220 protein-coding genes, 4 tRNA genes and 1 riboswitch (2 of these 225 cut by a window edge) are annotated in these 227703 nt (G+C 57.4%); of the genes, 113 read left to right on the forward strand and 111 right to left on the reverse strand.

The genetic code is table 11. The annotated features are described in order from the left end of the window. The 3 genes from ACR0M2_RS01700 to ACR0M2_RS01710 form a co-directional block, all read left to right on the forward strand. Positions 1-22, forward strand: partial view of an MFS transporter gene (locus tag ACR0M2_RS01700; protein ID WP_170358083.1) — the 3' portion only. 1193 nt of this gene lie to the left of the window's left edge; 22 of the gene's 1215 nt are visible here — the last part of the coding sequence; its start codon lies off the left edge, out of view; the stop codon is at positions 20-22. Continuing rightward, positions 19-615 (forward strand): YceI family protein, encoded by a 597-nt coding sequence (locus tag ACR0M2_RS01705; protein WP_480703887.1) that lies wholly within the window; start codon positions 19-21, stop codon positions 613-615. The genes ACR0M2_RS01700 and ACR0M2_RS01705 overlap by 4 nt, the downstream gene beginning before the upstream one ends. 70 nt (positions 616-685) lie before the next feature. Next, on the forward strand, positions 686-1906 hold the full coding sequence (locus ACR0M2_RS01710; protein ID WP_170348444.1) for an MFS transporter: 1221 nt from the start codon (positions 686-688) through the stop codon (positions 1904-1906). Positions 1907-1936: 30 nt separating this feature from the next. Here ACR0M2_RS01710 and ACR0M2_RS01715 read toward each other — a convergent pair whose 3' ends face one another. Together ACR0M2_RS01715 and ACR0M2_RS01720 are read right to left on the reverse strand one after the other, a co-directional pair. After that, positions 1937-3610: a flotillin family protein gene (locus ACR0M2_RS01715; RefSeq protein ID WP_480703888.1), complete on the reverse strand. Its 1674-nt coding sequence runs from the start codon at positions 3608-3610 to the stop codon at positions 1937-1939. A 32-nt stretch (positions 3611-3642) separates the two neighbouring features. Then, complete coding sequence (locus ACR0M2_RS01720) at positions 3643-4359, reverse strand: OB-fold-containig protein (RefSeq protein WP_170348442.1); 717 nt, start codon at positions 4357-4359, stop codon at positions 3643-3645. A 254-nt stretch (positions 4360-4613) separates the two neighbouring features. On the opposite strand from ACR0M2_RS01720, the gene metG reads away from it, so the two are divergent. The 3 genes from metG to ACR0M2_RS01735 all read left to right on the forward strand — a co-directional run bounded on the left by metG (position 4614) and on the right by ACR0M2_RS01735 (position 10906). Continuing rightward, positions 4614-6332: a methionine--tRNA ligase gene (metG, locus tag ACR0M2_RS01725; protein WP_170409518.1), complete on the forward strand. Its 1719-nt coding sequence runs from the start codon at positions 4614-4616 to the stop codon at positions 6330-6332. Positions 6333-6598: 266 nt separating this feature from the next. Then, positions 6599-7765: an efflux RND transporter periplasmic adaptor subunit gene (locus ACR0M2_RS01730; protein ID WP_170348440.1), complete on the forward strand. Its 1167-nt coding sequence runs from the start codon at positions 6599-6601 to the stop codon at positions 7763-7765. A gap of 3 nt (positions 7766-7768) precedes the next feature. Further along, positions 7769-10906, forward strand: coding sequence for an efflux RND transporter permease subunit (locus ACR0M2_RS01735; RefSeq protein ID WP_170548438.1), 3138 nt, complete (start codon positions 7769-7771; stop codon positions 10904-10906). A 35-nt stretch (positions 10907-10941) separates the two neighbouring features. Here ACR0M2_RS01735 and glpD read toward each other — a convergent pair whose 3' ends face one another. Next, a complete protein-coding gene (glpD, locus tag ACR0M2_RS01740) occupies positions 10942-12528 on the reverse strand; it encodes a glycerol-3-phosphate dehydrogenase (RefSeq protein WP_170358069.1) in 1587 nt (528 codons plus the stop codon). A 188-nt stretch (positions 12529-12716) separates the two neighbouring features. On the opposite strand from glpD, the gene ACR0M2_RS01745 reads away from it, so the two are divergent. The 6 genes from ACR0M2_RS01745 (at position 12717) to ACR0M2_RS01770 (ending at position 17463) form a co-directional block, all read left to right on the forward strand. Beyond that, positions 12717-13478, forward strand: a complete 762-nt coding sequence (locus ACR0M2_RS01745) for a DeoR/GlpR family DNA-binding transcription regulator (protein ID WP_170393721.1) — start codon at positions 12717-12719, stop codon at positions 13476-13478. Between the two features lie 114 nt (positions 13479-13592). Beyond that, positions 13593-13748, forward strand: coding sequence for a DUF5993 family protein (locus ACR0M2_RS01750; RefSeq protein ID WP_170331252.1), 156 nt, complete (start codon positions 13593-13595; stop codon positions 13746-13748). A 10-nt stretch (positions 13749-13758) separates the two neighbouring features. Beyond that, on the forward strand, positions 13759-14325 hold the full coding sequence (locus ACR0M2_RS01755; RefSeq protein WP_480703889.1) for a disulfide bond formation protein B: 567 nt from the start codon (positions 13759-13761) through the stop codon (positions 14323-14325). A gap of 34 nt (positions 14326-14359) precedes the next feature. After that, on the forward strand, positions 14360-14722 hold the full coding sequence (locus ACR0M2_RS01760; protein WP_170348435.1) for a DUF3302 domain-containing protein: 363 nt from the start codon (positions 14360-14362) through the stop codon (positions 14720-14722). 21 nt (positions 14723-14743) lie between these two features. Next, positions 14744-15889 (forward strand): HlyD family secretion protein, encoded by a 1146-nt coding sequence (locus ACR0M2_RS01765; RefSeq protein WP_480646413.1) that lies wholly within the window; start codon positions 14744-14746, stop codon positions 15887-15889. A gap of 11 nt (positions 15890-15900) precedes the next feature. Further along, complete coding sequence (locus ACR0M2_RS01770) at positions 15901-17463, forward strand: efflux transporter outer membrane subunit (protein WP_480703890.1); 1563 nt, start codon at positions 15901-15903, stop codon at positions 17461-17463. A 3-nt stretch (positions 17464-17466) separates the two neighbouring features. Here the strand turns inward: ACR0M2_RS01770 and mprF are convergent, their stop codons facing one another. Beyond that, positions 17467-20076 carry a bifunctional lysylphosphatidylglycerol flippase/synthetase MprF gene (gene mprF, locus ACR0M2_RS01775; RefSeq protein ID WP_480703891.1) on the reverse strand — a complete coding sequence of 870 codons (2610 nt, stop codon included), beginning with the start codon at positions 20074-20076 and terminating at the stop codon, positions 17467-17469. Positions 20077-20178: 102 nt separating this feature from the next. Further along, on the reverse strand, positions 20179-20607 hold the full coding sequence (locus ACR0M2_RS01780; protein WP_058280995.1) for an Lrp/AsnC family transcriptional regulator: 429 nt from the start codon (positions 20605-20607) through the stop codon (positions 20179-20181). 86 nt (positions 20608-20693) lie between these two features. On the opposite strand from ACR0M2_RS01780, the gene rocF reads away from it, so the two are divergent. From rocF to ACR0M2_RS01795, 3 genes are read left to right on the forward strand one after another with little or no spacing between them, the layout of a single operon-like run. Further along, positions 20694-21614 carry an arginase gene (gene rocF, locus ACR0M2_RS01785; protein ID WP_170374938.1) on the forward strand — a complete coding sequence of 307 codons (921 nt, stop codon included), beginning with the start codon at positions 20694-20696 and terminating at the stop codon, positions 21612-21614. Then, a complete protein-coding gene (gene ctlX, locus ACR0M2_RS01790) occupies positions 21614-22534 on the forward strand; it encodes a citrulline utilization hydrolase CtlX (protein ID WP_480703892.1) in 921 nt (306 codons plus the stop codon). Before rocF ends, ctlX begins: the two co-directional genes overlap by 1 nt. 9 nt (positions 22535-22543) lie before the next feature. Next, positions 22544-23584: an ornithine cyclodeaminase gene (locus tag ACR0M2_RS01795; protein WP_480703893.1), complete on the forward strand. Its 1041-nt coding sequence runs from the start codon at positions 22544-22546 to the stop codon at positions 23582-23584. 52 nt (positions 23585-23636) lie between these two features. Here ACR0M2_RS01795 and ACR0M2_RS01800 read toward each other — a convergent pair whose 3' ends face one another. The 3 genes from ACR0M2_RS01800 to ACR0M2_RS01810 form a co-directional block, all read right to left on the reverse strand. After that, positions 23637-25040, reverse strand: coding sequence for a TRAP transporter large permease (locus tag ACR0M2_RS01800; protein ID WP_480703894.1), 1404 nt, complete (start codon positions 25038-25040; stop codon positions 23637-23639). 3 nt (positions 25041-25043) lie between these two features. Then, entirely contained in the window at positions 25044-25673 is a 630-nt protein-coding gene (locus tag ACR0M2_RS01805; RefSeq protein ID WP_170358049.1) for a TRAP transporter small permease, read from the reverse strand. A gap of 63 nt (positions 25674-25736) precedes the next feature. Continuing rightward, the gene (locus tag ACR0M2_RS01810) at positions 25737-26753 is read right to left on the reverse strand and encodes a C4-dicarboxylate TRAP transporter substrate-binding protein (RefSeq protein ID WP_170349382.1); all 1017 of its coding nucleotides are present in this window, start codon (positions 26751-26753) and stop codon (positions 25737-25739) included. 418 nt (positions 26754-27171) lie between these two features. On the opposite strand from ACR0M2_RS01810, the gene acs reads away from it, so the two are divergent. From acs to ACR0M2_RS01850, 8 genes are all read left to right on the forward strand, one after another. Next, positions 27172-29136, forward strand: coding sequence for an acetate--CoA ligase (gene acs / locus ACR0M2_RS01815; RefSeq protein ID WP_170348426.1), 1965 nt, complete (start codon positions 27172-27174; stop codon positions 29134-29136). A 7-nt stretch (positions 29137-29143) separates the two neighbouring features. Then, positions 29144-29827, forward strand: coding sequence for an adenylate kinase (locus tag ACR0M2_RS01820; RefSeq protein WP_480703895.1), 684 nt, complete (start codon positions 29144-29146; stop codon positions 29825-29827). Between the two features lie 184 nt (positions 29828-30011). Continuing rightward, positions 30012-30296 (forward strand): DUF4212 domain-containing protein, encoded by a 285-nt coding sequence (locus ACR0M2_RS01825; protein ID WP_170348424.1) that lies wholly within the window; start codon positions 30012-30014, stop codon positions 30294-30296. Positions 30297-30301: 5 nt separating this feature from the next. Further along, a complete protein-coding gene (locus ACR0M2_RS01830) occupies positions 30302-32086 on the forward strand; it encodes a sodium:solute symporter family protein (protein WP_170348423.1) in 1785 nt (594 codons plus the stop codon). A 109-nt stretch (positions 32087-32195) separates the two neighbouring features. Further along, positions 32196-34019 (forward strand): DUF294 nucleotidyltransferase-like domain-containing protein, encoded by a 1824-nt coding sequence (locus ACR0M2_RS01835; protein ID WP_480703896.1) that lies wholly within the window; start codon positions 32196-32198, stop codon positions 34017-34019. A gap of 43 nt (positions 34020-34062) precedes the next feature. Then, a complete protein-coding gene (locus ACR0M2_RS01840) occupies positions 34063-34581 on the forward strand; it encodes a hypothetical protein (protein ID WP_170348421.1) in 519 nt (172 codons plus the stop codon). A gap of 1 nt (position 34582) precedes the next feature. Beyond that, positions 34583-35995, forward strand: coding sequence for a 3'-5' exonuclease (locus ACR0M2_RS01845; RefSeq protein ID WP_480703897.1), 1413 nt, complete (start codon positions 34583-34585; stop codon positions 35993-35995). A gap of 89 nt (positions 35996-36084) precedes the next feature. Beyond that, positions 36085-36585: a flavin reductase family protein gene (locus tag ACR0M2_RS01850; protein ID WP_170548406.1), complete on the forward strand. Its 501-nt coding sequence runs from the start codon at positions 36085-36087 to the stop codon at positions 36583-36585. A gap of 3 nt (positions 36586-36588) precedes the next feature. Here the strand turns inward: ACR0M2_RS01850 and ACR0M2_RS01855 are convergent, their stop codons facing one another. From ACR0M2_RS01855 to ACR0M2_RS01865, 3 genes are read right to left on the reverse strand one after another with little or no spacing between them, the layout of a single operon-like run. Next, a complete protein-coding gene (locus tag ACR0M2_RS01855; protein ID WP_170359302.1) occupies positions 36589-37068 on the reverse strand; it encodes a DUF6505 family protein in 480 nt (159 codons plus the stop codon). Beyond that, positions 37068-37763: a biotin/lipoate--protein ligase family protein gene (locus ACR0M2_RS01860; protein WP_170358039.1), complete on the reverse strand. Its 696-nt coding sequence runs from the start codon at positions 37761-37763 to the stop codon at positions 37068-37070. The genes ACR0M2_RS01855 and ACR0M2_RS01860 overlap by 1 nt, the downstream gene beginning before the upstream one ends. Beyond that, positions 37760-38821, reverse strand: a complete 1062-nt coding sequence (locus ACR0M2_RS01865; protein WP_480703898.1) for an Mrp/NBP35 family ATP-binding protein — start codon at positions 38819-38821, stop codon at positions 37760-37762. Before ACR0M2_RS01865 ends, ACR0M2_RS01860 begins: the two co-directional genes overlap by 4 nt. A gap of 108 nt (positions 38822-38929) precedes the next feature. Here ACR0M2_RS01865 and ACR0M2_RS01870 point away from each other — a divergent pair, with 108 nt between their 5' ends. After that, complete coding sequence (locus tag ACR0M2_RS01870) at positions 38930-39658, forward strand: c-type cytochrome (RefSeq protein WP_480703899.1); 729 nt, start codon at positions 38930-38932, stop codon at positions 39656-39658. On the opposite strand, the gene ACR0M2_RS01875 is transcribed toward ACR0M2_RS01870, so the two are convergent. After that, on the reverse strand, positions 39652-41604 hold the full coding sequence (locus tag ACR0M2_RS01875; RefSeq protein WP_480703900.1) for a 4Fe-4S binding protein: 1953 nt from the start codon (positions 41602-41604) through the stop codon (positions 39652-39654). The two genes, ACR0M2_RS01870 and ACR0M2_RS01875, sit on opposite strands and share 7 nt — an antisense overlap. 221 nt (positions 41605-41825) lie before the next feature. Between ACR0M2_RS01875 and ACR0M2_RS01880 the strand changes: the two genes are divergently transcribed. The 11 genes from ACR0M2_RS01880 to ACR0M2_RS01930 all read left to right on the forward strand — a co-directional run bounded on the left by ACR0M2_RS01880 (position 41826) and on the right by ACR0M2_RS01930 (position 51424). After that, entirely contained in the window at positions 41826-42380 is a 555-nt protein-coding gene (locus tag ACR0M2_RS01880) for a DUF3305 domain-containing protein (protein ID WP_170393687.1), read from the forward strand. Beyond that, the gene (locus tag ACR0M2_RS01885) at positions 42377-42964 is read left to right on the forward strand and encodes a DUF3306 domain-containing protein (RefSeq protein WP_170348413.1); all 588 of its coding nucleotides are present in this window, start codon (positions 42377-42379) and stop codon (positions 42962-42964) included. Before ACR0M2_RS01880 ends, ACR0M2_RS01885 begins: the two co-directional genes overlap by 4 nt. 4 nt (positions 42965-42968) lie before the next feature. Beyond that, a complete protein-coding gene (locus ACR0M2_RS01890) occupies positions 42969-43580 on the forward strand; it encodes a TorD/DmsD family molecular chaperone (RefSeq protein WP_170393682.1) in 612 nt (203 codons plus the stop codon). Positions 43581-43641: 61 nt separating this feature from the next. Next, positions 43642-43830 carry a twin-arginine translocation signal domain-containing protein gene (locus ACR0M2_RS01895; protein WP_170348411.1) on the forward strand — a complete coding sequence of 63 codons (189 nt, stop codon included), beginning with the start codon at positions 43642-43644 and terminating at the stop codon, positions 43828-43830. Positions 43831-43962: 132 nt separating this feature from the next. Beyond that, complete coding sequence (locus ACR0M2_RS01900; RefSeq protein ID WP_170348410.1) at positions 43963-46857, forward strand: formate dehydrogenase subunit alpha; 2895 nt, start codon at positions 43963-43965, stop codon at positions 46855-46857. Between the two features lie 12 nt (positions 46858-46869). Beyond that, positions 46870-47463, forward strand: coding sequence for a formate dehydrogenase FDH3 subunit beta (fdh3B, locus tag ACR0M2_RS01905; protein ID WP_037307340.1), 594 nt, complete (start codon positions 46870-46872; stop codon positions 47461-47463). 110 nt (positions 47464-47573) lie between these two features. After that, a complete protein-coding gene (locus tag ACR0M2_RS01910; protein WP_170348409.1) occupies positions 47574-47924 on the forward strand; it encodes a putative quinol monooxygenase in 351 nt (116 codons plus the stop codon). Between the two features lie 27 nt (positions 47925-47951). Beyond that, positions 47952-49151: a formate dehydrogenase subunit gamma gene (locus ACR0M2_RS01915; protein WP_480636345.1), complete on the forward strand. Its 1200-nt coding sequence runs from the start codon at positions 47952-47954 to the stop codon at positions 49149-49151. After that, a complete protein-coding gene (locus ACR0M2_RS01920; protein WP_480703901.1) occupies positions 49152-50429 on the forward strand; it encodes a c-type cytochrome in 1278 nt (425 codons plus the stop codon). After that, a complete protein-coding gene (locus ACR0M2_RS01925) occupies positions 50426-50551 on the forward strand; it encodes a hypothetical protein (protein ID WP_264187089.1) in 126 nt (41 codons plus the stop codon). Before ACR0M2_RS01920 ends, ACR0M2_RS01925 begins: the two co-directional genes overlap by 4 nt. Continuing rightward, the gene (locus ACR0M2_RS01930; RefSeq protein WP_480703902.1) at positions 50552-51424 is read left to right on the forward strand and encodes a substrate-binding domain-containing protein; all 873 of its coding nucleotides are present in this window, start codon (positions 50552-50554) and stop codon (positions 51422-51424) included. A 6-nt stretch (positions 51425-51430) separates the two neighbouring features. Here the strand turns inward: ACR0M2_RS01930 and ACR0M2_RS01935 are convergent, their stop codons facing one another. The 9 genes from ACR0M2_RS01935 to ACR0M2_RS01975 all read right to left on the reverse strand — a co-directional run bounded on the left by ACR0M2_RS01935 (position 51431) and on the right by ACR0M2_RS01975 (position 60320). After that, positions 51431-52246, reverse strand: coding sequence for an ABC transporter substrate-binding protein (locus ACR0M2_RS01935; protein WP_170358015.1), 816 nt, complete (start codon positions 52244-52246; stop codon positions 51431-51433). Between the two features lie 18 nt (positions 52247-52264). Beyond that, entirely contained in the window at positions 52265-52999 is a 735-nt protein-coding gene (locus tag ACR0M2_RS01940; RefSeq protein ID WP_480703903.1) for an ATP-binding cassette domain-containing protein, read from the reverse strand. Beyond that, the gene (locus ACR0M2_RS01945; protein WP_480703904.1) at positions 52992-53705 is read right to left on the reverse strand and encodes an ABC transporter permease; all 714 of its coding nucleotides are present in this window, start codon (positions 53703-53705) and stop codon (positions 52992-52994) included. The genes ACR0M2_RS01940 and ACR0M2_RS01945 overlap by 8 nt, the downstream gene beginning before the upstream one ends. A 154-nt stretch (positions 53706-53859) precedes the next feature. Next, entirely contained in the window at positions 53860-54849 is a 990-nt protein-coding gene (locus ACR0M2_RS01950; protein ID WP_170374904.1) for an ABC transporter substrate-binding protein, read from the reverse strand. 56 nt (positions 54850-54905) lie between these two features. Beyond that, positions 54906-55751, reverse strand: coding sequence for an ABC transporter permease (locus tag ACR0M2_RS01955; RefSeq protein WP_170409473.1), 846 nt, complete (start codon positions 55749-55751; stop codon positions 54906-54908). Next, positions 55748-56665, reverse strand: a complete 918-nt coding sequence (locus ACR0M2_RS01960; protein ID WP_170376093.1) for an ABC transporter permease — start codon at positions 56663-56665, stop codon at positions 55748-55750. Before ACR0M2_RS01960 ends, ACR0M2_RS01955 begins: the two co-directional genes overlap by 4 nt. 7 nt (positions 56666-56672) lie before the next feature. Further along, positions 56673-57467, reverse strand: coding sequence for an ABC transporter ATP-binding protein (locus ACR0M2_RS01965; protein ID WP_480703905.1), 795 nt, complete (start codon positions 57465-57467; stop codon positions 56673-56675). Positions 57468-57523: 56 nt separating this feature from the next. After that, complete coding sequence (hydA, locus tag ACR0M2_RS01970) at positions 57524-58978, reverse strand: dihydropyrimidinase (RefSeq protein WP_170357995.1); 1455 nt, start codon at positions 58976-58978, stop codon at positions 57524-57526. A 91-nt stretch (positions 58979-59069) separates the two neighbouring features. Next, positions 59070-60320, reverse strand: coding sequence for a Zn-dependent hydrolase (locus ACR0M2_RS01975; RefSeq protein ID WP_480703906.1), 1251 nt, complete (start codon positions 60318-60320; stop codon positions 59070-59072). 171 nt (positions 60321-60491) lie between these two features. Between ACR0M2_RS01975 and ACR0M2_RS01980 the strand changes: the two genes are divergently transcribed. Together ACR0M2_RS01980 and ACR0M2_RS01985 are read left to right on the forward strand one after the other, a co-directional pair. Beyond that, the gene (locus ACR0M2_RS01980) at positions 60492-61100 is read left to right on the forward strand and encodes a TetR family transcriptional regulator C-terminal domain-containing protein (protein WP_480703907.1); all 609 of its coding nucleotides are present in this window, start codon (positions 60492-60494) and stop codon (positions 61098-61100) included. Between the two features lie 108 nt (positions 61101-61208). Next, positions 61209-61505, forward strand: coding sequence for an antibiotic biosynthesis monooxygenase family protein (locus tag ACR0M2_RS01985; protein ID WP_170359300.1), 297 nt, complete (start codon positions 61209-61211; stop codon positions 61503-61505). A 212-nt stretch (positions 61506-61717) separates the two neighbouring features. Here the strand turns inward: ACR0M2_RS01985 and preA are convergent, their stop codons facing one another. From preA to ACR0M2_RS02000, 3 genes are read right to left on the reverse strand one after another with little or no spacing between them, the layout of a single operon-like run. Beyond that, positions 61718-63022, reverse strand: coding sequence for an NAD-dependent dihydropyrimidine dehydrogenase subunit PreA (gene preA / locus ACR0M2_RS01990; RefSeq protein WP_480703908.1), 1305 nt, complete (start codon positions 63020-63022; stop codon positions 61718-61720). A gap of 18 nt (positions 63023-63040) precedes the next feature. Next, positions 63041-63877 carry a methyltransferase domain-containing protein gene (locus ACR0M2_RS01995; RefSeq protein ID WP_170357977.1) on the reverse strand — a complete coding sequence of 279 codons (837 nt, stop codon included), beginning with the start codon at positions 63875-63877 and terminating at the stop codon, positions 63041-63043. Positions 63878-63923: 46 nt separating this feature from the next. Further along, positions 63924-65258: an NAD(P)-dependent oxidoreductase gene (locus tag ACR0M2_RS02000; protein WP_170357975.1), complete on the reverse strand. Its 1335-nt coding sequence runs from the start codon at positions 65256-65258 to the stop codon at positions 63924-63926. Positions 65259-65570: 312 nt separating this feature from the next. On the opposite strand from ACR0M2_RS02000, the gene ACR0M2_RS02005 reads away from it, so the two are divergent. From ACR0M2_RS02005 to ACR0M2_RS02015, 3 genes are all read left to right on the forward strand, one after another. Continuing rightward, a complete protein-coding gene (locus tag ACR0M2_RS02005) occupies positions 65571-66566 on the forward strand; it encodes a hypothetical protein (protein WP_480703909.1) in 996 nt (331 codons plus the stop codon). A gap of 72 nt (positions 66567-66638) precedes the next feature. After that, positions 66639-67931 (forward strand): O-acetylhomoserine aminocarboxypropyltransferase/cysteine synthase family protein, encoded by a 1293-nt coding sequence (locus ACR0M2_RS02010; protein ID WP_170357970.1) that lies wholly within the window; start codon positions 66639-66641, stop codon positions 67929-67931. Between the two features lie 3 nt (positions 67932-67934). Beyond that, positions 67935-68693 carry a GNAT family N-acetyltransferase gene (locus tag ACR0M2_RS02015; protein WP_480703910.1) on the forward strand — a complete coding sequence of 253 codons (759 nt, stop codon included), beginning with the start codon at positions 67935-67937 and terminating at the stop codon, positions 68691-68693. Here ACR0M2_RS02015 and ACR0M2_RS02020 read toward each other — a convergent pair. Then, complete coding sequence (locus tag ACR0M2_RS02020) at positions 68649-69344, reverse strand: SIMPL domain-containing protein (protein WP_480703911.1); 696 nt, start codon at positions 69342-69344, stop codon at positions 68649-68651. The two genes, ACR0M2_RS02015 and ACR0M2_RS02020, sit on opposite strands and share 45 nt — an antisense overlap. A 164-nt stretch (positions 69345-69508) precedes the next feature. Between ACR0M2_RS02020 and ACR0M2_RS02025 the strand changes: the two genes are divergently transcribed. Further along, a complete protein-coding gene (locus tag ACR0M2_RS02025) occupies positions 69509-71404 on the forward strand; it encodes a hypothetical protein (RefSeq protein WP_480703912.1) in 1896 nt (631 codons plus the stop codon). Between the two features lie 40 nt (positions 71405-71444). Here ACR0M2_RS02025 and hppD read toward each other — a convergent pair whose 3' ends face one another. Next, a complete protein-coding gene (gene hppD / locus ACR0M2_RS02030) occupies positions 71445-72542 on the reverse strand; it encodes a 4-hydroxyphenylpyruvate dioxygenase (protein WP_480703913.1) in 1098 nt (365 codons plus the stop codon). A 145-nt stretch (positions 72543-72687) separates the two neighbouring features. On the opposite strand from hppD, the gene ACR0M2_RS02035 reads away from it, so the two are divergent. Both ACR0M2_RS02035 and ACR0M2_RS02040 read left to right on the forward strand, forming a co-directional pair. Further along, positions 72688-73143, forward strand: coding sequence for an Lrp/AsnC family transcriptional regulator (locus ACR0M2_RS02035; RefSeq protein WP_058281113.1), 456 nt, complete (start codon positions 72688-72690; stop codon positions 73141-73143). A gap of 19 nt (positions 73144-73162) precedes the next feature. After that, positions 73163-75043, forward strand: a complete 1881-nt coding sequence (locus tag ACR0M2_RS02040; RefSeq protein WP_170348386.1) for a monovalent cation:proton antiporter-2 (CPA2) family protein — start codon at positions 73163-73165, stop codon at positions 75041-75043. A gap of 28 nt (positions 75044-75071) precedes the next feature. Here the strand turns inward: ACR0M2_RS02040 and cobT are convergent, their stop codons facing one another. Continuing rightward, on the reverse strand, positions 75072-76085 hold the full coding sequence (gene cobT / locus ACR0M2_RS02045) for a nicotinate-nucleotide--dimethylbenzimidazole phosphoribosyltransferase (RefSeq protein ID WP_170374879.1): 1014 nt from the start codon (positions 76083-76085) through the stop codon (positions 75072-75074). 79 nt (positions 76086-76164) lie between these two features. On the opposite strand from cobT, the gene cobS reads away from it, so the two are divergent. Continuing rightward, entirely contained in the window at positions 76165-76929 is a 765-nt protein-coding gene (gene cobS, locus ACR0M2_RS02050) for an adenosylcobinamide-GDP ribazoletransferase (protein WP_480703914.1), read from the forward strand. Here the strand turns inward: cobS and ACR0M2_RS02055 are convergent. The 6 genes from ACR0M2_RS02055 to ACR0M2_RS02080 form a co-directional block, all read right to left on the reverse strand. Beyond that, complete coding sequence (locus tag ACR0M2_RS02055; protein ID WP_170348383.1) at positions 76926-77696, reverse strand: potassium channel family protein; 771 nt, start codon at positions 77694-77696, stop codon at positions 76926-76928. The genes cobS and ACR0M2_RS02055 overlap by 4 nt on opposite strands. Positions 77697-77812: 116 nt before the next feature. Beyond that, positions 77813-78328, reverse strand: coding sequence for a CarD family transcriptional regulator (locus tag ACR0M2_RS02060; RefSeq protein WP_170348382.1), 516 nt, complete (start codon positions 78326-78328; stop codon positions 77813-77815). A gap of 282 nt (positions 78329-78610) precedes the next feature. Continuing rightward, positions 78611-78949, reverse strand: coding sequence for a ferredoxin FdxA (fdxA, locus tag ACR0M2_RS02065; protein ID WP_170348381.1), 339 nt, complete (start codon positions 78947-78949; stop codon positions 78611-78613). A 66-nt stretch (positions 78950-79015) separates the two neighbouring features. Next, on the reverse strand, positions 79016-79381 hold the full coding sequence (locus ACR0M2_RS02070; protein ID WP_170348380.1) for an RNA-binding S4 domain-containing protein: 366 nt from the start codon (positions 79379-79381) through the stop codon (positions 79016-79018). A gap of 6 nt (positions 79382-79387) precedes the next feature. Continuing rightward, positions 79388-82195, reverse strand: a complete 2808-nt coding sequence (locus tag ACR0M2_RS02075) for a helicase-related protein (RefSeq protein ID WP_480703915.1) — start codon at positions 82193-82195, stop codon at positions 79388-79390. A gap of 22 nt (positions 82196-82217) precedes the next feature. Continuing rightward, positions 82218-82826, reverse strand: coding sequence for a tetratricopeptide repeat protein (locus ACR0M2_RS02080; protein WP_480703916.1), 609 nt, complete (start codon positions 82824-82826; stop codon positions 82218-82220). A gap of 30 nt (positions 82827-82856) precedes the next feature. Here ACR0M2_RS02080 and ACR0M2_RS02085 point away from each other — a divergent pair, with 30 nt between their 5' ends. From ACR0M2_RS02085 to ACR0M2_RS02095, 3 genes are all read left to right on the forward strand, one after another. Continuing rightward, positions 82857-83147, forward strand: a complete 291-nt coding sequence (locus tag ACR0M2_RS02085) for an SCP2 sterol-binding domain-containing protein (RefSeq protein WP_058280950.1) — start codon at positions 82857-82859, stop codon at positions 83145-83147. After that, on the forward strand, positions 83147-84124 hold the full coding sequence (locus ACR0M2_RS02090; protein WP_480703917.1) for an alpha/beta fold hydrolase: 978 nt from the start codon (positions 83147-83149) through the stop codon (positions 84122-84124). The genes ACR0M2_RS02085 and ACR0M2_RS02090 overlap by 1 nt, the downstream gene beginning before the upstream one ends. 82 nt (positions 84125-84206) lie before the next feature. After that, positions 84207-86027 carry a M3 family oligoendopeptidase gene (locus ACR0M2_RS02095; RefSeq protein WP_480703918.1) on the forward strand — a complete coding sequence of 607 codons (1821 nt, stop codon included), beginning with the start codon at positions 84207-84209 and terminating at the stop codon, positions 86025-86027. Here the strand turns inward: ACR0M2_RS02095 and ACR0M2_RS02100 are convergent, their stop codons facing one another. The 3 genes from ACR0M2_RS02100 to ACR0M2_RS02110 are packed head-to-tail and all read right to left on the reverse strand — an operon-like array spanning position 86028 to position 88218. Then, positions 86028-86903, reverse strand: a complete 876-nt coding sequence (locus tag ACR0M2_RS02100) for a DMT family transporter (RefSeq protein ID WP_480703919.1) — start codon at positions 86901-86903, stop codon at positions 86028-86030. Positions 86904-86916: 13 nt separating this feature from the next. Next, complete coding sequence (locus ACR0M2_RS02105; RefSeq protein ID WP_170348374.1) at positions 86917-87186, reverse strand: DksA/TraR family C4-type zinc finger protein; 270 nt, start codon at positions 87184-87186, stop codon at positions 86917-86919. Positions 87187-87243: 57 nt separating this feature from the next. Next, on the reverse strand, positions 87244-88218 hold the full coding sequence (locus ACR0M2_RS02110) for a Gfo/Idh/MocA family protein (protein ID WP_480703920.1): 975 nt from the start codon (positions 88216-88218) through the stop codon (positions 87244-87246). Positions 88219-88370: 152 nt separating this feature from the next. Between ACR0M2_RS02110 and ACR0M2_RS02115 the strand changes: the two genes are divergently transcribed. Continuing rightward, a complete protein-coding gene (locus ACR0M2_RS02115; RefSeq protein ID WP_480703921.1) occupies positions 88371-89549 on the forward strand; it encodes a dipeptidase in 1179 nt (392 codons plus the stop codon). 207 nt (positions 89550-89756) lie between these two features. After that, on the forward strand, positions 89757-90836 hold the full coding sequence (locus ACR0M2_RS02120; RefSeq protein ID WP_480703922.1) for a fasciclin domain-containing protein: 1080 nt from the start codon (positions 89757-89759) through the stop codon (positions 90834-90836). Positions 90837-90885: 49 nt separating this feature from the next. Here ACR0M2_RS02120 and rpoH read toward each other — a convergent pair whose 3' ends face one another. Both rpoH and ACR0M2_RS02130 read right to left on the reverse strand, forming a co-directional pair. Continuing rightward, a complete protein-coding gene (gene rpoH, locus ACR0M2_RS02125) occupies positions 90886-91782 on the reverse strand; it encodes an RNA polymerase sigma factor RpoH (protein ID WP_170348370.1) in 897 nt (298 codons plus the stop codon). A gap of 146 nt (positions 91783-91928) precedes the next feature. Then, complete coding sequence (locus ACR0M2_RS02130) at positions 91929-92963, reverse strand: RluA family pseudouridine synthase (RefSeq protein WP_480703923.1); 1035 nt, start codon at positions 92961-92963, stop codon at positions 91929-91931. Here ACR0M2_RS02130 and ACR0M2_RS02135 point away from each other — a divergent pair. After that, entirely contained in the window at positions 92962-93267 is a 306-nt protein-coding gene (locus tag ACR0M2_RS02135; protein ID WP_170348368.1) for a DUF6476 family protein, read from the forward strand. The two genes, ACR0M2_RS02130 and ACR0M2_RS02135, sit on opposite strands and share 2 nt — an antisense overlap. A gap of 3 nt (positions 93268-93270) precedes the next feature. On the opposite strand, the gene ACR0M2_RS02140 is transcribed toward ACR0M2_RS02135, so the two are convergent. The 6 genes from ACR0M2_RS02140 to ACR0M2_RS02165 form a co-directional block, all read right to left on the reverse strand. Continuing rightward, a complete protein-coding gene (locus ACR0M2_RS02140; protein ID WP_480703924.1) occupies positions 93271-94254 on the reverse strand; it encodes a hypothetical protein in 984 nt (327 codons plus the stop codon). Between the two features lie 31 nt (positions 94255-94285). Continuing rightward, positions 94286-95284 (reverse strand): glycosyltransferase family 2 protein, encoded by a 999-nt coding sequence (locus tag ACR0M2_RS02145; RefSeq protein ID WP_480703925.1) that lies wholly within the window; start codon positions 95282-95284, stop codon positions 94286-94288. Positions 95285-95418: 134 nt separating this feature from the next. Continuing rightward, on the reverse strand, positions 95419-97410 hold the full coding sequence (locus tag ACR0M2_RS02150) for a hypothetical protein (RefSeq protein ID WP_480703926.1): 1992 nt from the start codon (positions 97408-97410) through the stop codon (positions 95419-95421). Then, a complete protein-coding gene (locus ACR0M2_RS02155) occupies positions 97407-98348 on the reverse strand; it encodes a hypothetical protein (protein ID WP_480703927.1) in 942 nt (313 codons plus the stop codon). Before ACR0M2_RS02155 ends, ACR0M2_RS02150 begins: the two co-directional genes overlap by 4 nt. A gap of 5 nt (positions 98349-98353) precedes the next feature. Next, positions 98354-99337: a glycosyltransferase family 2 protein gene (locus ACR0M2_RS02160; protein WP_480703928.1), complete on the reverse strand. Its 984-nt coding sequence runs from the start codon at positions 99335-99337 to the stop codon at positions 98354-98356. Positions 99338-100225: 888 nt separating this feature from the next. Then, positions 100226-101167, reverse strand: coding sequence for a response regulator (locus ACR0M2_RS02165; RefSeq protein WP_480703929.1), 942 nt, complete (start codon positions 101165-101167; stop codon positions 100226-100228). 558 nt (positions 101168-101725) lie between these two features. Here ACR0M2_RS02165 and ACR0M2_RS02170 point away from each other — a divergent pair. Both ACR0M2_RS02170 and ACR0M2_RS02175 read left to right on the forward strand, forming a co-directional pair. Continuing rightward, positions 101726-102466, forward strand: a complete 741-nt coding sequence (locus ACR0M2_RS02170) for an acyl-homoserine-lactone synthase (RefSeq protein WP_480703930.1) — start codon at positions 101726-101728, stop codon at positions 102464-102466. A 403-nt stretch (positions 102467-102869) separates the two neighbouring features. Further along, complete coding sequence (locus tag ACR0M2_RS02175; protein ID WP_480703931.1) at positions 102870-104006, forward strand: response regulator; 1137 nt, start codon at positions 102870-102872, stop codon at positions 104004-104006. A gap of 63 nt (positions 104007-104069) precedes the next feature. On the opposite strand, the gene ACR0M2_RS02180 is transcribed toward ACR0M2_RS02175, so the two are convergent. Beyond that, positions 104070-105434 carry a cytochrome P450 gene (locus tag ACR0M2_RS02180; protein ID WP_480703932.1) on the reverse strand — a complete coding sequence of 455 codons (1365 nt, stop codon included), beginning with the start codon at positions 105432-105434 and terminating at the stop codon, positions 104070-104072. Between the two features lie 271 nt (positions 105435-105705). On the opposite strand from ACR0M2_RS02180, the gene ACR0M2_RS02185 reads away from it, so the two are divergent. Next, complete coding sequence (locus tag ACR0M2_RS02185) at positions 105706-107139, forward strand: sensor histidine kinase (protein ID WP_480636293.1); 1434 nt, start codon at positions 105706-105708, stop codon at positions 107137-107139. A gap of 824 nt (positions 107140-107963) precedes the next feature. Here the strand turns inward: ACR0M2_RS02185 and ACR0M2_RS02190 are convergent. Beyond that, positions 107964-108050, reverse strand: a tRNA-Leu gene (locus tag ACR0M2_RS02190). A 142-nt stretch (positions 108051-108192) separates the two neighbouring features. On the opposite strand from ACR0M2_RS02190, the gene ACR0M2_RS02195 reads away from it, so the two are divergent. Then, complete coding sequence (locus ACR0M2_RS02195) at positions 108193-108852, forward strand: DsbA family oxidoreductase (protein WP_480703933.1); 660 nt, start codon at positions 108193-108195, stop codon at positions 108850-108852. Between the two features lie 39 nt (positions 108853-108891). Continuing rightward, on the forward strand, positions 108892-109548 hold the full coding sequence (lipB, locus tag ACR0M2_RS02200; protein WP_480703934.1) for a lipoyl(octanoyl) transferase LipB: 657 nt from the start codon (positions 108892-108894) through the stop codon (positions 109546-109548). 289 nt (positions 109549-109837) lie between these two features. On the opposite strand, the gene ACR0M2_RS02205 is transcribed toward lipB, so the two are convergent. Then, positions 109838-110782 carry a cation diffusion facilitator family transporter gene (locus tag ACR0M2_RS02205; RefSeq protein ID WP_480703935.1) on the reverse strand — a complete coding sequence of 315 codons (945 nt, stop codon included), beginning with the start codon at positions 110780-110782 and terminating at the stop codon, positions 109838-109840. An 81-nt stretch (positions 110783-110863) separates the two neighbouring features. Between ACR0M2_RS02205 and ACR0M2_RS02210 the strand changes: the two genes are divergently transcribed. Beyond that, positions 110864-111289, forward strand: coding sequence for a MerR family transcriptional regulator (locus tag ACR0M2_RS02210; protein ID WP_480703936.1), 426 nt, complete (start codon positions 110864-110866; stop codon positions 111287-111289). Here ACR0M2_RS02210 and ACR0M2_RS02215 read toward each other — a convergent pair whose 3' ends face one another. Continuing rightward, entirely contained in the window at positions 111290-111709 is a 420-nt protein-coding gene (locus ACR0M2_RS02215; RefSeq protein WP_480703937.1) for an HIT family protein, read from the reverse strand. It abuts the gene before it with no gap. A gap of 305 nt (positions 111710-112014) precedes the next feature. Between ACR0M2_RS02215 and ctaD the strand changes: the two genes are divergently transcribed. The 4 genes from ctaD to ACR0M2_RS02235 all read left to right on the forward strand — a co-directional run bounded on the left by ctaD (position 112015) and on the right by ACR0M2_RS02235 (position 116103). Further along, on the forward strand, positions 112015-113673 hold the full coding sequence (gene ctaD, locus ACR0M2_RS02220; RefSeq protein ID WP_170348353.1) for a cytochrome c oxidase subunit I: 1659 nt from the start codon (positions 112015-112017) through the stop codon (positions 113671-113673). 160 nt (positions 113674-113833) lie between these two features. Continuing rightward, on the forward strand, positions 113834-114862 hold the full coding sequence (locus tag ACR0M2_RS02225) for a bestrophin family protein (protein WP_480703938.1): 1029 nt from the start codon (positions 113834-113836) through the stop codon (positions 114860-114862). A gap of 105 nt (positions 114863-114967) precedes the next feature. Beyond that, positions 114968-115567, forward strand: coding sequence for a 2-hydroxychromene-2-carboxylate isomerase (locus ACR0M2_RS02230; protein WP_170348351.1), 600 nt, complete (start codon positions 114968-114970; stop codon positions 115565-115567). Between the two features lie 44 nt (positions 115568-115611). Then, complete coding sequence (locus ACR0M2_RS02235; RefSeq protein ID WP_170374822.1) at positions 115612-116103, forward strand: DUF2244 domain-containing protein; 492 nt, start codon at positions 115612-115614, stop codon at positions 116101-116103. A gap of 25 nt (positions 116104-116128) precedes the next feature. Here ACR0M2_RS02235 and ACR0M2_RS02240 read toward each other — a convergent pair whose 3' ends face one another. Beyond that, complete coding sequence (locus ACR0M2_RS02240; RefSeq protein ID WP_170348349.1) at positions 116129-116614, reverse strand: GatB/YqeY domain-containing protein; 486 nt, start codon at positions 116612-116614, stop codon at positions 116129-116131. A gap of 183 nt (positions 116615-116797) precedes the next feature. Between ACR0M2_RS02240 and carA the strand changes: the two genes are divergently transcribed. Then, a complete protein-coding gene (carA, locus tag ACR0M2_RS02245) occupies positions 116798-117964 on the forward strand; it encodes a glutamine-hydrolyzing carbamoyl-phosphate synthase small subunit (RefSeq protein WP_480703939.1) in 1167 nt (388 codons plus the stop codon). Between the two features lie 84 nt (positions 117965-118048). Continuing rightward, a complete protein-coding gene (locus tag ACR0M2_RS02250; RefSeq protein WP_480703940.1) occupies positions 118049-119926 on the forward strand; it encodes a glycosyltransferase in 1878 nt (625 codons plus the stop codon). Here the strand turns inward: ACR0M2_RS02250 and ACR0M2_RS02255 are convergent, their stop codons facing one another. Next, on the reverse strand, positions 119927-120574 hold the full coding sequence (locus ACR0M2_RS02255; RefSeq protein WP_170348346.1) for a GntR family transcriptional regulator: 648 nt from the start codon (positions 120572-120574) through the stop codon (positions 119927-119929). Positions 120575-120674: 100 nt separating this feature from the next. Here ACR0M2_RS02255 and ACR0M2_RS02260 point away from each other — a divergent pair, with 100 nt between their 5' ends. The 3 genes from ACR0M2_RS02260 (at position 120675) to ACR0M2_RS02270 (ending at position 122927) form a co-directional block, all read left to right on the forward strand. Further along, the gene (locus ACR0M2_RS02260; protein ID WP_480703941.1) at positions 120675-121319 is read left to right on the forward strand and encodes a pyrimidine 5'-nucleotidase; all 645 of its coding nucleotides are present in this window, start codon (positions 120675-120677) and stop codon (positions 121317-121319) included. A gap of 86 nt (positions 121320-121405) precedes the next feature. Then, positions 121406-121654, forward strand: a complete 249-nt coding sequence (locus tag ACR0M2_RS02265; RefSeq protein ID WP_480703942.1) for a hypothetical protein — start codon at positions 121406-121408, stop codon at positions 121652-121654. Between the two features lie 76 nt (positions 121655-121730). Next, positions 121731-122927 carry a UbiH/UbiF family hydroxylase gene (locus ACR0M2_RS02270; RefSeq protein ID WP_425080832.1) on the forward strand — a complete coding sequence of 399 codons (1197 nt, stop codon included), beginning with the start codon at positions 121731-121733 and terminating at the stop codon, positions 122925-122927. A gap of 10 nt (positions 122928-122937) precedes the next feature. Here ACR0M2_RS02270 and ACR0M2_RS02275 read toward each other — a convergent pair whose 3' ends face one another. Continuing rightward, positions 122938-124065 (reverse strand): aminotransferase class V-fold PLP-dependent enzyme, encoded by a 1128-nt coding sequence (locus ACR0M2_RS02275; protein ID WP_425080833.1) that lies wholly within the window; start codon positions 124063-124065, stop codon positions 122938-122940. Between the two features lie 233 nt (positions 124066-124298). On the opposite strand from ACR0M2_RS02275, the gene ACR0M2_RS02280 reads away from it, so the two are divergent. Continuing rightward, entirely contained in the window at positions 124299-125000 is a 702-nt protein-coding gene (locus tag ACR0M2_RS02280; protein ID WP_480703943.1) for a GntR family transcriptional regulator, read from the forward strand. 6 nt (positions 125001-125006) lie between these two features. Here the strand turns inward: ACR0M2_RS02280 and ACR0M2_RS02285 are convergent, their stop codons facing one another. Together ACR0M2_RS02285 and ACR0M2_RS02290 are read right to left on the reverse strand one after the other, a co-directional pair. Continuing rightward, complete coding sequence (locus ACR0M2_RS02285; RefSeq protein WP_170393593.1) at positions 125007-125465, reverse strand: Lrp/AsnC family transcriptional regulator; 459 nt, start codon at positions 125463-125465, stop codon at positions 125007-125009. Further along, positions 125462-125917, reverse strand: a complete 456-nt coding sequence (locus ACR0M2_RS02290; protein ID WP_170348339.1) for an Lrp/AsnC family transcriptional regulator — start codon at positions 125915-125917, stop codon at positions 125462-125464. Before ACR0M2_RS02290 ends, ACR0M2_RS02285 begins: the two co-directional genes overlap by 4 nt. A 131-nt stretch (positions 125918-126048) precedes the next feature. On the opposite strand from ACR0M2_RS02290, the gene ilvC reads away from it, so the two are divergent. Both ilvC and ACR0M2_RS02300 read left to right on the forward strand, forming a co-directional pair. Then, the gene (gene ilvC / locus ACR0M2_RS02295) at positions 126049-127071 is read left to right on the forward strand and encodes a ketol-acid reductoisomerase (RefSeq protein WP_170357880.1); all 1023 of its coding nucleotides are present in this window, start codon (positions 126049-126051) and stop codon (positions 127069-127071) included. A 78-nt stretch (positions 127072-127149) separates the two neighbouring features. Then, positions 127150-128052 (forward strand): DMT family transporter, encoded by a 903-nt coding sequence (locus ACR0M2_RS02300; RefSeq protein ID WP_480703944.1) that lies wholly within the window; start codon positions 127150-127152, stop codon positions 128050-128052. Here ACR0M2_RS02300 and glmM read toward each other — a convergent pair. From glmM to ACR0M2_RS02345, 9 genes are all read right to left on the reverse strand, one after another. After that, entirely contained in the window at positions 128049-129392 is a 1344-nt protein-coding gene (gene glmM, locus ACR0M2_RS02305) for a phosphoglucosamine mutase (RefSeq protein ID WP_170348337.1), read from the reverse strand. The two genes, ACR0M2_RS02300 and glmM, sit on opposite strands and share 4 nt — an antisense overlap. A 34-nt stretch (positions 129393-129426) precedes the next feature. Continuing rightward, complete coding sequence (gene folP, locus ACR0M2_RS02310; protein WP_480703945.1) at positions 129427-130425, reverse strand: dihydropteroate synthase; 999 nt, start codon at positions 130423-130425, stop codon at positions 129427-129429. Next, a complete protein-coding gene (locus ACR0M2_RS02315; protein WP_170357874.1) occupies positions 130422-131342 on the reverse strand; it encodes a dihydroneopterin aldolase in 921 nt (306 codons plus the stop codon). Before ACR0M2_RS02315 ends, folP begins: the two co-directional genes overlap by 4 nt. Positions 131343-131444: 102 nt before the next feature. Then, positions 131445-132818 (reverse strand): multicopper oxidase family protein, encoded by a 1374-nt coding sequence (locus ACR0M2_RS02320; protein WP_170348334.1) that lies wholly within the window; start codon positions 132816-132818, stop codon positions 131445-131447. Positions 132819-132891: 73 nt separating this feature from the next. Next, the gene (locus ACR0M2_RS02325; RefSeq protein ID WP_480703946.1) at positions 132892-133533 is read right to left on the reverse strand and encodes a cell wall hydrolase; all 642 of its coding nucleotides are present in this window, start codon (positions 133531-133533) and stop codon (positions 132892-132894) included. Positions 133534-133719: 186 nt separating this feature from the next. Then, positions 133720-136281, reverse strand: coding sequence for a putative PEP-binding protein (locus tag ACR0M2_RS02330; protein WP_480703947.1), 2562 nt, complete (start codon positions 136279-136281; stop codon positions 133720-133722). Between the two features lie 43 nt (positions 136282-136324). Next, on the reverse strand, positions 136325-138586 hold the full coding sequence (gene glyS, locus ACR0M2_RS02335; RefSeq protein ID WP_480703948.1) for a glycine--tRNA ligase subunit beta: 2262 nt from the start codon (positions 138584-138586) through the stop codon (positions 136325-136327). A gap of 9 nt (positions 138587-138595) precedes the next feature. Beyond that, a complete protein-coding gene (gltS, locus tag ACR0M2_RS02340; protein WP_170348330.1) occupies positions 138596-139816 on the reverse strand; it encodes a sodium/glutamate symporter in 1221 nt (406 codons plus the stop codon). Between the two features lies 1 nt (position 139817). Next, complete coding sequence (locus tag ACR0M2_RS02345; protein WP_480646320.1) at positions 139818-140339, reverse strand: DUF6446 family protein; 522 nt, start codon at positions 140337-140339, stop codon at positions 139818-139820. Positions 140340-140430: 91 nt separating this feature from the next. On the opposite strand from ACR0M2_RS02345, the gene ACR0M2_RS02350 reads away from it, so the two are divergent. Next, the gene (locus tag ACR0M2_RS02350; RefSeq protein WP_170348328.1) at positions 140431-141063 is read left to right on the forward strand and encodes a MarC family protein; all 633 of its coding nucleotides are present in this window, start codon (positions 140431-140433) and stop codon (positions 141061-141063) included. 8 nt (positions 141064-141071) lie between these two features. Here ACR0M2_RS02350 and ACR0M2_RS02355 read toward each other — a convergent pair whose 3' ends face one another. Then, positions 141072-142001 (reverse strand): glycine--tRNA ligase subunit alpha, encoded by a 930-nt coding sequence (locus ACR0M2_RS02355; RefSeq protein WP_425080840.1) that lies wholly within the window; start codon positions 141999-142001, stop codon positions 141072-141074. A 205-nt stretch (positions 142002-142206) separates the two neighbouring features. Here ACR0M2_RS02355 and ACR0M2_RS02360 point away from each other — a divergent pair, with 205 nt between their 5' ends. Then, complete coding sequence (locus ACR0M2_RS02360) at positions 142207-143946, forward strand: serine protease (protein WP_480703949.1); 1740 nt, start codon at positions 142207-142209, stop codon at positions 143944-143946. A gap of 49 nt (positions 143947-143995) precedes the next feature. Here ACR0M2_RS02360 and ACR0M2_RS02365 read toward each other — a convergent pair whose 3' ends face one another. The 5 genes from ACR0M2_RS02365 to metZ form a co-directional block, all read right to left on the reverse strand. Then, on the reverse strand, positions 143996-145570 hold the full coding sequence (locus tag ACR0M2_RS02365; RefSeq protein WP_480703950.1) for a thiamine pyrophosphate-binding protein: 1575 nt from the start codon (positions 145568-145570) through the stop codon (positions 143996-143998). Then, the gene (locus ACR0M2_RS02370) at positions 145570-147018 is read right to left on the reverse strand and encodes a TrkH family potassium uptake protein (RefSeq protein WP_170513299.1); all 1449 of its coding nucleotides are present in this window, start codon (positions 147016-147018) and stop codon (positions 145570-145572) included. The genes ACR0M2_RS02365 and ACR0M2_RS02370 overlap by 1 nt, the downstream gene beginning before the upstream one ends. Positions 147019-147068: 50 nt before the next feature. Then, complete coding sequence (locus ACR0M2_RS02375) at positions 147069-147746, reverse strand: hypothetical protein (RefSeq protein ID WP_170357856.1); 678 nt, start codon at positions 147744-147746, stop codon at positions 147069-147071. 277 nt (positions 147747-148023) lie between these two features. Beyond that, entirely contained in the window at positions 148024-149127 is a 1104-nt protein-coding gene (gene folE2, locus ACR0M2_RS02380) for a GTP cyclohydrolase FolE2 (protein WP_170357854.1), read from the reverse strand. 168 nt (positions 149128-149295) lie between these two features. Then, positions 149296-150486 (reverse strand): O-succinylhomoserine sulfhydrylase, encoded by a 1191-nt coding sequence (metZ, locus tag ACR0M2_RS02385; RefSeq protein WP_170374799.1) that lies wholly within the window; start codon positions 150484-150486, stop codon positions 149296-149298. Positions 150487-150551: 65 nt separating this feature from the next. Continuing rightward, positions 150552-150629: riboswitch (SAM riboswitch) on the reverse strand. 122 nt (positions 150630-150751) lie between these two features. Here metZ and ACR0M2_RS02390 point away from each other — a divergent pair. Beyond that, positions 150752-151450: a glutathione S-transferase N-terminal domain-containing protein gene (locus ACR0M2_RS02390; RefSeq protein ID WP_480703951.1), complete on the forward strand. Its 699-nt coding sequence runs from the start codon at positions 150752-150754 to the stop codon at positions 151448-151450. A 60-nt stretch (positions 151451-151510) separates the two neighbouring features. On the opposite strand, the gene ACR0M2_RS02395 is transcribed toward ACR0M2_RS02390, so the two are convergent. After that, entirely contained in the window at positions 151511-153445 is a 1935-nt protein-coding gene (locus ACR0M2_RS02395) for a DUF3604 domain-containing protein (RefSeq protein ID WP_480703952.1), read from the reverse strand. Between the two features lie 386 nt (positions 153446-153831). Here ACR0M2_RS02395 and ACR0M2_RS02400 point away from each other — a divergent pair, with 386 nt between their 5' ends. Then, positions 153832-154566, forward strand: a complete 735-nt coding sequence (locus ACR0M2_RS02400) for an extensin-like domain-containing protein (protein ID WP_480703953.1) — start codon at positions 153832-153834, stop codon at positions 154564-154566. 4 nt (positions 154567-154570) lie between these two features. Here the strand turns inward: ACR0M2_RS02400 and ACR0M2_RS02405 are convergent, their stop codons facing one another. Continuing rightward, positions 154571-154942, reverse strand: a complete 372-nt coding sequence (locus ACR0M2_RS02405) for an OB-fold nucleic acid binding domain-containing protein (RefSeq protein WP_170348308.1) — start codon at positions 154940-154942, stop codon at positions 154571-154573. A gap of 127 nt (positions 154943-155069) precedes the next feature. Here ACR0M2_RS02405 and ACR0M2_RS02410 point away from each other — a divergent pair, with 127 nt between their 5' ends. After that, a complete protein-coding gene (locus ACR0M2_RS02410; protein ID WP_170348307.1) occupies positions 155070-155393 on the forward strand; it encodes a 2Fe-2S iron-sulfur cluster-binding protein in 324 nt (107 codons plus the stop codon). After that, positions 155393-156181 (forward strand): FG-GAP repeat domain-containing protein, encoded by a 789-nt coding sequence (locus ACR0M2_RS02415; protein WP_480703954.1) that lies wholly within the window; start codon positions 155393-155395, stop codon positions 156179-156181. Before ACR0M2_RS02410 ends, ACR0M2_RS02415 begins: the two co-directional genes overlap by 1 nt. A 92-nt stretch (positions 156182-156273) precedes the next feature. Here ACR0M2_RS02415 and purD read toward each other — a convergent pair whose 3' ends face one another. Continuing rightward, a complete protein-coding gene (gene purD / locus ACR0M2_RS02420; RefSeq protein ID WP_170548250.1) occupies positions 156274-157536 on the reverse strand; it encodes a phosphoribosylamine--glycine ligase in 1263 nt (420 codons plus the stop codon). Between the two features lie 75 nt (positions 157537-157611). On the opposite strand from purD, the gene xseA reads away from it, so the two are divergent. Beyond that, complete coding sequence (gene xseA / locus ACR0M2_RS02425) at positions 157612-159105, forward strand: exodeoxyribonuclease VII large subunit (RefSeq protein WP_480703955.1); 1494 nt, start codon at positions 157612-157614, stop codon at positions 159103-159105. Positions 159106-159112: 7 nt separating this feature from the next. Here xseA and ACR0M2_RS02430 read toward each other — a convergent pair whose 3' ends face one another. Next, positions 159113-159508: a hypothetical protein gene (locus tag ACR0M2_RS02430; protein WP_226688606.1), complete on the reverse strand. Its 396-nt coding sequence runs from the start codon at positions 159506-159508 to the stop codon at positions 159113-159115. A 124-nt stretch (positions 159509-159632) separates the two neighbouring features. Between ACR0M2_RS02430 and ACR0M2_RS02435 the strand changes: the two genes are divergently transcribed. From ACR0M2_RS02435 to ACR0M2_RS02455, 5 genes are all read left to right on the forward strand, one after another. Beyond that, positions 159633-160271 carry a lysoplasmalogenase gene (locus ACR0M2_RS02435; protein WP_480703956.1) on the forward strand — a complete coding sequence of 213 codons (639 nt, stop codon included), beginning with the start codon at positions 159633-159635 and terminating at the stop codon, positions 160269-160271. Between the two features lie 58 nt (positions 160272-160329). After that, positions 160330-161493: a signal recognition particle-docking protein FtsY gene (gene ftsY / locus ACR0M2_RS02440; protein WP_170348301.1), complete on the forward strand. Its 1164-nt coding sequence runs from the start codon at positions 160330-160332 to the stop codon at positions 161491-161493. Between the two features lie 85 nt (positions 161494-161578). Beyond that, the gene (locus ACR0M2_RS02445) at positions 161579-162481 is read left to right on the forward strand and encodes an EamA family transporter (RefSeq protein WP_170348300.1); all 903 of its coding nucleotides are present in this window, start codon (positions 161579-161581) and stop codon (positions 162479-162481) included. Positions 162482-162497: 16 nt separating this feature from the next. Continuing rightward, the gene (locus ACR0M2_RS02450; protein WP_170357834.1) at positions 162498-163103 is read left to right on the forward strand and encodes an inner membrane-spanning protein YciB; all 606 of its coding nucleotides are present in this window, start codon (positions 162498-162500) and stop codon (positions 163101-163103) included. 140 nt (positions 163104-163243) lie between these two features. Then, a complete protein-coding gene (locus ACR0M2_RS02455) occupies positions 163244-163912 on the forward strand; it encodes a Crp/Fnr family transcriptional regulator (protein WP_480703957.1) in 669 nt (222 codons plus the stop codon). A 217-nt stretch (positions 163913-164129) separates the two neighbouring features. Here ACR0M2_RS02455 and ACR0M2_RS02460 read toward each other — a convergent pair whose 3' ends face one another. From ACR0M2_RS02460 to rpiA, 6 genes are all read right to left on the reverse strand, one after another. Further along, positions 164130-165566 carry a DegQ family serine endoprotease gene (locus tag ACR0M2_RS02460; protein ID WP_174820436.1) on the reverse strand — a complete coding sequence of 479 codons (1437 nt, stop codon included), beginning with the start codon at positions 165564-165566 and terminating at the stop codon, positions 164130-164132. A gap of 185 nt (positions 165567-165751) precedes the next feature. Then, positions 165752-165946, reverse strand: a complete 195-nt coding sequence (locus ACR0M2_RS02465; protein ID WP_170348296.1) for a DUF2065 domain-containing protein — start codon at positions 165944-165946, stop codon at positions 165752-165754. Next, entirely contained in the window at positions 165946-166824 is an 879-nt protein-coding gene (gene hflC, locus ACR0M2_RS02470) for a protease modulator HflC (RefSeq protein ID WP_170348295.1), read from the reverse strand. Before hflC ends, ACR0M2_RS02465 begins: the two co-directional genes overlap by 1 nt. Continuing rightward, the gene (gene hflK / locus ACR0M2_RS02475; RefSeq protein ID WP_170348294.1) at positions 166824-167966 is read right to left on the reverse strand and encodes an FtsH protease activity modulator HflK; all 1143 of its coding nucleotides are present in this window, start codon (positions 167964-167966) and stop codon (positions 166824-166826) included. The genes hflC and hflK overlap by 1 nt, the downstream gene beginning before the upstream one ends. Positions 167967-168038: 72 nt before the next feature. Continuing rightward, positions 168039-169397: a glutathione-disulfide reductase gene (gene gor, locus ACR0M2_RS02480; RefSeq protein ID WP_480703958.1), complete on the reverse strand. Its 1359-nt coding sequence runs from the start codon at positions 169395-169397 to the stop codon at positions 168039-168041. Between the two features lie 270 nt (positions 169398-169667). Continuing rightward, the gene (gene rpiA / locus ACR0M2_RS02485; RefSeq protein WP_170348292.1) at positions 169668-170453 is read right to left on the reverse strand and encodes a ribose-5-phosphate isomerase RpiA; all 786 of its coding nucleotides are present in this window, start codon (positions 170451-170453) and stop codon (positions 169668-169670) included. A 167-nt stretch (positions 170454-170620) separates the two neighbouring features. Here rpiA and ACR0M2_RS02490 point away from each other — a divergent pair, with 167 nt between their 5' ends. Genes ACR0M2_RS02490 through ACR0M2_RS02505 form a run of 4 tightly spaced genes read left to right on the forward strand, consistent with a single transcriptional unit; the run spans position 170621 to position 174084 of the window. Then, on the forward strand, positions 170621-171322 hold the full coding sequence (locus tag ACR0M2_RS02490; protein ID WP_170374757.1) for a glutathione S-transferase family protein: 702 nt from the start codon (positions 170621-170623) through the stop codon (positions 171320-171322). Position 171323: 1 nt separating this feature from the next. Further along, the gene (locus ACR0M2_RS02495; protein WP_170374755.1) at positions 171324-172697 is read left to right on the forward strand and encodes an L-serine ammonia-lyase; all 1374 of its coding nucleotides are present in this window, start codon (positions 171324-171326) and stop codon (positions 172695-172697) included. Between the two features lie 21 nt (positions 172698-172718). Then, positions 172719-173129: a GFA family protein gene (locus ACR0M2_RS02500; RefSeq protein ID WP_170374753.1), complete on the forward strand. Its 411-nt coding sequence runs from the start codon at positions 172719-172721 to the stop codon at positions 173127-173129. Between the two features lie 40 nt (positions 173130-173169). Further along, entirely contained in the window at positions 173170-174084 is a 915-nt protein-coding gene (locus ACR0M2_RS02505) for a DMT family transporter (protein WP_226688608.1), read from the forward strand. Here the strand turns inward: ACR0M2_RS02505 and ACR0M2_RS02510 are convergent. Further along, positions 174029-174736 carry a thiamine diphosphokinase gene (locus ACR0M2_RS02510; RefSeq protein ID WP_480662208.1) on the reverse strand — a complete coding sequence of 236 codons (708 nt, stop codon included), beginning with the start codon at positions 174734-174736 and terminating at the stop codon, positions 174029-174031. The genes ACR0M2_RS02505 and ACR0M2_RS02510 overlap by 56 nt on opposite strands. 121 nt (positions 174737-174857) lie before the next feature. On the opposite strand from ACR0M2_RS02510, the gene ACR0M2_RS02515 reads away from it, so the two are divergent. Then, positions 174858-176474 carry a hypothetical protein gene (locus tag ACR0M2_RS02515; protein WP_480703959.1) on the forward strand — a complete coding sequence of 539 codons (1617 nt, stop codon included), beginning with the start codon at positions 174858-174860 and terminating at the stop codon, positions 176472-176474. Positions 176475-176552: 78 nt separating this feature from the next. Here ACR0M2_RS02515 and ACR0M2_RS02520 read toward each other — a convergent pair whose 3' ends face one another. The 5 genes from ACR0M2_RS02520 to nthA form a co-directional block, all read right to left on the reverse strand. Beyond that, positions 176553-176795 (reverse strand): DUF2842 domain-containing protein, encoded by a 243-nt coding sequence (locus tag ACR0M2_RS02520; protein WP_170348285.1) that lies wholly within the window; start codon positions 176793-176795, stop codon positions 176553-176555. Next, on the reverse strand, positions 176795-178090 hold the full coding sequence (locus ACR0M2_RS02525; RefSeq protein WP_480703960.1) for an adenylosuccinate synthase: 1296 nt from the start codon (positions 178088-178090) through the stop codon (positions 176795-176797). The genes ACR0M2_RS02520 and ACR0M2_RS02525 overlap by 1 nt, the downstream gene beginning before the upstream one ends. 214 nt (positions 178091-178304) lie before the next feature. Beyond that, on the reverse strand, positions 178305-178643 hold the full coding sequence (locus tag ACR0M2_RS02530; RefSeq protein ID WP_480687428.1) for a nitrile hydratase accessory protein: 339 nt from the start codon (positions 178641-178643) through the stop codon (positions 178305-178307). Continuing rightward, positions 178640-179317 (reverse strand): nitrile hydratase subunit beta, encoded by a 678-nt coding sequence (gene nthB, locus ACR0M2_RS02535; RefSeq protein WP_480703961.1) that lies wholly within the window; start codon positions 179315-179317, stop codon positions 178640-178642. Before nthB ends, ACR0M2_RS02530 begins: the two co-directional genes overlap by 4 nt. Further along, positions 179314-179928 (reverse strand): nitrile hydratase subunit alpha, encoded by a 615-nt coding sequence (nthA, locus tag ACR0M2_RS02540; protein WP_480703962.1) that lies wholly within the window; start codon positions 179926-179928, stop codon positions 179314-179316. Before nthA ends, nthB begins: the two co-directional genes overlap by 4 nt. 150 nt (positions 179929-180078) lie before the next feature. Between nthA and secG the strand changes: the two genes are divergently transcribed. From secG to ACR0M2_RS02590, 10 genes are all read left to right on the forward strand, one after another. Beyond that, on the forward strand, positions 180079-180444 hold the full coding sequence (secG, locus tag ACR0M2_RS02545) for a preprotein translocase subunit SecG (protein WP_058280875.1): 366 nt from the start codon (positions 180079-180081) through the stop codon (positions 180442-180444). Between the two features lie 159 nt (positions 180445-180603). After that, complete coding sequence (locus tag ACR0M2_RS02550) at positions 180604-182247, forward strand: CTP synthase (protein ID WP_170348279.1); 1644 nt, start codon at positions 180604-180606, stop codon at positions 182245-182247. Between the two features lie 101 nt (positions 182248-182348). Continuing rightward, the gene (locus tag ACR0M2_RS02555) at positions 182349-183122 is read left to right on the forward strand and encodes an isocitrate lyase/PEP mutase family protein (RefSeq protein ID WP_480703963.1); all 774 of its coding nucleotides are present in this window, start codon (positions 182349-182351) and stop codon (positions 183120-183122) included. 121 nt (positions 183123-183243) lie between these two features. Continuing rightward, positions 183244-183693 carry a tellurite resistance TerB family protein gene (locus tag ACR0M2_RS02560; RefSeq protein ID WP_170348277.1) on the forward strand — a complete coding sequence of 150 codons (450 nt, stop codon included), beginning with the start codon at positions 183244-183246 and terminating at the stop codon, positions 183691-183693. Between the two features lie 20 nt (positions 183694-183713). Beyond that, a complete protein-coding gene (locus ACR0M2_RS02565; protein ID WP_480703964.1) occupies positions 183714-184151 on the forward strand; it encodes a tellurite resistance TerB family protein in 438 nt (145 codons plus the stop codon). Then, positions 184148-184888 (forward strand): phosphate/phosphite/phosphonate ABC transporter substrate-binding protein, encoded by a 741-nt coding sequence (locus tag ACR0M2_RS02570; protein WP_480703965.1) that lies wholly within the window; start codon positions 184148-184150, stop codon positions 184886-184888. The genes ACR0M2_RS02565 and ACR0M2_RS02570 overlap by 4 nt, the downstream gene beginning before the upstream one ends. A 137-nt stretch (positions 184889-185025) precedes the next feature. Next, positions 185026-185802: an ABC transporter ATP-binding protein gene (locus ACR0M2_RS02575; protein WP_480703966.1), complete on the forward strand. Its 777-nt coding sequence runs from the start codon at positions 185026-185028 to the stop codon at positions 185800-185802. Between the two features lie 34 nt (positions 185803-185836). Next, the gene (locus ACR0M2_RS02580) at positions 185837-186550 is read left to right on the forward strand and encodes a transporter substrate-binding domain-containing protein (RefSeq protein ID WP_170348273.1); all 714 of its coding nucleotides are present in this window, start codon (positions 185837-185839) and stop codon (positions 186548-186550) included. A gap of 72 nt (positions 186551-186622) precedes the next feature. Next, positions 186623-187510, forward strand: coding sequence for an ABC transporter permease (locus ACR0M2_RS02585; RefSeq protein ID WP_170349373.1), 888 nt, complete (start codon positions 186623-186625; stop codon positions 187508-187510). After that, on the forward strand, positions 187507-188313 hold the full coding sequence (locus ACR0M2_RS02590) for an ABC transporter permease (RefSeq protein WP_170348272.1): 807 nt from the start codon (positions 187507-187509) through the stop codon (positions 188311-188313). Before ACR0M2_RS02585 ends, ACR0M2_RS02590 begins: the two co-directional genes overlap by 4 nt. A gap of 104 nt (positions 188314-188417) precedes the next feature. On the opposite strand, the gene ACR0M2_RS02595 is transcribed toward ACR0M2_RS02590, so the two are convergent. Together ACR0M2_RS02595 and ACR0M2_RS02600 are read right to left on the reverse strand one after the other, a co-directional pair. Beyond that, a tRNA-His gene (locus tag ACR0M2_RS02595) sits at positions 188418-188494 on the reverse strand. A gap of 47 nt (positions 188495-188541) precedes the next feature. Next, on the reverse strand, positions 188542-189024 hold the full coding sequence (locus ACR0M2_RS02600) for a GNAT family N-acetyltransferase (protein WP_170348271.1): 483 nt from the start codon (positions 189022-189024) through the stop codon (positions 188542-188544). Between the two features lie 77 nt (positions 189025-189101). Here ACR0M2_RS02600 and ACR0M2_RS02605 point away from each other — a divergent pair, with 77 nt between their 5' ends. After that, entirely contained in the window at positions 189102-189290 is a 189-nt protein-coding gene (locus tag ACR0M2_RS02605) for a DUF6324 family protein (RefSeq protein ID WP_170348270.1), read from the forward strand. 4 nt (positions 189291-189294) lie between these two features. Here ACR0M2_RS02605 and ACR0M2_RS02610 read toward each other — a convergent pair whose 3' ends face one another. Further along, positions 189295-189726, reverse strand: coding sequence for an MmcB family DNA repair protein (locus ACR0M2_RS02610; RefSeq protein ID WP_170348269.1), 432 nt, complete (start codon positions 189724-189726; stop codon positions 189295-189297). Positions 189727-189841: 115 nt separating this feature from the next. Here ACR0M2_RS02610 and ACR0M2_RS02615 point away from each other — a divergent pair, with 115 nt between their 5' ends. Together ACR0M2_RS02615 and ACR0M2_RS02620 are read left to right on the forward strand one after the other, a co-directional pair. Next, entirely contained in the window at positions 189842-190162 is a 321-nt protein-coding gene (locus tag ACR0M2_RS02615) for an ArsR/SmtB family transcription factor (RefSeq protein ID WP_170348268.1), read from the forward strand. Next, entirely contained in the window at positions 190159-190584 is a 426-nt protein-coding gene (locus tag ACR0M2_RS02620) for an SRPBCC family protein (protein ID WP_170357809.1), read from the forward strand. Before ACR0M2_RS02615 ends, ACR0M2_RS02620 begins: the two co-directional genes overlap by 4 nt. Positions 190585-190800: 216 nt before the next feature. Here the strand turns inward: ACR0M2_RS02620 and ACR0M2_RS02625 are convergent, their stop codons facing one another. From ACR0M2_RS02625 to ACR0M2_RS02645, 5 genes are all read right to left on the reverse strand, one after another. After that, positions 190801-191106 carry a hypothetical protein gene (locus ACR0M2_RS02625; RefSeq protein WP_170348266.1) on the reverse strand — a complete coding sequence of 102 codons (306 nt, stop codon included), beginning with the start codon at positions 191104-191106 and terminating at the stop codon, positions 190801-190803. Between the two features lie 59 nt (positions 191107-191165). Further along, positions 191166-191648, reverse strand: coding sequence for a transcription antitermination factor NusB (gene nusB / locus ACR0M2_RS02630; protein WP_170348265.1), 483 nt, complete (start codon positions 191646-191648; stop codon positions 191166-191168). Further along, complete coding sequence (locus tag ACR0M2_RS02635) at positions 191645-192196, reverse strand: 6,7-dimethyl-8-ribityllumazine synthase (protein ID WP_170357807.1); 552 nt, start codon at positions 192194-192196, stop codon at positions 191645-191647. Before ACR0M2_RS02635 ends, nusB begins: the two co-directional genes overlap by 4 nt. A gap of 2 nt (positions 192197-192198) precedes the next feature. After that, positions 192199-193320: a 3,4-dihydroxy-2-butanone-4-phosphate synthase gene (ribB, locus tag ACR0M2_RS02640; RefSeq protein ID WP_480703967.1), complete on the reverse strand. Its 1122-nt coding sequence runs from the start codon at positions 193318-193320 to the stop codon at positions 192199-192201. Between the two features lie 102 nt (positions 193321-193422). Further along, positions 193423-194010 (reverse strand): riboflavin synthase, encoded by a 588-nt coding sequence (locus ACR0M2_RS02645; protein WP_480703968.1) that lies wholly within the window; start codon positions 194008-194010, stop codon positions 193423-193425. A gap of 138 nt (positions 194011-194148) precedes the next feature. Here ACR0M2_RS02645 and ACR0M2_RS02650 point away from each other — a divergent pair, with 138 nt between their 5' ends. The 3 genes from ACR0M2_RS02650 to ACR0M2_RS02660 all read left to right on the forward strand — a co-directional run bounded on the left by ACR0M2_RS02650 (position 194149) and on the right by ACR0M2_RS02660 (position 198670). Then, complete coding sequence (locus ACR0M2_RS02650; RefSeq protein ID WP_480703969.1) at positions 194149-195447, forward strand: capsule biosynthesis protein; 1299 nt, start codon at positions 194149-194151, stop codon at positions 195445-195447. A 92-nt stretch (positions 195448-195539) separates the two neighbouring features. Further along, positions 195540-196670, forward strand: a complete 1131-nt coding sequence (locus tag ACR0M2_RS02655; RefSeq protein ID WP_480703970.1) for a polysaccharide biosynthesis/export family protein — start codon at positions 195540-195542, stop codon at positions 196668-196670. Then, complete coding sequence (locus ACR0M2_RS02660; RefSeq protein WP_480703971.1) at positions 196670-198670, forward strand: capsular polysaccharide biosynthesis protein; 2001 nt, start codon at positions 196670-196672, stop codon at positions 198668-198670. Before ACR0M2_RS02655 ends, ACR0M2_RS02660 begins: the two co-directional genes overlap by 1 nt. On the opposite strand, the gene ribD is transcribed toward ACR0M2_RS02660, so the two are convergent. From ribD to ACR0M2_RS02690, 6 genes are all read right to left on the reverse strand, one after another. Then, complete coding sequence (gene ribD, locus ACR0M2_RS02665; protein WP_480646263.1) at positions 198667-199767, reverse strand: bifunctional diaminohydroxyphosphoribosylaminopyrimidine deaminase/5-amino-6-(5-phosphoribosylamino)uracil reductase RibD; 1101 nt, start codon at positions 199765-199767, stop codon at positions 198667-198669. The two genes, ACR0M2_RS02660 and ribD, sit on opposite strands and share 4 nt — an antisense overlap. Beyond that, on the reverse strand, positions 199764-200234 hold the full coding sequence (nrdR, locus tag ACR0M2_RS02670) for a transcriptional regulator NrdR (RefSeq protein WP_005983889.1): 471 nt from the start codon (positions 200232-200234) through the stop codon (positions 199764-199766). Before nrdR ends, ribD begins: the two co-directional genes overlap by 4 nt. 121 nt (positions 200235-200355) lie before the next feature. Further along, positions 200356-200769, reverse strand: coding sequence for a secondary thiamine-phosphate synthase enzyme YjbQ (locus ACR0M2_RS02675; protein ID WP_170348257.1), 414 nt, complete (start codon positions 200767-200769; stop codon positions 200356-200358). A gap of 18 nt (positions 200770-200787) precedes the next feature. Continuing rightward, the gene (locus ACR0M2_RS02680) at positions 200788-201189 is read right to left on the reverse strand and encodes a hypothetical protein (protein ID WP_170409302.1); all 402 of its coding nucleotides are present in this window, start codon (positions 201187-201189) and stop codon (positions 200788-200790) included. A gap of 78 nt (positions 201190-201267) precedes the next feature. After that, positions 201268-201816 carry a DUF4166 domain-containing protein gene (locus ACR0M2_RS02685; RefSeq protein WP_480703972.1) on the reverse strand — a complete coding sequence of 183 codons (549 nt, stop codon included), beginning with the start codon at positions 201814-201816 and terminating at the stop codon, positions 201268-201270. Beyond that, positions 201817-202254: a thiol-disulfide oxidoreductase DCC family protein gene (locus tag ACR0M2_RS02690; RefSeq protein WP_480703973.1), complete on the reverse strand. Its 438-nt coding sequence runs from the start codon at positions 202252-202254 to the stop codon at positions 201817-201819. 323 nt (positions 202255-202577) lie between these two features. Between ACR0M2_RS02690 and ACR0M2_RS02695 the strand changes: the two genes are divergently transcribed. After that, a complete protein-coding gene (locus ACR0M2_RS02695) occupies positions 202578-203582 on the forward strand; it encodes a helix-turn-helix domain-containing protein (protein WP_480703974.1) in 1005 nt (334 codons plus the stop codon). Positions 203583-203783: 201 nt separating this feature from the next. On the opposite strand, the gene rpoD is transcribed toward ACR0M2_RS02695, so the two are convergent. The 4 genes from rpoD to ACR0M2_RS02715 form a co-directional block, all read right to left on the reverse strand. Then, complete coding sequence (gene rpoD / locus ACR0M2_RS02700; protein WP_170348252.1) at positions 203784-205772, reverse strand: RNA polymerase sigma factor RpoD; 1989 nt, start codon at positions 205770-205772, stop codon at positions 203784-203786. A 114-nt stretch (positions 205773-205886) separates the two neighbouring features. Next, a complete protein-coding gene (gene dnaG / locus ACR0M2_RS02705; protein ID WP_480703975.1) occupies positions 205887-207836 on the reverse strand; it encodes a DNA primase in 1950 nt (649 codons plus the stop codon). Between the two features lie 80 nt (positions 207837-207916). Beyond that, positions 207917-208213, reverse strand: coding sequence for a hypothetical protein (locus ACR0M2_RS02710; protein WP_170357791.1), 297 nt, complete (start codon positions 208211-208213; stop codon positions 207917-207919). A 149-nt stretch (positions 208214-208362) separates the two neighbouring features. Further along, a complete protein-coding gene (locus ACR0M2_RS02715; RefSeq protein WP_170374714.1) occupies positions 208363-209793 on the reverse strand; it encodes a Glu/Leu/Phe/Val family dehydrogenase in 1431 nt (476 codons plus the stop codon). A 327-nt stretch (positions 209794-210120) separates the two neighbouring features. Between ACR0M2_RS02715 and ACR0M2_RS02720 the strand changes: the two genes are divergently transcribed. The 3 genes from ACR0M2_RS02720 (at position 210121) to ACR0M2_RS02730 (ending at position 212922) form a co-directional block, all read left to right on the forward strand. Further along, positions 210121-211803, forward strand: coding sequence for a TadE/TadG family type IV pilus assembly protein (locus ACR0M2_RS02720; RefSeq protein WP_170357787.1), 1683 nt, complete (start codon positions 210121-210123; stop codon positions 211801-211803). Next, on the forward strand, positions 211800-212330 hold the full coding sequence (locus ACR0M2_RS02725) for a TadE/TadG family type IV pilus assembly protein (protein ID WP_170348247.1): 531 nt from the start codon (positions 211800-211802) through the stop codon (positions 212328-212330). Before ACR0M2_RS02720 ends, ACR0M2_RS02725 begins: the two co-directional genes overlap by 4 nt. 106 nt (positions 212331-212436) lie before the next feature. Further along, positions 212437-212922, forward strand: a complete 486-nt coding sequence (locus ACR0M2_RS02730; RefSeq protein WP_170357785.1) for a pilus assembly protein — start codon at positions 212437-212439, stop codon at positions 212920-212922. Here the strand turns inward: ACR0M2_RS02730 and ACR0M2_RS02735 are convergent. Then, the gene (locus ACR0M2_RS02735) at positions 212885-213376 is read right to left on the reverse strand and encodes a hypothetical protein (RefSeq protein ID WP_170393488.1); all 492 of its coding nucleotides are present in this window, start codon (positions 213374-213376) and stop codon (positions 212885-212887) included. The genes ACR0M2_RS02730 and ACR0M2_RS02735 overlap by 38 nt on opposite strands. Before the next feature lie 147 nt (positions 213377-213523). Between ACR0M2_RS02735 and ACR0M2_RS02740 the strand changes: the two genes are divergently transcribed. Beyond that, on the forward strand, positions 213524-214435 hold the full coding sequence (locus ACR0M2_RS02740; protein ID WP_480703976.1) for a pirin family protein: 912 nt from the start codon (positions 213524-213526) through the stop codon (positions 214433-214435). Here ACR0M2_RS02740 and ACR0M2_RS02745 read toward each other — a convergent pair. Then, positions 214432-215019 (reverse strand): TetR/AcrR family transcriptional regulator, encoded by a 588-nt coding sequence (locus tag ACR0M2_RS02745; RefSeq protein WP_170357779.1) that lies wholly within the window; start codon positions 215017-215019, stop codon positions 214432-214434. The genes ACR0M2_RS02740 and ACR0M2_RS02745 overlap by 4 nt on opposite strands. 99 nt (positions 215020-215118) lie before the next feature. On the opposite strand from ACR0M2_RS02745, the gene ACR0M2_RS02750 reads away from it, so the two are divergent. From ACR0M2_RS02750 to ACR0M2_RS02775, 6 genes are all read left to right on the forward strand, one after another. Beyond that, complete coding sequence (locus tag ACR0M2_RS02750; RefSeq protein WP_170513157.1) at positions 215119-215367, forward strand: hypothetical protein; 249 nt, start codon at positions 215119-215121, stop codon at positions 215365-215367. Between the two features lie 127 nt (positions 215368-215494). Beyond that, positions 215495-216781, forward strand: coding sequence for a homoserine dehydrogenase (locus ACR0M2_RS02755; RefSeq protein ID WP_480703977.1), 1287 nt, complete (start codon positions 215495-215497; stop codon positions 216779-216781). Between the two features lie 70 nt (positions 216782-216851). Then, the gene (gene glpX / locus ACR0M2_RS02760) at positions 216852-217835 is read left to right on the forward strand and encodes a class II fructose-bisphosphatase (RefSeq protein WP_170348240.1); all 984 of its coding nucleotides are present in this window, start codon (positions 216852-216854) and stop codon (positions 217833-217835) included. 93 nt (positions 217836-217928) lie between these two features. Next, on the forward strand, positions 217929-219671 hold the full coding sequence (gene recJ / locus ACR0M2_RS02765; RefSeq protein ID WP_480703978.1) for a single-stranded-DNA-specific exonuclease RecJ: 1743 nt from the start codon (positions 217929-217931) through the stop codon (positions 219669-219671). 98 nt (positions 219672-219769) lie between these two features. Continuing rightward, positions 219770-219844, forward strand: a tRNA-Glu gene (locus tag ACR0M2_RS02770). Between the two features lie 23 nt (positions 219845-219867). Continuing rightward, positions 219868-219942, forward strand: a tRNA-Glu gene (locus tag ACR0M2_RS02775). A gap of 9 nt (positions 219943-219951) precedes the next feature. Here ACR0M2_RS02775 and ACR0M2_RS02780 read toward each other — a convergent pair. From ACR0M2_RS02780 to ACR0M2_RS02810, 7 genes are read right to left on the reverse strand one after another with little or no spacing between them, the layout of a single operon-like run. After that, positions 219952-221793, reverse strand: coding sequence for a V-type ATP synthase subunit A (locus tag ACR0M2_RS02780; protein WP_480703979.1), 1842 nt, complete (start codon positions 221791-221793; stop codon positions 219952-219954). Next, on the reverse strand, positions 221790-222482 hold the full coding sequence (locus ACR0M2_RS02785) for a hypothetical protein (RefSeq protein WP_480662243.1): 693 nt from the start codon (positions 222480-222482) through the stop codon (positions 221790-221792). Before ACR0M2_RS02785 ends, ACR0M2_RS02780 begins: the two co-directional genes overlap by 4 nt. Before the next feature lies 1 nt (position 222483). Next, positions 222484-223161, reverse strand: coding sequence for a hypothetical protein (locus ACR0M2_RS02790; protein ID WP_480703980.1), 678 nt, complete (start codon positions 223159-223161; stop codon positions 222484-222486). Beyond that, the gene (locus tag ACR0M2_RS02795; RefSeq protein WP_170348235.1) at positions 223161-223604 is read right to left on the reverse strand and encodes an ATP synthase subunit C; all 444 of its coding nucleotides are present in this window, start codon (positions 223602-223604) and stop codon (positions 223161-223163) included. The genes ACR0M2_RS02790 and ACR0M2_RS02795 overlap by 1 nt, the downstream gene beginning before the upstream one ends. Next, positions 223601-225397: a V-type ATP synthase subunit I gene (locus ACR0M2_RS02800; RefSeq protein WP_480703981.1), complete on the reverse strand. Its 1797-nt coding sequence runs from the start codon at positions 225395-225397 to the stop codon at positions 223601-223603. The genes ACR0M2_RS02795 and ACR0M2_RS02800 overlap by 4 nt, the downstream gene beginning before the upstream one ends. After that, a complete protein-coding gene (locus ACR0M2_RS02805) occupies positions 225394-225999 on the reverse strand; it encodes a V-type ATP synthase subunit D (RefSeq protein WP_480703982.1) in 606 nt (201 codons plus the stop codon). The genes ACR0M2_RS02800 and ACR0M2_RS02805 overlap by 4 nt, the downstream gene beginning before the upstream one ends. Continuing rightward, entirely contained in the window at positions 225977-227338 is a 1362-nt protein-coding gene (locus ACR0M2_RS02810; RefSeq protein WP_480703983.1) for a V-type ATP synthase subunit B, read from the reverse strand. The genes ACR0M2_RS02805 and ACR0M2_RS02810 overlap by 23 nt, the downstream gene beginning before the upstream one ends. Positions 227339-227581: 243 nt before the next feature. Between ACR0M2_RS02810 and ACR0M2_RS02815 the strand changes: the two genes are divergently transcribed. Next, positions 227582-227703 carry the 5' end (the start) of an ABC transporter substrate-binding protein gene (locus ACR0M2_RS02815; RefSeq protein WP_170348231.1) on the forward strand. The gene runs 1618 nt beyond the window's last position, so only the first 122 of its 1740 coding nucleotides appear in the window; it begins with the start codon at positions 227582-227584; its stop codon lies off the right edge, out of view.

A 227703-nucleotide genomic window follows, 5' to 3' on the forward strand; every position in this document is an offset into this window, starting at 1 on the left:
CGGGCACGGGGCGTTGGCATGAGCCTGCTGTCCCGGCGCATCGTTCTGGCCGGGTTGGCCGCCTTGCCCATGGCGCGTCCAGCCCAAGCTGCGCTTACTCAATACGAGCTGCTGTCACAGGGCACATCCGTCGACTTTACCTTTGATCTGTCGGGCCTTGCACAATCCGGTACCATGCCAATCCAGTCGGCGGATATTCAGATCGACCTGAGCAATCTGATCAACAGCCGCGTCAGCGTGACCCTGAACGCGGCTGAAGCCCGCACCAGATTGCCCTTTGCCCGAACCGCAATGCTGAGCGCCGGGGTGCTGGACGTTGAGAACTCTCCATCCATTCACTTTACGTCAACCAAGGTGCAGCTTGGAGAAGGCGGTCGAATTTCGCGCGGGGCAGAGATTACCGGAGACCTGACCCTGCGCGGCGTCACCCGCCCGATCACCCTGCAAGCCAACCTTCACCGACCGCCCGGCAGCGCCGCAAATATCCTGGATATGCTCTCGATCCAATTGACCGGCTCGCTCAACCGTCACGACTTTGGGGCGTCCGGCTATGCCGATCTGGTACAGGACACCGTCGGGCTAGACATCCGGGCTGAAATCAAAAAAGCCGAATAGGCAAAAAACGACGCGCCCGCGTCGATTAGGCGCGCGCATCACCGTCAAATTCCGCCAAGGTGCCCCCATCATGCGTACGATCATTTCTTTTGCCGCCCTCTTTCTTTCCGTTATTCTGCTGCAGCTTTCCACGGGCGGTGTCGGACCGCTGGATGCCATTTCCGGCATTACACTGGAATTCACGACCGAGCAGATCGGTCTGCTGGGCTCGTCCCATTTCCTAGGCTTTTTCATTGGTTGCTGGTGGGCCCCGCGGCTGATGGGGAATGTCGGCCACTCTCGCGCCTTCGCGGTCTGCACGGCTTTGGGCGCAATGGGGTTGATCGGGCACACCCTGACCGACAACCCCTATCTATGGGCCGCATTGCGGATCGCTTCGGGCACCTGTGTGGCGGGCTGCTATACCGTGATCGAGGCCTGGCTGAACGCCAAGGTCACCAACGAAACCCGTGGCCGGGCAATGGGAACTTATCGGTTCGTGGATATGGGGGCGTCACTGGGGGCACAGTTGATCATCGCCGTGCTGCCGCCCGCCTCATACGTGTCTTATAACCTGTTGGCGATTTTGTGCTGTGCCGCCCTGCTGCCGCTGACCCTGACCCGCGCCAGTCAGCCGATCACACCTAACGCCCCCCGCTTGCGGCCCAAACTGGCCTGGCGCAGTTCGCCCCTTGCTGTGGCAGGTGTGATTGTTGCGGCGCTCAGCTCAGCCTCGTTCCGAATGGTCGGTCCGGTTTATGGGCAAGAGGTCGGACTAGGCGTGGATCAGATCGCGTTCTTCCTGGCCTCATTTGTTCTGGGTGGGGCGCTGGCGCAATATCCGCTGGGATGGTTGGCCGACAAATTCGACCGGCGCTGGGTACTGATCTGGTTGTCCGGTGCTGCCGTGCTTAGCTGTGGCGTAACAATGGCCGCCAGCGGAACCGGCACCTTGGGCGTCATGCTGGCCGCTGCCATTTTTGGCCTGACAACTTTCCCGATCTTTTCGGTGTCATCGGCGCACGCAAATGACTTTGCTACCACCGAGGAACGGGTCGAATTATCAGCCGCTTTGATGTTCTGGTACGCGCTGGGGGCTATTGCTTCGCCCTACATTTCGTCCACCCTGATCCAGCAATTCGGTCCAAGTGCCCTGTTTGCCTTTGTGGCAGCCGGGCATCTGGTTTTGATCGTGTTTGGCCTGGCCCGGATGCGGTCCCGCCCAACACCGGACGAGCGGACCAACTATGTTTACGCCCCACGCACTTCGTTCACCATCGGGCGGTTGTTGAAAAAGTCGCGCGAAGATTAAAGGGCCGGGAAATCCCGGCCCCTTATTCGGTTATTGCTGTGTCGGCGGTGTTTCGTCTTCCACCACCTCGGCCACTTTGGCGGGTTCAACCGTCTGCTCCAGCGCGCCGTTCACAACGCCACCGACGCCTTGCTCCATCGACAAACCAAGTTCTTCACCCAGCTTCTTGAGCGCGGGCATCTGCACCGCCATACCCATGATCGAATCCAGCGCCTGATTGACCACCGGCTTGTCGCCATCTGCAACCCCGCCTCCATTGGCAGCGCCGATGCCGCCGACCTGATGGATCTTGATCGAGTCGATCTTTTCAGCCGGCTTCACCATTTCCGAGATGATCGACGGCATGGTTTCGATTCGGGTCAGATCAACCTTCATGCGGATCTGTTCGGGCGACAGGGCATTGTCTGCCTCAACAATCGCGCGCTTACCTTCCGCTTCTGCCAGCATGTCGTTCTTCTTGGCCTCGGCGCGGATATTCAGCGCGTCCGCTTCGGCCTGCGCTTCTTCGCGGCGGGCTTCGGCGCGGTCGGCGGCGGCCTCTTTCTCGGCCTGTGCGGCCAAACGGATAGCGGTGGCCTGACGTTCGGCTTCACGCGTGGCTTCGATCAGTACGATCTGCTTCTGACGCTCGGCCTCGGCCACCTCGCGAGCAGTTGCCACGGCTTCGGTCGCCTTGGTCGCCTCGGCACGGGCCAAGTCAGCAGAGGCACGCGCGCGGCTTTCCTCTTCGGATTTCTGCGCGATGATGATCTGGCGTTCTTGCTCAGCCACTTCCAGTTCCCGCTCTTTCGCAATTTCGGCATCACGGATATTGCGCTCACGCTCGATCTCGGCGGCACGAATGGCTTCCTCACGGGCAATCCGGGCGCGTTCGGTTTCACGCACCGAATCTTCGGTTCGCGCCGCAATTTCAGCCTCTTGTGCCACGCGCAAGGTTTCCACCTTCTGCGTCTGCTCGATCCGCGCCTGCGCTTCATCCTGCTCGATCAGCAGCTTCTGACGTTCCGCTTCCATCGCGGCACGACGGACCTCAACCTCAGCTTCAGCGTCGATCTGCGCGCGTTCTTTCTTGGACACGGCGATAACCTCGGCCAGTTTGCGCATACCTACCGCGTTAAACGCGTTGTTCTCGTCCAAGGCCTCAAACGGCGTCTGGTCCAGCGCGGTCAGCGAGACGGATTCCAAAGACAGACCGTTTTTCAACAAGTCCTCAGACACCGCATTCTGCACCTCTTGCACAAAGTCGGCGCGGTTTTCGTGCAGCCCGTCCATGGTCATTTGAGCGGCCACAGCACGCAGACCGTCGATCAGCTTACCTTCGATCATCTCGCGCAGTTGCTCGACGTCAAAAGTGCGACCACCAAGTGTTTGAGCCGCGCGCGAAATACCTTCTTCGGTGGCCATGACCGAGACGTAGAATTCCACGCCAACGTCCACACGCATCCGGTCCTTGGTGATCAGAGCAGCTTCGCCGCTGCGCTGCACTTCAAGGCGCAAGGTCTTCATGTTGACCGGGCTGACCTCGTGCAGCAGCGGTACGATGATGACGCCGCCATCCATGATGACTTTCTTGCCACCTGCCCCGGTTTTCACCAGACTGACCTCTCGGGTCGCGCGGCGATACAGACGGCCAAGAACAAGGCCGATGAACAAAACGACTGCTAATAAGGTCACAACTGTGACGGCCAGGAATGGTAGTTCCATGCTAAATCCTCCAGGTTGGGGTTTGAATTTTGTTAGTCTGACAAGCCGACCAGAACGAACCGGTCACGCCGTCGGTCACGCAAAACCAGCACTTCGGTGCCTTGTTTCAGCGCATCCTTGTCCTGCAGCGGTTCCGCGCGAAGGTAGTGAGAGTTTCCAAAACGGTCGGTGACGCGGACCTCAGCCGGACGCCCGCGCGAGGCCGTTCCTTGCGTGATCAAGCCACGACGGCGTGCAAGCATGCGTTCCGACATTGCCTCGGTCTCGGTTTTCGGCAACAAGCGGGCAAAGACACCACCAAAGCCGCGCGCAAACCACAGGGCAAAGGCACCGGCCGGAAGTGCCGCCATCCAGCTTGGCAGGTCAAAGCCCAGCAGATCGCGCAGCGCCAATTGCAGGCCAATTCCCGACAGGCCGAATCCAGCCAGCAAAACCGCCAGCCATATCATGAATGGCACCTTGCCGATCCCAAGCCACGCCAACGGACCCGAAGGGGCTGCGCCCGGTGCGTCCGCCTCAACCTCGGCCAATTCGAATTCGCCCAGATCAACATCTGCGTCGACATCCAGGTCAAAATCACCAATGTCCAGATCGGGACCGTCAACCACATCCAGATCAACCTCGGCCTCGCCTGCCATAAGACTTCCGCCCAGAACCAATGCGATCAGTTCCAGCCCAAGAAGACCGAACAGAAGCGCAAGCGCCAGAGTAAAGGGCACAAACGCACCCTCAAGCAGAAAGTCGAACATCAGTAGACTGCCCTCATTTTGTGTATACTTTTGTATACATTAGATAGGTAGCGATAACACAAATTCAAGTAGCCGTGATTCCATTATTCAACCTAGGGGTATTGTGGACCACCAGCCGGATGCAATCGCATTCCTCTGCCAGATGGATTTTCGGGGTTGTTGTTGTTTTAAATCGCCCCTGCGCGAAACCCGGGGTTTTGCTGGCCGGTTACATAAGGTAGACGGGCGCGCAGATAGATACGTGGAAACGCAAAATGGCTCGGATTCTCATCACCTCGGCGATCCCTTACATCAACGGGATCAAGCACCTCGGCAATCTGATCGGCTCGCAATTGCCTGCCGATCTGTACGCGCGTTATCAGCGTGGCCGGGGAAATGAGGTCATGTTCCTGTGCGCCACGGATGAACACGGCACCCCCGCCGAACTGGCCGCCGCCAAGGCGGGTAAACCAGTGGCCGAATATTGCGCCGAGATGTACGGCGTTCAGGCCGACATCGCCAACCGCTTTGGTCTGAGCTTCGATCACTTTGGCCGTTCGTCCAGCGATCAGAACAAGAAGCTGACCCAGCATTTTGCAGGTAAGCTGGATGACGCCGGACTGATCCGCGAAGTCACGGAAAAGCAGGTTTATTCCAATGCCGATGGCCGCTTTCTGCCCGACCGTTATATCGAGGGCACCTGCCCCAATTGCGGCTATGAGCGCGCGCGCGGCGACCAGTGTGAAAACTGCACCAAGCAGCTGGACCCGACCGACCTGATTGAGCCGCGCAGTGCGATCAGCGGTTCTACCGATTTGGAGGTGCGCGAAACCAAGCACCTGTATCTGCGTCAGTCGGCCATGAAGGATCAACTGGACGCCTGGATTGACAGCAAGACCGACTGGCCGATCCTGACGACCTCCATCGCCAAGAAATGGCTACACGATGGCGACGGTCTGCAAGATCGCGGCATCACCCGTGATCTGGATTGGGGCGTACCGGTCAAGAAAGGTGATCAGGACTGGCCGGGGATGGAGGGTAAAGTCTTCTATGTCTGGTTCGACGCGCCCATCGAATACATCGCCTGCGCCAAGGAATGGGCCGACGCAAACGGCAAAGCCGACGCCGATTGGCAGCGCTGGTGGCGCACCGACAAGGGCGCGGATGACGTGCGCTATGTGCAGTTCATGGGCAAGGACAACGTGCCCTTCCATACGCTGTCCTTCCCGGCCACCATTCTGGGTTCGGGTGAGCCGTGGAAGATGGTCGACCACCTGAAATCGTTCAACTACCTGAACTATGACGGCGGCCAGTTCTCGACCTCTCAGGGCCGCGGCGTCTTCATGGATCAGGCGCTTGAGATTCTGCCCGCTGATTACTGGCGCTGGTGGCTGCTGAGCCATGCGCCCGAAAGCAGCGACAGCGAGTTCACGTGGGAGAACTTCCAGCAATCTGTGAACAAAGACCTTGCGGATGTACTGGGCAACTTTGTCAGCCGGATCACCAAATTCTGCCGGTCTAAATTCTCTGAGGCCGTGCCAGAGGGCGGTAGTTTTGGTGAACGTGAAAAGACCCTGATTGACGATCTCACAAAACGCGTTCGGGCCTATGAAGGACATATGGAGGCGATGGAGGTTCGCAAATCCGCGCAGGAATTGCGGGCGATTTGGGTCGCGGGCAACGAATATCTACAGGCCGCTGCCCCTTGGTCAACCTTCAAAGAAGATCCGGAACAGGCCGCAGCTCAGGTACGTCTGGGGTTGAACCTGATCCGCCTGTATGCTGTTCTCAGCGCCCCCTTCATCCCCGAAACGTCGGCCCGGATGCTGAGCGCGATGAATACTCTGGACACCAGCTGGCCCGACGATATTGCGGCTGCGCTGAACGCACTGCCCGCTGGGCATGCCTTTACGGTACCAGACGTGCTGTTCGCCAAAATCACTGACGAACAGCGCGAAGATTGGGAAAACCGGTTCGCCGGCGCGCGCGAATGATCTGATGCAACATCTGAAATTGGAAACGGGGGCCAAACGGTCCCCGTTTTCCGTTGTCTCAACTGAAGCCAGCCATGCGACCACAGGCAAATCGGCCTAAGTCGGCCTGTTGACGAGAAAATTCCCGCAAGTCTCTGCCCGTTCGTCGTATTCAAGAAGCTTGAGATATAATCCTAAAACGGTCATCCTGACCTGAATTCAGTCGACTCGCCGGGGCGGCCAACCTGCCCGGGCGCAAAATCCTAATAATGAACGAGGCGCCTGCCATGTCCCTTGCATTGAAGAACTTGAATATCCGTCACAGCGGACCGGTCCAGGCCTTTGCTGTCTTGGTTTATCTGGGCATGGCACACACAGCCACAGCACAAGACCAAAGCGACGCCCCGCCGCCCAAAGTTTCGATCGCGGCTGCGTATACTGAGGAAATCACCGAAGAGGCCAGCTTTATCGGCCGCGCCGAGGCCCTGAACAAGGCCGACATCGTGGCGCGCGTCAGCGGGTTTCTGGAAAGTCAGAATGTCGAAGACGGCGCGCTGGTGAAACAGGGCGATTTGCTGTTCACCATTGAACCCGACCTCTATGAGGCGACGGTAGAGGCACGCAACGCCGACCTGGACAAGGCCGAGGCCAATCTGGAACTCGCCAAGGTCGAGCTGGCCCGCAAACAAGAGCTGTACGAACGAGACGCCACCCCTGAATCCGAACGCGATATCGCACGCGCAAATGAACTGGTGGCCGAAGCACAAGTCAAAGCTGCCAAAGCCGCGATCCAGCAGGCCGAACTTGATCTGAGCTACACCAAAATCCACGCCCCGTTTGACGGGCGCATTGGTCGGGTTGCAATCAGCGTCGGTGACGTGGTCGGTCCGAACAACCCGCCGCTGGTCAATATCGTCAGCGAGGCGCCGATCTATGTGAATTTTTCACTGAATGAAAAGCAGTTTACCTCGGTTCTTGAAACCGTGGGTGAGAACCCCGCATCCCTAAGCGAAAGCGACAAAAGCCCGAATGTTCATATAGATCTGCCAAACGGCTCAGAATTGGATGAAACGGGCAAAATCGTATTTGTCGACAACCGGATCGACCCTCTGACCGGTGCCATTACGATGCGTGCCGAATTCTCGAACGCCGACCGGTTGATCGTGGACGGTGCATTTCTGAACGTGCGGATCGAGGCCCTGCAACCTACGCTTGAGGTTCTGGTGCCACAGGCCGCACTGCAACGCGATCAGAGGGGTGAATTCGTTCTGGTCGTCAATGACCAGCAAATGGTCGAACAGCGTTATATCACCACCGGCGACAACGAAGGCACGGCGGTGATCGTCAAGGACGGCCTGCGCGAAGGCGAAAGCGTCATTGTCGAGGGCCTGCAAAGGGTTCGTCCCGGGGTTGCCGTCGATGCCGTCGTGGCATCTGAGCAGCCGGGAGAGTAACAGATGTTCTCAGCCCTGTTCATCAGCCGGCCCAAGCTGGCGCTTGTTATTTCGCTTGTCCTGACCATCATGGGCGCCATCGGCTATCTGGTTCTGCCAGTGGCCCAGTTCCCGGACATCACGCCACCCGTGGTCAGCGTGACCACCACCTATACCGGTGCCAACGCCGAGACCGTTGAAAACACTGTTGCCGCGCCCATTGAGGCGCAGGTGAACGGTGTGGATGACATGATCTACATGACGTCCACCTCGGCCGATAACGGCTCGTATTCATTGAATGTCACCTTCGAGGTCGGCACCGATCCCGATATCGCCTCGGTGAACGTGCAAAACCGCGTGGCACAAGCGATGTCCTCGCTACCGGCCGAAGTGACATCTTCGGGCGTGGTGACGCAGAAGGCATCCACCAACATGCTGCTGCTGGTGACGCTGACCTCGCCCGAGGGAACGTATGACAGCGTGTTTCTGTCGAATTATGCCTCGATCAACCTGAAAGACGCACTGGCGCGCGTTCAGGGCGTTGGTAAGGCGGACGTTCTGACCAATCTGGAATACGCCATGCGGATCTGGATGGATCCGGATCAAATGGCCGCGTTGTCCATTACTCCGGGCGACGTGATCAACGCCATCCGCGAGCAGAACGTCGAAGTATCGGCAGGTTCGATCGGTGCCCCACCAGTGCCCGAGGGGCAGACATTTCAGTACACGATCAAGACCAAGGGCCGTCTGACCTCGGCCGAGGAATTCGGCGAAATTGTCATCCGCACCGGCGATGCAGGATCTATCGTGCGGGTCAAAGATATCGCACGGGTGGAACTGGGTGCAGAATACTATGCGGCGTCCGGCTATTTCGATAGCGTTCCGGCCACCGTCATTGGTATATATCAGGCCCCTGGCGCAAACGCGCTGGCGGTTTCTGAACGTGTCGAGGCCGAGTTGCAGCGGCTGTCTCGCAGCTTCCCCAACGATGTGGAATATGACGTTCCCTTCAACACCACCGACTTTGTCGAGCAATCACTGAACGACGTGGTGACGACCCTGATCTTGACGTTCACGTTGGTAATCTCGGTTGTGTTTGTCTTTCTGGGCAGTTGGCGGGCGACGATCATCCCGGCTGTTGCGATCCCGGTCTCTCTGATCGGTACGTTCGCGTTTTTGCTGCTGTTCGGAATGTCACTGAATACGATCTCCCTGTTTGCGTTGGTTCTGGCCATCGGCATCGTGGTGGATGACGCGATTGTTGTGGTTGAAAACGTCGAACGGATCATCGCGGACGAAGGCTTGCCCCCAGCCGAAGCAACCCGAAAGGCCATGGGACAGATCACCGGCCCTGTGATTGCGACCACGCTGGTTCTGCTGGCCGTGTTCGTACCGGTAACTTTCATGCCCGGTATCTCGGGGCGTCTGTATTCACAGTTCGCGGTAACCATCTCAACCGCCGTTGTGATTTCCTCGATCAACGCGCTGACCCTGTCGCCAGCCTTGTGCGGCCTTGTTCTGAAGGCGCGTTCAGGGCCACCCAAGGGGTTGCTGGCCGTGTTTGAACGCTTCATCGGCACAATCCGCAGCGGCTATGTCGCCATCGTGCGCAAACTTTTGATCCTGCCGGTCGTCGGTCTGGGCGTTATCGTTGCGCTGGCGATGGGCACCGGGACCATCATGTCCAACACATCCAGCGGCTTCCTGCCGCTTGAGGATAACGGTTACCTGTTTGTCGACATTCAGCTGCCAGACGCGGCAACGCTGGAACGGACCGAGGTCGTCTCGGCCCGTGTGGATGACCAAATTCAGCAGATCCCCGGCGTTTCAAGTACCGTTCTGATCAACGGATTTTCGATCCTGAATGGCACCACCACAAATGGCGCGGCGATCTTTGTGAACCTCGAAAACTGGGATGATCGTCAGGACGATGACCTGAGTGCGGATGCTATTCTGCAAAAGGTTCTGGCGATTGCGTATGGGGAATCCGCCGCCTCGATCGTGGCCTTTAACCCGCCGCCTATTCAGGGCCTTGGCAATTCGGCCGGTGTCGAGATGGAGGTGCAACAAACCGGGGGCGGCACGCCTCAGGATCTGGCCTCGGCCGTGGGGTCGTTCGTCTACGCGGCGAACCAGCGGCCCGAAATCGGGCAGTCCTATACGACCTTCCGCGCAAACGTGCCGCAGTTGTTCGTCGATCTGGACCGCGAAAAAGCCAAAACACTGCAAGTGTCCGTGGCCGAAGTGTTCCAGACCATGCAGGCGCAGTTGGGGTCGTACTACGTCAACGACTTCAACCTGTTCGGACGGGTGTATCGCGTGATGATCCAGGCCGATGGCAGCTATCGCGACAATGTCGAAGACATCTCGAACCTCTATGTCCGCTCGGAACAAGGTGAGATGGTGCCACTGGGCACGCTGATCGACGTGGAAAACGTGCTGGGACCAGTGCTGCTTAAACGGCATAACCTGTTCCGGTCGGCGACCGTTACAGCTGTACCAGCGCCGGGTCTATCCACTGGCGATGCGATCAACGTGATGACCGAGGAATCAGCGACCGCCCTGCCCCCGGGTTACGCGTTCGAATGGACTGGTACAGCGCAACAGCAGTTGGCCTCGGGCAGTCTGGTGATTGTGATCCTGGGGCTGGCGATCTTGTTTGGCTATCTGTTCCTTGTGGGGCAATACGAAAGCTGGTCGATGCCGGTGTCGATTCTGCTGTCGGTGATTGTGGCCCTGTTCGGGGCGGTGGCCGCCGTGGCCATCGTTGGCAGTGATATCAACCTCTATACGCAAATCGGGATGATCATGCTTGTGGGGCTTGCATCGAAAAACGGCATTCTGATCGTTGAGTTCGCGATGGAGCAACGGGCCAATGGTCTTTCGATCCGGGATGCCGCCGCCGAGGCAGCCTATCAGCGTTTTCGCGCGGTGATGATGACCGCCCTGTCCTTCCTGCTAGGCGTTGTACCGCTGCTAGCAGCGAGTGGCGCGGGTGCGGCCAGCCAGAAAGCGATCGGTGTTGCCGTCTTTGGCGGGATGCTGGCAGCCACGCTGGTTGGTGTCATTCTGGTGCCGGTTCTCTATGCCCTGATGCAGAGTCTCAGGGAATGGGTCAAGGGCACCAAGAACGACCCCGGTCCCTCGGAAGAAACAGCGTAATAATAAAAGCCCCGCCAAATCGGCGGGGCTTTTTCTTAGGCAGCAGCCTGAGCGCTGCGATGGTCCATCCAATCCTGTATCCGGGCGATCTGCTCAGCGCTCAGACGCAAGCCAAGCTTGTTTCGACGCCAGACGACATCCTCGGCCGTGCGGGCATATTCTTTATCCATCAGCCATTCCAACTCGCGCGCAGTCAGTGTGGCACCGAAGTCCTCTCCCAAGTCTTGGGCGGATTTCGCATCCCCTAGAATGATCCTGGCCTCGGTGCCGTAGGCGCTCACAAGACGCTCGGCCCAGGCGCGCTCCAAAAAGGCAAAGTCAGCTTCCAACCCAGCCACCAGATTTTGCACCCCGTCGACAGGGAAATCTCCGCCAGGCAAAGCCACACCAGCCGTCCAGGGACCGGGTAAGTCCGGGAAATGCTCGGCTGCTTTCTCCAACGCACTCTCGGCCAGACGTCGGTAGGTTGTGATCTTGCCGCCGAAGACATTCAGCACCGGTGCCCCGCCTTGCGCGTCCACTTTCAAAGTATAGTCCCGAGTCGCGGCGGTGGCGCTACTGGCACCGTCATCGTACAGCGGGCGGACACCTGAGTATGTCCAGACGATTTCATCTCGCGTCACTGGCGTCTTGAAATATTTGGTCGCAAACGCGCACAGATATTCCTGTTCCGCCTCGGTACACACCGGAGATTCAGATGGATTCGGATGATCCTGATCTGTCGTGCCGATCAAGGTGAAATCACGCTCGTACGGGATGGCGAAAATGATGCGCCCATCCTCGCCCTGAAAAAAGTAACACTTGTCGTGGTCAAACAGCCTGCGGGTCACGATATGACTGCCCCGCACCAACCGGACGCCCTCGCGCGAATTCACGTGGATTTTCGATTGAATGATATCCCCAACCCAGGGACCACCAGCATTGATCAGCATTCTAGCCTTGATCACGCGTGTCTCGTCACTGTCGCGGTCCCGAACCGTCACCTCCCATAGGTCGTCTACGCGCTTCGCCGCCAGAACCTCGGTGCGAACCATAATATTAGCACCGCGTGCCGCGGCATCACGGGCGTTGAGAACGACAAGGCGCGAATCCTCGACCCAGCAATCGGAATACTCATAGGCGGTCTCAAACTTGTCCTGCAGCGGTCGCCCTTCGGGTGCTGTTTTCAGGTTCAGAGACGCCGTGCCCGGTAGAATTTTACGCCCACCCAGGTGGTCGTACATGAACAACCCCAACCGGATCAGCCAGGCCGGACGACGACCCTTCATCCAAGGCATCACGGTGCTCAACAGGCGCGAGGTCGGCGTTTCGGAATCGAACCGCATGTCTGCGTGGTACGGCAGCACAAATCGCATCGGCCAGCTGATATGCGGCATCGCCTGCAGCAAGGTTTCACGTTCGATCAGGGCCTCGCGGACAAGGCGGAATTCAAAGAACTCCAGGTACCGCAATCCGCCGTGAAACAGTTTGGTCGACGCCGATGAGGTTGCTGAGGCCAGATCGTTCATCTCGGCCAGAGTCACCGACAGCCCGCGCCCCGCTGCATCGCGTGCGATGCCGCATCCATTGATGCCGCCGCCAATGATAAAAAGGTCTGAGATCTGGTCGTGTGACTGTTCCATATCTGGATGATTCCCGTTTGCCGAAAATGCTCGCTCATTAACCGCACATGCCCGCGCTTCGTCAATGTTTGTTTTCGTTTTTGTTCGTTTTGCCACACAATATTCGCTTTTTTCCGCATTCGCCTAGCACATTATTGCAATTCAACGAAAACAGAACAAAAACGAACACATCACAATTGGAGCCAACCGTGTCCCTTTCCTTTCGCCAGTCAGACATTCTGAACATCGCTAAACAAGATGGCCGCGTGATGGTCGAAGACCTGGCGCTGCGGTTTGATGTGACGGTTCAGACCATCCGACGCGATCTTTCGGAACTTGCTGACATGGGCAAACTGGACCGCGTGCATGGAGGTGCTGTCCTTCGTTCCGGGGTGTCGAATATCGGGTATGAGGATCGCCGTGCCCTGAACGCAGACGCCAAGACGCGCATCGCGCAACTTTGCGCGCAGGATATTCCCGATGGCGCATCTGTGTTCCTGAACATCGGCACCTCGACCGAGGCTGTTGCCCGGCAATTACTGAACCACAAAGACTTGATGGTGGTGACCAATAACATGAACGTCGCCAATATTCTGGTCGACAACCCAAACTGTCAGATTGTTGTGGCGGGCGGTGTGCTGCGCCGTTCGGATGGGGGACTGGTCGGCAACCTGACGATTGCTACCATCGAACAGTTCAAGTTCGACTATGCCATCATCGGATGTTCGGCGTTGGATGCCGAAGGTGATCTGATGGATTTTGACTTTCAAGAAGTCCGGGTCAGTCAGACCATCATTGCCCAAGCCCGCCGAACCTGCGTGGTGGCCGATCACTCCAAATTCCAACGTACAGCCCCCGCCCGAATTGCCTCATTGTCCGATGTCGATGTGTTCTATACCGACAAAGCCCTTCCCAATTCGCTGACCAAGAAATGTTCCGAATGGCGAACACAATTAAAGCTGTGCACCTGACCCCAAGTAATTCGCATTAAACGGGAATTTCCTTCGCGACTTCTTGCCAGAACCAAATTCACCTGACACACTCCCCCATATTGCAATCGTCGCACGGGAGGGGAGAACCGAGCCATGATAGCGCTTTTATTTGCGTTACTTACAGCCACGATGGGACTGAATTACTTTAATCGGACAACAGCGGCCAACGTGCTGTTCTTTTTCACGCTGGCGTTGAGTGTATATTGGCTGAAATTCCATGCCACCAGCCAACTGACGATCCAATTGTAAGGGGGCCGCGATGACACCGGAACTTTCACGCAATTTCAACGCTCTTGGTATGCTGGCTGTCAGTCTGGTGTTGGTGCTGGCCTATTTCTACCAGCTTAAACTCGATGAACTGCCCTGCCCTCTGTGCCTGTTGCAAAGGGTTGGGCTGGTGGCCGTGGGCGTTGGTCTAGGCCTGAACCTGCTGTACGGAGCGCGGCCGCAGCACTATGCGATCATGCTGCTTGCGGCGCTGTTCGGCGGCAGCGTCGCCGTACGCCAGATTCTGCTGCATATCGTACCGGGCACAGGTCACTATGGGTCACCGGTTCTGGGGTTGCATTATTATACCTGGTCGGCGATCTGCTTTTTCCTGATCTTGCTGGGTACGGCCTTTATGCTGCTTTTTGACCGGCAATACGCCGAAAACACCCAACAGCCGCGTTTTGGTGGCAGCGTACTGGCCAAAAGCGCGTTCTTAATCATGCTGGGGCTGGCGGCGCTGAATGCGGTCTCGACACTGGTGGAATGCGGGCCTGGAATCTGCGCAGACCCACCCACCAGCTACAAATTGATTGACGAACTGGGCACCGACGGCTGAGGATAGGACAACCTGCCCAAAAGGAGGCACGAGCATGGGACTATTGGGGCAGCCACTTGGCTACTATGACTACCTGACTTTCGTGGCATTGATCCTGCTTCTTGCGGCTGTGATGGCACTGATCCTTTTCATCATGGGGTTACCGGGGCGGATCGCGATCAAACGCAATCACCCCCATGCCGAAGCCGTCAAGATCATGGGGTGGATGGGTTTTCTGGCTGTTGTGCCGTGGGTGCATGCCTTTATGTGGGCCTTCCACGATGGCGTCACAGTCGACATTCGGCGCACACCCGATGACGAAAAAGATGCGATCCGCAAGGAAATCAAGCGGTTGGGCGGAACGGTGAACGAAGAATACAGCGATCCGCTAGACCCTGACGAGACGCAGAAAAGCTAAGGCCAAAGGAAGTCACAGAATATGTTTGTCGCCCTCGGCATTACGCTTTTCTACATCATTTTCGTCTGGTTCATTTTCTTCAAAGCGAAGTTACTGAAGTTCAACATCACCTGGGGTGTCGTTTCATTCTGGGTCGGCGCGCATCTGCTGCTGATTTTCCTTGTCGCACTACGCTTTTTTCAACCGTTTTCGCTCGACAGTCACGTGGTACGTTCGACCATCCAAATCGTGCCGCGACTGACTGAACCGACGATCCTAACCGAGGTGCTGGTCGAGCCGAATACCGAGGTGAAAAAGGGCGATCCCCTCTATCGCTTTGACGACACGGTATTCGCTTTGGAAGTTGAAGAGGCGACCGCTCAGCTGGTGGCAGCCGAGCAGAATGCCAAGATCCTGGAACAGGACGTGATCGCGGCGTCCGAGGCTATCGAGCGCGCAAACGCGCAGCTAGCTTACGCCCTGACCCAACAAGCGCGGTACGAGAATCTCGTGCCTGCTGGTGGCGCAAGGCAGGACGAACTGGATCGCTGGGATGAGCAGGTCACCGAGGATCAGGCACAGGTCAAAGAGGCCGAGGCCAATCTCGAAAAGGCCCAACTGGCGCTGGATTCCCAGATTGACGGGGTCAATACCGGCATCCTTCAGGCGCAGGCACAGCTGGATAAAGCCCAGTATTTCCTTGATAACACGACGATCTATGCACCCGAAGACGGCATGATCGTCTCGCAACAGGCGCGTCCCGGTCTGGTTGTTGGCGATATCCGGCTGGGTGCAATTGCCAGTTTCGTGACCAAGGACAATCCTTACATTCTAGCCACCTATCGTCAGCAGAACCTGAAATTTGTCGAGCCCGGTCAGGAGGTGGAGGTCGCGCTGGACCTTTATCCCGGCGAGATTCTAACCGGCAAGGTCGAAGCAATCTGGTGGGCTACGCGTCAAGGTCAGTACCTGCCCTCAGGCCGCCTGCCCGGCTTTGAGTTTCCAAAACTACCGGGTCGCATCGCGGTGCAGATCTCGGTCGACATCCCAGACAGTCACACATTTCCCGCCGGCGGCCACGCGGCGGTCGCCATCTACACCGGTCAGGGCAAAAGCTTTGAATTCCTGCGCCGCATCAATATCCGCCTGTATTCCTTCGCCAACTTCATCCGACCACTGGATATCTGAGGACACATGACATGACCCGGGCCAGACTTCACCGCAGATTGATCGGCACCGCCCTATGCGCGGCCCTGCTGGTCGGCTGCACGCCAGTTGGCCCGGATTTCGTGCGCCCGAACTCTCCGGTCGTGAAAGAATGGATCGAGGTGAACAGCCCCAGCGCCGGACCCAGCGGCCTAACCTCGCGCAGCGCGCCGGTGGTGAAATGGTGGGAGACGTTTAACGACCCCATCCTGAACAAACTGGTGGCCGAGGCTTATGCCCAAAACCTTGATCTACAGGTGGCAGGTGCCCGTGTCCTGCAGGCTCGCGCGCAGTTGGGGATTGCGTTCGGTGAGCTGTATCCGCAATCGCAAGCCATCGGCGGATCAATCGAGCGGCGCCAAATCAGTGACAATCTTGGGCCGATTTCGGATGTAAATCGGATCATCCCCTTAGATACCGAGTTTTCGACATCTCAGGTCGGGTTCGATGCGCAATGGGAGCTGGACGTCTGGGGGCAGCAAAGGCGCGGCGTTCAGGCGGCGCGGTCCAATCTGGCGCTGCAGGTGGCGAATTACGACGACGCACTGGTGACGCTGACCGGCGATGTCGCCGCCCTGTACGTAAATATCCGCGCTTTGCAGGAATCTCTGGCGGTCGCGCGCGAGAACATTCAGCTGCAACAGGCGTCTGCTGATCTGACGCAATTGCGCTTTGACAACGGTGTGACGACCGAGTTGGACGTACAGGAATCCACTGCCCTGCTGAACAACACCAAGGCGCTGGTCCCAGAGATTGAAAGCGACTTGCAGCAAGCCAAGAATGCGCTGGCTGTGTTGCTGGGGGCAACGCCCTCACGAATGACCAGTCTGCTGGGTAATTCGGGGCGCATCCCTTCAGCCCGGTCGAATGTTGCCGTGGGTGTTCCGGCCGAGCTGCTGCGTCGCCGTCCCGATGTTCGCGCGGCCGAGTTGGCGGCGGCAACGCAATCGGCCGAGGTCGGCATTGCGATGGCTGATCTGTACCCGCAATTCATTCTGTCAGGGTCCATCGGCCTGCAAGCCTCGGGCGGGCGGGATTTGTTTTCCGCAGCCAGCTCAACCAGTCTGGCCAATGCAGGTGTGGTCTGGAACGTGCTGAACTACGGCCGGATCAAGAACAACGTCCGTGCGCAAGACGCGGCTTATCAAGCGCTGATCGCCAACTACCAAAACACTGTTCTAACCGCCTATTCCGAGGTGGAAAGCGCGATGGTCGCCTATGCCCAATCGCGCAAGCAGGTGGTTTTTTACGAAAACAGCGTCACCGCGTCGCGCAAGGCCGCCCAGATCGCGGTGGACCAATATCGCGACGGTATTGCCGATTATTCCCGAATCCTGAACACTCAGACCGCGTTGCTGCGGTCGCAGGCCAATCTGATCGAGGCGCGGCAACAGGTCTCAAGCAATCTGGTTGCCGTGTACAAGGGGCTGGGTGGCGGCTGGCAGATTCGCCAAAATCAGGAATTCCTGCCTGAAACCGTGCTGGCCGAGATGGCATACCGCACCGATTGGGGCGACCTGCTGCAACAAGACCCGACGCGGGCAAGCCTCAACTAATCGCTATTTAGTCAATCCGCGCAGCCCGCCGGAAATCAGGATGTTCACTTCATACAGGATGCGCGGCGCTGCAAAACCGCCCGGGCTGGCCAGATAATTCGGGCTCCATTCCGGGTCGAACTTCTGCTTGAAGGATCGCAATCCTTCAAAGTGATAAAACTGTTCGCCATGCTCATAGACGAACCCGCCGACACGGTTCCAGAACGAGGCCAGTTGCCGGTTCTCGATCCCCGAAAACGGCGCCGCGCCCAGCGAGAACCAGTGGAACCCCTGCTCTGCTCCCCATGACATCATCTCGGCAAACAGCGCGTCCATAATGAAGTTCGAGCCGTCGGGTTCGTATCGCATCAGGTCCAGCGACAGTTCGGATTTATGGCCGCCCTGGAACAGATTGGCAAAGGCCACGATTTTGCCCGTGTCCCCATCTCGCAGCACGGCAAAGTCAAAATAAGATAGGTAGTCATCATCGAATCCACCAAGAGCAAATCCCTTTTCCTCACCCGCTTTGTGCTCGAGCCAGTCATCGGAGATTTTGCGCAGTTCCGGCAACACAGGGGCCAGTTCTTCTTTCGGGATGATCTCGAATACGTACCCTTCACGCTCGGCCCGGCCTTTGGCCTGTCGGAACCGTTTGCGCGATTTCCCATCCAGCGAGAAGTCTTTCAACGGCACACGCGCGACCTCACCGATTTTCAAGATGGACAGACCCAGATCCAGAAAGGTTGGCAGATATTTGGTCGAGACGCTGTAAAACGCACAGAGCTTGCCCTCGCGGTCGGCCATTTCGCGCAGCTGCCAGATCAGTTGCTGACCGGCTTTTTCATCGCCAACCGGCTCTCCCTTGGTGATTAGAGCGTTGCCGGTGTCGGCATAAGCAAGAAACGCGGATTCATCGGGCGCGATCAGAAACTGCTTGTCACCGGTCAGTGAAATCTGCGCTTCGGTATCTTCGCTTTCCAATGCCAACCGTTCGACGGCAGGCGGTATTTCTGTGCGTACCGGTTCAGGGATTTCCCGCCCGAATAGTGAGTTCACAGCCACCACACCAAGTATGACCGCTACCACCAGGCTGGAACGCAGGAACCGTGAGGCGTCGCCGCTCCACGCGAAATCCCACCACAGGGCGTTCTGGTATTCGACATGCGAATAGGCAAACAGCCCGATCCAGAAAATGACCGCCAACAGGGCCACTACGCTGACCAGCCACGGGATGTTCAGCCGAAAAATCGACGCGCCGCTGACCCGGTAAAACGCACCCCGGAATGTGGCCAGCACCGCGATTGAGGCCAGCATGCCGATCGCCTCGTGCGTATCCAACCCCTTGGTCAACGAGGCAACGAAACCGGCCACCATCAGCAACATCGCCACGATCCAGGCACGATAAAGTTTGCGGAACAAACCGCGCGAAATCAGGATCAGAAGAACACCTATTGCACTGCCTGCCAGATGTGAGGCTTCGACAAAGGACAAAGGCAGAAAATCTCGCAAAACACCAAGGCTTTGACTGCTGGACGGTAAGGCCCCGGACACCAACAGGATGATCCCGGCAACCGCAGTCACGCCTGCGGCAACCATCGGCACAATCGGCCGGATCGCGCGATAGACCCATGTGGCCGCGCCACTGATATGGTGGCGATGCGTCAGCGCCGAGGCCACAGCAATCGACACGCTGGCAATGACAAAAGGCAGAAATGTGTAGACCAGACGATACAGCAGCAAGGCCGCGATTACGTCAGACCGGCCAGAGGCACCCAAACCTGCGATCAATGTCGCCTCGAACGCGCCAATGCCGCCCGGCGCGTGACTTACGATCCCAACGGCAATAGCCCCAATAAAGATCGTGAAGAAATAGGGGTAGCCAACCCCAAGGTCATCGGGCATCAGGGTATAAAGCACCATCGAAGCGCCAAACAGGTCCCCGATCGCGGCCAGCGTTAGCAAGCCTGCCAGTTTGCCGCCAGGCAAGTTGAACCCAAATCCGCCATAGGCCAACTTGCGCCCGCCCCGCGCGAGCCAGAGGAACAAGGCCACCAACGCGGCCAACAGGCACAGACCGATTATGGTCTCAGTCGTGTCGCTGATCGGCAGAACATTTGAAATACCATCGGGATGCAGGGTAAGCAGTATGCCCAGCAACAGCACCAGCCCGGACCAGAACGCGATCCAAGAGGTCGCGATGACCCCGGCAACCCGGCTTAGGTCCAACCCAAGCGAGGCGTAGATGCGATAGCGGATCGCCGTTCCGGTAATGTAGGAAAAGCCAAGGCAGTTCGATACGGCATAACCACTGGCTCCGGCCATGCCAGCTACGGTCAGGGGAACCTCTCCGTCCGCCACGCTTTGCACGGCCAGCACGTCGTACATGGACAAGGACAAAAAGCTGAAACAGGTCCAGCACAGCGCGATGAACATCAGTTTCCAGGATGTATTTGCCACATCCACCTGAACATCGGCCCATTTCACGTGCTGGGACAGTTCGTGCAGTACGACCAGCGCAATCAACGTCACCAGGATCGGAACCGCAATTCTGACCGCGGGCTTTTCAAGGAACCCGGTGACCCGCTCGGCCAGACGAACGGCCCAAAGCTCTTTGTCAGTCTCCTGCGTGGTCATGGTTCCCCCCTGCTCCGAGGCACTGCAACGATCCTGTGCGTGGATCGGCGACGCAGGGCAACCTTGGCACAATTTCCTTGAACGTCAAAGCACTACAAGGGATCAGACCCGCCCTTTACGCGTGGACAGCAACAGATTGGTCTCGGACCGCGTTATCCCCTCCATCCGCCGGATCTGAAACAAGACCTCGTCCAGTTCCGCTAAAGTTTCGGTGCCGATCTCGGCAATTAGATCCCAACTGCCGTTGGTCGTATGCACGGCGCGCACTTGGCGTAGGGCTGCGATTCTGGCCATCGTGCGTTCGGTCCCGCGGCCTTCGATCTCAAGCATCATAAGGCCCCGCACCGGGCTTTCCGCCACATCCAAGCGGGTCAGGACGGTAAAGCCTACAATCTCACCTGATTGTTTCAGACGCTGCAGGCGGCTGCGCACCGTGGTGCGGGTGACGCCCAGCGTCTCGGCCAGTTCAGACAGCGAGGCCCGCGCATCCCGGTGCAGCGCATTCAGCAACCTACTGTCCAAATCGTCCATAGTCATTTCTCATTTCGTTTATTGAGGTTTCATTTTGAACATTTTGCTCTCTTTTCGCAACCCACCCTGCGGAACTAAACAAACATATGGACAACAAACACGTTATATTGGTCGGCGCCCCGATGGACGCTGGCAAGCGTCGTCAGGGCTGCCGTATGGGGCCTGACGCCTATCGAGTGGCCGGTCTGGATCAGGCTTTGGCCAATCTGGGTCATCAGGTTTCAGACATTGGCGATGTCCAGCCGGACAGCACGGATGTGGCTGAGGACACACATCTGTTCGCCCTGCCCGAGGTTATCGGCTGGACCAACGCGCTAAGCCGTGCGGCGCAGGAAACTGCCCCTAAGGGTCTGCCGATCTTTATGGGCGGCGACCACGCGCTGTCGATGGGAACCGTTGCAGGGATGGCCGCCCATGCCCAGCAGATCGGACGCCCTCTATTCGTGCTTTGGCTGGATGCCCATAGCGACTTTCACACCCCTGACAGCACTGGCAGCGGCAACCTGCACGGTACTCCTGTCGCCTATTTCACCGGCCAGGCGGGTTTTGATAATTTCCCAACCGTACCCGCACCGGTTCCAACAGATCGCGTGGGCATGATTGGCTTGCGCTCGGTCGATCCTGCCGAGCGCGCACGGCTTGAGGAAGATCACGCCATGCTGGCCGATATGCGCAGCATTGACGAACACGGTATCAAAGCCCCATTGAACGCGTTTCTTGATCGGGTCCGGGCGGAGAATGGCATCCTGCATGTCTCGCTGGATGTCGACTTTCTTGATCCCTCGATCGCCCCTGCCGTCGGCACCACCGTCCCCGGCGGCGCGACCGAACGCGAGGCGCATCTGGTGATGGAGCTGCTGCACGAAAGCGGCCATGTCTGCTCGTTGGACCTGGTCGAGCTGAACCCGTTTCTGGACGAACGCGGCCGTACCGCAAAACTGATGGTCGATCTGGCCGCCTCTTTGTTGGGCCGCCGCATCTTTGACCGCCCAACACGGAGCTTCTAATGCACTCATTGCAAGCCCCCCCTGCCGTCGTGATGATCCGGCCCCACGCGTTTGCTTCTAACCCTGAGACGCGCGACGACAACGCGTTTCAGACTTTGGCCAACCGCTCGGCCGCGGCCACCTCTGCTCAGGCGCGTGATGAACATGATCAGGCGGTCGCATTGCTGCGCGATGCGGGTGTAAAGGTTCATGTCTTCGACGATCACGGGGACCTCGACACACCCGACAGCGTGTTCCCCAACAACTGGTTCTCGACCCACCCCGGCGGGCATGTGGCAATCTATCCAATGTTCGTTCCGTCGCGCAGGCGCGAACGCCGCGCGGACGTCATTGAGATGCTGAAACAGGAATACCGTGTTCAGGACGTGATTGACTATTCCGGGCTTGAGCAGGACAAACTGGCGCTGGAAGGCACCGGAGCAATGGTTCTAGACCACGTTGGCCGCGTCGCTTACACAGTCAAATCCAACCGTGCCGATCCCGTTTTGTTGGAGCGTTTCTGCACCCATTTCAATTATGAGCCTATTATGTTCGAAGCACATGATGCCGAAGGGCGAGATGTCTATCACACCAATGTTCTGATGGGTATCGGCAGCGAATATGCACTGATCTGTCTGGACATGATCACCGATCCGGAACGGCGCGCGACCGTAAAAGCCCGGTTGGAAGAATCCGGTCGCACGGTCATTGACCTGACCCACGAACAGATCGCCGAATTTGCGGGCAACGCCATCGAACTCAGCGGTCGGGATGGCCTGGTTTTGGCGCTGTCGTGCCGGGCGCTTGCCGCCCTGACCCCGGATCAACTCGCAACAATCGAAGCCAGCGCAACGCCGCTGCCGCTGTCGGTTCCCACAATTGAAACTGCCGGTGGATCCGTGCGCTGTATGATTGCAGGCATCCACCTGTCCCGTCGATAGGAGACCCCAATGCAACCATCTGAAAAGGCGCTTGTGCCCTTTGTATCCGTCGACAACATGATGCGTCTGGTGCATCACGTCGGGCTTGAGAAGATGATCACCCAAATCGCGGCCCAAATCGAAGCCGATTTCAAGCGTTGGGAGAGCTTCGACAAAACCCCACGCATCCCGGCCCACTCGCCGCATGGCGTGATCGAATTGATGCCCACATCGGATGGTGAGGCCTACGGATTCAAATACGTGAACGGTCACCCCAAGAACACCTCCGAAGGGCTGCAGACCGTGACCGCGTTTGGCCTGCTGGCTGATGTCTACACCGGCTATCCCACCCTGCTGACCGAGATGACGATGCTGACCGCCCTGCGTACAGCCGCAACCTCGGCACTAGTGGGCAGTTATCTGGCGCCAAAATCTTCGTCGGTTATGGCCATGATCGGCAACGGCGCGCAATCAGAGTTCCAGTGCCTGGCTTTCAAGGCCATGTGCGGGATTGATACGGTTCGTTTGTATGACACCGATCCGAATGCCACCAAGAAATGTGCCGCGAACCTTCAAGGCAAAGGTCTGACTGTAGTGCTCTGCAAAACCGCCGAAGAGGCCATCGAAGGTGCACACATCATCACGACCTGCACCGCCGACAAGAAATACGCCACGATCCTGACTGACAACATGGTCGGCCCCGGCGTTCACATCAACGCCATCGGCGGTGACTGTCCCGGCAAAACCGAATTGCATCGTGATATCCTGTTGCGGTCAGAAATCTTCGTGGAATACCCCGAGCAGACCCGTATCGAAGGCGAGATTCAGGCGCTGGACGACACCCATCCAGTGACCGAAATGTGGCAGGTCATGACCGGCCAGGCCAAAGGGCGCAGCGATGATCGTCAAATCACTTTGTTCGACAGCGTCGGCTTTGCGATCGAGGATTTCTCGGCCCTCCGCTACATCAAGTCCGCTATCGAGGGCACTGATTTATTTGAACCTTTGGACATGCTGGCCGATCCTGACGATCCGCGCGATCTATTTGGAATGCTGATGCGGGCAAGCTAAAGAACCCGCAACTGGCATTACCTCGCCCCCGGTTCATCACCGGGGGCTTTTTCTATCCGGCCAGTGACGGCAGGTAGAGGACGATGGCCGGGAACGCCACAAGCAACGCGATGGTAATCGCGTCGGCGATGAAGAACGGTGTCACGCCTTTGAAGACGTCTTGAACGCTCAGGTCCGGGCGCACGCCAGCGACGACAAAGCAATTCAGGCCAATCGGCGGCGTGATCAGGCAGAATTCGGCCATTTTCACAACCAGTATACCGAACCAGATCGCACACATCGGCCCCGACATGCCAAAGGCACTTTCAGCGGCGCTGACGGTTTCCCCACCGTTCAGAGCCATGACGGCCGGGTACACGACCGGTAGCGTCAGCAGCAGCATTCCGATGGCATCCATGAACATGCCCAACACCGCATAGGCCAGCAGGATGCAAATCAGGATCAGCATCGGCGACATCTCAAGCGAGGTGATCCAGTCCGAAAACGCGCCCGGCAGATCGGCGAAACCAAGGAACCGCACGTAGATCAACACGCCCCAGATGATCGAAAAGATCATCGCGGTCAGTTTGGCGGTTTCAAGCAACGCGGATTTCAACTCGGTCCAGCGCATGCCGTGGAACAGGGCAAAACAGAAGACAATGAAGGCGCCGATGGCACCACCCTCGGTTGGCGTGCCCCAGGCCATTTCTCCGAACGGGTTATAGACAAAGCAGATGATGATCAGGATCACAGCCACAATCGGCAAGGCACCGGGCAAGGACGCAAAGCGCTGTTTCCATGTAAACCCCGTGACCGGAGGCCCAACGGATTTGAAAATCACCGCTATTCCCACAATAAGCAGGCCATAGATAACTGCCGAAAACGCCCCCGGGATGAACCCGGCCAACAGCAGCTTACCCACGTCCTGTTCAACGATGATGGCATAGATCACAAGAATGGCCGAAGGCGGGATCAGAGAGGCCAGCGTACCCCCGGCAGCAACGACTCCGGCAGCGAATTGCTTGTTGTAACCGACTTTCAGCATCTCGGGGATGGCGATGCGGGCGAAAACCGCGGATGTAGCGACCGACGCGCCCGACACGGCGGCAAACCCGGCTGTCGCGAACACGGTCGAAACCGCCAGCCCACCCGGTACCCACGCCACCCAGCGTTTGGCCGCCTCGAACAAGGCCTTGGTCAGGCCCGCGTAATAGGCCAAGTATCCGATCAGGATAAAAGTCGGGATCAGGCTGAGCGTATGCGCCGCGACTTTGGAATGCGGCACCTGCCCGGCTGTTTTGACAGCCACAGTCAATGCTTTGCCAAACCGATCCGGGTCATATCCAAATTTGGCCCAGAAGATCCACACCAGCCCGACCAACCCGGCAAGCCCAGCGGCAAAGGCGACCCGCATCCCTGTGACGACCAATACAAGCAGGCCACCTGTAACCCACAGACCAATGTCTATTGTGTCCATGCGCTAGTCCTGCCCTTCGAATTGCTCGGCCTCGGCAGCGGCCTGTGCTGCCGCATCCTGGATCAACGGGACAGCCACCGGATGTTCGAGCCCCAGCACAAAAGCACGCCCATATCCCCAGACCTGCAACACCAGCCGCGCGCACAGGACCGAAAACGCCACGGGCGCCAGCAGCTTGGCAGGCCAAAGCGGAATGCCGATGTCAATTGAACTGTCACGGCTCCACAGCGGTGCGCCAAAATCGAACGAGCGGTCGAAATGGGACCAGCTGCCCCAGACCAGTGCCAGCATAAGCACAAGGATCAAAACTACCGAGATCAGTTCGAATAGCCACAGCGCCCGCCCGTGCAGACGCGCGATCACGATATCCATACGAATATGACCGCCTTCGCGCTGCACGTATGAGATTCCAAGGAAGGCAATCAGCGGCATGGCCTGTTCGATCCAGTCCACATAACCGGGCAAAGGCGCGTTAATCGCGTTTCGGCCACTGACCGAAACCACCGCAAGCACCATAAGGCCAAAAACGGCAAGCCCGCTGATCAATGCCAAAAACTGCTCTAACCTCAAGAGCTGACGATCCAGCCAACTGAGCCGACTGCCGTCCTCAAGCACCGTGGCTTGTCCTGCCATTCCGGTGATCCCCTGTTTTTTGATGAGCGTCCGGGTGCCCGGTCAGGCACCCGGAAAAGGAACTCAGTTTCCGCCGCGCTGTTGCTTCAGCGTAGCTTGAACCAGATCATAGAGGTCCTGCGCTGGCAGACCCTGTGCTGACATATCCGCAATCCACTGTTCACGGATCGGATCGGCTGCCTTAGCACGGAATTCTTCAAGAACGGCATCGTCGATCTCAACTTTTTCAACGCCCTTCTCAGACAAAACGCTATCCCACTGCTCAAGCAGCCCGCCGTAGTTCGCAAGGTAATGGTCAATCGCCTCGTCGATCGAACTGTTCAGCGCCTCCTTGTGCTCCGCAGGCAGCGCTTCATAGGCTTCGATATTCACCACCACCGGGCAGTTGACCGTGCCGGGGTTCAGGTTAGCGGTCCACCAGTCGGCTTCATTGATGGTGCCGAAAGACAGGTGAGCGTGTTGGGCAAAGGCAACCGTGTCGACAACACCTGATTCCATCGCGTTGAACGCTTCTGTTGCTGGGACAGAGGTCGGCACACCGCCCACAGCCTCGAACGCCTGCCCCAGGCCACCAGTGGCACGTACACGCATCCCGTCAAAATCCGCCAATTCGTCGCGCGGATCACCAGTACCGACCAGATTGTACTGCGGCATTGGTGAGGTCATGATGATGCGCGCGTTCCACTGCGCCATCTCATCCTTAACGGCCGGGTGATCGTAGACCGCGTGGCTGACAGCCACTTCTTCGTCAAGATTGTTCACGCCCAAAAACGGCAGCTCAAGCACTGTGATCGCTCGGTTCTTGTCGCGGTGATACCCGGCGCAGAATTGAGCCATTTCAAAAGCACCGATTTCAATGCCGTCCAGATTTTCCTTGGGCTTTGACAGGCCACCGTAGCTGACGTTGATGGTGAACTCGCCACCCGTCTTTTCGCCAACCAGTTCGGCCAACTTTTCGACATGTTCAGTAAAGGCGCGCCGCTTGCCCCAAACCGAGGCATTCCATTCGGTTGCAGCAGCCTCTGAGACGAATGCAACACCCAAGGCGGCGACGGCCGCGCCGCTCAACATCTTTTTCATCATGAATTCTCCCTTTGTTGCGCTTCTTCTCCAAGCGCTTGCGATCAAAGCTAGCGCCAACATTGATGTGTGCCAACCCCGGACAAATTCACCAAGCACCAGAAGACAGCGCTAACAACCAATAGGTGTATCCAAGATTCAAAAATTACGGTTGATCATCTGCATCCACCAATCAAAAATTTCATGACACTTACTATTTTGGTTTTATTTATTTTTTTGAAATTCATAGTGGTTTTATTTACTATTATTTGCACACTAACAAAATTTCTTTACAAACAAATCTAAAGATATCGGTAATTTATTTAATTGTTTTCAGTTTCGCTTATTATTTGACGTGGGGAGGAAACGGGTCGACATCGCCCGTTCCGCGGGCAAGATTTGGCCCAGTGAAATAAAGTCCAGAGGGAGGAGCCTCAGAATGACAACCGCTGCTCAAGCAGATGCCAAGGTCTATCCGCCATCCGCAGAAACCGTTGCCCGCGCCCATGTCGATGCCGACGCATACACCCAGATGTACAACGCCTCGATCGAAAATCCTGTGGCGTTCTGGGATGAGCAAGGCAAGCGAGTAGATTGGATCAAACCGTATACACAAGTCAAAGATGTCAGCTATGATTTCGGCTCGGTTGGAATAAACTGGTATGCCGACGGCACACTGAATGTGGCAGCCAACTGTCTGGATCGCCATCTGAAAACACGCGGCGACCAGACCGCGATCATCTGGGAGCCGGATGACCCGAACGACGACGCCCAGCACATAACCTATGCCGAGCTGCACCGCCGCACCTGCCGAATGGCCAATATTCTGGAATCTCTGGGCGTTCGCAAAGGTGACCGGGTGGTGATCTATCTGCCGATGATCCCCGAGGCAGCCTATGCGATGCTGGCCTGTGCGCGTATTGGCGCGATCCATTCCATCGTATTCGCGGGCTTTTCGCCCGACGCGCTGGCAGCGCGGATCAACGGCTGCGATGCCAAGGTGGTTATCACGGCGGATGAGGCCCCGCGCGGCGGTCGCAAGACCCCTCTTAAGTCCAATGCGGATGCCGCTCTGCTGCACTGTAAAGACACCGTGAAATGTCTGGTGGTCAAGCGCACCGGCGGCCAGACCACATGGGTTGACGGCCGCGATTTCGATTACAACGAAATGGCGCTTGAAGCGGATGACTATTGCGCGCCCGCCGAGATGAACGCCGAAGACCCTTTGTTCATCCTGTATACTTCCGGATCAACCGGTCAGCCCAAAGGCGTGGTGCATACCACTGGTGGCTATCTGGTCTACGCAGCCATGACGCATCAGATCACCTTCGATTACCACGATGGCGACATCTATTGGTGTACCGCAGACGTAGGCTGGGTCACCGGCCACAGCTATATCGTCTATGGCCCGCTGGCCAATGGTGCGACGACCCTGATGTTCGAAGGCGTGCCGACCTACCCCGACGCTGGCCGTTTTTGGGAAGTCTGCGCCAAGCACAAGGTAAACCAGTTCTATACCGCCCCCACGGCGATCCGCGCATTGATGGGTCAGGGTACCGAATGGGTCGAAAAGCACGATCTGAGCGATCTGAAAGTGCTGGGCACCGTGGGTGAACCGATCAACCCCGAAGCGTGGAACTGGTATAACGAGGTTGTCGGCCAGGGCAATTGCCCCATCGTCGACACATGGTGGCAGACCGAAACCGGCGGTCACCTGATGACCCCCCTGCCCGGCGCACATGCGATGAAGCCCGGCTCGGCGATGAAGCCGTTCTTTGGAATTCAGCCTGTCGTTCTTGACCCGCAATCGGGTGTCGAAATCACAGGAAACGGGGTCGAGGGTGTGCTGTGCATCAAAGACAGCTGGCCCGGACAGATGCGCACCGTCTGGGGAGATCACGAGCGGTTCGAGAAAACCTATTTTGCCGACTACAAAGGCTATTACTTCACGGGCGACGGTTGCCGCCGGGATGAGGATGGCGACTACTGGATCACTGGCCGCGTCGATGACGTGATCAACGTCTCGGGCCACCGTATGGGTACGGCCGAGGTAGAAAGCGCGCTGGTGGCGCACGCCGCCGTGGCCGAAGCTGCTGTTGTCGGTTATCCCCATGATATCAAAGGGCAAGGCATTTATTGCTATGTCACTCTGATGAACGATCGCGAGCCTTCGGATGAGCTTCTGAAAGAGCTGCGCACTTGGGTTCGCACAGAAATTGGCCCGATTGCCAGCCCCGATGTGATCCAATGGGCCCCCGGCCTGCCCAAGACCCGTTCCGGCAAAATCATGCGCCGTATCCTGCGCAAAATCGCCGAAAACGACTTTGGCTCGCTGGGTGATACTTCGACCTTGGCCGATCCGTCGGTGGTCGAAGATCTGATCGAAAACCGCGCAAGTAAGTGAGGATGTGATGGACGCTGCCACGACCACCACCCCCGCCGTTCTGATCCTTCTCGGCCCTCCGGGCGCCGGGAAGGGCACGCAGGCGCGGATGCTCGAAGACACGTTCGGGCTTATACAACTCAGCACCGGCGACCTGTTGCGCGCCGCCGTTGCCGCCGAGACCGAGGCCGGACTTGCTGCAAAGGCCGTTATGGAAGCTGGCGATCTGGTCAGCGACGAGATCGTCATCGCTATCTTGCGCGATCGGCTGGATGAACCGGACTGCGCCAAAGGCGTCATTCTGGACGGCTTCCCGCGTACGACCGTGCAGGCCGAGGCGCTGGACGGTTTGCTGTCGGAGAACGGCCAGAAAATCAGCGCCGCAATCAGCCTTGAGGTCGAGGACGCCGAAATGGTCACCCGCATCTCGGGCCGTTATACCTGCGCAGGCTGTGGTGAAGGGTTTCATGACACGTTCAAGGTCCCCGCGGTCGAGGGCAAATGCGACAAATGCGGCCATACCGAGTTCAAACGCCGCGCCGACGACAACGCCGAAACTGTTGCCTCGCGCCTTGCTGCCTATCACGCCCAAACCGCGCCGCTGATCACTTACTATGAATCCCACGGTGTTCTGCAACGCACTAACGCAATGGGCAAGATCGAAGACATCGCTAACGACCTCAAGAATATCGTGGGTCACGCGATGAGTTAAGGGGAGGAGAAAAGCCCCCCAAGGCTTTGATCTAACAAGAGAATACTTCAATGGACCCGCCTTGGCGGACCAGAGGAGTCTTGCCTGACATCATGCTGGTGCCAGGCACAATCGAGAAGCGGCCCAAGTCACTGGAGGAGTTGGGCACGGGCCGCCCAACGAGGAAGCGAAGGAGGAACCCGCAATGGCGGATCAATCAACAAACTCCGCGCAGGCTGCCGAGGCCGACAAGGGCTATTGGCAGGCCAACCTGCGTCTCATCTACATCAGCCTCGTGATCTGGGCGCTGGTGTCTTTTGGATTCGGCATTCTGCTGCGTCCGCTGCTGTCCGGTATCGCCGTTGGCGGCACCGATCTGGGCTTTTGGTTCGCTCAGCAGGGATCAATCCTGGTCTTTCTGGTGCTGATCTTCAACTACGCCTGGCGCATGAACAAACTGGACGCCGAATACGGCGTGGATGAGGAGTAAACCCCATGGACCAGTTTACTATCAACCTGCTGTTTGTCGGCGCGTCCTTTGCGCTGTACATCGGCATCGCGATCTGGGCCCGGGCGGGTTCCACATCGGAATTTTACGCCGCCGGTCGCGGCGTTCACCCGGTCACCAACGGTATGGCAACAGCGGCCGACTGGATGTCGGCGGCTTCGTTCATCTCGATGGCGGGTCTGATTGCCTTTACCGGCTATGACAACTCGACCTTCCTGATGGGATGGACCGGTGGCTACGTGCTGCTGGCACTGTTGCTTGCGCCTTACTTGCGTAAATTCGGCAAGTACACAGTATCGGAATTCATCGGCGACCGCTTCTACAGCCAGACCGCACGTATCGTTGCGGTGATCTGTCTGATCGTGGCCTCTGTGACTTACGTAATCGGTCAGATGACCGGCGTTGGCGTGGCCTTTGGCCGCTTCCTCGAGGTGTCCAACACATCCGGTCTGCTGATCGGTGCCTGTGTCGTGTTTGCTTACGCGGTGTTCGGCGGGATGAAGGGTGTGACCTATACTCAGGTCGCTCAGTACTGCGTGCTGATCACAGCCTATACCATCCCGGCAATCTTTATCTCGCTGCAGCTGACCGGCACGCCGATTCCGGCGCTGGGTCTTTTCAGTGATACCGCCAGTGGTGAGCCTCTGCTGACCAAGCTGGACGCAATCGTGACCGAGCTGGGCTTTGCCGACTACACAGCACACCATTCGAACACGTTGAACATGGTGTTGTTCACGCTGTCGCTGATGATCGGTACTGCTGGTCTGCCGCACGTGATCATGCGCTTCTTCACCGTGCCTCGCGTGGCTGACGCCCGTTGGTCGGCTGGCTGGACGCTGGTCTTCATCGCGCTGCTGTATCTGACCGCCCCTGCGGTTGGCGCAATGGCCCGCCTGAACATCACCGACATGATGTGGCCCAATGGTGGCATCGAAGGTGGTGCCGTTTCGGTCGAGGAAATCGACACGGATCCGCGTTATGACTGGATGCAGACATGGCAGAAAACCGGGCTGCTGGATTGGGAAGACAAGAACGGCGACGGTAAAATCCAGTACTACAACGATCAGAATGCAGACATGCAGGTGCTTGCCGAAGAAAAAGGCTGGGTTGGTAACGAGTTGACCAAGTTCAACCGCGACATCCTGGTTTTGGCCAACCCTGAGATCGCCAACCTGCCAGGTTGGGTGATCGGTCTGGTCGCTGCCGGTGGTCTTGCCGCCGCTCTGTCGACCGCTGCGGGCCTGTTGCTGGCAATCTCGTCGGCTGTGTCTCATGACCTTGTCAAAGGCGCGATCAACCCACAGATCTCGGAAAAAGGAGAGCTTCTGGCGGCGCGGATCGCAATGGCCGTGGCTATCGTTGTCGCAACCTATCTGGGTCTGAACCCACCGGGCTTTGCGGCGCAAACCGTGGCCTTGGCCTTTGGTCTGGCGGCAGCTTCGATCTTCCCGGCGCTGATGATGGGGATCTTCTCGACCCGCATCAACAACACCGGCGCGGTCGCAGGTATGCTGGCAGGTCTGACCGTGACCCTGGTCTACATCTTCCTGCACAAAGGTTGGCTGTTCATTCCGGGCACCAACTCGTTCACCGATGCTGATCCGCTGCTGGGTCCGATCAAATCGACCTCGTTCGGTGCAATCGGTGCGATGATCAACTTCGGTGTCGCCTACGTGGTCGCTGGTATGACCAAAGAGACCCCGCAGGAGATCGTGGAATTGGTCGAAAGCGTTCGCATTCCCCGTGGCGCTGGCGCAGCTCAGAATAAATGAGCATGATGCGGTAAATGGATAAATTCCATGTGCCGCGTCTTTCGACCAACTGTTCCCGCCCGGCATTTCACCGGGCGGGATTTTTCAAACGGAAACTAAGGAGTGTCTGATGCCCCTGTCCCATGACCAGATCACCCGGTTTCTGAAATCCGTACACCCTTATGACGCCCTGCCGCCCGAGACGCTGGACGATCTCGCCAACCAGATCGAGGTGTGGGAGGTCGACGAAGGGCTACCCGTGTACGAGCTTGGCAACACTCTGCCCGGCATCTTTGTAATCTATGAAGGACAGGTTGAGATCACGGATGAAAACGGCGCTGTCGTTTCGCATTTGGGACTGCGCAATTCCTTTGGCGAGCGCGGACTGCTGAAAGACGGCAAGGCCGCGACCCATGCACACGCGCATACGCCGTCCGTTCTGATGGTTCTGCCCCCCAATGTGGTGCGCGGGCTGATCGACGGCCATGACGTTGTTGCCAATTTCTTCAACCGTACGCGGGGGGAACGGGCCGGCCCACAAAGCCTGGCCACCAGTGCGATTGACGTTCTGATGGCCCACAACCCGGCCACCTGTCCTCCGGACATGCAAGTTCAAAAAGCCGCGCGGGTGATGCGCGATCGCCATATCTCGTCTCTGTGCGTGACCCACGACGACACGCTGCTGGGCATCGCAACGCTGCGGGACGTAGCCGGAAAATACGTGGCGGACAACATGCCCGAAACAACGCCCGTTTCAGCGATCATGACACCTGATCCCGTCACTCTTTCACCCTCCGATATCGGATCGGACGTGTTGCATGTGATGATGGAGCGCGGGATCGGCCATATCCCGATCTGTGAAGGCGGCAAGCTGGTCGGTATCGTCACGCAGACCGATCTGACCCACTATCAGGCCGTAAACTCGGCCGAACTGGTTCGGCGGATCGCTCATGCCAACTCTGCGGGTGAAATGGCACTGGTCACGGCTGAAATTCCTCAACTTCTGGTGCAGCTGGTGGCCAGCGGTAACCGGCATGAGATCGTTACCCGCCTGATCACCGACATCGCCGATACTGTGACCCGCCGTCTGCTGGCGCTGGCAGAAAAGAAATTGGGCCCGCCGCCCGTGCCTTATTTGTGGCTAGCCTGTGGTTCGCAAGGGCGGCAAGAGCAGACCGGCGTATCGGATCAGGACAATTGCCTGATGCTGGACGACAACGTGTCTGACGGCGACATGGCCTATTTCAGCGAACTGGCAAAATTTGTTTCGGACGGGTTGGACACTTGCGGGTATTTCTATTGCCCGGGCGACATGATGGCGACCAACCCCCGCTGGTGTCAGCCGGTGAGGGTATGGCGGGATTATTTCAACGGCTGGATCGCCAAACCGAACCCCGAGGCGCAAATGCTAGCCTCGGTCATGTTCGACCTGCGCCCCATCGGCGGCGCGTTCGAACTGTTCGAGGATCTGCAAGCCGACACGCTGGCTGCAGCCAACGCGAATTCGATCTTCGTGGCGCACATGATTTCCAATTCATTAAAGCACACGCCCCCGCTCGGCCTGTTGCGAGGTTTTGCCACCATCCGCTCGGGCGAACATCGCAATACGCTTGATCTGAAACATAACGGCGTTGTGCCGGTGGTTGATCTGGCCCGCATCTACAGCCTTCAGGGTCAGTTGCCCGAGGCCAACACCCGCGCCCGCTTGAAAGCCGCCGAAGCGGCCCAGGTTCTTAGCCCTTCGGGCGCGCGGGATATTCTGGACGCCTATGACTTGATCGCTGAAACACGGCTGGAACATCAGGTGAGGCTGGTCAAATCCGGCAAAAACCCCGACAACTATCTTCCACCATCGACTTTGTCTGACTTTGAGCGAAGTCATCTGCGAGACGCCTTTGTCGTCGTAAAAACAATGCAGTCGGCGGTGGGCCATGGCAAAGGTATGCTGAACTAGGCAGGCCCAAACGGGCGCAAAAGCGTTAAACCAGGAGAAAAACATGTTTCTGGAACTGATCGGCACCATCTTTGCAGGGATCGCCTTTGCAGGTGTGGTGATGGGAGTGAACAAACTGACGGGTGGCCGTCTGCCCCGCTGGGCGGCTCCGGTCGCGGCCGGGCTGGGTATGATCGGCATGACCATAGCCAGCGAGTATTCCTGGTACGACCGAACCACTGAAACGCTGCCGGAAGAAATGGAAATCGTGCAAGAGGTTGAAAGCCGGGCCTTCTATCGCCCGTGGACCTATGCCGTACCGTTCGTCAATCGCTTTGCCGCGATCGACACCGCCTCGGTCCGCACCAACGAGCAGGTGCCGGATCAACGCCTTGTGGACATGTATTTCTTTGGTCGCTGGTCCCCGATCTCGAAACTGCCGGTGGCCGTCGACTGCGCCACCAACAGCCGTGCCAGCCTGGCCGATGGAGCTGAGTTCGGTGACGACGGCCAATTGCTCAATGCCGACTGGCTGACCGTCAACGCCGAGGACCCCATCGTCGAGGCCACCTGCGGAGTGTAACATGCTGACACGGCTTAGCCTGCGCGTCCGAATTTTTCTGTTCTTCTGCTTGATGGCAGTGGGCGCACTGGCCGTTAGCTCTGTGGCACTTTGGGTAAGCTATCTGCGTGTCGCTGATCCTGCGTTAGCAAGTGCTTTTATCCTGGCTGAAATCCTTATGGGTTTCGGCTTCATCGCCTTGATCATTGCCGTCTGGCTGCTGTTTGACGACAACGTGGCAAAGCCCATCGAACGTCTATCGGCCCAGCTGCGCGCCCGCGCACATGCGGGCGTCAGCACGGATATGGACATGCAGGCCGCGCGTTATCTGGGCGACCTGGCCCCAGCGGCAGCCGGGTTGGCGGATCAGCTGTCAGGCAAGACCATGGATGTGGCTCAGGCCGTGGCTGCTGAGACTGCGCATTTGTCTGCTGAAAAACAAAGACTGACGGCCCTGCTGACCGAGATTCCGGTGGCGATGGTGCTGGCCAGCCCCACCCACAAAATCGTGCTGTACGATGGGCAGGCCGCCGGAGTGCTGGCCCAAATCGCCCATCCCCGCTTGAACGCCTCGCTTTACGAATACCTGCAACCCGTGCCACTGCAACAAGCCTACGAGAAACTGTCAAAAACCGGGCTTGAGGTCGAATGCACCCTGACCAGCATCGACGGCGCGCAAACCTATTCCGCCCGCATGAAGCCGCTGGGCGACGCGCCCGGCTATCTGCTGATATTCGACGAAAGCGCCGCTAATATCGCACCCGAGGCTGCGCGCCCACTGGTATACGACTTTGACTTGCTGAACAGCGCGGTCGCGGGCGAGTTCGAATCTCTCGCCCTTCGCGATCTGTGTTTTGTGGTGTTTGACACCGAAACCACGGGACTACTGCCGCACAAGGACGAAATCGTCCAGATCGGCGCGGTAAGGGTTGTGAATGGACGCATCGTTCAGGGCGAGCGGTTTGATATGTTGGTTGATCCGGGCATGCCGATCCCGCCGGCTTCGACCAAAGTTCATCATATCAGCGACCACATGGTTCAGGGCGCACCGGATATTGCTGCGGCGGGGCGCACGTTCCACCAATTCGCGCGGGATGCGGTGATCGTGGCCCATAACGCGCCTTTCGACATGGCCTTTCTGCGGCGCCATGCAAAACGCATGGATGTCGACTGGGATCACCCCATCCTCGACACTGTTTTGCTATCTGCCGTTCTGTTCGGCGCCAGCGACAAGCACACCCTGGATGCGTTGTGTGACAGGTTAGAGATTGCCATTCCGCACGACCTGCGCCACACCGCCCTTGGCGACGCTGTCGCCACAGCGCAAGCACTGGTCAAGATGCTGCCGATGCTGCAAGCCCGTGGCATGACAACCTTTGGCGCAGTCATCGAGGCAACCCGTCAGCATGGCCGCCTGCTGGAAGATTTGAACTGAACGTCAAAATATTCGCTCAAGATTCAGCTTTTCATGGACAATTCCGGCAGACCGTGGCACCTGATGCGCGGCCACTGCACGAGCGGACAATGACTGAAAAGACCTTCACCCCAACTCCTGACCAAAGTACCGCTTTTCGCGAAGCGCTGGGGTGTTTCGGCACAGGTGTCACCGTCATCACGACGAACACCGAAAACGGACCGCGTGCGATAACCGTCAACTCGTTCTCATCGGTCTCGCTGGACCCACCGTTGGTGCTGTGGTGCCTGGCAAAAGACTCGTTTCGGTTCAATTCCTTTAATGCCTGCCAACACTATTCCATTCACGTGATGGCACAGGAACAGCAGGATCAGGCACTGCAGTTCGCGCGTGATGGGTTGGATTTCTCGCACGTGGAATGGGATACGGATCACAAAGGCAGACCGCAACTGAACCAGTGTCTGGCCCGGTTCGATTGCCAATTACATGCCAAGCACGAGGCCGGGGATCACCTGATCTTGGTTGGTGAGGTCGAACAGGTGATGTATCGCACAGGCAAAGGCCTGATTTTCAAACGCGGTCAGTTCGGCGGCTTCGCGGACCTGCTGTAACCTTCATTCATCAAGCGAGCCGTGAACGGCCAACGCCTCAAGCTGTGTTTCCTGTGGGGTGATAATACGGAACGCTTCGTGCACACCCGTGTCGGACAACTCACGCGCGACCGTCAACAATGTGTTCGGGGCGTGTTCTTCGCAAAGCTCACTCATATGGACGATTTCGGCCTGTGCCACACCCAAGGCCGCTTCGACTGAAGGCGCACCGTAGAATTGCACAAAATGCTCGGCCAGAGTTTGCACGATCTGGTCCAACTCGGCCTGTTCGATCTGGGTCACGGCGACAAATGTCACGCGCCCAAAGGTTTCGACGCCCAACCAACCGTTTGAAAACGCCTGCCGCGCCTTGCCTTCCAGATCGGCCTCACCCCAGTTCGAGAATTCAAACCCGCCTGATATGCACCATTCCCCCGTCCGAGCCGGTGAATGGAACACATTCATGTCGCTTTCATCGAAATGGATCGCACGGGCCAGTTTCATCATTGGTTCTCCAATAGTTCGGTCAGCGGGCGTAAACGTGTTTCATCGCCGTCACGGATCAGCATACCGAACCGCTCATCGGTGCCCAGAAACACGCCCGTCTCTCCGTAGGGCTCTCCGACGCCGCGCAGCAGCCCCATCCATTCGCCGTGCAAAGGGGCGTTGCCGTCCTCTTGCCAGCGATTGAGCCAGGTCAGCATATGCCGCGACCAGCTTTCAACCAGTTGTGCTGCTGAGACATCGGCGCACCCTTCGTCATGCAGTGCGGTGACATCCGGCGTTTTCCCCGGATCATCCCCGGTTTGCAGCAACGCCAGTTCCCAATTGACCACCAGCCAATCGGGTTCTTGCCCGGGATCGCAGCCTGAGGCGGCGGTGCGGAACATTCCACACTTCGCCCCGTTCACGCAAATCAGTCCATCCCAGCCCAAATGCACGGCAACCTCGGGCGGAGCCAGCGCGCCCAGCGCGTTCTGAAACCCCACGGCGCACAAAGGCAGCATCGCCATAGCGTCCTGCAAAGGCACCTCGGGCGCAAAAACGATGGCAACGCGCAAGCGGTCGGCCTGAATGTTGTAAACCACCGTCCCCGCGTCGCAGCCCAGCGCGGCCATGGCTTGGGCGCGGTCGAACGGGTCTTCCCCGCCCTGCACAGGATGGCCCGTCAGCAATGGCGGAAAGACCGGTTGGTTCATGCGTTACCCTTGGCGATCATATCGCGGGCGACTTTGCGGAATGCCTCAGCCTGCGGGCTGTCGGGTTTGCTGATCACGATGGGCGCGCCCCCGTCCGCAGCGACCCGGATATCCAGATGCAGGGGGATTTCACCCAGCAGCGGAACACCCAGCGCTTCGGCCTCAGATTTCACACCGCCGTGGCCGAACACGTGTTCCTCATGCCCACAGTTGGAGCAGATATGGGTCGACATGTTTTCGATCATGCCGACGATAGGAGTCTTGAGCTGGTTGAACATGTCGATCCCTTTGCGGGCATCGATCAAGGCCACGTCCTGCGGGGTAGATACAACAATGGCACCGTCCACCTTGAACTTTTGGCTCAGCGTCAGTTGCACGTCACCGGTGCCTGGCGGCAAGTCCACGATCAGCACGTCCAAAGCGCCCCACTGAACCTGGCTCATCATCTGTTGCAGCGCGCCCATCAGCATTGGGCCGCGCCAGACAACCGCTTGCCCTTCATTGGTCATCAGACCCATCGACATCATGGTGACGCCGTGATTGCGCAGCGGCAGGATCGTCTTGCCATCGGGGCTGGCCGGACGGCCCGAGACACCCAGCATCCGGGGCTGCGACGGGCCATAAACATCAGCGTCCAATAGACCGACACGACGACCCTCGGCCGCCAGCGCACAGGTAAGGTTGGCCGAAACGGTGGATTTACCTACCCCGCCTTTACCCGAGGCAATGGCGATTATTCGATCCACCCCCGGTACGGCCTGCGGGCCGGTTTGCGATGGCTTGGGTTTCGGTTTCAGATCTGGCGGAGCCTTTTCCGAATGCGCGGTCAGCAGAGCAGACACATTGGCCACACCGTCTGCCAACTTTGCGGCCTGCTCGGCGGCGGCACGAACGGGCTCCATTCGCTCGGCCTGTTTCGGATCAATCTCAAGTACGAACCGAACGGTGTCACCTTCGACATTCAGCGCGCGCACCACTCCGGCGCTGACGATATCCTGCCCGGATACAGGGTCTGTGATCTTTTTCAGGTTTGCCAGAACCGCGTCACGAACACTCATGCCATTACCCCTTTAATTCCACCCACGATGAGGTTGCGTTTCATTGCATGTGTCTCCGTCTCATTCAGTTCATTTGACGCAATCGGGACCAGACCGTTAGGTTGGGCCATGCGCTTTGTCCTTTTGTGCCTGAGCCTGACGCTCTCTGCCAGTCCCTCTTGGTCGCAGGAGGCCATTGGCCTTGCCGCCCCGACGGAAGTAACAGACTCTGGTCTGCTGCAACATATCCTTCCTCGCTTCTCTCTCAAGACCGGGATACGCGTTATTGCGGATGACGGGGGCATTTTGGTGCTGGAAACCTCCCCGCCGGGCGACCCGGTCTTTGCACGCGGCGGAGTGGTGTACCATCTACGGATCGAAGACAACGCCCGGCACGAACGGTTCCGCGACTGGCTGCTGTCCGATATCGGCAAGAATACGGTCGAAAGCTTTGTCCCTGACCAAGGGGCACCCTTCTCTGCGAGTTTCGAAGTAACGGCCGCGCAGGAGGAAACTGTGGTCGATGGTGACGCCGTGCGCGGCGCGGAACTGTCGATGATCCATTGCGGCCGGTGCCATGTGATTGGGCCGCAAAACCGGATGAACGGTCTGGGTTCAACCCCCTCGTTCGCGGTATTGCGCGCCATGCCGGACTGGTCTGAGCGGTTCGAGGCGTTCTTTGCCCTAAACCCCCATCCCGCCTTCACACAAATTGACGGGCTGACACCGCCGTTTGCCCCTGAACGCCCCTCGCCCATTCACCCGGTCGAGATGACGCTGGAAGAACTGGAAGCCATTCTGGCGTTTGTTTCTGCCATCCAGGCTGCTGATTTGGGCGCACCGCTACAGCTTCAATGATCCTTTCGCTTTGAGAAATAATCCTCGGTCGTGACAACCTTGGGTCTTGGATTGGACTGGAACGGATTGTCTGATTGCTGAAACTGCGCGTTCACCCGGCAATTGTCGCACATCTGGATCATCCGGGCCTTGTCCGAGGTGGCAAACATCGGATGCGTGCCCGACAGCTTTTCCATGATCCGTTCGACCGTAGATCTCACACCGAACAACGCACCGCATTCAACGCAGGCAAAGGGTTCTTCCTCATTCAGCACCTGCTGAGACAAGGCTGCGTCGCTCAGGTCCAGTTGCGGGACAAGGGTAATCGCGTCCTCGGGGCAAACGCCCTTGCACAAGCCACATTGCAAACAGGCGTCCTGCTGAAAGTTCAGCTGCGGTTTGTCTGGGTTGTCAGCCAAAGCACCTGACGGGCACAGCGACACGCAGCTGAGGCACAATGTACAGGCGTCCGTATTCACCGCCACCGCCCCGTACGGAGCATTTTCGGGTAATGATAAAGGTGTATCCGCCTGCGGATTCAACGCCTGTGCGGACAAGCGCGCGATTTGTCTGCGGTTGCCCAGCGGCAGCACCGGATCGGACAGCGGTGACGGAACATCCTGCCCATATAGCAGGTCTGCCATCGCATCGGGGTCGGCCTGATCAATCAAGGACAATCCATCCGGTCCTGCAATTGCCTGCGCCAGAACCAATTCACGATCCAGCGCGTCGCGTTCGGTGGTTGGGGCCAGAAGGATATCGACACGTGCGAACCCATGCGCCAATGCCGCCAGCATTTCGGCGTGGCCGAACCCCGAAATCACGTTTAACTCAAGCGGGATGACATCTGCGGGCAAGCCGCGCCCGAACCGGGCAGCCAGCCGGATCATCTCAGCCCCGTGGGCATCGTGGACCAACAAACGGGGCGACGTCCCCCCTGCCCGCCGATAGGTCCGCGCCAGAATGTGCATGCGTGACAACAGGGCAGAAACTGGCGGGTCCTCGTATGTGATTGCGGTCGATGGGCACACCGCCGCACATTCTCCGCATCCGGCGCAGACCATTGGGTCAATGGACACATGTTCCCCCGCCGGGACAATCGCACCCGTCGGACAGATATCCAGACAGTTGGTACAGGCGATCTGCTCGGCACGGGAATGGGCACACAGCGTTTCCTCGAGCCGCACGTAAAGCGGCTTTTCAAACGTGCCAACCAGTTGCACCGCCTCATAGGCCAACCGTTCCACGGCAAGCGGGTCCTTGGGATCTGCGCGCAAATAGCCTTCGCGCTTGGCCGGGGCCTGCACGAACGCAGTGCCGCCGGTCAGGTCGATGATGATATCGCAGGCCGAGTGCGCCCCATCACGAGCCTCGGTCCAGGTAAACACCCCACGACCGCCCGGTTTCAGCTGTTGCAAGGCGTCCAGCCGCAACGTGAACCCGCCCAGTACGCCGTTCAGCGACCGAAGCTGGCCGCGCACCACGTCAAAAGACCGCGAAACCGGCGACGCGTCATCGGTCACCAGCACCGTCACCGCCAAAGTGTCCGACAGCCGGGCCGCCAGATCAAAACTCACCTCACCTGCCCCGACAATGAAACAGGTGCCTTCGCTAAAGACGTCAACGCTGGGCGTGATGGGCTGGGGCAGCAGCGCCTCAGCCGCCAAAGCGGCCATCTTGGGGGTCGCATCGCTGCTCTGCTCTGACCAACCGGCGCGGTCACGCAAGTCGACAAACCCCGGCATGTCGATATTCAATTCGTCTGCAAGGTCCCGGAACACATCTTGCTCCTGCCCGCAGGCAATCACCGTATCCCCGTCCTGCATCAGGGATGCAGCGGTCTCCAACTCAGCCGTACACAGGGCCGTATGAACCTTTGAACAGGCGATCCCACAAGCGGATGCGATTTTCCCGGCCTCAAGATCCTGCGTTCCCGCGCAATCGCATAGTATTAGTTTTGTGCCCATGGCATCGCCTCCCCATCTTGGTTTCAGCTTAGGGTGTCATGGGAAAGTGGCAATGCCCCATGGCAAATCTTTCGGCATGGCAGGGTCTTCAATGCCTCTCGGGTTCGTAAACAATCGGTGATCAGATCATTAGCCCAGCAATTCAGACTTGGCACATGGTTGCTTTGTGTACCATAGTAGACCCAGGGGAAGGCAGGGGAGAGCCTTCCGGGGAGGACTAAGTGGCCAAGGCCGCAAGCCAGATTGAAATGCCAATCGGCGTCGTCGTGCGCAAAACACCCGGTGTTACCCGCTGGGCGAAATGGAACTGGCGCGCCGTTGCTGTGCTGCCCGGTGCCGGGCCAGCGGATTGGCTTGAGATGCGCCGCGAGGGTGAAGCCGTGGAGTACCACGCCGCCACCCTTCCCCTGACGCTTTGGGCTGATGAAACTGAGGCCTACATGGTCAACCTGTCCGACGGACAACCTTCGATCTACCTTGTTCTTCGCGATGCGCTGGATGGCGAACGCCCGATGGATGCGGTGCTGGTCACGGCGTCCCCGTTCGAAGGGCAGGATTATGCAGATACCGGCGAAGAGATTGTCGAAAAAATCCCGATGACTGAAGGGCTGATTGCCTGGGTTCGGGATTTCGCGCTGGAACACCACCGTGATGAGGTTTTCATTAAACGCCGCCGCGACAAGAAACGGACGGACCTTGTAGAGGACGGCAAGGGGGATGCGCGTATCCGGCAGACCTCGGACGTCTACCGCGCACCACGGAGGCTGTTGCAATGACCCAAGCTCGCGATTTCTGGTCCCGCCGCAAAGCTGCCGTTCAGGCCGAAGCCGAGGCCGAGGTCATCGCGAGTGAAGAACAGGTCATCGCCACGCAACACGCCGAGTTGGAAGAAAAGAGCGACGCCGAGATTTTGGCACAGTTCAACTTGCCCGACCCCGATCAGTTGCAGGCCGGGGATGATGTCTCGGGGTTTATGGCAAAGGCCGTCCCTGACCGGTTGCGCCGCCGTGCCTTGCGCCGGCTGTGGCGGCTGAACCCGGTATTGGCCAATGTGGACGGGCTTGTCGACTATGGTGAGGACTATACCGACGCGGCCTGTGTGATCGAGAACATCCAGACCGCCTATCAGGTTGGCAAAGGAATGCTGAGCCACATCGAAGCATTGGCTGCAGAGGCCGAAGAGGATGCCCCCGAAATCGAACCCTTGGTGGATGAAGGTGAAACCCTGGCAGCCGAAGAGGAACCGGAAGTGGTTCCAACCCCAGCCCCCGCCCAGGTGGCCGTGGCATTTACCGATGAGGTGGACGAGACAGCGCCGCAGGTTGCCCCGCGCCGCATGAAATTTGAATTCGAAGGATGACGAAATGACCGCAGGCAATGCGCAAAATCTGGAAGTCTCGGCCGAAGATCGCCTGCGCGCGGATTTCTACAATTTTCTGGGTCTGCTTCTGTCAGGCCCACCAGATCAAATGCTGCTAGATCAGGTCGCGGGTCTGACCGGGGATGGCACAGACCTGGGTCAAGCCATTCAAGCCATGGTGCGGGTGGCCAAAGTCACCAAACCCGCCGCCGCGGAACGGGAATTCAATGCGCTGTTCATCGGACTGGGCCGGGGTGAGCTGCTGCCTTATGGCAGCTATTACCTGACTGGGTTTTTGAACGAGAAACCTCTGGCGCAGTTACGCAATGACATGGCCGTCCGCGGGATCACCCGAGCGCAGAACGTATTCGAGCCTGAAGACAACATTGCCTCGCTGATGGAAATGATGGCAGGCATGATCGTTGGCCGTTTTGGCGCACCCGCCACGGTCGAGGATCAAAAGGCGTTCTGGAACAAACATATCGGCCCCTGGGCCACACATTTCTATTCTGATTTGGAAGCAGCCGAAGCGTCGGTTCTCTATGCCTCGGTCGGCACAGCCGGTCGGGTGTTTATGGAAATCGAACGCGAGGCCTTCCGAATGACGGCGGTGTGAACCACCGCAACTCGCCAGCGCCCGAATTGGCGCTAGATCGCAAATGGGAAAGGAGAAGCCCATGAGCAAGACCAAGGAAGAAGGCGCCTCGCGCCGCGACTTCCTCAAACTGGCCGGAACCGCAGCGCCCGCTGCTGTTGCCGCAGCCACACTAAGCGGAAAAGCCGAAGCAGCCGAGCTGCCCACGGACGAAACCCGCATGCAGGACACAGCGCACACCCGCGCTTACCTGGACAGCGCGCGCTTCTAAGCCGCCTCGACTGCGCCCGGTTTACCGACCGGACGATGTCACCAACCGACTGACGGTTGCGATTGGCCCTGACGTCGGCATCAGCAGTACCAAGCCAGCCGTGGCTTACACGGCGCGCAAGGGAGGAAAACAATGCTAAGGAAAAAGACCAACGGGGTTGCGAGACGCCCCCAGCGGACAAGTATCCTGTCCCAGGTCGGCGAGAAAACCGTCGATCGCCGCGCATTCCTGCGTGGATCGGGCCTGACGATCGGCGGCCTTGCCGCGATCAGCGCCACGGGTGGAACCGTGACGCCAGCCAGCGCCCAGACAGCGGCCAATCAGGCCGTTGAAAACATCAAATCCGTATGCACCCATTGTTCGGTCGGCTGTACAGTCGTCGCAGAAGTGCAGGACGGCGTCTGGATCGGGCAGGAACCCGGTTGGGACAGTCCGTTCAACCTGGGTGCGCACTGCGCCAAGGGGGCCTCGGTTCGCGAGCACGCCCATGGCGAGCGCCGCCTGAAATACCCGATGAAAAAGGAAGGTGGCGAGTGGAAACGCATCAGCTGGGAAGAAGCGATCAACGAGATCGGCGACGGCATGATGAGCATCCGCGAAGAGTCGGGGCCAGACAGTGTTTATTGGCTGGGTTCCGCGAAGCACAATAACGAACAGGCCTATCTGTTCCGCAAGTTCGCCGCCTACTGGGGCACGAACAACGTGGACCATCAGGCGCGTATCTGCCACTCGACCACTGTTGCGGGTGTTGCGAATACATGGGGCTACGGCGCCATGACCAATTCGTATAACGACATGCACAACAGTAAGGCGATCTTCATCATCGGCGGCAACCCGGCTGAGGCGCACCCTGTCTCTCTGCTGCATATATTGCGCGCGAAGGAGCAGAACAACGCACCGCTGATTGTCTGCGACCCGCGTTTTACGCGCACCGCGGCCCATGCAGATGAATATGTCCGCTTCCGCCCCGGCACAGACGTTGCGCTAATCTGGGGCATCCTGTGGCACATCTTCGACAACGGCTGGGAGGACAAAGAGTTCATCCGCACCCGTGTCTGGGGTATGGACCAGATCCAGGAAGAGGTTGCCAAGTGGAACCCGGAAGAGGTCGAGCGCGTCACCGGCACGCCCGGTTCGCAGCTGAAGCGCGTTGCCCGCACCATGGCCAACAACCGGCCCGGCACAGTCGTCTGGTGTATGGGTGGGACCCAGCACACCAACGGCAACAACAACACCCGCGCCTACTGCGTGCTGCAGCTTGCGCTTGGCAACATGGGCACCTCGGGTGGTGGCACCAACATCTTCCGCGGTCATGACAATGTGCAGGGCGCGACGGACCTTGGTGTTCTGTCTCACACCCTGCCCGGCTATTACGGCCTGTCCGCAGGTGCATGGGGCCACTGGGCACGTGTCTGGGGTGAAGAACCCGAATGGCTGGCTGGTCAGTTCGCCACGATCAAGGACAAGGAAGGCAAGGATAAACCGCTTCAGAACGAGCGCGGTATCCCTGTCTCTCGCTGGATCGACGGTGTTCTGGAAGACCCAGCAAACATGGATCAGGACAACAACGTTCGCGCCATGGTTCTGTGGGGTCACGCGCCGAACTCGCAAACGCGTGGGCCGGAAATGAAGACGGCGATGGAGAAGCTGGACATGCTGGTCGTGATCGACCCGTACCCCACCGTCTCGGCCGTTTTGCATGACCGCACCGATGGCGTTTACCTGTTGCCTGCCTGTACGCAGTTCGAAACTCGTGGCTCGGTCACGGCCTCGAACCGCTCGCTGCAGTGGCGCGACAAGGTGGTTGATCCGCTGTTCGAAAGCTTGCCGGATGAGGTCATTATGGCCAAGTTTGCCAACAAGTTCGGCTGGGCGGACCGGTTCTTCCGCAATATCGAAATGGAAGACGCCGAAACCCCGAATGTTGAAAGCATCACGCGTGAGTTCAACTCGGGCCTCTGGACCATCGGCTATACCGGTCAGTCGCCGGAACGTCTGAAAAGCCATATGGCCAACCAGCACACGTTCGACAGAACGACGCTGCAGGCTGTTGGCGGACCAAACGACGGCGAATACTATGGTCTGCCATGGCCCTGCTGGGGCACGGCCGAGATGGGTCATACGGGGACTCCAAACCTCTATGACATGTCCAAACCGGTGGCCGAAGGTGGCCTGACCTTCCGCGCCCGTTTCGGGGTGGAACGCGATGGCGACAACCTGCTGGCCGAAGGGGTCTATAGCGTTGGGTCGGAAATTCAGGATGGATATCCCGAATTCACGATGCAGATGCTGATGGATCTTGGTTGGGATGGCGATCTGACGGATGAGGAACGCGCAGCAATCGACGCCGTTGCGGGTCCGAAGACCAACTGGAAAACCGACCTTAGCGGCGGCATCCAACGGGTCGCGATCGAGCATGGTTGTGCGCCCTTTGGGAACGCCAAAGCCCGTGCGGTCGTCTGGACCTTCCCGGACCCGATCCCACTGCATCGCGAACCTCTATATACCAACCGGCGCGATCTGGTGGAGGATTATCCGACCTACGAAGACCGTCAGGCCTATCGCCTGCCTACCCTTTACGCTTCGATCCAGAAGAACGACTTTTCAAAGGATTACCCGCTAATCCTGACGTCTGGTCGTCTGGTCGAATATGAGGGTGGCGGCGAGGAAAGCCGATCGAACCCGTGGCTGGCCGAACTGCAACAGGACATGTTCGTCGAGATCAACCCGCGCGATGCCAACAACCTTGGTATTCGTGATGGGTCTCAGGTCTGGGTCGAAGGTCCCGAGGGCGGCAAAGTCAAGGTGATGGCGATGCTGACCAACAGGGTCGGTGCCGGCGTGGCCTTCATGCCATTCCATTTCGGCGGCCATTTCCAGGGACAGGACTTGCGGGACAAATACCCCGCTGGCGCTGATCCCTACGTGCTGGGTGAAAGCTCCAACACCGCCCAGACTTATGGCTACGATTCAGTGACCCAGATGCAGGAGACGAAATGTACTCTCTGCAAAATCTCGGCAGCGTAAGGAGGACGATTTATGGCTAGAGCAAAGTTTCTCTGCGACGCTGAACGCTGCATCGAGTGCAACGCCTGCGTCACCGCGTGCAAGAACGAGCACGAGGTCCCATGGGGCATCAACCGCCGCAGGGTGGTGACGATCAATGACGGCAACCCGGGCGAACGCTCAATCTCGGTGGCCTGCATGCATTGCTCGGATGCGCCTTGCATGGCGGTGTGCCCGGTCGACTGCTTCTATCAGAACGAAGAAGGCGTCGTCCTGCACTCCAAGGACCTGTGCATCGGTTGCGGCTATTGCTTCTATGCGTGCCCCTTCGGCGCGCCGCAGTATCCGCAGGCCGGAAACTTCGGATCACGCGGCAAGATGGACAAATGTACCTTCTGCGCCGGTGGTCCCGAGGAAACGCACTCGACCGCAGAGTTCGCCAAATACGGTCGCAATCGGATCGCCGAGGGCAAACTGCCCATCTGCGCCGAGATGTGTTCCACCAAGGCCCTGCTCGCCGGTGATGGCGACGTGGTTTCGGCCATCTACCGCGAACGCGTCGTGGCGCGCGGGTTTGGCTCGGGCGCCTGGGGTTGGGGCACGGCCTACGACCAGAAAGACGGTTAGTCCCGTTTTGAAATTGGCGGTCCCGTAGTGTCAGCTACGGGACCGTCCCAGCCCGGCCAAACCACTTGGCCGGGCATAAGTTGGCGTGACCAACCTGAACGGAGTATTTCATGACCGAAGATGTTTATTGGCTGCTGAAACTTGACCTGCAAGCAGATCAGGATGACATATTCGATGCGCTAATGGCTGAAATGGTGGATGCAACACTAAATGAAAGCGGTGCGAAGTCCTATGAATGGCACCGCAGCGGATCGGCAGTTCACATATTTGAACGATACGCCAGTTCTGATGATGCGATGATCCATATGCAAAACTTCGGGGCAAATTTCGCAGATCGTTTTCTGGCAATTCTGACACCAACTCAGCTGGACGTTTACGGCCCCGCTAAAGAAGACCTGCACGCGGCGCTTACGCCGGTTGGAGCGGTCTTTCACAAACAAGTCAGCGGCTTTGACCGATAGACACGAACGACACAGGAGATTCGACAGATGCGCCTGATCTTAATGCTGCTGATCCCCCTATTCCTCACCAGTGTCGCCTTGGCTCAAGAAAGTGCGGATGTCCCGACTGAATCCGAACGCAGCACCACTGGCGGCGCCACGACACTGGAAGACATTCTGGCCCGTCAGCGCGGTGAAAAGGTCGACAATCGTTATCGCTCGGACAACACCGGTCAAGGCAATGCCGAAGGTCTGCTGGGCCAGTTGGGAACACGCGGCGTTGCCTCAGACAGTGATGTCTATCGCGCGATCCGATACGGCTCGGCCGATACAACAGTTTCATCCAAGGGGCCTGCGGCTGGCGTTCTAATCCAGGACGGTGGCATGTGGTGGCTAAACTTCCGCACAGGCCCCTTGCGCGAATACGGAACATATATCCTGGGCGGAATGGCGGCCATCATCGTGTTGTTTTTCCTGATCCGCGGAAAAATCCGCATCGACGGGGAAAAAACCGGCCGCACCGTAACCCGCTTTAACAGCTTTGAGCGGTTCGGGCACTGGCTGTTCGCCGGGTCTTTCCTTGTACTTGGCCTGACCGGCCTGCTGACCCTTTATGGCCGTGATTTCCTGATTCCGCTTTTCGGGAAAGAAGGGTTTGCCACCATCGCGCAAGGCTGCAAGTGGTTACACAACAATCTCGCATGGGCCTTTATGCTGGGTTTGGTCATCGTCACCGTGAACTGGATCGCCCACAACATCCCCAACCGGGTGGACTTGAAGTGGCTGGCCGCCGGTGGGGGCCTTTTCACCAAAGGCAGCCATCCGCCTGCCAGGAAGTTTAACGCAGGACAAAAGGTCATCTTCTGGGCCTGTATCCTGCTGGGCGTTTCGATCAGCCTGTCCGGGCTGTCGCTGCTGTTCCCGTTCGAATTGCCGATGTTCGCCAAGACCTTCTCGGTCGCCAATTCCACCGGTATTCCACAGATGTTTGGCCTGAATTTGCCAACCCAGATGTCCCCGCAGGAGGAGATGCAATACGCGCAGGTTTGGCACGTGATGATCGCCTATGTGTTCATCGCCATCATTATCGCCCATATCTATCTAGGTTCAGTGGGCATGGAAGGTGCCTTTGACGCAATGGGTACCGGCGAAGTCGAAGAGCAATGGGCACGCGAACATCACTCGCTGTGGTTGGAAGAGGTACAAGAAAAAGAGGCCGGTAAGGCAGCGGCCTCACCCGCGGAATAGATGCGCGGGCTGGTCCTGGCCCTGGCGCTGGTCCCCCTGCCCGCCATGGCCGAGTTTTTCACGCTCAAGGGTCACGGCGGACCGATCATGGGGATCGCCACCGCGCCGGACGGGCGGATCGCCACGGCCAGTTTCGACAACTCGGTTGGCTTGTGGTCGAACCGTACGCCCGAATGGCTGGAAGGGCACGAGGCTGCCGTAAACTCGGTCGCGTTCAACGGGCGCGCGATCTATTCAGCAGGCGATGATTTCACCCTGCGCCGCTGGCCGGGCGGAGAGGTTGTTGGCCAGCACAAAGGCAAGATCGTGGGGGTCGCGGCCTCGAAAACGCATGTCGCCACTGCCAGTTGGGACGGCACCATTGGACTCTGGCCCGAAGATGGATCAGCCGCACAAACGCTTACGGCGGGCAGCGGTGTGAACGCCGTCACTTTTTCACCAGATGGTGCAACGCTGTACTCGGCTGGCATAGATGGAACACTGCGAGTTTGGGATGTAGCCAGTGGACAGGAAATCCGGCGACTGGTGGAACACGGGTTCGGGATCAATGAATTGGTTCTGAACGCCGCCGACAACTGGATTGCCTATGGTGCAGTCGACGGTGTGACCCGCATTTTGGACCTGACCACCAGAGAAGAACGTGATTTTACCCTGGATCGCCGCCCCATTCTGGCCTTGGCCCTTAGCCCGGATCGCAGCCTGTTGGCTGTGGGCGATGGCGAGGGCTACATCATGGTAATCGACACGGTCGAATGGAGCATCGCGCAGGATTTCCGCGCCACTCTGCGCGGGCCGGTTTGGGCGCTGGCCTTTTCTACGGACGGTCAGAACATCCATGCGGGCGGCATTGACGAAGCTATGTATAGCTGGCCGGTTTCATTCCTCGGCGATCGCGCACAGATGGCAGCCACCGAGCCCAGTTTCCTGAAGAACCCCGAAGAAATGAGCAACGGGGAACGGCAATTTTCCCGCAAATGTTCGATCTGCCACAGCCTGACACCCGACGGGCAAAGGCGTGCCGGGCCGACTTTGTATGGAGTCTTCGGACGCAAGGCCGGTACGCTGGCGGGATATTTCTATTCGGATACGCTGCAAGACTCTGATATCGTTTGGAATGACGAAACGATAAATGCCCTTTTCGACGAGGGGCCAGACCACTACATACCGGGATCGAAGATGCCGATGCAGCGGATCACTCAGGCCCAGGATCGCGATGACCTGATTGCCTTTTTGCGCCGCGCAACGGCACCGGAGAATAAGACCGGAGGAGACCAATGAAAGCCTTTCTTGCCGCTGTGGCCGTAATGGTCGTAATCACCGTCGCTGCGCCCTATGCACTGCAACAGGTCGGCTTCAGCGCCGCCGATGCGGGAACCGGTTCGGCTGTGCGCCTCGACTGAATGTCCGAATACCTGACCACCAAAGAGCTGGCCGACCTGCTGCGCATTGGCGAGCGTAAGGCCTATGATCTGGCCTCATCCGGCGAAGTCCCGTGCGTGCGCGCCATGGGCAAGCTGCTGTTTCCACGGGCAGAGGTCATCGCCTGGCTGAACGCATCCCGGTCCGGCCCGAAAGTGGCAGAACCCGCCCTGCCCCCGATCATTGCTGGCAGCCATGATCCGCTGCTTGATTGGGCTTTGCGCGAAAGCGGCTCGGGTCTGGCCACGTATTACGACGGTTCCTTCGACGGGCTGATCCGCCTGAAGGACCGCAGTGCGCAGGCTGCGGCGCTGCATATTCATGAGGATCAGGGGTTCAATACGCAATCTCTGCGCGCCAATCTGGGTGAAGCCCCGGTGGTTTTGTATGAAGTCGCGCAGCGGCAACGCGGATTGCTATTGGCACCGGGCGTCACTGGCATCACTGGCTTTGCGGATCTGAAGGGACGGCGGGTGATCCTGCGGCAGGACAGCGCCGCCAGCCAACGGCTGTTCGACGCACAGCTAGAAGCCCACGATCTGACACGCGACGATCTGGACGCCCTACCCGCCTGCGCCCGGACCGAAGAAGAACTGGCCATTGCCCTGCATGACAGCAAGGCCGAAGCCGGGTTTGGGTTGGGTGCCCTGGCCAGCCTATACAATCTGGGCTTCGCGCCCACCCATACTGAACGGTTGGATCTGGCCATCTGGCGCCGCGCTTACTTCGATGACCCGATGCTGAAACTTCTCAGCTTTTTTCAGTCTGAAAGTTTCGCCAACCGTGCTGCCGAATTCGGTGGTTATGACTTGTCCGAGTTGGGCACGATCCACCACAACGGCGCAAGCGGCTGACCCCGATCACTCGGCGTTGGGAAAGAACAACTGCTCACCATCCAGCTTGTAAGACGCAATGGCCGCCTGCCCGTCGGGGCCGATCAGCCAGTCAATGAACCGTTGACCCGCTGCGGCCCGGACCTGCGGATGCTTATCCGGATTCACAAGGATGATACCGTATTGATTGAATAGACGCGGGTCACCCTCGACCAGAACCTCTAGATCCCCCCTGTTGCCAAAGGATTGCCACGTGGCGCGATCCGTCAGCACATAGGCCCCCATCCCGCTGGCCACGTTCAAAGTCGCCCCCATGCCCGAGCCGGTCTCGCGGTACCACGTCCCCGATGCGGCGGTCGGATCGGCACCCGCCCAATCCCAAAGGCGCATCTCGGCCTTGTGCGTTCCGCTGTCATCTCCGCGCGAGGCAAAGGGCGCTTCGGCTTCGGACACCGCAACCAGCGCCTCAACGATATCCATGCCACCCCGCACCTTGGCCGGATCGGATTTTGGCCCGACCAGAACAAAATCGTTGTACATCACGTCAAACCGCTCGACCCCCCAACCGTCGTCAACGAATTGTTCCTCGGCTGGTCTGGAATGCACCAGCAACACGTCCCCATCCCCGTTGATGGCATTGCGGATCGCCTGACCGGTGCCCACGGCAACAACACGTACGTCAATACCCGTCTCGGCCTCGAACCCCGGCAGGATGTAATCCAGCAAACCCGAATTCTGAGTGGACGTCGTCGATTGCACCACGATAAAGGGTTCCTCGGCGTTGGCGGACGCAGCGGTCAAACCAACGGTGAAAAGAGCTGCTCGAAAAAAAGTTCGGATCATTTAGATCTCCGTTATTGTTTAAGTGACTAGCCCGCCAGCCAGATATCGGCGTGCGGCGTCGCTTTTGGGGGCATCCAGTACCTGTTTGGCCACCCCATGTTCAACCACGTGACCGCCCTGCATCATCACGATATCGGCGGCTAACCGCCGGGCCTGCCCGATGTCATGCGTCACCATAACGATGCGGACACCCCGGGTTGAGGCGCGCAGGATCATCCTTTCGATCATCTGCGTGGCATTGGGATCAAGCGCGCTGGTAGGTTCATCCAGAAACAATGTCTCTGGGTCCAGCGCGAGGGCGCGCAGAATGGCCAGCCTCTGCGCTTCTCCCCCTGACAGGGACCGGGCGGATTGGCGGGCTTTGCCATCCAGGCCGCCTTCGGTCAGCAATTCCTCGATCCGGGACTTGCGCGTGCTGCGCGGTATCCCCTGGCGTTTCAGCACAAAATCCAGGTTGGAACCAACGGTCCGGCGCAACAGCACGGGCTGCTGAAACACCATCGCCTGAAGCGCCTTGTGATCAGCATTCAGCTCGACATCATCCTGCCGGACCTGCCCGCGATCCGGCACAATTAGCCCATGCAGACAGCGCAGCAGCAGGCTTTTGCCCGATCCATTCGGCCCAAGGATCAAGGTTGGCCCCGGACCATCAAGGATAAGTTGCGGCACATCCAACAAGGCCTTGCCTTTACGGGTGATCCGCATCCCATCAACCGACAAACAACTGGCCAATTGCAAAGTCAAATCACGCATGGCGCAACCCCTCCTGCTCGGCTCGCAGGCTGAGCGTGCTGACCATGGCGTTCACCGCCACCGCGATACCGATCAGGATCGCCCCCAGTGCCAACGCCAGCGCCAGATTGCCCTTTGAGGTCTCCAAAGCAATGGTTGTCGTCATCACACGCGTCACGTGATTGATGTTGCCGCCAACGATGATCACCGCGCCGACCTCGGCAATGGCCCGACCAAATCCAGCCAGCAGTGCGGTCACCAGCGCCAATCGCGCATCCCACAACAGCACCGGAACCGATGCCAGCCGGGACACCCCCAGTGAGCGGAGCTGTTCCGAATACTCCTCGGCCAGCAATTCGACCACTTGCCGGGTCAACGCTGCGATGATGGGGGTAACGAGAACAACCTGCGCAATGATCATCGCGGTCGGCGTATACAGCAACTCAAGCACACCCAACGGACCCGAGCGTGACAACATCAGATAGACCAACAGCCCGACAACGACCGGTGGGAACCCCATCAAAGCATTCATCAGCACGATCAGAATTCGACGTCCCGGAAACCGAGCGACCGCCAAAGCCGCACCAACGGGCATGCCAATCAACGCAGAAATCAGCACGGCAAAGATGGAAACTTTCAGGGACAGCAACACAATCGCCCACAACTCTGCATCCCCGTTGAAGATCAGGGTCATTGCCGAGTTGAATTCTGATGCAAATCCCTGCATTCCCTACCACATATCAAGCATTTCGTACAAAATGCGCCTAATTTCATAAAGATACTAGACCATTTACTCACCAAGTACAGACACGATTCCGACATCCCCAAACGAAAACGCGGCCCCAATTGGAGCCGCGCGTGTTCAGGCAATTGAACTGGGATCAGTTCAGCGCCGCATCTGTGATCTGATGTGTCCAGGCCCCGTCGGGCTGCTTGGTGATCACTGGGTCAGACCCACCTGCCAGCAAGGTACCCACGGTACGTTCAAAATCGGCCGGATCCAACGCGCCATTCGAACCCGCGGTCAGTTTGGCGATCTCGCCCATCATGCGCTTCTGATGCTCTTCGGTCTGGGCACCGGTCGCATCATTCTCAAGCACGATGTCGGCTGCCTCATCAGGGTGTTCTTCAGCGTATTTCCAGCCTTTCATCGAAGCACGAACAAAACGCTCCATTTTTTCAACAAAGGCCGCGTCACCCAAGTTTTCCTCAAGCACATACAAACCGTCCTCCAGCGTCGCCACGCCCTGGTCTTCGTACTTAAAAGTGACCAGCTCATCCGGGCTGACGCCAGCATCGATGACCTGCCAATATTCATTATAGGTCATGGTGCTGATGCAATCGGCCTGACGCTGCAGCAAAGGATCAACGTTAAAGCCCTGTTTCAGAACCTCGACGCCGTTTTCACTTTTGCCACCGGTGTCGATACCCAACTGGCTCATCCAGCTCATGAACGGGAATTCATTACCAAAAAACCAAACACCCAGCGTGCGGTTCTTTAGATCCTCGGGCGAGGAAATCCCGGCATCTTTCCAGCAGGTCAACATCATGCCTGAGCTTTTGAACGGCTGCGCGATATTCACGAGGGGCAGACCCTTTTCGCGTGCGGCCAGTGCGGCGGGCATCCATTCGACGGTCACATCCGCACCACCGCCGGCAATGACCTGAGTCGGTGCGATATCCGGGCCGCCAGGCAAAATGGTGACGTCCAGTCCCTCTTCCTCGTAGAACCCTTTGTCTTTGGCCACATAATAACCCGCGAACTGCGCCTGAGTGACCCACTTGAGTTGCAAAGTCACCTCATCTGCGGCCAGCGCTGCGCCGGCAGTCAGGCTAAAGGCAGCGATCACCCCGCTGAGTAGCTTGTTCATCTTCATATCTCCTAGTTGTTGTTGGCGCCCCATTTTGGGGGTCTGTTAATTTCCATTTATCCGCGTTGCGACGGGTGCCAGAATGTCACCCCCTTTTCGATCATGGCGACCAGCCCATAAAACGCCGTCCCGGCCAAAGCAGCCACGACAATCTCGGCCCAGACCATATCCAGTGACAGTTGCCCGACACTGGTCGATATCCGAAAGCCCATGCCCAGAGTTGGAGAGCCAAAGAACTCGGCCACGATAGCGCCGATCAGCGCCAGAGTGGTAGAAATCTTTAGCCCATTGAAAACAAACGGCATCGCCGCGGGCAAGCGCAGTTTCAGAAAGCTCTGCCAATAGGTCGCGGCATAGGTCTCCATCAGGTCGCGTTGCATGGTGGTCGCTTCGCGCAGACCTGCTACGGTGTTCACCAGCATCGGAAAGAACACCATCACCACGACCACCGCCGCCTTGGAATGCCAGTCGAACCCGAACCACATCACCAGAATGGGGGCCGTCCCGACAATAGGCAGGGCCGCCACAAAGTTCCCGACCGGCAACAATCCGAGGCGCAGGAAATCCCAGCGATCCACGGCGATCGCCATCAGGAAGGCCGATCCGCAACCGATAATGTAACCGCTCAGCGCGCCTTTGATGATGGTTTGCACGAAATCCGCCCACAGGATTGGAAGGCTGTCAGCAAAGCGCACAGCGATCACTGACGGTGCAGGCAAAATGACCAACGGCACATCAAGCCCGCGCACCAGCAGTTCCCAAATTGCAATCACGGTCAGTCCAAAGATCAGCGGCGCCAAAAACCGCACCGTCTTTGTATCGGCATAGGGGCCACTGGCCAGGCGGCTGTTCAACCACCAGCCAAACAGCCAGACGCCAATTGCACCAAGAACAGATATCATTGCGCCATCCCCATCCGTTTCAGGACCGTCCGCTCGATCAGACCCAACAGCCCGACCAGACAGGCCGCCAGGATGGCCGCCGCAAACAACGCCGACCAGATTTGTACGGTCTGACCGTAATAGCTGCCGGCCAGCAGTCGCGCACCCAAACCAGCCACGGCCCCTGTCGGCAGCTCTCCGACGATAGCCCCGACCAGTGAGGCCGCGATTCCGATTTTCAGCGAAGTAAACAGATACGGCATCGACGCTGGTAAGCGCAGCTTCCAGAACCCCTGAGACCGACTGGCGTTATACGTGCGCAACAGGTCCAATTGCATCGCATCGGGGCTGCGCAGCCCCTTCACCATACCGACCACGACGGGGAAAAAGCTAAGGTAGGCCGAGATGATCGCCTTGGGGATGATCCCCTGAATACCTATCGAATACAGCACCACAATGATCATCGGGGCCAGCGCGATGATTGGAATGGTTTGGCTAACAATGGCCCAGGGCATGACCGACAGGTCCATCACTCGGCTGTGTACAATTCCCACTGCCAGCAGAATGCCCAACCCGGTGCCAATCGCAAAACCCAGAATAGTGGCGCTGAGTGTCACCCAGGAATGATAGATCAATGATCTTTTCGAGGTGATTTTCTTCTCGACCGTGGTGTCCCACAGCTCTTCGGCCACCTGATGCGGTGCGGGCAAACGCGGTCGGTCCTGTTCCCAAGTCTCATCAATGGCATAGGGGTTGTCGATGACCAACTCGAACTCGCTCATGTCGCGGCGGTCAACAGCTTTGGGCGGATCGACCTGTTCCCCGGCTCGTTCGAATTCAGTCAGAACACCTTTGATGTTCATCGGCACGCTGGCGGCATACCAGAACAGGATAATGACGCCTACAACAGTCAAGACGGCCCAGACAGCTTTGATCCCTGCACTAGTCATCCGTATGCCCCGCCCGCAGCCCCTCGCGCACACGATGGGCTACTTCGATGAATTCAGGCGTGTCGCGGATATCCAGCGGCCGTTCCTTTGGCAGAGGGCTGTCGATCACATCAGTGATCCGACCCGGTCGCGGACTCATCACCACGATCTTTGTGCTGAGATACACCGCCTCGGGGATCGAGTGCGTCACGAAACCGATGGTCTTTTCAGTGCGCGCCCAAAGTGCCAGAAGCTGTTCGTTCAGGTGATCGCGCACGATCTCATCCAGCGCGCCAAAGGGCTCATCCATCAAAAGGATATCGGCGTCAAAAGCCAGCGCCCGCGCAATGCTGGCGCGTTGCTGCATGCCGCCAGAAAGCTGCCAGGGGAATTTCCCGCCAAATCCCTCTAGATCAACAAGTTCCAGAACTTTATTAACCCTCTCTTCCTGCTCGCTGGCGGAATAACCCATGATTTCCAAGGGTAGTTTAATGTTCTTGGCAATGGTCCGCCAAGGATATAGCCCCGCCGCCTGAAACACATAGCCATAGGCCCGGCTCCGCCGCGCATCATCCGGGGTCATTCCGTTGACGGTTAACGTTCCCCCTGTCGGTGTTTCCAGCGCCGCGATACAGCGCAGAAAGGTGGTTTTCCCACAGCCCGAGGGGCCGATGAAGCTGACGAAATCGCCTTTGTCGACTGTCAGGTTCACATCCTTGAGCGCATGGATTGGCCCGTCGTTTGTTTGGAAGGTAAGGTCCAACTGCCTTGCCTCGATTACGGGCTGGGTAGTGCTTTCAGTATTCATTCCATTGCCTTGAAAAGGTTTGGCTTTAGGGTGCCTTGGTGACAATCCCTGCGCAATCAGACACCCGTCGCCGGAATGCCCGTCCGCTCAACCGGGCGCGGCGCAGTCAGCTCTTTCCACGTACTCAGCGCCTTGTTCACGTGACCATTGGGCTCGCGCGCTACAAACTCTCCATGCCCTTCCTGCGTGCGGATTTCACCGTCATGCACGGCCACCTGTCCACGGGTAAGCGTAAAGCGCGGCAGACCTTTGACCTCTTTACCCTCGAACACGTTGTAATCGATCGAGGATTGCTGGGTATCAGCGCTGATCGTTTTGGCTTTCTCAGGGTCCCATACAACGATATCGGCATCGGCCCCTACAAGGATCGCACCCTTTTTAGGATAGCAATTCAATATTTTGGCGATGTTTGTTGAAGTCACGGCCACAAACTCATTCATCGTCAAACGCCCCGTATTCACACCATGGGTCCACAGCATCGGCATCCGATCCTCCAGCCCACCGGTCCCATTCGGAATCTTGGTAAAGTCACCGACGCCAAACCGCTTTTGATCGGTGGTAAAGGCGCAATGGTCAGTGGCCACAACGCTCAATGTCCCGGAATGCAACCCGTTCCACAGACTGTCCTGATGCTGTTTGTTCCGGAACGGGGGGCTCATGACGCGCCGCGCCGCGTGGTCCCAATCCTGATGGAAATATTCGCTTTCATCCAACGTCAGATGCTGGATCAGAGGCTCACCCCACACTCGTTTTCCATTCATCTTGGCCCGGCGAATGGCTTCATGCGCCTCTTCACAGGAAGTATGCACCACGTAAAGCGGCACGCCCGCCATATCGGCAATCATAATGGCCCGGTTGGTCGCCTCGCCTTCAACCTGTGGCGGTCGCGAATACGCATGCGCTTCGGGGCCTGTATTTCCTTCGGCCAGCAGCTTGGCGCTTAACTCAGCCACGACATCGCCGTTTTCAGCATGCACCATCGCGATGCCACCCAACTCAGCCAATCGCTTGAACGAGGCAAACAACTCATCGTCATTCACCATCAGCGCGCCCTTGTAGGCCATGAAGTGCTTGAACGTATTGATGCCGCGCGTCTCGATCACCGTTTTGATGTCGTCAAACACCTGTTCGCCCCACCAGGTCACCGCCATATGAAAGGAGTAATCGCAGTTTGCACGGGTCGACTTATTATCCCAGCGCTTCAAGGCATCAAGCAGACCCTCACCGGGGTTTGGCAGCGCGAAATCGACCACCATCGTGGTGCCCCCGGCCAGCGCCGCTCGCGTCCCGCTTTCGAAATCATCGCTGGAATAGGTTCCCATGAACGGCATCTCAAGATGCGTGTGCGGGTCAATCCCACCGGGCATCACGTAACACCCCGTCGCATCAAGCACTTTGTCGCCCTTAAGATCCATTCCGATCTCGGTGATCACACCGCCTTCGACCAGCACATCCGCCTTATAGGAAAGATCGGCGGTCACGACGGTTCCGTTTTTGATAACAGTGCTCATTTTAATCTCCCTGACGCGGTCTGCGCCGCTTGCTTCATCTGGCCAAAATACCTCGGGTGAGTCGCTTTTTGGGCGACAGGGGCAGCGTCCCTTACTCCACAATCTCTGCGGTTTCGACGACCGCATGAAACAGAACATCTGCCCCGGCGGCCGCCCAGTCTTTACTGATCTCTTCGGCCTCGTTGTGGCTCAGCCCATCAACGCACGGACACATGACCATCGCGGTTGGTGCCACTCGGTTGATCCAGCACGCATCATGTCCTGCGCCCGAGATGATGTCGGTGTGCGAATACCCCAACCTCTCTGCCGCATCGCGAACCGCCTTTACGCACCCCTCGTCGAACGTCACAGGGTCAAAGCCGCCAACTTTCTCGAATTCGATCTGCAGGCCCATCTCTTCGACGATATCTTCGGCGGCAACACGCAGGCGGTTAACCATGTCGGTGATCACGTCCAATTCGGGTGAGCGGAAATCGACCGTGAAAACAGCCTTGCCGGGGATCACGTTGCGAGAGTTCGGATACACATCGATATGCCCTGCTGCACCGACCGCATGGGGCGCATGCGACCAGGCGATTTCATCCACTTTCTCAAGGATGCGTGCCATCGCAAGGCCAGCATTCTTGCGCATTGGCATCGGGGTCGACCCAGTATGGGAGTCCTTGCCCGTCACGGTGATTTGCGTCCAGCTTAGGCCCTGCCCATGTGTGACAACGCCAATATCCTTACCTTCGGCCTCAAGGATCGGCCCTTGTTCAATATGCAGCTCAAAGAAAGCGTGCATCTTGCGTGCGCCGACCTCTTCGTCGCCCCGCCAGCCGATGCGATTCAATTCATCGCCAAACTTTTTGCCTTCGGCATCCTCGCGGTCATAGGCCCAATCCTGCGCGTGCATTCCAGCAAAAACGCCCGACGACAACATAGCCGGCGCGTAACGTGTGCCCTCTTCGTTGGTCCAGTTGGTCGCCACGATGGGGTGTTTGGTTTTGATGTCCAGATCATTCAGCGTCCGTATTATCTCTAACCCGCCCAGCACGCCCAGCACGCCGTCATATTTCCCGCCGGTCGGTTGCGTATCCAGATGCGAACCTACATAAACCGGCAGAGCCTCGGGGTCAGTCCCCTCTCGGCGAGCAAACATATTGCCCATTTGATCCAGGCCCATTGTACAGCCCGCGTCCGTGCACCATTTCTGGAACAAGGCGCGCCCTTCAGCATCCTCATCCGTCAGGGTCTGGCGGTTGTTGCCCCCTGCAACACCGGGGCCAATCTTTGCCATCTCCATCAGGCTATCCCAAAGTCTGTCGCCATTGATCCTGAGGTTTTGCGCCGGAGCTGCCATTGGTGTCTTCCCTGTTGCTTGCGAGTTGGCTCGCTTTTGGTGTCTTGATTTGACCATCTGGTCAAACTCACGCTATCACGGGTTCGAGATCAGTCAAGAAATTGCATGGTGCCGCCGGAATTTTCGGCATAATTGGCCCTCGCATGGCAAAAAAAGAGACACGCTGGAAACATGCCCAAGGATCGCGCCCCGACCCGAATACAGAAAAAGAACCGCGCTGCGATTCTCGAGGCCGCACTGAACGTGTTTTCCGCCCACGGATTTCGCGGCGCAACTGTTGATCAGATTGCTGCCGAAGCTGGGCTAAGCAAGCCGAATTTACTGTATTATTTCCCGTCGAAAGAGGCGATCCATACTGCCCTGCTTTCGGGGCTGTTGGACACATGGTTGGCCCCCTTACACGAGTTGGATGCCGACGGAGACCCGATGGAGGAAATCCTGTCCTACATCCGCCGCAAATTGCAGATGAGCCGTGAGTTGCCGCGTGAAAGCCGCCTGTTCGCGAACGAGCTTGTTCAGGGCGCGCCGCGCATTCACGAGGCTTTGTCGAATGATCTTAAGGCGCTGGTGGACGATAAAACCACGATCCTGACGCAATGGATGGATGAGGGCAAAATTGCGCGCCTGCATCCCTATCACCTGATCTTTTCAATCTGGGCTCTGACGCAGCACTACGCCGATTTCGATGTGCAGGTCCGTGCCATTCTGGGCAACGAGGATCCGTTCGCAGGTGCTGAACCGTTTGTTGATACGCTTTATCGCAAACTTCTGACACCCTAGAAAAACAGTCTCACAGAACCCTTGGCAGACCATTCCATCTTGCCATGATATACTGGGTCAATTGAGGTGACTTTCATGCGGCAGCAATACCGAAAGGAAGGTGACTGCATGATCATTCGCATATTTCAGGTCGTTACACGCCCCGGCAAAGAAGAAGAGTTCGGGAAGTTCTTTCACAAGACGGCGATCCCGCTCATGAAGGGAACGAAAGGGATAGTTCAGGTCATACCCGGGGCGCCGCGTGCCGATACACCCAGAGAGTTTAGTTTTGTTATGGTTTGGGAAGACCTTAAGTCTTTGAAGGCTTTTGTAGGTGACGATATTTCCAGCCCTCATATTGATCCTATGGAAGCTGAATTGGTCGAGTCGCGCTCAATCAAACATTATGAGCTTGTCGACAGTTAGCTTACGGCGATTTTCAATCTAGTTCGCGTTTCCCAATTGACAGCTTTGGCTTTAAGAGCGGGGGCGTTTCAGAGGGGCTTCGGTCGTTTTTGAATCCCAATAGCCTATCGAGAGCGAACATTGGCCAGACCTGCAGGATCGCTCAAATTTTCTGAGCCATTTGAAAAGGGCTGGCCTAAACCAGCCCCTTTTCTTTGTTTCAGTTAACCAATCTACTCGGCCGCTTTCGCCATTGGATTATTAGGATGCGTCGTCCAGTTGGCATAGCCAGGCTGCACTTCATCTCCGGTACGCGGATCGACCTCACCGGCTGCCATCGGCTCCATTGAGATACACCCGTCAACCGGGCAGACATCCACGCACAGATTACAGGCGACGCATTCATCATCCATGACCTCAAAAACCCGATCTTCGGACATTGAGATCGCCTGATGGCTGGTGTCTTCACACGCGGCATAGCAGCGACCGCATTTGATGCACTGATCCTGGTCGATCTTGGCCTTGGCAACGTAGTTCAGGTTCAGATACTGCCAGTCGGTCACATTCGGCACAGCAAGACCTACGACTTGCGATACGTCTGTATAGCCCTTTTCATCCATCCACTTGGACAGTCCGGCAGTCAGTTCGTCGATAATCTTGAATCCGTAGGTCATTGCGGCGGTACACACCTGCACGGTCCCACATCCCAACGCCATGAATTCAGCCGCATCGCGCCACGTGGTCACGCCACCGATACCGGATATCGGCAGGCCTTGCGTGGCTTGGGCACGGGCAATTTCGGACACCATCGACAGGGCAATCGGCTTTACCGCCGGGCCACAATACCCGCCGTGGCTGCCCTTGCCATCAATCGACGGCTCGGGGCTGAATGTGTCCAGATTGACGCTGGTGATCGAGTTGATCGTGTTGATCAACGACACCGCGTCGGCGCCGCCATTTCTGGCCGCCTCAGCTGGCTTGCGGATATCGGTGATGTTCGGTGTCAACTTTACGATAACTGGGCGGTCGTAGTACTGCTTACACCAGCGGGTCACCATTTCGATATATTCCGGCACCTGCCCCACGGCCGAGCCCATACCGCGCTCGCTCATCCCATGCGGGCAACCGAAGTTCAACTCGATCCCGTCTGCGCCGGTTTCTGCTACACGCGGCAAGATGGCTTTCCATGCCTCTTCTTCGCACGGCACCATGATCGAAGCGATCAGCGCACGGTCCGGGTAATCTGCCTTGACCCGCGCCATTTCTTCAAGGTTCACCTCAAGCGAGCGATCGGTGATCAGTTCGATGTTGTTCAGGCCCAAAAGCCGACGATCAGCGCCATAAATCGCGCCGTAGCGCGGCCCGTTGACGTTTACGACCGGAGGTCCCTCGGCCCCGAGCGTTTTCCACACAACTCCGCCCCATCCGGCCTCAAAAGCACGGCGGACGTTATATTCCTTATCCGTCGGTGGCGCCGAGGCCAACCAGTATGGGTTGGGGCTGGAAATACCCAGAAAGTTTGTTGTCAGATCGGCCATAGCTTCTCCCTTCCCGGCTCAGCCGGATTTCTTGAATATCATTTCGGTCGGGCGAATGCGCCCAGCCTTGAGGTTCATGACGTAGTTTTGAAACTTTTCGGGCGCCGTCTCGCCCATCATAAGGTGGATGCCCAATGGGGGCGGGCCGCTCTCGGCGATGCGCGCGAAAACTTCTTCGAAAAAAGCAAGCGCGAACTCGGTCCGGTCTGTCTCGGCTACCAGCTCAAGACCCGCCGAGGCCGCCGCGTTCTTGTAAACCTCCGGCATATCTACAAAAGAGGTCTCGGCAACAGTTGACCAGGGCAGAGGAAAGGCCAGCGGTTCGTCTACGTCCCCTCCCATCACATCAAACAGGGCAAAGGAACCATCCCAGGCCAGAGCGCGCGACACTTCTGCAAAAAGGCCAGCCTTGTCTTCGATGTTCATCCCAACGTGCATCATAACGGCAAGATCAAAACCCGCATCGGGCACGGGCATATCCAGTGCGCTACCCACTAGAAAACTTGTTTTGTCGGAATGCCCGACAAGTTCACTCAAAGCAGTGGCCGTTTCGACAAATTCAGGCGTCAGGTCGACCCCGGTCACTGTCGAGTCATAGCGATCCACGATGTAGCGCGACGTCCCGCCGATGCCGCTCCCGACATCCAGCACACGGGTCGCATGGGTCGGCGAAAGCTGGGCAAACAGGTTGTCCGTTGCCAGAACCCCGCCTGTGTGGAACTCATCACCAGCCTTGAGGTCTGCAACCGTGGCCGCGTTTGGGTCAATGCCACTCGCCTTTAGTGCCTCACGCATACGCTCCGTGAGGGCACCGGTTGTGTAGTGTTGCGCAACAGCTTTTTCGATCTGGGACATGAGAATACCTCAGCAGCGAATGGGATGGGGTGAATGCCCCATCCTATCACGAAACAAGCGTTGAGTGGATGTCCATCGCCGCGTCGCGGCCCTCGGCCACGGCGGTTACGGTCAGGTCTTCGCCACCAGCTGCGCAATCGCCCCCGGCCCAGACGCCATCCATCGAGGTACGCCCAGCGCCTGTCACGGCGATCTTGTTGCCGTCCAGCGTCAATCCATCCGGTGCGCCATCCAGCGTCTGGCCAATCGCCTTGAGGACCTGATCGGCGGGCACGCGGATGATTTCTCCGGTCCCCGACAGCTGGCCGTCATGGCTGGATGTGTACTCCAGCTCGATCTCTGCCGCTGCTCCGTTTCCATGAACGGCAACGGGTTGCACATTGGTCATGATCTTGACGCCGTGGGATGAGGCGAGGTCCTGTTCATATCGGCTGGCCCCCATCGCATCGCGGCCACGCCGATAAGCGATGGTGACATGCTCGGCCCCCAGCAGTTTTGATTTCACTGCGGCGTCAACGGCCGTCATTCCGCCACCGATCACCACGACGTTGCGACCAACCGGCAAATGCGCCAGATCAGAAGCCTGGCGCACATCCGAGATGAAATCGACGGCAAAGCGCACGCCATCCAGATCAGCCCCTTGTGCGCGCAGGGCGTTCACGCCGGCCAAACCGATGGACAAAAAGACAGCGTCGTAATTTTCGACCAGACCGTCCAGCGAGATACCCTCACCCAGAACCGAGCCGGTCTCGATCGTGATACCGCCGATCTTTAGCAGCCAGTCCACCTCGGCCTGTGCAAAGTCATTGGTCGACTTATAGGCAGCGATGCCATATTCGTTCAGACCGCCCGGCTTGGGTTTGCCCTCATGGATCACCACGTCATGCCCAAACATCGCCAGGCGGTGCGCGCAGGCCAGACCAGCAGGCCCTGCCCCGATCACAGCAACAGCCTTGCCAGTTGACGCGGCGCGTTCAAACGGGTGATCCCCGGAAACCATCACGCTGTCCGTCGCATACCGCTGAAGGCGACCAATCTCGACCGGGGCACCCTCGGCCGTTTCACGTACGCAGGCCTCTTCGCACAATGTCTCGGTCGGACAGACACGGGCGCACATGCCGCCCAGAATGTTCTGCGCCAGAATGGTTTCACCCGCCGCCTCAGGTTGCCCTGCCTGAATCTGACGCATGAACAACGGAATATCGATATCCGTCGGACAGGCCGTCACACATGGCGCGTCATAACAGAAATAGCACCGATCTGCGGCCACTGCGGCCTCATGCGTGGCCAATGGCGGGTGCAAGTCCGTGAAATTCGATGTCAGCTCATCGCTGGAAAGCCGCCCGGAGACAATGCCGGGGGCAATCTGGCCCTGTGCCATCGCTCTACTCCCTGTAGATTTGTTCGTTATGTTCTCAGCTTGCCACAATCTGATTTTTTATCAATTGGTAAAATTTAGAAAATCATCAAAAAATCAAAAAAACCGGAAAATTCCGCCCGTTTTACTGAGGAAATCGCCTGTTTTATTGGCATTCGATACTCCTGTTGTGCCCAAAGACCGATTTCGCAGGGCAGACTGCAGCCACGAATTCCGGTTTTCCGGCATCTGGTTTTGACGGAGCCAGCTGCGTAATGTAGGTCAAACTCAACCCGAGCAGCGCCGGTCAACGGCCAGATACCTGAAAGTCATTCGATGCAGGCCACCCACCCGAAGTTCAACATCGTCATCATCGGGCAAAACAACCGGCTACAGTATGAGGCTCTGCTGTTTGCCGCCTCTCTGCGCCATAGCTCACCAAATTTCGCAGGTCGGCTGTTTGTGGCGGTCCCACAGTCCGGCCAGCGCTGGCCGCAAGACCCAAGCATCCGGAACGAGGACGTTCTGAAAGCGTTGCGGCAACTGGATGCGGAAATCCTGCCATTCGACAACCATGTCTTCGGCAACAGCTATCCCTACGGCAACAAGATCGAGGCATTGCTGGCGCTGCCAGAAGGCGAGCCTTTTGTGTTCTTTGACAGCGATACGCTGATCACCGGAGATCTGACCTCGGTACCGTTTGATTTTGACCGACCTGGTGCCTCACAAAAGGTCGAAGGGACGTGGCCCAAACCCACCCTGTATGGCCCTAGTTTCGATGGTATCTGGAGCGCCCTCTATCACCGGTTCGAACTGGACTTCGAAAGTTCATTGGATACCAGCCAGCCCCAGAATTACTGGCGGCGGTATTTGTACTTCAACGCGGGCTATTTCTATTATTCCTGCCCGCGCAAGTTCGGCACGCGTTTTCTGGACTTTGCCCGCACGATCCGGGATGGGAATATCCCCGAACTGGCCGGGCAGAACCTTGACCCATGGCTGGATCAGGCCGCGCTGCCGTTGGTTGTCCATTCCTTCGGTGGCGGGCGGGATACCCTGCCCCCGGGCCTGCTGGATGGATCGGTCAGCTGCCACTATCGTCTGTTCCCCCTGCTCTATGCCCGCGAAAGCGACCATGTGATTGAGGTGCTTGAAACCGTCGTGGCCCCCAACCGGGTCAAGAAGGTTCTCAAGGGATATGACCCGATCAAAAAGCTGGTTTTGCAGCGTAAGGGCCACAAGATCCGGGGCCTGTTCGACCGTGATAACCTGCCCCAACGCGAACAGGTCATTCGCAATACAATCAAGAACAAGGGCCTGTGGATGCGCTGACAGGATTGTTGTGCGCGCGCGCTCAATCGCCTAGAGATTCAGCAACAAACATTCCAACAGGAGATTTTAGCGATGTCTGACGGCCCTACCTACGGTTTTGACACACTTCAGATTCACGCGGGCGCACGGCCCGATCCGGCAACGGGCGCGCGTCAGACTCCGATTTATCAAACGACAGCTTATGTGTTTCGCGATGCCGATCACGCGGCGGCGCTGTTCAACTTGCAAGAAGTTGGCTTCATCTATTCCCGCCTGACCAACCCTACTGTGGCCGTATTGCAAGAACGTATCGCCACACTGGAAGGCGGAGTGGGCGCGGTCTGCTGTTCTTCTGGTCATGCAGCACAGATCATGGCGCTGTTTCCGCTTATGGGACCGGGCTGCAACGTGGTGTCCTCGACGCGCCTTTACGGCGGCACGGTCACGCAATTCAGTCAGACGATCAAACGCTTTGGCTGGTCGGCCAAGTTTGTCGACACCGATGATCTGGACGCCGTAAAAAATGCCATCGACGAAAACACCCGGGCGATATTCTGTGAATCAATTGCCAATCCGGGTGGGTATGTGACCGACATTCAGGCCATGGCGGATATCGCTGACGCAGCAGGTATCCCCCTGATCGTCGACAACACCTCGGCCACACCGTACCTATGCCGCCCCATCGAACAGGGCGCAACGCTGGTTGTGCATTCGACGACCAAGTACCTGACCGGCAACGGCACGGTCACCGGCGGCTGTATCGTGGATTCGGGCAAGTTCGACTGGTCGGCGAATGACAAGTTCCCCTCGCTCAGCGAACCGGAACAAGCCTATCACGGCCTGAAGTTCCACGAGACCTTTGGCCCGCTGGCTTTTACCTTTCACGGCATTGCCATCGGTCTGCGCGATCTTGGCATGACCATGAACCCGCAAGCGGCGCATTACACGCTGATGGGGGTTGAAACTCTATCCCTGCGGATGGAGCGCCACGTGGAGAATGCCCAAAAGATCGCTGCCTGGCTCGAAGCTGACGACCGTGTGGATTACGTGACCTATGCGGGCCTGCCCTCCTCGCCCTATCATGACCGGGTGAAAGCACACTATAAGAAGGGTGCCGGCGCATTGTTCACCTTTGCGGTCAAGGGTGGTTATGACGCCTGTGTCAAACTGGTGAACGCGCTTGAGATTTTCAGCCATGTCGCCAATCTTGGCGATGCGCGGTCGCTGATCATTCACTCAGCCTCGACCACCCACCGTCAGTTGACGCCTGAACAGCAAGAGGCCGCAGGTGCAGGCCCCGGCGTAGTTCGCGTTTCCATCGGCATCGAAGACGCAGACGACCTGATCGCCGATCTGGATCAGGCGCTGGCCAAGGCAACGGCCTGAGTCATGAGCGGCCACGATACCAACGAACTGGGTCAACCCATCGGTCTGCCGGTTTCGGGCGAATTCCCGCGTCCCACGCCGCCCTATACACCGATGGAAGGTCAGTATTGTTCCGTCGTGCCGCTGGACGTGAACCGGCATGCGCCCGGACTTTACCGGGCGTTTGCCAACGACGCGGATGGGCGCAACTGGACCTATCTGCCCTACGGTCCCTTCGACAGGGAGCAGGATTTCGAGGATTGGACCCGCGCCACATGCATGGATGCCGATCCGATGTTCCACACGGTGTTGGACGAAGACGAAACGCCGATTGGCATGGCTTCATTTTTGCGGATCGAACCCGCGGCAGGCGTGATTGAGGTCGGTCACATTCACTTCTCACCCCTGCTGCAGCGCAGCCCGAAATCGACCGAGACCATGTATCTGATGATGCGCCGCGTCTTCGACGAGTTGGGCTATCGCCGCTATGAGTGGAAATGCGATGCCCTGAATGCTGCTTCCTGCCGTTCAGCTGAACGATTGGGTTTTACATTCGAAGGCATCTTTCGGCAGGCCACCCATTACAAAGGTCGGAACCGGGATACGGCCTGGTATTCGATCCTCGACAGCGAATGGCCGCGGATTAAAACCGCGTTTGAGGATTGGCTTTCGCCAGACAATTTCGATCGGACGGGCCAGCAGCGGCAATCGCTGCAGGCCCGCAGTCAAGGCAAAGGATCACTCGGCCAACCCGAATTCCATCGACACGTTGACCGAAACTGAAATCTCACCCCCCGCGACAGGCACACCGCCCCCTTCGGCCATAGCCATCGCACGCATCTGCGGTGCGGGGTTGATTCCTCCGACCCGCTCGCTGATCTGCTGAACCTGACCCAGAGTTACATTGGCCGCCTGTGCCAGTTGTTCCGCCTTTGCAGTTGCTTCGGCAACAGCTTTAGCTCGCGCCTGCGCCTGCAGCGGTGCGGGGTCCTGCACACCAAAGCTGAGCCCACCGAAATCATTCGCACCGTCCTGAATGACCCCATCCATGATCGTGCCCAACTGTGTCAGGTCACGGACACGGACCTGCACATTGTTCGATGCCACAAAGCCGGAAATCTCGGGCCGTTCACCACTTTGATTGTTGCGCCCGGACCAAACCGGCGACAACGACAGATCGCGGGTTTGAACGTCGCGGGATTCGACGCCCATATCCTCAAGCCGTTTCAGAATCTGCGCCACCGCGTCAGATGTCGCCTGCATCGCATTTGACGCCTGCGGGTCTTCGTTGGTGACACCCAATGTGATGGTTGCCATATCCGGTGCAGCCTGAACGGTGCCGGTTGCATCTACCAAGATGCGACGTTCTTCCGCATGGGCCATACCTGCGGCTGTCACGGCCAGCATTGCGGCCAGAAAAGCGATTTTCTTCAAGGTCTTCCCTCCAATATATTCTGTACCAAGATGGGGCTGCCAGGGTTTATCAGACAAGGGGAAGCGCTGGCTTTTTCTTTCCCTCGGCGAGATCCTGCTTTAATGTCAGCCTGCGGACGAAAAGTCGTTTGCATCGATGCTGACAATTATGGTTCCTCGGGAATATGAAACCCGCCTTTGCGCTGTCTTTTTCTGCAACCGGAATATCTGTGCACCACCAATCCGATGACGATTGGTTTTGCATTGGTAAGGTTGCATTGGACGCGCCGGACCTGAATGCGCAACTTCACGCCCTGCGGGAAAAAGCATTTGCTTTGGAAAACAACCTACGGTGCAAGGTCATAATCCCGACCGAGCAGGTGCGTTTTTTGTCGGTGGAAACTGACAATCAGCCCTTAGGAGAAGACGCAAAGGAAAAGCTGGCCGAGGCTACGCCATATACGGTCGAGGACTTGGTTTTTGACACCGCGACCGTCGGCCCCACCACCTATGTCGCCGCCGTGACGCAACAAACACTGGATGAGGCACGCGACTTGGCAACCGAACACGGTTTCATACCGGTTCATTTCACTACAGATACCGACGCCAGTTCTTTCCCTTCTGAGCCATTGTTTGGGGCCTCAGAAACTGTCCCCTTTGCGACCGAAGCCAAAGATGAGGTTCAATCGGACGCAGCAGAACCAAATGTACATCCCATCGCCGCAGAAGCAGCCCCGGATGTGTTCCGATCTGCGCCGGCGGCCTCCGCCCCCACCAAAATACCCACTGAGGTATTTACAAAAAAGTACGTTGTGCCAGTCGCGGCCGCACTGGGGATAGCGGCAGTGTTGGGCGCATGGGCGCTGATCGGATCAAACGACGAGTCACAAACAGCCGAACTGGAAACGGCACAGGTAGAAAACGCCCTGTCCGCACCCACCCCTCAGGCCAGTGTCGAAACCGAGAACCCGACCACGCCCGGAGTGCCACCTGCCGAAACGGCTGAGCTTGATACGGACGCCACCCTTTCTGAACGGGACGCACCTGCCCAAAACGAGAATATTCAACCCGATCTTTCGCCCACGGACACAGCCATTCTCGAGGCGTTAAACATCGCCCCGACAATCGTGGAAGAGGTTGCCCGCGACCCTGTGATCCAAGCAACGTCAGCCCAACCCGGCCTTGAGATCATCGCGCCCGATCCCCTGTTACCCCCGGCTTTCCCCCCCCAGGATGAGCCGTATCTGGTTTCGGTCGACAACTCCAACCTGTCGACTGACGCCGTTGCCCTGCCCGCGGCACAAAGCTTTGACACAGATGAACCCTTTGAACAGGTTGCACTGCCCAGCACCGCCGGCGCCCAGTTCGAGCTTGATGATCGCGGCCTGGTCACACCCAGCGTCGAGGGGACGCTGAACCCGGACGGTATTGTCGTCTATCTCGGGCGTCCTTCGAAGACACCACCCGAGCCACCTGTCCGGTTCGAAGAGGAACCCACACTTGAGGAAACTCCTGACAGGTTGGCCGGGCTGCGCCCAAAGCCCCGCCCCAGCGATCTGATCGAACAGTTCGAACGTCAGCAGCTGGGCGGACGAACGCGTGAAGAACTGGCGGGACGGCGCCCCAAACTGCGCCCTGCCTCACTGCAACAACAGCCGCAGATTGACTATACCCCCACAGCGCTGGCGGTGGTGCGCGTGCCGCGACCAAAATCCCGCCCGGCAGGTCTTGCACCACCTACCGGGACGCAAACCGCCAATCTGGGGTCAACGGCGGCCATCGGACAGGTCGAGGCCGGGTCATTCCAACCCAAAGCCGTTGCTCCCAAAATTCCGTCTGCCGCTTCGGTCGCGCGTCAGGCGACAATCGACAACGCGCTGAACCTGCGCAAACTGAACCTGATCGGGGTTTATGGAACACCCGCCAACCGCCGCGCGCTGGTTCGGCTGCCTAGCGGTCGTTATAAGAAGCTGAAGGTCGGTGACAGGGTGGACGGCGGCAAGGTCATCGCAATTGGTGACAGCGAATTGCGCTATCAGAAAAAAGGCAGGAACCTGACGCTGAAGATGCCGCGCAGCTAACGCGGACGCGAACGCCCGCATTTTGCCTTAACACACGAGCTCAAGCCGCTGAAATCTCGCCGCTTTCGATCTGTTCGCGTTCGATAGATTCGAATAGGGCCTGAAAGTTTCCCTCGCCAAACCCATCGTCGCCCTTTCGCTGAATGAACTCGAAAAAGATCGGGCCGATCACGGTTTTCGAGAAGATTTGCAGCAAGATTCTGGTCTCGCCGCCATCCAGAACACCTTCGCCGTCAATCAGAATGCCGTGCTTCATCATACGGTCCAGCGGCTCGTCATGGTCGGCAACCCGTTCCTTGGACATCTCGTAATAGGATTTGTTCGGGCCAGGCATGAATTTCAAACCCTTCTCGGCAATTGCGTCGGTCGAGGCATAGATATCTTCGCTGCCCACTGCGATATGCTGGATACCCTCACCTTTATACTTGTTGAGATAGGACACGATCTGCCCGGTTTCGCCCCGATCTTCGTTGATCGGAATGCGAATGCGTCCACAAGGCGACGTCAGGGCGCGGCTGAATAGGCCGGTAAATTTACCCTGAATGTTGAAAAATCGAATTTCCCGGAAGTTGAACAGAGTTTCGTAGAATTCGAACCACTTATCCATATTCCCGCGATAGACGTTGTGCGTCAGATGATCGAGGTAATAGAAACCGTCGCCACGCGGCTTGGACTGTGTGGTCCAGGTGAACTCTTGGTTATAAGGCGAAGTGTCGTGGTACTGATCGATGAAATAGATCAGCGAGCCACCGATCCCCTTGATCGCCGGAACATTCATGACCTTGTCCGCCGCATCATAGGGTTCTGCACCTTTGGCCACAGCGTGTTCATAAGCTTTTTGCGCGTCCACAACGCGCCAGCCCATCGCAGAAGCACAGGGGCCATGTTCTGCAGCAAAGCGGGCCGCAAAACTTTCAGAGTCAGCGTTGAGGATATAGGTCACGTCACCCTGCTGCCACAGCTCGACCGTGGGCTTATCCTTGTGGTGACCAACTTTTTCATAACCCATTCTGGCAAACAGGTCGCGCAACTCCTGCGGTTCGGGGTGGGCGAACTCTACAAATTCAAACCCGTCCGTACCGACCGGATTTTCTTTGCTGATCACAGATTTCGGGGCGTTGTGGGGGAAAGGACCCATGGCGCGTCTCCTTAAAACAGGAATTTCTTTGCTGATTCCAAAATATGCCTTAACTGGCGCTGTTTCTGCGCATAGTTTTCGTGTAAACTAGGCAAGAGTGCGCAAATTCCGCATGTTTGCGCCAAATTTTGGAGATTTTCCGCATATGTTGGATTCCACCGATATGCGCCTGTTATCCGCTTTGCAGGTGGATGCCCATCTAACTGCACATCAACTGGGTGAGATGCTGAACCTGTCGCCCAGTCAGGCCGGGCGGCGGCGGCAACGGCTAGAGGCCGAAGGATACATCACCGGATACGCGGCGCGACTGGACCCGCTGAAACTTGGGCTGCATGTTCAGGGATTCGTTCAAGTACATCTGGGCACCCACGGCCCCGAACAATCGCAAAGCTTTGCTCGCATGGTGGACACGCGGCCTGAGATCACCAGCGCCTGGACGATGACAGGTGAGGCAGATTACCTGCTGCATGTCTATTGCGACGATCTAGCCGCGCTCAACCGCTTGCTTCACCAGGTGATCCTGCCGCATCCTGCCGTGGCGCGGGTTCAAAGCCAAATCGTGATGGACCAGCTCAAACGCGACGCCCCGTTGCCCACCTGACCCGACCGAAAGGACCGACATGGACGATTTCCTCTATCAGGCTTCGATCTATCTGGCAGCTGCCGTGATCGCAGTGCCGTTATCGGCGCGTCTGGGATTGGGGTCGGTGTTGGGATATCTGGCCGCCGGGATCGTCATCGGACCCATATTTGGGCTGGTTGGTGCGGAAACAGAAAGCCTGCAGCATGTGGCCGAGTTCGGCGTAGTTATGATGCTGTTCCTGATCGGACTGGAACTTGAGCCGCGCGCGCTTTGGGACATGCGCGACAGGCTTTTGGGGCTGGGCGGCCTGCAGGTCGGCCTGTCAACTGCCGCCATTGCTGCTGTTGCTATTTATGCGAACCACCCATGGTCAGTGGCGTTGGCCGTTGGTCTGACACTGTCGCTATCCTCGACGGCGATTGTGCTACAGACCCTGTCCGAAAAAGGGTTGATGCAGACGAACGGAGGCCGCGCCACGTTTTCCGTGCTGCTGACGCAGGATATCGCAGTGATCCCCATTCTGGCCTTGCTGCCGCTGTTGGCGCTGCCAGCCATGCCACATATCGAAAGCGACGGATCGATTGACCGCGGCGCGAAGGACTTGCACGACACGGCGCATCACAGCTTATCTCTGGTCGAGGGCCTGCCCGGTTGGGCCGTCACGCTGGTCACCCTTGGTGCCATCGCGTTTGTGATCCTTGCCGGCGTCTACCTGACGCGCCCCCTGTTCCGTTTCATCCACGCCACCCGCCTGCGCGAGATGTATACTGCGCTGGCCCTGATGATCGTCGTTGGGATATCCTTCTTGATGACCCTTGTTGGTCTGTCCCCCGCCCTGGGCGCTTTCCTGGCAGGCGTTGTTCTGGCCAGCTCGGAATTTCGGCACGAAATGGAAAGCGACCTTGAGCCCTTTAAGGGTTTGTTCCTAGGCCTGTTCTTCATCACTGTTGGTGCCGGAATTGACGTCGCCTATTTCTTCAACGACCCGCTTGAGCTGATCGGACTGGCGCTGCTGGTCATTCTGACAAAGGGGGCCATCCTGTATTTGGTCGGGCGCGCCTTCAAGCTGCGCGGGCGCGATCATTGGCTGTTCACGCTGGGTCTGGCGCAGGCGGGTGAGTTCGGATTTGTCCTGCTGGCCTTTTCCACGCAGCAGAACGTAATCCCACCTGATTTGTCGCAGAAACTGCTGATGATTATCGCCCTGACCATGCTGATCACTCCGCTGTTGTTCATCATCTACGACCTTCTGTCCCGTCGGATCAGGGAGAATACCCCGCAGGTCGAACCTGACGAGATCGACGAAAAAGGCCCGGTGATCATCGCGGGCATTGGACGTTTTGGTCAGATCGTGAACCGGTTGGTGCGGGCCAGTGGGTTCAAGACCATCGTTCTGGATCATGATATCGAGACCATTCAACTTATGCGCCGCTTTGGCGTCAAAGGCTTCTTGGGCGATCCGACACGGCCCGAGTTGTTGCGTGCAGCGGGGCTTGATAAAGCCGCCGTTCTGGTTGCTGCAATGGACGACCGCAAGACTGTGACCCGTCTGGTCAGCTTTGCACGTCGCCAACGCCCGGATCTGCACATCATCGCGCGCGCGCATGACCGCACCCATGTGTATGAACTGTACCAGGCGGGCGCGAATGATATCGTGCGCGAGATGTTTGACAGCTCACTGCGCGCCGGTCGCTATGTGCTCGAGAATATCGGCCTCAGCGAATATGAGGCCGCTCAAGCCGAGCAGACCTTTTATCACCACGACCGAGCCTCGATCCGGGATCTGGCCGAGCTTTGGATTCCCGGCATGCCGACGGCGGAAAACAAGAAATACATCGAGCGCGCCCAGCAATTCGAGAAAGACCTGGAAACCGAACTGCTGGAACTGGCTGAGAAACACGCTCAGAAATCGGCCTGATCCTTTTTGGCGGATCAAACCGTCCGGTTCAGCCGCCGGACACGCCGGCTTCAGCAAAGGTTGCCATACCTGAATGACAGGCAACCGCGCTTTTGAGGATATTGATCGCCAGCGCACCGCCCGACCCTTCGCCCAGGCGCAGCCCAAGGTTCAACAGTGGCTGTTTGCCCAGCTTCTCTAATACCGCACCGTGTGCGCCCTCGGCACTTTGATGGCCAGCTACGGCGTGATCCAAAGCCCCGGCAGACACATCGGCCAGACAGGCCGCCGCAGCCGAGCAGATGAAGCCATCCAAAATGACCGGAATACACAGAACACGGGCTGCTGCGATCGCTCCAGCCATGGCCGCAATCTCACGCCCGCCCAGACGGCGTAGGATCTCAAGCCCGTCACCCGATGCAGCGTGCAAGGCCACGCCCTCGGCCACCACGCGGGTTTTGTTCGCCAACCCGGCGTCATCCACACCGGTGCCACGCCCTGTCCAGTCCGAGGCTTCTCCCCCGAACAGAGCGCACGCGATTGCAGCAGCCGGGGTTGTGTTGCCGATCCCCATCTCTCCGACGACTAGCAGGTCGGACTTGGGGTCAACAGCTGTCCAACCGGCGCGCAAGGCGGACAACAGGTCTTCCTCGGACATCGCCGGGCCTGCGGTGAAATCCGCCGTTGGCCGGTCCAATTCCAATGCATGCACATCCATGGTGGCCCCTGCGGCCTTGGCCAATTGGTTGATTGCCGCACCGCCATGTTCAAAGTTCATGACCATCTGCACGGTCACATCTGGTGGAAAAGCCGACACACCCTGCGCCGTCACCCCGTGATTTCCTGCAAACACGATAACCTGCGGTGCCAAGATTTGCGGGCGGGCATCGCCACGCCAACCGGCATACCAGATCGCCAATTCCTCAAGCCGCCCCAGCGCGCCGGGCGGTTTGGTGAGCTGTCCGTTCCGGTCAGCCGCGCCCTGCAATGCGGCATCATTCGAACCCGGCGCCTGACTCAGGGCGTCGCGGAGTGTTTTCAGGTCATTAAGTTCGGGCAGCATCCAAAGCCTCGTTGCATCAGAGTGGTCCTGTGTGTTTAACCGAAGCGTCCGATCCAACAAGACCCCGAAAGGCGCGGGAGTGCATAAAAACGACACCAAGCTGTTTTCCGTGTGGGATATACCACTGGCGCTGGTCTTGCTGACCCGCCTACCGCTGCCGCGGCTGCCGGAAAACACCTTTGCACGGCAGGCCAGCGCCGCCTGGGCGTTTCCCGTGGTCGGTTTGATTATAGGCCTGCTGGCTTGCGCGGTTGGTTGGGCCACGATGGCTTTGAATTTACCCGCTATGGTCAGCGCTGTTTTCCTGGTTGCGGTTCTGATCATGACCACCGGTGCGATGCACGAAGATGGTTTGGCCGATACCGTAGACGGACTTTGGGGAGGATTCACCCAGGAGCGCCGATTAGAAATCATGAAGGACAGCCATATTGGCGCCTATGGTGTTCTGGCTCTGATCTTCACGCAGTTGATACGCGTCGCTTTGATTGCAACCCTGTTAACGGCAAGCAACTATGTCGCAATCCTTGCGGCCTGCATCTTGTCCCGCGCGGTTATGCCGGTTCTGATGAATGCCCTGCCAAATGCGCGCAATAGTGGTCTGAGCCACTCGGTCGGAGGACCGCGAGGTGCGACGGTTGCGGCAGGTTTTGGATTGGCTTTGCTAGGCGCGGTACTTTTGATGGGCGCTGCGGCCATTCCACCTACTCTCGTCGCTGCGCTGGTTGTTGCGGTGCTCGCCGGGGTCGCAAAGGCCAAAATCGGTGGTCAGACCGGTGATATCCTAGGGGCTTCGCAGCAATTGGCAGAACTGACATTCATGACCGCGGTCGTAGCCGCGCTTTAGGCCGTACCACCGGTTTCGATACGCAGCGTTTCGCCGCAGTGCTTGCAATGTACCGCGTCAGGATCATGCCGATAAAGGCCACAGCTGGGGCACTTGTGGCGCACTTTCTGCGGCATGAAAACAGCCTGCGCCAGACGTACAAACAGCGCCACACCCACAACCATTATGAAGACTGAGAACAACTTGCCTGCCGGTGTCGCCAAGGTGATGTCGCCGAACCCTGTCGTCGTCAGTGTCGCCATGGTGAAATAAAGCGCATCAATATAGGCATGCGGGCTGCTATCAGGAATGAAGAACACCAGAACCGCCGTTGAGGTCGCGAATACGAATACAAGCAGATTGATCGCCGCGATGACGGCATCCTCATGCGTTCGGAAAAACTGACTGTCCCGTCGCAAATCCCGCAGCAAGTGATAGGAATGGATCAGGCGCAGGGCGCGCAGTATTCGCACGAAGGCCAAGTTTCCGGGCAAGAACGGCTCAAGCAGCAGCGAGGCGATCACGACGATATCGGCCAGTGTGTAAATCTTGCACAGAAGTTTCCAGCGGTCTTTCGAAATCCATAACCGGGCCAAAAAATCCAGCAAGATGAGAAACCCGACGCACAGACTGGCAAGCGTGATCCCCGGCCCATGCGGCACATTCGCCGTGGACACGAAAAACACGATCGACGCGGCGTCAAACAGGATCAAGCCATAGCGAAACCAAACCGAAATCGGGTCATGCGCGATGTACAGAAACTTAACGGTTTGCTTTATCCTGGTCATGTATCCGCCTCTGACTACAGGAAAATTAGCGGCAAAAGCGGATTTCACCAAGACAAGACACAAAAAAAGGCCGCCCCCCTTTTCAGGAGCGGCCCCAATTTCAGAATTGCCAGATATCAGGCGGCTGCAGCGCGCGAGGTCAGCACCTCATCAACTTGCTTGGCGGCCGAAACCTCACCGGCGCCAGACACAGCGGCCACTTCGCGGGTCAGACGCTCTAGCGCGGCTTCGTACAGCTGACGCTCGGAATAGCTCTGCTCGCGCTGATCGTCTGTGCGGTGCAAGTCGCGCACCACTTCGGCAATCGAAATCAGATCGCCCGAGTTGATTTTTTGTTCATATTCCTGCGCCCGGCGCGACCACATGGCGCGTTTCACCTTGGCCTTGCCCTTGAGCGTCTTCATCGCCTGGCTGATGACATCGGGCGAGCTGAGTGACCGCAAGCCGGACTCGGTGACTTTGTTGGTCGGCACCCGAAGGGTCATTTTGTCTTTTTCAAAGGAGATAACGAACAGCTCAAGCGAATATCCCGCGACTTCCTGCTCTTCGATCGAGATAATCTGACCCACGCCATGCGCAGGGTAGACAACATAGTCATTCGGGCGGAACTCAAGCTTTTTCGACTTAGACATACAGGTTCATCCTTGGTTATAGAGTAAGATGCGGACAACAAAACAGCCTAGCCGGTGCCATTTCGGCCCCGTCAGGTGGCTTGTTTGTCAAAAAATCAGAACTCCAAAGCACACATACTTACGGAGTACATCCCCATCTCATTCATCATTCAGCTTTCGATTATATCACAAAATTACGACATCTGAAAGGGCACGCCCAAAAATGGCCGTGAAACCTTATAAGTTTCAAAGCGTTGCAACTTGCTTCTACACCTGAACCGACAAGTTCAGAGAGCGAATCGCTTAGCCGCCTTCGCCGGGCGCTTCCGAGAAATACTTCTCCATTTTACCCTCTTCGCCGTCGCGCTCTTCGGCCTCGGGCAGCGGGTCTTTCTTGGTCACGATCACCGGCCATTGTTCCGAGTATTTCCGGTTGAATTCCACCCACTGGTCCATCCCCGGCTCAGTGTCAGGGCGAATGGCGTCAGCGGGGCACTCGGGCTCACACACGCCGCAGTCGATGCATTCATCGGGATGAATGACCAAAGTGTTCTCACCTTCGTAGAAACAATCCACCGGGCATACTTCGACGCAGTCGGTGTATTTGCAGCCAATGCAGTTTTCGGTGACAACATAGGTCATAGTGGGAATCCCGTTTGCGGTTTGGGCGTTTAGCTAATCCAGTATTATACTGTCTTCAAGGGCGGATCAGCCCCTAGTGGTACGAGAAAGATCAAGCGCGCGCCGATCTTTCTTGGTTGGACGACCTTTTCCTTCGAATCCGGGGTTTCCGGGCGGCGCGTCCTTCTTTTCGGTCATATCGAAGTACAGTGTTTGCGCTTCGGGTGCAGGGCCACGGCGTTCGCCCAGCTTTTCCACTCGAACGACGCGGACAATTCGCCCCTGCGGAAAGGTCAGAACATCACCGGGTCCTACAGCTTGCGCCGGTTTCAGAACCCGGTTTCCGTTCAACCGAACATGGCCGCCGCTGACCTGTTTGGCGGCTAGGCTGCGGGTCTTGAAGAACCGCGCCTGCCAAAGCCATTTGTCGATCCGCAGCTTGGCCTCAGCCATCGGCGTTTAGTTACCGTCTTTCAAACCCATTAGCGCAGCTGCAAACGGGTTATCGGGGTCGATCGCCTTTTCTTTCTTGGGCGGTCGGGAGGAGAAGGTCTTGGCCCCTTGCGGCTTGCCACCCTTCTTGCCCTGCGGTTTACCGCGACCATCCTGCGGTTTACCGCGCGGCTTGCCTTTGCCCTGCCCCTGCCGCTGTTCACGACGCGGGCCACGGTTGGCCTGACGCTGACGACCCCAAGTGAACGTATAGAACACCTCGACCTCGGGTTCATCCGTTGCCGGAGCCTCGGCTGCCGCCTCGGTGCTGTCGGTGGCCTCGGCTGGCGCCTCGGCGGGGGTGACGACCTCTTCGGTTGCCGCTTCTGGTGCTGGGGTTTCTTCAACAGCGGGTTGCTCGGTCGCTTCTACCGCCGGTTGTTCGACTGGGGTTGGTTTGACCTTTTCACGCTCGCCGCGTTCAGCCTTATAGCCAAGCCCTTGCATAAGGTCAGCGAACTGTTCCAGCGTCATACCGGTGATCGACAGCATGTCGGGCTTGGCTTCAAACCCGCCACGGCTGTCTTCGGCGCGCAACATGTCGGCCAGACGTTCCAGCATGTCGATCCGGATCGAGCGCTCGCCCGCATCGCGGTAGCCGCACATGGTGTCGTACCCTTCGGGTGCATCCTTCGCGACCGGTACGGTGACAAGACCCGGAGGCGGTGCTTCGGGGAATTCCTGCAGCCCATTGGCCAGAGCCCACAAAACCAGACGCAGACGCGTCGGCGCAGGTTTCAGCAGCAGCGGCATGAAGATGGTGAACTGACCGAACCGGATGCCGTGCTTGCGTAGCGCGCCGCGGGCGTCCTGATCCAGATCCTTGACCTCTTGCGCGACGCCTGCACGCGGCAGCACGCCCAGTGCCTCTACCATGCGGAAGGCGAAGCCTTTGGCCACTCCGGACAGTTCCTCGTCGCGCGACAGGTTCAGCAACGGCTCGAACAACGCGGCCACTTTACGGTCGATGAAATGCTGCAGACGGCGCTGCACTTTCTGCTCAACCTCTGGGCCTGCGGCCTCATCCACAAACACCTCGACCATCGGCTTGAGCGGTTCAGCCCCGGCAACCAGTTTGCCAACGGCATATTCGCCCCACATCAGGCCGCCCTGATCGGTAAAATCAATTTCGGTATCGGGCGCGTTGTAGAAGCGGTCGGCACGCAGATGGAATTGCGGCGCGAGTGCTTGCAGGGAGGCCGTTTTCAAAGCTTTCGCCTCGGTTCCTTGCGCGCTTTTGTCCGGGATAAACCGGAACCCTTCCAGACGACCGACGAATTCGCCTTCGACGGTCACTTCACCCTTGTCATTTACTTCGGCCAAAAGGGCCTCCTTCTGTTTGAGCCGGCGCAGCAACACTGACGTGCGCCGGTCCACAAATCTTTGAGTCAAACGATCATGCAATGCGTCTGACAGCCTGTCTTCTACAGTGCGTGTTTCGTCACGCCAATGTGATTCGTCATGCACCCAACCGTTTCGCTGCGCAACATATGTCCAGGTGCGAATATATGCCAACCTTTTAGACAAAGCATCGATATCTCCGTCGGTTCTGTCGATCCGGCGGATTTGCCGCGCCATGAAATCATCTGGGATCGAACCGCGTTCATGCAAGTGGCCATAGATCACTTCGAGCAGGCTGGCGTGTTCCGCGTGGCTGATGCCGCGAAAATCGGGGATTCGGCACACATCCCACAACAAACGGATCGATTGACCATCACTGGCGCGGGCGGCAACCTCGGTCACTTGCGAGAGCGATTTCAGCACATTCAGATCGTCTGCAGGCCGCGCCTTGACCAGGTGTTCGTCATTCGGGCTGACCTCAAGCGAGTCGATCAGTGCGTCAATCGAGCCAAATCGCAAAGCAGCATTCCGCCAGTTCAGCTTTTTCATCGGCGTAAAGCGGCTGTCCATGATCGCCTGAGCCACGCCGTCGTCCAACGGAGGCGCCTCGCCGGTCACACCAAAGGTGCCGTCCGACATGCCGCGCCCGGCCCGACCTGCGATCTGCGCCAGTTCGTTCGGGGCTAGAGGGCGCATCCTGCGTCCGTCAAATTTGCTCAGTGACGAGAACGCCACATGGTTCACATCCAGGTTCAGGCCCATACCGATGGCGTCGGTGGCGACCAGATAGTCGACCTCGCCATTCTGATACAGATCGACCTGCGCGTTCCGTGTGCGCGGGCTGAGGGCGCCCATGACCACGGCCGCACCACCCTTTTGGCGACGCAAAAGCTCGGCAATCGCATAGACACTATCAACCGAGAACCCGACAATTGCGCTGCGCGATGGCATGCGGCTGATTTTTTTGGATCCTGCATAGACCAGCTGCGACATCCGCTCGCGCCGGACAAACTGTGCCTCAGGGACCAAAGCCGCGATGGAACCGCGCATGGCGTCCGAGCCGAGAAACAGCGTCTCGTTCGTGCCGCGTGCGCGCAGCAGGCGGTCAGTGAAGACATGACCGCGTTCGGGATCCGCACATAGCTGGATTTCATCGATGGCCACGAAATCTGCGCCCATGCCTTCCGGCATCGCCTCGACCGTGCAGACCCAATATTGGGCGCGGGGCGGCACGATCCGTTCTTCGCCCGTGACCAGTGCCACGACAGACGGGCCGCGAATGGCGACGATCTTGTCATAAACCTCTCGCGCCAGCAGACGCAGCGGCAGACCGATTACTCCGGTCCGATAGCCCAGCATCCGCTCGATCGCGTAATGGGTTTTACCTGTGTTGGTCGGGCCAAGTACGGCCACAATTCGGGATGACCCGCTCACCTTTGCCCCCTGCCCCGGTTCTTTAGAGGGCCGAGCCCTCGACTTGAGGCTTTAGTCGATTCACCGCATTGGTTACTTCTTCATGATGAGGATGTATAGCCAGCGCACGCTCATACGCATCCAGTGCCTTGTCGGGCTGTTCGATGATCTCAAAAATCAGGCCAAGCCCGAAAATAGCCTCGTAGTTATTCGGGTTCAGCGTCAGCGCATGTTCCAGATCAGCCGCGGCCATGCCAAAGCGATCCATTCCAAAAAACGCCGAGGCACGCAGGTGCCACCCTTCGGCAAAGCCGGGCGCATGGTCTGTCAGGGCCGTAAGATGTTCAACCGCGGTCAACACATCCCCGTTATCCAGCGCCTCGCGCCCGCGTTCCAGCAACAAATCCGCCGAGGCTGAGCCCGATTGCGACCACAGAGCTTTAAGTTGACGGTCGATACCAATCGCCTGTTCCGGCGTGGAAAGCGCCAATTGCTGTAGCAAGACGTCCTCGTCACGCGAATCCGCCTGTTGTGCCACCGAACTGGTGGAAAACATGACCGTGACAAAAAGTGCCGTGACGGTACGTTTGAGATTGTTGATTGCAATGCCCATAACAATGTTCAGTGTAGCGTTGCGACCGGGGATGTCCATTCACGGCGCAGAAACAATATGAGGAACACCATGAGCGACATTCTTGAAAAAGCCGCAGCCGCGCTGAACGAAAAGCTGTCCGGCGGCGATTTCGACGCATCGGCCAAATTTGCCATCGCCGATCTGGGCGCTATCGTACTGGACGCGGACGGCGCACGTGTCAGCGATGACGACGCAGATGTTACCCTGAGCGCAGATGCGGATACGTTCGAACAAATCCTCAGCGGCGACCTGAACCCCACCGGTGCGTTCATGTCGGGCAAGCTGAGCGTGGATGGAGACATGGGTATTGCCATGAAACTCGCCTCGGTGCTGGCCTGATGAAGTTCTCGCCGGCCCCTTTCTTTGAAGACGTGGCCGGCGGACCTGCCGGTGGTGCGGCCCATTGGGTGACGACTGCGGACGATACGCGTATCCGTGTGGGTCACTGGTTCCCCGAAGGTGCAAAAAACGGCACGGTGATGATGTTCCCCGGCCGGACGGAATACATCGAAAAATACGGTAACACGGCGGTTGAATTTATCGACCGTGGGTTTGCCTTTCTGGCCGTCGACTGGCGCGGTCAGGGGTTGGCAGACCGTTTGCTGGACGATCCCCGGGTCGGCCATGTCGATCAGTTCACCGACTATCAACAAGACGTGCATGCCGCCTTGGAACTTGCCGGCCAACTTGAATTGCCCAAACCCTGGTACGTGATCGGCCATTCGATGGGCGGCGCAATTGGTCTGCGCGCGGTGCTGGAGCGAGACGTTTTTGCAGCCTGCGCCTTTACCGGCCCGATGTGGGGGATATTTTTCACTCCGATCATGAAACCGCTCAGCCGGTTGACGGCCTATTGGGGGCCACGAATTGGGCTGGGTGAGAAAACGCCTCCGACCACGTCGCTGGAAAGTTACGTCGCCTCACAACCCTTCGAAGGCAACATGCTGACGCGCGATGCGGCGATGTATCAAATGATGAAAGACCAGCTTGAGGCGCACCCGGAACTGGCCCTTGGCGCGCCTTCGACCATTTGGCTGCGCGAAGCGCTGGACGAATGCGCCTGGCTGATGGAACAAACCGCGCCCTCCACACCTGCCCTGACCTTCCTTGGCAGTCACGAGCAAATCGTTGACCGCAAAGCGATCCGGGCGCGGATGGCCAACTGGCCCAGCGGCACACTGGTTGAAATTCCCGATGGCGAACATGAGGTACTGATGGAGGCGCCTGACGTGCGCGGGCCCGTCTTTGATCAACTGACGGGACATTTTTTGGCCGCCCACTCGGACGCACCGACCTCGGCTGCTCTTTCCAGCTAAACAAAACCTCACGCAAAGGCGGCTTGTGATCCGGGTCGCCCGCGCCTAGATGTTTGCCAAAGCAGATATTCCGAGGTGATCCATGCGCGACCTTCCCTTTCCCGTCCGTGACGCAAACGCAGCCGGAGGCACCGGCGATCTTGGCAACCTGCCGGAATGGGATCTGACTGACCTCTACAGCTCGGAAGAAGCGCCGGAACTGGACCGCGATCTGGAATGGCTTGAGGGTGAGTGCGCGTCCTTCGCCGCCGACTACGAAGGCAAGCTGGCTGATCTGGATGCCGAAAGCCTGCTGAACTGCGTGCAGCGCAACGAAAAGATCAACGCCATCGCGGGCCGCATCATGTCCTTTGCCGGTCTGCGCTATTACCAACTGACCACAGATGCTGAGCGCGCCAAATTCCTGTCGGATATGCAGGAAAAGATCACAATTTACACCACGCCGCTGGTGTTCTTCACATTGGAAATCAACCGCATCGACGATGACGCGCTGAAAGCGAACTTCGACGCAAATGCCGATCTGGCCCGATATGAGCCCGTCTTCCGCCGCATTCGCGCGATGAAGCCCTATCAGCTGTCTGATGAGTTGGAAAAATTCCTGCACGATCTGGGCGTTGTAGGTGACGCTTGGGAACGCCTGTTCGACGAAACCATCGCCGGGCTGACATTCACCGTTGATGGTGAAGAACTGAACATCGAAGGCACCCTGAACCTGCTGACTGAACAGGACCGCTCCAAGCGTGAGGCGGCGGCACGCGAACTGGCGGCTGTGTTTCAGGACAACGTCAAAACCTTCGCCCGCGTACACAACACGCAGGCCAAGGAAAAGGAAATCGTCGACCGTTGGCGCAATATGCCTACGGCACAAACCGGTCGCCACCTTTCAAACGATGTCGAACCCGAGGTGGTCGAGGCCCTGCGCGAGGCTGTCGTGGCTGCATACCCCAAGCTCAGCCACCGTTACTATGAACTAAAGCGCAAATGGCTGGGTCTGGATGTGATGCAGGTCTGGGACCGCAACGCGCCCCTTCCGATGGAAGACACCCGCATCGTCGGCTGGGACGAAGCCGAAAAGACGGTGATGGACGCCTATAACGCGTTTGATCCACGTATGGGTGAGATTGCAGCGCCATTCTTCAGCAAGGGCTGGATCGATGCCGCCGTGAAACCCGGTAAGGCACCGGGTGCGTTTGCGCACCCAACCGTCACGGAAGTCCACCCCTATGTCATGCTCAACTATCTGGGCAAGCCGCGCGACGTGATGACCCTTGCGCACGAACTGGGCCATGGCGTGCATCAGGTTCTGGCCGCAGATCAGGGTGAGATGCTGTCATCCACCCCGCTGACCCTGGCCGAAACCGCCAGCGTATTCGGCGAGATGCTGACTTTCCGCAAAATGCTGGATCAGGCCGAAACGCCCGAGCAGCGCAAGGTGCTGTTGGCCGGTAAGGTAGAGGATATGATCAACACGGTTGTCCGTCAGATCGCCTTTTATGACTTTGAATGCAAACTGCACGCGGCACGGCGTGAAGGCGAACTGACCCCGGATGACATCAACGCCCTGTGGATGAGTGTTCAGGCCGAAAGCCTTGGCCCCGCATTCGAATTCATGGACGGGTACGAAAACTTCTGGGCCTATATCCCGCATTTCGTCCACTCACCCTTCTATGTCTACGCCTATGCGTTTGGGGATGGGTTGGTGAACGCGCTCTATTCCGTTTACGAAAGCGGATCCGAAGAGTTCGAAGACAAGTACTTCGAAATGCTGCGCGCCGGTGGATCCAAACACCACAAAGAACTGCTTGCCCCGTTCGGGCTGGACGCCAGCGATCCGAAATTCTGGGACAAGGGCTTGTCGATGATTTCGGGCTTCATCGACGAATTGGAAGCGATGGAAAACTGATCACTTCTGGCTTTTGGTCGTCAGGAACACGGCGGCCACGATCAGCACCGCCCCAAGGGCTGCAATCGGCGTGATTGCGGCCCCGAGAAACAGCGCCGAGTTGATGAACGTGAACACGACCGAGGCGGCGAACATCAAGGTCGCTGTCAGCGTCGACACCCGCGCGGCGGCCTCGTACCACAAGTAATAGGCCAGCGCGGTCGGAAGCACCCCCAGCAGGAGCAGGAAGACCACGTCATTGGCCGTCGGAACTTGCAACGAAAACACGGCCAGCGGCAGCAACAAAACGCCAGAACATAGGAATATCCCGAAGAGAAAATTCAGACGCTCTGCGGTTGATTCCGAATTGCGCATCGCGCGGCTGCTTGAGATCAGAAATACCGCCCAGCTGAGGCCCGCACCGATTTCAAGCAGATCGCCGAACAAGGGGTCTCCGCCCCCTTGGAAATCCTGATAAACTGTTAGAAAAACGCCCAGAATTGCCAACGCTGTGGCCAGAACATCGGTGCGTGTGACGGGGGTGTCGGCAAAGAAGTACAAAAACACCAGCACGAAGAATGGCGCCGTATTTTCAAGCACCATCGCATTGGCCGCACCGGTATATTCCAAGCCGATATGGAACAGGATGTAGTTGACGATCGTCGACAGAACCGCCAGCCGAAAGTTCCAGTCGCTCAGACGGATCGACACGGCAACCCGCATCACGCGCAGCATGCAATAGATGGCCATCGCAGCAATGAACAGGCGCGTCACCGCAATTTGCAGCCCTCCCAGATCGCTAGTCAGATAGCGCACGATGACGCTGTGTGTGCCCCAAAGGAAGGCGGCCAGAAACCCAAGCACCAGACCATTTTGAAAAAGCTTGGTGTCGGGCATCCTTCGGATCCGCTTACTTCAACTGACTGTCTTTAGAGCCACGCCGATTGATCCCAGAACGCGCTTTGAAAGCCCCATCCCGTTCCTGCTGGCAATCCAGACACAGCTTGACGCCCGGCAAGGCCAAACGCCGTTTCTCGGGGATCGGTTCCTCGCATTCGGCGCAATGGGTCAGGCTTTCGCCCACTGGCTGTTTTTGCGCCTGCATCCGGGCAAGCTCATCCGAAATGGATGCTTCGATCTGTTCACTCACTGCGCCGTCACGCGCCCAACCGCCTGCCATGGCGTCCTCCTGATCAGGTGCACGCCAGATTAGCCGAGCCGGACGCGACGTGGCAAGTCAGAGGGAAACCGCCCCTTCCAGCACGCGATCGATCATCTCCTGCGTCCCGCGTGAGAATTCAAGCGGACATGGGTATTTGACACCTTCGCGCACGGATCGGCAAAACGCCTCGACCTGCAGCTTGTAATGGTCATCCCCGGGAAAGCGCGTGACCTGAACCTCAAGCCCCGGACGGTGCAATTCCACGCGCGCCTCACCAAAGACGCGTGCGTTGAACGGAGCAGTCAGGCGAATAACCCCACCTTCGCCGTGAAACACCATCTCTTGATGCGGATGCATGCGGATCGAGACATACGCGGAATAGGTAAATTCCGGAAATTGTGCGCGAATTTCCGTGAAGGTGTCGATCCCGTCCCGCCAACGAATGGCCGACTCCACCCGTACCGGCTCCTGCCCTGTCGCAAACCGCGCGCCGCCGATCACATAAACACCGATGTCGCGCAGCCCGCCACCGCCGGTCTCGGCACGATTGCGGATGTTTCCGGTATCCGCGCGATTGTCGAAACTGAAGGCACCGGTCACATGCACCAATTTGCCGATGGCCCCATCGGAAATCAACTTTCGCACCAATTGCCACTGCGGATGATGGACGATCATGTAAGCCTCGGCCGCCAGCAGCCCGGTCTTATCCCGTTTTTGGATCAGAGTGTCGAACTCGGCCCCGGTCATGGCCATCGGCTTTTCGCACAGGACATGCTTGCCCGCATCCAATGCTTTGAGACTCCATTCCACATGCAGGTGGTTGGGCAAAGGAATATAGACAGCCTCAATCTGAGGGTCCGCAAGCAACGCGTCATAACTGTCATAAACAGTCAGATCGGGGCAAAAGGCCCGGAACGGGTCGGCCTTGGCAGTATCCGACGTGGCCAACCCGGCCAAACGCGCGCCGTGGGCCGCATGAATCGCCGGTGCCATGAATTGCCGCGCGAATTTGGCAGCACCCAGAACGCCCCATTGAACTGGTATATGCATAATTTCCTCCGACATGTGTAATCAGGGGCGATCCAAGCGTTATCGCTAACAGCCCCATTTCCTGACCTTCTAGCAACCATCCGACGTTAAGTCAGGCTTTTATCTGCATGGAACCTTCGTAGTCTGCCCCCAATGGTTGAAAGGGAGTGAGAATGAAACGGGTCCTCAAGTGGATTGGCGGTCTGCTGTTGCTTGCAGTTGTGGTCGGTGCCGTCGTGTTTTTCGGATTTCTTCCGTCTTACATTGAAGCTGATCGGAACAACGTGATCGCCCATGCCCCCTATGCGGTGTCCGACGATGCCGCCGCATTGCACGAAGTCCTGATCGTCGGCGACTTACACGCGGACCCCCTTTTATGGAGCCGTGATCTGACCGAACGAGGCACCCGCGGTCAGGTAGATATCCCACGACTGATCGAGGGTAACGTCGCGCTACAGGTCTTCACCGCCGTCACCAAATCCCCTGCCGGTCAGAACTATGAGGCAAACTCGGCTGAGTCTTTTGATAACATTACCCTTTTGGCCATCGGACAGTTGTGGCCATTGCGCACGTGGGACAGCCTGAAGGAACGCGCCGTCTATCAGGCGGAAAAGCTACATCAGTTCGAAGCGGCCTCGGATGGGCATCTGAAAGTCGTAAAGACAAAGGCTGACCTGGACGCCGTGCTGGCTGCTCGTGCGGCAGGCCAACCCGTTGTCGGAGGCATCCTGGGCATTGAAGGCGCGCATGCTCTAGAGGGCGATCTGAACAATCTGGACGCTCTGTTCGACGCCGGCCACCGAGTGTTTGGACTGCACCACTTTTTTGACAACGAACTTGGCGGATCATTACATGGGGTGGGCAACGCTGGCCTGACAGAGTTCGGCCGTCAGCTTGTGGCGGACCTAACGCAACGGCCCGTAGTGATCGATTTGGCCCATTCCAGCCCTCAGGTCGCGCGTGACGTGATCCATATGACTGATGTTCCCCTGATCGTCAGCCACAGCGGCTTGCACGGATTCTGCCCGGTCAAACGCAATTATCCCGACGATCTGATGCAACAGATTGCCGCCACCGGCGGTGTAATCGGCATGGGCTATTGGGCGGACGTTACCTGCGGGGACATCACCCCGACCGGCATCGCCAAGATGATAAAGGCAGCCATCCAGACCGTTGGTGAAGACCATGTCTCGTTGGGGTCAGACTATGATGGCTCAGTAGAAACCGCTTTTGACACATCGGAATTGGCGGCCCTGACCTCGGCATTGTTGGATCAGGGATTGACCGAAGCTCAGGTTCGGAAAGTGATGGGTGAGAATATGGTGAGAGTTTTCCAGCAACAATTGAACTAGTTGCACCTTGTGATTCAAATTGTTGAAATTTAAATGAGATTCGGTGCCGCCAAACCAATTCTTATCCGGGCTCTCAATTGATAAATCCGAATTTCGTGATCCGTTTTCCAACTCTCCCCGTAACAACTTTATCGCCGGGGAGAGAAACCTGACCTGTCAGCATTACTCCCGACCAAAGGCGCGCAACCGGGTGGGAGATAAACCGATATGCCAGCTAATACAGAACTACCTTCGATTACCGGAAAAGTCCTGGAACTAAGCGGGGACCCGGGAACCTTCGACCATAACGCTCATGATTTCGACATCCTTCGCGAGGCTGTTCTTGCAGCAGGTCTGGACGGAGCGTTGGCCGACCCCAACGCCGATCTGACCGTTTTTGCGCCGAAAGATGCGGCATTCATCGGATTGGCTCAGGCTTTGGGCTTTGAAGGCTCGGACGAAGCCGGAGCGCTCAATCACATCGTGAAAGCCCTGACCCTTTTAGGCGGTGGCGATCCGATACCTCTGCTGACCGACATTCTAACCTATCACGTCGTCGATGAGTCATTTACGAAACAAGAGGTCGTCAGTTTGGGTGACGGTGCGGCCATCGAAACGCTGCAGGGTGGTGAAGTGGAACTGAACCTTTCCAGCATGCCACCCAGCTTGGGCGATGCGGACCCGGGAATCGACGATCCAGGTCTTGTCGGATTTGACGTTCCCGCCTCGAACGGGATCATCCACGTTTTGGATGGGGTTCTGCTGCCGGTATCCGTGACCGGCATCCTTGGCCAGAAGAATACAGATTTCATTCTGGGAGATGACTCGGACGAATTCCACTTCACTGGTCGTGGCAAGGATTTTGTGCATGGTGGTGGCGGAAATGACGTCATCGGCGCCGGTCGCGGTAAGGATATTGTTCTAGGTGGTGATGGCAATGACACCATTTTCGGCGGTCGTGGCATGGACATTCTGCGCGGCGATGATGGGAACGACAAAATCTTTGGCGGTCGCGGCAAAGACCTGATCGATGGCGGCGCTGACGATGACTTTTTGGTCGGCGGCCGTGGGCGTGACACCTTTTTCTTCGAAGAAGGCGACGGAGAAGATACCATCCTCGACTTCGAGATCGGCAAGGACAAGATCGACCTCAGCGCCTATGACGGTATCGACAGCTTTGAGGATATCGAAGACCACATCGAAAGCGGGTTCTTCCGCACCACAATCGAGTTGGGAGATGGCGACAGCATCGATCTACTTGGTGTTGGAAACGGTCAACTGTCAGAAAGCGATTTTATCTTCGCGTAAACAAAAAAAGCCCGCCGTCTACGGCGGGCTTTCTTTGCTTGGGTCCGTCTCAGACGTTGCCCAGCATCCCTTTTTCACGCGCCAATTCGCGCATTTTCTTTTGGAGCTTCTCAAACGCACGAACCTCGATCTGACGAATACGCTCGCGGCTGACATTGTACTGCGTACTCAGGTCCTCCAGCGTGACGGGCTGATCCATCAAACGGCGCTGAGTCAGGATGTCCTTTTCCCGATCATTCAGGACTTCCAGAGCAGCCGCCAGAAGCTCGCGCCGGGCGTCCAGCTCGTCGCGGGCTTCGTAATCGCCAGCCTGATCGGCATCCTCATCCTCAAGCCAATCCTGCCACTGCATGGTGCCTTCGCCTTCGGACCCAACAGTCGCGTTCAGCGAAGCGTCGCCACCGGACATACGGCGGTTCATGCTGATGACTTCTTCTTCGGTCACGCCCAGATCATTGGCAATCTGCTTGACGTTCTCGGGTCGCAGGTCGCCCTCTTCCAGCGCACCGATGCGGGCCTTGGCCTTGCGCAGGTTGAAGAACAGCTTTTTCTGCGCGCTTGTCGTGCCCAGTTTCACCATGGACCACGACCGCAGGACGTACTCTTGGATCGAGGCGCGAATCCACCACATGGCATAAGTCGCCAACCGGAAACCTTTTTCCGGGTCGAACTTTTTGACAGCCTGCATCAGGCCCACGTTGGCCTCGGAAATCACCTCGGCCTGCGGCAAACCATAACCGCGATAGCCCATGGCAATCTTGGCCGCCAATCGCAGATGCGATGTGACCATTTTATGAGCCGCTTCAGTATCTTGCTCTTCGACCCAACGCTTCGCTAGCATGTACTCTTCTTCCGGCTCCAGCAGCGGAAATTTGCGAATTTCCTGCATATAGCGGTTCAGGCCGCCTTCTGGCGTCGGCGCGGGGAGATTTGCGTAATTTGCCATGATTCATGTCCCTCCGACAAATGTTTAATTCGTTAACATGAGATATGGGAGGTCGTCCCAATCCGTTCAAGAGGTACCGTTAACAGTTTGGAATTAACGATAGATAAAGGAAACCAAAGAAAGTCTTAATCACGTAACTTTGCGCATTATGTCAGCGGTGCGCGAAGCTGTTCAATCAGTTTCTGCATATCTTCGGGCAATTCGGCCTCAAACCGCAGGTTTTCACCAGTTACTGGGTGTTCAAAACCCAACACAGCGGCGTGGAGCGCCTGCCGCGGAAAGGCTCTCACGGCCTCGGCTGTGGTCGCGCTGAACGCCTTGGCGGCCAGTTTTCGCTTGCCGCCGTAAACCGGATCGCCCACCAAACCGTGCCCGGCATGGGCCATGTGTACGCGGATCTGGTGCGTGCGCCCGGTCTCCAACCAGCATTCGATCAAAGCCAACCCTGCTGGTGATCCAAAAACCTCAACCAGACGTGCCCGCGTCACCGCATGACGCCCGCCATGAAACAGCACCGCCTGCCTTTGCCGGTCGGTCTTGTGCCGTGCCAGTTGCGTGGTCAGGCGCATGATGTTTCCGGGCTCGAAGCTGACGCCTTTGACACCGCGCAAACGAGGGTCATTCGCATCCGGCACGCCATGGCAAATCGCGCGATAGTAGCGCTCGACTGTGTGCGCCTCGAACTGTGCAGCCAGACCGTGATGGGCCGCATCGGATTTCGCCACCACCAGCAGGCCGCTGGTTTCCTTGTCGATGCGATGTACGATTCCGGGACGCTTGACCCCGCCTACCCCGGACAGGTCGTCACCGCAGTGATGCAGCAACGCATTGACCAATGTACCGCTCGGAGACCCCGGCGCAGGATGCACAACCATGCCCGCCGGTTTGTTGATAACGATCAGGTCTGCGTCCTCAAAGACAATCTCCAACGGGATATCTTCGGGACCAATATGGCTGTCCTCTGCCTCATTCACGGTAATCGCCACGGATGCGCCCTCGGTCACTTTGGCTTTTGGGTCGCGCGCCTCGATGCCGTCAATCAGAACAGCGCCCTGATCAATCAGCCGGGCCAACCGCGTGCGCGAGAGGTTTTCATCGGCTGGCACATCCCGCGAAAGCGCCTTATCAAGACGTGGCGGCGGATCGGCCGCAATCTGAAATTCAATCTGGCGGGTGCCCATGACTGTCCCTTCCGAACCCCAAGAACCGCAGGAAACACCGCAGCTTCGCCTGCTGCGGAGAATGGTCATGTTGTTGACCGCGGTGATGATTGGCGGGGTTCTAGTGACATTCGCGCTGATTGTCATCCGACTATCGGACAGAACCCCCACCCTGCCCGATCAGATCGAGCTTCCAGACGGCGCCAAAGCACAGGCAGTGACAATCGGCAGCAACTGGTATGCGGTGGTGACCGATGACAATCGTATTTTGATCTTTGACAAAACAACCGGTCGCCAGCGTCAGGAAATCACCATCGAACGGTAGGGTTCAATCCTCTAGCGCCATGCGAAAGACGATCTCGGACGCGCGACGCAGGGCGTCGTATTCCTCAGGCGTGTCGCGTCGAAATTTCTGGTCTTCTTCGTTTAGCTCAACCGGTTCAAACAACCTTGGCCGGTCGGGAAAGAACTCTTGCTGGAATGTGACGTCTTGCTTGGTCAAATACTCATCCAGCCAGGCCCGCTCGTCCGGCTCCAGCACATCATAGCGCCGGATCATGACCGGATCACTGACCACGCGCCGACGCAGCTGGCGACTTTCCTTGCGCCCCATGGAACGTGAGACAATGCCAAAAGCTTCGCTGGCCACACGCGACTGAGATTGGTTAGCGGGCCGTTTAGCCGCCGTGCCGTCCGGCAAAGGCACGCCTATGCGCGACATGAAATCATCCACGATATGGCCTTGGACCATCTGCGCGCGATCATACATCATCGGGACAATCGTAACGCCTGGAAAAGCCTGCCGGATTTGGTCCAGTTTCGCCGAAAAGGTGAAGATGCCAGGGTCATTCTTGATTTTCGCCAGCCTGTCCCGGACATATTCCGACGCGCTGGTGCCCATACGGCCATTCTTAGCGCGCTGCTTGTAATCGGCTTCAAAGAAATCCGAGTAGCGGCGGCAATAGTAGGTGATCCTTAAGTCGCGAGAGGGGATTTCCGCGAATACCTGTGCCAACTTGTTCAAATCACAGGAATAGAACATCTCTGAAGACACTAGGCAGGTCTGATCGCTGTGCGCCTCATACTCGGTTGCCATCAACGCGCGGAACGGATCCATCGACTCATTGGTCTGATTGATGCGAAAGGCGATGATGTTGTGGCTGATCGCCAGACGTCCGCTCCCTTCCAACCGACGACGGCCCGCCTCAAGATAATGCAAGCCGACATCAGCCAGTGGGGCCTTGTTCTGACGCACATATGCCTGCAACGCAGTCGTGCCGGTCTTGGGCATACCTATATGCAGCCAAAGCATCACAGGCCTCCTGTTTCAAAGAGAATTCCGCTCATTGCCTGTGACTGGCGACAAAGTCGGCCGTCATCTGCTGCATAAGGTCCTGCATCTCGGGCAGTGCGCGGAGGTCGGAAATCTTCTGCCTGTGCAGATCGCAGGACAAATGATGCAGCCGGGCCGTTTCAGGATCTGACAGCAACTCGTAATAATGTTCGCGCTTGCGATCCAGGATGACATCGATCGAGCCATCTTCCTCGGCGTTTTGGTTCATCATGTTCCAATAGTCCATGCCAAGGCTTTCCCCCAGATGGTGGGCCCGCCCGCGCATTTTCTTGACCAGGTAGCTTTCACAGGACTTCAGCGCATAGTGATTGATCTGAACCAGATCATACCCAATAGAATCCCGCGCCGAGCGCCAACTGGCGCTAAAATACCGGTCCGGCATCAATTGTCCCGATCCATTGTACCAGTGACAATCTTCCATGGTCTCAACTGTCGGGCGTTTGGGTCGATGAACCCCCAGCGCACTCCAAAGTTCGCGCTGAAACATCGTTTTGAAACCCCAGGCTTGCGGTGGACGGTATTTCTGCTCTTGCGCCGCTCGTCGAAACTGGTCCGACAGGAATCGATCCTCATATCGAACGACACCAGCGTTTCCGAACAGGCGCCATGTCATCGAAATCATCTTGGCGTCCGGAACGGCATCGGTCAGCGCGCGCAGAGTGTTATCACCAGTTTTGACGTTGATATGTTCATCGGCGTCAATCACGATCACCCAATCCTGTGGGCGCGCAACTTCCATCTTCAAGAATTTTCTGTAGGCGCGTTTTTGCGGGCTGGTCTGGCGGCGAGAATTATTGTCGACGTGGGTCAGGATGCCACGCTCATCCAACCGCTTTAGCAATTCATCCGTGCCATCGGTGCAGTCATTGGTCATCACAATCATCTGGTCAACGCCAAGCGCGCGGTTATGGGCCACCCATTCCAGCACAAAAGGGCCCTCGTTCTTCATCGGGGTAACGCTGATATACCGCGGGTCCTTTTCAGACACTTATTCGCCTCATGTTTAACTGCATATTGAACTTGCGCTCGAAGTTCTGCGGTTTTCGTTCTCGCCACAGCCTAGGCTTAGTGGCTGCGACAGCCAAGAGTATTCCGGCGACGTTCTGAAAGCCTGTGCCATTCTCATCGAGTACGCGCCAACTGATTTGCAAAACGTTTATACGGCGGGAAAAGGTCATGCGCTTTTTGCAAGTAAGGTCTTGCCTTACTTTTCTTCCCGCGCCGCAACAAGATTTGCCCGGCCTCCCCCTGTATGACGGGCGTAGTTTCATCAAGGTCAGCAGCTTGAATAATCTGATTTTGCCCTTGTTCCATGGCATTGTTCCTTATCAGGAATTTCCCCATCGCATAGATCAGAAACGGATTGCCCGGATCGCAGGCCAAAGCCTCTGCTATTGTCATTCGTGCGCGCGTTTGATCCTGATCAGCCTCGTAGAGCGTGGCCAGCCTTAGATGGTACAGCGGGTTTTCCGGCCAATCTGACGCAGTTTTGCGCAACTCATCCACGGTTTGCGAAAGAGAAAAAACATCCTGATGCCAATTCAGCATGGCCTTGGCGGCGGACACGGCTGGATCGTCACCTTCGATATTTGCCAAATTATCCAAGCTCTCGCGCAGGCGCTCTTGACGAAATGGATCGTTCGAAAACCTTCGAGCTTTTTGATCCAAGGTAAGATCAGACCAATCCAGCAGAACAAAGTCAAAATTGCAGGGCTGACGTGCCAGCACTTTATGCTGAACCAAATACAGGTTGTTAAAGGGAGGGAAGCGCCGCCGCCGCACCTCTCGCTGCAACCGCCAGTCTGTTGGCGGAAACAACCGTGCTGACACCTGACCGCGGTACAACATCCGCGACCCAAGCACCGCAACGTCAGGGCGCATGGGTTTGGCCCAAAACGCACGGGCCAAATATCGGCTGGCGGACCACCTTTTCTTTTGTGCGCCCAGAGTAGCCGCCCGAACGGCCAAAAGAACAGCATAATCCTCGGGCCAAAGATCGGAACTCTCTAACCCAATTTTGGCCAATAGCTCGCTTTCTTTCCACTTTGAAAGGTAAAAACAGTTTATTGACTGCAAAAGCGGCATGAACGCATTGTCCGCCTTTTCCTGCAGAATCGGCTTGGCCAGATCATAGGCTTGTTCAATCCGGTCCTGCGCACAAAGATACTGCGCCGCCTTGGCATAGACATGAGCCGCCTCAGAGACATTTAGAAAGGCACCAGGCCCCTTGGCCACCCGATCAATCACGCGGTGGCTTGCCGACGAAATCTCTTCCTCTGTCAAGACATCCTTGAACACTAAACGCTGCCGTCCCGAGATGCGGGCCGCCGCCATCGAAAACGCCGAGATAACGGGCGCAACCACCTGTTCAGCGCGTGACATCGTATACAACTCGAGAAAGTCGCGCTGCGCGCGGGGCATGCCTGTCACATCCGCAATGTCGGACATCTGCAGCAATTGCGGAAACCGTTTTTGAAACCGGGTGATCAGTTCGGGTTGGTCGGAAAACATAATGGACGTTTGTCCAGCAGTTTTCTCCAGATGCGCCTCGTACAGTTCCTCGGGTTCGATCTTGGCGGGCCAGGTTGTGTGTTTCCACGGCGAACCGTTCAGAATGTCGCCCCGTCGGATGTGATAGGCCGTCACCCCCTGCCCCGACAGCTTTTCATCCGCCCGGTCCATGATGGCGCGGATTTCGTCCGTAAAGCCGATCTGATGGATGAAATCCCGATACCGAGGGCGGATCGCTTCGATATCCTCCCAGGGAAAGGCCAGCACTTCGAACCCTTCCTCAACCACAACCGACCGGCCCGAATTGAGATGCGCGATCAGGCGGTCTGGGGTTTTGTCCCCCTGAAAGGTCCAGATTGGCAAAGCCTTGTCGCTGAGTTTTTCAAACGCCTTTGCACTGAGGAATTGCGCATCCATCCAATCCTGGGCAAACAGTTCCTGCGGATGATCCAGCTCGGGTGCATCCGATCCTTTCGGAAACCAATTGACCTTGTAAGTGGTGTCAAAATCCTCGGCCAGACGAATGCAAGTCAGCATCATCAGCAGGCGCGCGCCCATGCGGTCTTTGCGCTGGCCGATGAACACTCCTTTCGCAGGCGTCATTGGGACTTCTCTGCCTCAACCGATGCGGCGCGACGCAGTATGCGAAACTTATGGCGCGCCTGACCCACCAACTTTGGGTGACGTTCGCCTGCCTGCGCCTCAATCGCGCGCATCACCATCGGCAACCGGCGCCGTGCGCGCATCATCTGATAGAAATCAACTGCCTCAAGCGATCCGTCCATAGCCCTCTGCATGACGGGCTTGAGGATACCCAGCTTGCGCAACATAGGGGCTGCAAAATGGTTCGAAAACCATGTCTTAAGCAGCATGACATTTTCACCCTTCAGCCGAGTGACCTGCTGCCGGTCAAGGTCGAAAAACGGGTCATAGAAGACATAGGCCTTACCCGCCTGCTTCACCGTCTGCGCGGCGTCACCATATGGCAGATCCCAATCCTGCACCCGCCCGAAACGATACCGCGTTTCCCACGGGACCAATCGTTCATCCAGTGACGTCTGAGGGTTAAATGCGATCACATTTGCGCCCGGGACCAATTCAGAAAAGGTCAGCGCCCCGAAGCCGCCCATCGAGGCCCCGGCAAAGACGACCTGGTCGAACTGATCGAAAAACCCTTCGGCTGCGCGATTCTGGAAATACGTGATGATCTCTGGATCTCGATACCAGGCCTTGGTGCGCGCGAATATCCCCATATGCGACCAACCCTCATCACGAAAGAACTTCCAACCCCAGGGTTCACGCGCAAAGGACAGGTCGTTCGCATTGGCGATATTGTCAAAACTGACAACCAGTTGCGAGGCAGAGCGTTGATGAAACAGCACCGAATGGCGTTCCAGCTTTTGCAGGAAACCGGCCCCATCTCCACCAGGATAGAGTTCGACAAACCACGGCGGTGCAGGGTCGGTCAGAATACGTTCATACCCCGTCTTGCGGTCGGGGTGATCGGGTTTCAACTGCTCTTTCGAAAGGTCGTCTGCCATGATCTTCAGATAAGATTATCCGCCAGCCAAACCCGAAAATCCACCCAGTCAGGCCGCATTTTTATCTCGGCGACCTTGGCACGGTGCCAGTCACAGGCCTTTGCGTGCAGCGCGCCCAACGTTTCGTCCGCCTTCAGCTCTACCAACAATGGCGCCGCGCGTCGTGCGATGGGCTGAATGGATTGGTCAGCTTCTTTGTTGGCATTCATGTCCTGCCAGTAGGATTGCCCCTGATCCACTTTGATATGGTTGGTTCTCCCCCGGTCTCGCTTAATCAGAAATCCGTCCAGCGATCGAACCGAGTAATGATGCAGGCGCCCAAGTGAATGATCGAACCCACGCCAAGCGCGCCAGCCCACCTTTTCGGCCGGAAACAGCTTGCCCCCGGCGTCAGACCAGGCAATCTCACTTTCCTTGCCTTCTTCCATACCCTTTGGGCGATGCGGGCCAAACCGGGTGAATTTGCCATTGTTGCGAAACAGGGTTTTAAGTCCAAACGCCCGGCCCGAATGGTATGGAAACTCCTGATCTCCCATCGCGAAGGTTTCGGTTACGGGCCTGTCTTCAAAACTGATATTGCCGGAACTGCCAAACAGTTTCCAAGCGAATGAAATCGCATCCACCTGCTGCCCCGCACGGTTTTCGACCTCGGTGATCAACGCGTCAAAGCTGTTGTCGCCGTGGCGGATGTTCCAAAACTCATCCACATCCAGGCATAACAGCCAGTCCGCTTCCTTGACCTTAGGCTGACGCCGCGCCCGACGCAGCATCTGATGCTGTGGATTGCCCCCCTCTTTCACCTCGTTCGAGACATGGGTGGCCAACCCCAACTCCTGCAGTCGGCGGGCAATATCGTCGGTGCCATCGTCGCAATCGTTGGTGAAGATCACAAAGTGATCGACCCCCAATGTTTTATGAAACGCGACCCATTCCAGCATATAGGGGCCTTCGTTCTTCATCGTGGTGAATACGGTAATGGCCTGAGACATTAATACTTCCCGACTTGCGTTGACCTTCGTCATACACAACCCAGAAGGCGCGGGCGAGACAGGAATTGGAGTAATCAGCAATCCGGCACAAACTGGTGCAACTCTACCCCGATCCAAAGGGCTGATCGCCATGAATAAAGAGAGAATGGTGCGGTCGAGATGCATTAAAGACTTGAACACGCATACTTCTGACCGTTTCTGGCTGCTTCAAAAAGTCGCCTAACTTACTGAAAAATAAAAATATGGCTTTATTTCGCCTCAGAGTGGTTCACTGTGTCTCACACTAAAAGGTGGACCATAGGGTGGACCAAATTCCAGCACTCAACAAGCTATCATCATTGCAAGTGAAGAACACTCAAACCGGCTAGTGCTTGGATGGCGAGAACCTCTGGCTGCCAAAAACGACGGTGATGCTGGCAAGTAGTGCTTCGGGTTCATATCCACAGGCTTCGCAGAGGGATGGGGTTGGGTGCTCTGTCAGCCATAGCTCTAAAGATTCACGCCAAGAAGTAGAGAAATGGCGACCCGTAGCCCGTAAAGGCAAAGACCCCATCAAAGAACAAGAACGGATACGCCGGGAAGCTGCTTAGACCGATCACGCTTTGACCGTGGTCTCAAAAGAAACCTTCAGGAAATTAGAGAGAGGCGAATACGCCAGATCTCGCATCAGATCAAATTTCGAGAAGAAGCTTACGGGTTCTTTCTCCGAGTTGTTGCCGCCGGGTAGGCACTGAGAAGGGACAAAGTAGGCCAAAAGCACAAAGGTTGAACGTCTGAAGAACGAGCGCGCGGATCGATTTAAACCAGCAAAATGAAAAACTCAGGGCGTTCCAATGTATTTTTTACACCAACAGCCTAGTCTCAATCACCATCCATATATGCAGTTTTTCAACCGATATTCGCCGCTCGACCTTCCGAAATTTCAGCCATTTCGACGGCCTTGTCTATCAAGAACAACGCCTCCATCTTGGTTTTGGCTTTAAGCATAACTTCTTCGCTAACTTGGAAGCCAATTGGCCGACCTGAAGTGGTGTCACCGGAAACTTCTTTCAATGCCTCCGGAAGCGGAGCTCCCAACTGGTCCACGCTCAAATTAATTTGATTGTCGTAGATCACCAAGAACACGCCATTTCCCCAATAGGTCGCCACTTTACGCCCTTCCTGACTAGCTGACAGAACCGCTGTACCAGCTAAAGTCATGGCACTACGGAATTCACTGACCGTGCTCGTCTCATAGATTTGTTCGGCGCCTATACATTTCACCGCCACAAGCTTTGCAGCCATGGAGTGCATCGTTGAAAGCTGAATTACGTAGTTCTCAAATTCAGCTAACCCAATGAAACCGGGCAAATCTCCGAAACATTGCGGATCACTTAAGCGAACGTCCGGACTATTGCCAAAACACAACTCAAAATCCGCTTCAGCTTCCAGCACTTCGATTGCGGCTCTGCGTTCCGCTGCCATTCTATAGGCGTCAGACAACCTCTGCTTCAGATCAGAGAACTCAAAAGGCTTTGTAACGTAGTCCGTCGCCCCAACTCCGAATGCTTCGTCGATGTACTCTTTTTGCACCATGGCGGTCACCATGATAATAGGCGTGTAAGTGTAATCTGGTAATTTTCGCACTTCTTCGCAAAGAGTTATGCCGTTCATTTGCGGCATCTGCACATCCAGTAGCAAGCAGTCGAACGCTTCGTTAGGTCGTGACAGTATTTCAATGGCCTCTCGCCCACTTCTGGCGGTGACGACGTCTTTATAACCGAACGCGTCTAGAACTCTATCTAGCAACTCCAGGATGCTAGGATCGTCGTCTACAGCAAGAATACGCATAACTTTTCACCAACCTTTTACACCTCACCAAACGTTGGGCATTGCAGACTTCAGGCAACGGTTGGCTCGCGCATGATACACTCAGGGTTTTCTCATCCTCTCTTACGAAGACGGCAAAACGGTGACACAAGGTGGGCTTCCTTATGTCTGTGCATTTTTTTTAACTTGCGCAATTCTTCCCGTGCGAGAGCGCATACTGAAAAGCAAATCCCTCCAATTCTTGATGCCATTTTAACTTTGCTCCTATCAGCCGTCACGACTGCCTCGAAATACTATCGGATAGCGAAACCGCGCCTGATCCGGGCGAGAATTTGAAAGGAATACATAAGAGAAGCTGTATTTTTTCAAAATGTTGCCAGACATGGGGAAAAAAGTGGAACCTGCGGGAGAAAATAGAAGCCAAGAACTTTCTAAAGTTTTTGGTCAATTAGCGAAGGTAACCAAAGGAAGGGAGGAGATTTAGACACACCTATCCATCTATTCGGGCAACTACCGCATAGGGTTGTGGACTTGCTGAGTTGAATCTTGCCATAAGTGTGTCAGAAATATGAGTAAAATATGGACCGACCACTCAGGTATAAGCAGACATACCCGGTCCCGGAGGAGCTTCCGGAACTGACACCTGCTAACGGCACTTCAGGCGCACCAAATACTTTGGCGCGACTAGAAATATTTGCTGCCAATAGCAGTCCGCCAATGCCACGTGGCAACATTGGCCATATTCGCGCGACTACACTTAATTTTCGCAATATTTCCGAGCATGGCACCCTTCTGACAAAATACCTTGAAACCAGAAAATCAATTTTCATTGACCAGTTAAAGTGGCAAGTTGGCGAAGCTGACGGGATGGAATTTGACCAATACGACACGCCAGCCTGTCGATGGGTTGTGTTGCATGAATTCGGTGAGGTCTTAGGAGGTGTGCGACTTCTGCCCACGACTGCAGAGTGCGGGGTATACAGTTATATGCTGCGCGACGCGCAAAGAGGTATCCTTAAAGGAATACCAACTGACGTTCTATTTATTGACGCCCCGGTAAAGCGCTCGGTTTGGGAAGCATCCCGTTTCTTCGTGGCAAAGGATGTTGCATCGTCACGCAGGCTTCCGGTTCAACAGGAGTTGTTTCACCAGATGACTACTGTCGCGATGGGAGGTGGTGCAACCAGCATCCTGGGCATCGTCCCCTCAGTCTGGGCACGGTGGTCACGGCGACTGGGTATCAATGCCTCGCCTGTCGGCGCAAAGTTTTCCATCGATGGCACCTTCAGTCAGTCGGTTTTATTCAACATCCACAAGTAAATGGAACACCTCACCCACTAGATTGTCTTATTTACTCTTGGACGCCCGACGCATATTTCATTGCAACTAAGGTTGATTTTAAGACTATTGGGAAAACTCGGCTGTATTGCATTTTCGTGGGGTTTCCAGAGTCGATGCTTAGACTTCCAACCGTTGTTCATTTCCGTAGTTTTGCGATCGTAGACTGCCCTTTAGCGCCAACAGATTGCCGAAAAAATAACGTTAAGAGAAAGCGACGCTAGTTCACAACAATAACTGGCAATTCGTTATTGAGGCCGTTGGCGCCAAATAAAGGTCAAGAAAAAGCCCCTTTCTACGAAGACTTTCTCCATTTTTGCCGCTGTTTCGGCCCACTCTCCTCATAAGTTTATCCCGTTATGAGGATATCGACGGTTCACCAGTTATGAGACATTCCACATTTGGCAGTGATCGGTTCCAAAGAAAATTAGAGCATCGAGCGCAAAGAAAGACCGCACTTACTGTACTGGCGGTTGATGATGATCCTGACATTTTGAAATTGCTCCAGTCAGCACTTCCTGAACTCGAAAACTGCAATGTGGCTGCAGCCAGTTCAGCTGATGAAGCGCTTGGGATGATAGAAGCAGCAGAATCCCCGTTCGACTGTCTGCTTGTTGACATTCAGATGCCTGGAACCTCAGGGATAGAGTTGCTTTCACAAATCCGAAACCTGCCGGAAAACCTGGAAACACCTGTCATAATGCTGACTGCACTGGATGACAGGCACAACATCGAGAAGGCATTTTTAGAAGGCGCGTTTGATTATGTAACTAAACCCTTCGACTTCTTTGAATTGCGCAGCCGTATGAACGCCGCTCACCTTCTGATGATGGAAAGAAGGAAAACCCAATCCTCATCGGCGTCGATAGAAAATCTTCGCAGTGAATTGGATTTCAACCAGAAATTCAATTTCAAGGATCCTTTGTCTATCGACGAGCAGGAACAATGCTTGGGGTATGTCGAATTCGATAACTATGTCGAGCAGCTTTCACGGAGGCGTCGATCTGACACCTGGGTCACCGCAATCAAATTTCGTGACGCCGAGTATCACTTTGATCTGAAGAATTTTGGTGATTTTCGGCGATCTGTTTCCGACATTGGATTCTGCATTGAAAGAACAACACAGGCTGCTGGAGGAATCTATTCCTATCGCGGGAGTGGCGCATTTCTCGTTGTTACACATGGGCGGGAACGCACCCAGAATATTCCGACCGAAGCTTTCCTAAACCAAGATCTAGGGACTGTTCTCAGCAACCGCTGCGCATCTGTCCATCTTAAAGTGGTGAAAGGTACACCGGTATCGCTTCGTTCTTTTACGAAGGTTGGAGCATTCGCCTCTTTGGACATGGCTCTCAAAAAAGTGAATCATCGTGAGGCCAATCTCAGAAAGGGTCTGGTTACAACCTCTTCCACATTTTCAGAGCCCACACCGCATCGCAAAGAAATGGTCAACGATAGATTGTTTGATGTAGTCTTGCGTGAGCTGTACGGCGATAACACTTACCTCACTCGCCGGCAGTAAGCTAATTCTATCGCCAGGCCTGACGTCGATCAAAGGTCAGGCACTGGAGTTTAGATATCAACTTTATTCGCGAACCCGTTCGGCATTGAGGATGAGTGGGCCACTGGTACGCATGGTGAATGTCAAAACTGGTTCCGGTAATTCAGACTCTGTAATCGAAAAATTTATTCGACGGAGCACCGAAGCCATAAGTACCATGATTTCAGTTTCAGCGTACTGAGCACCAATGCAGATTCTGGGACCATCTCCAAATGGAATGTACTGACCTCGAGGTAGTGTAGATCCCAAGAACCGTTCCGGTCGATAGTGGTCAGGAGCATCCCATAGTTTTTCGTTTCTGTGCAAAGAGTAAACTGGGAAGAACAGCGCGTCACCATTTGCAATCTTTACCCCTTTGATTTCAAGGTCGGCAGTTGCGTCTCTAGCAAAGAACGCGGCTGAAGGGTAAAGCCGCAGCGTCTCTTTTACATGGGCGCGCAGGAGTGGCATTGCCTCCAGGTCAGAAAACTCCATTGGACCTTTGGGGCGAACCGACCGAATTTCTTGTCTAACCTTAGCTTGCATATCTTGGTGCAACGCCAGCAGATAATACCCCCAGGCCAGAGCGTTGGCGGAAGTTTCATGACCAGCGACGACAAAGGTTAAAAGGTTGTCAACGGTTGTCGCTTCATCCTCGAAATCTGTTTTCAACGCCTCAATCATGAAATCGAGGAAATCCTGTGGCTCGCTGCGGCATTCGGAGCGACGCTGATCAATAACCTGTCTGGCAAGGTTCCGCATATTAGTCACCGGGGCCAGGCTGCGTAGCCAATTCTTGCGCGGCACCCACTTTGGCAAACCCATTAAATCGAAAAGAGACAAATCAGAAATGTACTCAAAATACTTGATCAGCCCCACGCGTATTTGCTCTGAACTGACTTTCTTGTTACCCGAAAAAATCACCCTGGAAATATTCGTCAACGTTGATGCAGGCGCAATTTGTGCAACATCTACGGGGCCTTCGTGTTCCGCCAATGAATCTGCAATCTCGACACCAGTCTCTGCAAAATGCCGAGCCAGAACCGGGAGGTTCCTGGCGGCGAATAGTGGAGAATACCTTCGCCGCTGCTGACGCCATTTTTCCCCTTCAGAGAGTATCAACCCGTTGCCTACAGCCGATCCAATAATGTCTTTAGTGAACTTGGCTTTGGGAAACGAACGGCCCTGCCCGACAAGTAACTCGGTTATTATTTCAGGATCGCAGATATAGTGTATGTTTAAAGGCCCACGAACATAAGTTTCACGCAGAGTTTCGACCGGGATGACTTCAAACATGTTTCGACCAGCGGACCTTGCAAACTGAAGCAGTGTCACCGGCTTTTTTGCAAGCCTAGCCGAAACAGGAGCGACAGCGCCCTGCCCCAACTTCGTAAATTCAACTGCAGTCAAACCCCAACCCTTTTAGATTTTCTCCTTCTTTATGGCACATTAAGATAAAAAAAATTGCACTAAGCAACGAGATCGTCAATTCTGGGCGCCCCACACTGCATTTGCGCAACAAAAATTTTTCAACCTCTCACATCAGAATCTTGCGTGAAACGCCAACAATCACGGTGGCCTTCAAAGGATTAGCGCCAAACTGTGAACCCAATTCAGACCAACTAAGTCCTCATTATGCCGCTAATGGTACTGTCCAAGCGCGAAAAACGAAGACATCTAGATGACAGCCATCGACGCCAATCTGCCGGACCGGGATTCTGGTGAAACGGAAAACCGGCTTCTGCAAAACATAATAGATTATACTGCCATGAGCTTTGCGCTTCTGTGGCAGCGGCAGGCTATTTATCTGGCCACGACCATTTTGACTGCGTTCTTCTTCGATCCCGTTAACGCCATGCTGTTCTATGGGACAATCCTCATATGCGAAGCGCAAGATTTATTGCTGGCCAAACGCGTACCGCGCTTAAAGCCAGATCAGCACAAAGCAATTAGTATGATGGTTGCTTGGATTCTGTTGAACACGATCCTCAGCTCAACTGCAATCTGCCTGTATGCTGTTTCAGTTGCTTTCGCACAACCCGCAGGCGGTCACTTTACTCCAATGTTCTTCTTGTTTGCTGCGGCGTTGTTTGCTGCAATGAACAACCATCAGTTTCTGTGGGCAATGATTGTCCGTCTGACCATGTACGGCGTATCGTTCATGTTGATTGTCGTAAAAGATATCTGGACCGAACGCCCCGAGCTTTCATCTGAACTCTGGCTGCACTTCTTCACCGTTATCTTTGTAATGTACTTTCTGATTGACTGTTCGATGGTGTTTCTGAAGCTCTACCGCAGGAATTTGGAACAACTCGAAAAGCTCAAAGCAGAGCACGAAAGAACAAAAGCGGCCTACATTGCGAAAACTCAGTTCATATCGACAGTTAGCCATGAACTGCGTACGCCTCTCACTTCGATCAAAGGATCACTTGACCTAATCAACACAGGCGCATTGGGTGAAGCTCCAGAATCAATGCAAAGCCTCATTCATTTAGCAGGTAAAAACTGCGAACGGCTCGCATCCCTAATCAATGATGTGCTGGACATTCAAAAAATGGAAGCGGGCGAGATGAACTACCGTGAAGGAACTGTTGATGTACATGCGCTGATTCAGGAAGCGATTGCATGTAACATGGGATACACCAGTGCTCACAACGTAGAAATTGTAGAAGACTTAAGGGGAAACAATGATCTGTACGTTAAAGGTGATGCCTCCCGCCTTCTTCAGGTGTTGGCCAACATTATCTCCAACGCAGCTAAATTCTCCCTTGATGGAGGCGAGATAACCGTCGGATGCGAGAAAGTCGGCGGGAATATTCGCCTCTTCGTCAAAGACCATGGCATCGGGATACCTGAGGGGTTCCATGACAAAGTTTTCGATTGCTTTTCCCAGATAGACTCCTCCGATGAACGTCACGCAGGCGGTACCGGACTCGGGATGCACATTTCAAAGGAAATTGTTGAGCATTTTGGCGGTACAATAGACTACAGAAGCAAACTTGGTGAAGGCACAGAGTTCTTTGTTATGTTTCCCGCGATAAGCGGGCACGAGGTAGGTTCTGCCGGAGCCGAGCACACCTCACTAACCTGCGCCGTGCAATCCAAGCAACTTTAGCCGAATCCCACTAAGCAAGTCACAATGCTTTTTCGAAGGAATCCCTTGGTTTCAGAGCGGATTTTTCGCAGTAAAGTTAACGCCAAAATTACATGACCTCATGGCAAGCTCGAATCCGCCTGCGGTAAAATGAGGGAGCCTGCATATTGCCAAAACAACTCCGAAAAGAAAATGCTGTCCCGATCATACGATCGAAACAGCAAACTCGTTACCAGGTACATTTCCGAAGGTGCAGTAGATTCACAACTTTCGGCAAATAGGCCTACTACTTGCAGGCCGCGATATTTTAACGAACATCATAAGGGATGAGCTGTCCATGCACCGAGAATTTCTCGTGTTTTGTTTGTTTCAGTTGTTCTAATTGATGTAAACCGGAAACAAAGAAGCCAATGACCGCCGGACTGTCAACATATTCAGCTTCTTCATCGATTCGGCGTACTCTATTTGAACTAATTCACTCAAGTTTTGACGCCCAACTCAGATTGTATGGTCGTCACAGTTCTTAAGCCCGTATTGCACGTTTATCTCTATATTCGCGGCTAATCAGCCTTCACAGGTGCGGCAGCTAATTTCATTGACGCACTCATACAGCCTTTTAACCAGCAGTGGAGATTCATCCTCGATAAACAGTAATTGGTGGAAGCCATTTATGTACTTGATCGGTTGTCGGGCACTCTACTCGACGATCGGAGGCATCAGCGCACGCGTGCAGAAGCAGCGAAAGCGACTACGTTGCGCAGATGACCAAATCACAAGCCTTTAGGTGGACCAAGATCGTTCACGCCAACATGATAAATTGAAATTACACAACGAGATGAATTGTATGGTGCGGTCGAGAAGACTCGAACTTCCACGGGTGTTACCCCACAGCGACCTCAACGCTGCGCGTCTACCAATTCCGCCACGACCGCACTGCCAGTGACTTGGTAGAGGCGCGTATAGACGCAGATGATCAGGATGTGAAGAGACAAAAACACGCCAGTTTGAATTCCCCGCCTGTATTCATATCTGTATCGTCAACGTATCCTTCATCTTCCGCTCAGGAGTCTGAACATGACTGCCGCAGATCCCCGCCCCATCCTTCAGATCGACATCATTTCAGACGTCGTCTGCCCCTGGTGTATCGTCGGATTTCAACAGCTTGATCTGGCTCTGAAGCAGGAAAATGTTCTGGCGCGCCTTAGATGGCATCCGTTTGAACTGAACCCCACCATGCCGCCCGAAGGTCAGAATCTGCGCGAGCATATCATGGAGAAATACGGCTCAACCGCTGAACAGAGTCAACTGAATCGGGATCGGCTGACGCAGTTGGGGGCCGAGCTGGGGTTTGCGTTCAATTTCAATGAAGACAGCCGAATGGTGAACACCTTTGCGGCCCACCAACTGTTGGACTGGGCCGAAGCTCAGGGCCGCCAGCATCCGCTGAAACTTGCCCTGTTCAAGGCGTATTTCACCGACCAGAAGGATGTGTCGAAGATTGATGTGTTGCTTGAAGCAGTTGCAGAGGCCGGTCTGCCCGTTGATGCGGCGCGATCTGCGCTGGAATCCGGTGCGCATGTCGCCGCAGTACGTAAGAAGCAAGAGTTCTGGACCAGCCGGGGTATTTCCGGTGTCCCGTCAATGGTGTTCGGCGGCAAATATCTGGTGACCGGAGCGCAGGGCACGGACACCTATGCCCAGATTTTGCAAAGGTGCCTGGCCGAGGCCGCCTGACCCCTTCCCCTTGCCGCACCTGCGCGATATGGAACCGCCATGGAATGGAAGATCACCGACGGGTTAACCGATTACACTGAAGCCGTCGCTTTTATGGAGGCGCGCGTCGCGGCCATCGCTGCGGGCGAGGCGGACGAGTGTGTCTGGCTGCTGGAACACCCGCCGCTCTATACGGCAGGCACCTCGGCCCGGTCCGAGGATCTGACGGATCCAGATCGCTTTCCCGTCTACGAAGCCAAGCGTGGTGGAGAGTATACTTATCACGGCCCCGGTCAGCGCGTGGCTTATGTCATGCTGGACCTGAACAAACGCGGCAAGGATGTGCGGGGCTTTGTCAAAAAGCTTGAGACTTGGGTGATCGCAGCCTTGGCCGAGTTCAACGTTAATGGCGAAATTCGCGACGGCCGTGTCGGCGTGTGGGTGCAACGTGATGACAAGCCGCTTACGGTGACCGGCCAGCCAGCCGAAGACAAGATCGCAGCCATTGGATTGCGCCTACGCAAATGGGTCAGCTTTCACGGTATCTCAATCAATGTTGAACCTGATCTTGAGCATTTTTCCGGCATCGTCCCCTGTGGAATCAGCGAGCATGGTGTGACGTCTCTGGTCGATCTAGGCTTGCCTGTAACGATGGCCGACGTGGACGCTGCCTTGCAAAAAACCTTTGCGGAAAGTTTCGAAACGGCGATCGCATAGCCTGAATTCGAATCGCTAAACGCGGCAAGGCGAATTGACAATTCCCCCTAAGAATTCCCTTTGTTTCCGAACCCGTATGCAATCTGCCATTTAGCCCGTTAATTTTGAGTTTATTTGGCGGAAAGCTCACTCAGAACGATACAAATTGCGCGTTAACGGGTAGTCTAACTTTACCGTTCTAGAGTGAGTGGTGTGTTAAACCGGTGATCCCGGAAGACCTGGGTGTCGGAAAAAGTGTTTGTTTACGAGTCTGCCGTTCCGACCCCAAAATCGGAACGGCAATTCCTTTTCAGGACCCTTGCAAATTGTCATGTCCAAACCGGGGCAATGCTGCATGCGTTTTGCCCGCGCGCTCTAACTCCAATGTGACATGCCCGATTGCGAACCGCGACCTCAGGGTTTCTTTCACCAACAGTCTTATGGTTTCCGCGTCTGTCCAGCTTTGGGCGTCGATCTCAAGATGCGCGGTCAGGGCTGGTTCCTGCTCCTGCATGCTCCAAAGGTGGATATGGTGGACACCGGCCACTCCTTCAGTGGCTTCGATCTCGGTGGCCACATCCTCGGGCGACAGATTGGGCGGCGCGCCCAGCATCAGCACCCGGATCGTTTCTCCGATCTCAGATTTCACGTGCCACAGGATGTAGACCGAGATCAGGATCGTCACCGCAGGGTCGACCCAGGTCCAGCCAAACAGTATGACGGCCGCACCTGCGACAATGACGGCAACCGATCCAAGGGCGTCAGCGACATTGTGGATAAAGGCCGCACGGATGTTCATGCTGTCCTTCGACATCGAATAGGTCAGCGCAGCGGTGATAAGGTCGACGACCAAGGCAAGCGCGGCGATCCAGACAACCATCCAGCCGTTGACAGGCTCGGGCTGGAAAAACCGCATGACACCTTCGTACAACAGATACACCGACAACACGATCAGTGTGGTGTAATTGACCAGCGCCGCGACCACCTCAGCCCGGCCATAGCCAAAACTCATGCGCGGATCGGCGGGGCGACGGGCAATCTTACGTGCGAAAAAAGCGATGATCAGGGCGATAGCGTCCGAAAAATTGTGCAATGCGTCTGCAATCAACGCCAGAGACCCAGAAAAGATGCCGCCGATGACTTGCGCCAGGGTCAGCAGCATATTCACCCCTATCGCCCCTGCGACGCGCATATCGCCTGCGTCCGGGTCGATATGGTGATGGTTATGTTCCTCGTGGCCGTGATGATGTGCCATGGTGCCGGTGTTCCTTGTTTTGGCTGCACAGCACATGTAATTCCTCTAGCCACTAGAGGTTCAAGAGAGGAAAGCCGAAAAATGTACTCGATCGGAGAGCTTTCCCGGCGAACCGGCGTCAAAGTGCCCACAATCCGGTTTTACGAAGACAAAGGGTTGCTGCCAAAGCCGGAAAGAACGGCTGGAAATCAGCGCCGGTATGACACTGCCGTATTAAATCGGTTGCAGTTCATTCGCCACGGGCGAGACCTTGGCCTGCCTTTGAGCGATATTGAGGCACTGTTATCCTTGGAAGGCGCGCATGGCGATGATTTGAACCGGGCACATGAAATCGCCGAACGTCAATTGGCGGATGTACGCGAGCGTATCGCCCAATTGGTCAGGCTTGAGGCGGAACTGACCCGTATCGCCTCGGCCTGTGACGGTGGGCACGACCATGTGTGTGCCGTGCTCCACACGTTTGGCGACCACAGCGCGTGTCTGGGGCCACATGACAGTAAGGACTGATCAGGCCAGAGCCGCTTTGATCTTGTCTGCGTGCTGGGCAATCAGGTCGAAATCGCCCATATTGCCCGGCGGCCGCACGGCAACACCGTCCTGACGCGGCAAAATATGGAAATGCAGGTGGAACACTTCTTGCCCGCCTGCGGCCTCATTGAATTGCTGAACGGTGACCCCGTCGGCGTCAAACGCCTTGACCACTGCCTTCGCCAATTTTTGAACCGTCGCTGTCACGGCGGCCAGTTGCGCGGGTGATGCGTCCAGCAGGTTCCGGCAGGGTGTTTTGGGGATCACCAACAGATGCCCGTCGGACCGCGGCATGATATCCATAAAGGCCAGCGTTTCGTCATCCTCGTACACGCGGGTCGCGGGAATTTCCCCGCGCAGGATCTTGGCAAAGATGTTGTCGGGATCGTAAGCGGCCATATCTTGTCTCCGGTTTCGGGAATTGGGGATAGTACTGCGACCCACACAACCGGGGGTCAAGGCGGAACTCTGCCACGCCGCACGAATGGGCAGAAGAGGACCCTTGAAATTTTGACAGCCATCGCCAGATAGGGCCTGACTGAGACCAAGAATTCGCGGGATTTCCTCCTGCCCGCGACAATTATTCTTGATCCAGATCAAACTCGGCCATTGAAGGTGCCCCCTTCGCCCTCTAAAACCAGCAGGAATCCCGCGCGCCAGAGAGGTCTGGCTGCGCGGTGCAGTTGCAACAGGAGGCACCTATAATGGCAGACGCAGCCATTCATGGTCACGAGCATGAAGATAATCGCGGTTTCTTTACCCGCTGGTTCATGTCGACCAACCACAAGGACATCGGGATTCTGTACCTGATCGTCTCGGCACTTGCCGGTCTGATCTCGGTTCTGATGACCGTTTACATGCGGCTCGAGCTGATGCACCCCGGTGTGCAGTTCATGTGCCTGGAAGGCTTCATGGCCGACCCGTGTACCCCGAACGGACACCTGTGGAACGTGATGATCACCTACCATGGTGTTCTGATGATGTTCTTCGTTGTCATCCCGGCTCTTTTCGGCGGATTTGGCAACTATTTCATGCCGTTGCAGATCGGCGCGCCGGATATGGCGTTCCCGCGGATGAACAACCTGTCCTTCTGGCTGTACGTCGCCGGTACCTCGCTGGGCGTGGCTTCGTTGCTGAGCCCCGGTGGGAACGACCAGCTTGGTTCGGGTGTCGGATGGGTTCTATATCCGCCGCTGTCCACGACCGAGGGCGGCATGTCCATGGACCTTGCGATCTTCGCCGTACACGTATCGGGCGCCTCCTCGATCCTCGGCGCGATCAACATGATCACCACCTTCCTGAACATGCGTGCCCCTGGCATGACGCTGTTTAAGGTGCCGCTATTCAGTTGGTCGATCTTCGTCACTTCGTGGCTGATTCTTCTGTCGCTGCCGGTTCTGGCCGGCGCGATCACCATGTTGCTGATGGACCGCAACTTTGGCTTCACCTTCTTTGACCCGGCAGGTGGCGGTGACCCGATCCTGTATCAGCACATCCTGTGGTTCTTTGGCCACCCGGAAGTGTACATCGTGATCCTGCCCGGCTTCGGCATCATCAGCCACGTGATTGCGACCTTCGCACGCAAGCCGATCTTCGGTTACCTGCCAATGGTCTGGGCGATTATCGCAATTGGCGTTCTGGGCTTCGTCGTATGGGCGCACCACATGTACACCGTTGGCATGTCGCTGCGTCAGCAGGCGTACTTCATGTTGGCCACAATGGTCATCGCGGTGCCGACAGGCGTCAAGGTCTTCTCGTGGATTGCCACAATGTGGGGCGGTTCCATCGAGTTCAAGACGCCGATGCTGTTTGCCTTCGGTTTCCTGTTCCTGTTCACCGTTGGTGGTGTGACCGGCGTTGTACTGTCACAGGCAGGTATCGACCGTGCCTATCACGACACCTACTATGTCGTTGCGCACTTCCACTATGTGATGTCGCTCGGTGCTGTTTTTGCAATCTTTGCCGGTGTCTACTTCTACTTCTCAAAGATGACTGGTCGTCAGTACTCAGAGTTCTGGGGCAAGGTTCACTTCTGGCTGTTCTTCATCGGCGCCAACCTGACCTTCTTCCCGCAGCATTTCCTGGGTCGTCAGGGCATGCCCCGCCGCTACATCGACTATCCTGAGGCTTTCGCCCAGTGGAACTTTGTATCGTCGATCGGTGCGTTCATTTCCTTCGCTTCGTTCCTGCTGTTCTTCGGCATCGTGATCTATGCCCTGCTGCGTGGCGCGAAAGAGACCCGTCCGAACCCTTGGAACGAATACGCGGACACGCTGGAATGGACCCTGCCCTCGCCGCCGCCTGAGCATACGTTCGAGCAGCTGCCAAAGCAGGAAGACTGGGACAAAGGCCACGCGCACTGATCCCGCAGTCCGATAAACCCATTAAAGCCCCGCCTTGAGCGGGGCTTTTTTTGTGTCCGGTCTCTGCACCCTGTCCGGCACGTGCATAGACACATCCAGCACCATGGGAATAGTATTCAAAAACAGGAATTCAGGGACCCCGGCGGAAGACACGCAAACCATGATACTTCATGATGGCATTTCGATCAGAAAACTGCTCAAAGGTTCGGTCGGTTTTATCGGTATCGTTCTGGCCTGGATTTTAATGGTTCAGGTGGTCGATGAACTGACGCCGATTGACCTGATTTCGAATCCCAGCCCACCAGTAGCGATGTTGGGTTTGGCAGTGGCGTTTTTTCTGGGCTTCAAGAACACTTCCACCTACGGCCGCTGGACCGAAGCCCGCGGGGTTTGGGGTGATATCGCCAATACAAGCCGGGACTGGGGCAATACGATCAGTACCCTGGTTCAACCAAATGGCTCAGTGATTGAAGAAGACCTGCGCGATGAACTGATCGAGCGGCACATCGCCTGGATAAACATGCTGGCCTATCAGCTGCGCCAACCTGCAACTACCGGTCGCAAACGCAGGCCATGGATGTTCGGCCACAAGCCCGTATCAGGCCGCGAAGACCTGCATCAAAAACCCGAAAGCTGGCGGAACAGTCAACTTGAGGCGGATTTGCCGCTGTTAGAGGACAAGACCAACCGCGCGGCCTGTCTTATCAACCTGCAGGCCCGTCGTTTGTCAGACATGGCGCAACAGGGAAAGATAGACCCCTTCTGGCATGTCGCGCTGATGGATCGCTTATCCCGGTTTACGACGGCGCAAGGTCAGTGCGAGCGGATCAAAAACACTCCATTCCCGCGTCAGGTTGCCGAGGTCGGCCGCCTGTTCAGCTGGATATTCATTTTCATGTTGCCTCTGGCCTTCAACGACGAACGTTCCATCATGGTGGGCACCGATGCCTCGATGATAAGAACAGTGCTGTTCGACTGGATGACCTTTGCCCCTGTCGGCGCGCTGGTTTGCTGGATCTTCTTTGTGACCGAGCGCGTCAGTGCCTCGATGGAGGATCCGTTCGAAGGGGATGTCACCGACGTGCCAATCTCGGCGCTGTGCCGAACAATCGAGATCGATATGCGTCAGATGACCGGCTGCGGTGTTGCGCCCCAACCCGCGCAACCTGTCGAAAAAGCCCTGTTTTGAACAACGTGCCACCACGCTGGTGAACCGCGTGTTTCAGGCAAAATTCGAAAATCCGACCATTTTAGGGTATGATAGGCGAAGGAACTCTGAGATCGGAGTGATTACATGCCCGAAATTGATTTTTGGTATTCCATTGGCAGCACCTACAGCTTCCTGACGATCATGCGGCTGGATGATTGGTGCGACGAACATGACGTTGCCGTAACTTGGCGGCCCTTCAACGTACGCACGGTCATGGCGGATCAGAAGAATATTCCCTTTGCAGGTAAACCGGTGAAGTCCGCATATATGTGGCGCGATATCGAACGTCGGGCCGCAAAATATCACATCCACGCCAAGCTGCCCGTACCCTACCCGATCTCGGACCTGGCGCTTGCCAATCAGGTTGCCTTGCTGGGCATGGGCGACGGCTGGGGCAAGAATTTCACGCTGGCCCTGTATCGCATCTGGTTCGAAGAAAACATCGAAGCCGGCAGCGAAACCGCGATCTCAGAAGCGCTGCACAGATGCCAGCAGGACCCGCGCCTGGTACTGTCCCGCGCTCGCAGCCCTGATACCGTGGCCGCACTTGAAGCGGAAACCGAACGGGCCGCCAAGCTGGGTGTTTTCGGCGCCCCCAGCCTTGTCGTCCGCGGCGAGGTTTTCTGGGGAGATGACCGACTGGACGACGCGCTATCCTGGGTGCGTGTTGGCCACGTTGCGTAATCATTTCCCTTCGAAACGACACAGCATTGCGCTACATATCAGCCATGCCCTACCGATGGACAAAAACGTCTGAAACTGAACAGGAATTGCGCCTCTGGCCGCATAATTCACTGCCTCCACGCGGGGCGATGATCGTGATTCTGTCCGTGTTTCTGTTTGGACTGATCCCCCTGTTGGCAGTGCTTGGGTCGATCATCCTTTGGGGGCTTTTGCCTTTCCTGCTGATAACCGTTCTGGGACTGTGGCTGGCGATCCAGACCAACTATCGCGCGCGCAGCGTGTTCGAGATTCTAACTCTGACCGGCACACGGGCGCACCTCGTCCACCATGACCCGCGCAGCGGCCAGCAGGAATGGACCTGCAACCGTTATTGGGCCCGCCCCGAAATGCATAAACGCGGTGGGCCTGTCCCGAATTACGTGACGCTGACCGGAGATGGGCGCGAAGTTGAAATAGGGTCATTTCTGTCCGAGGAAGAACGCATCGCGCTATACGACGACCTGATACAAAAACTGCGCGAACCGGTCGCGCAGTAAAAGCCGTTTCAGACTGAAAGAAGGATCAGCAACCGCCGCCTGTTGCCGCGCAAAGCTGATCTTTGACCATCGGCCCGACTTTGCCAAAATCCATCTGGCCGGTGTACCGGGTCTTAAGTTCTCCCATCACTTTGCCCATGTCGCGGATCGAACCCGCACCTGTCGCAGTGATTGCCGTTTGAATGGCCTTGGAAACCTCGTCATCGTCCAATTGCTTGGGCAGAAACTCCTCGATGACTTCAACCTCACGCAACTCGCGCTCGGCCAAATCCAGCCGTCCGCCTTCTTCATAGGCGCGCGCGCTTTCCTTGCGCTGTTTGGTCATTTTACCAAGAATTTCAAGGACCTCGGTATCGCCGCAGCCCTTGGCCTCTTCGTTTTCTGCAGCCCGCGAGGCAATATCGCGGTCCTTGATCGCGGCATTGATCAAGCGCAGCGTCGACAGACGCTCGGCATTCTTGTCTTTCATTGCTTGCTTCAGGGCTGAGTTCACCCGTGATCGCATATCCATATGTTCTGTCCATCCCCATGGAAAAGGAACCCTGACCATATCGAAACAAAAAGCGTGATACAACAGGGGGTGAATATCGCTAAGTAATTGATTTTCCACAATAGCCCAAATTTTGAACAGACTTGACCCAGCGCCACAACCCCCTTAGGTATGCGCCGATTTACCCAGCAGGAGAGTCGCCCCATGGCCCAGAACGCCCCGTCCAAGCCCACCGCATGTCTGGCTTTGGCCGACGGAACATTGTTCTACGGGATGGGCTTCGGTGCCATCGGCCAAACCGTGGCCGAGTTGTGCTTTAACACTGCCATGACCGGATATCAGGAGATCATGACCGATCCCTCTTATGCCGGGCAAATCGTGACCTTCACTTTCCCCCATATCGGCAACGTCGGTGTAAACCCCGAGGATGACGAAACCGGCGATCCGGTTGCTGCCGGGATGGTGGTCAAATGGGACCCGACCGATGCGTCCAACTGGCGCGCAACCGAAGAGTTGAAGACCTGGCTGGCCAGCCGTGGCCGCATCGCTATCGGTGGTGTGGACACCCGCCGCCTGACGCGCGCCATCCGGCAGCAAGGCGCGCCGCATGTGGCGCTGGCCCATGACCCCGAGGGCAATTTCGACATCGCTGCGCTGATTGCCGCTGCGCGGGGTTTTGCTGGGCTTGAAGGCATGGATTTGGCCAAAGAGGTCACCTGCGCCCAAAGCTATCGCTGGGATGAGATGCGTTGGGCCTGGCCCGACGGATACACCCGTCAGGAAGCCCCCGTGCACAAGGTTGTCGCCATCGATTACGGTGCCAAGCGCAACATCTTGCGTTGCCTGGCGTCGGCTGGATGCGATGTAACCGTATTGCCCGCCACCGCGACAGCGGCCGAGGTACTGGCCCACAATCCTGACGGAGTGTTCCTCTCTAACGGCCCCGGCGACCCGGCCGCAACGGGCGAATACGCCGTGCCGATGATCAAAGAGGTTCTGGACACCACCGAACTGCCGGTCTTTGGCATCTGCCTTGGCCACCAAATGCTGGCGCTGGCGCTTGGCGGTCAGACCGTCAAGATGAACCACGGCCACCACGGCGCCAACCACCCGGTCAAGGATATGGACACTGGCAAGGTCGAGATCACCTCGATGAACCACGGCTTTGCGGTGGATGCGCAATCCTTGCCCGACGGCGTTGTGGAAACGCACCGCTCGCTGTTTGACGGGTCGAACTGCGGTATCCGCATGACCGACCGTCCGGTTTATTCGGTACAGCACCACCCCGAGGCCTCGCCCGGCCCACAGGACAGTTATTATCTGTTTGAACGCTTTGCTGAGGCAATGGCAGCCCAGAAAGCACAGGCATAATAGCCAGTTCGATCATAGTTAACCTGGTGTTAACCTAAATTGCGCAACCCTGACGTCTGGTAACCGCGTCAGGGTTGTTTCATTATGGTCGAATTAAACCTGCAGCATTTCGCGCGTGCCGCACCGATCCCTGCGCAAGACCGTAAGCCATTGGGGGCGTGTCTGATTGATCGAGGTCTGATCACCCGGTCACAACTGGACGAGGCGTTGTTTCTGCAATCCTGGCAACAGGCACTGCTGGGCGAAATTCTGGTGGCCGAAGATTGGGTCACCCGTAAGGATATTCTCTGCGCGCTGTCCGAACAAACCGGTCTACAGATTGCCGATATCAACAGTTCGCCCCCGCCCCTGGAACTGTGTCAATTTAAACCAGTTGAATTCTGGCTGAAACATAACGTCATTCCCTGGCGCCGCCTGGGTCCAATCCTGCTTGTGGCAACTGCGCGACCCGATCTGTTCCCCGCCGTGCGCAGCGGGTTTGAGGATGCCGGTTACACCGTCATGCCGGTACTCGCCGGTGCCGATCAGATCGACAACACCATCGCGCGCATTTACGCCTCTCCGCTTGCCCAATCGGCCGAGACGCGCGTGGAGCTGGATCAAAGCTGCAGATCATGGACCCCGAAATCTCGTATAGGACCCGCCCTTGCCCTAACAGGGCTTACGGGGCTGTTTGCTGCTTTCCCCACGACAGGGCTGACCGTTCTGGTCGCCGCCGCCGTGATCAGCCTTGTCTTGTTTTTGTGCCTGCGCCTTGCCGGGCTGCTGGCCTTTGTCTGGCATTCGGCAAAACACCGGCCCAGGGCAAACCCAGCAGCCCCGCCACAAGCGTTGCCTTGTGTGTCGATCATGGTGCCGCTTTATAAGGAACGTGAAATCGCCGACGCGCTCATTCATCGGTTGCAACGGCTTACTTACCCCAAGGCGCTACTGGACATTATTCTGGTGCTTGAGGAAACCGACGAGGTAACACGCGCCACTCTTGCTCAGGTTGCTCGGCCCAGTTGGATCAGAACCGTCGAAGTGCCCGAGCTGAACGGTCTGACCACCAAACCCCGCGCCATGAACTATGCGCTGGATTTCTGCCGCGGCGATATTCTGGGTGTCTGGGATGCCGAGGACGCGCCGCAGCCTGATCAGATCGAACGTGTCGTCCGCCATTTCACCCAGGCGGACGAAGATGTTGTCTGCTTGCAGGGCGTATTGGACTACTACAACCCTCGCACCAATTGGCGGTCCCGTTGTTTTACCATTGAATACAACAGCTGGTTTCGGGTCGTCCTTCAGGGCGTCGCGCGGCTTGGTCTTGTTGTGCCCTTGGGCGGAACCACGTTCTTTTTCCGCCGTGACAAGCTGTTGGAGTTGGGCGGCTGGGACGCCCACAACGTCACCGAGGACGCCGATCTTGGTGTGCGCCTTTCGCGCGCCGGCTATCGCACCGAAATGGTGGACACCGCCACCTATGAAGAGGCCAATTTCCGCGCCTGGCCCTGGGTGCGACAAAGATCACGGTGGCTAAAAGGGTTCATGGTGACCTACCTGGTTCACATGCGGGCCCCCACGCGGCTGCTTCAAGATCTGGGGCTATTTCGGTTTTTAGGCGTGCAGGCCTTTTTCCTGGGAACTGTCGGGCAATTCCTGCTGGCACCGGTTCTGTGGCTGTTCTGGCTGACAAGCTTTGGCTTGGCCAGCCCAGTAGACCCCATTCTCTCTGACAACGTTCTGGCGGCACTGATCGGCCTTTTTCTAAGCGCCGAGATCACCAATATTGCAGTTGGCACCATCGCCGTTTCAGCGCGTGAAAGACGGTTTCTATTGCCATGGGTACCGACCATGCCGCTGTATTTCCCATTGGGTGTTCTGGCGGCCTATAAAGCCTTATGGGAATTGGTGCTGAACCCGTTCTTCTGGGACAAAACGCAACACGGGCAGGCCAGCGAAGAAAGCCTGCCGCCCGCGTGATCAGTTCTCGCGCAGAACCGCGTCCTGTTTCAGCCGCGTCATGAACGCCACAGAAATGTGATCCTTGAGCGCGCGTGCCGCGGCCTCTTCGTCGCGCGCAGCGATGGCTTCGACAATTCCCTTATGTTCGCTCTGCGCAATTTCACCGCGCCCCTGCACCGCCAGCGACGTCGTGGCCATCAGTGCCATGGTGCGATGCACAAGATCCAGCTGTTGCACCAGATAGCGGTTGTGCGAGGCCAGATGTATCTGCTCGTGAAACCGGCGGTTCGCCCGAGACAAAGCCTGAGGGTCGTCGACCAGCGCGTCATCCTCGGTCACCATTTCCTGCAGCACTTTGATTTCTTCTTCGGTGGCGTGCTTTGCGGCCAGCTTGGCCGCTAACCCTTCCAACTCGCGTCGTACGACGTACAACTCGGCCATCTGGTTGTGGTTCAGCGAGGCCACGATCAGTGACCGCCCGTCCCGCTCCAAGAGGGATTGCGTTTCAAGTCGCTGCAGAGCTTCGCGAATAGGTGTGCGCGATACACCGAACCGTTCGGCAAGCTCGCTTTCGACCAGACGGTCACCGGGCTTGTAAACGCCTACGTCGATCGCTTCGAGAATTAGGCTATAGGCGTCTTTGGACGGCTGTCTGGACTGGGGCATATGGTGGTTTGTCTCCTCGTTCGGATATGTCTATCCGTCACTTGCCCTTTGGATCAAGAGCAGCATTGAAAACCGTGCCTTTGCGGCCTAAACAAACCCCATGGTCAAACCAGCTTTTGCTCACGTCACCCAATGGGTGTTCGACCTCGACAACACGCTCTACCCGCCGCATATGCGCCTGTTCGATCAGATCGAGGTGTTGATGACGGATTACGTGGTGCAGGCTATCGGCGTTGACCGGGCCGAAGCGGATCGGCTGCGCTCACATTACTGGCGGCAATACGGAACCACGCTGGCTGGGCTGATGGCCGAGCATGATCTGGACCCCGATCCCTATCTGCACGCCGTCCATCAGGTCGACATGAGCCACATGGACCCCGATGCCGAACTGGCCGATCACATCCAATCCCTGCCCGGTCGTCGGATCGTGTATACCAACGGCAGCGCGCCCTATGCGGAACGTGTACTTGAGGCGCGCGGCCTCAACGGTCTGTTCGATGCAATCTACGGGGTCGAACACGCCGGTTATCGCCCCAAGCCCGAACAGGCAGCGTTTGAGGCTATCTTTGCGCAAGACGGAATCGATGCTGCGAAGGCCGCCATGTTCGAGGATGACCCGCGCAATCTGGCCGCCCCGCATTCAATGGGAATGCGCACCGTCCACGTCGCGCCCGAGCCGCACGAGGCGGACCATATCCACCATCACACTGACGATCTGACCGCCTTTCTGGCTCGCCTGCGATAGGCTGTCACACTGCGACGATCCGCACATTCTGCAGGTGCGAAATCGATCCTATATGCGCCTCAGCGACGAACAGAATCGGAGACCCCATGAGCGCGATCGAGATGCCTCGGCGCCTGCCTATTTGGCAGCGCCTGTTGTTTGCAATCCCCGTTTTCGGCTGGCTGGCCCGCGATGCTGCCAACGGAGCGGCCGAGGATTGGTATTACACGGCAGCCGCCATTTTCAGCATGTGGGGATGTTCGGCGCTGCTCTTCGGCCTGCCTGGGCTTTACATCCCAGCCGTCATGATGGTGCCGATGATGTTCATCCTGCTCATCCTGATCTCGCGCGGCTGACACACGGGACAGGATGTCACTTGGCACCGGCCTTGGAACCGAACTAGGTTCTGCCCAAGACTCGGAGACCAAGGCCATGACTGACAGCTGTGATATCCTGATTTCTGGCGGAGGAATCGCCGGACTGACCGCTGCGGCGGTCTTTGGAACTGCCGGGTTCGACGTGGTTTGCGTCGACCCCGCGCCACCGATTACCGAACGAGATGTGGACGGATCCGACCTGCGGACCACCGCCTTTTTGCAACCTGCGCATGGGTTGTTGGCGCAATGCGGGCTGTGGCAACGGCTGGACGAATACGCGGCACCCCTTCAGATCATGCGAATCGTGGATGCAGGAGGCGACGTTCCCGAACCGCGCGTAGTGCGCGATTTCAACGCTGCCGATATTTCGGACCAACCCTTTGGTTGGAACCTGCCCAACTGGTTGCTGCGGCGCGAGATGGTGACCCGCCTGGCCGAACTTCCCAATGTCGATTTCCGCCCCGGCACCGGCACCGTCAGCCTGTTTACGCGCACCGCCGAAGCCCGTGTGGGGCTGAGCGATGGCAGCCGTATACGCTGCAAGCTGGTGATCGCCGCAGACGGGCGCAATTCCCCGATGCGCGAGGCCGCGGGAATCAACGTCCACACCACCCGGTATGGCCAAAAAGCACTGGCCTTTGCGGTCACACATCCGATTCCGCACGACAATGTCTCGACCGAGATTCACCGTTCCGGCGGGCCGTTCACTCTGGTCCCCCTGCCCGACTGGCAAGGGCAGCCCTCATCGGCGATTGTGTGGATGGAGCGCGGCCCACGGGCGGTCGAGTTGCTGAACACCGACCCCGAGGCGTTCGAGACGCTGATGACCGAACGCTCTTGCGGGTTGTTCGGGCCGCTGAAACTGGCCTCGCGCCGGACGATCTGGCCGATCATCAGCCAGTCGGCAGAACGGCTGGCGGGCGAAAGGGTCGCCCTAATGGCCGAGGCAGCCCATGTGGTGCCCCCCATCGGCGCGCAGGGATTGAACATGTCACTGGGTGATCTGCGTACCTTGCTGGATCTGGCACAAGCACGACCCGAAGGTCTGGGCGATGCTCAGATGTTGGACGCTTATCACAAGGCCCGCCACACCGAAATCGAGATGCGTGTCAAAGGTATCGACCTGCTGAACCGCGCCTCGATGATCGAGGCGCGTCCACTGCGGGATGCACGGGCGATGGGGTTGAGCGCGCTCTATTCCCTACCGCCCGTACGAAAGACATTGATGCAGATGGGCCTCGGCGTACGCTGAGGCTCCGCAATCAAAGAACCTGATCCAGTACACGCTTGAGCCGCGCGATTGTGCCATCAACGTCATAAAGCTTGTCCAACCCGAACAGACCCAACCGGAACGTGCTGAACCCTTCGGGCTCATCACATTGCAGCGGAACACCTGCCGCGATCTGCATACCCAAAGCGGCGAATTTCTTGCCATTCTGAACTTCGGGATCCGACGTGTAGGTGACCACAACCCCCGGCGCGCCGAACCCGTCTGCCGCGACCGAGATCAGGCCTTTGTCTTTCAGCATCGCCCGCACCCCGTTGCCCAAGGCCCACTGAGCGTCCCGCAACTTTTCAAAACCGTAATCACGGGTCTCGACCATGGTGTCCCGGAACGCCTGCAGCGCGTCGGTTGGCATGGTCGCGTGATACGCGTGCCCACCATTCTCATACGCCTGCATAATCTGCCGCCATTTCTTCAAATCCACAGCGAAACTGTCAGACGTTGTCTCCTCCAGCCGCGCTTCGGCTCGTTCGGACAGCATGACCAGACCGGCGCAAGGCGAGGCGCTCCACCCTTTCTGAGGGGCCGATATCAGAACATCCACGCCGGTGGCCTTCATATCAATCCAGGCACAGCCCGAAGCGATGCAATCCAGCACCATCAATGCGCCAACCTCATGCGCGGCCTCCGCCATGGCAGTCACGTAATCACTCGGCAATATGAGGCCTGCGGATGTTTCCACATGCGGTGCAAATACGACATCGGGGCGTTGCTCGCGAATTGTTGACACCACCTCTTCAATCGGTGCCGGCGCAAATGGGGATGGGCTGGAGTTGCCGGTTTGCCGCGCCTTGAGTACGGTCGCCGATGCCGTCAAATCCGCAGATTCGATTATCTGGCTCCAACGATAAGAAAACCACCCGTTGCGCACGACCAGAACGTTGGCGTTACGCGCGAATTGGCGCGCCACAGCTTCCATCCCATAAGTACCGCCACCAGGGATCACCGCAACGCCATCGGCGTTGTAAACATCACACAAGATGGACGAAACATCGCGCATGACAGTCTGAAACCGGGCTGACATGTGGTTCAGCGACCGATCCGTAAAAACAACCGAAAACTCTTCGAGCCCGTTCGGGTCGATACTTTCCAAAAGCGCGGGCATGATATGTCCTTTCAAACTGTCCTTCAGAATTTTGAGGCCTTTTTCGAGAATGGTACAGCCCCAGTCTCGTGCTGATAATTGACGCAACGGAAGTCAAAATCCTAACAAAAAATTAACCACGAAAAGCTCTAATTGAACAACTCGTTGACGCCAAATAGGGTCACCACCCCTTTACACCCAGAGGTGTTTCTGAACAGATACATACACTTTGTACAAGAAAGGTATTGCTTCTCGTGACTGCTCAAAAGCGGATCAGTTTTCAGGTCGTACGTGACGAAGTTAAGCGGCGAATTGAAAGCCGGATTTGGCCACAAGGATCTCTGCTGCCGACAGAAACGCAGCTTGCTGAAGAATTCAGTTGCGCGCGTGCAACGGTAAACCGCGCCCTGCGCGAGCTCGCCGAGCAAGGGTTCGTAGAGCGCAAACGCAAAAGCGGCACGCGGGTAAAAAAGGAGCCCAGCAAACACGCCAAGCTGGAGTTTTCTCTGGCCCGTCAATCAGTTGAGAATCAAAACTCAATCTATCGCTATGCACTTGTTGAACGGAATGTCGTATCCAGCCCCGGTTGGCTGGCCTCGCAACTCAGCGTTTCGCCCGACGCGCGGGTGCTGCATGTGATCTGCATGCACTATGCGGACAACCGCCCCTTTCAGCTAGAGGAGCGCTGGATCAACATCGACACAGTACCTGACGTTGAGCATGCGGATCTCAACACGCGGGGTCCCCACGAGTGGTTGCTGAACGTTGCCCCCTTTACCGAGGCTGAGGTTGCATTCTGCGCAATTTCCGCCGACGGAAGGCTGGCAGAATTCATGGGCACCACTGCCGGAACGTCGATGATTCAATTGGAACGCACTACTTGGAAAGATGGTGTTCCGATGACCTTTGCCCGGATGACGCATCACCCCGGCTATTGCATCCGCACCAAATATTGACCCGGTTTAGCCGATTGGGCCGGGCAAGCGCTCTTCGCTCAGCAATACGTTTGCCTCGACCTCACCCGCGCCGGGTAAGGTCATGATCCGCCGTCGCAGCACCCGTTCGAAATCGGACAGATCACGTGCAACTACCCTCAGGCGATAGTCGTAAAGACCCAACACATGTTCGACCGTCTGCACCTCGGGGATGGCGCTGACGGCGCGCTCAAAGTCTTCAAGGCTGACTTGTCCCTTGCGCGCCAGTTTGACGCCCAGAAACACGGTCACGCCGAACCCCAGCGCCTCGGCATTCAGACGCAGGCGACGGCCCTTGATGACCCCTGCTGTTTCCAGCCGGCGGATGCGCCGCCAGGTTGCCGGTTGGGACAACCCCAGCTTGCGCCCCAACGCCCCGGCACTTTGCGTGGCATCCTGTACCAGCGCACGCAGGATGGTCCGGTCGGTTTCGTCCAGTTCGATCATACCGGCAACACCTCGTTCCGCTTGACCCGCGCGATATGCATCAGCGCTTCGATATCGGCTATGTGCGGCAGGGTAAGAATACGATCGCGATAGATTTGCTGATAGTGCGTCATGTCGCGTGCAATCACCGACAGCCTCACGTCCACACGCCCCAAAAACGTCTGAATTTCAATAACTTCGGAAACACTCCGCGCGGCAACAGTGAATTCGTCAAACGCGCGCGGCTGGGTTTTGTCCAGCGTCACGCGCAGTGAAACCTCGACCGCATATCCCATCGCCGGCCAATCAATGACAACCTCTTGCCCCAGAATGACACCCGAGGCCTGCATCTTTTCAACCCGGCGCCAGCACACTCCCTGACTGATCCCGCAACGCTCGGCCAATTCGGCCATGGTCAGGGTCGGTTCGGCCTGTAAGTGACGCAGAATGCGCCTGTCCATATCATCCAGCATGATTTTTCCGGTTAAGTCAGATATCGCGCATAAATTTTCGCATTTCGCTTCAATAGTCGATTGTAAAGCGCTCGCCAATAGCTTTGGACCCTATTAGAACCGCAGCAACCGCATATGAAAGGACCTAAAACATGCGCGTCTATTACGATCGCGATTGCGACATCAACCTGATCAAAGACAAAAAAGTAGCGATCCTGGGCTATGGCTCGCAAGGTCACGCCCATGCGCTGAACCTGCGCGACTCGGGCGCCAAGAACCTGGTTGTCGCTCTGCGCGAAGGGTCGGCATCCGCCAAGAAAGCAGAAGCCGAAGGCCTGACCGTCATGGGCATCGCCGAAGCGGCGGCTTGGTGCGATGTCATCATGTTCACCATGCCCGACGAACTGCAGGCCGAAACCTACAAGAAATACGTGCATGACAACATCAAGCCGGGCTCGGCCATTGCCTTTGCCCACGGCCTGAACGTCCACTTTGGCCTGATCGAGCCGAAAGAAGGTGTCGACGTCATCATGATGGCCCCCAAAGGCCCCGGCCACACCGTGCGTGGCGAATACGTCAAAGGCGGCGGCGTGCCCTGCCTGGTGGCCGTGGACAGCGACGCAACCGGCAAGGCGCTGGAAATCGGCCTGTCCTATTGCTCGGCCATCGGTGGCGGCCGTTCGGGCATCATTGAGACCAACTTCCGCGAAGAGTGCGAAACCGACCTGTTCGGCGAGCAGGCCGTTCTGTGCGGCGGTATCGTTGAGCTGATCCGCTGCGGTTTTGAGACTCTGGTCGAAGCGGGCTATGCGCCTGAAATGGCCTATTTCGAATGTCTGCACGAGACCAAGCTGATCGTTGACCTGATCTATGAAGGCGGCATCGCCAATATGGATTACTCGATCTCGAACACTGCCGAATACGGCCAGTACGTCACCGGCCCGCGCATTCTGCCCTATGAGCAGACCAAGAAGGCGATGAAAGAGACCCTGTCGGACATCCAAACCGGTAAGTTTGTGCGTGACTTCATGCTGGAAAACGCGGTTGGTCAGCCGACCATCAAAGCGGCACGCCGCCACAATGACGAGCATCAGATCGAGCAGGTTGGCAAGAAACTGCGCGACATGATGCCGTGGATTTCTGCTGGCAAGCTGGTAGATCAGGAAAAGAACTGATCCTGACTGTTCTAAACGAAGGGGCGGCCAATCGGCCGCCCTTTTTCGTCACAACCGCTTTTGACCCCAAGGCGCAACATGGTTGATCAACCCACATCTCGCGATTGGAGCGGCGTGATCGCTTTAGGCCTCATATGGGGCGGCACGTTCATGGTCGTCGCAATGGCGCTTGAGGGATACGGGCCAGTGACAGTCGCTACGGCGCGCACGACGCTGGGTGCCGTGACATTACTTGGGATGATGGCGTTGACCGGTCGCAAGCTGCCGACGGGCGATCTGAACTTGTGGGGGTTCATCGCCATTATCGGTCTGCTGTCTACCGCCCTGCCCTTCATGTTGCTCAGCTGGGGGCAACAATATGTGGCCTCGGCCTTTGCCGGGCTGTCGATGGCGGCAATTCCGCTGATGGTTCTGCCATTGGCCCATTTCTTTTCAGACGAGCCGCTGAACGCCCGCAGGTTCCTTGGAGTCTCACTGGGATTTTGCGGTGCATTGGTGTTGATCGGGCCGGGTTTGGCGCAGATCAGACAAGGGGCTGAGCCGTTGGCGCAGCTGGCCTGCATCGGCGCGGCTTTGTGTTACTCCTGCGCGTCTATCTTCACACGGCGTTGCCCACCGATTGATCCTGTGGTGCTGGCGGCGCTGTCCTTGGTGGTGGGCGCCGTTCTTTTGTTACCCATCATGCTGGTGACCGAAGGCCTTCCACGTTGGGAAGGAACGCGCCCCGGTCTAGCCATTGTAGCGCTGGGGCTGGTGCCGACCGCCTTTGCCACCTTGCTGCGCGTATCGATCATTCGCAGCGCCGGGTCCGTCTTTCTGACGCTGGTCAATTATCAGGTGCCAATCTGGTCGATGGTTTTCGGCGCCTGGATCTTGTCCGAGGCCTTGCCCCTGCGCTTTTACATCGCGCTGACCATGATTCTGACCGGGCTGGCCATCAGCCAATGGTTTAGCCTCCGCAAGATGCTGATCGGGCGTTAACCGGCGACCGCCTCGACCTCGGCCACGATACCGTCGACGACTTGTGTCAACAGGGCATCATCCTCGCATTCTGCCATCACGCGAATCAGGGGTTCCGTCCCCGACTTGCGGATCAGCAGCCGTCCTTGCCCGTTCAGGCGCGCCTCGGCATCCGCAATGGCCGCTTTCACGGCGCTGGTTTCCAGTGGGGTTTGCCCCTCGCCGTAACGCACGTTTTTAAGCAGTTGTGGAACGGTTTCGAATTGCACCGACAGCTCGGACGCCTTGCGACCTGAATGCACCATCTCGGCCAGGAAATGCAGACCGGCCATCAGGCCGTCACCGGTGGTGGCATAATCGCTCATGACGATGTGGCCTGACTGCTCACCGCCCAAGTTGAACCCGCCTTCGCGCATCCTTTCGACGACATAGCGGTCACCAACGGCTGTTCGTTCCAGACGCAGCCCTTGCGCGGCAAGGTGCCGTTCCAACCCAAGGTTCGACATGACCGTCGCAACCAGCGCGCCGCCTTCAAGACGATCCGCCTTGGCCCAACAGGTCGCCAGCAACGCCATTAGCTGATCTCCGTCAGCCACCTGCCCGTTTTCGTCAACCATCACCACGCGGTCGGCGTCACCGTCCAGACAGATACCCACATCCGCGCCGTGCGCGACAACCGTCTCGGCCGCCAGCTGAGGTTTGGTCGAGCCGCAATTCAGGTTGATATTCTTACCGTTCGGCGCGATTCCGACCGGAATGACATCTGCGCCAAGCTCCCACAAAACCTCGGGCGCCGTGCGGTGGGCCGCGCCGTTGGCGCAATCGACCACTACTTTCAGCCCGTCCAGACGCAGATCGCGGGACAGCGAGGATTTTACCCGCTCACCATATCGAAACCGCGCATCATCCACCCGCCGGGCACGGCCAATGTTCTGTGCTTGCGCCGGTTTGACACCCTCTTCGATCAGACGTTCAATCTCCAGCTCAGCCTGATCGGACAGCTTGTACCCGTCGGGGCCAAAGAACTTGATACCGTTATCCTCAGCCGGGTTGTGGCTGGCCGAGATCATCACCCCCAGATCCGCGCGCATCGAGCGGGTCATCAACCCCACCGCCGGTGTCGGTACAGGACCCAACAGCAGCACGTTCATCCCTGTCGAGGTCAACCCAGCAGTCAGCGCGTTTTCCAGCATATACCCGGACAAGCGCGTATCCTTGCCGATCACCACCCGGTGCGCACCGGATCGATCGCGACGGAAATACCGCCCCACGGCAGCCCCAATGCGCAGGGCCATTTCGGCCGTAATCGGATGAGTATTGGCGGTGCCCCGCACCCCATCGGTTCCGAACAGCTTGCGCATTGTCTAACTCCGTAGTTACTCGTCTAGGACGGGATTACCGGACGGCGGCCCACAGACGCAAGGCCTGAGCGGTTTGAGCCACGTCATGAACACGCACGATCTGCATGCCTTGCGACAATCCGGCCAGTGCTACAGCGATTGATCCCGGCGCACGGGCATCCTTGCGCGGCTCTTGCCCGATTTGCCCGATAAAGCCCTTGCGCGAGACGCCCAGCAGAACCGGGCATCCCAAGCCATGGAAAAGGCTAAGATTTTTCAACAATGTCAAATTATGCGCCTGGGTTTTACCGAACCCGATACCCGGATCGACCAAGATCTGATCGCGGTTCAGCCCAATCTGCTCCAGCTTTTCAACCTGACCTTCAAGGAAATCATAAACGTCTAGCGACACGTCATCATATTGCGGATCGTCCTGCATCACAGTTGGATCGCCCTGCATGTGCATCACACAGACAGGCGCGTTAACCTCAGCGCAGAACGGCGCGAGCTGCGGATCAAAGGTAAAGCCCGATACGTCATTGATCAGCCCCGCGCCCGTCGTCCACGCAGCCCGCGCCACGCTGGCCTTGCGGGTATCGATGGAAATCAGGGCGCTCGTCTTGGCGCGAATGGCTTCGATCAGGGGTTGCGTCCGGGCGATTTCCTCAGCCTCGGACACATAGGTAGCCCCCGGTCGGGTCGATTCACCGCCGATATCCAGAATGCTGGCACCATGCTCCACCATCTGCTCAGCAGCGTACACTGCCGTTTCAACCGAGTTGTGCACCCCGCCGTCCGAGAAGCTGTCGGGCGTGGCGTTGAGAATTCCCATGATCTGCGGGCGATCCATCGCCACACCAGCAATCTCTGCGCGCGGGCGCGTCAGACGGTTCAGTGCATCGGCTGGAATATCCCGCGCCGTGACAATCGTCGGCGCATCCGTGCGGGACAGCCGTTCTGCATGGGTGAACCACAATTCCTGCCCGGCAAGAGAAACCGCCCCGTCCGGGCGTACAGACCCGTGCTGCACCAGCGGTCGAAAATACGCAGTCACAGTTGCGCCTGATCCACTGGAATAGCGCGCAGAGGCGTCTTTGGAGCGTTCGGCAAGGCACCGCCGATCACCATCATTTCGCTGGCTTCAAAAGTGGCCGCAAACCAGGCTGCCAAGGCTACAGCGTCCGAAGGCGCCGCCGAAGGGCCATCAACCGCATCCAGCACAATCTTGGACGGAGCCCAGACACAAATCTGCCCATTCTTCATTGCCCAATCCAATTCCGTCCGCGTCGACACCACCACACAGCGATGATCCCGTGCGGCCAGAACCCAGGCGTTTTGCTCGATAGCCAGCAGATCAATCCGGCGTTGGGTCATCGCGTGACCAGTCTGTGGCAGCGTCAGTTCCGACGCGCCAACACACAGGATCAGCGGGCGCTGACGGTTCTCCAACTGATCAATCCAACCCGTCAGGTTGGCGGATGAAATGGCCTCGTTCGACAGGAATACCAACCGCGGATGGGGGCGTTCTTCTTCGACCACATCGTGGTGGAGCGTGTCCTTGCCGCGCACGATTTCGACACCCAGCGCGCCCGGTCCACGGTCAAGTTTTTCGATGCGAACAAAAGCTCTTACAGCCTGAGGCTCAAGCAAAATGCGCTCTGCCACGCGATCCGCCAACGTCTCAAGCAGGTTCAGACGTTCAGCGGCCAGTTCATGGGCAATCGCCTCGGTCACTCGGTCGTATGACAGAATGCGATCAACATCATCGTCAATCGGATCGGTCAGCGGCCGAACCTCTACAACAATGTTGAAGCAGATACGCTGTGTGGTGCCACGTTCGGCCTGAAAGGCACCGATCTCAACTTCAACGGTATGATCCCTGAGCGAGATGCGATCCAGCGGGCCGCGCGTCGCGGTCGCTTCTGACCGTTCAGACGGGTGCGCAAAGGCAAGGCGGATTTCAGAGCTCATTCGGCGAACCTTTTCGGGCTTGGTAAACTAGTCTACCAAATTTATAGGATGCGCGCGCATATAGCATCGCAACAAACGCCATTCTAGTCGTTGATTGCGGCGTCAGGTTACGCGAAACCAGCTCATCATCCCGGATGCGGCGTGCCCCAGCATATGGCAATGCAGCAACCAGTCGCCCGGATTGTCGGCCACAAGGGCGATTTCACGGGTTTGTCCGCGCTCCACCAGCACCGTATCGCGCCATGGGCCAAGGCTGCCGTCGGGCAGGATTAGCCGAAAATGGTGCCCATGTAGGTGCATAGCATGCGGAAAAGCGGTTTCGTTGACGAACTCGATCCGGTGGGTACTACCGCGCTGCGCATCCAGAAAAGGGTCCAACGGGCGTTCAGCATACCCGTTCAAGGCCCAAAACCGGCCCAGTTGCGCCAATTCGCGGCCAGAAAGCTGCGTGTCGCCAAGCTGCGCGGATTCCAGCCACCGCATCGCACCACCCTGCAACGTCATCCGATGAACCGGCGCGCCGTCCAATACCACCTGCGCCAATGGATTCGCGGGCAAGGGCACAACGCCTGACCGGGCAGTCGTTGCCGAAGTACCGGAAACCGGGAACCGCACCAGACCAAAGCCCCCGTCCCGCTCGCGACTGATCAGCCCGGCGACGGTGTCAGATTCCGCTGTTACGTCCACAATCAAGTCCGCGCGTTGAGCCGGGGCGAGTGGAAAACCTTCCTCAACCTCTAACGGGCTTTCAAGCGGCATTCCGTCCAGCGCAACGATCCATCCTGCCACCCCATCCAGAGCCAGATCGTAGATTCGCGCGTTAGAGGCATTGATCAGCCGCAGGCGCAAACGCTCGTGGCGGCGCGCGGGAAAAACAGGATCAAACTGGCCGTTGACCGAGATCAAGTTCCCCAACCGCCCGGCATGGCTTTGATCATGACCGTTGTCGAAATCCTCAACGATATGTCCGGTGTCTGGGTCCAGTCGCCAATCGTCCAGCATCAGTGTCAGGTCTTGGTCGACATCTGGCCCTGTAGCCTCTTCAACGATCAGCGGGCCGTATAAGCCGCGCGCCACCTGCTCGACCGAGCGGTTATGCGCGTGATACCAATAGGTTCCCGCGTCCGGGACGACAAAGTCATAATCGAACCCCTCGCCCGGTGCGATCACATCTTGCGTCAGGCCCGGCACACCGTCCATCGCGTTGTCGATCCGGATGCCATGCCAGTGCACTGTTGTTGGCTGAGGCAGCTCGTTCACCAACCTGCGCTGAACCCGCGCGCCCTGAGGCAAACGGATTTCGGCACCAGGTACACCACCGCCATAGGACCAAACAGGCGTTTGGGGAAAACCATTCGGGGCGATCTGCTGCATCGCGGTCTGTGCGATCAGATCAGAGCTTGATGCACGGGCCGAGTGTGGCAGTACCGCCAGTGCGGCTGCTGATTGCAGAAATTGTCTGCGTGTAAACGTCATTGCGGGCCTCCTGGCCCGCAACATAGGTTATAAAACGCCCCGCGCCAGCAAGGTTCCAGCGCGGGTGCGTCAATCAGTTGCTCGCTGTTCGATAATTATGCCTGTAGAAAATATGAACTCCGATCCGCGCGGTTTCTTTATACACGCGCGACCAGGACGGACGAACCGCCGTGGTGTGATAGTGCGTGGCACCTTCGGTCAGTTCTTTGGTGACACCGTCGATGGCCGCACGCGCAACTTTAGCTACGCGCTCATACGCCTTCTTTTCGCGGATCACTTCCTTTTGGCCATCACAGGTGTAAGTGAACTGGCACTGGTATTTCTTACCGGTTCCCTGCTTGATCACGCCGCACAGCGAGTCCGGGAACCGGCCACTGTCCACGCGATTCAGGATAACCTCGGCCACGGCAAACTGTCCGCGCACGCTTTCACCACGTGCTTCAAAGTACAGCGCCTCAGCTAGACATTTAAAATTTTCGTCCCCGGTGGCCTTGGGCTGTTGGTCCAGCCAATCCTTCGAATACGACATTTTTTGAGGCTCAAGCTCTTTTCGGGGCTTGAACAGAGTCAGATAGTCGCGAAAATTCTGCCCGGGCACTTCGGTCCGGGTGACAAGTTCGCGTTCGGCAGTATCGGTGGCTTTCTTTTCAGCGAAAGACACACTTGGCAGCGTGGTTGCCGCCAACGTGGCAGCAGCCAGTATGTATCGTAGCATCAGATAACCTCGCACAGGCACATATCGCGCCGTACCCTCCCCCGGCGGGCGCGACGAGGCATTTAGCGCAGTCCGGCGCAGACGTCCAGATCAGAAGAAAACGCAAGTGGAAAATCGCCCGTGGCGAAAATAAATTCTGCCACAAGGTTGCTTAAAAAGCACTAATCCTAGGGCAATCAGCCTGTGTCAACCCCCAAGTCTGGACGAAATCGCCAGCTGAGCGGAAGCCAGCCGAGCGACAGGCACCCGGAACGGAGAGCATGACACATAGTCAAACCCCAGATCGCGGCAGATGGCGATTGATTCGGGGTTTCCGCCATGCTCACCGCATACAGAAAGGGTAACATCCGGCTGGGCCTCACGTCCACGTTCCGCGCCGAGTTTCAGCAATTCTCCGACCCCGTCGGGGTCAAGCACATGGAACGGGTCCTCGACAAAAACGCCCTGACGAACATAGTCAGACATGAACCGGCCGGCATCGTCGCGGGACAGGCCATAGGTCATTTGTGTCAGGTCGTTGGTACCAAAACTCAAGAACGCGGTCTGAGGTGCAATTTCATCCGCTCGCAGACAAGCCCTAGGCGTTTCAACCATGACACCCAGGCGGTATTCGAACTCTTGCCCTTGTTCGGTTGCAACCGAGGCCGCGACAGTATCGATGCGGGATTTGACCAGCTCAACTTCGCGCTTGGCCGAAACCAACGGGATCATCACCTCGGGAACGACAGGCGCGCCGTCCTTGCTGGCCTCAAGCGTCGCTTCAAAAATGGCGCGGGCCTGCATGTCGTAGATCTCGGGCACAGTCACACCCAGACGCACGCCGCGAAGACCCAGCATCGGGTTATATTCAGTCATCGCCGCAACACGCCGTTCGACATCCGACACAGGCAAATCCAGCGCCTCGGCCAGCTCGCGCTGTCCACCGCGCGTGGTCGGCAAAAATTCGTGCAAAGGCGGGTCGAACAAGCGGATACAGACGGGCTGACCTTCCATGATACGGAACAGCTGAACGAAATCCTCGCGCTGCATGGGCAGCAGACGCTCCAGAACCGCCGCGCGACCCGATGAAGTTTGCGCAAAGATCATCTCGCGCATCACGATCAGACGGCCGGGATCAAAGAACATATGCTCGGTCCGACACAGGCCGATCCCCTGCGCCAAAAAGTTCCGTGCAGTCTGTGCGTCGGCCGGTGTATCCGCGTTGGCGCGGATGGCGATGTCGCGTTCATCATCCGCCCAGCCCATAAGCGTTTGAAAACAATCGTCCAAAGCCGCCTCAAGCATCGCGGGCTGTCCGGCCAGAACCTGCCCCGAGGACCCGTCGATTGTTAAAACGTCGCCCGTCTTGAACACCCGCCCATCAGGGGCAGACAGCAGCCGTTTCTTGGTCTGAAACCGCATCTCGGACGCGCCGACGATGCAGGGCAAACCCAACCCGCGGCCAATCACGGCGGCGTGGCTCGTCATACCGCCCTTTTCGGTCAGTACGGCAACCGCCGCATGCATCCCGCGCACATCTTCGGGCGAGGTTTCGCGGCGCACCAGAATACACGGCTCACCCCGCGCAGCGCTGGCCTGAGCCTCGGCGGCGGTGAACACGATTTTGCCGGTCGCGGCCCCCGGGCTGGCGGCAATACCGGTGGTCAGAACATCCCGCTCTGCTTCGGGGTGAACCTGCCGGTGCAGCATCTCATTCAGGGAATGCGGATCGACCCGCATCACCGCTTCTTGCGGCGGAATGATGCCATCTTCGGCCAATCGAACCGCGATCCGCATCGCCGCCCGTGCGCTACGCTGTACGCGGACGCCGTCCAGAATATGCACATGACCATTCTCGATAACGAACTCGACCTGCATTTCCTCGCGCAGCTTGGCGCGCATAAAGGCTGCGTGGGCCTTGAGTTCGGCAAATGCCTTTGGGGCGACTTCTTCCAGTGATTTCCCGCGCGGGTCTTTTTCCAGATACAGCGCTGCCACATCCGCACCCAGCGCATCGCGGCCTTGGCTTTGACTGAGATAACGACCGGTGATTTGCGGCAACCCAGTCGCAGGGTCAATCAGTTGCAACACACCCGAGCCGCACTCACCCTGCCCCACGCCGGGGATCATTTCCTGAATGACCAAGCCCAACCCGGCATCCGCCGGCGCCCCCTTGGCCTGTCGCAGCAACCGGGCCGAGGTTCCATCCCACGCCCGCGCCATCGATCGAAGGACGGCAATCAGCTGCTCGCCCCGGTCTTGGGGGAATGCCTCGTCCGTTTCATCCTCATAAGCGCGCAAGGATTGGCTCAGCCCTTCGCTACCATCCGCGCTGATATCGTCGAAAACATCCGCGTCCAAACGGGCCACATGAATTGCGTAGCTTTGAACAAAGCGCAGGTACAGCGCGGCGGCGGCCTCGGCGCCCATTGAATCCGACAGGTCCACGTAGCGCGCGTCGTTCATACCGATATTCAAGATCGCACCGGGGCCACCCCAATCGGGGTCTTCAGAGCTGGGCCGGACGCACAGCAACGCCGTCTGTTCAAACTGCTCCAGAACTGCGGCGATATCCGGTACCTGCCCTTCGGCAATCCGATGTACCGCGTCAAAGGACAGCGCCACCGTTCGCGGCACCGGAAGGTCCAAACGGACTAGACGTTGCAGACATTTCGCTCGCCCGCCGTGTGTATTGGCGGCCACGGGCGCTTCGGTCGTTATCAGAGTGGTATGCGGATTATTCTGCACTGCAGCACCTTTTGGTTTCACCGCAGCATAAGCCCTTGCACCAATGGCGCAAGGGCGTTCTGGATTAACCTTCGATCTTGCTGAGGTCCGCCACGCTAGAACAAACCTGACGGATTTGGCTCAACAGGTTCAGACGGTTGCGGCGCAAAATGTCGTTGTCCGTATTCACCTGAACCTCGTCAAAAAACGCATCGACCGGACCGCGCAGCGCCGCCATAGTGGTCATCGCCTTGGGGAAATCCTCTGACTTCAGCGCCGTCTCGATCTTGCCCTGCGCCTGATCCAAGGCGGCGAACAAGGCCCTTTCGCTGTCCGTCTCAGCGAATTTCACGTCCGCGCCATAGGAGTATTCGACGCCGTCCTTTTCCTCAGCCTGCGTCAGAATGTTGTTGGCGCGCTTGAAGCCCTGCACAAGGTTCTCGCCATCCTCGGTCGCAATCACCGCATTCAGCGCACGGGCGCGTTTGACCAGCAGGTTCAGGTCATCATTGCCGTCCATCGCGATACAGGCGTCGATGATGTCGTGACGGATACCCTCGTCGCGCAGGAAGACTTTGAGGCGGTCGTGGAAGAAGGAGAGGATGGACGACGACGCGTTGCTAATCTTCTTCGAGATTCCTTGAAGGATGGAACCATCACTCACATCCGGTTCAAATGGATTATCGGCGCTTTCAGGAATTTGCCCAATCACTGATTTGAACGCCGCCTGAAATACCCCGTACTTAGCGATCTCCTGAAGCGTACTTTCAAGTGTGAATAGGTCTTGTTCATCGCCGGATACCCGAAGACCCTCAAGTTCATATGACAGCAATTGGCGGTCTACGACACCGTTAATCGGCAAACGCAGATCATTCTCCAATACCAACCGAATAACCCCCAACGCCGCACGGCGCAGGGCAAACGGATCTTTCGACCCGGTCGGCTTCTCATCAATCGCCCAGAACCCGGTCAGCGTGTCCAGCTTGTCGGCCAGTGCCACGGCCACCGACAGCGGCGCTGTCGGCACGTCATCTGACGGACCAAGCGGTGAGTAATGCTCCTGCGCAACGGCGGCCACGGTGGCGTCTTCGCCTGCGGCTTCAATATAATACCGCCCCATAAGCCCCTGAAGTTCGGGGAATTCATAAACCATTTCCGAGTTCAGATCAGCCTTGGCCAGACGCGCGGCTTTCTCGACCTGATCCGCATCCGCGCCCGTCACCGGGGACAGTTCGCGAGCCAATACCGCGATGCGGTCGATCCGCTCGGCCTGTGTGCCCAACTTGTTGTGGAAGGTCACATTCTCCAGCGCGCGGGTCCATTGGGCGATGTCCGATTTGGCGACGCGCAAGTCGTTTTCCCAGAAGAACTTGGCATCCGCCAGACGGGCCGACAGCACCTTTTGGTTCCCGGCCAGAATGGTCGCGCCATTGTCGGCAGTTTCGCGGTTGGCGACGGTAACGAACCGCTCGATCCGACCGGTCTTTGGATTGCGGACCGAGAAAAATTTCTGATGCTCTTTCATCGAGGTCTGTAGCACCTCAGGAGGCAGTTCCAAAAACTCTTCGTCAATCTGCCCCATCAGCACTACGGGCCATTCGACCAGACCGGCAACCTCAGCCAGCAGGCCCTTGTCATCGACCACTTCCAGACCGGCAGCAAAGGCCATGTTCTGGGCGTCGTTCCAGATATGTTCAGCGCGGTCAGAGGGGTTCAGCACCACAAAGGCGCGTTTCAGTTTGGCAGCATAGTCATCGAACGACGTGACCGCGAAGCGATCTGGCGCCATAAAGCGGTGACCCGCAGTGGTGTCGCCCGCTTTGATCCCTTCGACCTCAAGCGGCACGACTTGCGCGCCAGCCTCATCGGACAGAATGCACAAGATTGAGTGCAACGGGCGCACCCAGCGCAGCGAACCGCCGCCCCAGCGCATAGACTTGGGCCAGGGAAAGTTTCGAATGGTGGTTTCAAGCACCTCGGCCACAATCTCGGCCGCGGGGCGTCCGGCTTTTTCGATAGTCGCGAAATAGACCGCGCCTTTGGGTGTATCGCGTTCTTCCAACTGATCGCGGGTCAGGCCCGCACCACGCAGGAAGCCTTCGATGGCTTTGTCCGGTGCGCCGACTTTCGGCCCTTTGCGCTCTTCGCGGATCGTTGGGCTCTCAGTCAGAAGACCTTCGATCGCCAGCGTCAGGCGACGCGGCGTGGTCAGGGCGGCAGCCCCGGCATAGGTCAGACCGGCCTCAACCAAACCGTCGGTCATCCGTTTTTTCAGGTCCTCACCGGCGCGGGTCTGCATGCGGGCGGGGATTTCCTCGGAAAACAGTTCGATCAGCAGGTCGGGCATTTTCGGTCCTTAGAAATTAACGATCGTCTGAATGACGATGGCATTGGCGATATCCACAAAGAAGGCGGATACAAGGGGCAGCACGATAAAGGCAATAGGCGACGGGCCATATCGCTTGGTAACTGCGGTCATATTGGCGATAGCGGTCGGGGTCGCGCCCAGTGCAAAACCGCCAAACCCCGCAGACAGTACGGCGGCGCGGTAGTTGCCGCCCATCACCGGAAACAGAACCCAGATCACGAACGCCACGGCAAACAGGGTCTGCGCACCCATGATAACGACGATGGCCAACCCCAGTTCGGCAATGGTCCAAAGCTGCAGGCTCATCAGCGACATGGCCAGAAACGCGCCCAGCGAAAACTCGGATATCAGCGCCAGCGAGGGGGTCCGGGACACCGGCGGCGCGTTGGGGGCCAGAGCTGCGCGAACATTGGCAATGACGATCCCCATGATCAGGCAGGGCACGAACAAGGGCAGTTTCAACCCGGTAGCCGCGATTGCCTCGCTCAAAAAATATCCGAAGATGATCGCCAGATTCAGATAAAGCAACACGCGCATGATGGTCAGGTGGTCGATCATGGTCTCGGCCTCGGTGGCATCATCCGGCAGCCCAACTGTGTGTTCTTCGTCCGGGCGTTCCGGGGTCAATTTCTTACCTTCGACCAATAGACGGGCAATCGGCCCGCCCACCAGCGCAGCCAACACAAGGCCAAGCGTCGCCACGGCCACGCCGAGTTCTGTCGCGCCCTCAAGCCCGGTGACTGCGCCAACCTCGGGGGCCCACGCGATGGCGGTACCATGCCCGCCAATCAGAGACGCAGAGCCAAAGAGAACCCCAGCTTGGGCCGGATAGCCAAAGGCAACTGCTCCAGCGGCACCGACGGCATTCTGGGCAACGATTGTCACCAACGTCAGAATGAGCAGCAGGAACAAAGGCTTGCCGCCGGAAATCAAATCGGCAAGCCGCGCATTCAACCCAATTCCGGCAAAGAACACGATCAGCAGAAAATCCCGCGAGGCAAGGTCGAACGTCAGCTCAAGCCCCGCCACGACATACAGAATCAGCAATACAAGAGACGCCAGCAACCCGCCGGTGACAGGCTCAGGGATATTGAATTGACGCAGCGGAGCGACCCGAGAGTTGATCTCGGCCCCTATCAGATAGACCGCAATGCCAAGCGTGGCGGTCAGAAAATTGGGAATGTGAAGCATTTCCTCGACTTCGGGCATCTCAGTCCCCCGGCCGTGGCGGGCATTCCTCGCCCACAACCGTTCCATCATAGGCTTTTTCACCGCAATTGTTCAGCGCGTGCCAGACATAGCCTTTGCCATCTGCCGTCACGGCCACAATGCGGTCCACGCCATAGTGTATGTTCTTGGCCCCCAAAAAAGCTTGCGCCTGTCCAGACTTCAGAGCCTCGGCAATGGCAACCGCGTCGTAGCAGTCAAACCAGCCCGGAGCGGTCAGCGGTTCGGGGTTTTCGACCGGCTGAAAAGCCGCAAGATCATCGCTCGTCATCTCGGTCTCAAAACACGCCCGGTATCGGATCGGAGAGCTGTCCGCATCAATCGCGTGAAACGCCGTGTACGGGATCGGCTGGGGTTCCTCTGCCCCCTCAACAAGCAATTCCACGTCCTTCCCTGGCTGGGGCGCGACGTCATAGTAGAACCCGTACACCTGAAGGTAATACATGCCCACCCCGGCCAAAGCCGCAGAAACAATAAGGATGATTGCAAGCAGTTTTCCGGTCATCTTCTCAACATCCCGATCACGCGGCCTCTTTCAACTTGGCGGAAAATAGGCCAGTTTCCAAACTGATACAGGTCGGAACGAGGCTATTCGAATGGACATGACCCTTGCCGTTGGGTTCTTCGGCGCGCTGTTTGCGATCATGAACCCGATTACAAATCTGCCCGTCTTCCTGAGCGTTACCGACGGCCTGACGCCCGCTGATCAGCGCAAAGTCGCGGCGAAAACAGCCACGTATTGCCTGATCCTGGGCGGAGCGTTTGCGGCCATTGGCAATCAGACGCTTGGCCTGTTTGGGATCAGTGTCGACGATCTGCGTGTCGCGGGTGGTCTGGTCGTTCTTATGATTGGCCTGAACATGCTGAACGGCAACGAAAGCACCTCGCACCACGGAACCAAGGGGGAAAAGCAAGCCTACCCCGAACCCGCGACGGTGGCGTTTTACCCGCTGGCCTTCCCCATTCTGGTCGGGCCCGGCACGATCACAACGTTGATCCTGTACGCTCACCATATTTCCAAGCCCATGGACGCCATCATCTATGCGGGCGTGTTTCTGGTGGTTCTGTTTTTGTTGTTCATCACCTTCTGGAACGCTTCGGCCCTGGCCAAACGCCTGTCCGACAACGCGCGCGTAATCATGAGCCGTTTCATGGGCATGATCCTGTCGGCCATCGCGATCAGCATGATCGCGGATGGCCTGAAAGTGCTGTTGCCGGGATTGGCCTGAGCGCGCCATCAGGCCTCGAACCCGGCTGCCCCGGTCTGTACAAACGCATCGGCACATTGCTTGGCCAGCGCCCGCACGCGACCAATATAGGCCTGCCGTTCCGTGACCGAGATCACCCCCCGTGCGTCCAATAAGTTGAACATGTGGCTGGCCTTGATGCACTGATCATAGGCCGGGTGCGCCATGATGATACGCTTGCCGGTTTTTGGGTCGTCATGGTCCTGCGCCAGAATGGCGGCGCATTCGGCCTCGGCCTCTTCAAAATGACGCAGCAGAACTTCGGTATTGGCAACGTCAAAGTTCCAGCGGGCGTATTCCTCTTCGGTCTGTTTGAAGATGTCGCCATAGGTCAGCGGGCTGGGTGATTGCGGATCATTAAAAGGCATGTCCATCACGTGATCAATGCCCAGCACATACATTGCCAGACGCTCCAGACCATAGGTCAGTTCACCCGAAACGGGTGTGCAGTCATGGCCGCCGACTTGCTGAAAATAGGTGAACTGGCTGACTTCCATGCCGTCACACCAGACCTCCCAACCCAGACCCCAGGCGCCCAGTGTGGGGCTTTCCCAGTCATCTTCAACAAAGCGAATGTCATGCAGGTCCATGTCGATACCGATGGCCTGAAGGCTACCCAGATACAGCTCTTGCAGATCCGGCGGGCTGGGTTTGATCAGCACCTGATACTGGTAATAGTGCTGCAACCGGTTGGGGTTTTCACCGTATCGCCCATCGGTTGGACGGCGCGAGGGTTGCACATAGGCCGCCGCCCACGGCTTTGACCCCAAAGCGCGCAGCGTGGTGGCCGGGTGGAACGTACCTGCACCGACCTCCATGTCATAGGGCTGCAGGATCGCGCAGCCTTTCGAAGCCCAATAGGTCTGAAGTCGCAGGATAATTTCCTGAAAAGAACGTGGTGCGCTGGACGGTTCGGTCATGACATTCCCTTTGGGCACGTCTGCGCCCTGTTCCGGTCGGTTTTGTCCTTCCTATGCAAGGGGCCAAGGGGCGTCAACGGGCCAATCGGGTTGGGCTGTCACTGCACCGCCACACTGGAAATTCCCCGTATTCCAGGCATGGCTTTCTGCGGTTCAATTCGCGTAGTCTGCCGCAAAGCTAAAACACTGCGAACACGGGCAGACAATGACACGCATATTCACTGTAATTTTGTTTCTATTTTCTATCGGCGCAGGCGCCGTATCAGCGCAACAGGACGCTGGCGTCTGGGTTCAAGTCGAGGCGCGCCCTTCGCTGCGCGAGGCACAAGAGCGCGCGCAGGCTTATTCGAGCCTTTTGCCGGACGTAAACGGGTTTCGCCTGAACTCTGGCTGGTATGCCATTGTTATCGGGCCTTATTTGCGCAGTGACGCTGAACAGGTACTGGACGTTTACCGGGCCGAAAGGCAGATACCGGCTGACAGTTACATAGCCTTCACCAGCTCTCTGGGTCAGCAGTTCTGGCCAGTCGGTGCGAATATCCTGAACCGGGGCGTGGTGACACCGCCCGTCGAAAACACTCCACAACCGGAAGCGACCGTTTCGGGGTTGTCGGCTGAGCCCGCAGATGAAACCCGCTCGCAAGCCCTACAGTCCGAACGCCTGCTCACTGCGCAAGAGCGTCGGGATTTGCAGACAGCCTTGCAGACCGCAGGGTTTTACAACGCCACTATCGACGGCGCGTTTGGTCAAGGCACGCGCCGATCGATGGGTGACTGGCAACGATTCAACGGTTTTGAAGCCACCGGCGTTCTGACCACAGCGCAGCGCAAGTCGCTGATGGATGACTATAACTCGCCGCTGATCAGCGTCGGCATGGCGCGATATTCGGACCCGCAGGCAGGGATTGAACTCGACCTGCCATTGGATGTTCTTGCCTTTGACCGCTATGAGGCCCCGTTCGCGCATTTCAAAGGCACCACCGACCTGGATGCCAAAGCGCTGCTGATCAGTCAGAAGGGCGACAAGGCCACCCTGCGCGCCCTGTACGAGGTGATGCAGTCGCTAGAGATCGTCCCACTGGACGGCCCCCGACAATTGCGCGGTGATCGCTTTACACTGGAAGGTCGCGGGAACGGGGTTGTCTCGTACACCCAGGCCGCGCTGAAGGACGGCCAGATCAAAGGCTTCACGCTGGTCTGGCCCGAAGGGGATGAGGCCCGCCGGGCACGGGTTCTGGCCGCGCTCAAGGCCAGCTTCACTACAAACAGCGCCGTTCTAGACGCAGGGGCCGGTGCAAATGCCGAGCAACGGATCGATCTTGTTTCCGGCCTGCAAATCCGCAAGCCGCGCCTGTCCCGGTCCGGCTTTTTCACCGATGCTAGCGGTACAATCCTGACGGTATCTGAGGCCACCGACAGCTGCACCCGGATCACCCTAAACGACGATCAGGAAGTTCAGGTCGCCTGGGCCGATGCTGATCTGGGCGTGGCCGTTCTGCGGCCCCGGAACAACCTTGCGCCGATCAGCGTCGCGGAATTCGGCACCGATCAACCGCGCATCCAATCCGAGGTCGCAGTGTCGGGCTTTTCGTATCAGGGCGCACTGGGAGCGCCGACGCTGACCTATGGCCAGATCACTGACGTGCGCGGCCTGAACGGAGAAGACGGAGTGAAACGTCTGGCGATGGCCGCCCAGCCGGGCGATGCTGGCGGACCTGTTTTCGATGACGCCGGTCAGGTTGTCGGCATGTTGCTACCCACCCCGTCCGATGGGCGCACCCTACCCGCCTCGGTCAGTCTGGCAGCCACGGCTGAGCGGTTGAATGCGGCGCTTGAACAGGCAGGCGTCTCGGGCCAACCGGGTCAATCGACTGCCGAGATCTCACCCAACGAACTTAGCCGCAGAGCCAATGGAATGACTGTTCTGGTGCATTGTTGGGATTAATTTGATCCCCAAAAGTGGAACGCCGCCCCTTTGGGCGGCGTTTTTTTGTTTACGCGATATCAGGCGTTACGCGGATCAAGGTTGGAACCGGCGCGTCAAAGGCCGCGCGCACTGCAGTCTGCATCTCCGCCAAACTAGTGGGCGCGGCAGACAGTGCCCCAAAAGCCTCAGCCAGTTTGCAGAAATCCGGGTTGTGGGCGATCACCGCGTTCGGCGCGATCTGACCTCGGACCATACTGTCCTCGATCTCTTTCAGCTTGCCGTTGTCCCATAGGATAATAGGCAGTGAAAGACCCAGCTCGACCGCTACACCAAGTTCCATCATCGTATAGTGGAACCCGTAATCCCCGGCGATCACGGCTGTTGGTTTGCCCCGACGCGCAACCGCACCGCCAATACCAGCGGGCAAGCCATATCCCAGCGTGCCAAAGCCGGTCGGGTGATGCCAGTGATAGGGATAGGCCATATCCCAGACCTCTTTCCCGGCATAGGCGATTTGGGTCATGTCGGAATAGATCATCGTATCCGCTGGCATGGCATCGCGCAGAGCATCAAGCACCGGAACGATCCCCGGCCGCTCGGCATCGACCTCGGCGCGCCAGCGTCTGCGTGCGTCGGTGATTTCTTCCGGCGTCCAACCCGTTGCAGGTTTCACCTTGTCAATCGCACCCCATAAGGCATGCGCAAAGCTTTCCCCATCAGCCTGCAGCTTGACGCCCGCACGATGCTGATCGGACAGAACCCTGGGATCAAGATCGACCCGCACCAGATGAGCGCTGTGCCCCAGGTTGTCGCGCCACAGATCGACCTCGCCCAGTTCGGTACCTACGGCGACCACAAGGTCAGCGGACCCAATCACCTCGGCGCTGCCGGGGCGCGTCAGCATGGCACCAAAGTCCAACGCATAGCCCTGCCCGGCCATCCCACGCCCAGCAAAAGTTGTGAAGCAGGCTGCTCCCAGTTCCGTCAATATCTGCCGCCACAGATTAGACCGCGCGCCACCGCCCAATATGAACAACGGCCTGCGCGCGATATTCAACAAAGACATGACCGGAGCAATATCGGGTGGCAAAACCTTGGTGCGCAGACCCGGCTGATTGGGAAATGGCGCGGGGTCGGCATCGGCCTCAAGCTGGGCAATCGGCACCTGAATATGTTTGGGGCGCGGTCGGGACAGTTCGAACTCTTCAAAAGCACGCTCGACCAGACCATAGGCGGCCTGTGCGGAATTGGCCTGCCGCGACCAGTCAGTCACGGTTTCAGCCGCCCCAAGCTGATCCTTCATCTGATGCAATTGCCCATGCACCGCCTGCGTTTCATCCAGACAAGAAGACATCACCAGCACGGGCACCGAATCCGTATAGGCCTGCCCCATCGGTGTCATGATATTGCACAGCCCCGGCCCGGTGATCACATAGGCCACGCCCGGCTTGCCGGTCGCGCGGGCATAGCCATCGGCCATGAACCCGGCCCCCTGTTCATGCCGGGCCAACACATGTGTGATGCCAGCTTCTTCGATGCCGCGATACATTTCCTGATTGTGAACACCCGGAATGCCAAAAATCACGTCAACGCCCCGATCTTTCAACATATGCGAAATCTGGGCCCCCAAGGGTCTTTTCATTAGTTTCTCCAGAATTGGACGGTGAACAACGCATAGACGGCCAGCAGTTCCAGCCGTCCGACCAACATGCCGATGGACAACAACCATTTAGCGGTGTCATTCAGCCCGGCGAAATTTCCTGACGGACCGATCTGGCTGCCCAGTCCCGGCCCCACATTGGCCAGTGCGGTCGCAGCCCCCGAAACCGAAGTGATGAAGTCCAACCCCGTCAGCGCCAACGCCCAGGCCAGCACACCAAGCGACAGCACGAAAAACATGAAAAAACTCATCACCGAAGTCAGGACATCCGTCCCGATCGTGCGCCCGCCATATCGCGGGGCAAAAACGCCATGCGGTGACCGGATACGGCGAATTTGCGTTTTGATCGACGCAAACAGCAGCTGATACCGGAAAATCTTGATCGAACAGGCGGTCGAGCCCGCGCATCCGCCGATCAGACCGATCAAAAAGAACAGCATGACCGGGAAACTGCCCCACGTCATGTAATCAACGCTGGCATAACCCGTACCCGAAATGATCGAGGTGATGTTGAACAGCGATTCCCGGAACGCCTGTTCCCAATGATGTGGAAAGACTACGGTTAGGAACACCGCCATGACCACGACCAGCACCAGGATTGTCGCCAGGAATGTCTGTATCTGGCTGTCCTGCCACAGTGAGTTCGTGTTGCCATTGGCGAATTGAACATAGCGCACGAAGGGCAGCGCCGCGAGGATCATAAAGACCGCAGCCGCATACTCGGTCGGCCCCGAGAAACTGCCGAAGGACGTGTCGTAGTTCGAGAACCCTCCGGTCGCGATGGTTGTCATCGCATGCACGACGGCATCGAAAAAACCCATCCCCAAACCGGCGTAGACAAGCGCGCAGACAAAGGTCAAAAAGACATAGATCAGGGAAATCTGCCCTGCGATCTCTTGCGCGCGCGGTAGGATTTTCCCCATGGTTTCAAACCCTTCCGAGCGGAAAATCTGCATCCCTCCCACGCGAAGTTCGGGCAGGAACACCATGGCGACTACAATAATCCCAATGCCACCCAGCCATTGCAGCAATCCGCGCCACAACAGCAAACCCTGAGGCAGATTATCAAGCCCGGAAATGACAGTCGAACCAGTAGTGGTCAGCCCCGACATTGCCTCAAAATAAGCATCGACAAAGCGCAGCTCGGTCTCGCCGAATAAAAACGGGATTGCGCCGAAAAAGGGCAGCGCCACCCAAACGCCGGTGGTCAGCAAAAAGGTCTGACGGATCGTCAGACCTTCGCCCACTCCGTTCGAACAACTGATGGACAGGATAACGCCCGTCAGCATGGTGATGACGCCGCTTCCCAGAAAAACAGGCCATTCACCCCGGCCTTCGATGAAATCCGCAAGCATGGGAAGCATCATGGTCGCCCCAAGAATGGCGACCAACAGGCCAATCACATATCCAACCGGGCGCATATCCGTCATGAGGCGCAGCGTTGGCGCGCCTGCACGACTGTGTCAAGCGGATGTCCCGTTTACTCGTCGGTTTTGCTGACGGGTGTGGGCATTGCGGGCGGTTTTGAAGGCGCGCGCGTCCGGTTCTGAGGTGCAGCAGACTTGGCTGTATCCGCCAGGGGCGCCACAGGTTTCGCCTCGGCTTTGGGGGCCACAGGCTTGGCGGCAGGTGCAGCCGTTGGTTTTGCCGTGACCGATTTCGCCGCCTGCACTTTGGGCGCGGCTGGCTTGGCTGTGGCCTTGGGTGCCGCAGGTTTCGCTACTGCCTTTGGAGCCACGCGTTTTGCGGCAGGTTTGGGTGCGGCGGGCTTTGCCTCGGGCTTGACGGCCGCAGGTTTAGGCGCTGCAACCTTGGCCACTGCTGGCTGGGAGGCCGCATTTGCCACAACCTGTTTAGGTGATTCGGCTTTTGGGGTCGCTGCCGTCTTGGCCCGAACGCGCGGTTTGGACTTTGGTGCGGCGGTCGTTTTGACCTTGGCTACAGGCTTGGCAGCTGCCGCCTTGGATTTGAATTCCGGTTTCTTATTGGCAGGTGCAGGAACCGACGAAGACGCGTGCAGAGCATGCACTGGAACGAAAGGCAGCTCCATGGCCGAATTCGCCAAAATCTGCATGATCTTCAGTTGGTTGCTGACTGCATAACCGGCCAGTCGAATGGCCGCCGCCTGAAACTCAAGCGGTTGGGTAATCGGATTCATTAGTCATTTCTCCTGTAAAAACGAAGCAACCTTCCAAGAAAAGAACCGCTCTGCCCCACCCCGGTATTAGGGGCGAGTGACCAAGGCCTGAAATCCCCGGACATCGCATGTCGCGGCTTCCTTTTCAGAGTGGCCCGAGGGCTGACACGCCCTCACACCATGGCTGCGTTCACGGATAGTTTAACGCGAAACACACTGCGCGTGCAGAAATATTGCTGCAATGCGGCAATTTTTCGCCAATTGGATCAAAATGAGACAACAGGATGCTCTTTTCGAGCTACCCGATGTGAATCAGGGTCGAGAACAAGCGTGGATCCAAGCTGGCGGAAACAAAGGTTGGCCCTTCGGTCAACACCGACACTGCGTCGTGGCTGTGCAGGCTTTCCTGATGGCTGGCCACAACACGGAAATCACCGACATGATGATCGGCCAGAAGCTCGGCACAGAACAAGCGCGCTGCGTCTTCGACAAAGATTGGGTTGGCGGCATTCAGCTCGGCAAAGGCCTGTTCGTCCTCGCGCTTGACCATCACTTGCGTTTCAGTCGGTACGGCGCGGCGGCACAGGGCAATCAGATCTTCGAACCATAGGCAATCTGCTTTGCAATCAACAACAACGGAAATCCGCGCAACAGAACGCTGGGAATGCGGTGTCGCCAGTTGCCCCCGTGTGGACCGCGCATGTTCGCTCAACTCAAGCGAACATGGGCAGGTGGATGAATAGACATAGTCCAGATGGATGATCTTCTGACGTACGCCGTTTTGTTCGACCAGTTCCAACGCGATATCGTAATACTGATACCCTTGCAGCCCCGATCGCAGGCTTTCCACCCGGTCCGGGTAGGAAAACCGCATCTGGATACGCGCATCGAAACTGTCCAGATCGGTCATATAATCGTCCAGCGCAGCCTCCATGACCTCAAAACTGAACGTACGCTCGGCATGTTTGTAGAACGAGCGCATGATGCGGGACATGTTGATGCCCTTCTTTTCGGCATCAAGGCTGACCGTTCCGGTGACCGAGGTTTCAAGCGTGAGATCCTCACCATGTTTACGGTGGAACCGAATCGGCAAACGGAAATTAGAAATGCCCACATGCTGAATTTGTTGCATGGCCCCGCGGATCAGGCTGGACGGTCCGTTTTGAAGGTCCGGCAACGATGCCCTATAGGCCGCGTCAACTGTGAAGTCTTCGGCATATTCTCGCGACAGCGAAGGATAATTCACCGGAACCAGTCCGGGCACGAGGCGCGCAATTGCAGGATCAAGCTGGCTGATCTCAGCTTCACTCGCGGACTCGGCCCATTTGCGCAGCGTTCTAAGCGCGGCGGCGGCGTCTTCATTGTCAGGTGCGTCTTCAATGGTGCGGGGGTACACATTCATCGAACGGGGTTCCTCGGTTGGTCGCCGGACTATATACAGGTTCGACGCTTTTTCCAGTTTAACCGTATACGCATCAAAGTACGGCCCGGATGAAAATCCGCAAACATCGCGGGAGTTACGCCGCGTTTACGCAGTTTCACCCAAGGCATAACAGGATATAGAGCGTAGTTAGCGCTGAGAAACGTCCAAAGCGCGCTTAATATCGGCAAGCAGGTCGCCCGCATCCTCCAGACCGATGGACAGGCGGATCAGGCCGGGAGTAATGCCCAACTCGTCTTTCTGCTCATCGCTCAGCCGTTGGTGGGTCGTGGTCGCCGGATGAGTCGCAATCGACTTGGCGTCGCCCAGGTTGTTCGAGATCACCGGGATCGTCATCGCGTTGAGGAACGCAAACGCAGCCTCTTTTCCGCCCTTGATATCCAGAGACAGAACAGTGCCCCCCTTACCGCCCAACTGTGATTGAACCAGCGCATTCTGCGGATGCGTCTTTAGCCCCGGATACAATGTGCGTTCCAACGCGGCGTGACCCTCCAGTGCCTCAGCCACGATCTGGGCCGTCTCAGCCTGAGCATTGACACGCAGGGTCATCGTTTCCAGACCTTTCAACATGATCCAGGCGTTAAACGGGCTCAGCGCCCCACCGGTGTGCTTCAGATAAGGCTCAACGGTGCCACGGATGAAGTCCTTGGTGCCGATGATTACGCCGCCCAGCGCACGCCCCTGCCCGTCGATATGTTTGGTCGCCGAATAGATCACAACATCCGCACCCTGCTCGATCGCACGCGAAAACACTGGGGTCGAGAACACATTGTCCACGACCACCATCGCACCAACTGCGTGGGCCAGTTCGGCTACGGCCGAGATGTCGATCACCTCAAGCGTCGGGTTCGACATGGATTCAAAGAACACAGCCTTTGTGTCGGGCCGGATCGCCGCTTTCCATTCGTCCAGATTGGTGCCGTCTACGAAAGTTACATCTACACCAAACCGGGTCAGGATATTCTCGACAATATACAAGCATGAGCCGAACAGCGCCTTAGCCGAAACGATGTGGTCGCCTGCCTTCAGCATCGAGGTCAGCGCGCCGTTGACAGCCGCCATGCCCGAAGCTGTGGCGAAAGCATCCTCGCCCCCCTCAAGCGCCGCGATACGCTGCTCGAACATCGACACGGTGGGGTTGCCATAGCGGGCATAGATGAACTCATCCGGGCCACATTCCAGAAAACGGGCCTCGGCCTGTTCGGCATTCTCATAGACGAACCCCTGGGTCAGAAAGATCGCCTCGCTAACCTCATTGTATTGGCTGCGGCGGATGCCGCCATGGACGGCTTGAGTGCGTTTGTTCCAGCTTTCGCTCATGTCATTCCTCTCGACCTTTGCCCGGCAAAGGCATCAAAAAAACCCCAGACGCGGTCAAGCGAAAGGGGCCTTTCATCCTGACCTTTTAGCGGTGTTGTTTAGCGTGGCCCGCAATCCGGTAACAAATCGCCACGTAGCTCTGCGAGAGGGAATACGCTTCGGGCGGTTTGCCGTCAAGCCCGGCGTTCCCCCGGTCACGGTTGCGTAATCGGCTCTTGCCGCCCCGTCAGAAACCCGCATGATCCTTTCAACAAAAGGAGGGCACATGGCGGACCCGATTGATCTGTATTTTTGGCCTACCCCCAACGGGTGGAAGGTATCCATCGCGTTAGAAGAGATGGAGTTGCCCTATTCCACGCATCTGATCAACATCGGCAAGGGCGATCAGTTCGACCCCGAGTTCCTGAAGATTTCGCCCAACAACCGTATGCCTGCAATCTTTGACCCTGACGGGCCCGACGGCGCGCCGGTTTCCGTGTTCGAAAGCGGGGCAATCCTGATGTATCTGGCCCGCAAGACCGGGCGGTTTTATGGCAATACCGAGCGTGAGCGGATCGCGGTCGAAGAATGGCTGATGTGGCAGATGGGCGGCGTTGGCCCGATGGCCGGTCAGGCGCATCACTTCCTGAAATACGCACCCTACATGGACCCACCGCAGGACCTGCCCTATGCCAAAGACCGCTACCGCACGGAGGTCGGGCGTTTGTACGGCGTGCTGGATCGACGGCTGGCCGACAACGAATATGTCGCGGGCGACTTCTATTCCATTGCCGACATGTCAATCTGGGGCTGGGCCAGCCTATGGGAAGGCCAGCAGCAGGTGTTAGAGGACAAGCCGCACTTTACCCGCTGGCTGGAGACGGTCAGTGCCCGTCCCGGCGTCCAAGCCGGTCGCGCACTGCATGCCGAATTGCGTGCAGATAATCGTGACAAGCAGTCGCAAGAGACCTTGTTTAAGCAATAAATCAAATCGATCCAGTGTCAGCTGTGAACCCATAGCGGACCGACACCGTAAATCGAACTACTATTGTGGAGAGTACCAAATAGGCGAAGTATAGGCGCGTTCCTGTGCTGTCATAGGGACGCCATCTGGCATGTCTATTCCGAACTTCACTGCATCATACGCCGTCCAGCGAGGGGTCGGAATTTCCATAACCCGGGCATAATAAAATGCGCTTTCCGAGGGATCGAAATCTGGGTCCTGCCACACAGTTCCCAGCTCAGAGGCTCCAATTGTGTTGGTCCACGAGGGGATAGAAAGGTCCACTGTGGTGCCTACCGACGGCAACGTGCCAGCGGCATCTGGTTCGCGGGAACCAGACCAGGCCACGTCGTAGACTTTTTCCCGTTGCTCTCCATCTGCATCCAACCAGCCCTTTATGATCTGGATTCGATCCAGGTTTGCTCCCATCGGATCACGAAGCGCATATACCAGAAAGGAAGGTGTGCCTTCACCAGGGTCAAGATCACCACCCATCGGCACCCCTTTGCTGTATCCCACAAGCGCCAAGTCGCGCCGTAACGCATCTTCTTCGGCAAAAGAATATCCTCCGAACATACGGACGCGCATTCTGGGCCCTGTTGTTGCGTAGGTTTCACGCCGATGCATCGCATCCCAAATGGCTTCTCTGGAATTCTTCTGCGCCCATACTGCGGTTAGACCGCCAGTAATGTATTGCGACGAAAGCAGCGCAACAGTCCCATCAGCATAGGTCTTACTGACATGTTGGCTGCGCTCTTCGCTGGGCTCGTAACCGGTGAACTTCCCGAAGAAATTGTCGTTATCTGGAGCCGTTAAACCTGTGTGTGTGTCACTGGCCCCACCCAGGCCAAACTTGAAAGGGTTTACTCCCAAAGCCTTTTCCAAAGATAAGCCTCGAAGTAACCCGGATCGAGCGTATTCACCGGGCAACATTTCTGGCTCTTTCGGAACCGAAGCATCCAGATTGCCGTAATCCCATGTTTCGAAGTCAGCAAATTCATCGTCAGGTGATAGGAACGGGTGGGCCTCACCATCTCCCTTAATCTGCGTTGGTTCGTATAGTCTTTCCCATTTGTTTCGCGCTTCTGCGTATGCGGGATCTAACGGCACACCATCCGCGAAGTCATCGACTAACGGGAACATCCAGCCGTTAGACAAGTTCCCATTATGTGGAATAGCAAGAACACGGCCGCCTGTCGTTTGTTCATAGTTCTCCAACCACTTCCAAAGATCACGAGGGTTAGGTGAGCCCACAGGTGGCGTTGTTGTATAAGGCAGTATCTGTCTTGTGAGCTCAGGGCCATCGCGAAAGATCACATTTCGGTGCAAATTGTTCCCTGCGACGAGAGATGTCCATTCATAGGCGATAAAGGTGCTGAACACGCCCGGATCATTGTACTCTTCCGCGGCATCGATAATTTCGTCCCAAACACGGGCATACGCAGGGTTGCCTGGTTGATAGTTCAGCGCAGGGGAAACCTGTCCTTGCGCAAACGCGGCTGTAAGCTCAAGCGCAGCCGCTAGAGCGGCTTCTCCGCCCTTATTGAATTCTTCATGGAAATATCTGCCTTGCTCATCTGCCAAGATGTTGGGAGCACCTCCGATGATATCGGTAATCGCACCCATAGCATCCGAATGATCTGTAATTATGAAGAAATCGAGAGGCCTCGACAACTTTACAGGTTGCCCCGTGTTCGACACAACTTCTTCGCCACGCGCAAACCGATATGCATCATGAGGCATGAGGCGCGTACCGCCCCCACCAGCATCCCCGGAAAGACCAGTGTGAACGTGAGTGTCACCAAAATAGACTTGAGTTGGATACGCACGTTCGGCGTAAGGTGAATAAGGTCGACCGGAAGGGCCTGAAAGGCCTGACGGATTTATTGCATCCTGAGCTAGGACTGGGCTCCCCAGAATGAGAGCTGCCGGCAAAACATAGCGAAACAATTTTTCCTCCATAATTGAAGGCACCATAGCATAACTCTGCTCGGGAAGTTATTTCGACTGAGTTTGAAGGTTTGCTAAGTCCGCATTGCAGACCTATCCCCCCGCCCGCTCCATCACATCCAGCTCCGCGAGATATCCTCAACATCTCTGCGTTCAAATTGGGCACCAAATGCGCACAGCATTTCGACATGCGCTGAGGCAACAAGGGAAAGCCAGCACAGAGCAATTTGTTCAAGCGATGAGAAATCCCTGCTATACTCTGGCTTTGAATAGGAAGAGGATTTTGCAAAGCCCAGACTGGTCCACGCCGCGACACCTGCTTTGAGGCTGGTCATGCGACCATTGGTCGGGCCGGAAAATGAACGAGTTGTTTTATGCGAGGTTTAACCCCTCTGTTTATTTTATGCGCAGGAATGGCGAGTGCCGCGCCAGATTGCGAGGAGCCTGCGCAGGCTCAACCGCATGAACTGGTGGCCTATGACCTGTCCGCTGAATTGGACGTCCTGTTGGAGGAAGACGCCGCCGCAGCCCCCGCCAAGCGCGAACTGACTGTATCCCCCAGACCGCGACTGCGACCCTGCAAATTCCGTCAGATCGAGGTTGGCCGCGAACGGATGCGCGATCGCGGTGCGGTGTGTGGTGACTGGACCATTCTCGGCGAGAGCCGAAAACCCTTTAGAGGAAAGTACAGGGGATGCGGCATTGCCGATCCCGTGCGTATCCGCGTGGTGTCTGATGTCTTTCTCAGCCAATTGGCGCTGATGGATTGCGAAACCGCCATCACGCTCAAGACTTGGCTGGAGAACACGGCCAAACCGACCTTTGCGGATCAGGGTGGCGGTTTGAAAGGAATTCGTCTGGCCGGCCATTATGCGTGCAAGACACAGAACAATCAGCCGCGCGCGCGAATGTCGGAACACGCCCGCGGTCGCGCGATTGATATCTCATCTTTCGTACTCATGGATGGCACTGTGATCACGGTACGCGACGGGTGGACAGCTGAAGATACAAGCGACGCCATGCGTGAGCTTCATGCAGGTGCTTGCGGTCTGTTCGGCACAGTTCTGGGTCCGGACGCCGACCGCTATCACAAAGGGCATTTCCATTTTGACACAGCGCGCCGCCGCAGCGGATCTGTTTGTCGCTAGAGGCCTAACCCTCCCCCCGTACCAATACATCCAGCATGGATGAGATATCCTCGATCTCTTCCGCGATCACATGGGTCACCGAATGCGCCCGCTGCATCCGGCCCGTGACCCGCAACAGGCGCCCGGAAATCACCGCGCGGCGGAATTGTTCGTAGATTTTCCGCCAGACGACCACGTTCACGATACCGGTCTCATCCTCAAGCGTGACAAAGATCACCCCCTTGGCTGTCCCCGGTCTCTGCCGCAGAATCACCAGCCCGGCGACAGCCACGCGCGCGCCTTCGGGCGGGTCGTCCAGCCGGTTGGCTGGCAAACAGGTCGGCGGGCGCGGCCAGTTCCGGTTTGAAACCGCAGGATGAACAGGGGCAACAAGCATGAGAACAAAAATAGAACAAACTGCAGGAAAGTCCAGACACGGCGTGTTGAGTCGCAAATGGTACTGGAAAGACCTAAACGCCTTCACTAAGGAAGAATTCGACAACCGAAAAAGGAAGACGCACGCAATGGCAAAGATCACCTATGTCGAGCATGGCGGTACCGAACATACAGTCGAGGTCGCCAACGGGCTGACAGTCATGGAAGGGGCCCGCGACAACAACATCCCCGGCATCGAGGCCGACTGCGGCGGCGCGTGCGCCTGCTCGACCTGCCACGTCTACATCCACCCCGACTGGGTCGAGAAAGTCCCAGGCAAGGATGACATGGAAGAAGACATGCTGGATTTTGCCTATGAGCCCGACCCGACCCGTTCGCGCCTGACCTGCCAGATCAAGGTCACGGATGAGTTGGACGGTCTGGTGGTACAGATGCCCGAAAAGCAGATCTGATGCTTTCCAAAGCGCCGCGTCTGCCCGCCCGTCTGTGGCAACATCGGGCACGCGGCGCGGTGCTGGCGTTGAGTGTGTGGCTGACGGGGATGGGACCAGCAGCTGCAGACACCATCACAAGCGCCCGCTTCACTGAGCCAACGACACGCTATGCCCACGGCGTACTGGGCGACGACATCGAATATGGCGCGCTTGAACTCAAAGTTTCGAATGCGTCAACTAAAACGCTCTTCATCCAGCCGGTATACAAACGCTCGGTTCTGACCATCAAGTTACCGCTTGATCGCGTCTTTGAAGACCTCAGTCCCCGTCTGGTCGATATCAATCTAGATGGATCAAACGAAGTGATCGTCGTGGAGTCCAGCGTCCATGCCGGTGCACAACTCGCAATCTATGATGCACGCGGAGAAAAGATCGCAGCCACGCCCCACATTGGGACCCGCTTTCGTTGGCTCGCTCCAATTGGCGCAGCAGATCTGGATGGTGACGGGCTAGTCGAGATTGCTTACATCGACCGCCCGCATCTAGCCAAAACCCTGCGCATTTGGCGATTCCAGAACAGCGAACTGACCGAGATCGCAACCCTACCCGGTCTGACCAATCACCAGATTGGAGAGGACTTCATCACCGGTGGCATTCGCAAATGCGGAGGAAACCGTGAAATTATTGTGGTCAACGCTGACTGGAGCAGCATTGTCAGCGTCAACTACGATGATGGCTGGAAAAAACGGGAACTGCTGCCCTTTACCCCATCCGCAATGAAAGGGGCACTGGCCTGTCCAAAATAGAACCGACCGCAGCCCGCGCCAGCGGGCTGCCCGGCCCAAGGCCTTTGCCGGTGCATCTTTGATGCAGCGTCAGGGCGCGGGAGCGTTTTGGATCAGAGCGCCCGCCAGCCGATGTCGCGACGGTAGAACCCATCAGGCCAGTCAATCCCGTCGACCGCCGCATAGGCCCGGTCCCGTGCCTCTTGCAATGTGCCTCCACGGGCAGTGACATTTAGCACGCGACCGCCAGAGGCCACGATCTGACCCTCCGAAGCCTTGGTTCCGGCGTGGAACACCATATTCCCGCTATCCTCGGGAAGGCCCTCCAGACCATTGATCACACTGCCCTTTTCGTACGCACCCGGATATCCATTCGCCGCCATCACCACGGTCAGGGCATGATCATCCGCCCAGTTCACCCGCGCCTCGCCCAACCGGCCCTCGGCAGCGGCATGCATCAGGTCCATCGCCTGCGCACCGAGGCGCATCATAAGAACCTGACACTCGGGATCACCAAAGCGCACATTGTATTCTACCAACCGAGGCTGACCGTCCTTGATCATCAGACCGGCATAAAGGACGCCCTGAAACGGCATCCCGCGCCGCTTCATTTCAGCCACGGTGGGCTTGATAATCTCTTCCATCGCGCGTTCTTCGATCTCAGCACTCAAAACCGGTGCCGGTGAATAGGCGCCCATACCGCCAGTATTCAGTCCGGTATCACCCTCGCCCACGCGCTTGTGGTCTTGTGCGGTGCCGACGGACAGGATGTTCTCGCCATCGCACAGCACGAACAGTGACGCCTCTTCTCCATCCATGAACTCTTCGATGACAACCTCGGCCCCTGCCCCGCCAAAAGCACCGCCAAACATGTCGTCGATGGCGTCCAAAGCGGTTTGGTCATCCATCGCCACGATCACGCCCTTGCCTGCGGCCAATCCGTCGGCCTTGACGACAATCGGAGCCCCTTGTTCGCGAATATAGGCTTTGGCTGGTTCAGCCTCGGTAAACCGCGCATAGGCTGCGGTCGGTGCGCCCGACGCATCGCAGATTTCCTTGGTAAAACTTTTCGACGCCTCCAACTGGGCTGCCGCCGCAGAAGGCCCAAAAACCAGCACGCCTGCTTCGCGCAGGCGATCCGCCACACCGGCAGCCAAGGGTGCCTCGGGGCCTACAATCACGAAGTCAATCGCGTTTTCCTCAGCAAAACTAACGACGTCCCCACCGTTCTCAATATTCAGCGCGGCACAATCCGCGATCTGCGCGATCCCGGCATTTCCCGGCGCCACGATCAGACGGTCACATTTAGGGTTCTGCATCACCGCCCAAGCCAGGCTGTGTTCCCGCCCACCACTGCCGAGAATGAGGATATTCATGAATGCTCTCCGATCTGCTTGGCCTCGCCTTGCGCGCGTTCTAAGCTGGCCGGGCATTTGACACAAGGCGCTGAAATGTCCGACCTGCTTGACGACCCCATTCCCGGCCAAAACACCCCTGAATACACTGTCTCGGACATCTCGGGCGAGGTGAAACGCACGCTAGAAGGCACGTTCGGTCGAATCCGTGTGCGCGGCGAGGTCGGGCGCGTGTTCAAGGCGCGCTCGGGTCATCTCTATTACGACATCAAGGATGACAGGAATGTGCTGGCCTGCACCACATGGAAAGGCCAGATCTCGGGCTTGTCCGTTGTCCCCGAAGAAGGGTTGGAGGTTGTGGTCACCGGTCGACTGACCGCATTTGGCGCGCAGTCGAAATACAACTTGAACGTCGATGAGGTCGCCGTTGCCGGACAAGGCGCGCTGATGGCGTTGCTGGAGAAACGCAAGAAACAGCTTGAGGCCGAAGGGCTGTTTGCCCCCGAGCGTAAAAAACCGCTGCCCTACCTGCCACAGGTCATCGGTGTTGTGACCTCTCCCTCAGGGGCGGTGATCCGGGACATACTGCACCGCCTGCGGGATCGGTTCCCGCGTAAGGTTCTGATCTGGCCAGTCGCCGTGCAGGGGTCGAACTGTGCCCCCGAAGTTGCAAATGCAATCAACGGGTTCAACAAATTAACACCCGGCGGGGCTCTGCCGCGCCCCGACCTGATCATCGTCGCCCGAGGCGGCGGATCGATCGAAGACCTGTGGGGCTTTAATGAGGAAATCGTGGCGCGCGCCGCTGTGGGATCAGATATCCCGCTGATCTCGGCCGTGGGGCACGAGACGGACACGACGCTGATTGACTACGTCTCAGACCGTCGCGCGCCCACCCCGACCGCCGCCGCCGAACTGGCCGTACCTGTACGGATGGAGCTGCTGGCCTGGACCGGCGAACAAGGCGCACGTCTGTCGCGTGCCGCAACCGATGCGGTCCAACGACGGTTGCAGCGCCTGCGCGACCTATCGCGTGCGCTACCGCGACCGGACAGCTTGTTGAATACCCCGCGTCAACGGCTTGATTTGATTGCAGATCGCCTGACCCCGGCGCTTGAGCGCGGTGTGCAGAACCGCCGCCTACAAGTGGTTGAACTTTCCGCCCATTTGCGCCCTTCGACCTTGCGCAACCTTGTTTCAAGCCGACAAGAAGCCGTGCGAAATCTGTCGTCACGCCTGTCCTTGCGTCCCATTCAGCGTGAAATCGAGATACAGCGCCAGTCCATCACCCGGTTGGCCGAGCGTATGAACGCAGCCCAGACAACGCGACTGGACCGGATGCGACAACAGCTGGACGCCACCGACCGACTACGCGAAACGCTCAGCTACAAGGCAACGTTGCAACGGGGTTATGCCGTGGTCCGCGCCGAGGATCAGGTTGTCACGACAAAAGCTCAGGCTGCAAAGCATGGCTCACTTGAGATAGAGTTCGCCGATGGCGTGCTGACCACCGGTCAAACTGCTGCCCCACGGTCAGCTACGAAAAAAACGCCCAAAAAAGACGCGCCAGATCAGGGTTCATTGTTCTGAGCCGATCTCAGACTCCAACATCCGGCCCATAGCAGATCATCTCTTCGTCGACATCCTCGGCCTCATAAAGCTCGGTTTCTTCCGGGTCGCCTTCGAATTGCGCGATCAGACCACCCCCTGATCGGGTGAACACCCAGCATTGTGGGTCCAGACGGTCTTCGTAGATGAAACAGATCTGGGCATCCTTTTCGTACCAGACGCCATGCTTGCAATCGCCATCCAGAAACGACCAGATGACACGGCGATTGGGCAAGTACCGCTCAACGCCATATACCTGCCCCTGAAAACCGTAGAACAGGGTTTTACCCCGCGTGTAGTCGTCAAAATCCGCACCCGACAGGGCTGATTGAGCCGTCGCTGAATACGCGGGCAGCAGAAAAAGAATCACAAGATATCTGAGCATAGCCACATTGTGTCAGAAGCAATTGTCCGGCGCCAATCACCATTTCCGCAGGATCCCTGCCTCAACGTCACGGTTGAGGTGAATCAACAACCCGTCACAAGCTGCTGAAAACGGAGAGGTATCTATGACAACTGTACTGTTCTGGCTCGCGGCTGCTTGTGCTTTGGCCTACCTACTGCTGTCGCCGCGTCCGGCCAGCACATTGCGATCCGTGTTGAAAACTGCATCCGTCGCACTGCTGGCCGTGACTGCCTTGTTGGGTGCAGGTCCGCTTCTTCTGGTGGTCGCCCTCTTATTGTGCGCCATTGGCGACGCGCTGTTGTCGCGCGAAACTGACAGCACTTTCATGGCCGGAATTGGGGCCTTTGCCGCAGGTCACCTTGCATATATCGCCCTGTTTCTCACTCGTCCTTCAAGCAATCTTGCCCTGATTTTCGACCAGCCTGGATATTTCTGGTCCCTTATCATTCTAGGCATTGTCGCCGCCACCCTGTTGGCCCCACGGGCCGGGGACCTCAAAGGTCCTGTTCTGGGCTATATTCCGATCATTCTGGGGATGGGCGTCGCCGTACTGACCCTGCCCGAAACCGGCGCCCTGAGATGGGCCTTGCCTGCAGCTCTGGCCTTCATTGCCTCGGATCTTATCTTGGCCACCGAGAAGTTCCTGCTGCCCATGGGCCACCCCGCCCTGAAGATCACGCCTTATCTGGTCTGGCCACTTTATTGGGGTGCTCAGGCGGGTCTGCTGATTGCGTTCCTCTGACCCTTTGCAACTGCCGCAAATCCGCATTAGGTGAGGGGAACACCTGCGGAGACCAAAAATGGCGTTTTTCTCAAAGCTCAAGGACAAGTTGTTCAAATCCTCGTCCCGCCTCGAACAGGGGCTTGAGGCCATTGTTGAAGATGGGGGCGAGGAAACGGTCGCACCCGACCCGATCATCCCGGACCCCGAGCCGCAGCCGGAACCCGTGCCGGAAGTTCCCCAACCAGTCCCAGAGGTGCCCGAACCTACGCCAGCGCCGCAACCGGTTGAGGTACCCGAGCCCGCGCCTGTTGATCCGACACCTGCCCCCCCGCCCCCCGAGGCGACACCTTCCAAAGGCGTATTGGGTCGATTGTTCGGGCGCAGCGAGGCCAAAACCGCCGTGCGCCGTACGCTGGACGATGACATGCTGGAACAGCTCGAGGAGCTGCTGATCGCCTCGGATATGGGCGTAGATACTGCCTTACGTGTCACCGCCAACATGGCCGAAGGGCGTTTTGGTCGCAAACTCTCGACCCAGGAAATCAAACAGCTTTTGGCGCAGGAAGTGGCCCGCGTAATGGAGCCAGTCGCCAAACCCCTGCCCATCTATGCCAAACGTCCGCAAGTGGTGCTGGTCGTCGGCGTGAACGGCTCAGGTAAAACCACAACGATCGGCAAACTGGCCAGCCAGTTCAAAGCTGCCGGCAAAAAGGTCGTGATCGCTGCAGGAGATACCTTCCGCGCTGCCGCTGTCGAACAGCTGCAAGTATGGGGCGAACGCGCGGGCGTGCCCGTCCTGACCGCCCCTGAAGGGTCCGATCCGGCCAGCCTTGCCTTCGACGCGCTGACCAAGGCGCAAGAGGACGGTGCCGACTTGCTGATGATCGACACCGCCGGTCGGCTGCAAAACCGCGCCGACCTGATGGAAGAACTGGCCAAGATCGTCCGTGTTATCCGCAAGAAAGACGAAACCGCGCCGCACAACACATTGCTGGTGCTGGACGCCACCACCGGTCAGAACGCGCTGAGCCAGGTGGAAACTTTCCGCAATCTAGCCGATGTCTCGGGCCTGGTGATGACCAAACTGGACGGCACGGCCAAGGGCGGCGTTCTGGTCGCACTGGCTGACAAGTTCGGCCTGCCCATTCACGCCATCGGCGTCGGAGAGCAGATTGATGACCTCGCCGCTTTCGACCCCGAAGAATTCGCCGCCGCGCTCACTGGTCTGGATCAGTCCTGAACCGCAGCTTTATCTGGCCTCAAATACCCTCGGGGGGGCTGGGGATGGAAAATCCCCGCCCCCTCCCAGCGAAATGATCTGACACTTGAGCGACTGGCTGATCTCTCTCGAAGGCACGGAAGCAGGCCATCAACTTGCCCTGGGGCTTGCTTTGATGGCCGCCTTTCTGCACGCAGTGTTCGGCGCCCTGCAAAAAGGCCGCCACGATCCATGGCTATCACGCGGTGCGATCGACGCTAGCTATTGCCTGATGGCCGCCCCGTTCGCTTTTTTTGTAGTACCGTGGCCAGAACCCTACATGTGGCCAATCTTTGCCACCGTCTGGCTGATCCATGTCGCCTACAAAGTTCTGCAGGCGATGGCCTATACCAAGGGCTCTTACACTGTCGTCTACCCGGTTGTCCGCGGCACAGGCCCCCTGTTCACCGTCATCGGTGCCTACCTGCTGTTCGGAGAAACCTTCACCGGCACCCAGTGGTTCGGCGTGGCTGTCCTGCTGGCTGGTATCTTTGGATTGGCCGCCTATAACTTTCGGTTTCTCGAAACCAACCGCGACACGCTGGGCATAGCGCTGGTATTGGCCGTTTCGACCGGCTTGTTCGTGGCGCTTTACACCACCTATGACGCCTATGGCATCCGCGCCACTGCCGATCCGTTCACCTTTCTGGCCTGGTTCTTCATGATCGACGGTGCGACCATGCCGATCTATGCCTTTCTGAGATGGCGCGCGATGATCAATCGGCCTACCATTGGGCCTTTGATGCTGCGCGGCCTTGCAGGCGGCATTATCGCCCCGATGTCTTTCGGAGCCATCATGCTGGCCACAAGGCTCGACAAGGTCGGCGAAGCGGCAGTCCTACGTGAAACCTCAACCGTCTTTGCGGCCCTGATCGGATGGCTGGTGTTGAAGGAAACCGTGGGGCCACGGCGGATTGCACTGATGGCATTGATTGCACTCGGCGCCGTAATAGTTGAAATGGGCGGGTAAGCAGCAGGAAACCACTATGTCAGGCAAAAAAGAGATCAACCCGTTTCTGAAACAAGTGCTGGAGCTTGGGCCTCCACTGGCTTTTTTCTTCATCTACCTACGCCTGCGCGACGACAGCTTCCTGATCGGCGGCATCGAGTATTCCGGTTTTATCATAGCCACCATCCTTTTCGTGCCGCTGATGCTGGCCGCGATGGGGGTTCTTTGGTTCCTGACCGGTAAGCTCAGCCGGATACAGATTTTCACCGCATTCATGGTCATCTTCTTTGGCGGCCTGACCGCCTGGTTCAATGACGAACGGTTTTTCAAAATGAAAACCACGCTGGTCTACGGCTTCTTTTCAATCATGCTTGGCATCGGTCTGCTGCAGGGCAAATCCTACCTCGCCTATGTTCTGGACGAAATGCTGCCCATGCGCCACGAGGGGTGGATGATCCTGACCAGACGTCTGTGCGGTTGCTTCGCCGTTCTGGCCGTAGCTAACGAATTTGTCTGGCGGACGATGTCCACCGACCTTTGGGTCAAGATCGAAACATTCGGCTTTCCCATAGCGCTGATGGTGTTTCTGATGCTGCAATTCAACCTGCTTCAAAGCTATATGGATGACCCCGACCACCAGTAGATGAACCGGTCGGGAAGGCGTTCGCCTCATACGTTTGCGATGGTTTGTCGGCCGAAGCCGACAAAATCCTTGGCTTAACGCCGAACCTGTGGAAAGTTGTGTCACCACCAAAACACTCACAGCCGGAGAATCTGGAACTCATGAAGGCTTTCCCAGACAGCGGCTTCCTGTCCGAGGCATCCGACGGGTTGAAAGCCATGCTTTCCGCCCAGGCGACTGAAATCGCACTGGAACGTGGTGACGTCCTGTTTGAACAGGGTGACGAGGGTGACGCATTGTACGCCATTCTCGAAGGTACGCTTGAGGTGTCCTTTCTGGCCATGAGCGGCCGCAAGCTGTCGCTGACCCTTATGCGCCCTGGTGAGGTGTTCGGAGAGATTGCACTGTTCGACAGCGGCCCTCGCACGGCCACCATCGCCGCGGCAGAAACCTCGCGCATTTTGCGTGTCCGGCAGGGGGACGTGATGGAGCAAATTCGCCAGCATCCCGATCTGGCGGTTGACTTGATCCGATTGGCCGGTCTGCGCATGCGGTGGATGGGGTCGCAGCTGAATGAGCAGGTGTTCCTGCCGATGCCAATCCGGTTGGCCCGCAAGCTGTTACACCTGTCCGGACTTCAGGATGACCCTTCGACCCGGATCACCCTGTCGCAAAGCGAACTTGCCGAATTCGTTGGCGCCACGCGCGAGGCGGTGTCCAAGACGATCTCGACCTGGAAACGCGACAATGTGGTCGAAGCTTCGCGTGGCGGGTTGATGATTCAGGATTTCCAAGCCCTGCGCGAACTGGCAGAATCCGACCTGATCTGATCCCTGTGACCTGCTTCACAGACCTTTTACAACATCAAGACTAATCTCTTAGTTGTTACCGTAGGAGGTCAGAGAATCATCCCCGATATCTGTCCACTGACCTCTCCCTGTATCAGAGCCATGCGCCTCCCCGGCGTGTGGCTCACCATTTTTCACCCCCCAAAAACGCAAAAAGCCGGAGCGATAACCCCGGCCTTTTGGCTTATTTAGGTGTCAGTTACTCGCCCAGGCTCAGCGCCACAAAGCGCGGTTCACCGCCACGGCGCACCAGCAACAGCAACGACTTGCGGCCTGCCTCACGCGCTTCTTCCATACGGGCTTCGAGATCTTCAATCGAACTGACCTTCTGCTGACCGGCTTCGGTAATCAGATCACCGGCGCGCAGCCCCTTGGAAAAAGCTTCGGACGCTTCGTCCACCGCAGTCACAACCAGCCCTTCTGCCTCCGCATCCAAATCAAGATCGGTGCGCAACGTATCCGTCAGGGGTGAAATTGTCAGGCCCAGAATATCGGCGTTTTCCTCAGGCGCTGCATCTGGTGTTTCCTCTTCCTCGCTATCCGCGCGTTCCGCTTCCTCACGACGGCCCAGCGTGACCAAAACGGTCTGAGTGCCCCCGTCGCGATGCACCACAACACGAACCGACTTGCCAACCGTAGTCTCGCCCACCTGACGCACCAGACCGCGCGTATCTTCGACCTCGACCCCGTCAAAGCTGAGGATAACGTCACCCGCAAGCAGGCCCGCATCTTTGGCCGGACCGTCCGGTACATCGCTGATCAGCGCGCCGCCGGGTTTGTCCAGCCCCATCGCCTCGGCCATGTCCTCGGTCACGTCTTGAATGCGCACGCCCAGCCAGCCACGGCGGGTTTCACCGAATTCGCGCAGTTGGTCGACGACCTTAACGACCACGTTGGACGCCATCGAGAACCCGATCCCAATGGAGCCGCCATTAGGCGACAGGATCGCGGTGTTCACGCCGATCACCTCGCCGTTCATATTAAACAGCGGCCCGCCCGAGTTCCCCCGGTTAATGGCTGCGTCCGTCTGAATATAGTCGTCATAAGAACCGCTCAGCGCCCGGTTGCGGGCCGACACGATACCAGCCGAAACAGAAAAGCCCTGTCCCAGCGGGTTACCCATGGCAATCACCCAATCCCCCACACGCGCAATGTCGCTGTCACCGAATTGCACATATTGCAGCGGGCCCGAGGCTTCGACCTTGAGCAGCGCGATGTCTGTTTTTTCATCTGTGCCAATCACCTTAGCGGGCAACTCTTTCTTGGGCTGACCGTCGCCTGGAAAGAATTCCACAAGGATTTCATCAGCTTCCGCAATGACGTGGTTGTTGGTGACGATATAACCGTCCTCGGAAATCACAAATCCCGATCCCAGCGCATTGCTGCGGCGTGGGCGGTCGCCCTCTTCACCATCTCGGTCCTGAAACTCGCGAAAGAAATCCTCGAACGGAGAGCCTTCGGGCACGATCCCTTGCGGGCCAGTTTGCCCTTCGATCAGGGTCGATGTGGTGATGTTCACCACTGCTGGGCTGATCTTTTCGGCCAGCGGCGCCAGGCTTTCGCTCCGCGCCTGCGCGGCGACGGATTGGGCCAGAACAAGCAACATCCCCGCAAAGGCCAACCACATCAGCCGCATGAAACCAACACTGTCGTCCCTTTGGACGGAAATACTGCGCGCTTGTGCCTGCACTTGGGAACTCCTTGTCGAACAACGTCATAAGGGTGCCGCATAGCAACCCCTCTTGGAAACCAATGTAGTCAGTTTACCCAAGCCCGCAACTCGGGATCGCGGGGAATTCACCGGCAATTGAAATCAACGTGTCAAAACCCGAGCTGAAATGCACCCCACAACAATACCAGACCGCTGACAACACATAGCAGACCGGCCAGACGACGAGCTTGTTCAGGCAGTGACCGAAGCGCCTCAAGCATACGTTCAATAAGCGAAGGGGCCAGCGCATAGGCCAGCCCCTCGACAATCAGTACCAGCCCGAAGGCCAGAAGGATCAGGCCCATTACCGACCAGCCTGCCCGGTGGGCGATTTCAGGTAATTGAAGAACTCGGAATCCGGACTCAGAACCATCGAACTGTTGCTACCGCCCAACGCATTTTCATAGGCCGACAAAGAGCGGTAGAATTCAAAGAACTCAGGGTCCGCGCCGTAAGCTTCGGCAAAGATCGCGTTACGTTCGGCATCTGCTTCACCGCGGATGATCTCGGCCTCACGGCGAGCATCCGACACCAGTTCAACCACAGTACGATCCGCCTGGGCGCGCACTCGCTGGGCCGCCTCGTTACCACGGGCGCGTTCATCGGTCGCCTCGCGTTCACGCTCGGCCTTCATCCGGTCAAAGGTGGCCTCAAGGTTGGCTTGCGGCAGGTCAGTTGCTTTCAAGCGCACGTCGATGACGTTAACGCCCAGCGCCTGCGCTTCGGCAATCGCGCTATTGCGGATGCGCAGCATCAAGGCGGCACGGTCGGAACTCAGGATATCGCGAGACGAAACCGAACCCAGCACTTCGCGGGTTTCGGCGCGCAAGATGCGATCCAGACGATCCTCGGCGACCGGAATACCGCCAACACCGACGGCCTGACGGAAGCGGTTCAGATCGGAAATCCGGTAACGTGCAAACGCATCAACAACCAAACGACGGTCATCCAGTGGCGTTACTTCAAGCGGCTGCACGTCGATTGACAGGATACGGTCGTCATAGCGCACAACTTCCTGAATCAACGGAATCTTGAACGCCAAACCGGGTTCTTCCTTAACGGCAACGACGCGGCCAAATTGCAGAACCAGCGCACGTTCACGCTCGTCCACGATGAAAATCGAGGACAGGCCGATAACGCCAAGGATCACGACCAGAATGAGGATAATAGGTGACTTACGCATCAGTTGCTCTCCTCAGTCTGATTGCGGCGCAGCTCATTGAGCGGAAGATAAGGCACCACGCCCTGCCCCGACCCTGTCGAGTTCTCGTCGAGGATGATTTTATCCACGTCGCCCAGAACCTGCTCCATGCGCTCCAGATACAGACGCTTGCGCGTCACGTCGGGTGCCTTGGAGTATTCTTCCAGAACCGCGCTAAAGCGGCTGGCCTCACCCTGCGCGCCATTGATCTGCTGGGCGCGATAGGCTTCGGCCTCTTCCAGAACCTGTGCGGCTTCACCACGCGCCTCGGCCAAAACGCGGTTGGCATAGGCATCCGCAACGTTCTGCAGGCGGTCACGTTCTTGCGCCGCCGCCTGAACATCACGGAACGCTGCGATCACGTCCTGTGGAGGGTCAGCCTTGTCAAAGTTCACGCGGACGATGTTCACACCAGAATCGTAGCTGTCCATTGTCAGCTGAATCAGTTCCTGCAACCGGTCCGCGATAATGCCCCGGTCCCTGTTCAGAATCGGTGCCAACTCGCTCTGTGCGATGATCTCGCGCATCGCCGATTCAGAAACGGCCCGAATCGTCTGACGCGGATCGCGCAGGTTAAACAGATATTTAGCCGGATCGTTGATGTTCCAGACAACCTGATAGTCGATGTCGACCACATTTTCGTCGCCGGTCAGCATCAGACCATCGTCACTGCCGCGCGCACCGCCCATGTCTTCATTCTGTTCACGGGTTACCGGGATCACCTCGGCGGTCACAAACGGCCAAGGCGCAAAGTTCAGACCCGGATTCCCAACGGCCGAAAATTCACCCAAGAACAACTCAACCGACTGTTCTTCCGGTTTGACCGTGTAGAAGCTTGCAGCTCCCCACAGACCCGCAGCAACCAGCAAACCAATCACTACCGTGCCTTTGGTGAAAACCGGACCACCGCCGCCCGCTCCCTGACCGCCGCCACGGCCACCGCCGCCGCGACCGCCCATGAGGACGCGCAGCTGCTCTTGGCCTTTTTTCATCAGCTCATCGATCTCGGGGATCTGCGGGCCGTCGCCTTCGGGAGGCTTGCGTCCGTCCCCGTTATTACCCCGATTTCCTCCGCCTCCAGAAGAGCCTCCGCCCCCCCAGGGGCCACCGCTGTTGCCCGCCATATGTATCTGTTCCTTCGTGTTGGACCGTGTGATCACGGTGTCCCTTGTAACTTGTGTGCGCGCGCTTGCAAATCAAGCAGTGCGAACAGGTTGCCGCATTGTCACCAGTTCTTCGGCCATAACCGGGTGAACGGCAACCGTGCGGTCGAAATCTTCCTTGGTTGCACCCATTTTAACGGCGATTCCTGCCAGCTGGATCATCTCGCCCGCGCCCGGTGCCACGATATGGCAACCCAACACCTTGCGGGTCGCCTGACTGACGATCAGCTTCATCAGCACCCGCTGCGTTCCACCAGCAAACGCCTTTTGCATCGGCTTGAATGAGGTCGCATATACCTCAACCGGCTCTTGCGCGGCAGCGTCTTCCTCGCTCAACCCCACGGTGCCGAACTCCGGTTGGGTGAAGATCGCGGTCGGGATCAGCTCGTGATCGACCGGCGTCGGGTTGCCTTTGAACACTGTTTCGACAAAAGCCATGCCCTCGCGGATCGCAACCGGTGTCAAATTCACCCGATCTGTCACATCCCCAATTGCAAAGATCGAAGGCACGCCCGTCTGGCTGTATTCGTCCACTACGATCTCGCCCTTACGACCCCGTTCAACGCCCACTGCCTCAAGCCCTAGATTGTCGGCATTGGGCGCACGACCAGTGGCGTACATGACAACATCGAATTGATCCTCGGTGCCGTCGGTGGCTTTGACGCGGATTTTGTCACCTTCCTTGGCCATCTCCAACACATTGGTGCCCAGACGTACATCAATACCGTTCTGGCGCATTTCCTCGCAGATCAGGCCGCGTGCTTCCTCATCAAAGCCGCGCAGAATTTGCGCGCCGCGGTAGAACTGAGTGGTCTTCACACCCATCCCGTTCATGATACCTGCGAACTCGCTGGCGATGTAGCCGCCACCTACGATCAAGATGGATTGAGGCAATTTCTCAAGATGGAAGATTTCGTTTGAGGTGATGGCTAGATCCGAGCCCGGAAACTCGGGCACGACCGGACGACCGCCGGTGGCGATCAGGATGTGCTTGGCCGTCTTACGCGTGCCATCGGCCAGCTCAACCGTATGCGCATCAACCACATGGGCACGCTGATCAAAGCTTTCGACACCGTTGTTTTTCAGGATATTGCGATAAACACCTTCAAGCCGATCCAGTTCCGCGACCAGCTTGTCGTGGAACGTGTTCCAATCAAGCCCGCCGGGTTTAACATCCCAACCATAGGCTTGCGCGTCCTGCATTGTCCCTGAGAACTCACTGGCAAAGACCATCAGCTTTTTCGGAACACAGCCTCGGATGACACAGGTCCCGCCATAACGATCCTCTTCGGCCAGCGCCACCTTGGCACCATTCTCACCGGCAGCCACACGCGCTGCGCGAACCCCGCCCGAGCCGCCTCCGATGACGAACAGATCATAATCAAAGCTCATTTACCGTGCCTCTTTCAGTTTTCAGCAAGCGCCATCAAAGCGACGCCACGGGTGTATCTTATTGCTCACCACAGTCCAGACCGTTCTGGTGAGACAGTTGATCTTGCCAGGACGCAAAAAAATCGGCCAGTAATGCTCAACCGTCCTTACGAACCGCTCAGATATGGGTTTCGCCATAGATTGCAACTGGAGGGGCATGCTCTCGAATGTGCCGTCCGGTTTTTGGAAACTGACTTCGCCGAATTGTAATGCCGAAAGCTCTGACATTCGTCAGTCAGCCAAATCCGAGAACAGGTTCTCACCACTGTCCACCAATTCGTCCAGCTCGGTGGTACCCGCGTTGATGTCGCGCAGTTCGACCCGGCCGTCCCCGTGGCCGATCACGACCTTGTCACAGATGTCGATGAACAACCCGTTCTCGACCACACCCGGCACCTGATTAAGCACCAGCGCCAACTGGCGCGCGTTGCCGATACGCTGCAGGTGCAAATCCAAAACGTGGTTGCCTTCATCTGTCACAAAAGGGGCTTCACCATCCATCCGAAGCATGGCCGAAGTGCCCAGAACATCCATCGTGTCCAGCACCTCTTGGATCAAAGTGCGGGTGGTTTGCCAACCAAAGGGGATCACCTCGACCGGCAAAGGGAAGGCGCCCAGGGTTTCGACCTCTTTGCCGGCATCGGCGATGACGACCATCTGGTCGCTGGCCGTGGCGACGATCTTCTCCTGCAGATGCGCGCCACCGCCACCTTTGATCAGGTTCAGCTCGCCATCGAATTCATCCGCGCCATCAATGGTCAGATCCAACCACCCCGCCTGATCCAACGAGACCACTTCGATCCCGACTTCGCAGGCCAGTTGCGCAGTGCGGATCGACGTCGGAACACCCTTGATCCGCAGCCCTTCTTTTTTGACCCGCTCACCGATGCGACGCACCATCCAGGCGGCTGTTGACCCTGTCCCCAGACCGACACGCATTCCGTCTTGCACCATGTCAGCAGCGCGACGAGCGGCGACATATTTGGCGTTATCGATGGGTGACAGATCACGGGTCATGGCAGCGTTTCCCTTTATTACTGCCAGACTTATACGAAATGCGGCCACCAACCGCGAGTGCCAAATCGCCGCCATCACGCGTAAACATGCGTGGAAAATACGCGTTTCCGAAGGGAAACGTCGCAATCGAGGCTTCCAGCATTCGCCCTGCAAGTTACATAGGGGCCATGACCGCGCCCTATCGCCTTCATTATGCCCCCGACAACGCCTCGCTGGTGATCAGACTGGTGTTGGAAGAGATGGGCCTTCCTTTTGAGACCGTACTGGTGGACCGCCGCCGGAACGAACAGGACAGCGCGGCCTATCGGGCCTTGAACCCGAATGGATTGATCCCGGTGCTGGACACCCCGCAAGGACCGATCTTTGAAACGGCAGCCATTTTGTTGTGGCTGGCGGATACGCACAAGCAACTGGCCCCTGCCCCCAACAGCCCGGATCGGGTGGCGTTTCTGAAATGGCTGTTTTTTGCGTCCAACACGCTGCACGCCGATCTGCGCATTCTTTTCTATGCTGAAAAGTACATCGACCCCGTGCAGGCCGAGACCCTGCGTGAAGGCATCCGCCCGCGCCTGCGCCAACATTTGCGGGTACTGGATGCCGAAGCCCAGAAAGCGCCGGATTGGCTGCAGGCCGACACCCCATCGGTTTTAAGCTTTTATCTGGCGTGCCAAATGCGTTGGATGGCGCTGTACCCCGCCAGCGCGGATCGCAGCTGGTTTCAGCTCAGGGACACGCCCCATCTGCAGGACATCCTGACGCGGCTGGATTCCCGACCTGCAACCCAAGCCGCCATCGCGGCCGAGGGGTTGGGGGTTACGCCGTTCACCTCACCACGTTACGCTACACCCGAAGAAGGCTCAGCTACCTGATATGTTTCTATCTGTCTTCGATATGTTCAAAGTGGGCATCGGCCCGTCATCGTCTCATACCATGGGGCCGATGGTGGCCGCCGCGCGTTTTCTGGACATGATGCGCGCGTCCCCGTTCGAATTTGCGGGGCTGCGCGGATCGCTGCACGGCTCGCTGGCTTTTACTGGGGTCGGACACGCCACCGACCGTGCCACCATTCTGGGACTGGCCGGGTTTGTGCCCGACACCTACGACAACGATAAGGCCGAGGCCGCGCTGGCCGAAATTTCCAAGACGCACTCGGTGACGCCCGAAGGGTTGCCGACGCTTCAGTTCAACCCAAAGACTGACCTGATCTTTGACTATGACAACAACCTGCCCGGCCACGCCAATGGCATGATCCTGATGGCCACCGACGCACAAGGCGATGTGATCCTGCGGCAGGTTTACTACTCGGTCGGCGGTGGCTTTGTCCTGACCGAAGAGGAACTGGCCGAAGGCAAGGCAACCGACGAGGGCGACCCGGTCCCGTTCCCGTTCAAATCCGCCGCCGAAATGCTTGAGATGGCAAAGACCAGCGGCAAAAGCATCGCTCAGATGAAGCGCGATAATGAAATCGCGCGCGGCTGTGCCGATAGCTTTGCCAAAGGCACTGCGCGTCTGTGGGAAGTTATGAACAATTGCATCGAGCGCGGCCTGAATACTGACGGCATTTTGCCCGGTGGCCTGAACGTGCGACGCCGCGCCAAAGGCATTCACGATGCTCTGCTGGCCGAGCGGGGCATGAACCTGAACGCGCCGCACACCATCAATGACTGGATGAGTGTCTATGCCATGGCGGTGAACGAGGAAAACGCCGCTGGTGGGCAAGTCGTGACCGCCCCGACCAATGGCGCGGCAGGTACGATGCCTTCGGTGCTGCGCTATTACCTTGATCACGTGCCCGGCGCGTCGGAAAGCCATATCGAGGATTTCCTTCTGACCGCTGCCGCCATTGGCGGACTGGTGAAATATAACGCCTCGATCTCTGGCGCCGAAGCGGGCTGTCAGGCCGAAGTCGGAAGCGCATCAGCCATGGCTGCGGCAGGTCTGTGTGCCGTCATGGGTGGAACACCGGAACAGGTTGAAAACGCAGCTGAAATCGCGCTGGAGCATCATCTGGGCATGACCTGTGACCCGGTTGCCGGGTTGGTGCAGGTTCCGTGTATCGAACGCAACGGACTGGCGGCGATCAAAGCCGTTTCCGCAGCATCGCTGGCGTTGCGTGGCGATGGAAAACACTTCGTACCGCTGGATTCCGTGATCGAGACTATGCGCCAGACCGGCCATGATATGCACGAGAAATACAAGGAAACGTCACTGGGCGGCCTGGCGGTGAACGTACCCAACTGCTGATGCCGCAGTAAGGGGGATATCATGCGGGGACATTGTCTGTGCGGCACCATCCGGTACGAGGTTACGCCTCCGGTCCTGTCCTGCGTTACCTGCCATTGCGACAGTTGCAGACGGCAATGCGCCGCGCCGATGACCACCTATTTCGGCGTGCGCGACGGCCAGTGGCGCTGGACCGGGGACGAGCCGAAAACCTTTGCCTCTTCGCCCGGAGTCACCCGCAGTTTCTGCCCCAATTGCGGCACTCCGATATCATTCCGATCACAAGCCATGTCGGACGTGCTGCATCTGTACGTGGCAACACTGGAAGACCCAAACCAGTTGGAGCCAACGTTGCACGTGGCGCATGAGGAAAAGCTGAACTGGCTGATACTGGGTGACGGCCTGCCCACTTGCATCGGTCCAGACTATACCAAGGTTCAACCCCTGCCCTAGACGCTTCCCACCGGGCCCCAAACCCCGTAGCGTCGCCCGTATGACACAGGATCGTCCGGTCTTTGGCATCATCCTGATGCTTGGCTTTTGCATCATCGCGCCGATGGGCGACGCGATGGCAAAGCTGTTGGCCGAAACCACACCTGTCGGCATGCTTGTCTTTGTCCGCTTCGCCGTTCAGGCGCTGGTGCTGGTCCCACTGGCCGTATTGACCGGGCGATCCCTGCGCATGCGTGGCCGTATCCTGTGGCTGACATTTATTCGCACGGTTCTGCATATCCTCGCCCTTTCAGCCATGTTCAGCTCACTGCTTTTCCTGCCGCTGGCCGACGCGATCGCCATCGTCTTTGTCATGCCGTTCATAATGTTGATCCTGGGCAAATACATACTGAAGGAAACCGTTGGCCCACGCCGCCTGATAGCCTGCGCCGTTGGCTTTGTTGGGACCTTGCTGGTCATTCAGCCCAGCTTTGTACAAGTGGGGGCCGCAGCCCTGCTACCGCTTGTGGTAGCTTTGCTCTTTTCCCTGTTCATGCTGGTGACGCGCCAAATCGCCAAAGAAACAGACCCAATCACCCTTCAAGCGGCATCGGGCATGATGGCTATAATCCTAATGCTGCCAGTTCTGTTGGCCGGAACAATCGGCGGCAGTTGGGCCGTATCGCTGATCTTACCTCCCCCGGACATTCACCTTTTGCTGATCGCAATCGGGCTGCTGGGAACCGTCGCGCATCTGTTGATGACATGGTCGCTGCGCTTTGCGCCGTCGGCAACGCTGGCCCCGATGCAATATCTGGAAATTCCAATGGCCACCCTATTCGGCTGGCTAATCTTTCATGACCTGCCCAACGGGATCGCGGCCATCGGCATAGCCATCACCATTGCCGCGGGCCTTTACGTCATTCTGCACGAGCGGGCCAACGCCCGGTCAGCTCCGACAGAAACGCCTGCATGATCTGATCCAAGGCGTTGCGCGGAACCATGACCAAAAGGCCGGGCCTGTCCACCTCCAGTTCTACATCAGCCAACGCGCGATTGGAGGTCCCGACGCGACCGCTCGGCTCTAACACCAGATCATCAATCGGCCATTCCAATCCACGGCTGCGCCCCGTTACCCTCTGAAACGGAAACAGCGAAACCACATCGCCGGGTGAAAGGTCAAAAGCGATCCGCGGTGGGGCGTGGAACACGACTTCATGCTCCCCTAGCAAAATGCACGGACGATCCTGAAGTCGGATCAAAGCGCTCAGCACCGCCAATTGGTGATCCAGCCGCCCGCCCAGAAACCCAACCCCTAGCACTAGCGGCGCCTCGACACTGCGCAGGGTCTTGTCGAAATCCGTGCTGTCCTGCTCGCGGATCGGAAACAATCGCTCTGCCGGAATTCGGTCGCGATAGGCGCTGCTCAGCGAATCAAAATCACCGATAACCGCATCCGGCATCCGCCCCGAATCCATCAGCGGGATCGCTCCGCCATCCGCGGCAACAACGGTATTGACGCGAATCAGCGCCAAATTTAGGTCATCTGGACCGATTTCTCCGCCTCCGACCACTGCGATTGGCTCCTCAGACCGTACAATCGACTGATTTTTTTTAAGATTGATCATTTTTCCCGGATTTGGACACATTGAGACCACAAAATGGTAGGTTCATGCAGAGAGTTTCGAGCCATAGGTGTGCCCTCTATTGGGTGGGTGGCTCTTGTAGTTTGTAGAGGACGTGCGTCTGATGGTACAGAATAACAAGGTTTTGACCGTTTCTTATGGAACCTTCTCGTGCACTTTGGAAGGCTTTGATGATTCCTTTGAAACGATGAAAGCGATTGCCGAATACTTCCGCGATCTCGCGGCTGATGATCGCTACTTTGGTTCTGAACCCCCACAGCCTGACACCGAAATGCTGACACGGATCGCGCAGCGTGACGCATCCCGCAGGGTCGAAGCCAGTCAGAACGACTCTGGCCTGCTGATCCGCGCAACCGAAGAAAACGCCCCATCCCCCCAATCCGCCGCCAGCGCTCAGGGTTTGAATGTTATCGACACGCCGCCCTCTTCTCAGCCCGTTTTTTCTGACGCGGAAACCGTAGAAGATGCCCCGGCGCCTGCCGCTGACAGTATTGCCGCCAAGTTGCAGCGCATCCGGGCCGTTGTCTCTCACTCCGAAGAAAACTCGGTCATCTACACGGAAGACGAAGACACGACCTTGATGAAAAGCGCTGCTCCGTCTGATGCAGTGGCCGCGGCCTTCGCAGCTGGTTCGCTTGACCCCGCTGATCTGGACGACACTGAAGAGGCCAGCGCGCACGTCGAAACGCAAGACGAAGCACCGGAAACAGAAGAAGCCGAGGCTGAGATGCCTCAGATCGAAGGACCCGAAGCCCCTGCACCGGAAGTCGAAGCCGAGGATCTGGATTCAGAGGTGTTGGACGCGACATCGGAAGACCAGACCGAAGCAGAAGAGGAAGACACATCCGACGTGCTGTTCTCGGACCTTGAAGACATTGCGAAAAGCGATTCTGAAGAGGAAGCCAACATTCTCGACGACGCCGGTGCAGATGAAGACGTCGTCGAAGCCACCTACGAAGGTGTGTTGACGGAAGAGGATGAAGTCGACCTGCTGGAAGAGATTTCAAGCGTGGAAGCTGTACTGGCAAAACGCTCGGCCAATACAGACACTGAAACGTCAGATCTGGATCGGGACGTATCGCGCCTGATGGATAAGGCCGGCGAACAGTTGAATGACCCGGACACCAGCAATCAGCGCGAGGCCTACACGCATCTGCGGGCGGCCGTCGCCGCAACCGAAGCTGAACGTGGCGACGGTAAGGCCACAGCACAGGACAGTGAGGAACAGGGCTATCGTGGAGATCTTTCCTCGGTCGTCAGCCCGCGCCGCCCGGAAATTCAGGTCACCAGCATGCGCCCCAGCAGTGACGATGCAGCCCCGCTTAAGCTGGTCGCTGAACAGCGCATCGATAATCAAACCGTGGACGCCGGACCAGTTACCCCTCGCCGCGTCAAATCCGAAACTGAAGCCGAAGACGAAACACCCGAGGAAGGTGGCTTTGCTCTGTTCGCGCAGGAACAGGGCGCGCAGTCCCTCCCCGACTTGCTTGAGGCTGCCGCCGCGTACCTGTCCTTCATCGAAGGTCAGGAACAGTTTTCGCGCCCGCAGTTGATGAACAAAATCCGCTCGCTCAAGCAAAATGACTTTAACCGCGAAGAAAGTCTGCGGTCCTTCGGTCAGTTGCTGCGCGATGGCAAGATTGAAAAAGCGGGCGGCGGGCGTTTCGCGGCCTCGACCCAGATCGGGTTCCGCCCGGATGACGAGCGCGCCGCGGGATAATTCCCCCAACCAGTACAATAAAAAAAGGGCCAGAGGTTTCTCTGGCCCTTTTCTCTTCATCACCTGAATTGCCAGTGATCAATCCGAGTTTTGCTCTGGGTCTTCTTTGCCAACACCTTTGAAGACAAATTTGAACGGCAGCGCCCACACAATGCCCAATCCGACGTAGACCAGCAGTTCCAACCAGATGGGCGGACGGTCGAGCCAGTTCACCACCGTCACAACCGCCACGATATAGATAGGAAGCCCAATCAACAGCAGCACCAGCGACCAACGCCGCCGGGCCTTGTAGCTCAGACCGGATTTGCCGTGATCGCTCATCAGTCGGCAAACGGGTCGGTCACCAGAATGGTGTCGTCCCGCTCCGGACTGGTAGAAAGAAGGGCCACGGGACACTCGATCAGCTCTTCAACGCGACGTACGTATTTGATCGCGTTGGCAGGCAGATCGGCCCAGCTGCGTGCGCCTTCGGTGGATTCGCTCCACCCCGGCATTTCTTCGTAGATGGGTTTGCAGCGCGCTTGTTGATCAGCTGCGGTAGGCAGATAGTCCAGACGCTCGCCATCCAGCTCATACCCCACGCAGATTTTCAGTGTCTCAAACCCGTCCAGCACGTCCAGCTTGGTCAGCGAGATGCCGTTTACACCACTTGTCGCGCAGGTTTGCCGCACCAAGCAGGCATCGAACCAGCCACAGCGACGTTTGCGGCCTGTGGTTGTGCCGAATTCGTGTCCACGTTCGCCAAGGCGTTGGCCATCCGCATCATCCAATTCAGTCGGGAACGGGCCTTCACCCACGCGTGTCGTATAGGCTTTGACAATACCCAGCACGAAATCAATCGATCCCGGACCGATACCCACACCAGTCGCCGCCTGCCCCGCGATCACATTGGACGAGGTCACAAACGGATAGGTGCCAAAATCAATATCCAGCAGCGCGCCCTGCGCCCCTTCGAAAAGGATGCGTTTACCAGCCTTGCGCTTTTCGTTCAGCACCTTCCAGACCGGAGCGGCAAACGGAAGAATTTGCGGCGAGATCTCTTTCAATTGGGTGATCAGCGCGTCCCGGTCAACGGGCTCGATCCCAAGCCCCTTGCGCAGCGGGTCGTGGTGTTGCAGCGCACGATCCACGCGCGCCTCAAGCGTGGCTTCATCAGCAAGATCTGCAACACGAACAGAGCGGCGGCCCACTTTGTCCTCATACGCCGGGCCAATTCCGCGACCGGTCGTCCCGATCTTGGTGCCCTTGCTGGCAGCTTCTTCACGCGCACGGTCCAGCTCGCCATGGATAGGCAGGATCAGCGGCGTGTTCTCGGCAATCATCAGAGTCTCGGGCGAGATATCGACACCTTGCGCCCGAATGGTTCCGATTTCCTTGATCAAGTGCCACGGGTCCAGCACAACACCATTGCCAATGACACTCAGCTTGCCGCCCCGCACGACGCCTGAAGGCAACGCATGCAGCTTGTAAACTTCACCATCAATGACCAGCGTATGACCGGCATTATGCCCGCCTTGAAAACGCGCGATCACGTCTGCCCGTTCGCTGAGCCAGTCGACGATCTTGCCTTTTCCTTCGTCGCCCCACTGGGCGCCGACAACAACCACATTGGCCATATCCGGTCCTTTTGCGCTGAATTATCAAACTCGGCTCATATAGCGGGGTCAAAGCGGCAGGGAAACCGGTAATTCGCCGCAGTTTAGAACCGCGCAATGTGCGGTGCCTCCGGCGGGGATAGTTTCGGCCAGATGAAGTATGGCTCCCCTGTTAATCCGGCCTCAAATATCTTGGAGGAGTCGCCCAGAACAGGCGGCGGGGGCAGCGCCCCTCCTATTCGCCTGCCGCCAAATGCACCGGTTGACCGTGTGGCGTCGTCAAATAAGCCTCTTCCCAAGCATTTCTCATGCGTTGAATGTCACTTGGTAACGTCGAACCTTGTTCGACCAACAATTGCTCCAAGTTCTCCAGCCACGCGTGAAAATAATCATTCCCGCCATCCAGTTCCTTGTCCAACCCGTGCAATTTCAAAGTATGCGAAAATCGATCGGCCCAATCTGACCACTCGAATTGTCCAGCTTCGTTCAATGCAACTGTCAGGGCGAAGACCTGCGCATGCCAGGGTTCGGCAAAAACCGGCTCTGGTGCGGAATGGGTGGAACAGGTGCTCATACGGGCTCCAGATAGCTTTGCCACAAGTCCAGAACGACCTCGTCCTTGGGATGCTCCGGGTTAGCCCACAACTCGGACGCGGCAAACGCCACCGCATAAAGGGGCTCTGGTGCCTCGCCCAAACCATGTGCATTTGAATCTGGCAACACATGCGTACCGTGCAGCCGCAAAATTCTGCCATTTGCACCCGATGCATAGATTGGCAGTCGCGTATGGCCGCCACTCACCAGACGATTGGCTGCCGGATCCACAGTTCGGACATTCTGCCCGACTTCAAACTGTATCGGCACGTCCGAAGCCCGATCTGCTGGCCCGCCTTTGGCCAAGGCTCCCGAGACGGTCCCGGCTTTCAGAACACGGGCTGCCAACGGGTGTGGGTCGTCGGTGCCTGCGCCCGACAAATCATCCAAGGTCAGCACCCCCTTTTCGACCAGCAGGTCGGCCAGACCGGATATCCACTTTTCATAGTAAGAGAACCGTGCGTAGTCCTTGGGCGACAGCCTTTCGCGCGCGTGGCGCGAGACATCAATATTCCATTGCCCCAGAAACCCGGCCGCCAGCGTCACGGCCAAGGCACGACCATGCCAGTCCTCGGCAAAGACAGGGGCGCTTTCGGCCTCGGGCGTAACCGGACCGTCCCCAAACCGACCACCCATATCGTGAACACGGGTCATGACGGCACCATAGGCAGGCCCGTGCCAATCATGCTGTCACGGGTAACAAGCGCAGCAAGGTCCTCTTCACCTAGCCCTTCTGAGCCTTCCGGACGCATGGGAAGCACGAGGTAGCGAATCTCTGCGGTCGAATCCCATACCCGCACGGATGATTCTGGCGTCAATTCGACACCGAATTCGGCCAAGACCTTGCGCGGCTCACGTACCGCTCGAGCGCGGTAGGCGTCGGACTTGTACCAACCCGGTGGAATACCCAGCAAAGGCCACGGGTAGCAGCTGCATAGGGTACAAACGACCATGTTGTGCTGTTCCGGCGTATTCTCGACCACTACGATATGTTCGCCCTGCCGCCCGTAAAACCCAAGATCAGCGACAACAGACGTCGCGTCTGCAAGCAGGGCTTGCTTGAACGCAGAATCGCCCCACGCCTTGGCGACAACGCGTGCGCCGTTCTGTGGACCGATCTTGTTTTGATACGTGTCGATAATCTCATCCAGCGCCGCCGGGTCGATCAGACCCTTACGGGTCAGAATCGTCTCAAGCGCTTTAACTCGAAGCGCGGGATCGGGCGGCAACAGGGCGTGCGGGTGGTCGTGATCGTCATGAGGCATGGCCGCAGCCTGCGTTACGTATCATCCGCCTGTCCAGTCCCTTTGCTGTGATCTGGAATATCACCGTTCGTGATGCCAACTCATCCCTTGCCCCCGAAGGCAAACTTGCATAAGTACCACGCGATACACGCCACGCTGTACAGGAACACCATGGAAAACGTCGTTCTCATCATCCACCTCCTCTTGGCCCTGGGCCTGATTGCCGTTGTTCTGATGCAGCGGTCCGAAGGCGGTGGCCTTGGTATGGGCGGTGGTGGCGGTGGCGCCATGACAGGTCGCGCGGCAGCGACCGCTTTGGGCAAGGTGACCTGGATTCTGGCAGCCTGCTTTATCGTGACCTCGATCACGCTGACCATTTTGGCGGCTCAGAAGTCTTCGGGCAGCTCGGTTATCGACCGTTTGGGCGTTCCGGCACCTGCGGCAACCGAAGAAAGCACCCCGGCGGTTCCGTCGGCGGATGATCTGCTGCCCCCGGCGCAGGGCGACAACGCGCCTCTGATTCCTCAGGCCAACTGATCCACAAAACCTAGAAATCTGAAAGAGAGCTGCAACAGCATCTTGCGGTTCTCTTGCGCTATTGGCGCGAATCCTTTATACGTGAAGTCCCGTGATGCAGCGGTTTTTCGGAACCGTCGGGCAGCTGATTTTGACGTCTCACGGGAGCAGCCGAAAAACATGGCGCGTTTTATTTTCATCACTGGTGGTGTGGTTTCGTCCTTGGGCAAAGGGCTGGCTTCGGCGGCTCTGGGTGCCCTGTTGCAAGCCCGGGGATACTCGGTGCGTTTACGCAAGTTGGACCCCTATCTGAACGTTGACCCTGGCACGATGTCGCCCTTCGAACATGGCGAAGTATTCGTCACTGATGACGGGGCTGAGACTGATCTGGACCTGGGCCACTATGAGCGTTTCACTGGCGTGGCGGCCCGCAAAACCGACTCGGTCAGCTCGGGCCGGATTTATTCCAACGTGCTGGAAAAGGAACGTCGCGGCGACTACCTTGGCAAGACCATTCAGGTGATCCCCCACGTGACTAACGAGATCAAGGATTTCATCGCTATCGGCGAGGATGAAGTTGATTTCATGCTGTGTGAAATCGGTGGCACCGTCGGCGATATCGAGGGTCTGCCCTTTTTTGAAGCCATCCGTCAGTTTAGCCAGGACAAGCCCCGTGGTCAGTGCCTGTTCATGCACCTGACCTTGCTGCCCTACATCAAGGCGTCTGGCGAGTTGAAAACCAAACCGACGCAACACTCGGTCAAAGAGCTGCGCTCGATCGGTTTGGCACCTGATATTCTGGTCTGCCGGTCCGAGGGCCCGATCCCGACCAAGGAACGCGAAAAGCTGGCGTTGTTCTGCAACGTGCGCCCCGACAGCGTAATTGCGGCGCAGGACCTTTCCACCATTTACGACGCCCCGCTGGCTTATCACCGCGAAGGTTTGGATCAGGCCGTACTGGACGCGTTCCAGATCAGCCCGGCCCCTAAACCCGATCTGACCAAGTGGGAAGACGTCAGCGACCGCATCCACAACGCCGAAGGCGAAGTTAAGGTTGCCATCGTGGGCAAATACACTCAGCTGGAAGACGCCTATAAGTCGATTGCCGAGGCGCTAACCCACGGCGGCATGGCCAACCGGGTCAAGGTCAAGGTCGAATGGGTGGATGCCGAAGTTTTCGATACAGAAGACGCCGCCCCCCATCTGGAAGGCTTCCACGCGATCCTCGTGCCGGGTGGGTTTGGTGAACGCGGTACCGAAGGTAAAATCAAAGCGGCGCAATATGCGCGCGAACACAAAGTGCCGTATCTGGGCATCTGTCTGGGCATGCAGATGGCCGTGATCGAGGCTGCGCGAAATGCGGCGGGGATCACCGAAGCCGGATCCGAGGAATTCGACCACGAGGCCGGGAAAAAGCGTTTCGAGCCGGTAGTTTATCACCTGAAAGAATGGGTGCAGGGCAATCACAAGGTCGAACGTAAAGTCGGCGACGATAAAGGCGGCACCATGCGTTTGGGCGCCTATGACGCGGTACTGGCCGAGGGCTCGAAAGTGGCCGAGGTGTACGGTGGCACCAATATCGAAGAACGCCACCGCCACCGTTACGAAGTGGACATCAAATACCGCGAAAAGCTGGAAAAGGCGGGCCTGAACTTTTCGGGCATGTCACCGGACGGACGTTTGCCCGAGATCGTTGAATGGTCAGATCACCCTTGGTTCATCGGCGTGCAATATCACCCCGAACTGAAATCCAAACCGTTTGACCCCCACCCCTTGTTCCGCGACTTTGTGCGCGCAGCCAAGGACAGTTCGCGGCTGGTTTGACCTCGGACAAATCACTGTATTGTGTTGGTCGGTGCGAAACATCTTTACGCGCCGACTATTTGCACGGTTAACTGCCGCAATAGCAGCGACAGGAGACCGGCATGACCAACCAGATTACCCAAGCAGAAGAGTTCGCCGCCCTACACAAAAAGGGCGAACCGGTCATCCTGTACAACATCTGGGATGCGGGCAGCGCCGGGGCTGTCCGCGACGCGGGGGCCAAGGCAATTGCGACTGGCAGCGCGCCAGTTGCGATGGCGCAAGGGTTCGGGGACGGGCAGAAAATCTCACTGGATGCTGCCCTGGACAATGCACGCCGGATCGTTGCCGCGGTGGATCTTCCCGTGACGCTGGATTTCGAAGGCGCCTATGCGGAGGATGCGCTAAGCGTCGCCGCCAATGTTCAACTTGCGCTGCAGACCGGTGTCATCGGCTTTAACTTTGAAGACCAAATCGTTGGCACCAACGACCTCTACGACATCGAAACGCAGGAAGCACGCGTCCAGGCAATGCGCGAAGGCTGCGATGCTGCCGGCATCCCGGCCTTCATCAATGCCCGCACGGATATCTTCCTGAAAGCCAAGCCCGACACTCATGATAATTCGATGCTGGACGATGCGATCGCACGGGCCAAGGCCTATGCCGATGCCGGGGCCAGCGGGTTCTTTGCGCCGGGTCTCAAAGACGAAGGGCTGATCGCTCGGCTCTGCGAATCGACCGAGTTGCCCGTCAACATTATTGCCCTTCCCGGCACCCCCGATACGACCACTCTGGCGTCGCTGGGCGTGGCGCGGGTCAGCTATGGCCCTGTCCCCTATCGGCAGATGCTGGGTTGGCTGCAAGAGCAGGCAAAACAGGCGCTTCAGGCGGGTTGATCCATCCGCAGGTGGATCGCGCTCAGCGTGTTTCTGCCAAATCCGACAGTCTTGCGACCATTCTGCCTATGACGGGTGGTCTGTGCTTGGCGGCCCACAAAATATGGAATAACCTGAGCGCATGTTGAAGAAGTTCTTTCAGGCTTTTCGCCCACCGCAGCACGATAAACTGCCCGACCCGGATGCCGAGCTGGCTCTGGGTGCGCTTATGGTGCGTGTGGCGCAGGCGGATCGTGACTATAAGCTTGAGGAAATCAGCCTGATCGACCGCATCCTTGCGCGGCTCTATCAACACAATGCGATCGAAGCTGCCAAGGTTCGCGCGACCTGCGAAAAGCTGCACGCTGCCGCACCTGAGACGGACACATTCGGCAAGCTGATCCGCGAAACCACCGACCTTCACGAACGCCTTGCCGCGTTGGACGCCCTGTGGGAGGTCGTTCTGGCCGATGGTGATACAGACGAAGGTGAGATTAAGATCGTGGAAGAGGCACGCATCGCCATGGGCCTTAGCTTCAATGACAGCCAGACCGCCCGCGAGCGTGTTCAAAGAAGCTTGGAAGAGCATTAAGCCCCATCTATACCTAACCCATGTTTAGTGATTTCCTGTCCCGGCTGACACAGCCCGCCCCCGACCCGCTTGCCGATGATGATGCCCGTCTGGCCTTGACGGCCCTGCTGGTGCGCATCGCCAGGTCCGACAACGACTATGCCGATACCGAGATGGCCCGAATCGACAAGATTTCAGCCGAACGTTATGGCCTGTCCCCGTTCGAGGCCGCCGCCCTGCGCGCCCGCGCCGAAGACCTAGAGGCTGAGGCCCCCGACACGGTCCGTTTTACTCGCGCGATCAAAGAGGCCGTGGCCTATGACGACCGTCTGGCCGTGGTGCAGGCGATGTGGTCCGTCGCTTTGGCCGATGGACAGCGCTCGGGCGAAGAGGATTCGCTGTTGCGGCTGGTGGTCAGCCTGCTGGGCGTCAGTGACGTAGATTCCGCCCTGGCACGTCAAAAGGCCGCCAAGTCGTGATCGCGATGCTGGGCATGTATGACATGCCCGCATTACAGCCTGCGAATGATCGGTTATGGGCGTTGATTCGCGATCACCTGGGCTTTGGCCCGGATCAGCTAACGCGAGAAACCGATTTCTGGGGTGTCTGGCAACACCCCGACCTGACCTTTGCGCAGACCTGCGGCATGCCTTACCGCACCCGCCTACATGGCAACGTACAGCTGGTCGGCACCCCGGACTATGAGCTTGAGGGGTGCCCGCCCGGTTATTATCGCTCCGTTTTTGTGGCCCGAAAAAATGACCCGCGCGATCTGCAGGGACTTTCGAACGGCACGTTTGCCTATAACGAGGGCCTGTCACAATCGGGGTGGGCTGCGCCAATGGTTCATCTAGAGGCGCTCAACCTGTGCCCCAAAACCATACTTGAAACTGGTGGGCATGCGCGTTCTGCCAACGCTGTGGCCGATGGACAGGCTGATTACGCGGCGTTGGATGCATTGACCTGGGAATTGCTCAAGACGCATTCCGACCTTGGTGCGTCCCTGCGCGAAGTTGGAACGACGCCGCCGACGCCCGCCCTACCCTATATCACGGCCATCGGGCAGGATGCACCAGGTATCGCCCGCGCTGTTTGCGCAGCGATTGACGACCTGAACCCACAAGATCGCGACCTGCTGCATCTTCGCGGCCTGATAACCATCCCTGCCGAGAACTATTTGTCAGTCCCCAATCCGGTCCGGGATTATGCCATCTGACCCAATCGGTGATCATTTTGGTCAGTACGTTTGGTCAATTTGACGGTTTCAGCACCCGATGATGTCAATTGCGCATTGCATTGCCCCGATTTTTGCGCCCTATTACCGCACCAACACCGACAACACATGGGCCACCCGTGACAGATTCCACTCCCGTTATCGAAATCAAAAACCTCCACAAAAGTTTCGGCCATCTCGAGGTGCTGAAAGGGGTCGATATTACGGCGAGACGCGGGGATGTGGTTTCGCTTATCGGATCGTCCGGGTCAGGCAAATCCACACTGTTACGCTGCTGTAACCTTTTGGAAGACAGCCAGCAGGGCGAGATTCTGTTCAAGGGTGAACCCGTACGCTGGGCCGGTGACCTTCACCATCGCCGCCCCGCCGACCCAAAGCAGGTGATGCGCATCCGCACCAACCTGTCGATGGTGTTTCAACAGTTTAACCTGTGGGCTCATATGACCATCCTGCAAAACGTGATGGAGGCCCCGGTAACCGTTCTGGGTCGCGACCCGAAAGAGGTCGAGGATAGCGCCCGCAAATATCTGGCGAAGGTCGGCATTGGCGATAAGTGCGATGTCTACCCGGCGCAGCTTTCGGGCGGTCAGCAACAGCGCGCAGCCATCGCCCGCGGCCTGTGTATGGAGCCCGAGGCGCTGTTGTTCGACGAACCCACCTCGGCACTGGACCCCGAACTGGAACAGGAAGTGATCAAGGTGATCAAGGATCTGGCCGCAGAAGGCCGCACCATGATCATCGTAACCCATGATATGAAAATGGCTGCCGATATCTCAAGCCACGTCGTGTTCCTGCATCAGGGCCTGATCGAAGAAGAGGGCTTGCCAGAAGATATCTTTACGTCCCCCGAATCCGAACGGCTTCGGGGCTTTCTATCCGCCACCAAGGCGGCTTAACTTCAGGACAGAAAACAAAACTGGGGAGTATCCAATGAAAAAACTGATTCTGACTACTGCAGCACTGGCGCTTGGCGCTGGTATGGCCATGGCAGACACCATCCGCCTGGGCACCGAGGGTGCCTATGCACCGTGGAATTTCGTCAATGACGCGGGCGAGATCGACGGGTTCGAGCGTGAGCTGGGCGATGAGCTGTGCAAGCGTGCCGACCTGGAATGCGAATGGGTCAAGAACGATTGGGATTCGATCATTCCGAACCTGGTGTCGGGCAACTACGATGCGATCATCGCGGGTATGTCGATCACCGACGAACGTGACGAAGTCATCGACTTCACCCACAACTACACGCCGCCGGATCCGTCGGCCTATATTGCCATGTCCGATGGCGTTGATCTGGCAGGCGGCGTGATCGCGGCGCAGACCGGTACCATTCAGGCCGGTTACGTTGCTGATTCCGGCGCAACTCTGGTTGAGTTCGCAAGCCCGGAAGAAACCATTGCCGCCGTACGCGGTGGTGAAGCGGATGCAGTTCTGGCAGACAAATCCTTCCTGGTGCCTTTCACCGAAGATGGCTCGGGTCTAGTCTTTGTTGGCGACGAAGTTCCGCTGGGCGGTGGCGTCGGCATGGGTATCCGTGAATCCGACGGTGAGTTGAAAGAAAAGTTCAACACCGCCATCCAGTCCATGAAGGACGACGGCAGCCTGAACGAGCTGATCACCAAGTGGGAAGTGTCCTCGACCTTCTGATCTTACATTCAGCGGCGCGCCTGATCTTTGGGCGCGCCGCCCATGCGCCCTTGCCAGTCAAAGAGGCCCGCCATTTTCTCGTTCTGCACTGATCCCGAAACACTCGGCACGTTCCGCTGGTTCTCGTGTTATCTGACCAACGGTGTGCATTGGGTGTTCTACCTGTCCTTCTTCAAGGTCTTGCTGTTGCTGGCCATTACGGCGCCGGTCGCGCTGGGTTTTGGGTTTTTGGGCGCTATGGCGGCTCGGTCGCATTTCTTGCCGCTCAGCCTGCTGGGCAAAGGTTATATCGCCGTCGTGCGCGGTGTGCCGGATATTGCCTTCTTCATGTTCTTCGTGATCGCACTGGATCAGGCGTTCGAATGGACTCGTCATCAAATATTGTGCCCGGAATGGACTGATCCGATCCGACAGGGCAATGACTTTATCGTCTGTCAGGCCGCCAAGCTGCCGCTTGGCACTGCCCCCGAATGGGTACACGAAACTTACGGCTTCTTTCTGGCCGTCATCACATTCTCAATCGTTTTCGGCGCCTTTGCCGCCAACGTACTATTTGGCGGTATGCGCGCTGTCCCACGTGCTCAGCTGGAAACGGCCGAGGCCTATGGCATGACCCGTCGCCAGACTTTCTGGCGCATTCTGGTGCCACAAATGTGGGTATACGCCCTGCCCGGCCTGTCAAACCTGTGGATGGTACTGATCAAGGCTACACCGCTGCTGTTCCTGCTGGGCATCGAAGATATCGTCTATTGGGCGCGCGAGCTGGGTGGGTACAAGAACCCGAAATTCACCCAATACCCGCATGGCGACTGGCGCATGTGGTACTTCCTAGCCCTTCTGGTGTTCTACCTGGGCATGACCCGAGTCTCGGAAATCGGTCTTGAACGGCTGATGCGCCGCCTGTCCCACGGTCAGGCGACCTCGGGCGGAGAGCTGCTGCGCAAGGAGACCACCGCATGAGCTGCTTGCAAACGATCCAGGATTACGGACTGCGCTCGATCGGGATTGGCGAACGTCTGTTGCCACGAAACGATTTTACCCTGTGCGAACAGTTTACCCTGATCGGCTCGGGCATGATCTGGAACATCTATTTCGGGATCATGGCGCTGGTGACCGGGTTCTTTCTGGCCACCGCGCTTGCCATGGGCAAGGCTTCCACGAATAAGTGGCTGCGCAAACCGGCAGAGTGGTTCATCTTCTTGTTCCGAGGCTCACCGCTGTTTATCCAGTTCTTCTTCGCCTATTTCTTCTTCCTGTCGCTGAAGCAGAGCTATCCGTTCCTCGACGCGCTCACCTCGGCCTGGCTTGGCGCGCTGATCGTGCTGTTCTTCAACACCGCCGCTTATTCCGGCGAGATCTTCTATGGCGCGCTGCGGTCGATCCCCAAGGGTGATATCGAGGCTGCTGATGCCTATGGCATGACAGGCTGGGCACGGTTCCGCCGCATCGTGTGGCCAACCATGCTGCGGCTGGCCTGGCCTGCCTATACGAACGAGGCGATCTTCCTGTTCCATGCCACTACGCTGGTGTTCTTCTCGGCCTTCCCGGTCTGGCAGCAACGTGGCGATGCGCTGTACTACGCGGGCTATTTTGCGGACAAAACATTCAACCCGTTCATCCCCTACCCGATTCTGGCCTTCTACTTTATCCTGCTGACCCTCGTGGTCATCTGGAGCTTTGGCCGCGTGAATAAGCACTTGAACCGACATTTGCCCGCAGAAAAGCGGAGCAAAATGAAGCTGAAACTGAACCTGGCGCGCTAATCACAGGCGCGCCAGCCGTCAAAACTGCCAACAACTACAGCAAAAACAGTCACTGCTCCAAGCAGCACATTTTGCACGTTTTTTTCAGACTATATTGAGGGAGATGGTACCGCCTCCCTGGCTTGAACAGGGGACCTCTGGATCCACAATCCAGCGCTCTAACCAACTGAGCTAAGGCGGCACTCGTGAGGGGCGATGTACCGAACGCGTCCAAGGAATGCAAGAGGATTAAAGCCGAATTTTCCAGCTTTGTTCGACAAGATCGACACCAAAGGAATGCACTGGCTTACTGTCCAGCAACTGCCATCCATTCGCACGATACAGCGTACAGGCCGCCCTGTGGCTTTCGTGGGTCCAAAGCCGCATTTCCGCGTACCCTGCATTACGCGCATAGCCCATGCATGTGTCCAGCATGCGCTTTCCCAACCCCCTCCCCCGTGCTTCGGGCAGCAACAGAAAGAGCCGTAGTTTTGCAGTTTGTTCGTCCAATGCGACGCAGAATATGCTGCCAAGTCTTTGGCCGTCGCTTTCCGCTATCCAGCCGCGTTCACACGTCGGATCATGGCTGGCCACAAAATCCTCCAGAATGCTCTGCACCAAAGCGCCGAACGAGGAATCAAACCCCTCGTCGCGCGCATAATACCGGCCGTGCTGCTCTACTAGCCAGGGTGCATCAGTGGCGCGAAAGGGTCTGATCTGAATATTCTCCATACCTCATCAGACCGCAAAGGCAGCTTGATTCTCAACCCTTTGCGCGTTAGCACGAACGCCTAGTCCCGGAGGCGAACATGGGCATCAATACCGAACGCGACATTCAGGCAAACCTGCAGATCGGGCCCACTGATCACGGCATGGTGCGGCTATTCATCGAGGCAGACAACATCGAAATCCCAATGGATTTCGACCCCGAAGAGGCCGAGGAAATCGCGGATGAAATTCGCGCTGCAGCTCAGGCCGCCCGCGCTGTCCAAAGCTAATCGCTTAAATCCTGGGATCACGTAGCGCTTGCAACCTGCGCGCCGCGTCGGTTGCGAATTTCTGGATCATCTTCTTGCGCCGCGCCGGTGCAACCTTGTCTTCCGGCGCCATGCGCACAATCTCGGCGTCATAAGCGTCGGCGATGATCAGACCGGTTTCCGCAGGAAGCAGATCGGTTGGAAAGTCGATATCGACGGCCCAGAAGAATCGATCACACCACTCCAGATAGCCCTGCCATTTGGAATCGGACTGATAATCCGCTCGACTGGATTTACATTCGATCACCCAAAGCTCGCCCTTAGGGCCCAGCCCCATAACATCGACGCGCAATCCACGCATCGGTACGAATTCTTCAACTGAAACAAAACCATGCGCCGACAAATGGCGGGCCACGCCGCGGGCCAGCTTTTGTCCGGGTTGCAGATCGAGTGTCATTTTAGGAATGTGAACAATTCGTGAACAAAAATCAAGAACCACTTCAGGCTTGACGCGATACCATTTGGTACTGCATTTAATATGATACCAAAAGGTATTACGAATGGTGAAGCACATGCAGCCTCAAACCCAAAACGCATTTCGTGCGCTGGCCGACCCTACCCGCCGGGACATCGTTCAGATGCTCGCCGCGCAGGACATGACCATCGCTCAATTGACCGAACGGTTCGACATGACCCGCGCCGCCGTCAAAAAGCATCTGACTGTCTTGTCGGATGGCGGTCTGATCTCGGTCGAGACACGCGGGCGGGAACGTATCAACCGACTGGAACCAATGGGGATGGCCCCTGTTCTCGACTGGTTCAGCTATTTCGACCAGTTCTGGGACGACCGCCTGAACAAACTGAAAGAAGCCATTGAAAGGAAAGACACATGACACATACCGTTCTGCAAAAAACGATCTTTCTACGGGCCGAGCCCACAGCCGTCTGGGCCTATTTGACGGACCCGGACCGTCTGGCCGAATGGTTTCACAAACCCGAACGCCCGCTGGCCGCCGGACAAAAGCTTGAGATGTTCGGAACAACCAGTGGTGATCTGTTGATCTGGGGAGAAGTGCGCGTTGCACGCCCACCGGAATACCTGGAATACACATTCACCGTCAAACCCATGGGGGACGCCGTCAGCGTGGTGAAATGGACGCTCGAACCCGTTTCGGGCGGCACACGGCTTGCGTTGCAACACGAAGGGTTGCCTCAGAGTGCCGAAGCCTTTGGTCTGATCCTGTCGCTCGATAGCGGCTGGGATGAGCATTTCGTCAAAATGCGCACCGCCCTGCACGAAACAGTCGATGCCTGACCCCTTGTGCAAACCCGCCGCAACCCCTACTTAGGCGCGTGGCGGGTTCTGCCCTTCTTGTGATAGGTAGCATTCTGGTGGCCTTAAGCAATTCCGAGGGGGCTGGCTCTGTTCAGGTCCTGGCCTGATTACCTGGCGCCCACCTGTACATACAGGTCCTCGGGAATCACACCGCACGGTTGACTGGCGGTCCCGCCACATTTTTCTGAAGCAAAATTACTTCGGCGCAGGCGCGTTCTGTTGAACTGCAACAGGTTCAAAGCTGTGTACGACGGGTGAGCCACGACGCGGACCACCCGGTTTCTCTGCCAAGCTCATGATGGAATAGGCAAATTGAACACCTGCGAAGACAATGCCGTTCATGAACCAGATCATGAACAGCGCTATCAGACCGATATCCGAACCGCTGATCAAACCGCGCAAATTGGCCACGTTAAGCGCCAACAGCACCCCGACAAAGATGGCCGAGATGACAAATCCCCAGATAACCTGAGTGATGTACAATCGGATCAGTTTGGGCATGGCGGACCTCATTGCGCTTGTACAGTCAGTTTAGCGCGTGTCGGACCATGGTAAAGGCGTCAGAACGCCTCGGGCTGGGCCTCGCGCGCCATGTGATCCAGCACGGCGTTGACGAATTTTGGCTCTTTGCCTTCCGGGAAAAAGGCACGGGCTACATCGACGAACTCGGTAATGACCACTTTGGGCGGAGTGTCGCCCTGAGTCAGCTCCGCCCCGGCGGCACGGAACGTGGCGCGCAAGGTCGGGTCGATGCGCGCAATGGGCCATTTGGCGACCAACGCGCGGTCGGTCATCTGGTCAATGGGCGCCTGATAGTTCACGGCGTCCTCGACCAGTTTGCGGAACACGCGGATATCGCCGTCCAACATCTCTTCGCCCTCATAGACAGCGCCGAACCGGTGATCCAGAAACTCATTCACAACCTGTTCGGTCGTCTGACCCGACTGCTCCATCTGGAACAGAGCCTGCACGGCATAAAGCCGGGCGGCGGATTTCATCAGGCGTTTCTGGTTGGCCGGTTTCGGCGCATCTGTCTGGGTCATGCTGTCGTGGGTCCGTTGCTGTCGCCCGCCACAAGGATGGACTCGGACGGGGGCTTGAAGCCAACGCCCTTTTGTGAGGCGCCCCACTTACGGCTGAGCGCGATCAGATGCAAGGCCGCAGCGGCAGCCCCGCCACCTTTATTCATCTTTTCTGGATTTGCGCGGACTTCGGCCTGATCGTCATTTTCCACCGTCAGAATACCATTGCCGATGAGCAGACCTTGCAAACCCATCAGTTGGATGGCGCGACTGGAGTCATTGCACACCGTTTCATAATGCGTGGTCTCGCCACGAATGACGCAGCCCAGCGCGACGTAACCGTCGAAATTGCACTGACGGTCCGCCATAGCGATGGCGGTCGGGATTTCCAACGCGCCGGGTACTTCGACCACGTCACAAGTACCACCAGCCGCTTCGATCTCGGCTTTTGCACCGGCTACCAGATTGTCGGCGACAGCGCGATAGAACGGGGCGACCACAATCAGCAGTTTCGCCGGTTTGTCGAAGGTTGGTGTCGGCAGGACGCCGTGTTTGTCTTGTTCAGCCACGATCAGTCATCCTTAAGGATTGAGCGGGTGCCGACGATGGACAGGCCAAAAGCGTCGAGCCCCAGGTATACGGTTTCCGGCGAATCTGTCAGAAGTACCAACTCCTGGATACCCATCTTGGACAGGATTTGCGCGCCCAGGCCGGTTTGCTTGATGGTGCGCGGGCCTTCGTCCTCGACCGCGTAAAGCGAGTTGCGCGGCTGACGGAACAGGCACACCACGCCGCGGCCCTCTTCGGCGATCTTTTCCATTGCCCGCGGTAGTTCGCGAGAGGATTTCGGACCCAGACCCAGAATATCGGGTGCTTCGTGCAGGGCATGTGTGCGGGTCAGCACCGGGTCGGGTGTGGTGATGTCACCTTTGATCATGACGACATGTTCGATGCCGTGGGTCTGATCGGTGAAAATACGCAGCTCCCACTCTCCGCCATATTCCGAGATAACAGTCTCGCGCGATGTTTCGACCACCAGATTGTCATTGCGAGACCGATACGCAATCAGGTCGCTGATCGTGCCGATCTTCATGTCATGTTCTTTGGCGAATTCGACCAGATCAGGCAGACGCGCCATGGTGCCGTCAGCCTTCATGATCTCACAGATCACACCCGAAGGGTTCAGCCCAGCCAGACGCGAGATATCCACGGCGGCCTCGGTGTGGCCCGCACGGACCAGCACCCCGCCGCGCTTGGCGCGCAGGGGAAAGATGTGGCCGGGGGTGGCGATATGCGCCATCGTGTTCTGATCGTTAATCGCAGTGGCGACCGTCAATGCCCTGTCAGCGGCGGAAATGCCGGTCGACACGCCCTCACGCGCTTCAATCGAAACGGTGAATGCAGTTTCGTGTCGGGATGAGTTGTTCACCGCCATCATCGGCAGTTCAAGGGCGTCCACCCGTTCGGCCGTCATCGGCAGGCAGATCAGCCCGCGCCCATGTGTGGCCATAAAGTTGATCGCGTCGGCATCGGCAAACTCGGCGGGGATCACCAGATCGCCTTCGTTTTCACGATCCTCGTGGTCGACCAGAATATACATCCGGCCCTTGCGCGCCTCGTCGATGATGTCTTCGATCGGGCTGATCGCGTCGCGCAGCTGGGCTTCGACGGGTCCTGGGGTTTCAAAGCTCATGAGGCAGCCTTTCACAGAGCATGTTTGACCCGGTGGATAGACTACCAGACGGTCAAAGGCCAGAGCACTTGCGGCACCAGGCAATCCCGACGCGACGTAGTTTCAGGACATTTCGGCCAGGCGCGCGACGTAGCGGGCCAGTGTGTCGATCTCAAGGTTCACCTTGTCACCAACCCCTACATCACCCCAGGTTGTGACTTCCTTGGTGTGGGGGATGAAATTGATGCCGAAATCACAATCATCCACATCGTTGACGGTCAGCGAGGTTCCGTTCAATGCAACCGAACCTTTTGGCGCGATAAACCGGGCCAGTTCTTTGGGGGCACGCAGGGTGACGCGCGTGCTGTCGCCTTCGTCCTGCACGGCGACCACCTCGGCCACACCGTCCACGTGACCTGAAACGATATGACCGCCCAGCTCATCCCCGACTTTCAGGGCGCGCTCCAGATTGACGCGCTTACCGACCTGCCAACTGTCCAGATTGGTTTTCGAAACCGTCTCAGCGCTGATCTGCACGTCATACCAATCATCGCCCAGCGCGATCACGGTCAGGCACACGCCATCACTGGCGATCGAGGCGCCGATATCAATTCCCGCCGTGTCGTAATCCGTTTTGATCCGGGCCCGCAGATCGCCCTGTTGATCCAGCTCGGTGACTTTGCCGATATCGGTGACGATCCCTGTAAACATTCTGCTAACCCTCAGCTCTTAACCTGATCCAGTGTTCCAAGCCGAGGTAAGCGCAAGCGGCGTGACGGGCAAGCCCCACCTTGCCGGGAAAGGTCGAAACAGGCATAATTTCCTGAACAAAAGGCAAGAGCAGTAGTGATGTCACCCGAAGCCAAAGGCCTGAACCGCCGTGTTTTCCTGTTTTTGCAGGGACCGCATGGCCCGTTTTTCAACGGGCTCGGGCGTATGCTGCGCTCTACGGGGGCCGAGGTTTGGCGCGTAGGGTTCAACGCCGGGGATCAGGCGTTCTGGTTTGACAAGGCCTCGTACATCCCATTCCTCGACACGCCCGAGCTTTGGCCAGACAGGTTGTCTGAGTTGATCGCAGATCGCGAAATCACGGATATTGTCCTGTACGGCGACACGCGCCCAATTCACGCCAGCGCCGTTAAGATTGCCCAAGCCAACGGCGTCACTGTTCACGTGTTTGAGGAAGGTTACCTACGCCCCTGGTGGGTAACGTATGAGCGGTTCGGCTCAAACGGAAACTCACGCCTGATGTCTTTGGGCGTCGATCAGATGCGACATGCACTGAATCAGTCGACAGCGCAGACACCACCGCCACCTTCGCATTGGGGGGATATGCGGCAGCACATCTTTTATGGGGCGCTCTATCATTGGTTTTTATTGTTTCGGAACCGACGTTATCGAAACTTCCGGCGGCATCGCGATCTGCCAGTATCAAAGGAATTCGGTTTGTATTTCAAACGGCTGGCGTTGATGCCGTTTCACCGGCTTCAGCGCCGCTGGGCCACAGCGCGCGTTCTGGGGAGCAGTCATCCTTACCATCTGGCGCTGCTGCAACTGGGGCATGACAGCTCGGTTCAATCCCATTCGGACTATTCCTGCATGTCCGACTTTCTTGCGGATGTAATCCGTGGTTTTGCCAACGGCGCGCCCGCGCATCACCGGCTGGTGGTGAAAGAACATCCGCTGGAAAACCACCGCGAACCACTACGCCACCGTGTGTATGCGCTGGCTCAAGCGCATGGAATTGCGGATCGCGTGCATTATGTGCCCGGCGGCAAGCTCGCCAAGCTTCTGGATGGTGCGAGTTCTGCCGTGACGATCAATTCTACTGCCGGGCAGCAGGTTTTGTGGCGTGGCATCCCGCTGCGCATCTTTGGCAAATCGGTCTATGACAAACCCGAATTCGTATCGCGCCAACCATTGGCGGCGTTCTTTGCCGACCCGATGCCCCCGGATCAGGATGCCTATCAGACCTATCGCCGGTTTTTGTTGAAAACCAGTCAGGTGCCCGGAGGATTCTATTCCCGCCGGGGCCGCAGGCAGCTTTTGCGTGGCGTGGCGGATATGATGCTGAACGCCGCAGACCCCTATCAATCCGTCCTGCCCCACAAAGAGGCGCAGACGCCACAGTTAAAGCTTGTTGAGTAAAACTGGCCGGTTGGCGCTAGAAGTTATCGCGCGAACCGGGTAGCCTGCGCCCAACAAAAGACCATAACAAAAACGACCGAGGATTACCGGCAGTGCAGCGCTTTCCAATCCGATGGATACGGGGGATATCCCTTGTGACCGCAATTGGCCTGTTGGCCGGGTGTCAACTTCCGAAATCAGGGCCCAACAAGTCTGAAATTTTGGCGGGCTCCACGGAAAAAGGTGGCAATGCTTTTGTGGTCGAAGTTGATGACCGCGTCGCAAAGGCCACTTCGGCCATCCCTCAATACGGGTTTTCGTCCTCTTTTCGCAGTGCGCAACGCCTGGCGGCTGACACTGTTCGCCCCGGTGACGTCCTTGGTTTGACGGTTTGGGAAAACGTCGATGACGGCTTGTTGTCCGGTGAAATAAGCTCCTCCACTATCCTAGAACAGATACAGGTCGACAGCGACGGTTTTATCTTTGTGCCGTATGCCGGACGCATCCGAGCCTCGGGCAACACGCCCGAGCAACTGCGCCAACTGATCACCAGCGAACTGCAGGAACAAACACCTGATCCGCAAGTCGAAGTGCGCCGTGTCGCAGGGGATGGCGCAACCGTTTCGCTTAGCGGGGAAATCGGGGCAGCGGGCATTTATCCAATAGAGCGGCCAAGCCGTACCCTGTCCGGAATGCTGTCGCGGGCCGGCGGCGTTGCCGTGGGTTCGGACATCGCGCTGGTGACGCTGATCCGCGGAAGTGACCGCGGGACGGTGTGGTATGACGATCTGGTGCGCAATCCCCAGTTGGACGTCGCACTGCGCGGTGGAGACCGCATTCTGGTCGAAGCTGACAGCCGGTCCTACATCGCGCTTGGGGCCACCGGACAGTCGCGTGTGGCGTTCGACACACAAGACCTTTCGGCGCTTGAAGCTCTAGCACAGGTGGGCGGTTTGCAATCCCTGTCCTCGGACCCGACCGGTATTTTCGTACTACGTAAGGAACGGCAGGACATCGCGCGCAACGTCATGGGGCGCCAGGATCTGCAGGGCGATCAGCGCATGATTTATCTGTTGAACCTGACCGCGCCCAATGGATTGTTCGTCGCTCGGGACTTCGTCATCCGTGACGACGACACGATCTATGTGACCGAAGCCCCGTATGCGCAGTGGAGCAAATCGATCTCTCTGATCGCTGGTGGCCTGACACCGGTTGCAAACGTCGCCACGCTGACGGGCGGCTGATGCAACTTGACCCAACAGCCGGGGCACAACGGACCCGGTTGCTTGTCTATAACGGTGGTTTCCTGACCCAACGCCGCATACGGCGCATCCTACACCTCAATGGTTACGACATCCGGCTGGGTCTTCCCCGCGACGGAGACGTAGTGGGTGTTTGGGGCAACAGCCCAACTGCGCATCGCGGCTTTAGCATCGCGGCCCGACACAACGCACCGATTCTACGTGTCGAAGACGCCTTTTTGCGCTCGTTACATCCTGGGCGCACGGGTGAGCCGCCGCTGGGATTGTTGCTTGATCGGTCGGCGGTTCATTTCGATCCTGCGCAGCCTTCGGATCTTGAAACCCTACTGGCCACGCATCCGCTGGACGATACCGCCCTGCTGAACCGGGCCCGGTACGGGACCGAAAGGATGCGCGAATTGCACCTCAGCAAGTATTCTGCCGTCGATCCCACCCTGCCCCCACCTGAACCGGGTTACGTTCTAGTGGTCGATCAGGCGCGAGATGATGCCTCGGTCACGGCCAGCGCGGGTGATGACGCACGCTTCCGCGAGATGCTGGTCATGGCACAAGAGGAAAACCCAGGTGCCCGTGTCCTGATCAAGACACATCCCGAAACCGCCGCCGGACATCGCAGCGGGTATTACTCGGATCAAGATATGACCGACCGGGTTTCGTTTGTAACCGAGCCCATCAGCCCATGGACTCTGCTAGAGGGTGCGGTCGGCGTCTACACCCTGTCATCGCAGTTGGGCTTTGAGGCTATAATGGCTGGCCACAAGCCGCGTGTCTTTGGCCAGCCCTTCTATGCCGGATGGGGGCTGACACAGGATGAGGTCTATTTCCCTCGCCGCCAGCGCAACCTGACCCGGGCGCAGTTATTTGCCGCAGCAATGATCCTCTATCCTACATGGTACGACCCATACCGGGATCAGTTGTGCGAGTTGGAAACTGTGCTGGACACGCTCGAGGCGCAAACGAGGGCGTGGCGTCAGGATCATAAGGGGTGGACAGCCTCCGGCATGCGGCTGTGGAAGCGCAAACACCTGCAAGAGATGTTCGGTCGCGAAAAAAAGATTCGCTTCACTCCGACCCCGCCCGATACACCCGACTGTCCGCATATGGTTTGGGCCAACCACGCCCGCGATGCGGAAGGCGCAATCAGGATCGAGGACGGTTTTCTGAGGTCCCGCGGGCTTGGCGCCAATCTGGTGCCGCCCCTGTCTTTGGCAACGGACGATCTGGGCATCTACTACGACCCGACACATCCAAGCCGGTTGGAGGAATTGATCACCGCACGTGAAACCCTGCGCCCGGATCAGGAATTGCGGGCCGAACGGTTGGTGGCGCAGATCGTTTCGGGCCAACTCAGCAAATACAATACCGGCGGAGCGCCCCCGGAACTGCCCGAAGGGCATCGCATTCTGGTTCCGGGTCAGGTCGAGGATGATGCCTCAATCCTGCTTGGCACTACGACTGTCCACACAAACACCGACTTGCTGAGGGCCGCGCGTGAGGCGAACCCAAATGCGATCCTGATCTATAAGCCGCATCCTGATGTCGAGGCCGGACTGCGCGAAGGGTCGATTGGCGACGAAAGTCTCGCCGACGTGATCGCCACAGACACCGATCCAGCCGCGTTGCTGGCCCAAACACACGAAGTCTGGACGATGACCTCTTTGCTTGGGTTCGAGGCCCTGTTGCGCGGGGTCCGTGTGACCACGCTTGGGGCCCCGTTTTATGCTGGGTGGGGGTTGACGAACGATCTGGGAACGGTACCGGCGCGACGTGGCGCAAGACCGTCCATCTTGGGTTTGGTTCATGCCGCGTTGATCGATTATCCACGATACCTCGATCCGCTTACCAGTTTGCCCTGCCCTGTCGAAGTCGCGTTGCTACGCCTGACAGAGGGCAATGAACAAAAGAGCAGTATATCCCTGCGCTTGTTATCGAAACTGCAAGGCGCGCTTGCCACGCACGCTCGCCTATGGCGTCGCCGCTAACGCAGCGCCCTCGCCCAGCGATGCAAAACATCCGGCCCGATGGCGCGGGTTTCTATCAGGTCAAACCGGGGGGCCGCGTCCAACTTGTCCAGCCCCATTGATCCAATGGCGGGCAAGCCTTCGGCACCAATTGTCAGCCCCGCGCTAAAGCCCACCAGCTCATCCACCAGATCATCGGCTAGCAAGGACGCCGCAAGCGCCGACCCACCTTCGCAGAAAACGCGCGTCAACCCGGCCTGCCCAAGTTGTTGCAACAGGTCAGCGGCATCTATGTGATGTTCCTGCAGCGCACAGGGGATCAGACGTGCGCCCAGCCCCTCCCACGCGCGGGCCCGATCGGCATCAGGGGACGGACCATGGCATAACCAAACCGGTATCTCAGCAGCCGTACGTGCCAATTGCCCCATCAGCGGAATATCCATGTGGCGTGACACTACCACTCGCACTGGCTGCGCCTCGACCCCCAGATCGCGAACAGTCAGAGACGGATCATCAGCCCTCGCTGTCCCTGCTCCGACTATCACCGCATCATGACGCGCGCGCATCGCGTGGACCGCCCGCCGCGCTTTCGGTCCCGTAATCCACTTGCTGTGACCGGTCGACGTCGCAATGCGCCCGTCAAAACTGCTGGCCAGTTTGAGCGTCACAAACGGGCGCCCCTGTTCCGTCTTCAGGAAAAACCCCGCGTGATCACGTGCAGCTTGTTCAGCCAAAACACCGGTGGTGACCTCAATCCCAGCCTCGCGCAGCATGGCAAACCCCTGTCCTGCGACGCGCGGATCGCTGTCCTCAATGGCGGAAACCACCCGCGACACACCTGCCTTGATCAGCGCCTCGGCGCATGGCGGTGTTTGACCGTGATGAGAACAAGGTTCCAGTGAGACATACGCAGTTGCGCCGCGCGCGGCCTCGCCCGCTTGGGCCAGCGCCTGGGTTTCACCATGCGGTCGACCACCAGGTTGGGTCCAGCCACGCCCGACGATCCGACCGTCGCGCACGATAACACACCCTACCGCAGGGTTGGGCCAACACGTGCCCTGACCGCGCTGCCCCAATGACAAGGCCAGCGCCATATATCGCTTATCTGTTTCGCTCACTCGTCCGTCGAAGGCTGCGGCGGGCGCAGTTCGTGGACAAACTCCTCGAAGTCATCGGCCGCCTGGAAATTCTTGTATACACTCGCAAAGCGAACATAAGCCACGGTGTCGATCCGCGCCAGAGCTTCCATAACGATCTCACCGATCTTGCTGGACGGGATATCGGTTTCACCCATGCTTTCCAGACGGCGGACAATGCCCGAAATCATCTGGTCGATCCGGTCAGGATCAATGGGGCGTTTCTGCATCGAAATGCGGATCGAACGTTCCAGCTTATCCCGGTCGAAATCCTCTCGTTTTCCGTTGGTTTTGATCACCACCAGATCGCGCAATTGTACACGTTCATATGTGGTAAAACGCCCCCCACAAGCGGGACAAAACCGACGTCTGCGGATCGCGACGTGATCCTCTGCCGGGCGTGAATCTTTGACCTGAGTGTCGATATTACCGCAAAACGGGCAGCGCATTCGCCCTCTCCTCGTCCCTTGTTCCGCTTCTTATTGTAAGCGCAGTGGCTTAGTTATCCACAACTATAGGGCAGCCGCTAGGATTTGGGTAGTCGGAAATTTTAACCGCTAGATCATGAATCTACGCGAAATGCGCAGCAACCTTTCGGTGATGCGGCGCAGTTCGATGTTCAAACAGATATATACCCTGCCAAGTGCCCAGAACGGGCTGTCCAGACACCACAGGAATCGACAGGGAAACCGGCAAAAGCGCGGCTTTGATATGGGCTGGCATATCATCGGGACCTTCATAGGTGTGCCGCAGATACGCCATCGACGGGTGATCCGACGGCGGCACCAGCCGATCGAAGAACGCACGCAAATCCGCCTGCACTTCGGGGTCCGCGTTTTCCTGAATGACCAGCGAACAAGAGGTGTGCCGCACGAACAGTGTCAGCAACCCATCCCCCCCGACTGAGTTCAGCCAGTCACGCACATCCGGAGTGAACTCATAAAGTCCGGGACCCCGCGCTGAAATTAAAAACTCGGTCTTCATTAGGTGGACAGGCCTGTATTAGTCAAAGATTGGCCGAGCAGTACACCGGCCATTGGCGGCCGAAACTGACATACTGAAACCCGGCTGAAACCCCGCCGAGAAAACACCACTGCTTTGCTGCTGAACGGTCTCCGGTGCCGTAAGCGAAAACTGCACGGCTGTTCTGCGCCCCGTGGCCTCGCTTGGACCATAACCACGCTTGACGTAAATCCGCTGTTGCCAACTGGCGCCCAGTGTTCTGCGGGCAAAATCAGAGGCCGCACACCAATACCCGTCTACATCGGTCCGTCCGCGCGGGATCACCTCAAAGACTGTGTTGCTAAGCGCTACGGTCTGATAGCCAAACCGAGCGAACGTCGCTGACGCTGGAGTGGTCAATACAAGCGCCGCGAATACGGCATAAGACATAACCTTTTTCATAGTCACACTCTTTCCTGTTTCGAGGTAGGTATTGACCTAGTGTACTCTGAATTCAAACAAAGCCGGTTCACGATGAATTCAATCCGGGTCCATCTGTACGTGAACAAGTTTCAACCAGCCGCTATACCGGATCAATACCCCAAGGCCCGGCACTTTGGCCGAGACATCAAAGCAATAATCCCCTGTTTCGCTCTGCCATTCTACGGTTGATGAGCGTGGCAGCAAAAATGCCGGGCAACGAAGACCCAAAATGCTCAGGCCCCGGATGTGGATCAACAGGCGTTCAGCTTCGACTTCGGGCTCCAGCCACAGCGTCAGCCAGCCCAGCCTTTCACGAACGCAATCTGCGCCGTGATCAAATGTCAGGAGGGATCGAGTCGTGTGGCCATCAAAATCACGTACCCACTGCCATGTGTCATCGTCACGGTCTATCCGAACTTGCACCGGTATGTCGTTGGCGCTTCGAGGAAACCGTCCGAGGTGCAAAGCAAGCCTGATCAACCACCCTCGTCCCTCGACAATATCGCACCGTCCCACGTAGTGACCTGTGTTGGAATGCAACTGCTGAAGGGCCAAGGGCACTTCTACCCCGGCAGGAAGGGATTGCAAAAACGGATCGGGTTCCACTCAAAATCCCTCGGGCAAAAAACGGGATCGCAGTGCGGCATCCGGGGTCATACAGGTCGGATTGCGTCCGAAAATCTTGTACCTGTTGCGTGCAATGGCATGATAAAGCGGGTCTTTAATCCAGCTGGGCAGGAACCTACAAAAAGACAAGATCGGCCAAATCCCCGGCAGCGCGCCCATCGCCGCGGCGAAGGCATCCAGACGTTGATGTACATTGCCGTTCACGATCACCAGGTTGGTTTCAAAATCCTGCATGGGCAATCCAAGCTCTTGGTACAGCCTTTGCCCTAGCGGCGATTGCGCCGTTGCGAATTTAAAACGCTGCGCTTTATCCCTTATCGTCATGAATTGAAAAAAACCTGAACACAGAACACATTCCCCATCAAAAACAATGGCATCCTGAGCATCCACCAATTCTGAGACGGCAAAGTTTGGCATATCTGTTGCGCCCGTTAGCTTTCCTACCCGCACCCTTTCACCATGGTCCGGACCGGGCAATGCGACATGAGGCCGTCTGATTCAAACGCGTGAATGTGCCGGGGAGCCACCGGTTTTGGTGGTTTTTTATCCAGGGCTCTGACCTCATCCCCACAAGGTGCTGACCCGACAACGGACGGGAAATACAAAATGTCTGACCTTGGGTCTTGTGTTTGCCGGCCAAAACCATTCGAATTCCAGACATTGAAGCAATACATGGGATCGACAAACGCCCAATACGCAACAACGGCATTAAACCCGATTGAAAACACGGTGGAACAGCCATGGAAGTTGATATCGCCCGCATTCAGTTATTGACCAAAGCGCTTGATCAACGAACAAACGGCACCGAAGCATCTGACCGTATACTGGAAAAGTGTAAACTCTCACGGGATAGAATTGCAGCGCCGACAACAACGTGCAGCGCCCATCAAGAAGCCCTGTTTGCACGCTATGCCTGCGATTCCGTCGGAGATATTACCTTTGCCGCGCAGACCGGGTTGCAGTTTTCTTCGTCCTCTAGCCTGACGGCGTATATCAGTAAGTATTCGCGCGACCTGCGGCAGGTGATCGAAAATACCTCGCGTTTTCATATGTTCATCGACCCGGCCATAGCCTTTGCACTGCGCCTTGCCGGAAACTTTGCCACCATTGAGGCCGAATGGAAGGATGCCAGTTTTGCCCGGTATCACCGCCGGACCGAATTCCTCATGTTCGCCGGATTGGCCCGCATGCGCACCCTGACGCAATCGAATTTCCGTCCGATTGAGATACGGTTTCAGCACGAGGTTGGGAAAAGCAGAGAAAAATTTCAAAAACTTGCAGGGTTTCCCGTTGTTTTCGGTGCAGAGAGACTGGAAATCGTCTTTGCCGTATCCTCGTTGGATTTGCCGGTTCCGACCTACGATTCAAACCTGCGCGCGCACCTTCTGGAATATGGTGAACGTGTCCTGGCAGAGCGACGCTCGCCCAAGCAAAAACTGCGCGCACAGGTCGAAGGGCTGATTACCCGCTCGCTGCCCGGCACTGTCATTCACGCCGATGAGGCCGCCGCAAATCTGGGGATGAGTCCGCGCACCTTCACACGGCGGCTCAAGGAAGAAGGGGCAACCTATCGTGATATCGTTGACGATCTTAGATGCGATCTGGCGCAAACCTTTATCACCAACGGCATGGCGCTGTCCGAGATTGCCTATTCGCTGGGCTACGCCGATCAACCGGCCTTTTCGACCGCTTTCAAACGCTGGACCGGTCAGGCCCCCAGCACTTTCCGCAGTCGTCTGGATTAATCGGATGCGCTATATGGCAAGTGGCCGGGGGTCATCAGCCGCAAAGCCTCACCCCGGCCTGTCCCATGAGTGGACAATGCGGATATAAATAGGTGCAGGGGTCTTGCCTTGTGACTTCCCGCCAAATTGATTTTTCCAATGGACAATGTGAAAGCGCGTGGGGTGAAAGAAAAAAGGCGCCACTCTCGGGGCGCCTTGGTTTTATTGATCCAGGAAAGACCGCAGTTTTCGCGACCGGCTGGGATGTTTCAGCTTGCGCAACGCTTTCGCTTCGATCTGACGGATACGTTCGCGGGTCACACTGAACTGTTGACCGACCTCTTCCAGCGTATGGTCGGTGTTCATGCCGATGCCAAAACGCATGCGCAGCACCCGCTCTTCGCGCGGGGTGAGCGAGGCAAGAACCCGTGTCGTCGTTTCCTTGAGGTTTTCCTGAATGGCGCTGTCCAGCGGCAGCACGGCATTCTTGTCCTCGATGAAATCGCCCAGCTGGCTGTCTTCCTCGTCGCCAATCGGCGTCTCAAGGCTGATCGGCTCTTTGGCGATCTTCATCACCTTGCGAACCTTTTCCAGCGGCATCTGCAGCTTTTCAGCCAGTTCTTCTGGCGTCGGCTCGCGCCCGATCTCGTGCAGCATCTGACGGCCGGTCCGAACCAGCTTGTTGATCGTCTCGATCATGTGGACCGGAATACGGATTGTACGGGCCTGATCCGCAATTGAGCGCGTGATCGCCTGACGAATCCACCAGGTCGCATAGGTCGAGAACTTATAGCCGCGGCGGTATTCGAACTTGTCTACCGCCTTCATCAGGCCGATGTTGCCTTCCTGAATAAGATCAAGGAATTGGAGGCCGCGGTTCGTGTACTTTTTGGCAATCGAAATCACCAGGCGCAGGTTTGCCTCGACCATTTCCTTCTTGGCCTGCCGCGCCTCTTTTTCACCCTTCTGAACCTGCTGCACGATGCGGCGGAATTCGGGGATGTCGAGACCGACATATTGCCCGACCTGAGCCATATCGTTGCGCAGTTCCTCGACTTTGGCAGTCGAGCGTTCGATGAACATCTGCCAACCCCGACCGGGTTTTTCAGCCATCTCGGCCAGCCAGTTCGGGTCCAGTTCACGGCCACGATAAGCGTCGATAAACTCGCGACGATTGATACGGGCTTGGTCCGCCAGCTTCACCATCGCGCTGTCCAGCGACATGATACGGCGGTTGATGCCGTAAAGCTGGTCGATCAGCGCTTCGATACGGTTGTTGTGCAGGTGTAGACCGTTCACCAGTTCAACAATCTCGGCCCGTAGCTTTTGATAGGTCTCTTCGTCCTTGGCGCTGAACGTGCCATCTTCGTTCAGCGTGGCCGAAATCCGGCTGTCCTGCATTTCCGAAAGCATCGCGAAATCGGTCGAGATTCGCTCCAGCGTGGTCAGCACCTGATCTTTCAGGGCCGCTTCCATCGCGGCCAGAGACATGTTGGCCTGATCATCTTCGTCATCATCGTCATCATTGGCGATCGGATTGCCATCCGCGTCCAGTTCCGGTCCGCTGTCCTTGGCTGGCTTTGCCGCCTGTACGGCTGACGTGTCGACGACCGGTTCTTCGACATCGCCGTCTTCGTCCAACTGGTTGCCAAATGTGGCCTCCAGGTCAATGACGTCACGCAGCAGAATGTCTTCGGACAACAATTCGTCGTGCCAGATGGTAATCGCCTGGAAGGTCAGCGGGCTTTCGCACAGACCGGCGATCATGGTGTTGCGACCGGCCTCGATCCGCTTGGCGATCGCAATCTCGCCCTCACGGCTTAGCAGTTCGACGCTGCCCATCTCGCGCAGATACATGCGTACGGGGTCGTCAGTGCGGTCCAGCTTTTCCGTTGCAGCACCGGACAACGCAACCTCACGGTTGCTTTCCGTGGTGGTCAGTTCGGTCGAGCCTTTGTTCTCTTCCTCTTCGGCCTCTTCATCTTCGATGATGTTGATGCCCATTTCGGACAGCATCGACATAACGTCTTCGATCTGTTCCGAGCTGACCTGGTCAGGCGGCAGCACCTGATTGAGCTGGTCGTAGGTGATGTAACCTTTCTCGCGGGCCTCGGCGATCATCTTCTTGACGTTGGCCTGGCTCATGTCCAACGAGATTTCCTGTTCCTGCTCGTCGGATTTGCGGTCTTCGTTCGTATCCTTGGCGGCCATTCAATGCTCCTGCAGGGATGGGTGATTCGTTTCAACCGAATCATTAGCGCGTAGAAGTGATTCGGCCACCCGTTTACCTGTTTTTCTTTTCCAGTGCCTTACGAAAACACCACTTCACCGGCGTTTCCGTTCAAAATTGATGCCCGACATGATTGCCTTGAACGCATCTTTCTCGTCGCGGTTGATCCGCGCGCCATTGTCGGCAATGTCGAAAACGGCCCTGTCCTCGTTCTGGCTACGGCTTGTGCGGTTGCGTTCTTCGGCGGCTTGCGCCAATCGGTACGTCAACGCCTCATCGGCCAGATCGGACAGTTCCTCTGCAGCTTCGGCAATCTCAGCATCCAACCCCCGGAGCGCTTTGATCTTTGCGAGTTCCTCGGCCAGAGTCATCTCGGCCTTTTCAACGTCGCCTGGTTTGTACACACAGGGGATTACTGCGACATGGCGAAGGGCCAGCAGGTTTTCAAGGGCTTGGGGCCCCAAAGTATCGGCAATGTGGTCTTTCAGGTTGTCAGGATCATCAATCGCGTGACGCAGGATCGCATGGCGCAGGGCTGCATGGTCGGAATCGCGGCACTCCATATCCTCCAATTGATGCTCAAACTGCACAACGACTTCGGGGTTTAGCGCAGCAATTGCAAGAATAGCCGCTTCGCGCAGTTGAATCTCGGCACCTTCGGATGAGGCCAGAAACGATGCCCGCGCGTCAGGCGTTGCTGGCTGTTTCTGCGGTTGCCACTTGCCCCGAGGTTTCCATTGGCGGTTCCCAGATTGCCGCTGCGGGCGGAACAATTGCCACCGCAGATCCTTAATCTCTTGCCCGTAATGAGAGCGGATCGAAGGGTCACGGATCAGTTTGATCTTGTCCCTCAGCACCTTATCCAACGCTGCCTTACGTTCCGGGCTGTCAAAGACCTTGCCATCGGTTTCGCGCTGCCACAGCAATTTGACCATCGGAATGGCCCCATCCAGCACAGCCTGCACCGCCCCTGCCCCTTCGGCACGCAACAGATCGTCGGGGTCCTTGCCTTCGGGCATCAGGGCAAAGCGCAGGGATTTCCCGGCCTCCAGCAACGGCAGAGCCAGATCAACCGCCCGCATGGCGGCCCGCAGACCCGCCGTATCGCCATCCAGTGCAATGATCGGCTCGTCCGAGATACGCCATAGCAATTGCAACTGATGCTCGGTAATCGCGGTACCTAGCGGCGCGACCGAGGCACTAAACCCAGCCTCTGCCAGAGCAATCACGTCCATGTACCCTTCGGCCACGACCAAGGGCAGCCCTTTGCCCGCAGACTGCCGTGCGGGCCCGTGGTTATAGAGGCTGCGTCCCTTGTCGAACAAATCAGTCTCGGGTGAGTTCAGGTATTTGGCATTGTCGGCCGGGTCCATCGCCCGCCCGCCAAAGGCGATGCAACGCCCGCGCGGGTCGCGGATCGGGAACATGATCCGATTGCGGAATGTGTCATAGGGCTTTTTGCCCTTGTTCGACGGCTTGGCCAAACCCGCACCTAGGATCAGATCCTCGGTCACATTCTTGCCGCGCAGATGATCCCACAGCGCCTGCCAGCCATCTGGGGCAAAGCCGATTTCCCATCGCTCCAACGCCTGCGCGTCCAGTCCACGGCGGCTCAGGTAATCACGTGCCGCTCCCCCTGCCCCGGTCTTGAGTTGCAGGCGGAAGAATTGCACCGCCTGCTCCATCACCTCGGCCAGTTGCGAACGGCGGTCCTGCTTTTCCTGTGCTTTGGGATCGCGCGCGGGCATCGGCATTCCGGCCTCGCGCGCCAGAATCTCAACTGCTTCGATGAACGATACATTCTCGGTTTCTTTCACAAAGCTGATCGCATCGCCTTTGGCATGGCAACCAAAGCAGTAGTAGAACCCCTTTTGATCATCGACGTGGAATGAGGCGGTCTTTTCATGATGAAACGGGCACGGTGCCCACATGTCACCCTTGCCCTGATTGGACTTGCGCGCATCCCACATGACCTTACGCCCAACAACCTGAGACAAGCTCAGCCGGGTGCGCAGTTCATCCAGAAATCCGGGGGGCAGTGACATGGGTTAAACTTGACAGAAACAGGAACGCGCGCCAAGGGTATGACGCGCGTTTGTCCACAGGGAAATGATGGTGCTGTGGATTATTGCTGCAAACACAGCTCAAGCCACGCGGCGCCCAGATCCTTTTTGCGCACGTCGCGCATCTTTTGCTCGTAAACCCAGGGGGCGATCAACGGAATGGCCGCGTTGTAGTTCTCGGGCCAGGTCGGGCTTGTATCAGCCACCGCCTGCGGTACGTCGCGCTCCTTGACCCTGTCCAGACGCGCCTTTTGGATTGCCGCAACGACATCAGCCTGATACTGGCAGCTTTGTTCTTTGGTTTCCTCAGCAGCCAGAGGTGTGGCCAACAAAAGGGCCGCGATGGCGGTACGCAACATGGGGATCTCCCGGAATCGTTTCTTTCGCGGCAGCTTACCTGTCAGGCGCACTGCCTGCCATCTTCCTTTTCACCGCTTGCGATCAATTTAGGTCGGACAGCAACAGGGGCAATCGGATCGTGGCCCGACCGCCCCTGTAATGCAAAGGATCAAAGCCCTTTGGCGCGGTAGCTTTTCGAGACGCGATCAATGGCTACGATATAAGCCGCCGTCCGCAGATCTTCGACATCATCACGGCTGTGCCAGACCTCGCGCATGGATTGGTAGGCAATGCGCATCGTGTCATCGAGGCCCGAACGAACCAATTCCAGCTCATCCGCACCTTTGAGGTATTTGGCCTTGAAGTCCGGGGACATCGACCACGCATCGCCCAGATACCGATCCAGCCGCTCCAACTCGCTGACGATCAACTCGTGGCGCGCTTCTTCCTGACGACGCTGCATCCGGCCAAAGCGGATATGGCTGAGGTTTTTCACCCATTCAAAGTAAGACACCGTCACACCGCCGGCATTCGCGTACATGTCCGGAATGATCACGGTGCCTTTTTTGCGCAGGATTTCATCCGCACCCGCCGTCACAGGACCATTCGCCGCCTCGATGATCAAGGGTGCCTTGATCCGTTCGGCGTTGGCTAGGTTGATGACACCTTCAAGGGCCGCCGGAATGAGGATGTCGCAGTCTGCTTCTAGAACCTCGGCACCTTCGGCAGAATGCGTTGCATCCGGATAGTCGCTAACACCGCCATGCTTGACGATCCACTGCCGGACCGATTCAACGTCAATCCCGTCGGGATTATAGAGCGCACCATCCCATTCAACGATACCGACAATACGAGAGCCGTCCTCTTCACTCAGGAACTTTGCGGCGTGATATCCCACGTTGCCCAACCCCTGCACGACAACGCGTTTGCCGTCCAGCTTGCCGGACAGGCCTGCCTTCTGCACGTCCTCAGGGTGGCGGAAGAACTCACGCAATGCGTATTGAATGCCTCGCCCTGTGGCTTCGACACGTCCGGCGATACCACCGGCATTCAGCGGCTTGCCGGTGACACAGGCACGCGCATTGATATCGGTTGTGTTCATTCGTGCGAACTGGTCCGCAATCCACGCCATCTCGCGCTCGCCCGTGCCCATATCGGGCGCAGGCACGTTCTGAGACGGGTTGATCAGATCGCGCTTGGCCAATTCATAAGCAAAACGCCGCGTGATCTGTTCCAACTCATGTTCTTCATACTGCCGGGGATCAATGCACAAGCCACCTTTCGAGCCGCCAAACGGTGTCTCAACCAATGCACACTTGTAAGTCATGAGTGCCGCCAGAGCTTCGACTTCGTCCTGGTTCACGGCCAGAGCATAGCGAATACCGCCCTTGACCGGCTCCATATGCTCAGAGTGAACCGACCGATATCCGGTGAAAGTATGAATCTCACCCCGCAGGCGAACGCCGAAACGCACGGTGTAGGTCGCATTGCAGACCCGGATTTTCTCCTCCAACCCCGGCGGCAGGTCCATCAGGGACGCTGCCCTGTTGAACATAAGGTCCACACTCTCGCGAAAGCTGGGTTCTTTAATGGCCGTCATTTAATCCTCCGTGCCAGCGAACGGTTTACGTTCTGACGTTTTGTCGCACCCATTGGGTAAACGATCAATAATTAAGCAGAAATAAAACTCGAAAAACGCATCAAAAATACTGTGACGGTCGCTGAGTCGCCCAATTCGGCACCCGACTTCGAAATTGTCGCCCAACCGAAGACAGAAGCGCCCATCGCCCGCGAATTATCCCGCTTTTGCTTGTAAATCAGTCAAGTCAGCAGCTTTTTCGCCTAAATCCCGCCACGATTCGGCGTTAATTTTTGAGAGTTAATATTTCCTTAGCAGTTTGGATGTCTGCTCAGCGAGGTCATCAAGATGAATAAGCGCGTATTTCAAAGCGGCTCAAAGAGATCTGAAAAAAAGGCTTCGGTCGCCCGCCGTTTCGCCAAAGACGAAGGTGGTGCGGTATTCACGCTTTTTGTGCTTATCGGCCTTCTGATGATGTTTGCGACAACCGGTCTGGGCGTCGACATCATGAAGTTCGAGCGCGAAAGAGCGACGATGCAAGCAACGTTGGATCGCGCTGTCCTTGCTGCTGCCAACTTGGATCAAGTTGATGTTGACCCCAAGCTGGTGGCTGAAGAGTACATCAAGAAATCTGGGTTGGGTGACGTCAACTACGACATCGAGGTCATTGAAGGCATCGGATCTCGGAAAGTGATCGCGTCGGCAGATAAAACCGTCACAACAAACTTCATGAGGTTTGTGTACATCGACACTTTGACCGCCTCAGCGACAAGTACCGCGGAAGAATCTGTTGGTTCTGTTGAAATTTCCCTAGTTCTGGACATGTCCGGTTCGATGACTCGGGCATCCGCCACGGAAGGCCGATCCAAAATTGCGGTTCTGCGCGATGCGGCTAAAAGTTTCGTGGACACAATGTATGAGAAAGAAAATCCGGATAAGATTTCAATCTCGATCATCCCCTACGCCACGCAAGTGAACGCGGGCGAGGATATTCTGGGCAAGTTCACAAACGTAACAAATGAACACAATTACTCGCATTGCCTGAACTTTAGCTCATCAGATTTCCGGCAGGCTGCTTTGGACCCAACCGCCTCGTTTGACCGCACCGCCCATTTTGATCGCTATCGGACAAGCAGAACGCAATGGGAAGAACCCAGGTATCTTACTTGCCCAACGCGGGACGGTAGTGAAATCACCGCTCATACAAACGATATCGATAAATTGCATGACCGGATCGACGATCTTACGGCGCAGGGCAACACTTCGATCGACATCGGCGTAAAGTGGGGCATGGCGTTGCTGGACCCCGATTTTCAGGACATCATAAATGACTTGTCGGCACAGAGAGTCAGCTCGTCTTCGACCGAGACCATTGTTCCTGCTACTTTCGGTGACCGTCCGAAAAACTATGAAGACGATGTAGAAAAAATTCTCATTGTGTTTACCGATGGCGAAAATACCTCACAATACAGGCTGGAAGAAGATCTGCGTGACGGGAATTCGGATGTCTGGTTCAACGCTGGATACACGCATTGGGACGGCAAAGTAGGTGAATACAGCGTCAGAATTACGGAACCTGGCGTAGAACCGCCCGTTTATTATTGGTCCCGTCAGCAGGAATACCGTAACCACCGTCATGGCGATCAAGAGGATGGTGATGCCATTCGCCTGACTTATCCTGAATTGTTCAACCGTGCGTCTCTGCGCTGGAATGCCGAAAACAACTACCGCTTTGACAGCAATCGTATCAACAACTGGTATTACGGTGCATATAACTCTATCGGTTCGTCCACTAAAAATATTCGCACCTCGGATATTTGTGCGGCCGCTAAAAATAAGGGTGTGATCGTCTACGGCATTGCCTTCGAAGCACCTGCAGTCGGCGTGACCACCATCGAGGATTGCGCCAGCAGCCCCAGCACAGTTTATGCAGTCAACAGCGATGGGACGTTGGGCAGCGCCAATCTGACCCTTCAACAGGTGTTCGAATCCATCGCTGCTTCGATCAAACAATTGAAGTTGACGCAATGACCCGTGGGTTTCTGAAAAATATACTACGGTTCAGACGGTCCGAGAAAGGCGGGTTGGCGGTTGAGTTCGTCATCCTGTTCCCCTTGTACCTCGTCGTCATACTGTGCGCCGTGGAATATGCACTGGTTTCCGTAAAACAAGTTATGCTGGAACGTGCTGTCGATATGGTTGTCCGTGATATTCGCCTTGGGACCGGATCAGGGCCCACGCACGATCAAATCAAGGATGCAATTTGCGAAAGATCCCTGGTAATTGACGATTGCACGAGTAACTTGCAGCTGGAAATGATCCGTCAGAGCGCCTTCACTGGCGTCACGCTGCCTGTGTCACCGGACTGTACGGACCGTGCGGAACCGACAAAACCCGTTCGGGAATTCACGAATGGTCCGGCAAATGAGCTGATGATCTTGCGCGCTTGCGCACAGATTGATCCGGTTTTCCCCGGATCAGACATGGCAGTCGCCTTAGTCAGTGACGATGGTGTGATCTCTCTAACTTCAACGACCGCTTTTGTTCAGGAGCCTTGATACAATGCGTTTTCTTACTAGAATCCGACAGTATCTGAGAAGCTCCGCACGGCGTGAGAGCGGGAGCCTCACCCTGGAGTCCCTGCTGTTATTCCCGATCTTCGTTATGACGATCTCGCTGACCTACACGTTCTTTGACGGCTTTCGCCAAAGCACTTTGAACGTGAAAGCCGCGTATACGGTAAGCGATCTGCTCTCGCGGGAAAAAGACACTGTTACTGACACTTACATCGAGTCCATGCACACCCTGATGCAACGGATGGTAAACAGCACCGCCGAGATGAGATTGCGTGTGTCATTCATCCGGTATTTCGAAAACGGTGGCGACGACTACTACGATGTGGAATGGTCAACAACCTGCGGATTTCCCGGGATATGGGACAACGGCAATATCGACAGATTGCGCGACCGACTTCCACCCATGGCCGACCTAGAGCCGATGATTATCGTGGAATCGTCAAACGATTATGAATGGACAGTCAAGCCCGCCTGGCTGGATACCGACTATCAATTCGAGAATTACATCTTCACGCGTCCGCGCTTCGAAAATCAGATTATTGGGGTTGTTTCTCAACAGGGCTGCCAGTCGTAACCAGAGCCTGCAGTATTTCGCACATAAACTTGGTTTCGGCGGCCGTTGTTACCCCGCCGACACCCACCCGGCGTCCCAATCGCCACCACAGGCCAGGCGCCCAGCTATTTTCGGCACTTTGCCGTGTCTTTAGAAGAAACCCGTTTGAGGGTTTGAACGCAAAGACACCCCGGTCAATGCTCTCGATATCTTCGACTTTGGCAATCAGCCGCCCTGCCCCGGTTCTGAGTTCGGTTTGCGTCAACTCGATCGCATCATCGGTCGCGAACCACATTCGGTAGGCCAACCAGAAAGACGCACCACCCACCACAAGCAGAAAAACCAGCCATATCGGTTCGGATGGATGCGACAACGCGACATACAGAACAAGCACACCGACACAGCCCAACATTCCGGTGCCCAGCCAACGTCTGGCGATTGAGGGCCTGATGGTGGCCAAAACCTCTTGATGCATGTGACTCCCCGATATTTTCGTCACGGTTTAACGTTTTTGTTCCGGGAAGGACAGAGGGGTAGATTTCCGCACAGCACCCGTTCATTTCTGCTGATTGACCAGACTTGCGCTTATCATACATGCAAACCAAAGCTATTGGAGGTCACAATGTCCCTACGACCAGTTTTGGAAACCCGCAAATCCACACCAACGCTTGAGGGCGCGGGGGTCAAATTGCACCGCGCGTTTGGGTTTCAGGACCCATCTGAACTGGACCCATTCCTGCTTTTTGACGACTTTCGCAATGAAAACCCACAGGATTATCAGGCGGGTTTCCCATGGCACCCTCATCGTGGCATCGAAACGATCACCTATGTTCTGGCTGGCACGGTTGACCACTCGGACTCATTGGGCAACAGCGGGACATTGGGCGCCGGAGATGTGCAGTGGATGACAGCCGGGTCTGGGATTTTGCATCAGGAAATGCCGACAGGTAACGCCGCTGGCCAAATGCATGGTTTCCAGTTGTGGGGCAACCTGCCCTCGGCACAGAAAATGACTGCGCCGCGCTATCAGGACGTGCAAAGCAGGGACATCCCGGAAATCACCGATGATGACGGAACAACTGTGCGTGTGATTGTAGGAGAGTTCTGGGGTAAAGCCGGTCCGGTCGATGGGATCGCAGCCGACCCGCAATACCTAGACATTCAAATCCCCGCAGGGGTCAAGAAAACATTCCGGATAGATACCTATCGCCGTGCCTTCGCATATGTGTTTGAAGGTCAGGCTGCCTTTGCCGACGCGTCGCATCCTACTGGCGTCCTGCTGGAAAAAGAGGTTGCAGGGCAAGAAGTTAACATTCGGGACATGTCCGGTGATCGAACCCTTGTGCGCTTTGGCAGCGGCGATGAGATCACGGTGCAGGCCGGCCCTGAGGGTGTGCGATTCCTTTTGATCTCAGGGGCACCGATTGCCGAACCTGTGGCTTGGCACGGCCCCATTGTCATGAACACACGGTCCGAATTGGAACAGGCCTTTCGCGAATTGCGTAATGGCACGTTCATTCGACCAGCACACTAGATCGAGACCGATCTACGCACCATGTCCCAATAGACCTGCTCAACTTCGTCCAGCGACAAACGCCCTCCGGCGCGATACCAAGTCATCACCCCGTTCAGCATGGCAATGACGGCGAGGGTGGCGATCTTGGTATCCGCGATATCGAACACCCCGCCCTGCTGCCCGCTGCGCAAGATGGTCTCTAGCGCGTTTTCATAGCTGCGGCGCAAGGCCTCGATTTCCGAGAAGTTTTCCGGTGTCAGGTTGCGCAATTCCATATAGGCAATGAACACCTCATCTGGGCGCTCCAGGTGAAAGCGGATATGAAACCCTACGAACTGGCGCAACGCCTCGGACGCATCGGCAGGATGGTCAAGATCGTCATAAGCCAAAAGCAGCTCTTGCATGTGTTCGTGCATCAGACGGTATAGCAGGCTTTGTTTATCCGGCGTGTAGTTATACAGAGCCCCTGCCTGCACCCCGACCTCGGACGCGATCTGGCGCATCGAGACGGCCGCATAGCCGTGACGGGCGAACAAACCCAGCGCCGCCTTGCGGATGCGTGGGCCGGTAATATCGGAATGTGAACCTTGCGTACGTGCCATTCCCACACCGTATCTGAACGTTTGTTCAGATAGAACCCCGCTTGAACCAAACCACTAAAAGGTGCATCACAGTTTCAGTTGATGTTGAAAGAGTTCTGCATGAAACCCCTGCCTTTGCTGATACTGATGCTCGCATGTGCCGGATGCACCGATATTCCAGAATTGGAAGGGCGCGAGTTGCCGGAGCTGGAGTCGGCACGCTATCCTAAACTTATCCCGCTGCAGGAAAACCTGGGCCCCGCCGTTGATCCGGTGAACGAGGCCGCCGTGGTCGAAGAAGACTTGATTGCGCGGCGTGAGGAACTTGAGAAAAAGTCAGAAGAACTCCAGAACGCGGAAATCAACTAAGCCCCTACGATTCAGCCCCGTCCGGGACCAGGACGCATTGCACCCTAGCGCTGAACCCGCTAAGGCAGCGCTGAACGGGCAAACGGCCCGAAACCACGGAAATTTCGAGCGGAAAGGAACCCACGGGATGACACAGGCGCTGCGGCTGGGAATTGCGGGCTTGGGAACGGTTGGCGTGGGTGTCGTAAAGATCATCCGCCGCCACGCAGACCTGCTGCAGGCGCGCACGGGCCGATCTGTCGAGATCGTTGCCGTTTCGGCGCGCGATGCGAATAAGGATCGCGGTGTGAACCTGTCGGACTACGCCTGGGAAACCGATCCCGTGGCGATGGCGAAGCGCAATGACATCGATGTGTTTGTCGAACTGATCGGCGGCGAAAACGGCCCGGCCAAAGCCTCGGTCGAGGCGGCGCTGGCCACTGGCAAGGACGTGGTGACCGCCAATAAGGCGCTGCTGGCGATCCACGGTCAGGACCTAGCCGAAAAGGCCGAAGCAGCCGGTCGTGTCATCCGGTTCGAGGCCGCCGTTGCAGGCGGTATCCCGGTGATCAAGTCGCTGACCGAAGGGCTGGCCGGAAATGAGATCACCCGCGTCATGGGCGTGATGAACGGAACCTGCAATTATATCCTGACCCGCATGCAATCGCAGGAGCTGGGCTATAACGCGCTGTTCGAAGAATGCGCGCAGCTTGGGTACCTTGAGGCCGATCCGAACCTGGACGTTGGCGGCATCGACGCGGCGCATAAGCTGGCGTTGTTGTCTTCGATCGCTTTTGGCACCAAGCCGAACTTCGATGGAATCCAGATCGAAGGCATTCAGCAGATCACCCTGGAAGACATTCATCAAGCCGCCGATATGGGCTATCGCATCAAACTGCTGGGCGTCGCGCAACGCTCGGCCCGTGGTTTGGAACAGCGTATGCAGCCGTGCCTTGTGCCCAGCAGCTCGCCCTTGGGGCAGTTGGAAGGCGGCACAAACATGGTGGTGATCGAGGGCGACGCGGTCGAGCAAGTCGTGCTGCGCGGCCCCGGAGCTGGCGAAGGCCCTACGGCAAGCGCAGTGATGGGCGATGTCTGCGATCTGGCACGCGGGCTGCAAATCCCGACCTTTGGTCGCCCCGCAACCTCGTTGCAAGATGCCAAGCCTGCGGTGACCGGACTGCCCGCCCCCTATTATCTGCGGCTTGCCCTCTTCGATAAACCTGGAGCGCTGGCCAAAGTGGCGGCTATTCTGGGCGATGCAGGTGTTTCAATCGACCGGATGCGCCAATACGGGCATACGGAAAGCACCGCTCCGGTTCTGATCGTCACCCACAAAACCACGCGCGCCACGCTGGACGTTGCCCTGAACGGGCTACGGGACACCGATGTGGTGGCGGATGAGCCAGTTGCATTGCGCATCGAAGAGGTTTGACCCTTGCGGCCTGCCCAAGACGCAGGCTATGCCGAAGAAAACGCCGATACTGACCTGAGGATAGTGAAAAATGAGTGCTGCCAAGATTGATTTCAACGACCGACTGTTGTCTCTGGGCCTTGCGCGGGTCGCAGAACAGGCCGCACTGGCGTCCGCCTCTCTGGTTGGGCGTGGCGACGAAAAAGCCGCCGATCAGGCAGCAGTAAACGCCATGCGCGAACAGCTGAACCTGCTGGATATCGCGGGTGTGGTTGTTATCGGCGAAGGTGAACGCGACGAAGCGCCGATGCTGTATATCGGCGAAGAAGTCGGCACCGGAAACGGACCTGGTGTGGATATCGCGCTGGACCCGCTGGAAGGCACCACCTTGACCGCCAAGGACATGCCAAATGCGCTGACCGTGATCGCCATGGGCCCGCGCGGCTCGATGTTGCATGCGCCGGACGTTTACATGGACAAGCTGGCCATTGGTCCGGGGTTCGCCGAAGGTGTGGTCAATCTGGACATGTCGCCCCGCGAACGGGTCGAAGCACTGGCCAAGGCCAAGGGTTGTGAGCCTGCCGATATCACCGTCTGCATTCTGGAGCGTCCCCGTCACGAAGCGATGATCGCTGAAGTCCGTGAAACCGGCGCCTCGATCCGCCTGATCACCGATGGTGACGTGGCCGGTGTCATGCACTGTGCCGAAAGCGAAGAGACCGGCATCGACATGTATATGGGTTCGGGTGGCGCGCCCGAAGGCGTTCTGGCTGCAGCTGCGCTTAAATGCATGGGCGGTCAGATCTTTGGCCGCCTGTTGTTCCGCAACGATGACGAACGCGGCCGCGCCGCCAAGGCAGGCATCACCGATCTGGACCGCGTTTATTCCCGCGACGAAATGGTCACTGCCGACGTGATTTTTGCGGCCACCGGTGTCACCGGCGGTTCGCTGTTGCCGCGCATCAAGCGCGAACCCGGCTGGGTCGAAACCACCACGCTGCTGATGCGGTCGAAAACCGGCTCGGTCCGCCGCATGTCGTATCGCACGCCAATGTGGCCCCACGACAAAGCGTGATGGTTTGCGCCATTGCCTTCGGCGAGAGTATTTGGAAAAAGATGAAGAGGCCGGATCCGAGAGGGTCCGGCCTTGGCGCATAAGAGGCACACCATGAGTTATCTTGGGGTTGAGCAGTCACTATCCGGGCGACGTTGGGTCGGCCCAATGCCCGATGTTGAGCGGGCCGCGGAAATGCTGATCCAACAGGCCGGTCTGCCCCGCGCGGTGTGTCAGGTTCTGGCGCGACGCGGCGTCTCTGCTATGGAGGCGTCCGGGTTTCTGGAACCCAAACTGAAAGAACTGCTGCCTGACCCGCGCGACATGAAGGATATGGAAAAAGCCGCAACGCGGTTCCTGTCAGCGGTCACGAACAATCAGCGGATCGCAGTGTTCGCGGACTATGACGTAGATGGCGCCAGTTCTGCAGCTTTGCTGCTGGTTTGGCTGCGGCAGATGGGCCTGCAGGCTACTTTGTACGTGCCCGACCGAATTGACGAGGGCTATGGCCCCAACGTGCCCGCGATGCAGGAACTGGCCGCCACGCATGTCCTGATCATCTGCGTCGATTGTGGCACGCTGAGTCACGAACCGATTGCAGCCGCCAAGGGCGCGGATGTGATCGTGTTGGATCACCACTTGGGCGGCGAAACTCTGCCCGATTGTGCCGCCGTGGTGAACCCTAACCGGCAGGATGAAAGCGGCGATCTGGGCTTTCTCTGCGCCGCCGGTGTCGTGTTTCTGATGCTGGTCGAAGCCGGACGTCAACTGCGTGAGGCAGGTGTAAAGGGGCCTGACTTGATTGGTCTGCTGGATCTCGTGGCGCTGGCGACCGTGGCTGATGTGGCCCCGCTGATCGGGGCAAACCGGGCGCTTGTGCGACAAGGCCTGAAGGTTATGGCCCAACGGCAAAGGCCCGGTCTTGTGGCGCTGTCGGATGTGGCGCGCATGGACTCGGCGCCTAACAGCTATCACCTGGGGTTTCTGCTGGGTCCGCGCGTTAATGCGGGTGGGCGCATTGGTCAGGCGGACCTGGGCGCGCGGTTGCTTAGCACAGAATCGATGCATGAGGCGCAGGCGCTCTCGCAACGCTTGGATGAATTGAACACCGAGCGTCGTGACATCGAAAACGCCGTACGTGCCGCAGCGTTAGAGCAGGCCGAGGAACGTGGTCTGGATGCGCCGCTTGTTTGGGCTGCGGGTGAAGGCTGGCACCCTGGTGTAGTCGGCATCGTGGCCTCACGCCTGAAGGAAAACGCCAACCGCCCCGCGATTGTCATCGGTTTCGACGGGGATGAGGGCAAAGGCTCGGGCCGTTCGATCTCGGGCGTTGATCTGGGTGCGTCGATCCAGCGGCTAGCGGCCGAAGGGTTATTGGTGAAGGGTGGCGGCCACAAGATGGCGGCGGGGCTGACCGTGATGCGCGACCAGTTGGAACCTGCCATGGCGCGGCTCAGCGAATTGCTGGCCAAGCAAGGCGCGGGTGAAGGCGGTCCGGCCGATTTGAAACTAGACGGCACCCTGATGCCTGGTGCAGCCACTATCGATCTGATCGAACAGATCGAAAAGGCAGGTCCGTTCGGGGCCAGCGCCCCTGCCCCGCGATATGCGCTGCCGGACCTGCAGGTGCGTTTTGCCAAACGCGTTGGTGAATCCCATCTGAAACTGTCCCTGTCCGACGGTGTTGGCGGCGGTCTGGATGCCATTGCCTTTGGGGCCTTTGACGGTCCGATGGGCGAAAAGCTGTCAAATCACGGCGGCGCGCGCTTTCATTTCGCCGGACGGCTGGAAGTGAACACGTGGGGTGGACGCCAAAGTGTGCAACTTCGGCTGGAAGACGCAGCAGAGGCCATTTAAGCCCGATTTCAGGCCTTGGAAAAAACTTTCACGTCCTTGCATTTTTCGGCTTGCGGGGGTCCGGGCGAAACCGTAAAAGGCCCTCCACAAGCCAGCGTGGCCCGTTCGTCTATCGGTTAGGACGCCAGGTTTTCAACCTGGAAAGAGGGGTTCGATTCCCCTACGGGCTACCACTTGTGCTTGCGCCATACCAAATGGCCCGTTCGTCTATCGGTTAGGACGCCAGGTTTTCAACCTGGAAAGAGGGGTTCGATTCCCCTACGGGCTACCACTTCCCTATTTAGACACCAAACTTCTCGCGGCACAGATTTTGTATCTGCCCCCAAGTCGACTTGAATTCCGGTGTGTTTTCCTCCGCATAGTGAAAGTTCTTCATCAATCCTGTGACCTGCGTAAACACCTGCCGAACCTCGGCCTTGTCAGCGAACTCCGCAGTTGATTTGGTCACGTCGTAGACCAGCTTGAAGGTCATTTTCTGACGTTCCAGCGGCACCGTCGCGTCCACTTTGTCAAACGCGTCCTGCTGCAGATAAACCATATCCACAAACAGCGCTTTTTGCTGGGTTACGAAATCTTGGATCGTGACGCCCTCTTCCCCCGTCACCTGCATCATCTGATCGACCTGTTCGCCTTTTTCGATCAGGGCCAGCAAATCGCGGACCTTGCCGGTCCAACCCGGTTCGGCGTTTTTGTCGTACCAGTCGGACAATTGATCCGTATAGCGCGACCAGCTAAGCATCGGATCGACCGCAGGATAAAACCGCTTGTACGCGCGTTCCGAAGACAGGCCGAGGAAACATTTCACTGTGGACAGGGTAGACTGTGTGACCGGCTCGTCAAAGTTGCCGCCGGCGGGCGAGACGGTTCCGATAAGCGTCAGACTGCCCAATTCGCTGTCATTGGTTTTCATTGCTCCGGCACGCTCATACAGTCCCTTGATCGAGCTTTCCAGATAGGCAGGAAAACCCTCTTCGCCCGGGATTTCTTCAAGTTTTCCGGATGTTTCGCGCATCGCTTGCGCCCAGCGGCTGGTACTGTCGGCAATCAGCAACACGTCATAGCCCATCTGTCGATAGTATTCGCCCAGCGTAATACCGGTGAAGATCGAGGCCTCGCGCGCGGCAACCGGCATGGACGACGTGTTGCAGATGATGATCGTACGATCCATCAGACTGCCACCCGTGGTTGGGTCGGTCATCTTGGGAAACTCGTGGATCGTCTCAACCACTTCACCCGCACGTTCGCCACAGGCTACGACAATGACGATATCCACCTTGGCATTGCGCGCGATCAGGTTTTGCAGAACGGTTTTGCCCGCCCCAAACGGCCCAGGAATACAGGCCGTCCCCCCGCGTGCGATGGGAAAGAACGTGTCGATCAGGCGCTGAGAGGTCAGGACCGGTTCGGTCGGATACAACCGCTCGGACAGCGTGCGTTTCAGAATGCTTTCCGATAAAGGTCGCCGCACTGGCCATTTCTGGCATAAGGTCAGCGTGTGTTCGCCGCCTTGCTCATCTTCCAGACGGGCCACTATGTCGTGGATCGTGGCCGCGCCTTTTTGTACCCAGATGACCTTGTAATCGCCCATCCAGTTAAACGGCAGCATGATCTTGTGGGTGAAATGTCCCTCGGGGACCGTTCCGATGCTGTCACCGGCTGTCACCGTATCCCCGACCTTGATCGAAGGGCTGAACGACCATTTTGCCTGATCGTCCAGCGGAGCGACATCGGCCCCGCGGGGCAGGAAGGTGCCAAAATCAGCCGCTACTTTGGGCAAAGGCGATTGCAACCCGTCGAACACCTGCCCCAACAAACCCGGCCCCAGCTCGACCGACAGCAATTGGCCAGATTGTTCGACCGGGTCGCCCACGGCAACCCCGTCGGTGCTTTCATAGACCTGCACATCCGCCGTATCACCACGCACCCGCAGCACCTCGGCCTTCAGGCGTTCCTGCCGCCCACCTGGCCCGGGGCGTGTTGGCAGAATAAAGACCACTTCGTTCTTGACCAACTGCCCGGGTTGCCCCGAGGCGTCATGGTTGGCCCGTATCTGCACCAACCCCTCTTGCACCGAGACGACACGGGCGGTGGCGGTCTGTTCGGCAGAGGTTGGGGCGGTCATGCGTTAGCTCCGTCAAAATTGATATCGGCGACATTAGCCATGGCCTGCTGGGCCAGATGCTCAAATCTTTTGGCCGCCTCCTGCGCATTGCTTTGCGCCCAGCGGTCGAAAATGTTCCAGATCAGCACGTAGATCACCACTGCTTCGAAATCGAAATAATGGCGGGCAGCGTGGCGTTTCAGTTGCTTGTGGCTGACCGACAAGAGCAGCCGCTCCAAGCCCAAAGGATCTGCGGCGTCCAATAGTTGCTGGGCCTCCTTGATCCAAGGCATCGGACCTTCCAATCGAAAGCTCGGGTCGTTCCAATTGGCAGGGATATGGCGGACCCAACGCCCCATACCGAACGATCCGGCAGGTGGGCTGACCCCCTGTTTGCGCAGGCGCAGCGCGGCCACTACAGTACGCAAGTCCATCCGCTCAATAAGCATCTTGCGCAAGGTGGGCTGCGAGATATCGTGCAACGCCTCGTTGCAGCGCCCAATGGCCTGCGCGTCGGTTACCCCGATGTCGTAGTCGCCCCAGTTCAAAGCATGCTCCAACACCTTCAAAACGCGCGCATCCTCGGGTGTCAGCGCCGTTAAACGCCGATCCAGCCGCAACCGCGACAAGGGCGGCTGTTTGGCGACAAACAACCGCTCCGACCCCGGTAAGCTGCTGATCAGCGCGATATAGGCGTCAGGGTTTGGCATTCTAACGGATCACCCCCTCCAGAACGGCCCGGAAACGCGGCTGTAGATGCTCCATCAGCAACGAGGCCACCGCTTTATCCGTCAGACCCAAAGCCACGCCTTGATCGTCTGCCCGCACCTGTATGCCACCCTCGGCATCATCCGAGGCGTGCAGTTCGACCTGCTCGCGCAGCATTTCAGCGGTCAGACCCAGTACGTATTTGGTAAGCTTGCCAGATTGGATATCGTCGGCATTCTGTTTGATATCCTCTTGCGTGGCGATCTTCGCGGGCAAAATGACTTCTACCTTTCCGTCCAGATTGGCGCCTTCTGCCGCACGGCCCACAACTTCGAGTATCATCTGCTTCAGCAGGTCTGGATCAGCCATTTCCTTGGTGACCAGACGTTCGACATCTTCGCGGAAGCGGTCCGTCAGCCCGGCTTTCATGGTCAGCACCGCATCCCGCATGGCAGTGTTCAGCGCCTCTTCGCCCGCTGCACGGTAGTTGTCAGAATCCGTGCGGGCCTTCTTTTGATACGCGTCCGCCTCGCGTTTGGCGTCGGCCAGAATCTTTGCCGCTTCGGCCTTGGCATCGGCGCGCAGTTTATCTGCATCCGCCTGGCCAGCGGCCACCCCATCGTTGCGCAACTTGTCGATCAGCGCGTCAACACCGTGAGAGATCATGCCATCCTGTGCCATCAGCTTATCCCCGCGCTGATGACCAAGGCAAAGACGAAGGCGAAAACGCCAAAGCCTTCGATAATCGCGGCCGGTGCCAACGACAGCCCGAAGATTTCCGGCTTTTCCTTGGTTGCATTGATCGCTGCTGCACAGGCCCGGCCCTGCCAGATACCGCAATACATCAAGGCGATGCCCGACAAGATGCCGATCCCGAACAACCCGCCCGCATTTTCAGGCGTCACCTCACGGTTCAGGGTGAACATGATGACGATGCCATAGATCACCATGGTCGACGGAAAGGCCGAAACGCCGACGAACCGGCCATAGCCCCCCTCGGTCTCGGTCATGGCGCCGATGCTGGCCATACCAGCAATGGAGCAGCCAATGGCGCTTGCCGCCGCCCCCAGTGCCATCGGTGCGTAAATCCCCAGCCAACCCAATGTAAGAACAAGCTCATTCATTCCTGAACCTCCTTGCGGGCAAACGGGCGAAAGACGATGCCTTCATCCGGCAAACCCCATTTGAAAAATTCGATGTAATTAAGACGCAGCCCGTGGACGACGCCGCTCATCATCGCGAGGGCGAAGTTCAGGGCGTGACCGACGATCAGGATCAGCAGAGCGAACAGGATGCCGGGCCCCTTCAGCGCGTGCATCACTGACACCGCCAGATCGTTGAATGTGATCGCCAGCGAGGCTGAGGCCAAGCCCAGCGCGAACAGGCGCATATAACTAAGGACGTCACCAAACGCCCCCATCGCTCCGGCCAGGGCTTGGATGCCGCCAATCAGACGCCATAACCAATCGATTGGCTTGTTGATCTGGCGATCGCTGGAAAACCAAAGGATCGCCAGAACACCCACGCTAAGGATCACCGCACCGGGTGTTACAGAGTTTCCCTTCATATAGCTGAGCCACAAAACAAATCCGCCAATCAGTGCAGCGATCCAGCCCAGATTGGCAATCGCCTTGCGCTGACCCCAGGCGGCTTGGGCGGCCAGTGCATTGGCCAGCACCAGATGCAGAACTCCCACAACGATCGAGACCATCATCATGGCACCAAAATTGTTCAGATCGAGCAGTTTCACCTTGGCGAGGATCGACCCTTCCGGCGGTGACACACCGAAAAAACTGCCCACCAGAACGCCATATACAATCGTCGCGCCCGAAATGATCAATCCGTACCGACGCCATGATTTCTGCCCTGCAGTTCCGTCCATTCGTTTCCAAAACAGCAGCAAGCCCAGCAATATGATCGCGCCGTACCCCGCATCAGCCACAATCATGGCAAAGAAGAACGCGAAGGAAACGGCGACGATGACGCTTGGGTCCCAATCCTTGTAACCCGGCACTTGATAAAACAGCGCCAAATCTACGGCAGCGTTACGTTTTTCCGGCTGCTCCAACAGCGTGGGTGGCGAGTCTTTGGGGCCTGGGTCCTCGATCAGAATCGCGGCGTCCTTACCCTTCGCCATGTCCAACACGGCATCAACGCGATCTTCTGGCACCCAGCCCTGAAGGGCAAACATCTCCTCTTCGTCGCGCACTTTCTGCGTCGCATGGGCAAGCTCTGCTGCGCTCTCGGCCACCGAGAGGTTACGCCGCATCAGCGTCAAGTAGCGGGTCTGGGCGACCCGTTCGGCCTCAAGCGCTTCGATGGCAATTTCTGCCTCTTCCAACTGGGCTTCCAGCTCATGAATGGGCAGTGACCCCGTATGGGTGCGTGGCACTGGCAGAATGTCGCCTGCGGGCTCATCCGACGAGATCAGAACGGCATAAATAAACCGATGATCCTGCTCCAGAATCGCCCAGGGCAGCGTCAGGTCATTCAAAGCATCTCGACGCTTTAACGGCAGTTGGTAGAACCATAGCCGGTTGCCCGCCAGAACGTCATCGGGCGGAAAATCCAGATCGCCCCACGGTCGCACCTTCGCAATGCGATCGGCCAGAAAATCCCGCCTGTCTGTCATGTCGCGGCTGCGCTGCATCAGGTCGCGCACATCCTTGACGAACTGATCCATATTAAAGTCCGTGTCGCGCTGAATTTGGCGGCGTGGCTCAGGTACATCTGTCAGGAAACGCAACGCCTTATAGGCATCTCTTGCACCGCGCGCGCTGATCTTTTCCGGCTCAGATGGTGGCGGGGCCAGTGGCAATACATGCATGCACCCCAGTGCTTGCAACGCCTCAATCGTTTCGGTTTTCTGCGCTGCCCGTCCTACCAGCGAGAGCTTTTTGAGACGCGCAATACTCATGACGCCGCCTCTTGCGCATGTTTGCGCTTGGAGATTTTCGAGCGGACGACGGCCTGCATCTGCTCATCACTCAGGTAGATGCGGATCTTCTTGATATTGGCCTTGGCGCGCGGGATCAGAACCTTTTCGAACAGGTTCACCCGCTGCGTGATCGTGGCAACAGCCTTGTCGAAAATCCTGACCCTCTCCTCGGCTACTTTGACCCGCAGGCGCGCCTCGATCATGTCATGCAGCAACTGCGCCGCGGCATCCACCCAATGGGGTTTTGCCAACAGCGAATAGGGGCGCACAGCAACCTCGATCCGGTCCAGATCAGGCATCTTGACGCCCACCACGTTGACCTCTTTGATCCTGTAGTCTTTCAGTTCCACCAGCCCGTCCAGATCGACGCTTTGCTGTGCCAGCATTGGCAGCTTTGCCCCTACCTGCTGGGCCAGCTCTTGCACCTCGCCCTCTAGCCGTCTCACCTCCTCACGGGCTTTTACACGTTCCGCCATCAATTGCTGGCGCTTGAGGTCCAGTGACGGCAGGAACCGCTCATAGCTTTTCAGTTGCGTCTGCTCGCGGGCGAGCGACGATTTATTCAGCTGCAACCGCGCCATCGGCATCCTTTGGGAAATATTTGTCGACCAGAGCTTGCTTCATCAGCAATTGTTCTGGGGCAAAACACTCAGCCAGCGTTTTCCAGCCCAGATCCAGCGCATCCTCCAGCGAGATCGAGACGTTGATATCCATAAATCGCTTACGGAACAGCGCGCCAAATTTCAGCAGTTGGTGATCGTAATCCGACAGGTCAAAGGCCATCGCCTGCTTCTGCGCGGCGTCCCGGCTTTCCGAATAAAACCGGATCATCGTGTTCATAATCTGCCCGTGGTCTTCGCGGGTCGTCTTACCAACTACATTTTGCTTGAGGCGCGACAGGCTGCCGAACGGGTCGATCACACCCGAATGCAGGTAAATCTGGCCTTCGGTGATATAGCCCGTGTTGTCCGGCACCGGATGGGTCACGTCATTGCCTGGCATTGTCGTCACGGTCAACACGGTGACCGACCCGCCCTTGGCGTAATCACACGCCTTTTCGTACCGGCGCGCCAACTGCGAATAGAGATCACCCATATATCCGCGCTGCGATGGAACGCGTTCCTGACTGATCCCCACTTCTTTCATCGCATCGGCGAAAGCGGTCATGTCAGTCATCAGAACCAGCACGCGCTTGCCCTCTTCCACCGCGAATTTCTCGGCCACGGCCAATGCCATATCCGGCACCAATAAGCGTTCGACCAGAGGGTCCATCGCCTGATTGACGAACATCACGGTGCGCGAGAACACGCCCGCATCCTCAAAGGAGGTGCGGAACGTGTAATAGTCATCAAAGATCAATCCCAGCCCGCCAAACACCACGATATCGGCATCCGCCTGAATACCGATTCGGCTGAGAAAGGCGTTGAACGGCTCACCTGAGACCGAGAAAATCGGGATTTTCTGGCTTTCGACAAGCGTGTTGAACACGTCGATCATCGGCACATCCGTGCGGATCATCTTGTTGGGAACCGCACGCTCGGCCGGGTTTACGGTGGGACCACCGATGTCGATGCGCGGCTCGGCAGTCAGGTCGGGTCCGCCGTCGATCGCCACCCCCGCCCCGTCGAACACGCGCCCCAAAATGTTGGCCGAATAGGGCGTCTGCATTGGGTGGCCAAGAAAGGTCGCCGTCGCCTCGGTGGATATGCCTTTGGTGCCCGAGAACACCTGCAACGTCACCACGTCCCGATCAATTAAGATCGCCTGAGCCAGAGTTTTGCGGCCATCCACCGTCTCGATCACCGCCAGATCGTTGAAGCGAACGGCTGGGTCGCGCGCGCCATCAATCGGCACCCGAACCTTGATCGTGTCACCGACAATTTCCAGAACACGCGTGTACTTCAACAGGCTTCGGGACATCACTTACCCCCATGCGTCAAAGAGATTTTCAGTAAATTCGCCACGGTGGTCAGTGGCATTTTTTATAATTGTAAGGACAGCTTACAACGAATTCAGAAATTGGCAACCGAGGATAAATCAACCCTTCGAAACCGGCGGAATTATCATTTACTAAAAATTTAGTTTGACAGGTGCGCAGAAAATCGCTGATGCTGTCGGTCATCCGGTTAGCGCCGGACAACCATAATTTTTGGGAGGAGACAGATGCGGAGACATCTACTTTCCGCAGTGGCGGCGGCTGCCGTCATTGCGGGGCACGGTCCCGTTTGGGCCGACGAAGCCGCAGCACAACGTTGGATCGACGACGAATTCCAGCCATCGACCTT

Source organism: Ruegeria sp. BE10 (assembly GCF_056538905.1).

Excerpts from the sequence above, each read along its gene's own strand:
- ACR0M2_RS01950 (WP_170374904.1), bottom strand. The coding sequence starts at position 54,849 with ATGAACAAGCTACTCAGCGGGGTGATCGCTGCCTTTAGCCTGACTGCC.
- ACR0M2_RS02790 (WP_480703980.1), bottom strand. The coding sequence starts at position 223,161 with ATGGCACAGGATGGCATGATCTCTCACGGTGTTGACGCGCTGATCGAC.
- ACR0M2_RS02205 (WP_480703935.1), bottom strand. The coding sequence starts at position 110,782 with ATGGCACATCATCACGGCCACGAGGAACATAACCATCACCATATCGAC.
- ACR0M2_RS02225 (WP_480703938.1), top strand. The coding sequence starts at position 113,834 with ATGATACTTCATGATGGCATTTCGATCAGAAAACTGCTCAAAGGTTCG.
- ACR0M2_RS02015 (WP_480703910.1), top strand. The coding sequence starts at position 67,935 with ATGAGCGGCCACGATACCAACGAACTGGGTCAACCCATCGGTCTGCCG.
- ACR0M2_RS01780 (WP_058280995.1), bottom strand. The coding sequence starts at position 20,607 with ATGGACGATTTGGACAGTAGGTTGCTGAATGCGCTGCACCGGGATGCG.
- nthA (WP_480703962.1), bottom strand. The coding sequence starts at position 179,928 with ATGCCTCATGACGATCACGACCACCCGCACGCCCTGTTGCCGCCCGAT.
- ACR0M2_RS02320 (WP_170348334.1), bottom strand. The coding sequence starts at position 132,818 with ATGACGTTTACACGCAGACAATTTCTGCAATCAGCAGCCGCACTGGCG.
- acs (WP_170348426.1), top strand. The coding sequence starts at position 27,172 with ATGACAACCGCTGCTCAAGCAGATGCCAAGGTCTATCCGCCATCCGCA.
- ACR0M2_RS02525 (WP_480703960.1), bottom strand. The coding sequence starts at position 178,090 with ATGGCCAATGTGGTTGTTGTCGGCGCCCAGTGGGGCGACGAAGGAAAA.
- ACR0M2_RS01895 (WP_170348411.1), top strand. The coding sequence starts at position 43,642 with ATGAGCAAGACCAAGGAAGAAGGCGCCTCGCGCCGCGACTTCCTCAAA.
- ACR0M2_RS02600 (WP_170348271.1), bottom strand. The coding sequence starts at position 189,024 with ATGGAGAATATTCAGATCAGACCCTTTCGCGCCACTGATGCACCCTGG.
- gor (WP_480703958.1), bottom strand. The coding sequence starts at position 169,397 with ATGAGCTTTGATTATGATCTGTTCGTCATCGGAGGCGGCTCGGGCGGG.
- ctlX (WP_480703892.1), top strand. The coding sequence starts at position 21,614 with ATGCACTCATTGCAAGCCCCCCCTGCCGTCGTGATGATCCGGCCCCAC.
- ACR0M2_RS02360 (WP_480703949.1), top strand. The coding sequence starts at position 142,207 with ATGACACGCATATTCACTGTAATTTTGTTTCTATTTTCTATCGGCGCA.
- ACR0M2_RS01715 (WP_480703888.1), bottom strand. The coding sequence starts at position 3,610 with ATGGAACTACCATTCCTGGCCGTCACAGTTGTGACCTTATTAGCAGTC.
- ACR0M2_RS01980 (WP_480703907.1), top strand. The coding sequence starts at position 60,492 with ATGCCCAAGGATCGCGCCCCGACCCGAATACAGAAAAAGAACCGCGCT.
- lipB (WP_480703934.1), top strand. The coding sequence starts at position 108,892 with ATGGAATGGAAGATCACCGACGGGTTAACCGATTACACTGAAGCCGTC.
- ACR0M2_RS02230 (WP_170348351.1), top strand. The coding sequence starts at position 114,968 with ATGCCCGAAATTGATTTTTGGTATTCCATTGGCAGCACCTACAGCTTC.
- hflK (WP_170348294.1), bottom strand. The coding sequence starts at position 167,966 with ATGGCGGGCAACAGCGGTGGCCCCTGGGGGGGCGGAGGCTCTTCTGGA.
- ACR0M2_RS01860 (WP_170358039.1), bottom strand. The coding sequence starts at position 37,763 with ATGAACCAACCGGTCTTTCCGCCATTGCTGACGGGCCATCCTGTGCAG.
- ACR0M2_RS01750 (WP_170331252.1), top strand. The coding sequence starts at position 13,593 with ATGATAGCGCTTTTATTTGCGTTACTTACAGCCACGATGGGACTGAAT.
- ACR0M2_RS02520 (WP_170348285.1), bottom strand. The coding sequence starts at position 176,795 with ATGAGCGATCACGGCAAATCCGGTCTGAGCTACAAGGCCCGGCGGCGT.
- hflC (WP_170348295.1), bottom strand. The coding sequence starts at position 166,824 with ATGCGTAAGTCACCTATTATCCTCATTCTGGTCGTGATCCTTGGCGTT.
- ACR0M2_RS01800 (WP_480703894.1), bottom strand. The coding sequence starts at position 25,040 with ATGGACACAATAGACATTGGTCTGTGGGTTACAGGTGGCCTGCTTGTA.
- ACR0M2_RS02160 (WP_480703928.1), bottom strand. The coding sequence starts at position 99,337 with ATGTCTCAGGCCATTACCGTATTCACCACGATGAAGAACGAAGGCCCC.
- ACR0M2_RS01760 (WP_170348435.1), top strand. The coding sequence starts at position 14,360 with ATGGGACTATTGGGGCAGCCACTTGGCTACTATGACTACCTGACTTTC.
- ACR0M2_RS02365 (WP_480703950.1), bottom strand. The coding sequence starts at position 145,570 with ATGAAAAGACCCTTGGGGGCCCAGATTTCGCATATGTTGAAAGATCGG.
- ACR0M2_RS02810 (WP_480703983.1), bottom strand. The coding sequence starts at position 227,338 with ATGTCCCGAAGCCTGTTGAAGTACACGCGTGTTCTGGAAATTGTCGGT.
- ACR0M2_RS01900 (WP_170348410.1), top strand. The coding sequence starts at position 43,963 with ATGCTAAGGAAAAAGACCAACGGGGTTGCGAGACGCCCCCAGCGGACA.
- ACR0M2_RS01765 (WP_480646413.1), top strand. The coding sequence starts at position 14,744 with ATGTTTGTCGCCCTCGGCATTACGCTTTTCTACATCATTTTCGTCTGG.
- ACR0M2_RS02645 (WP_480703968.1), bottom strand. The coding sequence starts at position 194,010 with ATGTTTACAGGGATCGTCACCGATATCGGCAAAGTCACCGAGCTGGAT.
- ACR0M2_RS02120 (WP_480703922.1), top strand. The coding sequence starts at position 89,757 with ATGCCAGCTAATACAGAACTACCTTCGATTACCGGAAAAGTCCTGGAA.
- ACR0M2_RS02710 (WP_170357791.1), bottom strand. The coding sequence starts at position 208,213 with ATGTTGCGTACCGCCATCGCGGCCCTTTTGTTGGCCACACCTCTGGCT.
- ACR0M2_RS01875 (WP_480703900.1), bottom strand. The coding sequence starts at position 41,604 with ATGGGCACAAAACTAATACTATGCGATTGCGCGGGAACGCAGGATCTT.
- ctaD (WP_170348353.1), top strand. The coding sequence starts at position 112,015 with ATGGCAGACGCAGCCATTCATGGTCACGAGCATGAAGATAATCGCGGT.
- ACR0M2_RS01835 (WP_480703896.1), top strand. The coding sequence starts at position 32,196 with ATGCCCCTGTCCCATGACCAGATCACCCGGTTTCTGAAATCCGTACAC.
- ACR0M2_RS02465 (WP_170348296.1), bottom strand. The coding sequence starts at position 165,946 with ATGGGCCTGATCCTTCTGGCCTTCGGGCTGGTACTGATTGTCGAGGGG.
- ACR0M2_RS01855 (WP_170359302.1), bottom strand. The coding sequence starts at position 37,068 with ATGAAACTGGCCCGTGCGATCCATTTCGATGAAAGCGACATGAATGTG.
- ACR0M2_RS02510 (WP_480662208.1), bottom strand. The coding sequence starts at position 174,736 with ATGATCAATCTTAAAAAAAATCAGTCGATTGTACGGTCTGAGGAGCCA.
- ACR0M2_RS02095 (WP_480703918.1), top strand. The coding sequence starts at position 84,207 with ATGCGCGACCTTCCCTTTCCCGTCCGTGACGCAAACGCAGCCGGAGGC.
- ACR0M2_RS02035 (WP_058281113.1), top strand. The coding sequence starts at position 72,688 with ATGTTGGATTCCACCGATATGCGCCTGTTATCCGCTTTGCAGGTGGAT.
- ACR0M2_RS01935 (WP_170358015.1), bottom strand. The coding sequence starts at position 52,246 with ATGATCCGAACTTTTTTTCGAGCAGCTCTTTTCACCGTTGGTTTGACC.
- ACR0M2_RS01705 (WP_480703887.1), top strand. The coding sequence starts at position 19 with ATGAGCCTGCTGTCCCGGCGCATCGTTCTGGCCGGGTTGGCCGCCTTG.
- ACR0M2_RS02620 (WP_170357809.1), top strand. The coding sequence starts at position 190,159 with ATGACACATACCGTTCTGCAAAAAACGATCTTTCTACGGGCCGAGCCC.
- nrdR (WP_005983889.1), bottom strand. The coding sequence starts at position 200,234 with ATGCGCTGCCCGTTTTGCGGTAATATCGACACTCAGGTCAAAGATTCA.
- ACR0M2_RS02430 (WP_226688606.1), bottom strand. The coding sequence starts at position 159,508 with ATGCTCAGATATCTTGTGATTCTTTTTCTGCTGCCCGCGTATTCAGCG.
- ACR0M2_RS02375 (WP_170357856.1), bottom strand. The coding sequence starts at position 147,746 with ATGAATCCGATTACCCAACCGCTTGAGTTTCAGGCGGCGGCCATTCGA.
- ACR0M2_RS02315 (WP_170357874.1), bottom strand. The coding sequence starts at position 131,342 with ATGAGCTCTGAAATCCGCCTTGCCTTTGCGCACCCGTCTGAACGGTCA.
- glpX (WP_170348240.1), top strand. The coding sequence starts at position 216,852 with ATGAGTGCTGCCAAGATTGATTTCAACGACCGACTGTTGTCTCTGGGC.
- ACR0M2_RS02740 (WP_480703976.1), top strand. The coding sequence starts at position 213,524 with ATGTCCCTACGACCAGTTTTGGAAACCCGCAAATCCACACCAACGCTT.
- ACR0M2_RS02105 (WP_170348374.1), bottom strand. The coding sequence starts at position 87,186 with ATGGCAGGCGGTTGGGCGCGTGACGGCGCAGTGAGTGAACAGATCGAA.
- ACR0M2_RS02460 (WP_174820436.1), bottom strand. The coding sequence starts at position 165,566 with ATGCGGCTGATGTGGTTGGCCTTTGCGGGGATGTTGCTTGTTCTGGCC.
- ACR0M2_RS02610 (WP_170348269.1), bottom strand. The coding sequence starts at position 189,726 with ATGACACTCGATCTGCAACCCGGACAAAAGCTGGCCCGCGGCGTGGCC.
- rpoD (WP_170348252.1), bottom strand. The coding sequence starts at position 205,772 with ATGGCCGCCAAGGATACGAACGAAGACCGCAAATCCGACGAGCAGGAA.
- ACR0M2_RS01730 (WP_170348440.1), top strand. The coding sequence starts at position 6,599 with ATGTCCCTTGCATTGAAGAACTTGAATATCCGTCACAGCGGACCGGTC.
- ACR0M2_RS01850 (WP_170548406.1), top strand. The coding sequence starts at position 36,085 with ATGACTGAAAAGACCTTCACCCCAACTCCTGACCAAAGTACCGCTTTT.
- ACR0M2_RS02395 (WP_480703952.1), bottom strand. The coding sequence starts at position 153,445 with ATGGTGCCTTCAATTATGGAGGAAAAATTGTTTCGCTATGTTTTGCCG.
- ACR0M2_RS02345 (WP_480646320.1), bottom strand. The coding sequence starts at position 140,339 with ATGACCGGAAAACTGCTTGCAATCATCCTTATTGTTTCTGCGGCTTTG.
- ACR0M2_RS02285 (WP_170393593.1), bottom strand. The coding sequence starts at position 125,465 with ATGATCGAACTGGACGAAACCGACCGGACCATCCTGCGTGCGCTGGTA.
- ACR0M2_RS02650 (WP_480703969.1), top strand. The coding sequence starts at position 194,149 with ATGTCACCCGAAGCCAAAGGCCTGAACCGCCGTGTTTTCCTGTTTTTG.
- ACR0M2_RS02350 (WP_170348328.1), top strand. The coding sequence starts at position 140,431 with ATGGACATGACCCTTGCCGTTGGGTTCTTCGGCGCGCTGTTTGCGATC.
- ACR0M2_RS02755 (WP_480703977.1), top strand. The coding sequence starts at position 215,495 with ATGACACAGGCGCTGCGGCTGGGAATTGCGGGCTTGGGAACGGTTGGC.
- ACR0M2_RS02255 (WP_170348346.1), bottom strand. The coding sequence starts at position 120,574 with ATGCCCCAGTCCAGACAGCCGTCCAAAGACGCCTATAGCCTAATTCTC.
- mprF (WP_480703891.1), bottom strand. The coding sequence starts at position 20,076 with ATGACCACGCAGGAGACTGACAAAGAGCTTTGGGCCGTTCGTCTGGCC.
- ACR0M2_RS02115 (WP_480703921.1), top strand. The coding sequence starts at position 88,371 with ATGAAACGGGTCCTCAAGTGGATTGGCGGTCTGCTGTTGCTTGCAGTT.
- ACR0M2_RS02605 (WP_170348270.1), top strand. The coding sequence starts at position 189,102 with ATGGGCATCAATACCGAACGCGACATTCAGGCAAACCTGCAGATCGGG.
- ACR0M2_RS02140 (WP_480703924.1), bottom strand. The coding sequence starts at position 94,254 with ATGCTTTGGCTGCATATAGGTATGCCCAAGACCGGCACGACTGCGTTG.
- ACR0M2_RS02735 (WP_170393488.1), bottom strand. The coding sequence starts at position 213,376 with ATGCATCAAGAGGTTTTGGCCACCATCAGGCCCTCAATCGCCAGACGT.
- purD (WP_170548250.1), bottom strand. The coding sequence starts at position 157,536 with ATGAATATCCTCATTCTCGGCAGTGGTGGGCGGGAACACAGCCTGGCT.
- ACR0M2_RS02025 (WP_480703912.1), top strand. The coding sequence starts at position 69,509 with ATGAAACCCGCCTTTGCGCTGTCTTTTTCTGCAACCGGAATATCTGTG.
- ACR0M2_RS01755 (WP_480703889.1), top strand. The coding sequence starts at position 13,759 with ATGACACCGGAACTTTCACGCAATTTCAACGCTCTTGGTATGCTGGCT.
- ACR0M2_RS01925 (WP_264187089.1), top strand. The coding sequence starts at position 50,426 with ATGAAAGCCTTTCTTGCCGCTGTGGCCGTAATGGTCGTAATCACCGTC.
- ACR0M2_RS01920 (WP_480703901.1), top strand. The coding sequence starts at position 49,152 with ATGCGCGGGCTGGTCCTGGCCCTGGCGCTGGTCCCCCTGCCCGCCATG.
- ACR0M2_RS02390 (WP_480703951.1), top strand. The coding sequence starts at position 150,752 with ATGGCGGACCCGATTGATCTGTATTTTTGGCCTACCCCCAACGGGTGG.
- ACR0M2_RS02455 (WP_480703957.1), top strand. The coding sequence starts at position 163,244 with ATGAAGGCTTTCCCAGACAGCGGCTTCCTGTCCGAGGCATCCGACGGG.
- ACR0M2_RS02175 (WP_480703931.1), top strand. The coding sequence starts at position 102,870 with ATGAGACATTCCACATTTGGCAGTGATCGGTTCCAAAGAAAATTAGAG.
- ACR0M2_RS02410 (WP_170348307.1), top strand. The coding sequence starts at position 155,070 with ATGGCAAAGATCACCTATGTCGAGCATGGCGGTACCGAACATACAGTC.
- ACR0M2_RS01710 (WP_170348444.1), top strand. The coding sequence starts at position 686 with ATGCGTACGATCATTTCTTTTGCCGCCCTCTTTCTTTCCGTTATTCTG.
- ACR0M2_RS02745 (WP_170357779.1), bottom strand. The coding sequence starts at position 215,019 with ATGGCACGTACGCAAGGTTCACATTCCGATATTACCGGCCCACGCATC.
- ACR0M2_RS02780 (WP_480703979.1), bottom strand. The coding sequence starts at position 221,793 with ATGACCGCCCCAACCTCTGCCGAACAGACCGCCACCGCCCGTGTCGTC.
- ACR0M2_RS02405 (WP_170348308.1), bottom strand. The coding sequence starts at position 154,942 with ATGCTTGTTGCCCCTGTTCATCCTGCGGTTTCAAACCGGAACTGGCCG.
- ACR0M2_RS02400 (WP_480703953.1), top strand. The coding sequence starts at position 153,832 with ATGGCGAGTGCCGCGCCAGATTGCGAGGAGCCTGCGCAGGCTCAACCG.
- ACR0M2_RS01830 (WP_170348423.1), top strand. The coding sequence starts at position 30,302 with ATGGACCAGTTTACTATCAACCTGCTGTTTGTCGGCGCGTCCTTTGCG.
- dnaG (WP_480703975.1), bottom strand. The coding sequence starts at position 207,836 with ATGTCACTGCCCCCCGGATTTCTGGATGAACTGCGCACCCGGCTGAGC.
- ACR0M2_RS01820 (WP_480703895.1), top strand. The coding sequence starts at position 29,144 with ATGGACGCTGCCACGACCACCACCCCCGCCGTTCTGATCCTTCTCGGC.
- ACR0M2_RS02370 (WP_170513299.1), bottom strand. The coding sequence starts at position 147,018 with ATGACGGATATGCGCCCGGTTGGATATGTGATTGGCCTGTTGGTCGCC.
- ACR0M2_RS01965 (WP_480703905.1), bottom strand. The coding sequence starts at position 57,467 with ATGAATACTGAAAGCACTACCCAGCCCGTAATCGAGGCAAGGCAGTTG.
- folE2 (WP_170357854.1), bottom strand. The coding sequence starts at position 149,127 with ATGAATGTGTACCCCCGCACCATTGAAGACGCACCTGACAATGAAGAC.
- secG (WP_058280875.1), top strand. The coding sequence starts at position 180,079 with ATGGAAAACGTCGTTCTCATCATCCACCTCCTCTTGGCCCTGGGCCTG.
- nthB (WP_480703961.1), bottom strand. The coding sequence starts at position 179,317 with ATGACCCGTGTTCACGATATGGGTGGTCGGTTTGGGGACGGTCCGGTT.
- ACR0M2_RS01870 (WP_480703899.1), top strand. The coding sequence starts at position 38,930 with ATGCGCTTTGTCCTTTTGTGCCTGAGCCTGACGCTCTCTGCCAGTCCC.
- ACR0M2_RS01770 (WP_480703890.1), top strand. The coding sequence starts at position 15,901 with ATGACCCGGGCCAGACTTCACCGCAGATTGATCGGCACCGCCCTATGC.
- ACR0M2_RS02565 (WP_480703964.1), top strand. The coding sequence starts at position 183,714 with ATGTTTAGTGATTTCCTGTCCCGGCTGACACAGCCCGCCCCCGACCCG.
- gltS (WP_170348330.1), bottom strand. The coding sequence starts at position 139,816 with ATGCCCGAAGTCGAGGAAATGCTTCACATTCCCAATTTTCTGACCGCC.
- ACR0M2_RS02275 (WP_425080833.1), bottom strand. The coding sequence starts at position 124,065 with ATGCCCGCGCTTTTGGAAAGTATCGACCCGAACGGGCTCGAAGAGTTT.
- ACR0M2_RS02715 (WP_170374714.1), bottom strand. The coding sequence starts at position 209,793 with ATGACGGCCATTAAAGAACCCAGCTTTCGCGAGAGTGTGGACCTTATG.
- ACR0M2_RS01840 (WP_170348421.1), top strand. The coding sequence starts at position 34,063 with ATGTTTCTGGAACTGATCGGCACCATCTTTGCAGGGATCGCCTTTGCA.
- ACR0M2_RS02185 (WP_480636293.1), top strand. The coding sequence starts at position 105,706 with ATGACAGCCATCGACGCCAATCTGCCGGACCGGGATTCTGGTGAAACG.
- rpiA (WP_170348292.1), bottom strand. The coding sequence starts at position 170,453 with ATGACCCGTGATCTGTCACCCATCGATAACGCCAAATATGTCGCCGCT.
- ACR0M2_RS01885 (WP_170348413.1), top strand. The coding sequence starts at position 42,377 with ATGACCCAAGCTCGCGATTTCTGGTCCCGCCGCAAAGCTGCCGTTCAG.
- ACR0M2_RS01995 (WP_170357977.1), bottom strand. The coding sequence starts at position 63,877 with ATGTCCCAGATCGAAAAAGCTGTTGCGCAACACTACACAACCGGTGCC.
- ACR0M2_RS02250 (WP_480703940.1), top strand. The coding sequence starts at position 118,049 with ATGGTCGAATTAAACCTGCAGCATTTCGCGCGTGCCGCACCGATCCCT.
- ACR0M2_RS02555 (WP_480703963.1), top strand. The coding sequence starts at position 182,349 with ATGACCAACCAGATTACCCAAGCAGAAGAGTTCGCCGCCCTACACAAA.
- ftsY (WP_170348301.1), top strand. The coding sequence starts at position 160,330 with ATGGCGTTTTTCTCAAAGCTCAAGGACAAGTTGTTCAAATCCTCGTCC.
- ACR0M2_RS02695 (WP_480703974.1), top strand. The coding sequence starts at position 202,578 with ATGGAAGTTGATATCGCCCGCATTCAGTTATTGACCAAAGCGCTTGAT.
- hppD (WP_480703913.1), bottom strand. The coding sequence starts at position 72,542 with ATGGGTCCTTTCCCCCACAACGCCCCGAAATCTGTGATCAGCAAAGAA.
- ACR0M2_RS02415 (WP_480703954.1), top strand. The coding sequence starts at position 155,393 with ATGCTTTCCAAAGCGCCGCGTCTGCCCGCCCGTCTGTGGCAACATCGG.
- preA (WP_480703908.1), bottom strand. The coding sequence starts at position 63,022 with ATGGCCGATCTGACAACAAACTTTCTGGGTATTTCCAGCCCCAACCCA.
- ACR0M2_RS01930 (WP_480703902.1), top strand. The coding sequence starts at position 50,552 with ATGTCCGAATACCTGACCACCAAAGAGCTGGCCGACCTGCTGCGCATT.
- recJ (WP_480703978.1), top strand. The coding sequence starts at position 217,929 with ATGAGTTATCTTGGGGTTGAGCAGTCACTATCCGGGCGACGTTGGGTC.
- ACR0M2_RS02000 (WP_170357975.1), bottom strand. The coding sequence starts at position 65,258 with ATGGCACAGGGCCAGATTGCCCCCGGCATTGTCTCCGGGCGGCTTTCC.
- ACR0M2_RS02505 (WP_226688608.1), top strand. The coding sequence starts at position 173,170 with ATGACACAGGATCGTCCGGTCTTTGGCATCATCCTGATGCTTGGCTTT.
- ACR0M2_RS02090 (WP_480703917.1), top strand. The coding sequence starts at position 83,147 with ATGAAGTTCTCGCCGGCCCCTTTCTTTGAAGACGTGGCCGGCGGACCT.
- ACR0M2_RS02265 (WP_480703942.1), top strand. The coding sequence starts at position 121,406 with ATGAGCGCGATCGAGATGCCTCGGCGCCTGCCTATTTGGCAGCGCCTG.
- ACR0M2_RS02450 (WP_170357834.1), top strand. The coding sequence starts at position 162,498 with ATGTCAGGCAAAAAAGAGATCAACCCGTTTCTGAAACAAGTGCTGGAG.
- metG (WP_170409518.1), top strand. The coding sequence starts at position 4,614 with ATGGCTCGGATTCTCATCACCTCGGCGATCCCTTACATCAACGGGATC.
- ACR0M2_RS02005 (WP_480703909.1), top strand. The coding sequence starts at position 65,571 with ATGCAGGCCACCCACCCGAAGTTCAACATCGTCATCATCGGGCAAAAC.
- glyS (WP_480703948.1), bottom strand. The coding sequence starts at position 138,586 with ATGCCCGACCTGCTGATCGAACTGTTTTCCGAGGAAATCCCCGCCCGC.
- ACR0M2_RS02500 (WP_170374753.1), top strand. The coding sequence starts at position 172,719 with ATGCGGGGACATTGTCTGTGCGGCACCATCCGGTACGAGGTTACGCCT.
- glmM (WP_170348337.1), bottom strand. The coding sequence starts at position 129,392 with ATGCGCAAGCTGTTCGGAACCGATGGGGTGCGGGGCACCGCCAATACT.
- ACR0M2_RS01955 (WP_170409473.1), bottom strand. The coding sequence starts at position 55,751 with ATGATATCTGTTCTTGGTGCAATTGGCGTCTGGCTGTTTGGCTGGTGG.
- ACR0M2_RS02300 (WP_480703944.1), top strand. The coding sequence starts at position 127,150 with ATGGTTGATCAACCCACATCTCGCGATTGGAGCGGCGTGATCGCTTTA.
- ACR0M2_RS02215 (WP_480703937.1), bottom strand. The coding sequence starts at position 111,709 with ATGGCCGCTTACGATCCCGACAACATCTTTGCCAAGATCCTGCGCGGG.
- ribB (WP_480703967.1), bottom strand. The coding sequence starts at position 193,320 with ATGAGCTTTGAAACCCCAGGACCCGTCGAAGCCCAGCTGCGCGACGCG.
- ACR0M2_RS02625 (WP_170348266.1), bottom strand. The coding sequence starts at position 191,106 with ATGCCCAAACTGATCCGATTGTACATCACTCAGGTTATCTGGGGATTT.
- ACR0M2_RS02165 (WP_480703929.1), bottom strand. The coding sequence starts at position 101,167 with ATGCGTATTCTTGCTGTAGACGACGATCCTAGCATCCTGGAGTTGCTA.
- fdh3B (WP_037307340.1), top strand. The coding sequence starts at position 46,870 with ATGGCTAGAGCAAAGTTTCTCTGCGACGCTGAACGCTGCATCGAGTGC.
- ACR0M2_RS01825 (WP_170348424.1), top strand. The coding sequence starts at position 30,012 with ATGGCGGATCAATCAACAAACTCCGCGCAGGCTGCCGAGGCCGACAAG.
- ACR0M2_RS02235 (WP_170374822.1), top strand. The coding sequence starts at position 115,612 with ATGCCCTACCGATGGACAAAAACGTCTGAAACTGAACAGGAATTGCGC.
- ACR0M2_RS01795 (WP_480703893.1), top strand. The coding sequence starts at position 22,544 with ATGCAACCATCTGAAAAGGCGCTTGTGCCCTTTGTATCCGTCGACAAC.
- ACR0M2_RS02110 (WP_480703920.1), bottom strand. The coding sequence starts at position 88,218 with ATGCATATACCAGTTCAATGGGGCGTTCTGGGTGCTGCCAAATTCGCG.
- hydA (WP_170357995.1), bottom strand. The coding sequence starts at position 58,978 with ATGAGCACTGTTATCAAAAACGGAACCGTCGTGACCGCCGATCTTTCC.
- ACR0M2_RS02805 (WP_480703982.1), bottom strand. The coding sequence starts at position 225,999 with ATGGCGCGGTTGCAGCTGAATAAATCGTCGCTCGCCCGCGAGCAGACG.
- metZ (WP_170374799.1), bottom strand. The coding sequence starts at position 150,486 with ATGAGCGAAAGCTGGAACAAACGCACTCAAGCCGTCCATGGCGGCATC.
- ACR0M2_RS02055 (WP_170348383.1), bottom strand. The coding sequence starts at position 77,696 with ATGACCAGGATAAAGCAAACCGTTAAGTTTCTGTACATCGCGCATGAC.
- ACR0M2_RS02080 (WP_480703916.1), bottom strand. The coding sequence starts at position 82,826 with ATGGACATCCCCGGTCGCAACGCTACACTGAACATTGTTATGGGCATT.
- ACR0M2_RS01720 (WP_170348442.1), bottom strand. The coding sequence starts at position 4,359 with ATGTTCGACTTTCTGCTTGAGGGTGCGTTTGTGCCCTTTACTCTGGCG.
- ACR0M2_RS02010 (WP_170357970.1), top strand. The coding sequence starts at position 66,639 with ATGTCTGACGGCCCTACCTACGGTTTTGACACACTTCAGATTCACGCG.
- ACR0M2_RS02240 (WP_170348349.1), bottom strand. The coding sequence starts at position 116,614 with ATGGATATGCGATCACGGGTGAACTCAGCCCTGAAGCAAGCAATGAAA.
- ACR0M2_RS02490 (WP_170374757.1), top strand. The coding sequence starts at position 170,621 with ATGACCGCGCCCTATCGCCTTCATTATGCCCCCGACAACGCCTCGCTG.
- ACR0M2_RS01975 (WP_480703906.1), bottom strand. The coding sequence starts at position 60,320 with ATGGCAGCTCCGGCGCAAAACCTCAGGATCAATGGCGACAGACTTTGG.
- ACR0M2_RS01945 (WP_480703904.1), bottom strand. The coding sequence starts at position 53,705 with ATGCAGGGATTTGCATCAGAATTCAACTCGGCAATGACCCTGATCTTC.
- ACR0M2_RS02155 (WP_480703927.1), bottom strand. The coding sequence starts at position 98,348 with ATGGCAGACGACCTTTCGAAAGAGCAGTTGAAACCCGATCACCCCGAC.
- ACR0M2_RS02135 (WP_170348368.1), top strand. The coding sequence starts at position 92,962 with ATGACTGTCCCTTCCGAACCCCAAGAACCGCAGGAAACACCGCAGCTT.
- ACR0M2_RS01890 (WP_170393682.1), top strand. The coding sequence starts at position 42,969 with ATGACCGCAGGCAATGCGCAAAATCTGGAAGTCTCGGCCGAAGATCGC.
- ACR0M2_RS02150 (WP_480703926.1), bottom strand. The coding sequence starts at position 97,410 with ATGACGCCTGCGAAAGGAGTGTTCATCGGCCAGCGCAAAGACCGCATG.
- ACR0M2_RS02580 (WP_170348273.1), top strand. The coding sequence starts at position 185,837 with ATGAAAAAACTGATTCTGACTACTGCAGCACTGGCGCTTGGCGCTGGT.
- ACR0M2_RS02660 (WP_480703971.1), top strand. The coding sequence starts at position 196,670 with ATGCAACTTGACCCAACAGCCGGGGCACAACGGACCCGGTTGCTTGTC.
- ACR0M2_RS02130 (WP_480703923.1), bottom strand. The coding sequence starts at position 92,963 with ATGGGCACCCGCCAGATTGAATTTCAGATTGCGGCCGATCCGCCGCCA.
- ACR0M2_RS02720 (WP_170357787.1), top strand. The coding sequence starts at position 210,121 with ATGAATAAGCGCGTATTTCAAAGCGGCTCAAAGAGATCTGAAAAAAAG.
- ACR0M2_RS02800 (WP_480703981.1), bottom strand. The coding sequence starts at position 225,397 with ATGAGTATTGCGCGTCTCAAAAAGCTCTCGCTGGTAGGACGGGCAGCG.
- ACR0M2_RS02070 (WP_170348380.1), bottom strand. The coding sequence starts at position 79,381 with ATGGCTGAGGCCAAGCTGCGGATCGACAAATGGCTTTGGCAGGCGCGG.
- ACR0M2_RS02290 (WP_170348339.1), bottom strand. The coding sequence starts at position 125,917 with ATGCTGGATGATATGGACAGGCGCATTCTGCGTCACTTACAGGCCGAA.
- ACR0M2_RS02515 (WP_480703959.1), top strand. The coding sequence starts at position 174,858 with ATGGTACAGAATAACAAGGTTTTGACCGTTTCTTATGGAACCTTCTCG.
- ACR0M2_RS01735 (WP_170548438.1), top strand. The coding sequence starts at position 7,769 with ATGTTCTCAGCCCTGTTCATCAGCCGGCCCAAGCTGGCGCTTGTTATT.
- ACR0M2_RS02085 (WP_058280950.1), top strand. The coding sequence starts at position 82,857 with ATGAGCGACATTCTTGAAAAAGCCGCAGCCGCGCTGAACGAAAAGCTG.
- ACR0M2_RS02435 (WP_480703956.1), top strand. The coding sequence starts at position 159,633 with ATGACAACTGTACTGTTCTGGCTCGCGGCTGCTTGTGCTTTGGCCTAC.
- rpoH (WP_170348370.1), bottom strand. The coding sequence starts at position 91,782 with ATGGCAAATTACGCAAATCTCCCCGCGCCGACGCCAGAAGGCGGCCTG.
- ACR0M2_RS02795 (WP_170348235.1), bottom strand. The coding sequence starts at position 223,604 with ATGAATGAGCTTGTTCTTACATTGGGTTGGCTGGGGATTTACGCACCG.
- ACR0M2_RS01985 (WP_170359300.1), top strand. The coding sequence starts at position 61,209 with ATGATCATTCGCATATTTCAGGTCGTTACACGCCCCGGCAAAGAAGAA.
- ACR0M2_RS02550 (WP_170348279.1), top strand. The coding sequence starts at position 180,604 with ATGGCGCGTTTTATTTTCATCACTGGTGGTGTGGTTTCGTCCTTGGGC.
- ACR0M2_RS01940 (WP_480703903.1), bottom strand. The coding sequence starts at position 52,999 with ATGCGTGATTTGACTTTGCAATTGGCCAGTTGTTTGTCGGTTGATGGG.
- ACR0M2_RS02195 (WP_480703933.1), top strand. The coding sequence starts at position 108,193 with ATGACTGCCGCAGATCCCCGCCCCATCCTTCAGATCGACATCATTTCA.
- ilvC (WP_170357880.1), top strand. The coding sequence starts at position 126,049 with ATGCGCGTCTATTACGATCGCGATTGCGACATCAACCTGATCAAAGAC.
- ACR0M2_RS02530 (WP_480687428.1), bottom strand. The coding sequence starts at position 178,643 with ATGAGCACCTGTTCCACCCATTCCGCACCAGAGCCGGTTTTTGCCGAA.
- ACR0M2_RS01805 (WP_170358049.1), bottom strand. The coding sequence starts at position 25,673 with ATGGCAGGACAAGCCACGGTGCTTGAGGACGGCAGTCGGCTCAGTTGG.
- ACR0M2_RS02615 (WP_170348268.1), top strand. The coding sequence starts at position 189,842 with ATGCAGCCTCAAACCCAAAACGCATTTCGTGCGCTGGCCGACCCTACC.
- ACR0M2_RS02750 (WP_170513157.1), top strand. The coding sequence starts at position 215,119 with ATGAAACCCCTGCCTTTGCTGATACTGATGCTCGCATGTGCCGGATGC.
- ACR0M2_RS01910 (WP_170348409.1), top strand. The coding sequence starts at position 47,574 with ATGACCGAAGATGTTTATTGGCTGCTGAAACTTGACCTGCAAGCAGAT.
- ACR0M2_RS02785 (WP_480662243.1), bottom strand. The coding sequence starts at position 222,482 with ATGCCAAACCCTGACGCCTATATCGCGCTGATCAGCAGCTTACCGGGG.
- ACR0M2_RS02060 (WP_170348382.1), bottom strand. The coding sequence starts at position 78,328 with ATGTCTAAGTCGAAAAAGCTTGAGTTCCGCCCGAATGACTATGTTGTC.
- ACR0M2_RS02325 (WP_480703946.1), bottom strand. The coding sequence starts at position 133,533 with ATGCTACGATACATACTGGCTGCTGCCACGTTGGCGGCAACCACGCTG.
- ACR0M2_RS02260 (WP_480703941.1), top strand. The coding sequence starts at position 120,675 with ATGGTCAAACCAGCTTTTGCTCACGTCACCCAATGGGTGTTCGACCTC.
- ACR0M2_RS02170 (WP_480703930.1), top strand. The coding sequence starts at position 101,726 with ATGGACCGACCACTCAGGTATAAGCAGACATACCCGGTCCCGGAGGAG.
- ACR0M2_RS01915 (WP_480636345.1), top strand. The coding sequence starts at position 47,952 with ATGCGCCTGATCTTAATGCTGCTGATCCCCCTATTCCTCACCAGTGTC.
- ACR0M2_RS02680 (WP_170409302.1), bottom strand. The coding sequence starts at position 201,189 with ATGAAAAAGGTTATGTCTTATGCCGTATTCGCGGCGCTTGTATTGACC.
- ACR0M2_RS02725 (WP_170348247.1), top strand. The coding sequence starts at position 211,800 with ATGACCCGTGGGTTTCTGAAAAATATACTACGGTTCAGACGGTCCGAG.
- ACR0M2_RS02675 (WP_170348257.1), bottom strand. The coding sequence starts at position 200,769 with ATGAAGACCGAGTTTTTAATTTCAGCGCGGGGTCCCGGACTTTATGAG.
- cobT (WP_170374879.1), bottom strand. The coding sequence starts at position 76,085 with ATGCTGCCCGAACTTAATGACCTGAAAACACTCCGCGACGCCCTGAGT.
- rocF (WP_170374938.1), top strand. The coding sequence starts at position 20,694 with ATGGACAACAAACACGTTATATTGGTCGGCGCCCCGATGGACGCTGGC.
- ACR0M2_RS02270 (WP_425080832.1), top strand. The coding sequence starts at position 121,731 with ATGACTGACAGCTGTGATATCCTGATTTCTGGCGGAGGAATCGCCGGA.
- glpD (WP_170358069.1), bottom strand. The coding sequence starts at position 12,528 with ATGGAACAGTCACACGACCAGATCTCAGACCTTTTTATCATTGGCGGC.
- carA (WP_480703939.1), top strand. The coding sequence starts at position 116,798 with ATGGCCCAGAACGCCCCGTCCAAGCCCACCGCATGTCTGGCTTTGGCC.
- ACR0M2_RS02355 (WP_425080840.1), bottom strand. The coding sequence starts at position 142,001 with ATGACCGAACCGTCCAGCGCACCACGTTCTTTTCAGGAAATTATCCTG.
- ACR0M2_RS02495 (WP_170374755.1), top strand. The coding sequence starts at position 171,324 with ATGTTTCTATCTGTCTTCGATATGTTCAAAGTGGGCATCGGCCCGTCA.
- ACR0M2_RS02040 (WP_170348386.1), top strand. The coding sequence starts at position 73,163 with ATGGACGATTTCCTCTATCAGGCTTCGATCTATCTGGCAGCTGCCGTG.
- ACR0M2_RS02590 (WP_170348272.1), top strand. The coding sequence starts at position 187,507 with ATGAGCTGCTTGCAAACGATCCAGGATTACGGACTGCGCTCGATCGGG.
- ACR0M2_RS01810 (WP_170349382.1), bottom strand. The coding sequence starts at position 26,753 with ATGAAAAAGATGTTGAGCGGCGCGGCCGTCGCCGCCTTGGGTGTTGCA.
- ACR0M2_RS01845 (WP_480703897.1), top strand. The coding sequence starts at position 34,583 with ATGCTGACACGGCTTAGCCTGCGCGTCCGAATTTTTCTGTTCTTCTGC.
- ACR0M2_RS02560 (WP_170348277.1), top strand. The coding sequence starts at position 183,244 with ATGTTGAAGAAGTTCTTTCAGGCTTTTCGCCCACCGCAGCACGATAAA.
- ACR0M2_RS01865 (WP_480703898.1), bottom strand. The coding sequence starts at position 38,821 with ATGAGTGTTCGTGACGCGGTTCTGGCAAACCTGAAAAAGATCACAGAC.
- nusB (WP_170348265.1), bottom strand. The coding sequence starts at position 191,648 with ATGACCCAGACAGATGCGCCGAAACCGGCCAACCAGAAACGCCTGATG.
- ACR0M2_RS02210 (WP_480703936.1), top strand. The coding sequence starts at position 110,864 with ATGTACTCGATCGGAGAGCTTTCCCGGCGAACCGGCGTCAAAGTGCCC.
- xseA (WP_480703955.1), top strand. The coding sequence starts at position 157,612 with ATGTCCGACCTGCTTGACGACCCCATTCCCGGCCAAAACACCCCTGAA.
- ACR0M2_RS02690 (WP_480703973.1), bottom strand. The coding sequence starts at position 202,254 with ATGCCAAACTTTGCCGTCTCAGAATTGGTGGATGCTCAGGATGCCATT.
- fdxA (WP_170348381.1), bottom strand. The coding sequence starts at position 78,949 with ATGACCTATGTTGTCACCGAAAACTGCATTGGCTGCAAATACACCGAC.
- ACR0M2_RS02730 (WP_170357785.1), top strand. The coding sequence starts at position 212,437 with ATGACGATCTCGCTGACCTACACGTTCTTTGACGGCTTTCGCCAAAGC.
- ACR0M2_RS02100 (WP_480703919.1), bottom strand. The coding sequence starts at position 86,903 with ATGCCCGACACCAAGCTTTTTCAAAATGGTCTGGTGCTTGGGTTTCTG.